General features: G+C 66.7%; 201 protein-coding genes, 6 tRNA genes, 2 pseudogenes and 2 CRISPR repeat arrays (1 of these 211 cut by a window edge). Of the genes and pseudogenes, 102 read left to right on the plus strand and 107 right to left on the minus strand.

What is annotated here, in order from left to right; all coding sequences use genetic code 11:
- Positions 1–139: 139 nt before the first annotated feature.
- Both TFU_RS13990 and TFU_RS13995 read left to right on the plus strand, forming a co-directional pair.
- Complete coding sequence (locus TFU_RS13990; RefSeq protein ID WP_011293236.1) at positions 140–1,435, plus strand: FUSC family protein; 1,296 nt, start codon at positions 140–142, stop codon at positions 1,433–1,435.
- A 9-nt stretch (positions 1,436–1,444) separates the two neighbouring features.
- Positions 1,445–2,494, plus strand: coding sequence for a glucose 1-dehydrogenase (locus tag TFU_RS13995; RefSeq protein WP_011293237.1), 1,050 nt, complete (start codon positions 1,445–1,447; stop codon positions 2,492–2,494).
- A 5-nt stretch (positions 2,495–2,499) separates the two neighbouring features.
- Here the strand turns inward: TFU_RS13995 and TFU_RS14000 are convergent, their stop codons facing one another.
- The 3 genes from TFU_RS14000 to TFU_RS14010 all read right to left on the minus strand — a co-directional run bounded on the left by TFU_RS14000 (position 2,500) and on the right by TFU_RS14010 (position 5,424).
- Entirely contained in the window at positions 2,500–3,381 is an 882-nt protein-coding gene (locus TFU_RS14000; protein WP_011293238.1) for an alpha/beta fold hydrolase, read from the minus strand.
- Between the two features lie 26 nt (positions 3,382–3,407).
- The gene (locus TFU_RS14005) at positions 3,408–4,076 is read right to left on the minus strand and encodes a TetR/AcrR family transcriptional regulator (RefSeq protein WP_011293239.1); all 669 of its coding nucleotides are present in this window, start codon (positions 4,074–4,076) and stop codon (positions 3,408–3,410) included.
- Positions 4,077–4,185: 109 nt separating this feature from the next.
- Entirely contained in the window at positions 4,186–5,424 is a 1,239-nt protein-coding gene (locus tag TFU_RS14010) for a phospholipase D-like domain-containing protein (protein ID WP_011293240.1), read from the minus strand.
- Between the two features lie 253 nt (positions 5,425–5,677).
- On the opposite strand from TFU_RS14010, the gene TFU_RS14015 reads away from it, so the two are divergent.
- From TFU_RS14015 to TFU_RS14030, 4 genes are all read left to right on the plus strand, one after another.
- Positions 5,678–6,784, plus strand: a complete 1,107-nt coding sequence (locus TFU_RS14015; protein WP_016189323.1) for an SPFH domain-containing protein — start codon at positions 5,678–5,680, stop codon at positions 6,782–6,784.
- A gap of 87 nt (positions 6,785–6,871) precedes the next feature.
- Positions 6,872–7,966 carry a hypothetical protein gene (locus TFU_RS14020; protein ID WP_011293242.1) on the plus strand — a complete coding sequence of 365 codons (1,095 nt, stop codon included), beginning with the start codon at positions 6,872–6,874 and terminating at the stop codon, positions 7,964–7,966.
- A 184-nt stretch (positions 7,967–8,150) separates the two neighbouring features.
- A complete protein-coding gene (locus tag TFU_RS14025) occupies positions 8,151–8,771 on the plus strand; it encodes a peptidylprolyl isomerase (RefSeq protein ID WP_011293243.1) in 621 nt (206 codons plus the stop codon).
- 305 nt (positions 8,772–9,076) lie between these two features.
- Positions 9,077–11,668, plus strand: coding sequence for a cation-translocating P-type ATPase (locus tag TFU_RS14030; protein WP_011293244.1), 2,592 nt, complete (start codon positions 9,077–9,079; stop codon positions 11,666–11,668).
- 57 nt (positions 11,669–11,725) lie between these two features.
- Here the strand turns inward: TFU_RS14030 and TFU_RS14035 are convergent, their stop codons facing one another.
- The 3 genes from TFU_RS14035 to TFU_RS14045 form a co-directional block, all read right to left on the minus strand.
- Entirely contained in the window at positions 11,726–12,865 is a 1,140-nt protein-coding gene (locus TFU_RS14035) for a homoserine O-acetyltransferase MetX (RefSeq protein ID WP_011293245.1), read from the minus strand.
- Entirely contained in the window at positions 12,862–14,193 is a 1,332-nt protein-coding gene (locus TFU_RS14040; RefSeq protein ID WP_011293246.1) for a bifunctional o-acetylhomoserine/o-acetylserine sulfhydrylase, read from the minus strand. The genes TFU_RS14035 and TFU_RS14040 overlap by 4 nt, the downstream gene beginning before the upstream one ends.
- Positions 14,194–14,642: 449 nt before the next feature.
- Positions 14,643–15,812 (minus strand): IS701 family transposase, encoded by a 1,170-nt coding sequence (locus TFU_RS14045; protein ID WP_152436269.1) that lies wholly within the window; start codon positions 15,810–15,812, stop codon positions 14,643–14,645.
- 351 nt (positions 15,813–16,163) lie between these two features.
- Between TFU_RS14045 and TFU_RS14050 the strand changes: the two genes are divergently transcribed.
- Positions 16,164–17,057 (plus strand): LysR family transcriptional regulator, encoded by an 894-nt coding sequence (locus tag TFU_RS14050; protein WP_011293248.1) that lies wholly within the window; start codon positions 16,164–16,166, stop codon positions 17,055–17,057.
- A gap of 51 nt (positions 17,058–17,108) precedes the next feature.
- Here TFU_RS14050 and TFU_RS14055 read toward each other — a convergent pair whose 3' ends face one another.
- A complete protein-coding gene (locus TFU_RS14055; RefSeq protein WP_011293249.1) occupies positions 17,109–17,792 on the minus strand; it encodes a type 1 glutamine amidotransferase domain-containing protein in 684 nt (227 codons plus the stop codon).
- A gap of 310 nt (positions 17,793–18,102) precedes the next feature.
- On the opposite strand from TFU_RS14055, the gene TFU_RS14060 reads away from it, so the two are divergent.
- The 3 genes from TFU_RS14060 to TFU_RS14070 all read left to right on the plus strand — a co-directional run bounded on the left by TFU_RS14060 (position 18,103) and on the right by TFU_RS14070 (position 20,232).
- Positions 18,103–18,870, plus strand: coding sequence for a cupin domain-containing protein (locus TFU_RS14060; RefSeq protein WP_011293250.1), 768 nt, complete (start codon positions 18,103–18,105; stop codon positions 18,868–18,870).
- A gap of 28 nt (positions 18,871–18,898) precedes the next feature.
- Positions 18,899–19,438, plus strand: a complete 540-nt coding sequence (locus TFU_RS14065; protein ID WP_011293251.1) for a type 1 glutamine amidotransferase domain-containing protein — start codon at positions 18,899–18,901, stop codon at positions 19,436–19,438.
- 71 nt (positions 19,439–19,509) lie between these two features.
- Positions 19,510–20,232, plus strand: coding sequence for an HAD family hydrolase (locus tag TFU_RS14070; RefSeq protein WP_227480939.1), 723 nt, complete (start codon positions 19,510–19,512; stop codon positions 20,230–20,232).
- A gap of 49 nt (positions 20,233–20,281) precedes the next feature.
- Here the strand turns inward: TFU_RS14070 and TFU_RS14075 are convergent, their stop codons facing one another.
- A complete protein-coding gene (locus TFU_RS14075) occupies positions 20,282–20,845 on the minus strand; it encodes a TetR family transcriptional regulator (protein ID WP_011293253.1) in 564 nt (187 codons plus the stop codon).
- Positions 20,826–22,283 carry an MFS transporter gene (locus TFU_RS14080; protein ID WP_011293254.1) on the minus strand — a complete coding sequence of 486 codons (1,458 nt, stop codon included), beginning with the start codon at positions 22,281–22,283 and terminating at the stop codon, positions 20,826–20,828. Before TFU_RS14080 ends, TFU_RS14075 begins: the two co-directional genes overlap by 20 nt.
- A 431-nt stretch (positions 22,284–22,714) precedes the next feature.
- On the opposite strand from TFU_RS14080, the gene TFU_RS14085 reads away from it, so the two are divergent.
- From TFU_RS14085 to TFU_RS14105, 5 genes are all read left to right on the plus strand, one after another.
- Positions 22,715–23,356, plus strand: a complete 642-nt coding sequence (locus TFU_RS14085) for an OB-fold-containig protein (protein ID WP_011293255.1) — start codon at positions 22,715–22,717, stop codon at positions 23,354–23,356.
- A 54-nt stretch (positions 23,357–23,410) separates the two neighbouring features.
- A complete protein-coding gene (locus tag TFU_RS14090) occupies positions 23,411–25,657 on the plus strand; it encodes a flotillin family protein (RefSeq protein WP_011293256.1) in 2,247 nt (748 codons plus the stop codon).
- Positions 25,658–25,664: 7 nt separating this feature from the next.
- The gene (locus TFU_RS14095) at positions 25,665–30,623 is read left to right on the plus strand and encodes a DNA repair ATPase (protein ID WP_011293257.1); all 4,959 of its coding nucleotides are present in this window, start codon (positions 25,665–25,667) and stop codon (positions 30,621–30,623) included.
- A gap of 147 nt (positions 30,624–30,770) precedes the next feature.
- Complete coding sequence (locus TFU_RS14100; RefSeq protein ID WP_016189333.1) at positions 30,771–31,115, plus strand: DUF4913 domain-containing protein; 345 nt, start codon at positions 30,771–30,773, stop codon at positions 31,113–31,115.
- Positions 31,112–31,840 (plus strand): hypothetical protein, encoded by a 729-nt coding sequence (locus tag TFU_RS14105; RefSeq protein WP_011293259.1) that lies wholly within the window; start codon positions 31,112–31,114, stop codon positions 31,838–31,840. Before TFU_RS14100 ends, TFU_RS14105 begins: the two co-directional genes overlap by 4 nt.
- 163 nt (positions 31,841–32,003) lie before the next feature.
- Here TFU_RS14105 and TFU_RS14110 read toward each other — a convergent pair whose 3' ends face one another.
- A complete protein-coding gene (locus tag TFU_RS14110) occupies positions 32,004–33,236 on the minus strand; it encodes a zeta toxin family protein (protein ID WP_011293260.1) in 1,233 nt (410 codons plus the stop codon).
- 11 nt (positions 33,237–33,247) lie between these two features.
- Positions 33,248–33,532 (minus strand): hypothetical protein, encoded by a 285-nt coding sequence (locus TFU_RS14115; protein ID WP_011293261.1) that lies wholly within the window; start codon positions 33,530–33,532, stop codon positions 33,248–33,250.
- Positions 33,533–34,157: 625 nt separating this feature from the next.
- Here TFU_RS14115 and TFU_RS14120 point away from each other — a divergent pair.
- Together TFU_RS14120 and TFU_RS14125 are read left to right on the plus strand one after the other, a co-directional pair.
- On the plus strand, positions 34,158–34,430 hold the full coding sequence (locus tag TFU_RS14120) for a hypothetical protein (RefSeq protein WP_011293262.1): 273 nt from the start codon (positions 34,158–34,160) through the stop codon (positions 34,428–34,430).
- Between the two features lie 24 nt (positions 34,431–34,454).
- Complete coding sequence (locus TFU_RS14125) at positions 34,455–35,006, plus strand: hypothetical protein (RefSeq protein WP_011293263.1); 552 nt, start codon at positions 34,455–34,457, stop codon at positions 35,004–35,006.
- A gap of 129 nt (positions 35,007–35,135) precedes the next feature.
- Here the strand turns inward: TFU_RS14125 and rox are convergent, their stop codons facing one another.
- Positions 35,136–36,563 (minus strand): rifampin monooxygenase, encoded by a 1,428-nt coding sequence (gene rox / locus TFU_RS14130; protein ID WP_011293264.1) that lies wholly within the window; start codon positions 36,561–36,563, stop codon positions 35,136–35,138.
- A 515-nt stretch (positions 36,564–37,078) separates the two neighbouring features.
- Between rox and TFU_RS14135 the strand changes: the two genes are divergently transcribed.
- Together TFU_RS14135 and TFU_RS14140 are read left to right on the plus strand one after the other, a co-directional pair.
- Positions 37,079–37,462 carry a hypothetical protein gene (locus TFU_RS14135; RefSeq protein WP_011293265.1) on the plus strand — a complete coding sequence of 128 codons (384 nt, stop codon included), beginning with the start codon at positions 37,079–37,081 and terminating at the stop codon, positions 37,460–37,462.
- Positions 37,459–40,182, plus strand: a complete 2,724-nt coding sequence (locus tag TFU_RS14140; protein WP_011293266.1) for a tetratricopeptide repeat protein — start codon at positions 37,459–37,461, stop codon at positions 40,180–40,182. The genes TFU_RS14135 and TFU_RS14140 overlap by 4 nt, the downstream gene beginning before the upstream one ends.
- 204 nt (positions 40,183–40,386) lie before the next feature.
- Here TFU_RS14140 and TFU_RS14145 read toward each other — a convergent pair whose 3' ends face one another.
- Together TFU_RS14145 and TFU_RS14150 are read right to left on the minus strand one after the other, a co-directional pair.
- The gene (locus TFU_RS14145) at positions 40,387–43,236 is read right to left on the minus strand and encodes an FAD-binding and (Fe-S)-binding domain-containing protein (RefSeq protein ID WP_011293267.1); all 2,850 of its coding nucleotides are present in this window, start codon (positions 43,234–43,236) and stop codon (positions 40,387–40,389) included.
- A 739-nt stretch (positions 43,237–43,975) separates the two neighbouring features.
- Positions 43,976–45,664 (minus strand): serine/threonine-protein kinase, encoded by a 1,689-nt coding sequence (locus TFU_RS14150; protein WP_011293268.1) that lies wholly within the window; start codon positions 45,662–45,664, stop codon positions 43,976–43,978.
- Positions 45,665–45,909: 245 nt separating this feature from the next.
- Between TFU_RS14150 and TFU_RS15930 the strand changes: the two genes are divergently transcribed.
- Both TFU_RS15930 and TFU_RS14155 read left to right on the plus strand, forming a co-directional pair.
- On the plus strand, positions 45,910–46,248 hold the full coding sequence (locus TFU_RS15930; RefSeq protein ID WP_081430436.1) for a zf-TFIIB domain-containing protein: 339 nt from the start codon (positions 45,910–45,912) through the stop codon (positions 46,246–46,248).
- 9 nt (positions 46,249–46,257) lie between these two features.
- Positions 46,258–46,890 (plus strand): AAA family ATPase, encoded by a 633-nt coding sequence (locus TFU_RS14155; protein WP_016189340.1) that lies wholly within the window; start codon positions 46,258–46,260, stop codon positions 46,888–46,890.
- 95 nt (positions 46,891–46,985) lie between these two features.
- On the opposite strand, the gene TFU_RS14160 is transcribed toward TFU_RS14155, so the two are convergent.
- Both TFU_RS14160 and TFU_RS16120 read right to left on the minus strand, forming a co-directional pair.
- Positions 46,986–49,244, minus strand: coding sequence for a heavy metal translocating P-type ATPase (locus tag TFU_RS14160; protein WP_011293271.1), 2,259 nt, complete (start codon positions 49,242–49,244; stop codon positions 46,986–46,988).
- Positions 49,244–49,408: a hypothetical protein gene (locus TFU_RS16120; RefSeq protein WP_155983554.1), complete on the minus strand. Its 165-nt coding sequence runs from the start codon at positions 49,406–49,408 to the stop codon at positions 49,244–49,246. Before TFU_RS16120 ends, TFU_RS14160 begins: the two co-directional genes overlap by 1 nt.
- Positions 49,409–49,720: 312 nt before the next feature.
- On the opposite strand from TFU_RS16120, the gene TFU_RS14165 reads away from it, so the two are divergent.
- From TFU_RS14165 to TFU_RS14175, 3 genes are all read left to right on the plus strand, one after another.
- Positions 49,721–49,906 carry a hypothetical protein gene (locus TFU_RS14165; protein ID WP_011293272.1) on the plus strand — a complete coding sequence of 62 codons (186 nt, stop codon included), beginning with the start codon at positions 49,721–49,723 and terminating at the stop codon, positions 49,904–49,906.
- 260 nt (positions 49,907–50,166) lie between these two features.
- The gene (locus tag TFU_RS14170) at positions 50,167–50,376 is read left to right on the plus strand and encodes a hypothetical protein (protein ID WP_011293273.1); all 210 of its coding nucleotides are present in this window, start codon (positions 50,167–50,169) and stop codon (positions 50,374–50,376) included.
- Between the two features lie 354 nt (positions 50,377–50,730).
- Positions 50,731–50,934, plus strand: coding sequence for a hypothetical protein (locus TFU_RS14175; protein ID WP_016189342.1), 204 nt, complete (start codon positions 50,731–50,733; stop codon positions 50,932–50,934).
- Between the two features lie 278 nt (positions 50,935–51,212).
- Here TFU_RS14175 and TFU_RS14180 read toward each other — a convergent pair.
- From TFU_RS14180 to TFU_RS14195, 4 genes are all read right to left on the minus strand, one after another.
- Positions 51,213–51,285, minus strand: a tRNA-Phe gene (locus TFU_RS14180).
- Between the two features lie 28 nt (positions 51,286–51,313).
- A tRNA-Asp gene (locus tag TFU_RS14185) sits at positions 51,314–51,388 on the minus strand.
- A gap of 120 nt (positions 51,389–51,508) precedes the next feature.
- Positions 51,509–51,581: transfer RNA gene (locus tag TFU_RS14190), tRNA-Glu, on the minus strand.
- Positions 51,582–51,681: 100 nt separating this feature from the next.
- Positions 51,682–53,295 carry a metallophosphoesterase family protein gene (locus TFU_RS14195; protein WP_011293275.1) on the minus strand — a complete coding sequence of 538 codons (1,614 nt, stop codon included), beginning with the start codon at positions 53,293–53,295 and terminating at the stop codon, positions 51,682–51,684.
- Positions 53,296–53,364: 69 nt separating this feature from the next.
- On the opposite strand from TFU_RS14195, the gene TFU_RS14200 reads away from it, so the two are divergent.
- Both TFU_RS14200 and TFU_RS14205 read left to right on the plus strand, forming a co-directional pair.
- Positions 53,365–53,709 (plus strand): metallopeptidase family protein, encoded by a 345-nt coding sequence (locus tag TFU_RS14200; RefSeq protein WP_011293276.1) that lies wholly within the window; start codon positions 53,365–53,367, stop codon positions 53,707–53,709.
- A 162-nt stretch (positions 53,710–53,871) separates the two neighbouring features.
- A complete protein-coding gene (locus TFU_RS14205) occupies positions 53,872–55,230 on the plus strand; it encodes an MFS transporter (RefSeq protein WP_011293277.1) in 1,359 nt (452 codons plus the stop codon).
- A 153-nt stretch (positions 55,231–55,383) separates the two neighbouring features.
- On the opposite strand, the gene TFU_RS14210 is transcribed toward TFU_RS14205, so the two are convergent.
- Positions 55,384–55,644: a PspC domain-containing protein gene (locus TFU_RS14210; protein ID WP_011293278.1), complete on the minus strand. Its 261-nt coding sequence runs from the start codon at positions 55,642–55,644 to the stop codon at positions 55,384–55,386.
- 255 nt (positions 55,645–55,899) lie between these two features.
- Positions 55,900–57,870 (minus strand): acetate--CoA ligase, encoded by a 1,971-nt coding sequence (gene acs / locus TFU_RS14215; protein WP_011293279.1) that lies wholly within the window; start codon positions 57,868–57,870, stop codon positions 55,900–55,902.
- Between the two features lie 332 nt (positions 57,871–58,202).
- Between acs and TFU_RS14220 the strand changes: the two genes are divergently transcribed.
- From TFU_RS14220 to TFU_RS14245, 6 genes are all read left to right on the plus strand, one after another.
- A complete protein-coding gene (locus tag TFU_RS14220) occupies positions 58,203–59,177 on the plus strand; it encodes a sensor histidine kinase (protein WP_227480940.1) in 975 nt (324 codons plus the stop codon).
- Positions 59,177–59,971 (plus strand): LytR/AlgR family response regulator transcription factor, encoded by a 795-nt coding sequence (locus TFU_RS14225; RefSeq protein ID WP_011293281.1) that lies wholly within the window; start codon positions 59,177–59,179, stop codon positions 59,969–59,971. The genes TFU_RS14220 and TFU_RS14225 overlap by 1 nt, the downstream gene beginning before the upstream one ends.
- Positions 59,971–60,321 carry a hypothetical protein gene (locus TFU_RS14230; protein ID WP_011293282.1) on the plus strand — a complete coding sequence of 117 codons (351 nt, stop codon included), beginning with the start codon at positions 59,971–59,973 and terminating at the stop codon, positions 60,319–60,321. The genes TFU_RS14225 and TFU_RS14230 overlap by 1 nt, the downstream gene beginning before the upstream one ends.
- Positions 60,321–62,009, plus strand: coding sequence for a cation acetate symporter (locus TFU_RS14235; protein ID WP_011293283.1), 1,689 nt, complete (start codon positions 60,321–60,323; stop codon positions 62,007–62,009). Before TFU_RS14230 ends, TFU_RS14235 begins: the two co-directional genes overlap by 1 nt.
- A gap of 265 nt (positions 62,010–62,274) precedes the next feature.
- A complete protein-coding gene (locus TFU_RS14240; RefSeq protein WP_011293284.1) occupies positions 62,275–62,625 on the plus strand; it encodes a DUF485 domain-containing protein in 351 nt (116 codons plus the stop codon).
- Between the two features lie 5 nt (positions 62,626–62,630).
- Positions 62,631–64,235 carry a solute symporter family protein gene (locus TFU_RS14245; protein ID WP_173668113.1) on the plus strand — a complete coding sequence of 535 codons (1,605 nt, stop codon included), beginning with the start codon at positions 62,631–62,633 and terminating at the stop codon, positions 64,233–64,235.
- 512 nt (positions 64,236–64,747) lie between these two features.
- Here the strand turns inward: TFU_RS14245 and TFU_RS14250 are convergent.
- Complete coding sequence (locus TFU_RS14250; protein ID WP_011293286.1) at positions 64,748–65,212, minus strand: hypothetical protein; 465 nt, start codon at positions 65,210–65,212, stop codon at positions 64,748–64,750.
- 551 nt (positions 65,213–65,763) lie between these two features.
- Here TFU_RS14250 and TFU_RS14255 point away from each other — a divergent pair.
- Positions 65,764–66,333, plus strand: coding sequence for a hypothetical protein (locus tag TFU_RS14255; protein ID WP_011293287.1), 570 nt, complete (start codon positions 65,764–65,766; stop codon positions 66,331–66,333).
- A 97-nt stretch (positions 66,334–66,430) separates the two neighbouring features.
- Positions 66,431–67,270, plus strand: coding sequence for a VanZ family protein (locus TFU_RS14260; RefSeq protein WP_041428156.1), 840 nt, complete (start codon positions 66,431–66,433; stop codon positions 67,268–67,270).
- A 313-nt stretch (positions 67,271–67,583) separates the two neighbouring features.
- On the opposite strand, the gene TFU_RS14265 is transcribed toward TFU_RS14260, so the two are convergent.
- Both TFU_RS14265 and TFU_RS14270 read right to left on the minus strand, forming a co-directional pair.
- Positions 67,584–67,659, minus strand: a tRNA-Lys gene (locus TFU_RS14265).
- 676 nt (positions 67,660–68,335) lie between these two features.
- The gene (locus TFU_RS14270; protein ID WP_011293289.1) at positions 68,336–68,923 is read right to left on the minus strand and encodes a hypothetical protein; all 588 of its coding nucleotides are present in this window, start codon (positions 68,921–68,923) and stop codon (positions 68,336–68,338) included.
- A gap of 930 nt (positions 68,924–69,853) precedes the next feature.
- Here TFU_RS14270 and TFU_RS14275 point away from each other — a divergent pair.
- Positions 69,854–70,675 (plus strand): SAM-dependent methyltransferase, encoded by an 822-nt coding sequence (locus tag TFU_RS14275; RefSeq protein WP_011293290.1) that lies wholly within the window; start codon positions 69,854–69,856, stop codon positions 70,673–70,675.
- A gap of 141 nt (positions 70,676–70,816) precedes the next feature.
- On the opposite strand, the gene TFU_RS14280 is transcribed toward TFU_RS14275, so the two are convergent.
- Positions 70,817–71,149, minus strand: a complete 333-nt coding sequence (locus TFU_RS14280) for a histone-like nucleoid-structuring protein Lsr2 (RefSeq protein ID WP_011293291.1) — start codon at positions 71,147–71,149, stop codon at positions 70,817–70,819.
- A 2,207-nt stretch (positions 71,150–73,356) separates the two neighbouring features.
- Between TFU_RS14280 and TFU_RS14285 the strand changes: the two genes are divergently transcribed.
- Complete coding sequence (locus tag TFU_RS14285) at positions 73,357–73,962, plus strand: hypothetical protein (RefSeq protein ID WP_011293292.1); 606 nt, start codon at positions 73,357–73,359, stop codon at positions 73,960–73,962.
- A gap of 465 nt (positions 73,963–74,427) precedes the next feature.
- Here TFU_RS14285 and TFU_RS14290 read toward each other — a convergent pair whose 3' ends face one another.
- Together TFU_RS14290 and TFU_RS14295 are read right to left on the minus strand one after the other, a co-directional pair.
- Positions 74,428–75,837 carry a PepSY-associated TM helix domain-containing protein gene (locus TFU_RS14290; RefSeq protein ID WP_011293293.1) on the minus strand — a complete coding sequence of 470 codons (1,410 nt, stop codon included), beginning with the start codon at positions 75,835–75,837 and terminating at the stop codon, positions 74,428–74,430.
- Positions 75,838–76,308: 471 nt separating this feature from the next.
- On the minus strand, positions 76,309–77,079 hold the full coding sequence (locus TFU_RS14295) for a hypothetical protein (protein ID WP_011293294.1): 771 nt from the start codon (positions 77,077–77,079) through the stop codon (positions 76,309–76,311).
- Positions 77,080–77,358: 279 nt separating this feature from the next.
- On the opposite strand from TFU_RS14295, the gene TFU_RS14300 reads away from it, so the two are divergent.
- Both TFU_RS14300 and TFU_RS14305 read left to right on the plus strand, forming a co-directional pair.
- Complete coding sequence (locus TFU_RS14300; RefSeq protein ID WP_011293295.1) at positions 77,359–77,898, plus strand: FABP family protein; 540 nt, start codon at positions 77,359–77,361, stop codon at positions 77,896–77,898.
- Positions 77,899–78,199: 301 nt separating this feature from the next.
- Positions 78,200–79,231, plus strand: coding sequence for a YgfZ/GcvT domain-containing protein (locus TFU_RS14305; RefSeq protein ID WP_011293296.1), 1,032 nt, complete (start codon positions 78,200–78,202; stop codon positions 79,229–79,231).
- Positions 79,232–79,246: 15 nt separating this feature from the next.
- Here the strand turns inward: TFU_RS14305 and TFU_RS14310 are convergent, their stop codons facing one another.
- The gene (locus tag TFU_RS14310) at positions 79,247–80,002 is read right to left on the minus strand and encodes a hypothetical protein (RefSeq protein ID WP_011293297.1); all 756 of its coding nucleotides are present in this window, start codon (positions 80,000–80,002) and stop codon (positions 79,247–79,249) included.
- A gap of 67 nt (positions 80,003–80,069) precedes the next feature.
- Between TFU_RS14310 and TFU_RS14315 the strand changes: the two genes are divergently transcribed.
- The gene (locus tag TFU_RS14315) at positions 80,070–80,945 is read left to right on the plus strand and encodes an A/G-specific adenine glycosylase (protein WP_011293298.1); all 876 of its coding nucleotides are present in this window, start codon (positions 80,070–80,072) and stop codon (positions 80,943–80,945) included.
- A 217-nt stretch (positions 80,946–81,162) separates the two neighbouring features.
- Here the strand turns inward: TFU_RS14315 and TFU_RS14320 are convergent, their stop codons facing one another.
- Both TFU_RS14320 and TFU_RS14325 read right to left on the minus strand, forming a co-directional pair.
- Positions 81,163–83,655 (minus strand): ATP-dependent Clp protease ATP-binding subunit, encoded by a 2,493-nt coding sequence (locus TFU_RS14320; RefSeq protein WP_011293299.1) that lies wholly within the window; start codon positions 83,653–83,655, stop codon positions 81,163–81,165.
- Positions 83,656–84,097: 442 nt separating this feature from the next.
- Positions 84,098–84,433, minus strand: a complete 336-nt coding sequence (locus TFU_RS14325) for a histone-like nucleoid-structuring protein Lsr2 (protein WP_011293300.1) — start codon at positions 84,431–84,433, stop codon at positions 84,098–84,100.
- Between the two features lie 983 nt (positions 84,434–85,416).
- Here TFU_RS14325 and TFU_RS14335 point away from each other — a divergent pair.
- A complete protein-coding gene (locus TFU_RS14335) occupies positions 85,417–88,569 on the plus strand; it encodes a UvrD-helicase domain-containing protein (RefSeq protein WP_011293301.1) in 3,153 nt (1,050 codons plus the stop codon).
- On the opposite strand, the gene TFU_RS14340 is transcribed toward TFU_RS14335, so the two are convergent.
- From TFU_RS14340 to TFU_RS14435, 20 genes are all read right to left on the minus strand, one after another.
- Positions 88,566–89,141, minus strand: a complete 576-nt coding sequence (locus TFU_RS14340) for an amino-acid N-acetyltransferase (RefSeq protein ID WP_011293302.1) — start codon at positions 89,139–89,141, stop codon at positions 88,566–88,568. The two genes, TFU_RS14335 and TFU_RS14340, sit on opposite strands and share 4 nt — an antisense overlap.
- Before the next feature lie 155 nt (positions 89,142–89,296).
- On the minus strand, positions 89,297–89,542 hold the full coding sequence (locus TFU_RS16365) for a LuxR C-terminal-related transcriptional regulator (RefSeq protein ID WP_370492685.1): 246 nt from the start codon (positions 89,540–89,542) through the stop codon (positions 89,297–89,299).
- 699 nt (positions 89,543–90,241) lie between these two features.
- Positions 90,242–91,732: a bifunctional lysylphosphatidylglycerol synthetase/lysine--tRNA ligase LysX gene (gene lysX / locus TFU_RS14350; RefSeq protein WP_011293304.1), complete on the minus strand. Its 1,491-nt coding sequence runs from the start codon at positions 91,730–91,732 to the stop codon at positions 90,242–90,244.
- Between the two features lie 207 nt (positions 91,733–91,939).
- The gene (locus TFU_RS14355) at positions 91,940–92,716 is read right to left on the minus strand and encodes a type III pantothenate kinase (RefSeq protein ID WP_011293305.1); all 777 of its coding nucleotides are present in this window, start codon (positions 92,714–92,716) and stop codon (positions 91,940–91,942) included.
- A gap of 30 nt (positions 92,717–92,746) precedes the next feature.
- Positions 92,747–95,350 (minus strand): L-aspartate oxidase, encoded by a 2,604-nt coding sequence (locus TFU_RS14360; protein WP_011293306.1) that lies wholly within the window; start codon positions 95,348–95,350, stop codon positions 92,747–92,749.
- Between the two features lie 33 nt (positions 95,351–95,383).
- Positions 95,384–96,274 carry a pantoate--beta-alanine ligase gene (panC, locus tag TFU_RS14365; protein WP_011293307.1) on the minus strand — a complete coding sequence of 297 codons (891 nt, stop codon included), beginning with the start codon at positions 96,272–96,274 and terminating at the stop codon, positions 95,384–95,386.
- A 33-nt stretch (positions 96,275–96,307) separates the two neighbouring features.
- Positions 96,308–97,198, minus strand: a complete 891-nt coding sequence (locus TFU_RS14370) for a Rossmann-like and DUF2520 domain-containing protein (RefSeq protein WP_011293308.1) — start codon at positions 97,196–97,198, stop codon at positions 96,308–96,310.
- A 293-nt stretch (positions 97,199–97,491) separates the two neighbouring features.
- Positions 97,492–97,731, minus strand: coding sequence for a chaplin family protein (locus TFU_RS14375; protein WP_011293309.1), 240 nt, complete (start codon positions 97,729–97,731; stop codon positions 97,492–97,494).
- Positions 97,732–98,064: 333 nt separating this feature from the next.
- Positions 98,065–100,365, minus strand: a complete 2,301-nt coding sequence (locus TFU_RS14380) for a PH domain-containing protein (protein ID WP_011293310.1) — start codon at positions 100,363–100,365, stop codon at positions 98,065–98,067.
- 3 nt (positions 100,366–100,368) lie between these two features.
- A complete protein-coding gene (locus TFU_RS14385; RefSeq protein ID WP_011293311.1) occupies positions 100,369–100,935 on the minus strand; it encodes a PH domain-containing protein in 567 nt (188 codons plus the stop codon).
- A 91-nt stretch (positions 100,936–101,026) separates the two neighbouring features.
- Positions 101,027–101,467: a DUF3180 domain-containing protein gene (locus TFU_RS14390; protein WP_049754991.1), complete on the minus strand. Its 441-nt coding sequence runs from the start codon at positions 101,465–101,467 to the stop codon at positions 101,027–101,029.
- Between the two features lie 53 nt (positions 101,468–101,520).
- Positions 101,521–102,045: a 2-amino-4-hydroxy-6-hydroxymethyldihydropteridine diphosphokinase gene (gene folK / locus TFU_RS14395; protein ID WP_011293313.1), complete on the minus strand. Its 525-nt coding sequence runs from the start codon at positions 102,043–102,045 to the stop codon at positions 101,521–101,523.
- Positions 102,042–102,422, minus strand: coding sequence for a dihydroneopterin aldolase (folB, locus tag TFU_RS14400; RefSeq protein ID WP_011293314.1), 381 nt, complete (start codon positions 102,420–102,422; stop codon positions 102,042–102,044). The genes folK and folB overlap by 4 nt, the downstream gene beginning before the upstream one ends.
- Positions 102,419–102,856 (minus strand): nuclear transport factor 2 family protein, encoded by a 438-nt coding sequence (locus TFU_RS14405; protein ID WP_011293315.1) that lies wholly within the window; start codon positions 102,854–102,856, stop codon positions 102,419–102,421. Before TFU_RS14405 ends, folB begins: the two co-directional genes overlap by 4 nt.
- Positions 102,853–103,707: a dihydropteroate synthase gene (gene folP / locus TFU_RS14410; protein WP_038044188.1), complete on the minus strand. Its 855-nt coding sequence runs from the start codon at positions 103,705–103,707 to the stop codon at positions 102,853–102,855. Before folP ends, TFU_RS14405 begins: the two co-directional genes overlap by 4 nt.
- Positions 103,708–103,875: 168 nt before the next feature.
- Positions 103,876–104,499, minus strand: coding sequence for a GTP cyclohydrolase I FolE (gene folE / locus TFU_RS14415; protein ID WP_011293317.1), 624 nt, complete (start codon positions 104,497–104,499; stop codon positions 103,876–103,878).
- On the minus strand, positions 104,492–106,540 hold the full coding sequence (gene ftsH, locus TFU_RS14420; RefSeq protein ID WP_011293318.1) for an ATP-dependent zinc metalloprotease FtsH: 2,049 nt from the start codon (positions 106,538–106,540) through the stop codon (positions 104,492–104,494). The genes folE and ftsH overlap by 8 nt, the downstream gene beginning before the upstream one ends.
- Before the next feature lie 342 nt (positions 106,541–106,882).
- Complete coding sequence (gene hpt, locus TFU_RS14425) at positions 106,883–107,437, minus strand: hypoxanthine phosphoribosyltransferase (protein WP_011293319.1); 555 nt, start codon at positions 107,435–107,437, stop codon at positions 106,883–106,885.
- Positions 107,438–107,598: 161 nt separating this feature from the next.
- The gene (gene tilS / locus TFU_RS14430) at positions 107,599–108,573 is read right to left on the minus strand and encodes a tRNA lysidine(34) synthetase TilS (RefSeq protein WP_011293320.1); all 975 of its coding nucleotides are present in this window, start codon (positions 108,571–108,573) and stop codon (positions 107,599–107,601) included.
- A gap of 18 nt (positions 108,574–108,591) precedes the next feature.
- On the minus strand, positions 108,592–109,695 hold the full coding sequence (locus TFU_RS14435) for a zinc-dependent metalloprotease (RefSeq protein ID WP_041428253.1): 1,104 nt from the start codon (positions 109,693–109,695) through the stop codon (positions 108,592–108,594).
- 179 nt (positions 109,696–109,874) lie between these two features.
- Here TFU_RS14435 and TFU_RS14440 point away from each other — a divergent pair, with 179 nt between their 5' ends.
- Positions 109,875–110,276 carry a hypothetical protein gene (locus TFU_RS14440; protein ID WP_016189362.1) on the plus strand — a complete coding sequence of 134 codons (402 nt, stop codon included), beginning with the start codon at positions 109,875–109,877 and terminating at the stop codon, positions 110,274–110,276.
- On the opposite strand, the gene TFU_RS14445 is transcribed toward TFU_RS14440, so the two are convergent.
- Positions 110,266–110,805 carry a hypothetical protein gene (locus TFU_RS14445; RefSeq protein WP_011293323.1) on the minus strand — a complete coding sequence of 180 codons (540 nt, stop codon included), beginning with the start codon at positions 110,803–110,805 and terminating at the stop codon, positions 110,266–110,268. The two genes, TFU_RS14440 and TFU_RS14445, sit on opposite strands and share 11 nt — an antisense overlap.
- Before the next feature lie 536 nt (positions 110,806–111,341).
- Between TFU_RS14445 and TFU_RS14450 the strand changes: the two genes are divergently transcribed.
- Complete coding sequence (locus TFU_RS14450; RefSeq protein WP_011293324.1) at positions 111,342–112,007, plus strand: hypothetical protein; 666 nt, start codon at positions 111,342–111,344, stop codon at positions 112,005–112,007.
- A 596-nt stretch (positions 112,008–112,603) separates the two neighbouring features.
- Here TFU_RS14450 and TFU_RS14455 read toward each other — a convergent pair.
- Positions 112,604–113,119 (minus strand): inorganic diphosphatase, encoded by a 516-nt coding sequence (locus TFU_RS14455; protein WP_011293325.1) that lies wholly within the window; start codon positions 113,117–113,119, stop codon positions 112,604–112,606.
- An 80-nt stretch (positions 113,120–113,199) separates the two neighbouring features.
- On the opposite strand from TFU_RS14455, the gene dacB reads away from it, so the two are divergent.
- The gene (gene dacB / locus TFU_RS14460) at positions 113,200–114,594 is read left to right on the plus strand and encodes a D-alanyl-D-alanine carboxypeptidase/D-alanyl-D-alanine endopeptidase (protein ID WP_011293326.1); all 1,395 of its coding nucleotides are present in this window, start codon (positions 113,200–113,202) and stop codon (positions 114,592–114,594) included.
- Positions 114,595–114,655: 61 nt separating this feature from the next.
- Here the strand turns inward: dacB and TFU_RS14465 are convergent, their stop codons facing one another.
- On the minus strand, positions 114,656–114,997 hold the full coding sequence (locus TFU_RS14465; protein ID WP_011293327.1) for a hypothetical protein: 342 nt from the start codon (positions 114,995–114,997) through the stop codon (positions 114,656–114,658).
- A gap of 511 nt (positions 114,998–115,508) precedes the next feature.
- On the opposite strand from TFU_RS14465, the gene TFU_RS14470 reads away from it, so the two are divergent.
- Entirely contained in the window at positions 115,509–116,801 is a 1,293-nt protein-coding gene (locus TFU_RS14470; protein WP_011293328.1) for an MFS transporter, read from the plus strand.
- Positions 116,802–116,836: 35 nt separating this feature from the next.
- On the opposite strand, the gene ispF is transcribed toward TFU_RS14470, so the two are convergent.
- The 3 genes from ispF to phoU form a co-directional block, all read right to left on the minus strand.
- Entirely contained in the window at positions 116,837–117,301 is a 465-nt protein-coding gene (gene ispF / locus TFU_RS14475) for a 2-C-methyl-D-erythritol 2,4-cyclodiphosphate synthase (RefSeq protein WP_011293329.1), read from the minus strand.
- A 38-nt stretch (positions 117,302–117,339) separates the two neighbouring features.
- Positions 117,340–117,822, minus strand: coding sequence for a CarD family transcriptional regulator (locus TFU_RS14480; RefSeq protein WP_011293330.1), 483 nt, complete (start codon positions 117,820–117,822; stop codon positions 117,340–117,342).
- A 595-nt stretch (positions 117,823–118,417) separates the two neighbouring features.
- Positions 118,418–119,080 carry a phosphate signaling complex protein PhoU gene (phoU, locus tag TFU_RS14485; protein ID WP_016189365.1) on the minus strand — a complete coding sequence of 221 codons (663 nt, stop codon included), beginning with the start codon at positions 119,078–119,080 and terminating at the stop codon, positions 118,418–118,420.
- Between the two features lie 123 nt (positions 119,081–119,203).
- Between phoU and TFU_RS14490 the strand changes: the two genes are divergently transcribed.
- The gene (locus TFU_RS14490; RefSeq protein WP_016189366.1) at positions 119,204–120,382 is read left to right on the plus strand and encodes a sensor histidine kinase; all 1,179 of its coding nucleotides are present in this window, start codon (positions 119,204–119,206) and stop codon (positions 120,380–120,382) included.
- The gene (locus TFU_RS14495) at positions 120,379–121,071 is read left to right on the plus strand and encodes a response regulator transcription factor (RefSeq protein WP_011293333.1); all 693 of its coding nucleotides are present in this window, start codon (positions 120,379–120,381) and stop codon (positions 121,069–121,071) included. Before TFU_RS14490 ends, TFU_RS14495 begins: the two co-directional genes overlap by 4 nt.
- A gap of 82 nt (positions 121,072–121,153) precedes the next feature.
- Here TFU_RS14495 and TFU_RS14500 read toward each other — a convergent pair whose 3' ends face one another.
- From TFU_RS14500 to mshA, 3 genes are all read right to left on the minus strand, one after another.
- The gene (locus TFU_RS14500) at positions 121,154–121,897 is read right to left on the minus strand and encodes a phosphoglyceromutase (protein ID WP_011293334.1); all 744 of its coding nucleotides are present in this window, start codon (positions 121,895–121,897) and stop codon (positions 121,154–121,156) included.
- 76 nt (positions 121,898–121,973) lie between these two features.
- The gene (locus tag TFU_RS14505) at positions 121,974–122,495 is read right to left on the minus strand and encodes a YbjN domain-containing protein (RefSeq protein ID WP_011293335.1); all 522 of its coding nucleotides are present in this window, start codon (positions 122,493–122,495) and stop codon (positions 121,974–121,976) included.
- Between the two features lie 76 nt (positions 122,496–122,571).
- Positions 122,572–123,876, minus strand: a complete 1,305-nt coding sequence (mshA, locus tag TFU_RS14510) for a D-inositol-3-phosphate glycosyltransferase (RefSeq protein WP_011293336.1) — start codon at positions 123,874–123,876, stop codon at positions 122,572–122,574.
- Between the two features lie 710 nt (positions 123,877–124,586).
- Here mshA and TFU_RS14515 point away from each other — a divergent pair.
- From TFU_RS14515 to TFU_RS14535, 5 genes are all read left to right on the plus strand, one after another.
- The gene (locus tag TFU_RS14515) at positions 124,587–126,566 is read left to right on the plus strand and encodes an N-acetylmuramoyl-L-alanine amidase (RefSeq protein WP_011293337.1); all 1,980 of its coding nucleotides are present in this window, start codon (positions 124,587–124,589) and stop codon (positions 126,564–126,566) included.
- Positions 126,567–126,662: 96 nt separating this feature from the next.
- A complete protein-coding gene (locus TFU_RS14520; protein ID WP_011293338.1) occupies positions 126,663–126,905 on the plus strand; it encodes a hypothetical protein in 243 nt (80 codons plus the stop codon).
- Positions 126,906–127,143: 238 nt separating this feature from the next.
- Positions 127,144–127,530 (plus strand): BlaI/MecI/CopY family transcriptional regulator, encoded by a 387-nt coding sequence (locus TFU_RS14525; RefSeq protein ID WP_016189369.1) that lies wholly within the window; start codon positions 127,144–127,146, stop codon positions 127,528–127,530.
- 4 nt (positions 127,531–127,534) lie between these two features.
- Positions 127,535–128,479 carry a M56 family metallopeptidase gene (locus tag TFU_RS14530; protein WP_011293340.1) on the plus strand — a complete coding sequence of 315 codons (945 nt, stop codon included), beginning with the start codon at positions 127,535–127,537 and terminating at the stop codon, positions 128,477–128,479.
- Between the two features lie 86 nt (positions 128,480–128,565).
- Positions 128,566–128,880 carry a DUF2516 family protein gene (locus tag TFU_RS14535; protein ID WP_011293341.1) on the plus strand — a complete coding sequence of 105 codons (315 nt, stop codon included), beginning with the start codon at positions 128,566–128,568 and terminating at the stop codon, positions 128,878–128,880.
- Between the two features lie 5 nt (positions 128,881–128,885).
- Here the strand turns inward: TFU_RS14535 and TFU_RS14540 are convergent, their stop codons facing one another.
- Both TFU_RS14540 and TFU_RS14545 read right to left on the minus strand, forming a co-directional pair.
- Entirely contained in the window at positions 128,886–129,845 is a 960-nt protein-coding gene (locus TFU_RS14540; RefSeq protein WP_011293342.1) for a neutral zinc metallopeptidase, read from the minus strand.
- A gap of 11 nt (positions 129,846–129,856) precedes the next feature.
- On the minus strand, positions 129,857–130,714 hold the full coding sequence (locus TFU_RS14545; RefSeq protein ID WP_016189371.1) for a neutral zinc metallopeptidase: 858 nt from the start codon (positions 130,712–130,714) through the stop codon (positions 129,857–129,859).
- A 271-nt stretch (positions 130,715–130,985) separates the two neighbouring features.
- On the opposite strand from TFU_RS14545, the gene TFU_RS14550 reads away from it, so the two are divergent.
- The 3 genes from TFU_RS14550 to TFU_RS14560 all read left to right on the plus strand — a co-directional run bounded on the left by TFU_RS14550 (position 130,986) and on the right by TFU_RS14560 (position 134,822).
- The gene (locus tag TFU_RS14550; protein WP_011293344.1) at positions 130,986–132,731 is read left to right on the plus strand and encodes a DUF2207 domain-containing protein; all 1,746 of its coding nucleotides are present in this window, start codon (positions 130,986–130,988) and stop codon (positions 132,729–132,731) included.
- A 13-nt stretch (positions 132,732–132,744) separates the two neighbouring features.
- Positions 132,745–133,170 (plus strand): D-aminoacyl-tRNA deacylase, encoded by a 426-nt coding sequence (dtd, locus tag TFU_RS14555; protein ID WP_011293345.1) that lies wholly within the window; start codon positions 132,745–132,747, stop codon positions 133,168–133,170.
- 176 nt (positions 133,171–133,346) lie between these two features.
- Positions 133,347–134,822 (plus strand): endo-1,4-beta-xylanase, encoded by a 1,476-nt coding sequence (locus TFU_RS14560; protein WP_011293346.1) that lies wholly within the window; start codon positions 133,347–133,349, stop codon positions 134,820–134,822.
- Positions 134,823–134,944: 122 nt separating this feature from the next.
- Here TFU_RS14560 and TFU_RS14565 read toward each other — a convergent pair whose 3' ends face one another.
- From TFU_RS14565 to TFU_RS14575, 3 genes are all read right to left on the minus strand, one after another.
- Positions 134,945–135,307, minus strand: a complete 363-nt coding sequence (locus tag TFU_RS14565) for a DsrE family protein (RefSeq protein WP_011293347.1) — start codon at positions 135,305–135,307, stop codon at positions 134,945–134,947.
- 242 nt (positions 135,308–135,549) lie between these two features.
- On the minus strand, positions 135,550–135,912 hold the full coding sequence (locus TFU_RS14570; RefSeq protein ID WP_011293348.1) for a hypothetical protein: 363 nt from the start codon (positions 135,910–135,912) through the stop codon (positions 135,550–135,552).
- Positions 135,913–136,115: 203 nt separating this feature from the next.
- Entirely contained in the window at positions 136,116–136,619 is a 504-nt protein-coding gene (locus TFU_RS14575) for a hypothetical protein (RefSeq protein WP_016189374.1), read from the minus strand.
- A gap of 325 nt (positions 136,620–136,944) precedes the next feature.
- Here TFU_RS14575 and TFU_RS14580 point away from each other — a divergent pair, with 325 nt between their 5' ends.
- Positions 136,945–137,430, plus strand: a complete 486-nt coding sequence (locus TFU_RS14580) for a hypothetical protein (RefSeq protein ID WP_011293350.1) — start codon at positions 136,945–136,947, stop codon at positions 137,428–137,430.
- A gap of 73 nt (positions 137,431–137,503) precedes the next feature.
- Here TFU_RS14580 and TFU_RS14585 read toward each other — a convergent pair whose 3' ends face one another.
- The 3 genes from TFU_RS14585 to TFU_RS14595 form a co-directional block, all read right to left on the minus strand.
- Entirely contained in the window at positions 137,504–138,445 is a 942-nt protein-coding gene (locus TFU_RS14585; RefSeq protein WP_011293351.1) for a glycine betaine ABC transporter substrate-binding protein, read from the minus strand.
- A 98-nt stretch (positions 138,446–138,543) separates the two neighbouring features.
- Positions 138,544–139,791 (minus strand): ABC transporter permease, encoded by a 1,248-nt coding sequence (locus TFU_RS14590; RefSeq protein WP_011293352.1) that lies wholly within the window; start codon positions 139,789–139,791, stop codon positions 138,544–138,546.
- The gene (locus tag TFU_RS14595; RefSeq protein WP_011293353.1) at positions 139,788–140,864 is read right to left on the minus strand and encodes a quaternary amine ABC transporter ATP-binding protein; all 1,077 of its coding nucleotides are present in this window, start codon (positions 140,862–140,864) and stop codon (positions 139,788–139,790) included. The genes TFU_RS14590 and TFU_RS14595 overlap by 4 nt, the downstream gene beginning before the upstream one ends.
- Before the next feature lie 478 nt (positions 140,865–141,342).
- On the opposite strand from TFU_RS14595, the gene TFU_RS14600 reads away from it, so the two are divergent.
- Positions 141,343–141,972, plus strand: coding sequence for a rhomboid family intramembrane serine protease (locus TFU_RS14600; protein ID WP_011293354.1), 630 nt, complete (start codon positions 141,343–141,345; stop codon positions 141,970–141,972).
- Here the strand turns inward: TFU_RS14600 and dcd are convergent.
- Positions 141,966–142,556 carry a dCTP deaminase gene (gene dcd / locus TFU_RS14605; protein WP_011293355.1) on the minus strand — a complete coding sequence of 197 codons (591 nt, stop codon included), beginning with the start codon at positions 142,554–142,556 and terminating at the stop codon, positions 141,966–141,968. The genes TFU_RS14600 and dcd overlap by 7 nt on opposite strands.
- A 134-nt stretch (positions 142,557–142,690) precedes the next feature.
- Here dcd and TFU_RS14610 point away from each other — a divergent pair.
- Positions 142,691–142,764: transfer RNA gene (locus tag TFU_RS14610), tRNA-Gly, on the plus strand.
- A gap of 179 nt (positions 142,765–142,943) precedes the next feature.
- A CRISPR array of direct repeats spans positions 142,944–143,767; the repeat unit is 28 nt; unit sequence GGTCCATCCCCACGTGCGTGGGGCTCAC.
- Positions 143,768–143,859: 92 nt separating this feature from the next.
- Positions 143,860–144,936: a hypothetical protein gene (locus TFU_RS14615; protein WP_011293356.1), complete on the plus strand. Its 1,077-nt coding sequence runs from the start codon at positions 143,860–143,862 to the stop codon at positions 144,934–144,936.
- Between the two features lie 220 nt (positions 144,937–145,156).
- Positions 145,157–147,748: direct repeats of the CRISPR family, unit length 28 nt; unit sequence GGTCCATCCCCACGTGCGTGGGGCTCAC.
- 972 nt (positions 147,749–148,720) lie between these two features.
- Here TFU_RS14615 and TFU_RS14620 read toward each other — a convergent pair.
- Positions 148,721–149,131, minus strand: coding sequence for an NUDIX hydrolase (locus tag TFU_RS14620; RefSeq protein ID WP_016189377.1), 411 nt, complete (start codon positions 149,129–149,131; stop codon positions 148,721–148,723).
- A gap of 75 nt (positions 149,132–149,206) precedes the next feature.
- On the opposite strand from TFU_RS14620, the gene TFU_RS14625 reads away from it, so the two are divergent.
- The 9 genes and pseudogenes from TFU_RS14625 to TFU_RS15945 all read left to right on the plus strand — a co-directional run bounded on the left by TFU_RS14625 (position 149,207) and on the right by TFU_RS15945 (position 153,958).
- On the plus strand, positions 149,207–149,986 hold the full coding sequence (locus tag TFU_RS14625; protein WP_011293358.1) for a GntR family transcriptional regulator: 780 nt from the start codon (positions 149,207–149,209) through the stop codon (positions 149,984–149,986).
- A gap of 527 nt (positions 149,987–150,513) precedes the next feature.
- Positions 150,514–150,798, plus strand: coding sequence for a hypothetical protein (locus tag TFU_RS14630; protein ID WP_238569774.1), 285 nt, complete (start codon positions 150,514–150,516; stop codon positions 150,796–150,798).
- Positions 150,799–150,897: 99 nt separating this feature from the next.
- Positions 150,898–151,638, plus strand: coding sequence for a GntR family transcriptional regulator (locus TFU_RS14635; RefSeq protein WP_011293360.1), 741 nt, complete (start codon positions 150,898–150,900; stop codon positions 151,636–151,638).
- Positions 151,639–151,760: 122 nt separating this feature from the next.
- A pseudogene (locus TFU_RS16370) lies at positions 151,761–151,925 on the plus strand (plasmid replication, integration and excision activator); the annotation flags it as partial.
- A 52-nt stretch (positions 151,926–151,977) separates the two neighbouring features.
- Positions 151,978–152,319, plus strand: a pseudogene (locus tag TFU_RS16375) (replication initiator).
- 3 nt (positions 152,320–152,322) lie between these two features.
- Positions 152,323–152,715, plus strand: a complete 393-nt coding sequence (locus tag TFU_RS16380) for an excisionase family DNA-binding protein (RefSeq protein WP_011293363.1) — start codon at positions 152,323–152,325, stop codon at positions 152,713–152,715.
- A gap of 69 nt (positions 152,716–152,784) precedes the next feature.
- Complete coding sequence (locus tag TFU_RS14650) at positions 152,785–153,318, plus strand: DNA integration/recombination/inversion protein (RefSeq protein ID WP_011293364.1); 534 nt, start codon at positions 152,785–152,787, stop codon at positions 153,316–153,318.
- Positions 153,297–153,653 carry a tyrosine-type recombinase/integrase gene (locus TFU_RS14655; RefSeq protein WP_255266184.1) on the plus strand — a complete coding sequence of 119 codons (357 nt, stop codon included), beginning with the start codon at positions 153,297–153,299 and terminating at the stop codon, positions 153,651–153,653. The genes TFU_RS14650 and TFU_RS14655 overlap by 22 nt, the downstream gene beginning before the upstream one ends.
- Before the next feature lie 83 nt (positions 153,654–153,736).
- Positions 153,737–153,958, plus strand: coding sequence for a hypothetical protein (locus tag TFU_RS15945; RefSeq protein ID WP_264674526.1), 222 nt, complete (start codon positions 153,737–153,739; stop codon positions 153,956–153,958).
- 43 nt (positions 153,959–154,001) lie between these two features.
- Here TFU_RS15945 and TFU_RS14665 read toward each other — a convergent pair.
- Positions 154,002–154,074: transfer RNA gene (locus TFU_RS14665), tRNA-Arg, on the minus strand.
- Positions 154,075–154,243: 169 nt separating this feature from the next.
- Between TFU_RS14665 and TFU_RS14670 the strand changes: the two genes are divergently transcribed.
- From TFU_RS14670 to tenA, 5 genes are all read left to right on the plus strand, one after another.
- Complete coding sequence (locus tag TFU_RS14670; protein ID WP_011293366.1) at positions 154,244–155,713, plus strand: NAD-dependent succinate-semialdehyde dehydrogenase; 1,470 nt, start codon at positions 154,244–154,246, stop codon at positions 155,711–155,713.
- A gap of 652 nt (positions 155,714–156,365) precedes the next feature.
- Positions 156,366–157,031, plus strand: a complete 666-nt coding sequence (locus TFU_RS14675) for a response regulator (RefSeq protein ID WP_011293367.1) — start codon at positions 156,366–156,368, stop codon at positions 157,029–157,031.
- A gap of 38 nt (positions 157,032–157,069) precedes the next feature.
- Positions 157,070–157,507 carry a pyridoxamine 5'-phosphate oxidase family protein gene (locus TFU_RS14680; RefSeq protein ID WP_011293368.1) on the plus strand — a complete coding sequence of 146 codons (438 nt, stop codon included), beginning with the start codon at positions 157,070–157,072 and terminating at the stop codon, positions 157,505–157,507.
- Positions 157,508–157,906: 399 nt separating this feature from the next.
- Complete coding sequence (locus TFU_RS14685; RefSeq protein WP_227480944.1) at positions 157,907–158,416, plus strand: hypothetical protein; 510 nt, start codon at positions 157,907–157,909, stop codon at positions 158,414–158,416.
- Positions 158,417–158,999: 583 nt separating this feature from the next.
- Positions 159,000–159,707, plus strand: a complete 708-nt coding sequence (gene tenA, locus TFU_RS14690) for a thiaminase II (protein ID WP_011293370.1) — start codon at positions 159,000–159,002, stop codon at positions 159,705–159,707.
- A 47-nt stretch (positions 159,708–159,754) separates the two neighbouring features.
- Here the strand turns inward: tenA and TFU_RS14695 are convergent, their stop codons facing one another.
- The 3 genes from TFU_RS14695 to TFU_RS14710 all read right to left on the minus strand — a co-directional run bounded on the left by TFU_RS14695 (position 159,755) and on the right by TFU_RS14710 (position 162,968).
- The gene (locus TFU_RS14695) at positions 159,755–160,315 is read right to left on the minus strand and encodes a hypothetical protein (RefSeq protein ID WP_011293371.1); all 561 of its coding nucleotides are present in this window, start codon (positions 160,313–160,315) and stop codon (positions 159,755–159,757) included.
- A 263-nt stretch (positions 160,316–160,578) separates the two neighbouring features.
- Positions 160,579–161,298, minus strand: coding sequence for a hypothetical protein (locus tag TFU_RS14700; protein WP_011293372.1), 720 nt, complete (start codon positions 161,296–161,298; stop codon positions 160,579–160,581).
- Between the two features lie 422 nt (positions 161,299–161,720).
- Positions 161,721–162,968 (minus strand): LCP family protein, encoded by a 1,248-nt coding sequence (locus tag TFU_RS14710; protein ID WP_016189385.1) that lies wholly within the window; start codon positions 162,966–162,968, stop codon positions 161,721–161,723.
- Between the two features lie 351 nt (positions 162,969–163,319).
- Here TFU_RS14710 and TFU_RS14715 point away from each other — a divergent pair, with 351 nt between their 5' ends.
- Both TFU_RS14715 and TFU_RS14720 read left to right on the plus strand, forming a co-directional pair.
- The gene (locus TFU_RS14715; protein ID WP_016189386.1) at positions 163,320–163,742 is read left to right on the plus strand and encodes a hypothetical protein; all 423 of its coding nucleotides are present in this window, start codon (positions 163,320–163,322) and stop codon (positions 163,740–163,742) included.
- Entirely contained in the window at positions 163,742–164,119 is a 378-nt protein-coding gene (locus TFU_RS14720) for a hypothetical protein (protein WP_011293375.1), read from the plus strand. The genes TFU_RS14715 and TFU_RS14720 overlap by 1 nt, the downstream gene beginning before the upstream one ends.
- Before the next feature lie 177 nt (positions 164,120–164,296).
- Here TFU_RS14720 and TFU_RS14725 read toward each other — a convergent pair whose 3' ends face one another.
- The 5 genes from TFU_RS14725 to TFU_RS14745 all read right to left on the minus strand — a co-directional run bounded on the left by TFU_RS14725 (position 164,297) and on the right by TFU_RS14745 (position 168,766).
- Positions 164,297–164,974, minus strand: a complete 678-nt coding sequence (locus tag TFU_RS14725; RefSeq protein WP_011293376.1) for a response regulator transcription factor — start codon at positions 164,972–164,974, stop codon at positions 164,297–164,299.
- Between the two features lie 89 nt (positions 164,975–165,063).
- The gene (locus TFU_RS14730; RefSeq protein WP_011293377.1) at positions 165,064–166,548 is read right to left on the minus strand and encodes a sensor histidine kinase; all 1,485 of its coding nucleotides are present in this window, start codon (positions 166,546–166,548) and stop codon (positions 165,064–165,066) included.
- Between the two features lie 45 nt (positions 166,549–166,593).
- Positions 166,594–167,298, minus strand: a complete 705-nt coding sequence (locus TFU_RS14735; RefSeq protein ID WP_169803323.1) for a signal peptidase I — start codon at positions 167,296–167,298, stop codon at positions 166,594–166,596.
- A gap of 225 nt (positions 167,299–167,523) precedes the next feature.
- Entirely contained in the window at positions 167,524–168,309 is a 786-nt protein-coding gene (locus TFU_RS14740; protein WP_234351724.1) for a hypothetical protein, read from the minus strand.
- Positions 168,293–168,766 (minus strand): hypothetical protein, encoded by a 474-nt coding sequence (locus TFU_RS14745; RefSeq protein WP_227480945.1) that lies wholly within the window; start codon positions 168,764–168,766, stop codon positions 168,293–168,295. The genes TFU_RS14740 and TFU_RS14745 overlap by 17 nt, the downstream gene beginning before the upstream one ends.
- 445 nt (positions 168,767–169,211) lie before the next feature.
- Between TFU_RS14745 and TFU_RS16240 the strand changes: the two genes are divergently transcribed.
- The 3 genes from TFU_RS16240 (at position 169,212) to TFU_RS14760 (ending at position 171,105) form a co-directional block, all read left to right on the plus strand.
- On the plus strand, positions 169,212–169,826 hold the full coding sequence (locus TFU_RS16240) for a SipW-dependent-type signal peptide-containing protein (protein WP_227480946.1): 615 nt from the start codon (positions 169,212–169,214) through the stop codon (positions 169,824–169,826).
- Between the two features lie 81 nt (positions 169,827–169,907).
- Positions 169,908–170,492 carry a TasA family protein gene (locus TFU_RS14755; RefSeq protein ID WP_011293382.1) on the plus strand — a complete coding sequence of 195 codons (585 nt, stop codon included), beginning with the start codon at positions 169,908–169,910 and terminating at the stop codon, positions 170,490–170,492.
- 10 nt (positions 170,493–170,502) lie between these two features.
- Positions 170,503–171,105 carry a hypothetical protein gene (locus TFU_RS14760; RefSeq protein ID WP_011293383.1) on the plus strand — a complete coding sequence of 201 codons (603 nt, stop codon included), beginning with the start codon at positions 170,503–170,505 and terminating at the stop codon, positions 171,103–171,105.
- A gap of 65 nt (positions 171,106–171,170) precedes the next feature.
- Here the strand turns inward: TFU_RS14760 and TFU_RS14765 are convergent, their stop codons facing one another.
- The 3 genes from TFU_RS14765 to TFU_RS14775 all read right to left on the minus strand — a co-directional run bounded on the left by TFU_RS14765 (position 171,171) and on the right by TFU_RS14775 (position 173,295).
- Positions 171,171–171,671 carry an ATP-binding protein gene (locus TFU_RS14765; protein ID WP_011293384.1) on the minus strand — a complete coding sequence of 167 codons (501 nt, stop codon included), beginning with the start codon at positions 171,669–171,671 and terminating at the stop codon, positions 171,171–171,173.
- Positions 171,672–172,133: 462 nt separating this feature from the next.
- Complete coding sequence (locus TFU_RS14770) at positions 172,134–172,415, minus strand: GlsB/YeaQ/YmgE family stress response membrane protein (protein WP_011293385.1); 282 nt, start codon at positions 172,413–172,415, stop codon at positions 172,134–172,136.
- 274 nt (positions 172,416–172,689) lie between these two features.
- Entirely contained in the window at positions 172,690–173,295 is a 606-nt protein-coding gene (locus tag TFU_RS14775; RefSeq protein WP_011293386.1) for a hypothetical protein, read from the minus strand.
- A 353-nt stretch (positions 173,296–173,648) separates the two neighbouring features.
- Between TFU_RS14775 and TFU_RS14780 the strand changes: the two genes are divergently transcribed.
- The 3 genes from TFU_RS14780 to TFU_RS14790 all read left to right on the plus strand — a co-directional run bounded on the left by TFU_RS14780 (position 173,649) and on the right by TFU_RS14790 (position 177,626).
- Positions 173,649–176,027, plus strand: coding sequence for a phosphoketolase family protein (locus TFU_RS14780; protein ID WP_011293387.1), 2,379 nt, complete (start codon positions 173,649–173,651; stop codon positions 176,025–176,027).
- Positions 176,027–177,112 carry an acetate/propionate family kinase gene (locus TFU_RS14785; RefSeq protein WP_011293388.1) on the plus strand — a complete coding sequence of 362 codons (1,086 nt, stop codon included), beginning with the start codon at positions 176,027–176,029 and terminating at the stop codon, positions 177,110–177,112. Before TFU_RS14780 ends, TFU_RS14785 begins: the two co-directional genes overlap by 1 nt.
- A gap of 91 nt (positions 177,113–177,203) precedes the next feature.
- The gene (locus TFU_RS14790; protein WP_011293389.1) at positions 177,204–177,626 is read left to right on the plus strand and encodes a YciI family protein; all 423 of its coding nucleotides are present in this window, start codon (positions 177,204–177,206) and stop codon (positions 177,624–177,626) included.
- A 78-nt stretch (positions 177,627–177,704) separates the two neighbouring features.
- On the opposite strand, the gene TFU_RS14795 is transcribed toward TFU_RS14790, so the two are convergent.
- Both TFU_RS14795 and TFU_RS14800 read right to left on the minus strand, forming a co-directional pair.
- Positions 177,705–178,181 carry an NUDIX domain-containing protein gene (locus tag TFU_RS14795; RefSeq protein WP_011293390.1) on the minus strand — a complete coding sequence of 159 codons (477 nt, stop codon included), beginning with the start codon at positions 178,179–178,181 and terminating at the stop codon, positions 177,705–177,707.
- A gap of 139 nt (positions 178,182–178,320) precedes the next feature.
- A complete protein-coding gene (locus TFU_RS14800) occupies positions 178,321–178,539 on the minus strand; it encodes a hypothetical protein (protein WP_146088097.1) in 219 nt (72 codons plus the stop codon).
- Between the two features lie 931 nt (positions 178,540–179,470).
- Here TFU_RS14800 and TFU_RS14805 point away from each other — a divergent pair.
- A complete protein-coding gene (locus TFU_RS14805; RefSeq protein WP_011293392.1) occupies positions 179,471–180,829 on the plus strand; it encodes a cytochrome P450 in 1,359 nt (452 codons plus the stop codon).
- Positions 180,793–181,896: a cytochrome P450 family protein gene (locus TFU_RS14810; RefSeq protein WP_011293393.1), complete on the plus strand. Its 1,104-nt coding sequence runs from the start codon at positions 180,793–180,795 to the stop codon at positions 181,894–181,896. The genes TFU_RS14805 and TFU_RS14810 overlap by 37 nt, the downstream gene beginning before the upstream one ends.
- 102 nt (positions 181,897–181,998) lie before the next feature.
- On the opposite strand, the gene TFU_RS14815 is transcribed toward TFU_RS14810, so the two are convergent.
- The 5 genes from TFU_RS14815 to mftD form a co-directional block, all read right to left on the minus strand.
- Positions 181,999–182,334: a histone-like nucleoid-structuring protein Lsr2 gene (locus tag TFU_RS14815; protein ID WP_011293394.1), complete on the minus strand. Its 336-nt coding sequence runs from the start codon at positions 182,332–182,334 to the stop codon at positions 181,999–182,001.
- Positions 182,335–183,424: 1,090 nt separating this feature from the next.
- Positions 183,425–184,507 carry a glycosyltransferase family 4 protein gene (locus TFU_RS14820; protein ID WP_011293395.1) on the minus strand — a complete coding sequence of 361 codons (1,083 nt, stop codon included), beginning with the start codon at positions 184,505–184,507 and terminating at the stop codon, positions 183,425–183,427.
- 55 nt (positions 184,508–184,562) lie between these two features.
- Positions 184,563–186,701, minus strand: a complete 2,139-nt coding sequence (locus TFU_RS14825) for an amylo-alpha-1,6-glucosidase (protein WP_011293396.1) — start codon at positions 186,699–186,701, stop codon at positions 184,563–184,565.
- Positions 186,702–186,730: 29 nt separating this feature from the next.
- Positions 186,731–186,931, minus strand: coding sequence for a hypothetical protein (locus tag TFU_RS16125; RefSeq protein ID WP_146088098.1), 201 nt, complete (start codon positions 186,929–186,931; stop codon positions 186,731–186,733).
- Positions 186,932–186,973: 42 nt separating this feature from the next.
- Complete coding sequence (gene mftD, locus TFU_RS14830) at positions 186,974–188,182, minus strand: pre-mycofactocin synthase MftD (protein ID WP_011293397.1); 1,209 nt, start codon at positions 188,180–188,182, stop codon at positions 186,974–186,976.
- A gap of 185 nt (positions 188,183–188,367) precedes the next feature.
- Here mftD and TFU_RS14835 point away from each other — a divergent pair, with 185 nt between their 5' ends.
- Together TFU_RS14835 and TFU_RS14840 are read left to right on the plus strand one after the other, a co-directional pair.
- A complete protein-coding gene (locus TFU_RS14835; protein WP_011293398.1) occupies positions 188,368–188,817 on the plus strand; it encodes an SRPBCC family protein in 450 nt (149 codons plus the stop codon).
- Positions 188,818–188,979: 162 nt separating this feature from the next.
- Complete coding sequence (locus TFU_RS14840) at positions 188,980–189,519, plus strand: DUF7144 family membrane protein (protein WP_011293399.1); 540 nt, start codon at positions 188,980–188,982, stop codon at positions 189,517–189,519.
- A 215-nt stretch (positions 189,520–189,734) separates the two neighbouring features.
- On the opposite strand, the gene TFU_RS14845 is transcribed toward TFU_RS14840, so the two are convergent.
- The 4 genes from TFU_RS14845 to TFU_RS14865 all read right to left on the minus strand — a co-directional run bounded on the left by TFU_RS14845 (position 189,735) and on the right by TFU_RS14865 (position 193,636).
- The gene (locus TFU_RS14845; protein ID WP_011293400.1) at positions 189,735–190,511 is read right to left on the minus strand and encodes a thioesterase family protein; all 777 of its coding nucleotides are present in this window, start codon (positions 190,509–190,511) and stop codon (positions 189,735–189,737) included.
- 287 nt (positions 190,512–190,798) lie between these two features.
- Complete coding sequence (locus TFU_RS14855) at positions 190,799–191,656, minus strand: hypothetical protein (protein ID WP_011293401.1); 858 nt, start codon at positions 191,654–191,656, stop codon at positions 190,799–190,801.
- A gap of 413 nt (positions 191,657–192,069) precedes the next feature.
- Positions 192,070–193,107, minus strand: coding sequence for a DUF916 domain-containing protein (locus TFU_RS14860; RefSeq protein WP_234351640.1), 1,038 nt, complete (start codon positions 193,105–193,107; stop codon positions 192,070–192,072).
- Entirely contained in the window at positions 193,100–193,636 is a 537-nt protein-coding gene (locus TFU_RS14865) for a hypothetical protein (RefSeq protein ID WP_011293403.1), read from the minus strand. The genes TFU_RS14860 and TFU_RS14865 overlap by 8 nt, the downstream gene beginning before the upstream one ends.
- Positions 193,637–194,310: 674 nt before the next feature.
- Here TFU_RS14865 and TFU_RS14870 point away from each other — a divergent pair.
- From TFU_RS14870 to TFU_RS14885, 4 genes are all read left to right on the plus strand, one after another.
- Positions 194,311–194,970, plus strand: a complete 660-nt coding sequence (locus TFU_RS14870) for a TetR/AcrR family transcriptional regulator (RefSeq protein WP_011293404.1) — start codon at positions 194,311–194,313, stop codon at positions 194,968–194,970.
- Positions 194,967–196,511 (plus strand): MDR family MFS transporter, encoded by a 1,545-nt coding sequence (locus TFU_RS14875; RefSeq protein ID WP_011293405.1) that lies wholly within the window; start codon positions 194,967–194,969, stop codon positions 196,509–196,511. Before TFU_RS14870 ends, TFU_RS14875 begins: the two co-directional genes overlap by 4 nt.
- 163 nt (positions 196,512–196,674) lie before the next feature.
- Positions 196,675–196,902: a hypothetical protein gene (locus TFU_RS14880; protein WP_016189404.1), complete on the plus strand. Its 228-nt coding sequence runs from the start codon at positions 196,675–196,677 to the stop codon at positions 196,900–196,902.
- 148 nt (positions 196,903–197,050) lie between these two features.
- Positions 197,051–198,151: a cellulose binding domain-containing protein gene (locus tag TFU_RS14885; RefSeq protein WP_011293407.1), complete on the plus strand. Its 1,101-nt coding sequence runs from the start codon at positions 197,051–197,053 to the stop codon at positions 198,149–198,151.
- A gap of 103 nt (positions 198,152–198,254) precedes the next feature.
- On the opposite strand, the gene TFU_RS14890 is transcribed toward TFU_RS14885, so the two are convergent.
- The 3 genes from TFU_RS14890 to TFU_RS14900 are packed head-to-tail and all read right to left on the minus strand — an operon-like array spanning position 198,255 to position 199,920.
- Positions 198,255–198,866, minus strand: a complete 612-nt coding sequence (locus tag TFU_RS14890) for a DUF3618 domain-containing protein (protein ID WP_370492218.1) — start codon at positions 198,864–198,866, stop codon at positions 198,255–198,257.
- Positions 198,842–199,282, minus strand: a complete 441-nt coding sequence (locus tag TFU_RS14895) for a phage holin family protein (RefSeq protein WP_011293409.1) — start codon at positions 199,280–199,282, stop codon at positions 198,842–198,844. The genes TFU_RS14890 and TFU_RS14895 overlap by 25 nt, the downstream gene beginning before the upstream one ends.
- Positions 199,283–199,323: 41 nt before the next feature.
- Positions 199,324–199,920 carry a hypothetical protein gene (locus TFU_RS14900; protein WP_011293410.1) on the minus strand — a complete coding sequence of 199 codons (597 nt, stop codon included), beginning with the start codon at positions 199,918–199,920 and terminating at the stop codon, positions 199,324–199,326.
- A 154-nt stretch (positions 199,921–200,074) separates the two neighbouring features.
- On the opposite strand from TFU_RS14900, the gene TFU_RS14905 reads away from it, so the two are divergent.
- A complete protein-coding gene (locus TFU_RS14905) occupies positions 200,075–201,286 on the plus strand; it encodes an MFS transporter (RefSeq protein WP_016189407.1) in 1,212 nt (403 codons plus the stop codon).
- Between the two features lie 7 nt (positions 201,287–201,293).
- Here TFU_RS14905 and TFU_RS14910 read toward each other — a convergent pair whose 3' ends face one another.
- Entirely contained in the window at positions 201,294–202,292 is a 999-nt protein-coding gene (locus TFU_RS14910; protein ID WP_011293412.1) for a glutathione S-transferase family protein, read from the minus strand.
- 138 nt (positions 202,293–202,430) lie between these two features.
- On the opposite strand from TFU_RS14910, the gene TFU_RS14915 reads away from it, so the two are divergent.
- Complete coding sequence (locus TFU_RS14915; RefSeq protein ID WP_011293413.1) at positions 202,431–202,943, plus strand: hypothetical protein; 513 nt, start codon at positions 202,431–202,433, stop codon at positions 202,941–202,943.
- 390 nt (positions 202,944–203,333) lie between these two features.
- Complete coding sequence (locus TFU_RS14920) at positions 203,334–205,667, plus strand: MMPL family transporter (RefSeq protein ID WP_011293414.1); 2,334 nt, start codon at positions 203,334–203,336, stop codon at positions 205,665–205,667.
- 58 nt (positions 205,668–205,725) lie between these two features.
- On the opposite strand, the gene TFU_RS14925 is transcribed toward TFU_RS14920, so the two are convergent.
- The 3 genes from TFU_RS14925 to TFU_RS14935 form a co-directional block, all read right to left on the minus strand.
- Entirely contained in the window at positions 205,726–206,493 is a 768-nt protein-coding gene (locus TFU_RS14925; protein ID WP_011293415.1) for a maleylpyruvate isomerase family mycothiol-dependent enzyme, read from the minus strand.
- Between the two features lie 185 nt (positions 206,494–206,678).
- Positions 206,679–207,251 carry a putative glycolipid-binding domain-containing protein gene (locus TFU_RS14930; protein WP_011293416.1) on the minus strand — a complete coding sequence of 191 codons (573 nt, stop codon included), beginning with the start codon at positions 207,249–207,251 and terminating at the stop codon, positions 206,679–206,681.
- Between the two features lie 349 nt (positions 207,252–207,600).
- The gene (locus tag TFU_RS14935) at positions 207,601–208,476 is read right to left on the minus strand and encodes an SPFH domain-containing protein (protein ID WP_011293417.1); all 876 of its coding nucleotides are present in this window, start codon (positions 208,474–208,476) and stop codon (positions 207,601–207,603) included.
- Between the two features lie 945 nt (positions 208,477–209,421).
- On the opposite strand from TFU_RS14935, the gene TFU_RS14940 reads away from it, so the two are divergent.
- Both TFU_RS14940 and TFU_RS14945 read left to right on the plus strand, forming a co-directional pair.
- Entirely contained in the window at positions 209,422–211,887 is a 2,466-nt protein-coding gene (locus tag TFU_RS14940; RefSeq protein ID WP_011293418.1) for a ribonucleoside-diphosphate reductase subunit alpha, read from the plus strand.
- A gap of 69 nt (positions 211,888–211,956) precedes the next feature.
- The gene (locus TFU_RS14945) at positions 211,957–213,021 is read left to right on the plus strand and encodes a ribonucleotide-diphosphate reductase subunit beta (protein ID WP_011293419.1); all 1,065 of its coding nucleotides are present in this window, start codon (positions 211,957–211,959) and stop codon (positions 213,019–213,021) included.
- Positions 213,022–213,111: 90 nt separating this feature from the next.
- Here the strand turns inward: TFU_RS14945 and TFU_RS14950 are convergent, their stop codons facing one another.
- The 5 genes from TFU_RS14950 to cutA form a co-directional block, all read right to left on the minus strand.
- Complete coding sequence (locus TFU_RS14950) at positions 213,112–214,164, minus strand: methyltransferase domain-containing protein (RefSeq protein ID WP_155983555.1); 1,053 nt, start codon at positions 214,162–214,164, stop codon at positions 213,112–213,114.
- A 624-nt stretch (positions 214,165–214,788) separates the two neighbouring features.
- Positions 214,789–215,343 (minus strand): hypothetical protein, encoded by a 555-nt coding sequence (locus tag TFU_RS14955; RefSeq protein WP_011293421.1) that lies wholly within the window; start codon positions 215,341–215,343, stop codon positions 214,789–214,791.
- Positions 215,344–215,376: 33 nt separating this feature from the next.
- Positions 215,377–216,927, minus strand: a complete 1,551-nt coding sequence (locus TFU_RS14960; RefSeq protein WP_011293422.1) for an NYN domain-containing protein — start codon at positions 216,925–216,927, stop codon at positions 215,377–215,379.
- Positions 216,928–217,066: 139 nt separating this feature from the next.
- Complete coding sequence (locus tag TFU_RS14965) at positions 217,067–217,663, minus strand: hypothetical protein (RefSeq protein WP_049754994.1); 597 nt, start codon at positions 217,661–217,663, stop codon at positions 217,067–217,069.
- Positions 217,660–218,004, minus strand: coding sequence for a divalent-cation tolerance protein CutA (cutA, locus tag TFU_RS14970; protein WP_016189414.1), 345 nt, complete (start codon positions 218,002–218,004; stop codon positions 217,660–217,662). The genes TFU_RS14965 and cutA overlap by 4 nt, the downstream gene beginning before the upstream one ends.
- A 53-nt stretch (positions 218,005–218,057) precedes the next feature.
- Between cutA and pyrE the strand changes: the two genes are divergently transcribed.
- On the plus strand, positions 218,058–218,591 hold the full coding sequence (pyrE, locus tag TFU_RS14975; protein ID WP_011293425.1) for an orotate phosphoribosyltransferase: 534 nt from the start codon (positions 218,058–218,060) through the stop codon (positions 218,589–218,591).
- A 32-nt stretch (positions 218,592–218,623) separates the two neighbouring features.
- Here pyrE and TFU_RS14980 read toward each other — a convergent pair whose 3' ends face one another.
- The gene (locus tag TFU_RS14980; protein WP_011293426.1) at positions 218,624–219,034 is read right to left on the minus strand and encodes a DUF4115 domain-containing protein; all 411 of its coding nucleotides are present in this window, start codon (positions 219,032–219,034) and stop codon (positions 218,624–218,626) included.
- Positions 219,035–219,394: 360 nt separating this feature from the next.
- Between TFU_RS14980 and fbaA the strand changes: the two genes are divergently transcribed.
- The 8 genes from fbaA (at position 219,395) to TFU_RS15020 (ending at position 229,593) form a co-directional block, all read left to right on the plus strand.
- Positions 219,395–220,417, plus strand: a complete 1,023-nt coding sequence (gene fbaA / locus TFU_RS14985) for a class II fructose-bisphosphate aldolase (protein ID WP_011293427.1) — start codon at positions 219,395–219,397, stop codon at positions 220,415–220,417.
- Positions 220,418–220,520: 103 nt separating this feature from the next.
- Positions 220,521–220,937: a DUF3151 domain-containing protein gene (locus tag TFU_RS14990; protein ID WP_011293428.1), complete on the plus strand. Its 417-nt coding sequence runs from the start codon at positions 220,521–220,523 to the stop codon at positions 220,935–220,937.
- Between the two features lie 175 nt (positions 220,938–221,112).
- Positions 221,113–222,396, plus strand: coding sequence for an adenylosuccinate synthase (locus tag TFU_RS14995; RefSeq protein WP_011293429.1), 1,284 nt, complete (start codon positions 221,113–221,115; stop codon positions 222,394–222,396).
- Positions 222,397–222,516: 120 nt separating this feature from the next.
- On the plus strand, positions 222,517–223,791 hold the full coding sequence (purD, locus tag TFU_RS15000) for a phosphoribosylamine--glycine ligase (RefSeq protein WP_011293430.1): 1,275 nt from the start codon (positions 222,517–222,519) through the stop codon (positions 223,789–223,791).
- Positions 223,792–224,080: 289 nt separating this feature from the next.
- Positions 224,081–225,388: an adenylosuccinate lyase gene (gene purB / locus TFU_RS15005; protein WP_011293431.1), complete on the plus strand. Its 1,308-nt coding sequence runs from the start codon at positions 224,081–224,083 to the stop codon at positions 225,386–225,388.
- Between the two features lie 75 nt (positions 225,389–225,463).
- Entirely contained in the window at positions 225,464–226,387 is a 924-nt protein-coding gene (locus TFU_RS15010) for a phosphoribosylaminoimidazolesuccinocarboxamide synthase (RefSeq protein ID WP_011293432.1), read from the plus strand.
- A 389-nt stretch (positions 226,388–226,776) separates the two neighbouring features.
- Positions 226,777–228,072 carry a UDP-N-acetylglucosamine 1-carboxyvinyltransferase gene (gene murA / locus TFU_RS15015; RefSeq protein ID WP_011293433.1) on the plus strand — a complete coding sequence of 432 codons (1,296 nt, stop codon included), beginning with the start codon at positions 226,777–226,779 and terminating at the stop codon, positions 228,070–228,072.
- 264 nt (positions 228,073–228,336) lie between these two features.
- Positions 228,337–229,593 carry a hypothetical protein gene (locus tag TFU_RS15020; RefSeq protein ID WP_049755095.1) on the plus strand — a complete coding sequence of 419 codons (1,257 nt, stop codon included), beginning with the start codon at positions 228,337–228,339 and terminating at the stop codon, positions 229,591–229,593.
- A gap of 49 nt (positions 229,594–229,642) precedes the next feature.
- On the opposite strand, the gene hisC is transcribed toward TFU_RS15020, so the two are convergent.
- A protein-coding gene (gene hisC / locus TFU_RS15025; RefSeq protein WP_016189417.1) for a histidinol-phosphate transaminase crosses the window boundary here: on the minus strand, positions 229,643–230,686 show its 3' portion. The gene runs 42 nt beyond the window's last position; 1,044 of the gene's 1,086 nt are visible here — the last part of the coding sequence; its start codon lies beyond the right edge, outside the window; it ends in the stop codon at positions 229,643–229,645.

A 230,686-nucleotide genomic window follows, 5' to 3' on the forward strand; every position in this document is an offset into this window, starting at 1 on the left:
TCCCGGATTCCGTCCACCCCGTCCGAAAAAACCGCAAATAAGTACATTCCTCGCGAAGTTCCGGGTACCGAAAGGCGCATGACCGTTCCCACACACCTCTACGGCGGCCGCTCCCCAGCCACACCGGGGTGACGGCGGCATGCGGCGGCTCGTCAATGCCCTGATGCACGCCGGACAGCGGTGGCTGACGTCCGAACTCCCCGCTGTCCGGGACCGCCTGACTGAAAACTTCTGGCCGATCGTGCACGCCGTGGTCGCGGGAACTGTGGCGTGGCTGCTCGCCAAAAACCTCACCGCCACCCGCATGCCGTTCTTCGCCCCCATCGCCGCAGTCATCGCGCTCAACGCCTCCGCCAGCGAACGGGGCGCCAACGCCGTCCGCCTCCTGCTCGGCGTCGTCATCGGCATCCTGGTCGGCGAACTGACCATCGCCCTGCTCGGCACCGGCTACCGGGCACTAGCCTTTGCCATCGGCCTAGCCATGGCGCTCGCCATCGTCGTCAACTTCGCCCGCCTGGTCATCGGCCAAGCCGCGGTCAGCGCCATGCTGATCGTGACGTTCGCTGAAGAAGCGAGCCTGCACCGGCTCGCCGACGCGCTGATCGGCGCAGGAGTCGCGCTCATCATCAGCCAACTCCTGTTCCCCGTGCGGGTGGTCGCCATCCTGCGCCGCGCAGAAGCCAACGCGCTCGCGGAAATGGCGCGGATGCTCGACGACACCGGACGCGCGTTAGCCCGCGACGACGACTCCTCCACTGAAGAGACCGTCGATCGACTCGGCGGGCTGAGCCAGCCGATCGCCAACCTCACCCAGACCCGGGAGAGCAGTCGGCGCACCGTGCGCAGCTCCAGCATCCGATTAGGCGACCTGGAACCGATCACCCGCGAAGACGAGCACGTCGACCGGCTCATCTACCTGGGGGAAAGCTGCCTGACCTTGGCGCGCACCACGGCGGCGATGAGCACCGAGGAACGGCAGCGCTTCGCCCCCATGGTGCGGGAGATCGCGGAAGCCCTCGACATGCTCGCCAAGGACCTCAACAATCAAGCCACCCGCCAGCGCGCGGTCGACCGGGCGTTGGAAGCTGCGCGCCCGTTCGGTGGCCGCCCCACCGACGACGACCCGCTGACCGTCTCCACCCACCTGGCCGTGATGCTCGTCGCCACCGACATCATGCTGTTCGCCGGTATCGACCCGCAGGAAGTCCGCGGCGTGCTCGAAGAAGACATCGACCGGCCCCGGGTCACCCGGCACACCGCGGTGCCGTGGCTGCCGTGGGTGTCGTGGCGGCCGCAAGTCCCCGTGCAGGAAAGGGTGCAGAAGTGGCGCGCCCGGCTCGCTGAATTCGTCTCCCGGGAAGAAGACCGGCAGGAAGAGGAAGCGGAACGCAGAGAAGCCGAACGCAGGGACCACCAGCAGCGCAACATCCAGTGAGGAAGACGCATGCGTGCTTTGACTGTGGTGCCCACCCAGCCCGGATCGCTGGAGGTCCGGGACCTCGCCGATCCGGTCGCTGGTGCGGGGGAACTACTCGTCGACGGGATCGCGCTGGGGATCTGCGGCACCGACCACGAGATCGTCCACGGCGTCTACGGCTCAGCCCCCGCTGGCACGGACCGCCTCGTGCTGGGGCACGAGTCGCTGGGACGTGTGCGGGAAGCCCCGCCGGACAGCGGTTTCACCCCCGGAGACCTGGTGGTCGGCGTGGTCCGCCGCCCGGACCCGGTCCCCTGCGGGGCGTGCGCCCACGGCTACTTCGACTCGTGCCGCAACGGCCAGTTCACCGAGCGCGGCATCAAGAAACGGCACGGCTACGGATCGGAACAATGGACGGTGGAAGCCGAGTACGCGGTCCGGCTCGACCCGTCCCTGGAGGAGGTCGGCGTCCTGCTGGAGCCCGCCTCGGTGGTCGCGAAAGCGTGGGAGCAGATCGAGCAGATCGGGGAGCGTTCGTGGTTCGTCCCGCAGCGCCTGCTGGTCACCGGTGCCGGACCTATCGGCCTGCTGGCCGCCCTGCTGGGCATGCAGCGCGGCCTTGACGTGCACGTCTTCGACCAGGCGGCGCACGGGGTGAAGCCGGAGCTGGTGGCCGGGCTGGACGCGGCCTACCACACCGGTGATCTCGCGGCTGTTGCTGCCACGGTCAAACCGGATGTGCTCATCGAAACCACAGGGGTGCCCCGGCTCGTCGTGGACGCGCTCACCACCACCGCAGTTTTCGGCATCGTCTGCCTGGTTGGACTGTCGTCCGAGGGGGCATCGATCCCGGTGGACGCGGGGGCGCTCAACCGCACGATCGTGCTCGGCAACCACGCGTTCTTCGGCTCGGTCAACGCCAACCTGCACCACTACGAGCTGGCTGCGCGCGCCCTGTCGTGGGCGGACCTCTCCTGGCTGGCCCGGATGATCACGCGGCGCCTGCCGTTGGCGCGCGCCACAGAGGCGTTCCACGACAGCACCGGGGACGAGGTGAAGGTCGTCATCGACCTGTGAGCCTGCTAGGTGTGCGCGTGGCCCTTCTGGAGGAAGCCGCGGAGAAGGGCGTGGAACTCGTCGGGACGGTCGCGGGGCAGCAGGTGCCCGGCCTCAGCGACCTGCACGAGTTCCGCCCGAGGAATACGCTGGGCGACTTCTTGCACGGTGGCGAGGGAGACCAGGGTGTCCTTGTCGCCTCGCACCACCAGGGTGGGGGCGGTGATGCCGGACAGCAGCGGGCGCAAGTCGGTGCGCATGCGCCGCCACCCGTAGGAGTGGATCTGCCAGTCGTCCAGGATGAGTTCCCCCGCCGCGTGTGTGGCCCGAGCCTCCGCCTCAGCGAGCGCGGTGATCTCCGCGAAGTCTGGATTGCGGGCGCCGTCGACTAGGGACGCGGCCAGGGTGGCGCGGAGCAGCCTCGGTGCGCGGGCGAACAGTGCCGTGGTGAGCCGCAGCAGGAGCGGGGCGCGCAGCAACAGGTAGGTGGTGCCTTGGGCGACCCGGCGGCCTTCCATCCCGCCGGGGGCGATGAGTACGAGCCGGTCGACCCGCTCCGGGTGGCGGGCGGCGAAACCCGCGGCGATGGCCCCACCCAGGGAGAGGCCGACCACGGTGGCGCGCGGCAGCTCCCAGTGGTCGAGCAGGGTGGCGAGGACTGCTTCCAGTCCTTCCTGGTCGGTGGGCCCATGCCAGGGTCGGCTGCCGCCGTGGCGGGGCAGGTCGGGGGCGAACAGCCGGCAGGTGTCGCGGAGCGCGGCGAGGGTGCGCCCCCAGGTGAGCGGGGCGGTGTCGAGCATGGCCCCGTGGAGCAGCACCACGGCGGGCCCGGAGGTGCCGGCCCGGTAGTAGTGGAGGGGGCCGTGGTCGGTGTGGAGGGTGTGGGCGGTGGCGGCATCGAAGGGCACGGGTGTCCTCCTTTCCCGCTCGGCGGTCACTGCGGGGTGCCCGGACGTGCGGTGGCGGCCAGGTCGGCGAGGAAGGTGTCGAAGGCGCGCTGCCCGGCGGCGCGGTCGGCGTCAGGTCCGGCTTCGAACCCTTCCGCGAGGAGGGTGCTGAGCGCGTCCAGGGTTTTCTCGAGGGGCGGGGAGACAGCGGAGCCGACCGTCGATTCGATGGTGATGAGGCCGAGGGAGATGATGCCGAGCACGTGGGCGACTGCGGCCGCGTCCAGGTCGGCTCGGATGAGTCCGGCGTCTTGCATCCGGGAGACGAAGTCCACGACCAGGCGCTGGCGGGGGCCGTAGCGTTCGGGGCCGCGCCGCCGCACGATGTCGCCGAGGATCTGGCTGTCGGCGGTGTAGAACGCGCGCATCAGCGGGTCCGCGGCGAGGGCGCGGAGCGCGTGCCGGTAGATCACGGAAAGCCGCGCCCCGTCAGGGTCGTCGCGCACGGCGCGGGCGACGGTTGCGGTCAACTGGTGGACTTGGCGTTCCACGAGCGCGGCAACGACCGCTTCTTTGCTGGGGAACTCCTGGTATATGGCGCCTTTCGCGATTCCTGCCCGCTGCGCGATGTCGCTGACGCTGGTTTTGGCGTAGCCGTAGCGGGCGATCAGTTCAGCTGCCGCGTCCAGGATGCGTGTTGCGCGTTCCGTTCCCATCCCCGTGACCTTATGACCGTTTTAGTACTTTTGGTCACACGCTAGCAGATCTCCCTGGTGAGGCGGGTTCTGGAACCATGCCGTGCCTGGCACACGGGCGAGTTGCGGACTAGAGGAGGGGCCGCCACGGCGCCAGGAGCGCCTCGGCGGCCTTGGCGAGCAGCGGGCGCCGCTGCCACTCCTCCAAGGTGAGCAGACGCGCGTTGGTGAGGTCGTTGGCGAACACCTGCTCCAAACCGGCTGCAACCTTGTCGTCGATGATCTCCACGTTGATCTCGTAGTTGCCGGTGAGACTCAACCGGTCGACGTTCGCGGTACCGACCGTGCTCCACCGGCCGTCGATCGTGGCGGTCTTGGCGTGCATCATGGCATCCCGGTACAGCCACAACCGGACCCCGCCTTTCAGCAGCGGGGTATAACAGCCGCGCGACAGCCAGTCCGCGATGACGTGGTTGGAGCGTTCCGGCACCAGGATGTTCACTTCCACCCCGCGGCGGGCCGCGGCAATGAGCGCCCCCAGGATCTCCCGGTCGGGGATGAAATACGCCTGGGTGATGAGAATCCGCTCCTTGGCCCGGTCGATGGCCTCCAAGTACATGGCCCGCACCGGGTAGATGAGCACCTCCGGCACGTTGCGGTGGGCGCGGATCCGCGGATTCCAATGGTCGGTGCCGACGTCCGCCAACTGCGGCTGGCTGTCCTTCCGGTTGGCGTTCCAAAAATCGGAGAAGGCGTTCTCCAACTCCCACACGGCCGGGCCGACCAGGCGCAGGTGGGTGTCCCGCCACTCGGTGGCGTACAGCTCCCCCACGTTGTATCCGCCGATGAAACCCACCCGGCTGTCCACGGTGAGGATCTTGCGGTGGTCGCGCCCCGACTTGCGCACGTCGAGCAGGAGCACCCCGGGACGGAACGCGGGATAGCGGATGACGTTCACCGTCGGCGGGAAATCGAAGAACCGCCGGGGCACCACCAGGTTGGCGAACCCGTCGTAGATGACGAAAACCTCCACGCCCCGTGCGGCCGCGTCGATAAGCGCCTGTTTGAACTCGGCGCCGACCCGGTCCCCTTTGAGGATGTAGGACTCGAACAGGATGCGGTGCTGCGCGGACCGGATCGCCGCCAGCATGTCCCGGTAGAGGTCCTCCCCGTAGGTGTAGATAGTGACCTCGGTCTCGCCCACCGACACGGTGAGGGGTTTGGTGCGGGGGAACACTGCGCGGTACGGGCGGACCCGTTTGCGCCAGGTGTCGATGGCGACAAGCACGGCAGCCACCGCCAGTTGGGCGGTGAGCACACCGAGGAGAATCCGCCGCAGAACGGTCACCACCGTTTTTCGCCGCACCACTCGTTCCTCTCCTGTTGCGTCCGCACTCGATGCGGACGCAACCTGCGCGCCGTCCACCGCGGTCCACCGCGGCGCCTGTGTCTTTCTGCCGATATGTACCTTCCCACCGCTGCGCTACCCCGCGCTGCCAGGGTACGGTCACGGAACGCAATGGCACCGTTATCGCGTTGACAGCGCCTAAGAACGGTGAAAACCCTGGTTGGTACCGTTGCCGGACCAGCCGGATTGAGCCCTCTACGTGGAAGGACGCAGCGTGGGCCTGTTCGACATGATCCGCGGCGAGTTCATCGACATCATCGAGTGGCTCGATGACAGCCGCGACACGATCGCCTGGCGTTTCCCCCGCCACGACAACGAAATCAAGATGGGCGCCAAGCTCATCGTCCGGGAAGGACAGCTCGCTGTCTTCGTCAACGAGGGGCGGATCGCGGACGTGTTCGCCCCTGGCACCTACACCCTCACCACGCAGAACCTGCCCGTGCTCAGCACGCTCCAAGGGTGGAAGTACGGCTTCAACTCGCCGTTCAAAGCCGAGGTGTACTTCTTCAATACGCGGCAGTTCACTGACTTGAAGTGGGGCACCCAGAACCCGATCATCGTCCGCGACCCCGAGTTCGGCATGGTGCGGCTGCGCGCGTTCGGCGGGTTCGCGCTCCGCGTCGTCGACCCCCCGCTGCTCCTCCAGGAACTGGTGGGCACCGACCCGCAGTTCCGTACCGAGGAAGTCGCGGAACACTTGCGGCAGCGGATCGTCAGCCACCTCGCCCCTGCGCTCGCCAACTCCGGGATGTCGGTGCTCGACATGGCGGCGAACCAGCAGGCGCTCGGAGACCGGCTCGCCCAGGCGCTCAGCGCGGAATTCGCGTCGATCGGGGTGGCCATCCCCCGGTTCATCATCGAGAACATTTCCCTGCCGCCCGAGGTGGAGGCCGCGCTCGACAAGCGCGCCCAGATGGGGATCGTGGGCAACCTCGACCAGTACACCAAGTTCCAGGCCGCTACCGCGATGGAGCGCGCCGCGGACAATCCGGACGGCGCCATGGGCAGCGGCATGGGCATCGGTATGGGAATGGCGATGGGCCAGCAGATGGCTGCCGCATTCCAGCCGGGCGCCCAGCAGTCCGCGGCCCCGGCCGGGCCTCCCCCGCTGCCGCAGGAGCAGTGGTATCTCGCCGTCAACGGCCAGCAGCAAGGCCCGTTCCCCACGGCCGCCCTGCACAGCCACGTCGCGAACGGGACCCTCACCCCGGACACACTCGTGTGGAAGAACGGGATGGCGCAGTGGACCCCGGCCCGCCAGGTTCCGGAACTCGCCCCGTTCTTCACCCCGCAGGGTCCTCCCCCGCTGCCGCCCCAGTAGCGCGGCGTGCCTGGACTTCACCCTGGTGAGGCCCTGCCCCGTCCTCACCTTCGCTGTTTCGCTGTTTGACTGCCGTGAGGCTCTCCCATGTCCCAACCACCGCCCCCTATGCCGCCTGCTTCGCCATCCCCGATCTCGCAGCCCTGCTCGGGGTGTGGCGCCCACCTGGAGTTCGCACCCGGCACGCTCACCCTGGTCTGCCCCTACTGCGGTTTCTCACAGCAGATCACCGCCCCGACCCGTCCCGTGCAGGAGTACCCGTTTGAGCAGTTGGTGGCCATGCCCCGCAAACGCGCGGCTGAACTGGCGCCCCACCATCTCGTCTGCTCCCGGTGCGGGGCGCACACCCTGTCCGATGCGCTCTCCTCCCACTGCCAGTTCTGTTCCGCGCCGCTCGTCGTGGACACCAGTGAGGATCCGCAGATCGTCCCCGAAGCAGTGGTGCCTTTCACGGTGGACCGCTCCCAGGCGCGGGAAGCGCTCCGCAAGTGGACGCAGAGCCGCTGGTTCGCCCCCAACGGGCTGAAAAAAGTGGCGGACGCGGAGACGATGAAGAGCACCTACCTGCCGCATTGGACGTTCGACGCGGACACGGTCACCGCCTACCGGGGGCGGCGCGGCGAGTACTACTACGTGACGGTGACCGACAGCGAAGGCCGACGCCGCCGGGAACGGCGCACCGCCTGGTATCCAGCGTCGGGAACCGTGTCCCGCAGATTCGACGACGTGCTGGTCGTGGCCACCGACCGCGTCCCGGTGAAACGCCTCGACGCGTTGGATCCGTGGCCGCTCGCCCAGGCCCGCCCGTATGCCGCAGAGTTCCTGGCCGGCCACCACACGGTCCGCTACAGCGTGGAACCCGAGCAGGGCCTGGAGATCGCGAAAGGCAAGATGCGCAAGGTCATCGAGCAGGACTGCCGGCGGGATATCGGCGGCGACGAGCAGCGCCTCGACTGGGTGAACACCCAGTATTCGAACGTGGCGGGCAAGCTGGTACTGCTCCCCGTGTGGAGCGGCTCCTACCTGTACAACGGCAAAAGCTGGCAGGTGCTGATCAACGGCTGCACGGGGGAAGTCCAAGGCGACCGCCCATACAGCGCGGTCAAGATCGCATTCGCGGTCCTGGTAGCGCTCATCGTGGTCGCCGCGGTTATCGCCGTGATCCGGATGAACGGAGGGTGACCTGCTGCGGCTGCGCGGGCCAGCCCGGGCCTGGACGTGCCCCGCGCACGGCCGCACACCGACCTGGTCCGGGTCGGCCCGTGGTGTCCGATGTGTACCTGTGATGCCCTTGTTCACACACGGTGCATCGGTACCGCTACGCTGTGCCTCCAAGCCACCCTACCCACCCGGAGACACAGCCGCGATGAAGCGTTTCACCCCGACCGTGACCGCACTGGTGTTGAGCAGCGTGCTGCTGGCAACCGCCACGGCCTGCCAGTCCGACTCTGACTCTGGCACGGATTCGGCTTCCGATGTGACGGGGGCGACCCTGCACACCAGCCTCGGCGACATCGAAGTGGTGCTGTTCCCGGACAAAGCCCCAGAGACTGTCGCGAACTTTGTGGGACTGGCGGAGGGCGACAAAGCCACGAACCCGACGACCGGGGACGACCGGTTCTACGACGGCACGATCTTCCACCGGGTCATCAAGGACTTCATGATCCAAGGCGGCGACCCGGAAGGCACCGGCCGCGGCGGCCCCGGCTACACCTTCGACGACGAGATCCACCCTGATCTGATCTTCGACGAGCCCGGCAAGCTCGCCATGGCCAACTCGGGCCCGAACACGAACGGGTCCCAGTTCTTCATCACCACGGTGCCGACCCCGTGGCTGGACGGCATGCACACCATTTTCGGCGAGGTCGCTGACGAGGAGAGCCTCGAAGTGGCCGTGGCGATCTCCCAAGTGCCGACGGATGCCAACGACCGTCCCACCGAGGACGTGGTCTTGGAGTCGGTGACCATCCACCGCGACAACGAGTGATCTTCTCCCAGGCCAGCGGCCCCGGCAGGGCGGTGTCCGCTGGCCTGGGCCTGCCGCGGGAGGGCTGAGCGGTTCCCGCGGCAGCAGGTGCGCACCCCCTTCTCCTTGCCGGTGCACCGGCGCGTCCGACGCTTTTCCTGCCCGGCACGGGCGGAGAAAACCGGATAGCTGCCGTTGATCCGGGTAGTAGGACCCTCCCGCGGCCCACCGCGGGCAGCACCCTGGAGTGTGGTCGGCAGGGAGGTCTGGGATGACACTGCTGGGACACGGTCCCCGACTCGGCGGCCCGGCGGGCAGGCACCGCGATGGTGATGACACGCGAGCCGCAGGCTGACCCCCTGCAAGGGCGGCCGGTTCCCGTCCGCAGCGGCCTCACCGGCCCCGACGCTGCCCGGCGGCTCGGCCACGACGGCCGCAACCTCGTGCCTCCGCCGCAGCGCACCCTGCCTTTCCTGCTGTTGGCGAGCTCGTTCACCCACTCTTTCGCGCTGCTGCTGTGGGCTGCCGCGGCGCTTGCCTTCATCGGCGGCCTGCCGGAAGCGGCCTGGGCTGTGGTCACCGTGATCGTGGTGAGCGGCCTGGTCGGTTTCGTGTTGGACTACTGGTCCGACCGGATCGGGCAGCGGCTTCGCCGCCGCGCGCCCGCCGCCGTGCGCGTCATCCGTGACGGACGGCAGGCCCGAGTCAACGCTGACGAGCTCGTCGTCAACGATGTGGTGCTGCTGCGCGCCGGCGACCGGGTGCCCGCGGACATCCGCCTTACGGAAGTCCACGACTTCGTAGTGGTGGAGGTCGGGGTGACCGGGATGCGGGAAATGCTGCGCTGCGACGAAGGCACCACCGTGTTCGCCGGCACGCACGTGGCCGCGGGGGAAGCCGAAGGGGTAGTGGTCACCACCGGCATGTGGACGCGGCTCGGCCAGGACTCTCCGCTGCTGCGGCACGCCCGCCGCCCGTCCGGGCCGCTGGTGGAGAACCTGCGCGACCTGACGGCGGCCGCCGCGGCAGCCGCCACCGGGACCGCTCTCGTCGTGTTCCTGCTCACCCTGCTGGTGGGAGTTCCGCCCGCGGAAGGGTTTCTGCCCGCGGTCGGCCTGGCAGTGGCGCTGGTACCGCTGGGACTGCGGTCCATCGTCCACTTGTGTCTGGCGTGGGCGGCGCAGCGGATGGCTGACGCGCACGCCCTCGTCCGGCATTCCGCGGCTGTGCAGCAGTTGGGCACGGTCACGTTCCTGTGCATTCCCGCGGCCGGGGTCCTCACCCGGGGCGAGCCTGTGGCCGTGGAAGTGTGGACTCCGGAAGGCACCGTGCAGGTCACCGGTACCGGTTATGCCCCGGAGGGCGCGCTGGTGGGGGACGCGGCCGCGGTGGCTGCCGCCCACGACCTGGCGTTGAGCGCGGCCTTGTGCTCCAGTGACGGCTACTTCTTCACTGACGGCCAGTGGCGGCCCGTGGGGGATCCGGTTGAAGCGGCCTGTCACGTGCTGGCTGCCCGGGCCGGGGTGGATGTTTCGCTCGCCGCGGTGGAGCGCCGCTATCCTTTCGACCCCCACCGCAGGCGGGCTTCCGCGTTCGCGAAAGGATCCGTGCACGTCAAAGGCGCTCCCGACGCGGTGCTGCCGCGCTGCCGGGCTGTGGCGGGCGCCGCGGACGCTTCCGCTGCGATGGCGGACCGCGGGCTGCGCGTGCTGGCGGTCGCGCGCCGCGACCTTGCCGCCCCGCCGGAGCAGGCCGAGGACGCGGAACGCGACCTCACCCTGCTGGGGCTGATCGGGTTGGCGGACCCGCCGCGGTCGGACGCGCGCACCGCGGTGACCCGCTGCCGCAGGTTAGGCATCCGGCTGGCGCTGGTGACCGGGGAGGATCCGCGCACCGCGCTGGCCGTGGCCCGCGCCACCGGGCTGGCTAGGCCGGGCGCCCCGGTCCTCCACGGCGCGGAGCTTCCTGACGACCTGCGGGAGATCGGGGAGCTGTTGGACAGCGACGGGGCTGTCGTCAGCCGGGTCACGCCCGAGGACCGGCGGCGGGTGACAGTCGCTCTCCAGCACCGCGGGTACACGGTGGCGACCACGGCGGGCGGGGCCGCCGACGATGCGGCGCTGCGCCGCGCCGACGTGGGCATAGCCCCGGGGTATGCGGGGGCGGACACGGCGCGGGACTCCGCCGACCTTGTGCTGCTCGACAGCGGCATCGCCACGGTGGCGGCCGCGCTGGGTGCGGGCCGCGCGATCCGCGTCACGCTGCGCCGGGCCCTCACCTACCGGTTGACGGGGGTGGTGGCGATGGCTACCCCTTTCCTGGTCTGGGCGGTGACCGGGGGCGCGGTGCCGCCCGCGTTGACGCTCGGCCAGGTGCTCGCGATCGGGGTGGGCGTGGACCTGCTTCCCGCTCTGGCGTTGGGGGTGGGGCCGCGCGGGTGGCGTGCCCTGCGTGATCCGCCGCCGGACGGGGAGTTCTTGGTGGACCGGCGGCTCGCTGTCCGGGTGGGCGGCGTGCTGGGCCCGGTGGAGGCGGTCACGGCACTGTTCACGTTTGGCGTGGTGCTGTGGGTCAACGGCTGGCAGTGGGGGCAGTCGCCTGCGCCGCTGCTGCTCGCCCAGGCTTCCGGGGCGGCGTTCGCCACCATCGTGCTGGGTCAGGTCGCGGCTGCTTTGGCGTGCCGCAGTGAGACCCGGCCGTTTGATGCGGTGCCGTGGCGCAGCGACCCGCTGCCCCGCGGGCTCGGCGCACAGCTTCTCCTGCTGTGGCTGTTCTTCACCGCACCCCCGCTGGCCGGATGGCTGGGGAGCACGGTGCCGCCCGGCTTCGTCTGGCCGGGGGTGGTGTGCGTGGTGCCTGCGCTGCTGGCCGCGGACACGATCCACAAGGTGGTCCGGCCGTCCCAGGCCCCAGGGTGACCGTGCCGCCTTTCCCCGTCTGCTTGTGGTCCGGGTACGGCGGCACGGCCGAGCCGCTTACTGCGCCAGCAGTTCTTTGATGAGGACCGACACTTGGTTGATCTCGGTGAGGAACCCGTCGTGGCCCGAGGCTGATTCGATGACGCGGACTTCGTCGGCCCCGGGAATACCGTCGGCGAGCTCCTGCTGCTGGGCGAGGGGGTACAGGAAGTCGCTGCTCACCCCGGCCACCATGGTGCGGGCGGTGACCCGGCGCAGCGCCTGCGCCACCCCGCCGCGGCCCCGACCCACGTCGTGGGTGTTCATGGCTTGGGTGAGCACGACGTAGCTGCCCGCGTCGAACCGGCGGGCGAGTTTGACCGCGTGGTGGTCCAGGTACGACTCGACAGCGAACCGGCCCCCGGCCATCGGGTCTTCCCCGTCTTGGGGGTTGCGGCCGAACCGTTCGTCGAACTCGGTGGCACCCCGGTAGGTGATGTGCGCGATACGGCGGGCGATCCCCATGCCGGTGACCGGTCCCGGACCGGGACGGTCGTAGTAGTCGCCACCGTGCCAGTACGGATCAGACCGGATGGCGTGCAACTGGGGGGCGGCCCAGGCGATCTGCTGTGCGGAGCTGGCCGCAGGGCTGGCCAGCAGCAGGAGGCGACGCACCCGCTCCGGGTAGGTGGCCGCCCATTCGAGGGCACGCATCCCGCCCATGGACCCGCCGAGGACCGCGGCCCACGAGTGGATGCCGAATTCGCGCAGCAGGGCGAACTCGGCGCGCACCGTGTCGCGGATGGTGATCCTCGGGAACCGGGACCCCCACGGCCTGCCGTCGGGCGCGGTCGACGACGGCCCGGTGCTGCCTTGGCAGCCGCCCAGCACGTTGGGGGCGACCACGAAGTACCGGTCGGTGTCGAGTGCCAGCCCGGGGCCGATGATGCCTTCCCACCAGCCTGGGCTGGGGTGCCCGGGGCCTTCCGGGCCTACGACGTGGCTGTCGCCGGTGAGGGCGTGCAGCACGAGGACCGCGTTGGAGCGGTCCTCGTTGAGACTGCCCCACGTCTCGTAGGCCAGGCGGACCCCGGGAAGTTCACCCCCGGTCTCCAGCGGCAGAGGTTCGGACAGTTCGACCCAGCGCCGGTCGCCCGGAGGGTCCCCTTCCCGCCACGCGCCGGTCGCGGGAAGGGGAGGGGTGGTGTCGTGACTCACTGGTATGCCTTGGCTGCGCGCAGCCCGGCCTCCAAGTCTGCGCGAAGGTCGTCAACGTGTTCCAAGCCCACGGACAGCCGCACGAGGCCGGGAGTGACCCCGCTGGCGAGCTGCTCTTCGGGGGTGAGCTGGCTGTGCGTGGTGCTGGCCGGGTGGACGATGAGGCTGCGCACGTCACCGATGTTGACGAGCTGGCTGAACAGTTCGGTGCCGTCCACGAAGGCGCGTCCGGCCTCGATACCGCCGTGCAGCTCAAAGGAGACGATCGCACCCGCCCCCTTGGGCAGGTACTTCTTTGCAGCCTCGTAGTAGGGGCTGGAAGGCAGGCCCGGGTAGTAGACCTTCGCCACCTCGTCGCGGGATTCCAGCCACTCGGCGAGCGCCTGGGCGTTGGCGACGTGCCGTTCCATGCGCAGCGACAGCGTTTCGATCCCCTGGAGGATCAGGAAGCTGTTGAACGGCGAGATGGCCGCGCCCGTGTCGCGGAGCAGTTGCACCCGCAGCTTGGCAGCGTAGGCACCCGGTCCCAGCGCCTCCCAGTACTTCAGGCCATGGTAGCTGGGGTCGGGTTCGACGAAGCCGGGGAACCGGTCGCCGTGGGCGCCGAAGTCGAAGGTGCCGGCGTCCACCACGATGCCCGCGATCGTGGTGCCGTGGCCGCCGAGGAACTTGGTGGCCGAGTGCACCACGATGTCCGCGCCGTGGTCGATGGGCCGCTGCAGGTAGGGGGTGGGCACGGTGTTGTCGACCATGAGCGGCACACCGACCTCGTGGGCGACGTCCGCCACCGCGCGCACGTCGAGCACGTTGTTCGCCGGGTTGGGCAGGGTTTCCGCGAAGAACAGCTTGGTGTTGTCGCGGGCCGCGGCACGCCACTCGTCGAGGTCGTCCTGGTCTTTGATGAAGGTGACCTCGATGCCGAGCTTGGGCAGGGTGTAGCGGAACAGGTTGTAGGTGCCGCCGTACAGGGACGGGCTGGACACGATGTGGTCACCCGCACCCGCCAGGTTGAGGACGGCAGCGGTGATGGCAGCTGACCCGGACGCGAACGCGACCGCGGCGACCCCGCCTTCCAGAGCCGCGACCCGCTTTTCCAGCACGTCCTGGGTGGGGTTCATGATCCGCGTGTAGATGTTGCCCGGCTCTGCGAGCGAGAACAGGTCGGCCCCGTGCTGCGTGTCCCGGAAGACGTACGACGTGGTCTGGTAGATGGGGGTGGCCCGTGCGTTGGTGGCCGGATCGGGGGCCGCTCCGGCGTGGATCTGCTTGGTTTCGAACGACCACTTGTCGGCCGCGGTGGATTCAGGCGTGGTGTCTTCAGCGGTCATGATGCTCCTGTCAGGACGCAGTGCCACAACGGGAAACAGGCACTGGAAACGGCTGACCCCAGCCAGGATCGGTCGGTGGGAAGGGTGGAATGGTTGGCAGCACGCCGGTATGGCAGACGCAGTGCGGGAGAAGAGCGTCGGTTGATCAGAACATGCAGCGCATGCCGCGACAGAGCATGCTGCTCACACGGGCGTAGTCGATGTGTCGGCGCGAGACCAGCTCAACCATGCTCACGAGGTTAACCGCTGTCTCAGCATCCCGTCCAGGCGTCTCGCACTTTGGACAGAGTGATCTTGCCCTGGAGGCAAGGTCTCCCCGCTGCACGGGTGGCCGGGTGCAGGGCGGCGGGTCGAAGGGCGGGGGTAACGGGTCCGGGTCCGCGGTCAGGCGTTGACCTGCGCGTCCCCGGTCCCGCTGGTGTCGTCCTGTCCGGCTTGGGCAGCCGCGTTTAGTGCACCAGTTGCCCGAGGCGGGCCTCCGTGCGCCGGGTCCACTGCTGGCGCTGCTGCCCGGTACGGGTGAGCACGGCGATGGTGTGCGCCACAGAGACCAGGGTCATGTGGCGGTGCCATCCGGGGAAGGAACGTCCTTCGAAGTCGCGCATGCCGACCCGGCTGCACGTTTCCCTGTCAGCGCGGACCCAGTGGAGGGCCCTGCCGAGTCCCAGGAGCATGGGGATGGGCGTGTCAACCATGTTGGTCAGCCAGATCATCGTGGCTGCCCGGGGGTCGGCGGTCCACTGCGCCGCCATGAGGAGCGGTCCGGTGCGCACGGGTCCGGCGGCCCCGACACGCAGGCCCAGCCCGCACACCGGGGTCCTGGGGGCACCGGATCCGGCGGGGAGCAGTGGCCGGCTCGCCCCCTTGTGCAGTTCAGCGAGCTGCGCGGCGGCCATCAACCGTCCGGATTCGAGGTCGGCGAGCCGGGTGTCTTCCCTGATGCGCAGCAGGAAGGGGACGGAGCTGGCGGCGAGTTTCCCGATGAGCGGCAGCGGGTCGACTTCCCGGGCGTCCATGACCACGGGACGCTGCCGCAGCCCCCACCGGGAGAGTTCTTCGATCGCTTCCCGCAGGCAGTCGCTGCGCGACGGGCAGGCTTTGCCGGGTGTGCCGACTTTGCGGCGGGATTCGCTGCTGGTCCACTTGTCGGGCAGGACCATATGCCATTCCACGGGCACGCTTGCTTTCTCGGAAGCGATCCAGACCCCGAGGACATATTGGCGTTGCACGGTTTTTCCCAATCCGGGGACGAATGTCCTCCGGACTCCGACGGAATGTTCGCCTGCCTTCTGGATGACGAGCGGGTCGACGACCCATGCGACAGGTGCTACCGCATTATCCGCGTACCGGGCGAGTTCTCTTCTTACCTCTTTCCAGTCCCACGTCGAATTGGTAATGAAATGGTGCAGATTCTGCTCTGCGGAAGACATCCCCGCGCTGCTGGCGATACTGCGTATGGATTTCCTTCCCGCAGTAGTGAGAAGGCCTTTGACATACACTTCCCCCCATTCACGCTGCCGTCTTCTCCGGAACGGGGAGAAGGCCGTTTCGCAGACGTGTTCTACCAGCTTGTCGGATGGATGACGGACTCTTGCTGCTCTCTGGCTGCTGCCGTTCAAACCCCCTCCTTATCACAGCAGGCCAGCGTTTATTTCCGTGGCAGGTTCCGCTTCTCCCCCACTCCTCACCGCACTGCGGTATACGCCATCGCCAGCGGAACACTGTTCATTACACAGCAAAAGTCGACAAATCGCAAATATAGTGTTATATATAGACAATCACCCTGCGTAGTCACCGTCGATAGACCCGGAGCAAGAAGGCCTGAAAGGCGACCGTGATATTTCACAACCAAATTTCTACCTGCACAAATATCCCCCGCTCTCGACTACGTTCATAAAACGACGCACTGGCCTTCCGAACGGTTCCCTGAAATAGAAAAATAAAAGGCCGGATCCGGCCACGGAGGAAACGTGAACCTCGAGCTCCTCAGAACGTTCTTGGCCGTCCACCGAGCGGGGTCACTCACCAGGGCAGCCTCCCACCTGGGGATGTCCCAGCCGACAGTGACCGCGCAGATCCGCACCCTTGAGAAGGAACTCGGCCGGCAGCTCTTCATCCGCAGACCCGACGGGGTCCGGCCTACCGGTCCCGCCGACCAGCTTGCCCGGCGCCTGGCCCCGCACCTGGACGCCCTGGAAGCAGTGATCGAAACCGAAGTGTTCCAGCGGGTCCCCTTCGAACAGCCCCTGCATATCGGCGGCCCTACCGAACTGCTTACCGTGCGCGTCCTCCCTGCTCTCGCCGAGCTGGTGGCGGAAGGGCTTCAGTTGCGGACGGTGACCGGCATGCCGGACGAACTCCTCGACGGGCTGCTCGCGGGCCGCCACGACCTCGTCGTGTCGACTGCCCCGCCTCGACGCCGCGGTATCTCCAGCACCCCCCTGATGGACGAGGAGTTCCTGCTCGTCGCCCACCCCGACTGGAAGGACCGGCTCCCTGCCGACGTCGCGGCGGATGCCGGAAAAGCACTGGACAGCGTGCCCGTCGTCGCCTACGCCGAGGAGCTGCCGATCATCCGCCGCTACTGGCTGACCGTGTTCGGACGCCGCCCGCCCATGCGGGCAGCGGTCGTCGTGCCGGACCTGCGCGGCGTCTTGGCGACTGTTGTTGCCGGGGCGGGAATCACAGTCCTCCCCCGCTACCTTGCCGCCAATGCTCTGGAACAGGGCGAGCTGACCGTCCTGCACCAGCCCGAGCTCTCCCCGATCAACACCATCTACCTGGTGGTCCGGGCAGGGTCGCTCGCCCAGCAGCGCATTGCGCTCGTACATCAAAAGCTCCTGACCGAAGCCAGGAGCTGGTGAGAAGGGTGGTTCCGGGCGGGTGGCGTCCCCTCAGCGCCACCCGCCTGCTCGTCAGTCAGCCAGCAGCTTGACGGTCTCCTCGGCCACACCGGAGGCCGAAGCCGGGTTCTGCCCGGTGACCAGGCGCTCGCTGACCACAACGCACGATTCGAACTTCGGCTTCTTCACGTGGATGCCGCCGCGCTCCTCCAGCTTGCTCTGGAGCAGGAACGGCACCACACCCGACAGGTTGACCGCGTCCTCCTCCTCATTGGTGAAGGAGGCGAACTCCTTGCCCTCGACCAGGTAGCGGCCGTCCGACAGTTTGAGGTTGACGAGACCGGCCGGGCCGTGGCACACCGCCGCGACGACGCCGCCGGCCTCGTAGATGTCCCGAGCCAGAGCAGCCAGGTCGGCCGCGTCGGGGAAGTCCCACATGGTGCCGTGGCCGCCGACGAAGTACACCGCCGCGTAGTCGGCCGGGTTGAGGGAGTCGGCGGTCGGCGTGTCGGCCAGCGCCTTCTTCACCTCGGGGTCCTCGAGGAACTCCCTCTGGACCTCGTCTTCGGCGTTGTATCCGGTCGCCGGGGGCTGCCCGCCCTTGACGGAGACGAAGGAGACTTCGTAGCCCGCCTTGCGGAAGACCTCCCAGGGGTGCGCGGCTTCCGGAACGTAGTAGCCGGTGGGCTTTCCGGTGTCGCCGAGGCTGCCGTGGCTGGTGAGCGCGAGCAGCACACGCTTCGGAAGGTTCGGCATCTCTTTCCCTTTCCTCGTCCTCAACGGACTTCCGCGGTCCTACGCCCACCAGACGATAAGCACCCGCTCCCCCGCCGTGCCAATAGATATCTCAAGGGGGGCGGATAGGCATATTAATAGCCCCTCGTTAATGGCATATGGAAAGCCTTCCCTTCCCCGTGCAATAGGACGAGGATCACACTCCCAGAACAGAAAATGACAAAGTCGGAGAAAAACCTTTGCCTCACCCGGAGGACGCGCCCCAAGATTGCACACGGCTGGCGAAAACGCCCGCCAGAACGCCCGTCTCACACCCGGAGGAAATGGGCCTTTGTCTGCTGTACCAATTCTCGAAGAAAACCGGTCCGCAACGTCGCTGCACATCGACGCGGGCCCGGCCGATATTGCCGAATTGAAAAGGCTGACCCGCGGCGGGGCGCGCGCACTCAATGAGCAGTTCGACGACGATTCGCACTTGAACGAGATCATCCCCAAACCGTGGGGGTACGAGTACCGCGCCTACGTCGACGACTTCTTCGACCTGTGGTCGCTGCACATCGACGTATCCCACAGCACGTCGACCCACGCGCACCCGCGCAAGCTCACCTACCTGCTGTGCTTGTCGGGTGAAGGGGTCACTGCAGGGCTCGAGCGGGAGTTCCCGGTGAAGCCTGGGAGCATTGTGCGCATCGCCCCGGGGGCGTTCCACTCCACCCGGAACACCGGGTCGGAAGCGCTGGAACTCATCGAGGTCGAGGTTCCGAGGAACAAATACGACCTGATGCGGTTGCGCGACGACTACAACCGGGCCGGGAAATCGTATGAATCGACGTCGTTGGTGGAGGAGAAGTTTCCTCTGAAACCGACCCGTCGCCTCCCCAACGCAAAAGTCCGCTCCGGATCTCCCGACGGGAAATTCCATTTCGAAATCAGAACCGGAATGGATGTCTTCTACCGGCGCCGCCCAGAAGACATTTTCTACATTCCCCTCTGCGTCTCAGGCGTCGTCTACTCCGATATCCGGATCCTGGCCAATTCTTCCGAAAACAGCCGTCCGGAACCGGACAAGAACTACCTGTGCGTCAGCAGGGCGAACTGACCGGAAGCCACACGAGAGGAGAACAGGAATGTCCCGCAGCGCAGTGATCATCACCGGCCCCGGATTCCAGGACCACGACGTGGTCTACACCTACTACCGCCTGCTCGAAGAGGGCTGGCACGTCGACGTCGCTACCAAGGAGGCCGCGCCCGTCACCGGCAAGTACGGGGTCCCGCTCCCTATGGACAAGACCGCGGCCCCGCTCATCTCCTTCTCCGACCTGGACGTCAACAACTACGACGCGGTGATCCTCACCGGCGGGCACGAGGCTCCCGACCGGGTCCGCCAGGACCAGCAGGTGCTGGCGTTCGTCGCCGCGATGGCTGACGCGGGCAAGGTCGTCGCGGGCCTGTGCCACGGGCCGTGGATCATGGTCAGCGCGGGTGTGCTCAAGGGCCGTCGGGCCTGCGCCTACATCGGGCTGCGGGACGACGTGATCAACGCGGGCGCCGAGGTGGTGGACAGCGACGTCATCGTCGACGGAAACATCATCACCTGCTCCTACTACGCCTACGTGGGCGCGTTCATGCGCGCGGTCTTCGAAACCGTGGAGAAGCTCGACCAGTGACCGGGCTGGGGGCGGCGGTGCCGCCGCCCCCTCTCCTCATGTCCGAGCACGGGAGCAGGAAGGAGAGCGCCGTGCTGATTCTCGACTTCGACGGCGTCGTCTGCGACGCGCTCGACGAGTGCGCCCTCGTCACCTGGTTGGGCAAGCCAGGCAACGAACCGGAGGCGACGGGGCAGGCGAGCTTGAAACGGCTTCCCCCGGAGTTCCGCTCCGTGTTCCGCCACGTGCGGGACTATGCGCGGCTCCTTGACCACTTCATGGTGGCGCACCTGCCCGGCGCGTCCACGGTCCGCAGCCAGGCGGAGTTCGACGCGCTGTTCGCGTCGATCCCCGCGGACGAGGTGGCCACCTTCGTGCGGCGCGCTTCGGCAGCACGCGACCTGCTGCGGGAGCGGGACGCCCAGTTCTGGCTGGGCATGCACACCCTGTATCCGGGGATCGCCGAACTGCTGGTCCGCCATGCGGGCCGCACGGCGATCGTCACCGCCAAGGACACCCTTTCGGTTCGGGCGATCCTGGACTTCCACGGCCTGGGGCACACGGTCGCCGCGGTGGTGGGCGAGTGCAGCGACAAGGCCGGGGCGGTCCGGGAGCTGTGCGAGCAGGCCGGGATTCCTCCCTCCGCGGCGGTTTTCATCGACGACAACCTCACCAATGTGCGCCGGGTTGCCGCCACGGGGGCGCGGTCGCTGTGGGCCAGGTGGGGGTATGGCACGCCCGAGCATGCAGCCGAGGCAGCCGCATTGCGGATTCCGGAGATCCGGCTTGCTGACCTCGCCTCTGTGACGGTGTGAGTGTCGGACGGGTCCCGCCCTGCGGACCGCCCCCGCGGGGCGGGATCCCTCATGGTCCGGTGATGAGCTGCTGGATCCCCGGGGCGTACAGGGCCACGATCCGCTCGGTGTCGGGGGTGCGGCCGGTGGCCCGGTAGTGGATGTTGAGGGTGGCGCCCAGGCCGAGCAGGTGGGCGATCACCAGTTCGGCGCGCAGCCGGGCATCGGGGCCGGTGAGGCGGTCCGCCATCGCCTCGGTGACCTGGGTGGTGAAGTATTCCCGCACGACGGCCCGCTCGTCTTGGGCGGAGGTGGAGAACACGACGCGCAGCAGCGGGTCGGCGCCGTTGCGTTCCCGCAGGGAGATGAGGGTGCGGACCATGTGTTCGCCGAGCCGGTCGAGGGGGGCGTCCAGGAGGAGTTCCACGGCTTTCGTGAAGTCCGCTGAGGCGCGCAGCAGTTGCTCTTTGGTGCCGAAATGTTTGATGACGAGGGCGGCGCTGACTCCCGCGTCGGCGGCGATGGAGCGGATTGTGACGTCGGCGTAGGGGTGGAGCGCGAAGGCGCGTCGCGCGGCCAGCAGGATCGCTGGCCGGCTGGATTCTGCGGTGCGCTCACCGTGACTGTGGTTCACCCGTGGCTCCTGGTGCGGACGGTTGGGGGTTCTTCTGTATACCGGAACGGCGTTCGCGGACGGGAAGCGTGACCACGAGGGCCGCCACCGCGAAGCAGGCCGCGAGGAAGAAAGTGGTGAGGTAGGCCTCGAAGGTGGGTGCGGTGCCGCCGGTGGTTTCCATGGTCATGCTGCCGAAGACCGCGGCGACGACGGCGCTGCACACCGCTTGTCCCACGGCGCGCATGAGGACGTTGACGCCGTTGGCGGCACCGGTCTGTTCCCGGGGCACGTGCTGCATGAGCAGGGCGGGCAGCGTGGAGTAGGGGAAGGCGGTGCCGATGCCCACGATCGTGGCTCCCACGATGATGGTGACGAGGTGCTCGCTGGTGAACAGCCGCAGCAGGTAGCCGACGGCCATGAGGACGAGGCCGAACATGACCGTGGTTTTGGGGCCGCGGACGGCGGCGATGCGGGCTGCGATCGGCGCGAACAGCAGCATGGTCAGCGAGGCGGGGAGCATGCACAGGCCTCCCACGATCACGGAGTATCCCAGCCCGTAGCCGGTTTCCGGGGGTTCTTGCACGAGCTGGGAGGTGACGAGGGAGTTGACGAAGAAGGAGAACCCGACGAGCAGGGTGGCGAGGTTGCTCAACAGGACGCCGCGGTTGGCCATGCTGCGGAGTTCCACGACGGGTGAGGGGATGCGCGTCTCGTAGTAGGCCCAGCCGACGCCGACGAGGAGGGCCGCGGCGAAAAGGCCGAGCACGAGCGGGGAGGTCCACCCCCATTCGCTGCCGCGGGAGACGGCGACGAGGAAGCAGACGAGGACGACGGTGAGGCCGAGGGTGCCCACGGCGTCGAAGCGTCCGCCGAGCCGGGTGCGGGTGCGGGGCACGAATGCGAGCACGAGGAGGAGGGCGACGAGCCCGAATCCGCCGCTCATCCAGAACACGGCATGCCAGTCGGCGTAGCGGGCGATCAGCGAGGTCAGTGGGACGCCGACGGCTGCGCCCACGCCCATGGTGGTGCTCATCAGCCCGGATGAGGAGGCGACCCGTTCCGGGGGGAGCACGTCGCGGAGGATACCGATCCCTAAGGGGACGACGGCGAGCGCGATGCCTTGGAGGGTCCGCCCCACGATGAGGAGCGGGATGTGGGTGCTGAGCGCGGCGAGCAGGGAGCCTGCGACGAGGCTGAGGAGCGCGCCCAGCATGACTTCGCGTCTGCCGTACATGTCGCCGAGGCGGCCGAGGACCGGGGTGGAGACTGCGCCGGCGATGAGGGAGGCGGTGACGACCCAGCTCACGGCTTCGTGAGTGGTGTTGAACGCGGTGATGAGGGTGGGCAGCAGCGGGACGACGAGGGTTTGCATGACCGCGGTGACCACGCCGGCGAAGGCCATGGCGACGAGGAGGAGGCGGGGGTGGCGTGAGGGATTGGCGGAAGCGTCGGTCACGGGGCTCCCTTCGGCCTCGGTGGAGAGGACAACCGGGGTGAACGGTTGTTCACCCCAAAGATCATCCTAGTCAGATATGCGCGTTTTCTCCCTACCGCCCCCGGGGAAAATCGCTGATCACCGCAGTTCCCACCGCTCTGCGGCCCGGACCGCCGGGACGGGAGCGCCCCCGGCTGCAGAATTTTTTTGCCGAACTTCGGAACCTAACCCTCCTCGCGCGGCGTCCCACCAGACACAAGACCGCCACCGCACAGCACCGTGGTGGCGATCGCGGGCGCGCAATCCGTCCGGTCCGGACTTCCGACTGGACCGGACGGTGAACCGGCTGGGGAACCGCGCCACTGCCCGTACACAGACGGCACCGCAGTGCACCGCGTCGGACCAACCGGGTCCCAGAGAGACAAAAACGTAGAGAGGGGTGCGGCAGAGCAGTGAGCGACTTCGTGACGGCCGCCCTCGCCTTCCCTACCGCACTGTTCAGCTTCGCCTTGGTCGTGGTCGCCTGCTACTGGTGTCTCGTCATCATCGGCGCCCTCGGGGTCGACACGCTCGACCCTGACGTCGACGGCACCACCGAACTCGGCGGCCTCACCGCAGCCATGTCCGCCCTCGGCCTGCACGGAGTCCCGGTCACCGTGTCGCTCTCCACCATGATCGCCGTCGCATGGTTCGTCTCGCTGAGCGGGACCGTCCTCCTCGACCGCTTCGACCTGTCCGATCCCCTCACGATCGCGCTGGGGATCCTCCTCCTCGCCATCGCCCTCGTCTGCGCGTGGGCCGTGACCAGCGCCCTCGCCCTAGCAGTACGCCGCTTCCTCCCCGACCACAAGGAACTCTCCCGCCACGACTTCATCGGCCGGGTCTGCGTCGTCCGCACCGGCCGCGTCGACCGGGACTTCGGCCAAGCCGAAGTCACCGCCGCTGACGGATCCACCGCGCTCATCCAAGTACGGCAGACCGGTGAGGAATCCCTCACCGCAGGCAGCACCGCCCTGATCGTCGACTACGACCCGGAAGGCTCCTTCTTCTGGGTCACCGCCTACCACGCAGAACTCGACCCGCACCGCTCCTAACTCCCCCACACCATCGCCCACCCACCAACCACGAGCTGTGAGGGACCACCACCCATGGACACTATTGCCACGGGGGCCGGTGTACTGATCGCTGTCCTCCTCCTCGTCCTCCTCGGACTGGTCATCATCGTCAGCCGCCTGTTCCGCAAAGTGGAACAGGGCAAGGCCCTGATCATCTCCAAGGTCCGCAAGGTCGACGTCACCTTCACCGGCGCCATCGTGCTCCCCGTGCTGCACAAAGCCGAGGTGATGGACATCTCGGTGAAGACCATCGAGATCTCCCGCATGGGGAAAGACGGCCTGATCTGCCGGGACAACATCCGCGCTGATATCCGCATCACGTTCTTCGTGCGGGTCAACAAGACCGTCGAAGACGTCATCAAGGTCGCCCAAGCGATCGGCGCGGAACGCGCCAGCGACCAGGCCACGCTGCAGGAACTGTTCAACGCCAAGTTCTCCGAGGCCTTGAAGACCGTGGGCAAGCACTTGGACTTCGAGGACCTCTACACCAAGCGCGCCGAGTTCCGTGACCGGATCATCAGCGTGATCGGCACCGACCTCAACGGCTACATCCTCGAGGATGTGGCGATCGACCACCTGGAGCAGACTCCCCTGTCCCAGCTCGATCCCCACAACATCCTCGACGCACAAGGCATCCGCAAGATCACCGAGCTGACCACCGAGCAGAACATCCGCACCAACGAGCACCGCCGCAACGAGGAGAAGGAAATCGAGCGCCAGAACGTCGAGGCGCGCGAAGCCATCCTCAAACTGGGACGCCGCCGCACGGAGGCTGAGACCAGGCAGAAGCGCGAAATCGAGACGATGCGCGCCCAGGCCGAAGCCGAAACCGAGATCGTGCGGGCCGAGGAGTTGCTGCGCGCCGAGATGGCGCGGATCCGCACCGAACAGGAGCTCGGTGTCCAGCGGGAAAACCGGGAGCGGGAGATCGCGGTCGCCGCGAAGAACCGCGAACGGGTCCTCGCTATCGAAACGGAACGCATCGAAAAGGACCGGCTCCTGGAAGTCATTGCCCGGGAACGCGAAACCGAACTGTCCCGCTACGCCAAGGACAAGGAGCTGGAAGTCGAACGGCGCCAGATCGCCGAAGTCGTCCGCGAACGCGTCGCCGTAGAGAGGACCGTCGCCGAACAAGAGGAGAGCATCAAGCGGCTGCGCGCGGTTGAGGAGGCGGAGCGCCACCGGCAGACCGCGGTCATTCTCGCTGAGAGCGAGGCCCAGGAGAAGCTCGTCAAGGACATCAAGGCCGCGGAGGCCGCGGCGCAAGCCGCTGAGCACACGGCGCGCAAGCAGCTCACTCTCGCAGAGGCCCGCCAGCGGACCGCGGAGCTGGAGGCTGACGCCACGATCCGCCTGGCGGAAGGCACCCAGGCTCAGGCCGCGGCCGAAGGGTTGGCCCAGGTGCAGGTGAGCGAGCGCGAAGCCGAAGCGTTGGAGAAGCTGGGCCGGGCCGAGGCTGCGGTGGCCCGCGAAAAGGCGCTGGCCCGGGCCGAAGAGATCGAGCGGATCGCCCAGGCCGAAGCCGCTGCCGACCGGCAGAAAGCCCTCGCTCGCGCCGAAGAAATCGAAAAGGTCGCCCAAGCCGAGGCCACTGCGGACCGCCAGAAAGCCCTGGCCCACGCCGAAAAGATCGAACAGATCGGCCAGGCCGAGGCCACTGCCGACCGCCAGAAAGCCCTCGCCGCGGCCGAAGGGGCCCGGGAGAAGCTCAAGGCCGATGCCGAAGGGGTCCGTGAGAAGCTCAAGGCGGAAGCCGAAGGGATCCACGACAAGGCCGAAGCGATGGCCGCGCTCAACGAAGCAACCCGGGAACACGAGGAGTACCGCCTGCGGCTGGAAGCCGAGAAGGAAGTCCGGCTCGCCGGGATCGACGCGCAGCGGCAGATTGCCGAAGCCCAGGCCACGGTGCTCGGCAAGGGCTTGGAGAACGCCGACATCGACATTGTCGGCGGCGACGGCGCGTTCTTCGACCGGGTCATCAACGCGGTCAGCGCAGGCAAGGCCGTGGACAGCTTCATGGACCATTCAGCGACCGCGCGCACCCTGGCCGGTCCGTGGCTGGACGGCTCCCGGGACCTGCCCGCCGATCTGACCCGCGTGTTGAGCGGGATCGGTTCGGAGGACGTGAAGAACCTGTCCTTGTCGGCACTGCTCCTCACGCTGATCAACGCGGGCGGTCCGCAGGCGAAGCAACTGTCCGCCCTGCTGGAGTCCGCCCGGAAACTGGGGGTGGCTGACCTGCCGCTCGCCGACCTCACCAGCCCTGTACCGGAGAAGTGAGGGTTTCGTGACTGACCTTGTCACACCCGCTTCCGACGACACCCGTGCCGGGCTCGACATGGGCACCTACGAGGTGCTCCGAGCCCGGCTGGGCGAGCAGGCCGAGGAGCTGGCGCGCCGCGCCGAAACTCTCAACGCTGCCCGGCTGAAAGTTTTCGGGGGTGCCGAGCTGGCGCTGCTCGGCACCGAACGCATCCACACCGCCGCCGCCTGCGTGCCGCGGGACATCGTCCCCCTCGGCTCTTTCCTGCTGTTTGGCGCCAACCCGGCCCGCGGACTAGGGTCGGAGACCCGCGTCTCCGACGTGTTCTCCCTGCACCGCTTCTCGTCCGGTGACGGCACGCCTTCCCTCGTCACGGCAGCGCCCGGCGACCTGCCGGGCCTCGTAGACGACACCCGATTCCGCCGCGATTTTGCGGAAATGTACCGGTACTTCCGAAACACGCGGCTCCTGCAGTTGCGGCGCGTGGAAGGCCTGCTGCTCGCCGTGTTCCAAACCGGTCCCACGGTCTCCGACGTCCGGGTGCTGCGCTGGCGGATCGGGGCCGACGGCTCTGTCACCTACGTGGACAACAAGGGGGAACGGGACCATGTTCTCCCGCCGCAGCAGGACGTCACCTGGGTGCAAACCACCCGCGACGACCACGTGCTCGGCCGCCACCCGCATATTTCCGTCGACGGCGAAGTGTTCGTGTCAACAGTCGGCGGCACCCTGACCGTCAAGGTCGACAACGACACGGAGACCCGGGACGGCATCTACAGCGAACCGGTCGCGGAACGGTTGCAGAGCCTCGCCGACGCCGACGTCTCCTACGCCCGCATCGGATCTCTCCTCCTGCTGCGCATCCTCCCGTACAAGGAGACCGAGCACCGGCACCTGGTGTTCAACACGCGCACCAAAACTGTGGTCCGCCTCGACGGGATCGGGCAGGCCTGCCAGCGGCTCCCCGACGACCAGGGGATCATCTTCCCCGGCGGCTACTACCTGGCCACCGGAGCCGTCAAAACGTTCGACACCGACGTGTCCGGCCTGGAGTTCCTCTCCCTGGTCCGCTCCCCCAACGGCGAAGACGTCCTCTACGTCTTCCACTCCCGCGCCGAGGGCCGCAGCCTGCTGCTGCCCTACAACACGATCCGCAAAGAGGTCGCCACCCCGATCTCCTGCCACGGGCACGCGGTCTTCGACGACGGCACCATGGTGGTGTTCCGCGCCTTGGACGACGAACCCACCCGGGTGCACCCCTTGCAGGTGTGGCGGACCCCGTTCCAGTCCGACACGTACGCGGCCCGCCAACCCACGGGAACCGGGCCGTTGGAACGGGTCGGCAACGCCGACCTGGTGCGCGGGATCTCCGACGCTTTGGCGGTGACCCGCATGGTGCGGGAGATGGCCCCGTCCGGGCCGGTGTTCGACGGGCTGATCGCCGCGTGCACGCGCATCCTCGACCAGCACTACTGGCTGTCCGACCCGGAGTTGGAGAACCTGGCGGAGCCGCTCACCCAGGTGCGGGCCACCGCCGAACAGGTGGTGGACGAGTTCGCGAAAGTCCAGGAGCTCACCGCGCAGGCCAGGCGTGCTCTCGACGAGACGGAAGCGGACATCACCGCGCTCGTGCGCCGGATCCGCGCCGAGGTGCCGACTTCCGCGGACGAGTGGGTGCGCAGCCTCGCGGAGATGCGCCGGGCCCGCGGCCGCGCAGAAACCCTGCGTGACCTCCGCTACGTGGACACTGCACGCTTGGACGCGCTCATCGACACACTCGAGTCAGCGACCGCGGATGCGGGACGCCGCGCCGTGGAGTTCCTCAGCGGCGCGGACGCGTTCGCCGACTACCATTCCGCGGTCGCCGCCCTGGCCGCCGAGGCGGAGGCGATCGCCACGGTCGCGGACGCTGAACCAGTACAGCGCAGGCTCGCCGAGCAGACCGACGGGTTGGAAACCGTCACCGAAGTGGTCGGCTCGTTGGAGGCCGCCGACGCGACGGTGCGCACCCGCATCCTGGAACAGGCCGCGGAAGTGCTGGCCACGATCAACCGGGCCCGCGCAATCGTGGACGCGCGCCGCCGCGAACTGCTGTCCGCGGAGCGGAAAGCCGAGTTCGCCGCCGAATTCGCGCTGCTGGAACAGTCGGTGGCCGGTGCGCTCGCCGCCGCCGACACGCCGGAGGCCTGCGACGAGCAGTTGGGACGGCTGCTGCTGCGGGTGGACGGTTTAACGTCGCGGTTCGCGGAGTTCAGCGACTTCCTCGCCCAACTGGAAACGAAACGCGACGACATCTACGAGGCGTTGCACGCCCGCAAACAAGCCTTAGTGGATGAGCGGATGCGCCGCGCCGACCGGCTGGTGGAGTCCGCGGAACGCATCCTGGCGAGTGTGCGACGCCGCGCCGCCACGTTCGGCTCGCTGGACGAGGTCACCACGTTCTTCACTTCCGACCCCATGGTCGCCAAACTCCGCTCCCTGGCCGAGGAGCTGCGGGAACTCGGCGACCAGGTGCGCGCTGAAGAGGTTGACGGCCAGGTCGCAGCGGCCCGGCAGGAGGCGGGACGGGCGCTGCGGGACCGGCAGGACCTGTTCGCCGACGACGGCACCACCATCCAGTTGGGCCGCCACCGGTTCGCTGTCAACACCCAGCCGCTGGAATTGACCATGGTGCCCCACGAGGGGCGCATGGCCTACGTCATCACCGGCACCGACTACCGGTCCTGGGTGACCGACCCGGACTTTGAGAAGACCCGCCCGTTCTGGGACCAGCCTTTAGTGTCGGAATCCCCGGACGTGTACCGGGCCGAATATTTAGCGGCAGAACTGCTCGCCGCAGCCGAGGCCGGACGGAACGGCCTGTCCCTGTCCGCGCTGCGGAAGGCCGCGGAGGATCGGGACGCGCTGCTCGCCGTGGTCCGCCGGGAAGCAGAGTCCCGCTATGACGAAGGGTATGAGCGCGGCGTCCACGACCACGATGCTGCCGCGATCCTGGCCGTGCTGGTGCGCCTCGTGGACCGGGCGGGCCTGCTGCGCTATCCGGGCCGGTGCCGGGCCGCAGCCCAAATGTGGTGGGCGTACGGCACCGCGGCCCCGGACCGGCAGGAGTGGGCGGCGCGAGCCCGGTCCCTGGTGCGGGCCCGGTCCTTGTTCGGCTCGGGTACCGCGGACGCGCTCGCCGAGCTCGCCGCAGAACTTGAAGAACAGGTCACCGTGTTCCTTACCACCACGGGATTGGACGCCTACCGCGACTGGGCTGCGGGCGCGGGCGGCTACCTGGTGGAAGAACTCGCTGCCAGCCCGGAGGGGTTTGTGACCAGCCCGGGGGCGCGGTCGCTGGTGGACCGGTTCCGTGACGCGCTCGGCCCAGACCAGGACTTCACGGCAGAGCTTGCTGCCCTCGGTTCGAAGGTGGCGGCCCGCTTCCGCGTGGTGCACGCGTGGCTGTCCGCGTTCGCCGCAACCCGGGAGGACGTGGACACCGCCGACCTTCCTGAAGCGGTCGCGCTGCTGCTCGCCGACACTCTTCCCCGCTACCCAGCGGAGGGGGCGCTCACCGCAGCAGTGGACGGCTTGCTGGGCGTGCACCCGCGGATCCAGGAACGCCGCCTGGAGGTGCGGTTGGACGAGTTCCTGGACCGGTTGCGCCGCTTCCGCACGGAACGCGTGCCCGCCTACCGCGCCTATCTGCGCCGTCGCAACGAACTGGTTGCCGCGGAACGTGCCCGGCTGCGGTTGAGCGAATACCAGCCTCGCGTGCTCAGCTCGTTTGTCCGCAACCAGCTGGTGGACGAGGTGTACCTGCCGTTGATCGGCGACAACCTCGCGAAGCAGTTGGGGGCGGCGGGCTCCGGCAAACGCACCGACCAGATGGGGCTGCTGTTGCTGATCTCCCCGCCCGGCTACGGCAAGACCACGCTCATGGAGTACGTGGCCGACCGGTTGGGTCTGCTGTTTGTGAAGGTGAACGGCCCGTCCTTGGGGCACGCGGTCACGTCGCTGGACCCGGCTGAGGCGCCGAACGCCACGGCCCGCCAAGAGGTGGAGAAGATCTCGTTCGCGTTGGAGGCGGGCACCAACGTGCTGCTGTATGTGGACGACATCCAGCACACGTCCCCGGAGCTGTTGCAGAAGTTCGTGTCGCTGTGCGACGGCCAGCGGCGCATGGAGGGTGTGTGGCAGGGCCGCACCCGCACTTATGACCTGCGCGGCAAACGCTTCGCCGTGTGCATGGCCGGCAACCCGTACACGGAGGACGGGAAACGGTTCCGGGTCCCGGACATGCTCGCGAACCGCGCTGACGTGTGGAATCTGGGAGACGTGCTCAGCGGCCGGGATGACGTGTTCGCGTTGAGCTACGTGGAGAACGCGTTGACGTCGAACCCGGTGCTGGCCCCGCTGTCGACGCGGGACCGCGGGGATGTGCGCTTGCTGGTGCGGCTGGCTCGCGGCGAGGAAGGTGTCCGCCCCGACCAGTTGTCCCACCCTTATTCGAAGGTGGAGTTGGAGCAGATCCTGTCGGTGCTGCGCACCTTGCTGCGGGTGCAGGAGGTGGTGTTGGCGGTGAACCGGGCTTATATCGCTTCGGCCGCCCAGTCGGATGCGGCACGCACCGAGCCGCCGTTCCTGCTTCAAGGCTCGTACCGGAACATGAACGCGATTGCGGAACGAATCGTTCCGGTAATGAACGACGCCGAGGTGGAGGCGCTCATCGACGACCACTATCGGGGTGAGGCGCAGGCGCTCGCCTCGGGCGCGGAAGCGAACCTGTTGAAGCTGGCTGAGCTGCGCGGCCGCATGACGGAGGAGCAGCGGGCGCGGTGGGCCGAGGTGAAGGCGGCGTTCCAACGCGCCCAAGCCTTGGGCGGTGCCGAGGATTCCCCCATCAACCGGGCGGTGGGCGCGGTGGGACTGCTCGCCGACCGGGTGGGTGCGGTAGAGCAGGCCATCGACCGCGCCGCGCAACGGTTGTCGTCGGAGTGACCGCACAGCGAGGGGAAGCACTGGTGGTCCTGTCCCGGGCGCGGGGCAGGACCACCGCGGGTTCTTAGGACAGGGCCGGATGGTGGGGCGGCTCTCTCTACAGAAGAAGCCGAGGGGGAAGACCACGCCGAACTGTTCTACGGCTCGGTGGACGAGTTCGTGCGCGAGGTCATTCTGCCCATGTACCAGCGCAAAGTTGGTCCCCGCAGCTCTCGCCGCTGGTCTGCTGAATGGTGGCGCTCGGCAGAGGCCGTGTCTCGTTTGGATGCCCTGTGGCGGGCCTGGGAGCACCTCCGGTTGGACGGCGCCTTGGGAATGAGCACCTGGTGGCGCGACCACGCTGACTACCACATGAACATCCTGTTTCCTCCCGACGGACCGTTCGGACGCAGCGAAGACGAGAACAAACCCGGTGCTCCCCTGCCCTACACCCCGCCCCGCCGGGACTGTTCCCTGACGTCCGCGAGGGGCGCTGACCTGGAGGCTAAATGAACGAGTCTGACGGCATTGAGGAAGCGCTCTATGAGAACCTGCGCGAAGCGCTCCACGTAGCGGAACAGCTCGGACGCCAGTGGGCCAGTGTCATCGGGAAGATCCGTGAGATCGCTGAACGGGAGCGGGAGGAAGCTGCACGCCGTGCTGCGGCCCAAGCCCGCTACCAGGCGGTGTGGGACAAGGCCCGGGAGAAGCTCGCCGTAGTGGACAACCCGCAGTGGTGGAGGCAGGCCACTGTCGTGGAGATCGCGGAAGTCCACGAGGTCGTGACCGCCTGGCGGGAACACGAGACGGAAGCCGCGCGTATTGACGTGGTCTACCGCAGAACGTTGGAACGCTACGAGATGAGCGTCATCTCCTCCGAACAGGTTCACGAGGCTCCCGTATACGAGGCCCCGCGCGAGGACCGGTCGGCTCACGCCAGCGCCGAATACGACTTCGATGGAGCAGGGCCGCTGGTGCCGGAGCCCACCGCCGGGGAAAAAGGCGAGGCAGCCCTTCCTCCTTGGGACTCTGCGGAGCGCCGCGTGCTGATGGAACAGCGGATGCGCGAAAGCGGTGTCTCCTCTGAGCTCATCAAAGTCCACATGCGGGTGCACCGGATGAACGCCAGGCCACCGCAGGCCGCTGTCCGGGACCGGCGTCGTGTTCTTTCCTCGAGCACGTCCCGCAGCCGTGTCCTGAGCCGCCAGTTGGACAAACCTCGAGCGATAACACGCTGATCCTGACACGAGGGTGGGCTGCCCCAGGCATAGAGGCGGCGCACCCTCGCGTGTTACTGCAACCGGTTGCGGCTTCTCGTTCTGGCTCCTGATGAGGTGGGAACGCCTTCGTCGATGTTTCCCGCAGCGGCGTGGTGACGGTTAAGGGCCGGACCGGGGGACGCTACCGCTCAAGACCGGGGTCTTTTTCACGTCCTTGACGCTTGTCCGCAGCAGCCTGAGGGGACGGGGAAGTCGACGTGCCCCTCATGGGCGGCGCTACCCCTTGCTGTGCTCGTTTCACTGCTTCCACAGCGTCTTTGGGCAGGTCCTGCGAGGTTTCTTTTAGCGCCCCCGCTACCAGCGCATAGAAACGTGTCTTCTCCTCCTTGCTGGCGTTCATGAACTCTTCTGGATGGCGCGGAAGCTGCGTGTTGGGAACGCCGCGCTCCCCAGCCTGGAAAACGATCTTCTGCACTTTCTGCCACGTTTCGTGCTGCGCCATCCGCTCAGGATCATCCGCATAGGCGACGTGGGCGACGCGGTCCGCATGCTGGTGCAGGGCGAGCATCGTCGGGGCTGTGGTGGGGTTCAGCTCCTCTCGAGCGATGAGATCAGCGGAGTTCTTCCAGTAGGCGTTCAGCCATTTCTGCGCTTGTTCAGCGTTAAAGGGGATTTTTCCTTCGCTGCGCGCTTCGCGTAGGGCTTCCGCGGCACGTGCCGGCTGCTGCCACGCCCCGTCAGGTCCGCGGCTGTTGTCGTAGTGGATCGTTCCTGCCCTGTCGGTGACGATCACCCGGTCTATCTGCGGGGTGTTTTCCAATATCTCGACCGACAAGGGCAGTTGGTCGAATGTGGCGTCATGGCCGCCAATGTCAGCCCACCGGCCCTCTCCCGGGGGATCGGCAAGGTAGCGGCCGACCATGTCCAAGGCGCTCTGCTCGCGGGGAGTGGCGACAACGACGATCTCGTTAAGGAAGCCGTCGTGGACACCCGGGACCGGTTGAGCCGCTTCCTGAGCGTATTGCACCAGGTATTCGGGAGAACGGAAGGTGCCCTCGACGACGATGCCGTACCCGTGCTGGTGGGCGTATTGGCGAACCATGTCGGACCAGACGTACATGGCCTGCGAGGTCAAGGGGACCATCTCGTGGGGGCGGTCCCGCATGATCTCCTCATAGCGGGGATGGAACGTGCGCAGCTGGTCAGGGCTGAGCTGGACTATGCGCCCGCCGTGCCGGACGACAATATCGTTGAGAGCGTGCGATTTTCCCGCTGCTAGCTGGCCGCCCAACTGGACCAGGACCGGGCGCTCACCCCGCGGATAGGGCTTTGCGTTCCTGAACAGCCGGGGCTGTATTAATTCGTCAAATATTCTTTGAAGTTCTTCCGGAGAGACGTCGAATTCGTTAGCCATTCCCCAGGCTCTCAGCCTTCGTTCTTAATCTCGTCCAGCTCTTCGCGCATCCTCAGAATTTTCTCGACCATCTGCTCTCGACTCAGACCAAGATTGTTTTGAATCTGCCACACTTCTATTGAGCGCTCTTTAATTTCCTCCCTGGCCTTGGGGTCTTCGATCTTTTCCGCTTTGCGCGCCAGGGCTGCACTCAGCCTTGCAGAAGTATGGTCAAGGACATCTCGGATCACTTCGTCAGAAGTGTCTTCGTCGTAGAGGACTTCTTTGTCGCTTCTGCCCTTCCATGTGTGGTCCATGTTCTACTCCTTTTCTTCCAGCCTCGGCATGAGGGTGCGCCGTTCAACGAGTGGCGCCAGTCCCGCATGCCTCTCCAGCACACTTTCGAACATGTGCGGAAAAGGATCGTATCGACGCCACCCTACCCACACACTCGCCCAGATATCACTACAAAACAGAAATAACGCCACAAAACTGGACGTCAAAGTTGACCGGTTCCGGCCATACCCCTACCGGCCGACGCTCCAAAAGAACTAGCAACGATAGGCACGTTGGTGCTCCGGCCCACCATCGGCCCCGAACGGGTCCGTAGGGCGACACCACCCCCTGGGCGGTGCACTCCTGTGGTGATCGACAGCGACCGTATGGAGGAATGCCACGCCTGATACAGCACCTAGGACTGCGTTTTCAAGGGGAATCGCACAGCCGAGAGCCCGGCACTATGCCGCCGCGCTCGGGAATGGAACGGTCTTCGAAATCTACTCGACGCCCCTAACCGCCACACCGGTATCATCCGGTCCGGTTTTCACACCAACGGAAGTTCGTCCCATCCGCCCCGCTCCCCTGAACACCATGTCCTTACCGATCCTGACCGGTCATCAAGTCGATATTCACGTCACTTAACCACCGTCTGAGGAGAAAGCCATGGCCGTGCCAACCCCCCACGACATCCACGCTTCCATCACCGCTGTTTTTGGCCCTGCCATCGACCGCCAAGTCCACACCTTCAGCTCCGGCGCCGTCTCCATCACCCTGCGTGCCCAGGGCCGTACCGCAGTCATCGACGGCACCCCTAGCGGCGAGTGGGGTGTGTCCATCGACCCTGACGAGGCCACCGCTATGGCCGGACACGACACCGTCACCGACTCCTTCTCCACAGCGCTCGATATCGCCCGCAACGCCCTCCTCGCCCCTTAATCCACTCCAGGAAAGAGACCGCATATGCCGGAACAAGACACCCCTAGCCCTCTTTCCCTCAAAGAACGCCTCGCCCTGGTCTACCAGCGTCTCGACCAAATGCCGCCGCCCACCACCGCTCAGGAAGCTTTCGACCGCCTCAACACCGTCCTGGAAGAAGTCGAAGACGAATACAGCGGCGTCCCCAAAAACCCCAACCCCGGCCTGAAGTTCGACGGCCGTATGTACCCGCCCAGGGAAGACTTCACGGAATACACCGCCGACGGCAGAATCCTGGCGGTGACCAAGGGAAACACCATTGAAGCCCTTCCCGACGGGACGCTCACTATCAGCAGCCGCAAAACCGGACAGCCCGTCTATCAGCGCAAAGGCGCAGGACAGTCCCTCACCCTCGACAACGAAGCAGGGCTCGAAATACAGAACCCAACGATTGCCAAAGCATTCGAAGCGGTACGGCAGGCTCAGCAAGGGATGGTCCCGCCTGGGACACGCGCACACGGCCGGTCCCAGGCTCCTGCCCCGCGCCGCAACCTTGACACCCCACACCGCAGCAAAGACCGCGGTCCTGAACTCTGACCCCCCTTCCGGCAGCCGCCGACCGGGGGAAGAACGGCAGGTCCCCGGCGCGGCCTTGGCTCTGCCGCGACAACCGGTTGCCGTGGCATTGGAGGACTGCTTTGCTGCGGGGCCGTCCGGCACTCCGGATCAGGCTGCTGGGTCGCCGAACCACCGGGGCAGATGGGCGAGCAAGTCGTCCTGGTCCTCCCCGATCCAGGCCACGTGGCCGTCCGGGCGCAGCAGCAGCGCAGGAACGTCGATCTCCGCTGCACTGTCGGCGACATGGTCGACCCGGTCCGCCCAGCCCGCCACGGAAAGCCGCCCAGTCCGGTCCAGCAGCACTCCGCGGCCGTGCCGCATCCGCTCATACAAGCGCCCTTGCCCCAGGCGCACGTCCCGCAGCCGACGGCCGAGCAGGGCATGGCCGTCCCCGAAGTCGTAGCGGACCCCGACCGCGGTGATCTTCTCCATCACATGCCGGTTCACTTCTTCGAAGTCCATCAGCTCTAACAGCAGTCGGTGTGCTGCCCGGGCTCGCGGATCGGTGGACATGAACGCGGACTGCGCCAAAGTGTTGTCCAAAACCTCGGCGGCGACCGGGTGCCGTTCCGTGTGGTAGCTGTCCAGCAGTCCTTCCGGCGCCCAGCCGTTCACCGCTGCGGCCAGTTTCCAGCCGAGGTTAAACGCGTCCTGGATGCCCAGGTTGAGTCCTTGCCCGCCGAGGGGTGCGTGGATGTGCGCCGCGTCGCCAGCGAGCAGGACCCGCCCCACCCGGTAGCGCTCGGCCTGCCGAGTAGCGTCGTTGAAACGCGACAGCCAGCGCGGCGAATGCACGCCGAAGTCGGTGCCCGTCACCTCCCGCAGCCGTTGCGCGAACTCTTCCAGGGTGGGCGGGGCCGCTCGGTCTTCGGACACGTGCGCTGCGGGAACCACGGCCCGGTACACCCCGTCGTCGAGAGGGCCCATGGCGAACCCGAGCTGGGTTTGGCGCACCTTCGCCATGACGGCAGCGACCGTCTCCGGGCTTGCGGTTGCTTTCACCTCGCCCAGCAGCCACTCAGTGGTGGCGGATTCGCCGGGAAAACCGACGCCGAGCAGGGTGCGCACGGTGCTGCGGCCGCCGTCGCAGCCGACCAGGTAGCGGGCCCGCAACTGGGTGCCGTCGGCCAGTTGTGCGGTCACCCCGTCCTCGTCCTGACTCAATCCCACGAGTTCCCAGCCGCGTCGGATGTCGGCGCCCAGTTCAGAGGCGCGCTCCTCTAGCAGCCGGTCGGTGGTCGGCTGCGGAATGCCGAGGATGTACGGGTGGGCGGTGTCCAGCGACTTCGGCCACGGCTTCATGATCCCGGCGAAGTAGCCGCCCACCGGGTGTTTTGTGCCGTGGGCGAGGAACCGTTCCAGCAGGCCGCGCTGGTCCATGATTTCGATGCTGCGCACGTGCAACCCGAGTCCGCGGACGATTCGGGTCGGTTCGGCCCTCTTCTCCACCACGACCGTGTGCACGCCGTGCAGCCGCAGCTCGCTGGCCAGCATGGTGCCGGTCGGTCCCCCGCCGACGATGATCACATCGATCATGACGCTCGTCCCCCATCAACGCGTGTCCCAGTCCAGGCCAGCGATTCTGCGGCATACCCGGGGTCTTGCCGCAAGCCCGGGGGTGTGTCGTACATTGGCAGTGGCGGGGATTTTTCTGGATCCCCGCCTTTTCTTGTGCCTCACGGCTCCGGTTTTGGTTCCTCGCGCGGTGCACGACAGAGCAGGTCCTTGTCCGCCTGTGGCTGTGCGCAACTGCGACGCTTAGGGAACAGGGGCGCCGCGTGGACGGGATTGGCCTTAGGCGGGTCTGGGTGGCGTGCGGCCGCGCCGGAACCTTCGGTGAGACCAGTACTGCGAATAGTGGCCTATAGCCGCCCCGCTATTCCGGTCGCACCTGAAGCCGGGTCCCTGCCGGCCGTTGATCCACCTTTTCCTTGCGTAGAAGGCAGCGGGGTCAAACTGTGCTCGTCTGCTGATTTCGACCGTGTATCAGTTGCGCACAAAAACTACGGCGACATGTCCATAGTCAGCTGAGGATGGGGAACCATCTCCGTATGAAGCGCAAATGGCTTTGGGTGACAATCCTTGTTGTTGTTGCGGTGATACTGGCCGGACTGTGGGCGCTTGCCCGTTTCGTGCCTGGCCTAGGCGGGCTCAGCGAGCTCAGCCAATTCTCTGCTATCGCCTCGTTCGTGGTGGCAGTAGCAGGCCTGGTGGTGGCTTTGTGGCCTCCTCCTGCTTCCCCTGAGGGGAAAGGCAAGAAAAGCGGGAACGGCGATGTCATCAAGTTCGTAAGCGTGAAAGCCGGGCGCTCCGTGAAAGGCAAAACCGGTCCCAGCACCTTCCCGGGCGGAGACTACATCCACATGCGCGGCATCGAGGCCGGAAAGGACGTCATCGGAAAGCAGACCACTCAGTCCCGGAAGGAGCGCAAGTGAGCGACACCGGGTCCACACCGAACCCTACCCCAGCCCATATCAAAATTATAAAGGCCCAGGCTGGCAACAACGTTATTGGCCAACAGATCACAAAAGAGAACAATTTTCACTTTTATCTCCATCGGTCCCGCCCCACCGCGAAGTTCTCCCTCCCCGCCCCTCCCCCGGCCCTGGTAGGCCGCCAGCACGAAGTGGACACTCTGCTGAGCTGGCTTGACCCCACCGCTTCTCACCAGGAGGAGGACGAAACGTCCTCAAGCGTCGTGGTGTCCGCGCTGGCGGGCATGGGAGGAGTGGGTAAAACCGCTCTGGTCGCCTCCGCAGGACGGATAGCCCACCAGCGTGAATGGTTCTGCGCGGAACTGTTCGTGGACCTACGCGGCTACACCCCCGGCGCCGTACCCCTGTCCGCAGACGCAGCCTTAGACGTGCTGCTGCGCCAAATGGGTATCGCCCCCGAGGAGATCCCCGCGGAGCTTGAGGAGCGCGCCGCGTTCTACCGGTCAGCTCTGACGGAACTGTCCCGCAACGACCCGCGCGGCCGACCGGTGCTGGTGGTGGTAGATAACGCTCAGAGCGCCGAGCAGGTGCGCCCCCTGCTTCCCGGTCCCGGCAATCACCGGCTGGTAGCCACGAGCCGCAGCAGCCTGCACTCTTTGACCGGTGCCCACCACATTGACCTGGACGTTCTCACCGCCGATGCGGCCGTGGAACTGGTGGCCAGCATCCTCAAGGAAGACGATGCGCGCACCCGCGACACTGAGGGCTTGCGGCAACTAGCTGAGGTGTGCGGCTATCTGCCGTTGGCGTTGGAGATCGTTGCCGCACAACTCGCTCGTACTCCCCAACTCACCCCTGCCCGCCTGGTGCAACGGCTCAAAAAAGCGGCCTCGCGAGTGGACAAGATCCACGACCTCAGCCGAGACGCGAGTCAAACACGGATTCTCCGAGCGGTCTTCGACACCTCCCTCGCACAACTGACCGACGACGAAGCACGAGTTTTCCTTCTTACGGCTTCCAGCCCAGGCCCGACTATTTCCACGTCCGCCGCCGCGGTACTCACCGGCCTTGACGAAGACGCCGTGGAAGAAGTGCTTGAAGAACTGGTGGCCGTGCACCTGGTCCAACACGCCAGCGAGGACCGGTGGGGAGCGCATGACCTGCTCATCGACTACGCTGCCAGCCACCCCCAACCGCCTGCCGACCGCGACCAGGCTCTTACCCGACTGTTGGACTACTACGTGACCACGGCTCACGCTGCGGACACCCATTTGAAAGCCCCACCCAGTCAAGAGGTTTCCAACCGGTTCGCCCGCCGGGAGGAGGCGCTGGCCTGGCTGGACAACGAGCAGGCCACTCTGGTAGCTGCCGCGCTCGCTGCCCCCACCCTCGACCACACCGACGCAGCGGTTCTTCTCCCCCTGCTCTTGACCAAGTACCTGGACCTCAGGCGTCGTTTCGGGGAGTTGGAACAGGTTTCCCGCTCTGCTCAAGCTGTTGCGCACGCCACCGACAACCCGAACGCAGAAGCGCAGGCATGGCTCGCTCTCGGCCTTGCCTTGGTAGGCATGCGCCGCCCCGAGGAGGGCGGCGCAGCGTTCACTCGTGCCCGCGACCTGTTCCGCCAAACCGGGAACACCCTTGGCGAAGTGGAAGCGTTGACCGGGCTTGGTGGAGCACGGCAGCAAGCGCGTCAGCTCGACGACGCTCTTGAGGCGTTCACGAACGCCTCCAACCTGCTGGGGCGTATCACAGATCCTCGCAGCGGGGTGCCGGCGCTCACCGGTGTCGGTCTCGCGCTCCAGAGTATGGGCCGCTTTAAGGAAGCCCTCGACGCTTTAGACCGCGCCCATGCTCTGCTCGAGCAGACCGCAGACCCTTACGGGGAAGCGCAAGTATTGTCCTGCCGTGGCCTCACCCTGCTCGGTATGAGCCGGTTTGAGCACGCCATCAAGTCGCTCACCCGCGCCCAAGAGCTGTTTCAGCGCACCGGGGACGCACACGCCGAGGCACAGACATGGGTGCTCCTCGGCACAGCGCTCAACCAAGCGAACCGGCCGAAGGAGGCTATCGACGCTTTCACCCACGCTCGAGAGCTGTTCCAGCGCACCGAGGACACCCAAGGCGAAGCACAGGCATGGGCTGGCCTCGCGGAGGCACTGCGGAAAACAGGACAGACGGAAGAAGCCGTCAAGGCCGCCGACCATGTCCGTGACTTGCTAGGGCAGGAAGAAGGCGCCGCCCTTGGAGCACCGGAGCTGGCTGCCCTTGGCATGTCCCAGCTTGCTTCAGGTGAGTTTACGGAAGCCGTCGACACGCTCACTCGCGCCCGCACGCTGTTCCGCCAAACCACGGACGCCCGTGGTGAAGCGGAAGCGTGTGCTGGCCTCGGCACAGCGCTGATTGGTGCGGGTCGGGGTGAGGCCGCTGCCGAGGCTTTCACCCGCGCCCAAGAACTGTTCCAGCAGGCCGGGGACATCCAGAGTGAAGCGCAGGCCTGGAGTGGTCTTGCCGCAGCGCTCGGCCAAGCGAATCGGCCTGAAGAAGCCCTCAAGGCTGTCACCCGCGCCCAAGAACTGTTCCAGCAGATCGGAGACACCAAGGGTGAAGCGGAAGCATGGGCCGGGATGGGGCTGACTCTGTTGGGATCCGGGCGCATCATCAAGGCGCTGAAAGCGTTCGTGCGGGCGCGCCAACTGCGCCGCCAGAGCCAGAAATAGCAATCCACTGCGGCACACCCTGGTGCGTGACACGCCCTGGTCAGTCCAGTGACGAGTTACTGGCAGGTAGTTAAAGGTTGGGGTGGCCCGCCGGGGCATCCCCGGCGGGCCGCTGCGTTTCCCCGCCCTGGTTCCAGGCTGGGGGAGCATTCCATGGACCTGGCCCGGGCAGCGGTGTTCCGCTGAAGCCGGAACACCGACAGGTCACTGCCCGGCCGTGGCTTGGCTGCCGCGGCCGTTACGGAGCAGGGTCGCCAGGTGGACGGGCCGGGCCTCCGGGTGGGCTTGGGTGACTTGCAGTCGGCAGCTGAACCCTTCGGTGAGAACCGTGTCCCCGGCTCCTGCGGCGCGCACCGCGGGCAGCAGTCCTTGTTCCGCGCATGCCAGCGACACTTCGTAGTGGCCGTCCACGAACCCGAAATCACCGGCCAGGCCGCAACACGAGTTCTGCGGCACCTCCACTGTGGCTCCGGCCCGTTCCAGCAGGGCTCGTTCCGCGTGCCAGCCGGATCCGGCGTGCTGGTGGCAGTGCACTTGAGCGATCACCCAGCTGGTGATGCGGGGCGGCTCCCAGTCGGGGGTGAACTCGGTGAGCGCCTGGGCGAGCGTGCGGACCGCGCCAGCGACTTCAGCGGCCTCGTCGGTACCGAGCAGGCGCGGCAGTTCGCGGCGCAACTGTTCGGTGCAACTGGGTTCCAGGCCCACGATGACCGCGCCCGCGCGCACCGCGGGCAGCAGGGCGCGCACCGTGCGCTCCGCTACTCTCCGCGCCACCCCGAGTTGTCCGGTCGACGTCCACGTCAACCCGCAGCACAGCCGGGCCGGGCTGTCCACGACTTCCCAGCCCGCGTCCCGCAGCACGGCGCGGCCGTCCGCGAGCACCTGCGGGAAGAACGCGAGGGTGAAACTGTCGGTCCACAGCACGGCGCGCGGCTGGTCTGTGGTGAACCCGCGGCGCAGCGGGGTCCGATCCGCGGCGGAGGCGCGACGTTGGCGGCGGGTGGCGAACACGGGCAGATCGCGTCTCCGGTCGATTCCCGCGACGCGTTTGAGGAGCCCGGCGAGCGGGGAGCGGGCCACCGTGTTGACCAGGCCCGGCATCACGCCGGCGGGTTTCAGCCACACGGGCAGCCAGCCCAGCGTGTAGTGGGCGCGCGGCCGGATCCGGTGCCGGTAGTGGTGGTAGAGGAACTCCGACTTGTAGGCGGCTACGTCCACTCCGACCGGGCATTCTCGAGCGCACGCCTTGCAGGACAGGCACAGTTCGAGGGCTTCGCGCACTTCGGGGGACCGCCAGCCGGCGGTGACCACTTCCCCGGCGAGCATCTCGCCGAGGACGCGGGCCCGGCCGCGGGTGGAGTCTTTTTCCTCGCGGGTCACCTGGTAGCTGGGGCACATCGCCCCGGCGTGGGCGCGGCACTTGCCTACGCCCACGCAGCGGCGCACGGCGCGCGCAAAGTCGTCGCGGTCCTCGGCGAGCCGCAGGACGGGGCGGACCGGGGCGGCCATGGCGAGCGGCCGCACGTCGGCGTCGAGCGGGCGGGGCCGCACGACCGCGCCCGGGTTGAGCAGGTTGTGCGGGTCCCACACGTGTTTGGTGTCGGCGAACGCGTTGAGTAGGGCGGGCGAGTAGACGCGGGAGAGCAGTTCGGAGCGGGCTTGCCCGTCACCGTGCTCCCCGGACGGCACGCCGCCGTGCCGGACCACGATGTCGCAGGCGGCTTCAACGAACCGGCGGTAGCGGGCCACGCCTTCCGGGCTGGTCAGGTCGGCGTTGAGCCGCACGTGCAGGCATCCTTCGCCAAAGTGGCCGTAGACGGGGCCGGACAGTCCTTCGTCGCGGCAGAGCGCGTCGAAGTCGCGGAGGTAGGCGGCGAGGTTTTCCGCGGGCACGGAGGCGTCCTCCCAGCCGGGCCAGGCTTCGTCGCCGCTGGGCGGGCGGGTGGCGAGTCCAGCGGCGTCTTCGCGGATCCGCCACAGCCGGACCCGGTCCGCGGGGTCGGTGACGACGAGGGTGGAGCGGACGTGGGCGGCGAAGGCGCGTTCCGCGCGGCGGGCTGCGGCTTCGGCTTCGGCGGGTGTGTCTCCACCGAATTCCACGTACAGCCACGCGCCGCCTTCGGGCAGGTCGGCTACCCGCGGGCCGAGCAGTTCGGTGTCCATGCCTTCCACGGTGAGCGGACGGTAGGCGAGGAATTCGTGGGCGATTTCCGCGGCGGCGTAGCGGTCGGCGCAGCCAACGAGGAGCAGGACGCGTGCTTTGGGGGCGGGCACGAGGGTGAGGGTGGCTGAGGTGGTGATGGCGCAGCCGCCTTCGGTGCCGACGAGGCTTTTGGCGTAGTCGCGGCGTTCCGGAAGCAGGTGCTGCAGGGGGTATCCGGAGACTTGTCTGCGGTAACGGCCGAGTTCGGTGCGGATGGGGGCGAGGGCGTGAGCGGCGACCGCGTCCAAGCCGTCCATGAGGGCGTGGTCGGGCAGCCCGTCGGGGGTGGTGATCTGGGTGGCGGTGACGGTGCGGTGGCGGCCGTCCGCGGTGACCACGTGCAGGGCGGTGATGTTGTCGGCGGTGGTGCCCCAGGCGACTGAATGGGAGCCGCAGGCGTTGTTGCCGATCATGCCGCCGAGGGTGCACCGGTTGTGGGTGGAGGGGTCAGGGCCGAAGGTGAGCCCGTGCTGGGCGACGGCGGTGCGCAGTGTGTCGAGGACGACCCCGGGTTCGACGACGGCGCGGCGGGCTTCCGGGTCCACGCTGAGGATGCGGTTGAAGTAGCGGGAGGTGTCCACGACCACGCCGGTTCCGAGGGCTTGTCCCCCGCAGGAGGTGCCGCCGCCGCGCATGGTGATGCCGACTCCGGCTTCCCGGCAGATTTCGACGGTGGCGGCGATGTCGTCGGTGTGGCGGGGGTAGACGACGCCGAGGGGGATGCGGCGGTAGATGGAGGCGTCAGCGGAGTAGAGCGCCCGGGCGAGGGGGGAGAAGTCGACGTCGCCGCGGATGGCTACGGCGAGGGTCCGGGCGAGCGGGGTGTGTTCGTGGGATGCGACGGTGGTCATGGGTCCACGTCTACCCCGCCGTGGCGTGGTCAGCGGGGCCGGGGGCCGTCATCGCGGGGAGGCGCGGGATGGTTTTTTAGCCGGGTGGCGCCGGGGCGGGTTTCCTGGCGTGGACACCACCACCGACAGTGCGAAGTTTTTCCGGTTTTTAGATCTTCATCAGCGAACGTCCAATTAGCGTTTTTCCTGTTCTTAGCCCCAGAACGAGACGAATGAACTTTCCTGCCCCGAACCCATTGACATCTATGAAGAGTGCCACAAATAATAGGTATCGACCGCTTGGGAGCGCTCCCAAAAGGTCAGGAGAAGATCCCTTGTTGGGCGGTGGCTGCCTTCCTCCACTCCTCCCATCCTCAGGGTGGCCACCGTTCCTCCCCCCGGCAAGAGATCTGTGAGCCCCCAGACCGGCGGCCCTACCCGGGAGGGCCGAACCGGTCACCGGATCCTCACTGGATGATGGCTCACCCCACTCGAGCCACTCCCAGAGAGACCGAGGTGCGTGCGGGCGCCTGGGTCTCTACCACCGAAGGGCTCGTCTCCAAGGCTTGAGCCAGCCCTGGAAGGGTTGGGGTGCGTGCGGGCGCCCTGGCTCTTCGCCACCTGAAGAGAGCTCGCCTGGAGACTTGAGCCACCTGGGGTCGGGGTGCGTGCGGGCGCCCCGACCCCCACTTCTTTTCCTCTTCTTTCCCCGCCTGGGGACATTTCTCACACCCGTCTCACGGGTGTCTCCACTCCCCGACTACGCGGCAGGCTCGAAACTCTCCGACATCCGGTCCAGCAGCGGCGCCCCCGTCTCCTCCCAGCCGTCCGCCGGATACACCAAGAACAGCGCATACCCCTTCTTCTCGGTGTGGAATCCCCGGTTCACCGCGTGCATCCGCTGGCCGTTGATCGTGAAGGTGAACTCCCAATCCGACGCCGTCACATAACGCTCCATCGACGGGTGGTCGGAATATCTGATGTCAATCAGGGAGTAGTTCGAAAAGCGTCCAGCCGCGCCCCGCTCTTGGGCCTCCCAGTCTTTTTTCGCGTCGGGATTCGGCGAATCCGTCTGGTCCACCTGCAGATAGCCGCCCTCGGGGTTGCGGAAGAACACGCTGCTTCCCCGCCGGTCCACCGACCATCCTTCCGGCACGTCCAACGAGAACCCAGTGGGATCCTCGTGCCGGACCAGCGGAGGCCCCGAATAGTCGTCGTCCTCCGCTTCCTCCTCGCTGTCCTCGTCGTCTTCTCCGACGCCCTGCTCGGCGGCCTCCGCGGAGGTTGTGGGCTCCGGCTCTTCCGCCTGCCCCGTCTCCTCGCTGCTCTGCGAGGTTTCCGCGGCCGGCTGCTCCCCGTCCGCCCGACTGTTCCCGCCCGCAGGGACGAACAGCACCACGGCGGTGATCACCGCCACCACCACGCACAGCGCCAACGCCACCAGGCCGACGGTCGCCAGCGTGCTGTTCCGCTTCCCCGGCTCCGCAGGCGAGGACAGCGGCAGCGCACTCGTGTCCGCAGCCGGCTTCGCCACGCTCACCTCGGCAGGGGCCGGGCTGGCCTCCTCCTGCAGCGTGTGCGTCCCCGTGGACGACGCGGAACTGCTCTGCGGCGGGAAGCTCATCACCACCCGCTGCAGCTCCTCCACGACCTCGTGCACCGTGGGACGCTTCTGCGGGTCCTTGTTGAGCAACTGTTCCAGCAGCGGCCGCAACGGCCCCGCCTTCACCGGCGGAGGCACCTCGTCCACCACCACCGCGGTGAGCGTGGCCATCGGCGTGGCGCGCTGGAACGGCGGGGCCCCGTGCAGCGCCGCATACAACGTGGTGCCCAGCGCCCACATGTCCGCTGCCGGGCTCGCAGGCTCGCCCCGCGCCTGCTCCGGCGCGAGATAACTGGGCGACCCCAGCAGGCTCCCCGTCCGAGTCAGCCGGCTGCTGCCCTCCAAATAGGCGATACCGAAGTCGGTGAGCACCGCCCGGTCCCCCCGGGCCACAAGCACGTTCCCCGGTTTGATGTCGCGGTGCACGATCCCGCGCTGGTGCGCCACAGACAGCGCCGCAGCCACCTGAAGCCCGAGATTAGCGGCCCGCTCCGGGCTGATCGCCCCCTCCTGTTTGATGATCTCGCTCAAGGACTTGCCGTGGACGAGCTCCATCACAATCCACGGAAAACCGTCCTTTTCCACCACGTCGAACACGGTGATGATCGACGGGTGGCTGAGCTGAGCGGCGCTACGCGCCTCCCGCAGCATCCGGGCCCGCAGAATCTCGATCTCCTGCGGCGGCAGATGCTCATTGATCGTCAACTCCTTGATGGCTACCGGCCGATCAAGGAGTTCGTCGACACCCTCCCAGACACGTCCCATCCCTCCTGCGCCGATGAGTCTGTGCAGCCGATACCGACCAGCGAGGAGGAAATCGGGGAGTTGGGGGGAATCATTGCTCATCGGCGGCTTCCTCGGTCTGATGCTGGCGCGGCCTACCGGTGCGGCGCCCCAACCGGAATTTTAGAAGGCTCAGCCCTTTGTGAACCCCTTCCACAGGCGGGACTGTCGCCTTGTCTGTCCAAATCCTTCGGAAACCCGGAATGACCTGCGGTCTTTTAGGGAGAAAAACGACACGGCCAATGGCGGCCCGCGCGTGTCTCGTCGGCTAGGGACACTGGCAACCCTTCCCCGAATACGATGGCACTGTGATTTGTCCTAAGTGCCAAGGCCGTATGCGCACCTTCGACCGTATGGGTGTCCACATCGACCAGTGTGAACGGTGCAGAGGCATCTTCCTCGACGCCGGAGAGTTGGAGCAAATCGTGGCGGCTGAGCAGCGTCACTACGCGGCCCCGCCCCCGCCGCCTCCACCGCACGGGGCACCGCCACCACCCATGTACCACGCCCGACCAGACTCCTACGGCTATGCGGACTCGCCGCGCCCCTACTATCCCGACTCTCCCCGACCGTACTACGCCGACTCCCCACGCCCCTATGGCTACAAGCGTCGCCGGAAAAGCTTCCTCGAGGAGTTGTTCGACTAGGCCGCAGCCGTGAACCTCCTCATCTGTGCGCGCTGCGACGCGTACACGGACACTCCCGTCGTGGAAGCAGACCCGCCGGTGCTCCACTGTGTCGAGTGCGGGCACCGGCGGCCGTTCCGACGCCTCCCCCTGTTTGCGGTGACTGGGCCCAGTGGCACAGGAAAATCCACGGTGGGGCGGCTGCTCACCGAACGGCTGTCCGACCGCTACGTGGTGGTGGAACAGGACGTGTTGTGGGTGGACGGGCTCCGCGACCCGTCCCACCACCACCGGCTGTTCCGGTCCACGTGGCTGCGTATGGCCGCCATGATCCACCAGAACGGCCGCCCCGTCGTGCTGTGCGGCACGGTCGTGCCCCCGGAGTTCGAACCGCTGCCGGAGCGTGCCCTGTTCTCCGAAATCCACTACCTGTCCCTCATGTGCGATCCCGAAGTGCTCGCTGCCCGGCTGCGGGCCCGCCCGGCGTGGCGGGAATGGGACGAGCCGCGGATCGCGGAAATGCTGGAATACGCGGCGTGGATCCGGGAGAACGCGGCGACCATGACCCCGCCGATGACCCTGCTCGACACCACCGACGCCTCGGTGGAGGAGACCGCTCACGCCGTGCAAGAGTGGATCACCAGCCATACCGCCACGCCCTGACCCGGGGCGGGACGAGGGCGGGCACACGGCCCCCAACAGCAGTTGGGCGGCGCGGGCAGCAGCCCGCACCGCCCAGACGGCAGCGTGTGGCGCGCTCACGGCGCGGCATGGGGGCGGAAGCCCCGCAGCCGCAGACTGTTGCTGACCACGAAGACGCTGGAGAACGCCATGGCCGCGCCCGCAATCATCGGGTTGAGCAGCCCGGCAGCGGCCAGCGGCAGCGCCGCCACGTTGTAGGCGAACGCCCAGAACAGGTTGCCTTTGATCGTGGCCAGGGTGCGGCGGGACAGCCGGATCGCGTCCGCGGCGACCCGCAGATCCCCGCGGACCAGGGTGAGGTCCGCGGCCTCGATCGCCGCATCCGTGCCAGTGCCCATCGCCAGCCCCAAATCGGCTTGGGCGAGTGCGGCCGCATCGTTCACCCCGTCACCGACCATCGCCACCACGCGGCCTTCGTCCTGCAGCCGTTTGACCACGTCCACCTTGTCGGCGGGCAGCACTTCGGCGATGACCTCGTCAATACCGACCTGTTCGGCGACCGTGCGGGCCACGGCCGCGTTGTCGCCGGTGAGCAGAATCGGGGTGAGCCCCAGCTGCCGCAACTGGGCCACGGCCTCGGCGCTCGTGGGCTTCACCGTGTCGGCGACGACAAGCACCCCGCGAGCCTTCCCGTCCCAGGCGGCCAGGACCGCGGTGTGGCCTGCGGCTTCCGCCTGTGCGGCCTTCCGCGCCACCGCCTCCGGCACGGCCACGCCTTCCTGGGCGAGCAGGGCGGCCTTCCCCACGAGGACCGTGCGGCCGTCCACTACCCCCCGCACCCCCAGCCCTGCGGTGGCAGCGAAATCAGTCACCGGCGGCACATTCCCGACCCGGTCGGCGGCGCTCCGGGCGATCGCCCGCGCAATAGGGTGCTCGGAGGCGTGCTCCACAGCCCCGGCTAGCCGCAGCACCTCGTCGGCGTCCTCCCCGTCGGCAGCGGCCACGTCGACGAGCGCCATCGTGCCCATGGTGACCGTGCCGGTCTTGTCGAGCACCACCGTGTCCACGCGGCGCGTGTTCTCCAACACTTCAGGGCCTTTGATGAGGATGCCGAGCTGGGCTCCACGGCCCGTGCCCACCAGGAGCGCCGTGGGAGTGGCCAAGCCCAGCGCGCACGGGCAGGCGATGATGAGCACCGCGACAGCAGCGGTAAACGCGGCCTCCACCGGGCCGCCCGCCCCCAGCCAGAACCCGAGCGTGGCCACCGCGAGCGCGATCACCACGGGCACGAACACCCCGGAAATCCGGTCGGCGAGCCGCTGCACCTCGGCCTTGCCGCTCTGCGCCTCCTCCACCAGCTTCGCCATCTGCGCGAGCTGGGTGTCCGCGCCCACGCGGGTTGCGCGCACCACGAGCCGGCCGCCGACGTTGACCGTGGCGCCGACCACCGCGTCGCCGACCCCGACTTCGACGGGCACGGACTCACCGGTGAGCATGCTCGCGTCCACGGCGGAGGCGCCCTCCTCCACAACCCCGTCCGTGGCGATCTTCTCCCCGGGACGCACCACGAACCGGTCACCGACGGCGAGCTGCTCCACGGGGATCCGCGTCTCCCGGCCGCCGCGCACCACCGTGACCTCTTTCGCGCCCAATTCCAGGAGGGCGCGCAGCGCGGCCCCGGCCCGCCGCTTAGCCCGAGCTTCGAAGTAGCGTCCGGCGAGGATGAACGTGGTGACCCCGGCCGCGACCTCCAAGTAGATGGCGGCAGAACCGTCGGTGCGGCTGATGGTGAACTCGAACGGGTGCGTCATGCCGGGCATGCCCGCTTCCCCGAAGAACAGCGCATACAGCGACCAGGCGAAAGCCGCCAGCGTGCCCATGGACACCAGCGTGTCCATGGTGGCCTCCCCCAGCCTCAGGTTTTTGACCGCGGCGATGTGGAAGGGCAGCGCACCCCACACCACCACCGGAGCGGCCAGGACGAGGGACGCCCACTGCCAGTAGGTGAACTGCAGGGCCGGGATCATCGCCATGGCGATGACCGGAATCGACAGCACCGCGCTGACCAGCAGCCGTGTGCGCAGCGCTGCCACCGGGTCAGCGGCCTGGTCTTCCGTGTCCTGGGCGGCGCAGGGCGGGGCAGGGAGGGCCGCCGTGTAGCCTGCTTTCTCGACCGTGGTGATCAGGTCGTCGATGGTGACGCCGCTGTCGAACTCCACTGACGCTTTCTCAGTGGCGTAGTTGACGCTGGCCCGCACCCCGGCGAGCTTGTTGAGTTTGCGTTCCACTCGGTTGGCGCACGACGCGCAGGTCATGCCGCCGATGAGGAGTTCAACCCGTTCGGCGTCGCGGCGCCGTGTGGCTTCCTCACCCATCAGTCCCCCTGCTCTTGCACGGCCACGGGCGTGCTTTCCGCCGCGTTCGCGTGGGTGAGCGTGCCCACCCCGTAGGCGATCCCGAATACGGCGACGAGCACCAAACCGTAGATTCCGAGTCTGCGCACCACGCTCATGGCCGGTTTCTCCGATGTTGCCGACACTCCCTTACCCTCAACCAATATACCCCCCAGGGGTATTCCACTATGGGAGGGCTCATCCGAAAAGACCTGGTCGAGGCGGGTGAGGCGGCGCTCCTCGCCTGCCCCGGCTCTGGCGGCGGAGGGCCTCGCCCCGGTGGTGCCGAGGTCCGGCAGCCCGCCTGCGCCACGTCCAGACCGCCACCACCGGGTGACACTCGCCTTCCTGAGAGACGTGACATCCCTCTCCACCGCTTTCCGCGGTTGAGCCTGAACTCTCCGCGATACCCGGGCATCGGAGGGGTAGGGGGAGGGGCTGCGGGAGGGAGAAACACGATGGAGTTGCGACAATCGATTCCACTCGGCCTAGGCATCGGAGCCGGTATGGGGATTGCGCTCGGCAGCGTGGTCGGCCTGGTGTTCGATGCGATCCCGCTGGGTATCGGTATCGGCTTCGTCGTCGGCTCCGCGGCCGGGCTCCTTGTCGGCCTGCTGTACGGCAGACGCCGCACCGACACGTGAGACCCGCTCGTTCACCGGGGAAACCAGGGCTGCGTGTGCCTCCCGCGGTTCGATGCCTCGTGCCCCATGTCACTCCCGGCAGGCGAGCGCGGGGAAGCCTCCACGCCCGCCCTTGGCGCGGTTCCTGCCCTGAGGGTTCTGGTCCGGTCCTTTGCTGATGTTCATGTCGGCAAGAACGAAGGGAAGGAACCGGTTGTGCGCCGCTTCTCACGGCAATAAACCACGGTGCAAGAAACGGTCAGAACCCGTGGAGGCTCGTCATGGCTGAGAAAACCCGCAACAAATGGGCTCTAGGCCTGGGCTTAGGGGCTGCGATCGGCGGCGCTTTCAGTCTTCCTGTCGGGCTGCTGTTCCTCGGCGACTACTTCGGAGCAGGAACCCTCATCACGATTCCTCTCGGATGCCTCATCGGCTTCATTGTGGGGCTCCTCCTCGACCGGAGAGACGCCAAGCGGACCCGTCAAGACTGATTGACGTTCCCCACCACGTCACCCGTGCAGGACCCCCATCCCAGCGTCGCAGCGACCCGCGCGTGTCCTCCCGGTGCGCCCTGGTCGCACCTTCCCCTCGGGCGCACCCCGTCTCCTGTTCCCTGCGGCGGAGGCCCTGCCTTCCCCACGCGACGCCTTTCCCTAGGCGGGTAAGCCGCCCTCTCAGCGAGGAAAGAGCGCGCCGGGGCCTCGTGCCCTGCCCTCGTCGTGGCTTCCGGCCGCCGAGCGCGGCCTTGTCGCCCCGCGGTTTGCGGAGATTCGGGCTGCACAGCAAGAACCAGTGGCCCACCGTCTCCGTCAAAGCAGAGAATCCTTTCTCCGCGGAGGCCAACCATGGTCAACCAGAAACTCAAAAACACACAGACCCTTGCCGTGATCCTGGGGGTCGCTGCCGGCGCGGCCTGCGTGCTGTCGCTCGGACTTCTCTTCAGCGGCGGCTCCGCGATGGGTGTCGTCCTCAGCATCCTCCTCGGATTCGCTGTCGGCGCTCTCGTGGGGGCGCTGCTCGGCTGGAGGGCCACCAAGCGCACCCGCTAGGGCGGCGTCGAGAGAGTCCCCAGTCGGAGAATTTCCTGCCGCCCTGCGGCGCGCTTCGTGCGCCCTGGGGATGGACGGCGGCACGGCTCTGTCAGCCCTTCACGGAATCCTGTCGCACCGTGTCCGCTGAAACCTGCCGTGGCAGAGCAGAACCGGATTTCTACCGTCGTGGTGAAGCCGACGGCGCGTCCGCTAAAAACCGCCAAAAGAAAAATACGGTGGCACAACTACCAAAAAGCCCGGGACAAAAGTTCCGGGCTTTTCTCCGATGCAGTGAGTGGCCAGGGGCGGAATCGAACCGCCGACCTTCCACTTTTCAGGCGGACGCTCTGCCAACTGAGCTACCTGGCCCCAGCCACATACTGTACTGCGAAGTGAGCGGTCCTGACGGGATTTGAACCCGCGGCCTCCACCTTGACAGGGTGGCGAGCACTCCAAACTGCTCCACAGGACCCCGATATTTAATTATTTTTTGTTTTTGCTTTGTCCGCTTCTTGCCTGATTCTATCAGGTTCGTCGCGTCCTCCGCGCGGTCTTTATTCTGCCAGACTCTGGCAGTGTTTCAGACCACCAGTACCCCCAACGGGATTCGAACCCGCGTTACCGCCTTGAAAGGGCGGCGTCCTAGGCCACTAGACGATGGGGGCCTCGACGACGACCGAGTCGTCATTTCCCCCGTCCTTCCGTCGGGGACGGCTTAAGCATAGGGGACATTGGGACCAAGTGCCAAAGTGTTTCCCCAACACGTCACCGTGGTACCGCGGAAGCGGGAGGAGACAACTCTAGGTTAGGCGATTCCGGCGGGAGAAGCGTAGGCGGGGTCGTGTCCAGCGACGGCGCAACCGTCTCCACCGGGGTGATCTCCCGGTCTGGGTCGCTTTCGATGTGCCGTTCGATCTGCACCGACGTCAGTCCCAGCCCGCCCAGCGTGATGTCGTCCCACGCCTGCAACCGCTTGGTCTCCGCGTCGAAATACAGCACCGACGCCTGGTACGGGGTGGGCTCGTCGTGCTCCAGCCCACGCAGCCCGGCGCCGCCCGTGGACCCCTGCGCGAAAATCCGGGTCCCGCTCTCCCGTATCTCGGTCCAGCGTTCATGGCCGTGCCCGCACAGTACGAGCGGCACCACCCCGCTGAACGCCTCCCCTTGCAGCGGGTCGTGCAGCACCGCCACGTCCACCGGAGGATCCGCGTCCGCAATACTGCGCGCCTGACGGGCGCCGATCGCGGCGACCTCTGCGTCCGTGGGATTGTCCAACGCCTTGTCTGCGGTGAACCGGGGGTCTCCCGCCCCGTAGAACCGCAGCCCTGCCACTTCGACAATGTCGTCGTCGAGCACGATCGCGTTGGGCTGGGCGGCGACCGCGCGCTGGGTGCCCATCGAATCGTGGTTGCCGCGCACCCACACGTAGGGCACGTCCAGGTCCGCGATCTGGTCCATGAACACGTCCTCGGCGGCGCTGCCCCGGTCGCTGATGTCCCCGGAGTCCACCACCACGGCCACCTGGAACTGTTCCACCAGCGAGTTGATGACCTCCCACGCGGCCGGGTTGAGGTGCAGGTCCGACACGTGCAGCACCCGGATCGTAGCGGCGTCCTCCTCGTAGACGGGCAGGGTCGAAGTGACCTGGTACAGCTGGGAGACGTTGCCCACCAGGCCAGCCAACTGCGCCTGGTATTCGGAGAAGTGGTTGATCACGTCCTCCACGCTGCCCACCACCTGGGGGGCGCCGGCGAGCAGACCGGTGTAGCGGGGCTCCGCAATCGCCCCCGGATTGAAAGTGAAATACGTCACACTGCCAGCGGTGGCGAGCATCACCAAGGCGGTGAGCGCGCCCACCAGGGCCCGCACCCAACTACGGAACAGCAGCAGGCACACCAGGGCCGCCGTACCCACCGAGGCCAGCACGGCCCGCCACGCCAACATGACCGCGCCCTGCTTCACGTCCGCGACAATGCTCGCGCCGAGCCGGTGGATCGACTCCGGGTTCTGCACCATCTCCTCGGCCGCGGTCAACCGGATCTCCGCGATCGTCGCCTCAAACCGCAGCGGCGCAGCATGCGTGTCGAACGCCAGCTTGCCCAACGGGGCGATATTGATCACAGTCTCCCCGCGCCACGACGGGCCCACCGCCAAGACGACGTCGGCAGGGCCGATCGGAGTCAGCACCTGACCGCCCACTGCCAGCCCGGCCCATCCCCCGGCGATCCCTGCGGCCACCACCGCCCCGACGCGCCACACACGGACCGCGTGGCGGTGCCGCAGCCACCCCGCAGCCCTGCGCCACGTCCGCGGATGGAAGGCCAGCCCTATCCGGGCCAGGACCGCTCGCCACTCCACAGCGTCGCCTCCCCAGGTCACCAGTGCTCCCGGACGTCGCTGCCCCGGGCTCTTTCGCTCCCCTTACCCTCGTGGCGCACAATACGAGACGTGATCGAAACCTCCCGCCGCCGCTTCGAAGAGCTCGTCGCCGACGCCCTCGACTCCATTCCACCCGAACTGACCGCGTACATGGACAACGTGGTCATCACCCTGGCCGAAGACCCCCCGGAACCCGGGCTGCTTGGCCTGTACGAAGGAGTGCCGCTCACCGAACGGGGCGACAGCTACGGCGGAGTGCTGCCAGACCAGATCTTCATCTACTGGCGGGAAATCCTCGCGATCTGCGAAACCGAAGAAGACGTCGTCGAAGAAGTCCGCATCACCGTGATCCACGAAATCGCCCACCACTTCGGAATCGACGACGAGCGCCTCCACGAACTCGGCTGGACCTGACCTGGCACTGGACTGCCCCGCCGCACGCTCCCTACCCCGGCAGCGGACGCCCGCAAACAAGAACCGGCGATTCCCCCAAACCGCTTGCCAATCTCGCCCCCTCTAGAGACGCTATGTCAACAGGCAACGACGCAAAGTGATTGAACGTGGGGGCAATCAAGAGTGCACAATCCGCGGTCAGGCGGCTTCAGCCACGGCATTCCACGACAGAGCGACGGGCGCCACGAACAGTTGCCCACCATTGACACGCCCACCCACGCCGATCCCCCCGCGGCCCCAGAACCTCCCCGCACCGACTGGCGCAGCGGCTACCGCGACGTGCTCCGCAACGGCGAATTCCGCGCCCTGTGGCTCTCCCACGCCCTCTCCATGACCAGCAACTACCTGCTGAACATCGCGGTCGCCGTCCTCGTCTACCAGCGCACCGACTCCGCCCTGGTCACCGGGCTCACCCTGGCGTTGACCTTCCTGCCGCCGCTCGTGGCAGGCCCCCTCCTGTCCGGGCTCGCCGATCTGTTCCCCCGCCGTCGCGTCATGATCGTCAGCGACGTCGTGCGCGCCGTCCTGGTCATCGCCATGAGCATTCCCGGGCTGCCGCTCCCCGTCATCTGGCTGCTGCTGTTCTGCTCGGTGATGCCGACCATCCCCTTCGGCGCGGCCCGCGCTGCGCTCCTCACGCAGATCACCCAAGGGGAGCGTTTCGTCGCCGGATCCACCCTCATCAACATCACATCCCAGGTAGGCTCCCTGGTCGGGCTTGCCGTGGGCGGGCTCGTCATCTCCCTGCTCGACGTGCGCCCCACCGTGTTCTGCAACGGGCTCACCTTCCTGCTGTCCGCGACCATCGTCACGCTCGGCGTGCGGCCGCGGCCCGCACCCGAACCCCAGGACGCGGAACGCCCCACCCTCTGGCAGATCACCCGGCAAGGCCCCCGTCTGGTCTTCACCGACCCGAGGCTGCGCACCCTGGCGCTCCTCGCCTGGCTTGCCGGCTGCTACATCGTCCCCTACGGCGTGGCCACCCCCATGGCCGCAGAAATCGGGGGCGGCCCCGCAACCGCGGGAATGATCATGGCGTCCCCGGCGATCGGCGCGATCATCGGCGGTTTCCCGCTCACCCGGCTCGTCCCCCCGCCGCTGCGCACCCACCTGCTGGGGCTCCTAGCGATCCTCGCCTCGCTCCCGTTGACCGTGTGGATCCTCAAACCACCGCTGTGGGCGATGGTGCTGCTTCTCGTCGTCTCCGGGATGGCGGCTTCCTACCAGTTCGTGGCGAACGCCACATTCGTGCTGTGTGCGCCCTCCACCGGACGCGGGGTGGCGTTCGGGCTCGTCGCCGCCGGCCTCCAAGTAGCCCAAGGCATCGGCATCGCAGTGGCGAGCTTCCTCGTGGAACACGTCGGAACCCACCTCGTCGTCACCCTCGCCGGACTGATCGGCACACTCGGCGCAGTCGCGCTGGCCTTCCCCTGGTCCCGACTGTCTGCCGGCGCCGTGGACATGATGCACGGCGCCGACTAGCTCACCGGCGTTCCTGCGGGCGCTCCGCGCGCGTGTCCCGCACATCCCGTTCCGACTGCCGGTCCGAGGCCGTCTCCGCTGCCTCCCCCTTCCGGGAGAAGAAATCCCGGGGCAGCGGAGCGGCCCGCCCGGACAGTGCGCGTAGCGTCCACTTCACAGCTTGGATTCCTTGCCCTGGAACGTGCGGATGATGTGCTCCAGCACGGAAGCGCCCGCGTCCTCCTCCGGGATCACCAGCCAGGCGATGAGGTACAGCAACACGCCGCTGCCGCCCAGCAGGGTGAAAACAGCGAAAGCCAGCCGGATGAGGTTGGCGTCCACGTTGAGGAACTCACCGATACCGCCGCACACGCCGGTGAGTATCCGGTTGCTCTTACTCCGTCGCAGGGTCTTCTTCGTCGTGTACTCGCTCATATCTTCAGACTGCCCGCCCCAAGCCTGTTATCCCATGGGGAAATTCCCTGGTCTCTCCCTGACCTCTCCCTGAAACCCCGGCAGGCCAAAGCCCGGAGGACAGACAGCCCCCGCCCACGGACAGGACAAGCCGCACCCTGGACCACAGCACCGGTCGCGCCCCGCCTCTGCTGCGCTCCGCGGCAAAAAGCAGAGACAAGTCGTGGGGCGCGCCGGCCCCTGCTCGGCACGCCCCACGAGAACAGTCAGTGCAGATCAGTCGTCTTTGCCGCTGCGCAGCCCCTTCGCGATGAGGTCCATCACCGACGAGTCGGCGAGCGTGGTCACGTCACCGATCTCCCGGTTCTCCGCCACGTCACGCAGCAGGCGGCGCATGATCTTGCCGGAGCGGGTCTTGGGGAGCTCCGGCACCACGATGATCTGCCGCGGCTTAGCGATCGGACCGATCTCCTTCGCCACGTGCTCCCGCAGCGTCTTGATGGCCTCCTCGCCGCTCGCCTCGTCCTGGGCCACCCCGGCGCGCGGGATCACAAACGCCACGATCGCCTGGCCCGTCGTCGGGTCGGACGCACCCACCACAGCGGCCTCCGCCACCGTCGGGTGCGCCACCAGAGCCGACTCCACCTCAGTGGTGGAAATCCGGTGCCCGGAGACGTTCATGACATCGTCGACCCGGCCCAGCAGCCAAATGTCGCCGTCGTCGTCGTACTTGGCGCCGTCCCCGGCGAAGTAGAAGCCCTTGTCCGCGAACCGCGCCCAGTAGGTTTCGCGGTAGCGCTTCTCGTCGCCCCAGATCCCGCGGAGCATCGACGGCCACGGCTTGTCCAGCACCAGGTAGCCGCCCGAACCGTGCGAAACCTCGTTGCCCTTCTCGTCGACCACCTTCGCGCTCACCCCCGGCAGCGCCCGCAGCGCCGACCCCGGCTTGAGGCTCAACGCGCCAGGCAGCGGCGAAATCATGATCGCGCCGGTCTCGGTCTGCCACCAGGTGTCAACGATCGGGGTCTTGTCACCGCCGATGTGCTTGCGGTACCACAGCCACGCCTCGGGGTTGATCGGCTCGCCTACACTGCCCAGCAGCCGCAGCGACGACAGGTCGTAGCGGGCGGGGATCTCCTCCCCCCACTTCATGAACGTGCGGATCAGCGTGGGAGCCGTGTAGTAGATCGTGACCTTGTACTCCTGCACGATCTCCCAGTGGCGCCCCTCGTGCGGGGTGTTCGGGGTGCCTTCGTAGACGACCTGGGTGGCGCGGTTCGCGAGCGGCCCATAAACGATGTAGCTGTGCCCGGTGATCCAGCCGATGTCGGCGGTGCACCAGTAGACGTCCTTGCCCGGCTTGTGGTCGAACACCACGTGGTGGGTGTACGCCGCCTGGGTCAGATAACCGCCAGTGGTGTGCAGGATGCCCTTCGGCTTCCCCGTGGTGCCCGACGTGTAGAGGATGAACAGGGGGTGTTCGGAGTCGAACGCCTCAGGGGTGTGCTCGGCCGACTGGGAGTCGACCAGGTCGTGCCACCACAGGTCGCGGCCCTCGGTCCACGGAACGTCCATGCCGGTGCGGCGGACCACGATGACGTTCTGGACCGCGTCGATCCCCTCGATGCCTTCGTCCACGTTGGCCTTCATCGGCAGGGCCTTGCCGCGCCGGTACTGGCCGTCAGTAGTGATGACCACCTTGGCGTCAGCGTCCTCCACCCGGGAACGCAGCGCGGAAGGCGAAAAACCCCCGAAGACCACGCTGTGCACCAGGCCCAGGCGGGCACAGGCCAGCATGGACACGATCGCCTCGGGGATCATAGGCATCTGGATAGCGACCCGGTCGCCCGGCTTCAGCCCCAAAGAAGACAGCGCGTTGGCGGCCTTGCACACCTCGTCCTTCAACTGGGCGTAGGTGATGTCGCGGGTGTCTCCGGGCTCACCCACCCAGTGGATGGCGACTTGATCGCCGTAACCGTTCTCTACATGCCGGTCCACACAGTTGTAGGCGACGTTGAGCCTGCCACCCACAAACCACTTGGCGAACGGTGCATTGGACCAGTCCAACACCTGGTTCCACCTGGTCTCCCAGTGCAGCCGCTCGGCCTGCTTCTCCCAAAACGCCTCCCGGTCAGCTTCCGCTTCACCGTAGAGGTCCGCGGTGGCGTTAGCCTGTGCCACGAACGCTTCGTCGGGAGGGAAGACCTGGCTCTGCTGCATCAGGTTCGCCAGCACTTCGTCGCCCATGTCAACTCCTGACAGGTGTGATTCCCGCTACTGCCACCCAACCGTAGAACGTGAGCTGTGCCATAGGAAACCGTTAAAGCGGCGAAGTGTCGGCTTCTCGCGACGGAATGCCTCGGAAATGAGACGAACGGTCGCTGAGGGCTCCACGTGCGGCAGGTCACAAACTAGTATTTACCTTCACGTATCCAACCTCACGGGAGTGGTCAGTCCCATCCATGTTGAGGCCGTCCCACCACCCGACCGATACACCGCCTCGCCGCAAACCATCCAGGCTATGGCGGCCCCGCCCACGCCACGATCTCCTCCCCACGCTGCGCGTCGCCCGCGCCATCATGAACGACCTGAAAGACGGGCTTTCCGGCCCCGGGGCGCGACGCGCCGCACGGCGTCTACGGCGGCTCCTCAACACCCCCGGCCTCGGCCTCGCCGACCTGTCCGGAAACCTCGTGTGGTCAGGACACTCCCCCGACTCCGACGCGGTCGCCACCCTCGTCGACCACGTGCTGCGCGGCGAAACCGCGAAAGACCTCCCGCCCCTCACCGCCACCCCCATCTACGCTGGCGACGGCGTCGCCGGCGTCCTCGTCGTCGCAGGCCCCATCCGCCGCTCCGCCCTCCGCGAAGCCGCCTCCTGGGTCGCCGACGCCGTGGAACGCGGCCGCCTCGAAGCCTCCGCGGACCGCGCCGAACAAGCGGAACTCCGCGCCCTCCGCGCCGAAATCTCCCCGCACTTCGTCTACAACGCGCTCACCGTGATCGCCTCCCTCATGCGATCCGACCCGGACCAGGCCAGCGAACTCATGCTCGACTTCGCCGACTACACCCGCTACAGCCTGGCCCGACGCGGCGACTACACCACCGTCTCCGACGAATTCCACGCCATCGAGACCTACCTGGCCCTGCAACGAGCCGTCCTCGGCGACCGGCTGCGCGTCCAAGTCCGCGTCGCCCCCGAAGTCCTCGGCGTGGCCATCCCCTACCTGGTCCTGCAGCCGCTCGTCGAAAACGCCGTACGCCACGGCATCGAACCCCGGGCCGGCGCCGGACTCATCCAAGTCACCGGGGAAGCCGAAGGGAACGACTGCGTCATCAGCATCGAAGACGACGGCGTAGGCATGGACCCTGAACGCGCCCGGGAAATCCTCGCGGGCCGGGGCGGATCCGACAGCGTAGGACTCGCCAACGTAGACCGTCGACTCCGTCACGTCTACGGTCCCTGGTACGGGCTTGTCGTAGAGACCGCAGTGGACGCAGGCACCCGCGTGATTGTCCGCGTCCCCCGATTCCAGCCAGGAGTGATGCCGTGATGCTGCCTTCCCCCCGCGGCCTACGCGTACTTGCGGTCGACGACGTTCCCCTAGCACTGACCGAACTGTGCCGCCTGCTCCGCGCGGCACCCGAGGTCGGTGAGGTGGTCGCCGCCGACGACCCGATCAGCGCACTCCGCAACATCCAAGCGGACCGGTTCGACGCGGTCTTCCTGGACATCTCCATGCCGGGACTCGACGGGGTCGAACTCGCCAACCTCCTGTCCAAACTCAGCGACCCTCCCGTCATCGTGTTCGTCACCGCGCACGAAGAACACGCTGTCACCGCCTACGGCATCGGCGCCGTCGACTACCTGCTCAAACCCGTCCGCGCCGAACGGCTCGCCATGGCGTTGACCAAAGTCGTCCGCATGCTGTCCGCCGGCACCGCCCCCGTCACCCCGCACCGGGTGCGCCGCCCCGACGCGATGGCGGTCCTCCCCGTCGAAACCGCAGGCCGCACCCGGTACGTGCGCCGCAGCGACGTCCGATTCGTCGAAGCCAACGGCGACTACGTGCGCCTCCACACCCCGGAAGGCGTCCACCTGGTGCGCATGCCGATCTCCCGGCTCGAGGAATACTGGGCAGATTCCGGCTTCCTGCGCGTCCACCGCGGCTACCTGGTCGCGTTGAGCGCCATCCGCGAACTACGCAGCGACTCCAGCGGCGGCCTGCTCGCCCACACCGACCTCGGCGACGTCCCCGTCAGCCGCCGCCACGCCCGTGAACTGCGTGAACAACTACTGCACGCAGCCCAAACCGGCATGTTCGACGACCCCACCCGGGGGGCGTGATGCCTCACCGACCCAAACGCGTAGCAGTCACCAGCCCGCAAACCCGGCTCGCCCACCTGCGCGGCAGAGCCCGCGGCCGGTGGCGGGTCCCCCGCCTCGACGCCGACGACGCGGAACGTGCGGCCGCCCTCTACCTCGCCCAACGCCGCCAAGGACTCCTCGCCCTCATCCTGGGCGTCGTCACCCTCGTCGGCCTGCCCCTCGTCCTCGCCGCCTGGCCAGCCCTCGACACCATCCGTCTGTGGACCATCCCCGTGTCCTGGCTGATGCTGGCGGTCCTGCCCTACCCGGCCCTGACCGCACTGTCCTTCTGGCAGTTGCGTCAAGCAGAACGGATCGAGCGGCGCTGATGGCCACACTCGTCGCGGTGGCCACCGTCATGGTGGTCACGCTACTGATCGGACTGCACGGGGTGGCTGCCATGCGCACCACCTCCGACTTCCTCGTAGCGTCCCGCCGCGTCTCCCCGCTGCTCAACTCCGCCGCAGTCTCCGGGGAATACCTGTCCGCGGCCTCCTTCCTCGGCGTCGCCGGGCTCGTCGTCCGCGACGGGGTGGGTGCGCTGTGGTATCCCGTCGGATTCACCGCCGGATACATCGCAATGCTCATCCTCGTCGCCGCACCCATGCGCCGCTCCGGCGCGCTCACCGTGCCCGACTTCGCCGAAGCACGACTCGCCTCCCCCGGCCTGCGCCGCCTCAGCGCAGTCGTCGTGCTCGTCATCGGCGCCCTCTACCTCGTGCCGCAGCTCCGCACCGCCGGACTCGTGCTCAGCGTGGTCAGCGACCTGCCCTACTGGGTGGGGGTCGTCATCGCAGGCGTCGTCGTCAGCGCCACCCTCGCCCTCGGCGGCATGCGCGCCGCCACCTACGTGCAAGCCTTCCAGTTCCTCGTCAAGCTCCTGCTGTTCATCGTCCCCGCGCTGTGGCTGCTCGTCATCGTCGGCCCCCACGTCCGCCACGAAGCCGTCCACCCCGTGGAATTCACCCACTTCCCCAAAGACACCGCGGTCGAATTCCAGGTGGACGCCACCCTCACCTTCCCCGAACCGGTCACCGTGCGCACCCCCGACGGCACCGAAACCGTGCTCGGCCCCGGTGAAGTACGCGTCGACGCCAACCAGACCCTCGTCTTCCCCAAAGACACCCCCGTGCCCACCGTGAACGGCGGCGGCATCCCCGGCGGCGAACAATGGCACCGGCCCCTGCTCAACCTGAGCGACTACGGGCACCCGCTGCTCGCCACCCTCGCCGTGCTCACCGCCACCGCCCTCGGCACCATGGGCCTCCCGCACGTGCTCATGCGATTCCACACCAGCCCTGACGGACGCTCCGCGCGCCGCACCGCCGCGTTCACCGTGGCACTGCTCGGCATCTTCTACCTGTTCCCCGGCATCTACGGGGCGCTCGGCCGCGTACTCGTGCCCGAGCTCTACCTGTCCGGAGTCACCGACACCGTAGTCGTCGCCCTCCCGTCCCGCGTCTCCGACGACTGGGTAGGCACCCTCATGACCACCCTCCTGTCGGTGGGCGCGTTCGCCGCGTTCCTCGCCACCTCGGTGGGCTTGCTGCTCGTCATCTCCGGGGCGATCTCCTACGACCTGCTGCCCGGCGGACTGCGCCGCCTGCGGATCACCGTGCTGCTCGCCGCAGCCGTCATGGTGCTCCTCGCGCTCCCCGCCGCACCTCTCGCCGCGGGCATGCTCGTCACCTGGGGGTTTACCGTGGCCGCGTCCACGTTCTGCCCCCTGCTCGTCCTGGGGATCTGGTGGCCGCGGTTGACGAAAGCGGGAGCCGTCAGCGGCGTCCTCGTCGGCCTGTTCAGTACCCTAGGTGCGATCGCAGTGGCCCTGTTCGGCCCCCCGCTCGCAGGCTGGCAGGCGATCCTCATCACCCAGCCCGCGCCGTGGACCGTGCCGCTCGCCTTCGCCACCATGGTGGTGGTCTCCCTGCGCGGCCAAGCTCCCCCGTGGTCGCGCACCGCGATGCTCCGCCTCCACCTGGACGAACCGCCCCGCGACACCCCGCTAGGCCGCTAGCCGGCAAGCGTTCCTCCGCCTAGCACCGGAGGCCGCACCCCTCCAGAGGACTTTCGGCCTGCCCCACGCCTGCCCTCGGCCGCCCTCCACCCCGGTCGACGGTCCTCGAACGCTCATATGCCGTTCATCGACCGCTGGTCGCAACACTCGTCGCAACACTCGTCATTCGATCTTGCGGGTCTTATCGCTCCCACCCCAGCCCACTTACTGTGGCGCAAGCCACATGTGTTCTCCCGCACATCCCGATTGCTGGGGAGGTCCCACCGTGACCCAAACCGAGTCCGGAAAGCTCACCCACCAGGGCACAGAACCCGCCTGGGAGTCGGTACAGGCAAGCCCTGAATTCGGGGAACTGCGGCGCCGCCTGCGCGTCTTCGTGTTCCCCATGACCGCCTTCTTCATCTCCTGGTACCTGCTCTACGTACTGGTCGCCGCCTACGCCTCCGACTTCATGGCGATCAAGCTCGTCGGCAACATCAACGTCGGCCTCGTCTTCGGCCTGCTCCAGTTCGTGTCGACCTTCATCATCACCGGCCTGTACGTGCGCTACGCCGGCAACCGCCTCGACCCCATCGCGGACAAGATCCGCCACGACATCGAAGGTGAGGACAAGTGACCGACATGCACCTTGCGCACGTCCTCGACTCCGTCAACCCCGCACTCAACTTCAGCGTCTTCGTCGCGTTCGTCCTGGTCACCCTGGTGATCGTGTTCCGGGCGAGCCGCAACTCCAAAACCGCGGCCGACTACTACGCGGCCGGCCGGTCCTTCAGCGGCGCTCAAAACGGCCTCGCGATCGCCGGCGACTACCTGTCCGCCGCGTCCTTCCTCGGCATCTGCGGTGCCATCGCCGTCAACGGCTACGACGGATTCCTGTACTCGATCGGATTCCTCGTCGCCTGGCTCGTAGCGCTGCTGCTCGTCGCCGAACTGATGCGGAACACCGCCAAATTCACCATGGGCGACGTGCTGGCCTTCCGCATGCGGCAGCGGCCCATCCGCGCCGCCGCAGCCCTCTCCACCCTGGCGGTGTCCTTCTTCTACCTGCTGGCCCAAATGGCCGGAGCGGGCGGCCTCGTCAACCTGCTGCTCGGTATCGAAGGTGAAGCCGCGCAGAACGCCATCATCGCCACCGTCGGCGTTGTAATGATCCTCTACGTGCTCATCGGCGGCATGCGCGGCACCACCTGGGTCCAGATCATCAAAGCCGCCCTGCTCATCGCCGGTGCCGGCGGCATGACCCTGTGGGTCCTCGGCATGTACGGCTTCAACTTCTCGGCCGTGCTCGCCGACGCCGTGTCCATGGAAGGCGGCAAGGGTGAAGCGCTGCTCGCCCCCGGCGCCCAGTACGGTATCAACGCGCTCACCAAGCTCGACTTCCTGTCGCTGGGACTCGCGCTCGTGCTCGGCACCGCCGGCCTGCCCCACGTGCTGATGCGGTTCTACACGGTCCCCACCGCCAAGGAAGCTCGCCGCTCGGTGGTGTGGGCCATCGGCCTGATCGGCCTGTTCTACCTGTTCACCCTGGTGCTCGGCTACGCGGCCGGCGCCATGGTGGGTGCTGAGGACATTTCCTCGGCCCCCGGCGGCGTGAACTCGGCGGCCCCGCTGCTCGCCCTGGCCCTGGGCGGCCCGGTCCTGCTCGGCTTCATCGCCGCAGTCGCCTTCGCCACCATCCTCGCTGTGGTCGCGGGCCTCACCATCACCGCGTCGGCCTCGTTCGCCCACGACATCTACTCCAACGTGATCAAGAAGGGCAAGACCGCCCCCGGCAGCGAGGTCCGCGTGGCCCGAATCACCTCCCTGGTGATCGGTGCGGTGGCCATCGTCGGCGGTATCTTCGCCAAGGAGCAGAACGTGGCGTTCCTCGTCGCGCTGGCCTTCGCTGTGGCCGCCTCGGCGAACCTGCCGACGATCCTCTACACGCTGTTCTGGAAGCGGTTCAACACCCAGGGCGCGCTGTGGAGCATCTACGGCGGTCTGATCACCACGATCACGCTGATCGTGTTCTCCCCGGCCGTGTCCGGTTCGGAGAAAGCGATGTTCCCGGACTTGGACTTCGCGTTCTTCCCGCTGTCCAACCCCGGCATCATCTCCATTCCGCTGTCCTTCTTCCTCGGCTGGCTCGGCACCATGCTCTCCAGCGAGCACGACGCCAAGAAGCACGCCGAGATGGAGGTCCGGTCCCTCACCGGTGCCGGAGCGGAAAAAGCGGTCTCCCACTGACCAGCCACACGGTGAGGTCGCCCTGGGGTTTCCTCCCCTCCAGGGCGGCCTCCCCTCCCACGCTCCCGCTGCTCGAGGTGCCCCTCACGTCCCTGCCCCATCTCAGCGGCGGGAGCTCCCAGCCACCACCAGTGGTGCGAAGTGCCCTCGCCACACAATGGCGGGGGCACACCCCTGTCCAAGGGCTCCCCGCCCGGCGACGTGTGGAGTTCCCGGGCACGCTTGAAGCCGTTCCGGCACGGTCGGGCAAGACGGGCGGGCACCCGCCGTGGCCACTCGGGCAAGGCCTGGCTGTGCAGCAGTCCTCCGCGGGCGCTTTCCTTACGACCCGGCTCACGCTCGCGTTGGTTGACGCAACAGTGCTGCTCGGCTGCGCTGCTCACCGGCGTGACGGCTCCCCTCCCCGCCACTGAGTGCAGGACGTAGTGCTGTTCCCACCGTGCAGCACGAACCCCTGTCCGGCACAGGGCTGCCCGATGTCCCCAAAGGCTGGAACAGCCACACTGGGCAGGTCACCTGCTCAGCGCGGCCAGCGCCCGCTCATGGGACGCAGCGTTAGCGGGATTCAACTCCGCAAGCCGCGCCAAAGTTTTCGGCCCCTCCCGCTTGAGCAGCGCAAATAGCGCCGTTTCCTGGACCGAGGAAGCGGTTACTAGCTCGCCCTGCCAGTTCCGCACCTCAAACCTGAGCCACTCTCTTTCCCGCCGGGTCAGCGTGGCGGTGAGCGGCTGGTCGGGAAAGTCCATGCTCGCCTCTCCCGTTTTGCGGAACTCGACCACCATGTCGACCAGGCCCCACCAAAGGAACTCGACATCGTCCCAGAGGCTCTGGTTGAGCACCGCCTTCCCGGAGAGCACCAGCTCAATCGCCCCCTCCAGGTAGGCCTTGGTCGGCTGCCGCTCGGCTTCCATGGAGAAGACGTCAATGAAGCGCCCCCGAGGAGTGCGGAGGTAAGTGGAGATGTGAAGCCGGTCCATCGTCTCCTCAGATGGTCCAGCGGGGTGCAGTCAACGCTGGAAGGAAACAGCGCACCTTATCGGGTCCTCCTGGTGCGCTTCTTCATGCTTCCAGTCGTGATTTATGAGAGTCCTGCCCCGTGTTCTCACATAAGAAATCCGTCTGCTGCTCCTCAAAGCTCCCGGTGGAAAGCGAACGGGCACCCTTATACCACGAATACCGCTGTGGCGTGTTGCTCACCAGAGGCGGATTCTCACGCGGTAACTCTCGTGCAGCTGTTGCGGGAACCTCCGCGCTCGGTTTCTGAGCTGGACAAAGACCAGCCCCAACTGCCAACCCTGCCGGGCCCTCACAACAAACAAAAGACCTAATGTGGTCAAAATAAGGATTTTCGTTTCTTGTCTTGCCATACTCTCCTCTGGCCAGGAAGTACCATCCTGGTTTCCAACGGCACTTCCTTCCTCTTTTAGGAGAGCTGATCCGACACATCGGCTGTTTCCTTAGAGACATCGAATCAGCGATCACCTCTTAGTTGTTTTGCATATATAAAAAGAAACGGATAGGAACACTGGTGGCAAGAAGAATCTCTGAGAAATCCTTCGTTGCCAAAGCCGCAGGAACAGTGGTAGCAGCGGTCTCCCTGATTGCTCTGACTGCTAGTCCTGCGTCTGCTCAAGAGTCCAATCACACCGTCTTCGAGCAGGAAATTATTATCACGGATGACTACGAGATCCTCGAAGTCGGCGAGGGCAAGGACGTCGAAAGCGTAGAGGAATACGTCCGACAGGCCATGCGGGAAGACGGCATCAACACTGACGGTCTTGGAACGTTCACCCCGATGGCGATCGGCTATGGGTACCTGAGCAACGGAACTCTGCGTGTCGACGCCATCGACTGCAGGGTTGCCTCCGTGGACTACTTCAAGAACTACGGCAACACAATTACTGCGAGGTTTGGTGTCCGCCAGTCTGGAGAATCCGATCAGTGGAGCTCCTACATGAACGTTCCTCCTGGAGGAAGGGCCGGAGCAACATTCCGTATCCGCTCCTACTTCACCTATGGCGGACCTCCTATTTCCGGTCTCATGCAAGTCACAGGGTCAAGCACGACTTACACGACTGAAAGGGTCTCGTGCATGTGACCTGAGAAGGTTTAACTGAAACTGATTTACTTTCCTGATTGCGTGCGTCCAGGTACCTCCGGACGCACGCAACCAGGTTTCACGAAAGAAACCCGTCATGTGGCAGGTATTGTTCTATGTGACCCCGATCACGGTCGGTATCGCCCTGGTCATTCTGGGAGTATCCGCCGTGGTGGTGGCTCGATGGAACCGCCGCTCACCGCGGTTGTTCCCAAGGGAAGCCCGATGGCTTCTGGGCACGGCCGCAGCGGTGTACCTGCTCATTCTGGGCGGTCCCTTGCTGGGGTGGGACAAGGTCGGCACCACCGGTTGGGGCATAACGTGGAATCCGCTGTCGGCCTATGAGGAACTGCGCCAGAGAACCCTTGCTTCAGAGGGCGCCTACCTGGCACTGGGACCTAGCGCGGAAGAAACCGTTTACTACGGGGCACGAGAACTATCCCCTGAAGAATTGGAACAGGCGCGTCGGGAAGTCGATCCAGGCGACGCAGCCTACTACCGTTATCCCACTACCGACGGCCGCATCGTATGGATCGACGCCTACGGCCACGACGTGGACCTCGACAAACGCGCGGAACTTGAGGCTGTCCCGCCACCTCCTGTCCGCACCGAGCCGTCAGCAGGCCTCATTGTGGAGGAGAAGATCGTCAACGCCCTGCTCTTCGTGCCCATCGGCATTTTGGCTTTCGCTGCTTTCTCCTCCTGGTGGGCGCGCCTAACCACAGGACCAGGGCTGTCACTGGCCATAGAGACAGTCCAGTGGGCAATGGCTGCTGGCCGTACCGCAGACACCGGTGACCTACTCGTCAACACTGTGGGCTCCGCGATAGGGGTGGCCATGACCGCGTTCGCCTCGCTGTGCCTCGGCTTCTTCCATCGCGAGGGCGCACGGCACCACAGCCCTGTCATCGCGGGAGAGGACAGCCTTCCCGTTTGAACAGCGCAAATAGCACCCGTTTCCTGGACTGAGGTCTTCATTCCCTCGCTGTTGAGGGACCTGATGATACGGCAGTTCTTCCCCAGGACACGGGAACGAGGCGTTCAGTGAGCCGGTAACCAGCTTTACTGGCACGGTCTCCGTTCAACCGTGGCCGCGGGGGAGCGGAGGCGTCCACTGGTGGAGCAGAGCCTTCGTCCCAGAGACCTGGGCGATGCGGGGGCGAGGGCTCCAGCCGACTGCCGGAACTAGGCGCACACGACGAAGCCCCGGGTCGGATCCTGTCTAGACAGGATCCGACCCGGGGCTTTTGTGGTGGGCCACCTGGGGATCGAACCCAGAACCCGCGGATTAAAAGTCCGCTGCTCTGCCAGTTGAGCTAATGGCCCGTGACATCTCACCCACTAGGGTGCCACATGCCTTCCTTAAGAGTAACGGGTTTTCGGACTGGATGTGGCCAGAGGGGGGTGGTGCTGGGTGTTATGAACACAACTGTAGGAGATGAGCCTGATTGCTACCAGCAAGAACCAAGCAGGCGGAGTGAAAATTCCTGGACGGAGCAGCCCGTGACTGTCCCAGGTACTTGGTGTCGCAGTGCCCCGGTCACGTGCCGTCGGTAGCCCTGCGCCTGGCCGCCTCGTCGGTTGTCCATCCCAGAGTTGGGATCCACTTTCAGCGATGCCCCTCGGCTGGCCTCGGCGGACCGGTACAGGCCCTCATCCAGGCCGTGCGCTGCTCGCTGACAGCGGCCCGTAGAGAACTGGGTGGCCCGTCACGATGTCTGGCATCCAGCCGAAGAGGGCCCTGAGACGAGCCAGAGTGCCTTCACGTGATGGGGGCCATGTGATGGGGGCACAACCCACTAACAGACAGGACACCTTGCAAGAAATTAACGATGAATACCTTAAATGTGCCAAAAATTTACTTGTGAAACTTCGTAAGAACCACTATCGTCAGCTAGCGAAAGAGTTTTGCTGGCCCCTACGGGAGGTCAGAAGTCGTGGAGCCAGGTGGCCTGGGGCAGACCGGGAGCCTGGCTCGGCGCGTTTCTGGGGCCGAGTATGCCTAGCGGACGAAGACTGTGACATCGTAAAGATTGTCGTGGAGGATGTCGCAGTACCTCGACTCTCCGTCCTGTTTAGCGCGAACTGCTCCGGCAACGATGTCAGCCGCCCATAGCAGTGGCTCATTGCCGCCAGGTTCGTGCCGGAGCGTGAAGCGGTCATCGTTGTGCTGCGCTTGGAATGGCCTGACCACCCGTTCGTCTTTTTTGTCGAGAGTCCGGCCACGCGACTCCAGCACCAGGGTTCTCACCTCGTAGCCGTAGAGTTCGTCCACCAGCCTCGTGAGACAAGCAGCGCGAGCCCGCTCCTGACGTTTTAAGGGCACAGGGGCGCCGACTGCGACAACGTGGAAGCCTTCAAGAGAGGCAACTGTAAAGGCTGCAGCCTCCCTTTGCTTTCGGTCCATCTCGTTCCAGTGCAGCTTGTCAGTGCGACGATTGCCGCGGAGCTCGCGCATCGCTTGGCGAGCTTCTTCGGCCACAGAGGGATCGAACGTCACACTGGCTAACACGTAGTAGCCGCCGGATACAGCTTCGAGATAAGACTCGTCGCCATAGGCCACGCGACCACCAGCAGGAGAAGAGTCCATCGGGGGGATCCATTCCAGCGCATTGTTTACGCCTATTCTCCTTGAGCCCGGCCATACAGGCGAATCTTGCTACAGAGCCCAAGCAAAGTGGCGATCTCGGAGCTTCGGTCCTTTCGTTCCGACAATTTTTGACAGTCGATCCCTAACCCCGAAAGCTGGACAGCAGGTGTTAACGGTAAGTCCTTACTCCCCTGCAGGGAGGGCTGTTCTAGGCACGGTGGATCAACTCAGGGATCCGATCACCTTTCCTCGTCTTCCTTCGAAGACAGCACAGATCTGACACACAAAGCACCACAAACATCAATTTGATCAACAAACACCCCAAACATCTCAGTCTGGGAAGTGTTTGTCGGCGGGCGTCCTGCCGTGGCCGCCATTGCTCCCCGTCGACTTCCCCAACCGAACGTAGCGGTTAGCCTTTTCCCACCCCGGAAGGATCCCCAACCCGAAGCCCAGGAACGTGTCTGGCAAGGTGCAGTGGGCATACGGTTTTCAGGGAAGCCTCTGTTGAGAAGCTAGCTCGGTGCGCCCCTGGTCCTTCGTTCAGTCCTACGGCTCTGTGCCTTGAGGCCGACCTTGCGCCTCTTGTCCGTGGACGGGTTGACACGCTGATGCCTTAAAGCGTTCGTCGCGGGCAGTACGGCTGTGATCCTCAGCGGGTGCGCACCAACCGCCTGTCCTGACACTTGCGCTCCATGAATGGCAGCCAGAGAAGCCCGAAAACCTGATAAACCAGGACAAAACGAACAAAACCACGAAGCTTCCCGGAATGCTTCTTAGTGGTGAGAAGCCTCCCCAGGCTCTTCACCACGGAATCGCGTCCCCACATCCACTGTCGGATCAATAGCGCTCACGGGGACATCAGAGCACAAAAGCGAACTACGATGTCGGTGTTTTCCCTTTTGAATCCCCCGAACGAGGAGCGCACTGATGAGCGACGAGCAGCACGACTCCGTGTGGCCGCCCCCAGGGCTCGACTTCTCCAAGCCCACGATAGCCCGCGCCTACGATGCGCTACTCGGTGGCAAGGACAACTTCGAAGCCGACCGGGCCTTGGCGGACTACGCCTGTAAGCACATTCCCGGGCTCAAAGAATCGGCTATCGAAAACCGGAAGGTCCTGGTCCGCGGAGTGAGGTTCCTCGCCGGTGAGGCAGGGATCAGCCAATTCCTGGACTTGGGCAGCGGGTTGCCCACTGTGCAGAACACGCACGAAGTTGCCCAGTCGGTCAACCCTGATGCGCGCGTGGTCTACGTGGACATCGACCCGATGGTGCTCACCCACGGTCGGGCGTTGCTGGCAAAAGACCCCAACACCGCGGTGTTCACCGCAGATGTCCGCGACCCGGAGTACATTCTCAACCATCCCGATGTGCGCCGCATGATCGACTTCAGCCGTCCAGCAGCAATCATGCTGGTGGGCATGCTGCACTATCTCTCCCCTGATGTTGTGGACAGGGTGGTGGGCGCTTATCGGGACGCACTGGCACCGGGCAGCTACCTTTTCATGACTTCCCTGGTGGACACGGGGCTTCCCGCACAGCAGAAACTGGCTCGGATCACTCGGGAGAACCTCGGCGAAGGGTGGGCGCGCACCCCCGAGGAGATTGAACGCCAGTTCGGCGACTTTGAACTTGTGGAGCCCGGCGTCGTCTACACCGCGCTGTGGCGTCCTGACGAGCCGGTTGACCCGGACAACCTCTCCCCGGGGGAGCAGTTGGGAATGGCTGGAATCGGCCGTAAGAAGGCCTGAGTGCGGCGATTCCCGGTCTCGTGACTTTCTCCCCGGTGACCGGGGCGGGGTGATCTTCCGTCCCGGGGCACTGCAACGAGTTTTCAAAAAACTGTGAAGGGGACGGCCATGTCCCCTTCACAGTTGTCAGGATCCTTCTTGCTACCCGTGGATGGCTTCGTATTCGTCCACGATGGCCTTCGGGATGCGCCCGCGTTCGCTGATCTGCTTGCCCTGCTGCTGCGCCCAGGCACGGATCTGTGCACTCCTCTCCCGGCTGAGCGCCGTGCGCTTTTTGGTCCTGGAGACACCCCGACGCGCCGGAACCTTGCGGGCGGCTTCGACGAACGGGGCGAGTTCCTCACGCAGTCGCTTGGCGTTAGCGCTGCTGAGGTCGATCTCGTAGGAAGTGCCGTCGAGTGCGAACGAGACCGTCTCCTCGGCTTGACTGCCGTCAAGGTCATCAATGAGAAGGACCTGGACTTTTCGTGCCATGAATCTCTCCTGAGAAATCCGAAAAGCAATTGGCCTCTTCGGCCAGTACCCCCCTTTCATCCCCCCAGTGCAGGACTCAAACCTGTGGGAGAGAACTATTCGTTCAGGGCTCCGGAAACAACCAATTGTCGCGTGTGTTCTCCCGCAGGCTCGTATACCTGGCTCTGAACCCAGGAGACTGGTTGTCAGCTTTACGGAGTCCTAGGGAGGACGTGGATCACCGGCCCATGAACTGTCCTTTACCGCGATAAGAGCGTGTCTTCTCCACTTCCGCTGAAACACAGCGCTGACTGGAGCATTAAAAGCGGTTTACACACGGGGGGTTAAGCACAGACAGTAACAGAGCCATGACGTTAGTGGACACGGTGAGTGTTGGTGGTAGTTGGGGCGGCTGTTGAGGAAAACAACCGCGGTCTCCTTATCCCTTATACCAGTTCGCTTCCCAGTCTAAGGCTTACCCACCAGCAAGAGTCATCCTGTCCGTTTCTGGGTTCTGTTCGTGGCGGCGTGCAGAGGGGATGTGCCGACGGGCGGCGGGGAATGCCCGCTGGGTCTGCGATCCTCACCCCCAAGAGTGTGTCTTCGCAGGTCCGTGCCGGTGCTGTCGGCGGTGGTTGTGCTCCTGGACACTTCTTTGGTCGGTTTTCTAGGCCGCATCTTGGGGCTTTGCGCGGGAGATTGACGGTTCGGTCATTGGGGGTCCCCGGCCGTCCCTACGGATTATCGGATGGTGAAAGGTTGCGGAGTTGTTCTGTCGCCGTTGCCTTCTCCCACGTCGCTGCGGGGCGGGGTGCAGCACTGCTGGTGGGGATCGGTGCTCTCCCTCCCTGCGATGGGGCGCATCGGTGGGGGTGACGTGGGTCTCTGTAAGGCAGTTCCTGAGTCGTGAGCACAGGGCGGGATCGCAGGTAGTCATGCTCTTCCCTGCACAGTGGAGAAATCCCTTTCAGGTGCTCGCACATTGGTGGTTTGCTTCGGGATTCCTTTCGGCGATTCAGGCAAGTGCGGGGGGAATGGTGGCCGGGAGCGGGTTGAGTTTCCGGTTATCGAGTATCACGACACCGTGTTCTGAAATTTTTATCTGGCTCAGCAAAATTTCAGGAATGCACAACGGAAAGGGAATGGCTCGGTAAAGATTGCGAGTGGAGAGCGGAGAATCAGCGTCTGTGAAATGACGCGGATTCGGTGTCTTTTTTCTGCGGGCCGTGATCTGTGAGACGGGCTGCGCGAGGCGGTTTCCCCTCCGGGGGAGGGCAACGTTGCCCAGGGGTCGTGGGTGCTGCGCTTCTCGTGGGGTGCCGTGCGGCGCTGGGCGCCTGGGCTGTGTGGGGTACGGGGTACGGGGTCCGGCGGCTGGCTCCAGCTCCGCGCTGGGGATGGGTTTCTGCTTGTGTGTCTGCTTGGCCTGTCGTGGTTCCCGGAGCTGCGGTGGCCGGGGGTTCTCGGTTGTCGGTGCGGGGCGCGCTCCAGGGTGGTCCGCTGCTGTCGCGGGATGCTGTCAGATGTCCCCCTTTTTGTGCGGTTGTGGGGGAGCGTGGGCGTAGCAGAGCCGGGTGCGGGGTGGCGCGCTGGGGCGGCGGCCGGTGGTGCGGTGCGGCTGTGGTGTTCGGGAAGGTGCTGGGCAGGGCTGGAATGGTCCGATCAGCGTGCGGGAATTCCGGTGTCCGGTGCGGGGATGGTCAGATCGGGTCCGATTCGGGACGGTCGGCCCGAACCGGCGGACTTCCTACTTCCAGCCGGCCTAAAAACCTGAAAAAAGTTCGCCGTAACTAGCACTCTCCGTCTTCGTTTTTGTTCCGTGCCATCTTCACCGATCCCCCTCGCGTGCGCAGCTCACCGACGATACGGAATCCCCCTGGACACTTCTGTACAAAATTGAACATTTTCGAATGCTGCTGCACGTTGCCGCTACCGTCCCCGCGCTCACCGGGCAGGACCCTGCCGCACCCAGCAAAGACACAGACCGGACATAGCGGACTCATCCCCCGTCTGGGGGATTGCGTCACACCACTGTTCCGGTAACTTCTTTCCCACAGTCCAATATTTTGTGGAGAGTTTGACCGCGCTCTTCCCTATACGGCGACAGACCGCCATTTCCGGGTCGCGTCCGGGCAGGCGCCCCATTCGCTTTCACGTCCAAGGAGTAGTGGCTCCGTGATCGTTCGTCTCAGCACCAGCGTGTCCGCCGGAGTCCGGGAGGTGCGAGTATGACCTCTGACCTGCTCAGCCCTAGCGGACCACATCCTTCCCTGCGTCGCACTACCCCGTCGACCGTCTACCGGGTCGCGCCCGACGCTCTTCCCAAGCGAGTGCGGCGGGGAGCCGACGGAAAGCTCTACGGTGAGGTGCCGCTGATCCCCGTCCCCCACGACGAGGGAGACCAGGGTGTCCGAAACACGCGGGGTGGGGAACTGGACCGGCAGCCTCCTCGTTCCACGGCAGTCCCCGACCTAGACGGACACGACACCCGTCCGGACCCCTTGGCCGCCACTACGCCAGCGGAGTTTGTGGAGGCCATGCGGCTCTTCCGCCGCTGGGCGGGCACCCCTTCCTACCGGAAGATGCAGCAGAACTGCGGCAACCGGTGCTCTGCCACCTCGTTCCACACTGCACTGAGCCAGGACAAACTCCCGAAGCTTTCCCTCGTCGAAGCGTTCATCGCCGCGTGCGGCGGCAGCGACGAGGAGTACCGTCGCTGGGCCACTGCCTGGCGCAGGCTGGAACTGCGTATCGCGGACCGTTCGAACCGCCGTTCCCCCGCTTCTCCTTCACTCCAGCGTGACACCGAGGAGGCATCGGACCGCGAGGAATAGCGTGTCCTGGTCTGACCGGTCTGCTCCTCTGCCGTGGTAAGGAGGTCCCGCTCGCCTGGGTGAGCATTTCCCCGTGGACGACGCGTGGGCACGAGCCGACACCCCGCCCAGTAGCGGCTACGCCGCCGTATCCCAGCTTCCCTGCCCGGTCCACCGAAGTCGTCCGCCCGCCAGTGGCTGCGCACTGGCGGGAAACCCGTTGCGGCGGTGACGGCAGCAGTTGCGGGACGCGGGCAGGACATGTGGTTCGTGGACTGCCTGTTCGACGATGGCGCCGGGGCCTGGGGAGGGTGGCTGCGGTGTTCCCCGGTGTTTGCGGGGTCTCCGCTGCGCTACGGTCCCGGGCCTGTCGACGGGTGCTCATGTCCGGGCTGTCCCTAGGTCCGCGCATTCCTGGGCTGAGGTGAGGGGTGCCGCCGGGGCCCATAACCACGGACGCCCACCCCGGCGGCACCGGCAGGGAGGTTACGTGCTCGTTCGGGCGATGACCGCGTCCATGACAAGGAATCCCACGAGGGAAACCGTCCAGACCGGCATCAGCCAGCCCAGTCCGACGAGCACCGCGACGAGTGCGACCTTCGCCCACAGGGGCAGCCGTCGCCAGCTCCCACGTGGGAACGGGCGACCTAGGGCGAATCCTTCCCGGGTGGTGGGGCGGCGCTGCCACCACATGCGGTATCCCCAGATGATGAGAGCCAGGATGCCCACGGCCAGCGCGGTCAACACAAGCTGGTTGGGGAGCCCGAACAGCAGGCCCATGTGCGCGGCAATGCCCCACACGGTGAGCTTGGCCATCAGCGGGTAGTCCTCGAACCGCAGGATGTCGATGACTTCCCCGGTCATGGGGTCGACGAGCGCCGAGTCCTGTTGGACCGGCCATTCCCTGCCGGTTTCGACGACTTTGAACGCCTGGGTTTCGGAAGCCGGGTAGATCACTTCGATGGGGCCGTCGATCCCGGCTTCGCGTACCGCGCCGACGACTTGGTCGACGCTGACCGCGACGTGGTGCTCGTGGCCGTGTTCTGCGGTTGTGCCGCCCGTGTCGTGGTGTCCTGCTTCGAAAACCTCCGAGTTCAGGGAAGGGGTCTGCCAGTTCAAGGCTTGGCGGATGGTTCCGATGTTCTGCCCGGCATAGGCTGACCAGGTCATGCCGGTTGCGGAGAGCGCGAGCACTCCGAGGAGCATCCACACGCCCACGGTGCCGTGCCAGGACATGGTGTTGCGCCGCCCGGTGGCGCCCTGGTCAGGCAGGAAGACGCGGCGGATCCACGAGCCGGTGCGGCCGCGGCTCACCCACAGGACAACGCCCCCGAGGGCGACCACCCACAGCCAGCTTGCCGCGAGTTCGCTGTAGAGGCGGCCGACCTCGCCCAAGTGGAGATGGCGGTGGAGCATGCTGATCCAGGTGCGTACCGGGAGGGCGCCGCTGTTGCCGTAGACCTCGAGGGTGCCGAGGACTTCCCCGGTGTAGGGGTCGACGAAGACGCTGGAACGGACGCTTTCTTCCAGCCCGTCGACCTGGAAGAGGACTCGGGTGCTGTCTTCGGGGCCGCCGATACGGATCGCGTGGAGGGTGCCTTCCGGGTGGGCTTCTTGGGCTGCTTCGACTTGCAGGCTGAGCGGAATCCGATGCCCTTGTTGTTCAACGCGCAACTGGTCAGCGTAGAGCCATTGTTCGAGTTGCGGGGTGTAGGCGTAGAGAAGCCCGGTGATCGCTGCGACCGCGATGAATGGTGCGACGAGGACTCCCGCATAGAAGTGCAGGCGCAAGGCGAGGGCGCGCAGCGGCGGCCAGAGTGACGGGGCGCTTCGGTGCTGTGTGGGAGCAGTGACTGGTTCCCCGGAGGAGGGCGGGGCGTGCTCCTGTGTGGACATATTTCTCCTTTGGTGTGTGCCCCCACAGTGGACATGGTTTAGGGCTCCGCATGTTCCCCACCCACTGGTGATTTACTGTCAATTATCCTCTCATTACGGAAAGTAAGACAAGATTCGCAGAAGTGTTCCCTGGTCATATCGAGGCCATGCCAGGTGAGCTGCTGCGAAATGCGAGGGTCCGGCACTGGCGGATCAGTGTGGGTGTTCCGCACGAGAATGGCGGCAGGACAGGCGCGCGCCAGTGCACGTGGGACCAGGCGGGGTTGCGGCCCGGTGTGGTGGGCAATGAAGCCTGTAAAGCCTGGGTCAAGGGCGTCTTCTCCGGTCACCATAGCGGGAGAAAGACGCAGGTCAAAGCTTCACTGCTGGTCTCGTGTGCCGCGCAGGGCCGGGTGCTTCCTGATGTGAGGCCCTCGCCGGTCCCGGTGGGTTGGGCGTCCCGGGGCGGCATGCTGGTGGCCCGGGTCGGGGTTAACTGCTCACCAAGAGCAGGAGGCCCGCGATGCCGAGGAGCAGGGCGCTGCCGCTCAACAGCAGGGCGTGGACCGGCGGTCCGGGGACGGGCGGGGGCGCGGTCGTGCTGTGTTCAATGCTGAGCCGACCGTCTTCGGGGGCGACGAGGACGGGGTGGCCTTCCCGCAGTTCTACCCGGCCCCGCACGATCAGAGGGTCCCCTGCGCGGATGGCGCGCTCCCGGTATTCGAATTCGAGGGTCTCTCCCCGGAAGATTCCGGACACGCGGCCTTTGATCCGGCCGAGCAGGTCGTCGGCGGGAGCAGGTACTCCGCGTTGCGGGCGGCTGACGACACGTTGGAGGCACAGGTTCACCCGGGTGGTGTCGGCCTCCTCCGGGTCCACCAGGATCGGCTGGTCGCTGGGAGGACTGCCGTCGGGGCCGATGAGGGCGAACAGTTCCGGGGAGCTGTAGTCGGCGATCCGGTCGTCGCCGAGCACTTGTTGGCGTTCCCCAGTCTCTTCAACGGTGCGCCAGGTGGTGTAGTGACGGATGACTTCGTGGCCGTGCCACACGCATTCCACCCCGGCTAGGCGGGATTCGACTGTTCCGGCCGGTCCGGTGGCTGCCCGGCCGTGCAGGGTGACGTTGTGGCCGGCGAGAGCGACGAAAGCGCGGGGGCACAGAGTGGCCAAGGCGTGGCGGTGCTGCCAGCGCCGGTAGGCGAGGAAGCCCATGGGTGCCAGAATCGCCGCGCTGGCAAGGAGGGCAATTCCGATCACCAGCATGAAGCCCCTCTTCTCTATTGTCGTGGTCCGCGGGCCACGGCATCCGTGCCCCTTGTCCGTTCCTTACTTCTTTACCAGGGTCTGTGCCGGGCTAGGGCCATAACAGGGAGACGTGAGAACGTCTCCACTGATATCCGTCGTGGACAACGCCTGCCCGAATGGCGGGTAGCCGGTGCCGAAGAGAACGGAGAAAACCGTGGTAGGCGCAAGAAGTGCTGGTGCCGGCCGCGTCGGCTGCGGGTACGGGCGAATGCTGTGCCGCCGCTAGTCTCGGACACTATGCAGTCTGAGATGCATCCAGAACTGGCGAAGCTGTCGTTTTTGCTGGGCCGCTGGGAAGGACTGGGGGTCGCAGGCTACCCGGATACCGAAGAATTCCAGTTCACCCAGGTCATCGAGTTCACCCACGACGGCCATCCGCATCTGAACTATCGGAGCCAGGTGTGGCGGGTCAACGAGGACGGTTCCCGGGGTGAACCGGTGACGTCCGAGTCGGGGTATTGGCGGGTTCGGACGGGCAAGGCAGCGCAGCAGGAGGATCCTGACCAGCCGCCCATCCACGTGGAGGTGCTGATCTCCCACCCCGAGGGGTACAGCGAGGTCTACCTCGGCACGGTTTTCGCTCACCGGGTGGAGCTGCACACGGATGTGGTGGTCCGCACGGAGACGGGGCTTCCTGCGGCGGCCAGCCACCGGTTGTACGGGTTGTTCGGGGACAACCGGGAGACGCTGGGCTACGCCTGGGATCTGGCGGCCAACAGCAAAGAACTGCAGCCGTACATGTCCGCCCAGTTGCAGCGGGTCGACCGCAAGTCGTGAGAAGTGGCCTGGGGCGGACCCTCGGGTTTCTCCAGCGCAGGCTGGGGCCAGTCGGACAAGGCTGGCCACCCGAGGGTCCGGGTGTCCACCGTGGATTCGCTAGCGCGATCCGTGGGGTCGCCCTAGCGGGCGAACACCTCGCGTGTCCGCAAAGAGCTCACTTTGTGGACCACCTCCTTTCTCGCGTGCCCTCGACGGTACGTGCAGGGACGGGTGCGGGGCAAACCTTTTTTCGCGGGTATTCCGGGAACGGGGAGGTGTCCGCCCCACCGAGCTGTGGCGGGGACATAGGCTCACAGGTATGACTTCGCCGTTGCTCACGCGTCCCGGCGCGGTGGCCGCCGAGGCGCCTGATACTGAGATCGCCGCCCACTACGGGGAAATGTTCCAGGAACAGCGGGCCTTGGACCGTGGCGCGGGCTGGGTGGACCGGAGCAACCGGGGCGTGGTCCGCGTGTCCGGCCCGGACCGGTTGGGATGGTTGCACGACCTCACCAGCCAGCATTTGCGGGAGCTGGCCCCGGGGACCGCCACTGAAACCTTGGTGATGGACGCCAACGGGCGGATCAAGCACCACTTGTCGGTGGTGGACGACGGCACCGCGCTGTGGGCTCACGTGGAACCGGGGACCGCGGAGGAGCTTGTTGCGTTCCTCCAGTCCATGCGGTTCATGCTGCGGGTCGAGGTGGACGATCTGAGCGCGGAGCGCGCCGTGGTGACCGTGGCGGGCCCGGATCGGGCTGCGGTGCTGGACGCGGTGCGTGACTCGTTGCCGCCGGAGACCGTGCTCCGTCCCGCTGCCGACGAGACCGACCTTTTCCTGCCGGCAGCGGCGCTGGTGGAGGTCACTGAGGCGTTGACTGCGGCGGGGGCGCGGCCTGCCGGGCTGTGGGCTTATGAAGCGCGCCGGATTGCCGCGCACCGGCCCCGGTTCGGGATTGACACGGACCACCGGGCGATCGCCCACGAGATGGGGTGGATTGGTTCCGCGGTGCACCTCGACAAGGGGTGCTATCCGGGGCAGGAGACGGTGGCGCGAGTCCACAACTTGGGGCGTCCGCCGCGCCGTCTGGTGATGCTGCACTTGGACGGCACGGCTGAGCGGCTGCCCGCGCGGGGGGCCGACATCGAGTTGGACGGCCGTTCCGTGGGGTTCGTGGGGTCGTCGGCCCGCCACTTCGAGCTGGGACCGATCGCTTTGGGTTTGGTCAAGCGGACGGTTCCCGTGGACGCCGAGTTTGTGGTGGACGGGATCGCTGCCGCGCAGGAAGTGGTGGTCAGCCCGGACACGGGGGCGAACGCGCAGATCGCCTTGCGGCGCCGCCCGCACTGACCCCGGTTTCAGGGGCTAGTGCAGGCGGAACACTTGGGATCCGGCGACTTCGTAGTCGCTGTAGGCCTTGGCCACGTAGGTGCCGGGGCGGGCGTGGACGACGTCGTCCCGGCAGTCCGGCCAGGAGCGGGTGCGGTCCCAGGTGAGGTCCACGTCGTGGGGGACGCCGCGCCGGAGTTCCACGGCTTCTGCGCGGAACGCGTCCCCGCAGTCGGCGCTGGACCAGATGCGGTCGTTGCCTGAGGTGATGCGCAGTTCCAGGGTGTCGGGTCCCACGTCTGCCCGGCAGGTGGTGGAACCGGTGTTGACCAGGGTGAGGGTGAGGACGGGGTAGACCCCTGCGGCATAGTCGTCCCGGTCGGAGTGCACAGTCACGACCACGTTCTCGGGGTGGCAGGGGGCGGCGGTGGACTGGGCACCGCTGCTTCCTCCCCCGGACGAGCCGCCCGCGGCGAAGTCAGGGTCGGTGCTGCCGCCTGCCGCGGTGGTGTCGGGGTCCCCCTCCCCCGCATCGTCGGTTTCAGGGGAATCGTCGGCATTGTCGGGGTCGTCGGGGGGTGAGGCTGGGATACTGGGTTCTGCCGACCCGGCGCTGTGCGGAGCGTCCTCCGAGCCAGGGCTGGAGTCGGTGCTTGCCGGGATGATCGAGTCCTCCTCGTCGGCGGAGGGACGGCAGGCGTATGCGATCAGCGCGAGTACCGCGAGCAGCCCTGCCAATACCACGAACCGTCGCCGCCAGTAGATTGCCTTGCTTACCGGTCCCGAAGCCATAACCGTAAGTATCCCGGCTTCCAGAGTTTTACGCCTACTCGACCCGCCGTTGGAATTCTGATCGTCTATGACCGCAAACCCCTACCGTACAGCCGTTCTCGCCTGGTATGACGCCAACGCACGGGATCTCCCGTGGCGCTCCGCGGAGGTGACCCCGTGGGGTGTGCTGGTGAGCGAGGTGATGCTCCAGCAGACCCCGGTGGCGCGGGTGCTGCCCGCCTGGCAGGCGTGGATGGAACGCTGGCCTACCCCGAAGGACCTGGCGGCCGATTCTGCGGGGGAAGCCGTGCGGATGTGGGGGCGGCTCGGCTATCCGCGTCGTGCGCTGCGGTTGCACGCGTGTGCGACGGTGATCGTGGAGCGGCACGGCGGCACAGTGCCGGACTCGTACGACGAACTGTTGGCGCTGCCCGGGGTGGGGGCATACACGGCGGCCGCGGTGGCGAGTTTCGCGTTCCAGCAGCGGCATGCGGTGTTGGACACGAACGTGCGGCGTGTCTTGGAGCGGCTGGTGAACGGGCGGCAGTATCCGCCGCGAACCCCCACGAAAGCCGAGTACCGGCTGGCGGAGTCGTTGCTTCCGGAGGAGCCCGCGGTAGCGGCTCGGTGGGGGGTCGCGGTGATGGAGCTGGGTGCGCTGGTGTGTACGGCGCGGTCGCCCCGCTGCGGGGTGTGCCCGGTGGTGGACCAGTGCGCGTGGGTGCTCGCGGGGTGTCCCCCGCATGACGGGCCGCCGCGGCGCGGCCAGCGGTATGCGGGGACGGACCGCCAGGTCCGCGGCCGGCTGTTGGCGGTGCTGCGGGAAGCGTCCGGTCCGGTGCCGAAGTCGATGTTGGACGCGGTGTGGGATGACGCGGTCCAGCGGGAACGGGCGTTGGACAGTCTGGTGGCTGACGGTCTGGTGGACCCGTTGGAGACGGGCGAGTACGCGCTGCCTAACTGACCGGGAAGCCGTGCCCGTGTCGTGTCTCGAGGCGGCAGGGGAGGCGGTGCGGGTGCGGCCGGCCGGGAAAGCCGGTGCGTGGTGCGTGCCGCGGTTGTCGGGGTGTGCACAGGTCGGCGCATACGAGAAGGAGGGGTGGCCGGTGGACCACCCCTCCTTCTCGTGTATTGGGTGCGTTACGGGTCGGTGCGGGACCGCTCGATGGAAGAGCTCGGTGCTACTGAGCGCCCACCTCTGCGGTCTCCGGCAGTGCCTGCGGCTTCGGCACACCGCGGAAGGTGAACTTGGCGTCGGCGCCTTCGCCTTCCGCGTCGACGATGACGATCTGGCCGGACTTGAGTTCGCCGTAGAGGATCTTCTCCGACAGGGCGTCTTCGATCTCCCGCTGGATCGTCCGGCGCAGCGGCCGGGCGCCCAGCACCGGGTCGTAGCCCCGCTCGGCGAGGATCTTCTTGGCGTGCGGCCGGACCTCGATACCCATGTCGCGGTCCTTGAGCCGCTCGTCCAGCCGGGCGACCATCAGGTCGACGATGGCGGTGATCTCCTTCTGCGTCAGCTGGTGGAACACGATCGTGTCGTCCACCCGGTTGAGGAACTCAGGCCGGAAGTGCTGCTTGAGCTCCTCGTTCACCTTGGCCTTCATGCGGTCGTACGTGGTCTGGGTGTCGTCCGGCCGCGCGAAGCCCATGGGCTGGCCCTTGGAGATGTCCCGGGTGCCCAGGTTGGTGGTCATGACGATGATCGTGTTCTTGAAGTCGACGTTGCGGCCCTGGGCGTCGGTGAGACGGCCCTCCTCCAGCACCTGGAGCAGCGAGTTGAAGATGTCGCCGTGGGCCTTCTCGATCTCGTCGAACAGCACCACCGAGAACGGCTTGCGCCGCACCTTCTCGGTGAGCTGGCCGCCCTCCTCGTAGCCGACGTAGCCGGGAGGCGAGCCGAACAGGCGCGACACGGTGTGCTTCTCCATGAACTCGCTCATGTCGAGCTGGATCAGCGCGTCCTCGTCGCCGAAGAGGAACTCGGCCAGCGCCTTGCACAGCTCGGTCTTACCGACACCGGACGGGCCGGCGAAGATGAACGAGCCACCGGGACGCTTGGGGTCCTTCAGGCCGGCGCGGGTGCGGCGGATCGCCTGGGAGAGCGCCTTGATGGCGTCGTCCTGGCCGATGACCCGCTTGTGCAGCTCCTCTTCCATGCGGAGCAGGCGCGAGGACTCTTCCTCGGTGAGCCGGAAGACCGGGATGCCGGTAGCGGTGGCGAGGACTTCGGCGATGAGCTCCTCGTTCACCTCGGCGACCGTGTCCATGTCGCCGGCCTTCCACTCCTTCTCCTTCTGCGCGCGCTGCGCCTGGAGCCGCTTCTCTTCGTCGCGGAGTGCGGCAGCCCGCTCGAAGTCCTGGGCGTCGATCGCCGCCTCCTTGTCACGCCGCACCTTGGCGATCTTCTCGTCAAATTCGCGCAGGTCCGGCGGGGCGGTCATGCGGCGGATCCGCATGCGCGAGCCGGCTTCGTCGATTAGGTCGATGGCCTTGTCCGGCAGATAGCGGTCGCTGATGTAGCGGTCGGCTAGCTGCGCGGCGGCGACCAGAGCACCGTCGGTGATGGACACGCGGTGGTGCGCCTCGTAGCGGTCGCGCAGGCCCTTGAGGATCTCGATGGTGTGCGAGATCGTGGGCTCCTCGACCTGGATGGGCTGGAAGCGGCGCTCCAGCGCGGCGTCCTTCTCCAGGTACTTGCGGTATTCGTCCAGGGTGGTCGCGCCGATGGTCTGCAGTTCACCGCGGGCCAGCATCGGCTTGAGGATGGAGGCCGCGTCGATCGCGCCTTCCGCGGCGCCGGCGCCGACCAGGGTGTGCAGCTCGTCGATGAAGAGGATGATGTCGCCGCGGGAGCGGATCTCCTTGAGGACCTTACGCAGCCGCTCTTCGAAGTCACCCCGGTAGCGGCTGCCCGCGACCAGGGCGCCGAGGTCGAGCGTGTAGAGCTGCTTGTCCTTGAGGGTTTCGGGGATCTCGCCCTTGACGATCTTCTGCGCCAGGCCTTCGACCACGGCGGTCTTTCCGACACCGGGGTCGCCCACCAGGACAGGGTTGTTCTTGGTGCGCCGCGACAGGACCTGCATGACCCGTTCGATCTCCTTGTCGCGACCGATGACCGGGTCGAGCTTGCCTTCGCGGGCGGCCTGGGTCAGGTTGCGGCCGAACTGGTCCAGCACCAGGGACGTGGACGGTGCCGACTCGGCGGCCGTGCCGGCGGCCTGCGGCTCCTTGCCCTGGTAGCCGTGGAGCAGCTGGATCACCTGCTGGCGCACCCGGTTGAGGTCGGCGCCCAGCTTCACCAGCACCTGGGCGGCCACACCCTCGCCCTCTCGGATGAGGCCGAGCAGGATGTGCTCCGTGCCAATGTAGTTGTGTCCCAGTTGCAGGGCCTCGCGCAGTGACAGTTCCAGGACCTTCTTGGCACGGGGTGTGAAGGGAATGTGGCCGGACGGGGCCTGCTGCCCCTGCCCGATGATCTCCTCAACCTGCTGACGGACGGCTTCCAGGCTGATGCCGAGGCTCTCCAGAGCCTTGGCAGCGACGCCCTCGCCCTCGTGGATGAGGCCGAGCAGGATGTGCTCCGTGCCAATGTAGTTGTGGTTGAGCATCCTGGCTTCTTCTTGAGCCAGGACAACCACGCGCCGTGCGCGGTCGGTAAACCTCTCGAACATGTCTCGTCGCTCCTCACAGAGCGGTCAGGCAGGGACGGAAGTTCCGACCCTCACTTTTCCGCCTATCGGCCCCGAGGTGGATCAGGGAACCTCCAGGGCACTGTCGCACCCGTCTACACCGCGCCGACCGGCTCCCCGGACGGCCACACGAATACACCCACCACCGATCTCTTCACACGGTGCTATGCCAAGAGACTTTCCCCGACGATAGGGCGTTCATCCTCATCCAACTACTGTTCGCCCCTCATATGTTCCGCGTACGCCGCAAGCGAACGGCCCGCGACCCTCAACTACGTGAGAGAACGCGGGCCGTGATGCGTGTTCGCACGATATTTGCTCTAAGCGAACAGCGTTGCTGGTCAGTGTTCCGGAGGGGGCAATCCTCGCTGGAGAGGATTCACGCCCTCAGCGGCACGGCGTGAATCCGGGGCGAGGGCGACAGTCAGCGTCCCTGGGCGGCGTGGTATTCGTCCATGATCGCCTGAGGGATGCGGCCTCGTTCGCCGACCTGCTTGCCAGCCGCCCGGGCCCAGGCGCGGATCTCGGCGCTGCGCTCCCGACTCAGCGTGCTGCGCTGCTTGCTGCGGGTAGCACCACGCTTCGTCGGTGCCTTGCGGGCGGCCTTAATAAAAGGTTCGAGCGCAGCGCGGAGCTTAGCCGCGTTTTCACCACTGAGGTCGATCTCATAGGTGGCACCGTCGATTCCGAAGGAGACCGTCTCCTCAGCCTCACCTCCATCGAGGTCATCGACGAGTAGCACCTGTACCTTTTGGGCCATGCTGGGTCCTTTCTTGGCTGAGAAGAGTGTTAACAGGCCATTGAATATAAAGCTATCCTGCGGCCTTTGGAAAGACAATTCACTCTACTCAGAATGAAGTTATCTTCGATCACATCAAGATGATGGGAAGAAATTTATGACAGAGTTGATGCTGAGCTGTCAGATGCAGTCAAGAAGTTCATAACATGCCCGCCGACACAGCATTCACTGATGTGGGCTTAGCGCCCCTTGTGCTCTTCCTCTGTGTCACGGACTTCCGCATCGGAAGCGCGCGGTGTGTCTTGGCTCTCAGCAGCGACTTTGTTGTCCGCTTCCTTCGTCTCTGGTGATTCGCCCTCGTCAATGGGCCTGCCGTCGGACGTTCTGGGCGCCATCTCCTTACGGAGCAGCGTGTAGATAGCCACGCAGAACACTGTCGCGACAACAGCGGGCGGGATCAGTGCTGACAATACGTCCCACATCAGACGAACCCTTCTCCTGGCCGTTCCTTTATACAGCGATTACCCAGAGCGGGATGCCTGCTGGTTCCCTGGTACGACGGCCGTATCAACTGTCGACGGGCCCAGGTCATCATAGGTGAGCAGCCACGCTGTTCCACCAGGAACCCGCATCCCGTTTAGCCAGAGTTGGAAGTGGCTAAAGGTCTATCGGGGATCGCACTCAGCCTAAAACACCCATACACACAGGACCAAAAGACAACTGCGCGTAGCCGGCAGAGAACTCAAACACCCAGCCGCAAGCAGATCGTATTAAACAGAAGAAGATCACAAAGCGCCGCGCAACGTCCTATGCGAACAAAAACCGATCCGCTTTTTGTTCGCATTGCACAGATTACCCCTTCTCTCCACAGAGTGCTCTCAGCAAGCTCTAAGGTCTGTCCCAGTGGGAAGTTGTGGGATCGTTGCAGGGTGACCGGAGAGAGTGGCAGACCCCGCTGTCTGCGCACACCAGGACTCCCCCTTGGGCATTGAGAGGACCTCGCCGTGGAGTTCCACGCCGATCTACATATCCACTCCAAGTACTCGCGGGCGTGCAGCAAAGATTCCGATCTGGAACACCTCGCGTGGTGGGCTGCCCGCAAGGGGATCGCCTTGGTCGGAACCGGTGATTTCACTCACCCTGCCTGGCGGGCCGAGTTGGAGCGCGACCTGGTCCCCGCAGAACCCGGTCTTTTCCGGTTGCGCCCCGAAATCGAGTCGCGCATCCTGCGGACTCTGCCACCGAACTGCCGCACCCTGCCCCGCTTCATGCTCTCCGTGGAGATCTCCACGATCTACAAACGCGACGGCCGCACCCGCAAAGTGCACCACCTGCTTTATGCGCCGTCGTTTGAGGCGGCCGGGCGGATTACCGCCGACCTCGCCAAGATAGGCAACCTCGCCTCGGACGGCCGCCCCATTCTGGGCCTGGACTCCCGCGACCTGCTGGACATTACGCTCTCCAGCGATCCCGGCTCCTATCTCGTGCCCGCCCATATCTGGACCCCGTGGTTTTCGGCCCTGGGCTCCAAATCCGGTTTCGACAGCATCGCCGACTGCTACGCCGACCTGGCTGACCACATCTTCGCGGTGGAGACCGGGCTGTCCAGCGACCCGGCCATGAACTGGATGGTCTCTTCCCTCGACTCCTACACCCTGGTGAGCAATTCCGACGCGCATTCCCCGCCGATGCTGGCGCGGGAAGCGACCCGGTTCGACACCGATCTCGACTATTACGCGGTGCGGCGGGCTTTGGAGACCGGGGAAGGCTTCCGCGGCACGGTCGAATTCTTCCCCGAGGAAGGGAAATACCACCTGGACGGGCACCGCAAATGCGGGATCCGCTTCGACCCGCAGGCCACCCGGGACCACCATGGTCGCTGCCCGGTGTGCGGGAAACCGCTCACGGTCGGCGTCTTCCACCGGGTCAGCGAACTCGCTGACCGGTCTGAAGGCTACCGGGTGCCAGGGGCGGCGGACTTCACCAGCCTGGTTCCGCTGCCGGAGATCGTCAGCGAGATCGTGGGTGTGGGCCCGAAGAGCAAACGCGTCATGGGCGAAGTGACCCGCCTGGTCGGTGAACTCGGCCCCGAGTTGGACATTCTGCAGTCGGTCCCCTTGGACGAGGTGACTCGGGTCGGCGGGGAACTGCTGGGGGAGGCGATCACCCGACTGCGCCGCGGCGAGGTCATCCGGGAAGCCGGCTACGACGGCGAATACGGCGTGATCCGCATGTTCCAGCCTGAGGAGCTGCGCTCCAAGAACACTACGCCGACCCTCTTCGGCGACCTCGACCTTCCGGAGCAAGCCCCGGCTGCTCCGCGGACGGCGCGCCGCTCCGCCCCGTCGGCGCCAACCCCCGCACCGGAGCCGGTAACACCAGCGGACACCGACGCCGAGCCCGCGCTTTTCTCGGCCGAGGAAACCTCGTCCCAGCCGTCGCCCGCCAGCCTGCTGGACGGCCTGGACCCGGACCAGCGGGCCGCCGCAGAACACACCGGGGGGCCACTGCTCATCGTCGCCGGCCCCGGCACGGGGAAGACCCGCACCCTGACGCATCGGATCGCCTACGTGGTGGCGGAACGCGGTGTTCCCGCCAGCCAGTGTTTGGCGATCACGTTCACCCGGCGGGCAGCCGACGAGCTGCGGGAACGGCTGCACGCGCTCCTCGGCGAACGCGCCGCGGACATGACCATCACCACGCTGCACGGCCTGGGCGCGCTGATCCTGCGGGAGCAGTACGCGCGGGCCGGGCTGAGCCCCGACTTCACCATCGCCGACGACAGCCTGCGTCAGGAGATCGCCGCCGAGATCGCCGGTTCTGCCGGGGAAGGGCGGCGGCTCCTCGCCCGCCGGGAGACGGCGCTGCACGAGGACGACGCAGAGATCGCCCGGTTTGATGCCCGGCTGCGGGAAGCGAACCTGGTGGACTTCACCGACCTGATCCGGTTGCCGGTGCGGCTGCTCTCCGCGGACGAGGAGCTCGTCGCCCACTATCGGAGCCGCTGGCCGTACATCAGCGTGGACGAATACCAGGACGTGGACGAAAGCCAGTACGCGCTGCTGCGGCTCTTGGCCGGCCCGGAGGCGAACCTCACGGTGATCGGCGACCCCGACCAGGCCATCTACGGGTTCCGCGGCGCTGATGTGGGCTTCTTCCTGCGGTTCACCGAGGACTATCCGAGCGCGCGCACCGTCCAGTTGACCCGCAACTACCGGTCCAACTCCACGATCGTCAACGCTGCGCTGCAGGCGATCGCCCCCGCCTCGCTGGTGCCGGGGCGGACGCTGCGCGCCGTGGGCCAGTTCGGTGAGGCGCCGCGGATCGGCGTGCACGTTGCAGCCGACGAGTACGCCGAGGCGTCGTTCGTGGCCCGCGCGATCGACCGGCTGCTTGGTGGGACGTCGCTGCACTCGCTGGACAGCGGCCGGGTCACCGAGGACGGGGACGATTCGCTGTCGTTCAGCGACATCTGCGTGCTGTACCGCACCGATGCGCAGAGCGAGGCGATCATCAGCGCGTTCAACACGGCGGGCATCCCGTTCCAGAAGCGTTCGCACGACCGGCTGCTGTCCCGCCCGGAGATGCGGATCCTCGTCGCGGAGCTGCCACACCAGCCGGACGGTCCGGTGGTCGACCGGGTGCGGTCCGCGGTGGAGACGCTGTGTCGCCGCTATGCCGACAACGAGCGGCGGGTCACCGACGTACGGGCCGCCGGGGAACTGGTGGCCCCGCTGGCGGAGCGGTGCGGCACCGACCTTTCCGAGTTCCTCTCCGCGTTGGCGCTCGGCGCTGAAGTGGACGCCTTGGATCCGCGGGCCGACCGGGTGTCGCTGCTGACCTTGCACGCCGCTAAAGGGCTCGAATACCCGGTGGTGTTCCTGGTGGGCTGCGAGGACGGGCTGCTGCCGTTCTTCTTCCCGGGTGAGGAGCACGAGGACACGGCTGAGGAGCGCCGCCTGTTCTTCGTGGGGATCACGCGGGCGCAGCGTCGGCTGTACCTGTCCCGGGCGCGGCGGCGCACGCGGCGGGGCCGCACCTTCGACGCGGCACCGTCTCCTTTCCTCGCGGCCATTGACGCGAAGCTCACCATGGCGGTGGATGCGGAGTCGGCGCTCCGGAAGCGCCCGAAGGACCGGCAGTTGCGGCTGCTCTAGGCCCCGGGGCGGGCCGAGGAGCCGTTCGCGGAGTCCTGGGCCGGGTCGGAGTCCAGGTGCAGCAGCATGCGGACGTTGCCGAGGGTGTTGGGTTTGACCCGGTCCAGGTCGAGGAATTCCGCGACCCCCTCGTCGTAGGAGCGCAAGAGTTCCTGATAGACCTCGTCGGAGACCGGGGTGCCTTTGATCTCCACGAAACCGTGTTTGGCGAAGAACGCGGTTTCGAAGGTCAGGCAGAAGACCCGGCGCACACCGAGTTCTCGCGCGGTGTCCAGCAGCGCGGAGACGATGCGGTGCCCCACCCCGCGGCCCTGGACCTCCGGGTCGACGGCGACTGTGCGGACCTCGGCGAGGTCTTCCCACAGCACGTGAAGCGCCCCGCACCCCACGACCCGCTTGCTTGTTCCGTCGTCGAGTTCGCCCACCCAGAACTCTTGGATGTCCTCGTACAGAGTGACCGTGCTCTTAGTGAGGATGCGGCCTTCCCCACTGAAGAGGTCGATGAGTCTGCGGATGTGGACGACGTCGCGGGTGCGTGCCCGGCGGACGGTGATCGCTTCTTCTATTGTCATCGCCGAGTCAGCTTATCCGTATCTCGGCGACGGCGCCGTCCGCGCTCCCGCCGAAACGGCGCTGTGGTGTGCTCCGTGGGCGGGTGCGGGCGGCGCCGTGGAGGTCCAAGGCCTGGTAGTGGCATACAGAGCGGTGTCCGCGCAGCGCAGCCGGGCTAGATCAGGTGCCGGCGGGCGGCCCAGACGACCGCTTCGATGGGGGTGTTGACGCCAAGACGGTCGCAGATCGAGCGGAGGCGGCGGCGCAGGGTGCGCGCGCTGAGGTCCAGGCGACGCGCCACCACGTCGGTGGTGACGCCGGTGGCGATTTCGGCCAGCATGCGCAGCTCGTCTTCGTTGAGGCCCACGGCCCGGGCGTACTCCTCGTTCGAGTCGCGTTCACGCCCTTGGGCGGGCACCAGGCAGCAGTCGCGCAGGACCGGTCCGTTCAGTTCTTCTTTAGCGGTTGTCTGACGTACGAGTGTGGCCTGTTCCACTCCGTCCTCCTCATCCGTCCGGTGAGTGCGGAACAACGACTCCATCACCGCGAAGACACACATTCAGATGAGATACGGGATCTTTTGGTTCGCACTTTTGGTGCTTTTCTCGAAACTCTGCGCCACATTGCCCCCATAGGCCCCGTGGGATTGGGGAATGGCTGGGCTTCGGTGGTCGGACTTTCACGCACTCACACGCGGTGGCCTGGGACGGACAGACCTCGCGCGGGTATGTGCTCACCAGACAGTGCTCGAAACGGTGATAACCGCCTCGCCCCCTCGCTATCTGCTGTGGTCCTCTGCGGCAAACGCGCGCGGATTCTCCGCTCCTCGCAAAACGCTAAGCGTATAGCGACATACCGTCAAGAGTTATTCGAACACTAACGGTAATATTTCAAAAACCCACGGTGACAAAAGCTAGAGAAAGAACCCCATGACAGACTTTGACCTGCATAAACAGTGTTTGCCCTGGTCATGGGGGAGCTCGACACTAAAGGCTAGTCCGCATTCCGTAGCAGGAATTCTGGACAGCCCTTCGAGGAGTTTTCGACGTCTCCTGACCGAAAAGGAAGGGCACACTCACGCGTAAGAGACGCGTATGAGTGTGCCCTCGACAGGACTTACTTATCTCTGTTCCTGTCGGACCAATGGGAACAGGATCGTCTCGCGAATGTTCTTTCCGGTAAAGGCCATCAACAGCCGGTCGACGCCCACACCGACACCGCCGGTAGGCGGCATGGCGTACTCCAAGGCGCGCAGAAAATCCTCGTCCAACTGCATTGCCTCGGGATCGCCCCCGGCAGCCAGCAGAGACTGCTCAGTCAAGCGGCGGCGCTGCTCCACCGGATCAATCAACTCGGAATATCCGGTGCCCAACTCCATACCGAATCCGATGAGATCCCACTTCTCGGTGAGCAGCGGGTCTTCACGGTGCTGGCGGGTCAGCGGGCTGGTTTCAAGCGGGTAGTCCCGGACAAAAGTCGGCTGCACCAGGCTGTCTTGGACCAACTCCTCGAAAAGGTGCTCGACGAGCTTGCCCGGACCCCACTCCGGGTTCCATTCGACACCGCGCGCATCCGCCAGCTTCCGCAGCGTCTCCACCGGGGTCCGCGGAGTGACTTCTTCGCCCAGCGCTTCAGAGACCGCGCCGTACAAGGTGATCTGCGGCCACTCGCCGCCCAAGTCGACCTCTGTGTCGCCCCGCTGGACCACCGTGCTGCCGAACACTGCGACGGCGGCTTCCTGGATGAGTTCGCGGGTGATGTCGGCCATCACGTTGTAGTCCGCGTAGGCCTGGTAGAACTCCAGCATCGTGAACTCGGGGTTGTGCGTGGAGTCCGCGCCCTCGTTCCGGAAGTTCCGGTTGATTTCGAAGACCTTCTCAACCCCGCCGACCACCATCCGCTTCAAGTACAGTTCGGGGGCGATGCGCAGGTAGAGGTCGAGGTCGTAGGCGTTGATGTGGGTGACGAAGGGGCGTGCCGTCGCCCCGCCGTGCACCTGCTGCAGCATCGGCGTCTCAACCTCGATGTAGCCGCGGTTGTGCAGCCCGTCGCGCAGCGCACGCACCGTGCGGGCGCGGCGCATCACCATCTCCCGCGACTCGGGGTTGACGATAAGGTCCACGTAGCGCTGGCGCACCCGTGCCTCAGGGTCGGTCAGCCCCTTGTGCTTGTCCGGCAGCGGGCGCAGGCACTTGGAGGTCAGCGTCCAGGTGTCCGCGAGGATCGACAACTCGCCTCGCCGAGAAGTGATCACTTCCCCTTCGACACCGATGTGGTCGCCCAGGTCGACGTCGCTCTTCCACGCCGCCAAACGCTCGGCGCCCACCCTGTCCAGGGAGAGCATGACCTGGATGTCCCCGGACGCGTCCCGGATCGTGGCGAAGCAGAGTTTGCCGCCGGTCCGATACAGCATGACCCGCCCGGTCAGGGCCACGCGTTCCCCGGTGTAGACGTCCGGAGCGAGATCGCCGTGTTTCGCCCGGACCTCTGCGATCGTCGTCGTGCGCGGGAAGGTCACCGGGTAGGGGTCGACACCCTCCCGACGCAGTCGGTCCAGCTTCTCGCGGCGAACCCGCATCTGTTCCGGCAGATCATCCAGTACTTCACTCACGCAGTCGATCCTATCGGTCAGGGGAGCACAGCAATCTACGCGTCAACAGCGTGCACCCTCGGTTGAACGGGAAAGACACAGCGCCGCACGCGGTGCATGCCACCGCCGTGCTGGCGGCGCTGGGCGGGGGGACAGCCGTCCTGCAGCGCCGCTCGTGCGTCTGCTACCAGGGGTTTGCTCCTGGCGCAGGGTCTCCTGATCTTCTGCTCACGTGTTCCGTTCGAAGATCATGCGCAAGCCGATGAGCGTCAGCCACGGCTCGTGCACGTCCACCGTCTCACATTCGTCCACCACCAGAGGCGCCAGGCCACCGGTGGCGACAACGGTGACGTCGTCCACGTCGTCGGTGAGCTCCTGGGCCATGCGGTCCACGATGCCGTCGACTTGGCCCGCGAACCCGTAGACGATGCCGGAGCGCAGCGCTTCAGTGGTGTTCTTCGCGATCACCGAGCGCGGTTTGATGATCTCCACCATGTGCAACTGCGCACCCCGTTTGGACAGCGCCTCCACCGAGATGTCGATCCCCGGGGCGATGGCTCCGCCAACGTATTCCCCTCGGGCGCTCACCGCGTCGAAGGTGGTGGCGGTGCCGAAGTCCACGACCACGGCGGGACCGCCGTACAGCCGCGCCGCGGCCAGCGCGTTGACGATACGGTCGCTGCCGACCTCCTTGGGGTTGTCCATGCGGATCGGTACGCCCGTTTTGACCCCGGGTTCGACGATGACGGCGGGCACGTCCCCGTAGTGGCGGCGGAACATCTGGCGCATCTCGTTCTGCACCATCGGCACGGTGCAGCACATGGCGATCCCGTCGATGTCGCCGTGGATCAGCGAGTCGAAGTGCAGCAGGTTCTGGACGACCACGGCCCATTCGTCGGCGGTCCGCCGCCCCTTAGACGAGACTCTCCAGTGTTCCAGCAGATCCTCGCCCTCGAATAGACCGAAGACAGTGTCGGAGTTGCCGACGTCGATCGTGAGCAGCATGGGGGCCTACCAAAAGGGGGTCGCTGTCGGTCAGAAGTTCTCACGGAGATCGAGCGCGATGTCCAGTGCGGGACTGGAGTGGGTGAGCGCGCCAACCGCAAGATAGTCCACTCCGGTGGCCGCCACATCCGCTGCCCGATCGAGGGTGAGCCCGCCGCTGGCCTCCAAGCGGGCGCGGCCCGCGACCAGAGCGACTGCTTCCCGCAGTTCGGGCACGGTGAAGTTGTCGAGCAGGATCTCTTCCGCGCCCGCGGCCAGCGCCGGTTCGATCTGGTCGATCCGGTCGACTTCCACCTCCAGCGGGATGTCGGGGAAACGCTCCCGGACTGCTCGCACTGCTTCGGCTACTCCCCCGGCCGCGGCGATGTGGTTGTCCTTGATCAAAGCGGCATCCGCGAGCCCGAAGCGGTGGTTGACCCCGCCGCCGCAGCGAACCGCGTATTTTTCCAGGACGCGCAGGCCCGGGTGGGTTTTGCGGCTGTCCCGAATCGCGGCTTTAGTGCCGGCTACCGCGTCCACCCAGGCGCGGGTGGCGGTAGCGATCCCCGACAGGTGGGTGAGGAAGTTCAGGGCGGTCCGTTCCGCGGTGAGCAGGTCGCGGGTGCGCGCAGTGACCGTCATGAGAATGTCGCCGCGTTTGACGGAGTCGCCGTCGCGAGCGTGCCGGATCACTTCGACAACGCCTTCGCATACGAGGCGGAAGACGAGTTCCGCGAGGGGCAGCCCGGCGACCACCCCGTCCCGGCGGGCGACTACGTCGGCGGTGCGGATCTGTGCGGGAGGAATCGTGGCGACCGTGGTGACGTCGACCTGGTGTCCGGAGCAGTCCTCGGCGAGCGCGGTGCGGATGAGCTCTTCGTGCCATGCCACGGCGGGCCGGGTTTTCTCCGGTGCGGCTCCGCGCAGCGCAGCTTCGGGCACGGTGATCCGGTTGAGCTCCTCGACGAGTTCCTCCGGCAGCGTGTAGGGGCGCATCGACGTGTCCTCCCTGATTCCCGACGGGTCGAGGATGAAGGTCCGGGAGCGTGCCTGAGCCGACGGCTGCTCGTAGTCGGCCCGCCAGTGGGAGCCGCGGGTTTCCTGGCGGCGTTCCGCTGCCCGCACCAGGGCCCAGGCGACGGTGAGCAGGTTGGTGGCCTGCCAGGCGGGCACGCCCGGCGCGGGGTTGGTGGCGGTAGCGCGGGCGGTGAGCTCTTCCAGTACCGCGGTGGCTTTGGCAAGCCCTGCCGCGTCGCGGCGCACTCCGACGTAGCGGGACATGGCTTCCCGCAGTTCGGGGAGGATCTCCGGGTCCGCGAGCCCGCTGGGGCCGCCTCCGGCGGGCAGGACCGGACCGGTCAACGCGGGAGGCTGCTCGTCGGCGAGGGCGGCGGCGATCCGGTCGGCGAAGACCACTCCTTCGAGCAGGGAGTTGGAGGCGAGCCGGTTGGCTCCGTGCACGCCGGTTCGGGCGGTCTCGCCGACCGCGTACAGTCCGGCGAGGTCGGTGCGCCCGTCGTGGTCGACGCGGATGCCGCCGGACGCGTAGTGCGCGGCCGGGGCGACGGGGATGAGGTCGGTGACCGGGTCGATGCCGTGGGTGCGGCACGAGGCGAGGATGGTGGGGAAGCGGCGTTCCCACTTGTCGGCGCCGAAGTGGCGGGCGTCCAGGTAGACATGGTCGGCGCCGGTTTCGGCCATGGCCCGGGCGATTTCGCGGGCGACGACGTCGCGGGGGGCGAGGTCCGCGAGCTCGTGGACGCCGCGCATGAAGCGGCGGCCGTGCACGTCGACGAGGAACGCGCCTTCGCCGCGGACCGCTTCGGAGACGAGGGGCTGGCGGCCGCGGGCGTGGGCGCCCAGCCACAGCACGGTGGGGTGGAATTGCACGAATTCGAGGTCTTGGACGCGTGCTCCGGCGCGCAGCGCCAACGCGAGACCGTCTCCGGTGGACACTTCCGGGTTGGTGGTGGCGGCGAACACCTGTCCCATGCCTCCGGTGGCGAGCACAACGGCTGTGGCGTGGATTGCGCCCACGCCGTCGCGTTCGCCCTCGCCCATGACGTGCACGGTGACCCCGGCGACCCGGCGCTGCCCCTGGGTGTCGACGCCGACGAGCAGGTCGGGGACGAAAGCGTGTTCGATGAGTTCAATGCGGTCGCAGGCGCGGACCGCTTCGACGAGGGCGCGTTCGATCTCCGCGCCGGTAGCGTCCCCACCGGCGTGTGCGATGCGGTGCGCGCGGTGGCCGCCTTCCCTGGTGAGGGCGAGGTCCCCGGTGTCGGTGCGGTCGAAGACGGTTCCCTGGTCGATCAGCCAGTGCAGGGCTGCGGGGCCTTCGTCAACGAGGATGCGGACCGCGTCTGGGTCGCACAGCCCTGCCCCGGCTTCGATGGTGTCCACCAGGTGGGCCCACGGGTTGTCGCCGGGGTCGACGGCGGCAGCGATCCCGCCTTGTGCCCACCGGGTGGAGCCGTTGGCGATGAGGTCCTTGGTGACGAGCACGACCCTGCCTGTGGGGGTCCGCTCGATGTAGCGCAGTGCGGTGCTGAGCCCTGCGATCCCTGATCCGACGATGACCACATCGGTGTGTGCGGTCCAGCCGGGCTCTGGTGCGGTCAGCCGCAGCGGTATCGGGGCAGGGCTCGCGTTCACAACGAAGCTCCCTTGCGCGGTTGTTGAGGGTGGTTACAGGGTCAGCGGAACGTTATCAATCAGCCTGGTCTCCCCCACCCACGCGGCTACCGCTAGCACTGCGTCGCCCCGGTAGTCGTCGCCCACTTCGGTGAAGGTGGTGGGGTCGACGAGGGCCAGATAGTCGACGCTGACCGGGGGTGTGGCGCGGGCTGCTTCGCTGAGGATGGCGCGGGCGGCGGCAAGCACTGCGGCGGGGCCGGAGGAGGCGGCGTCTGCCCCGGCGAACAGGGCTTTGGACAGGGCGAGCGCGCTGGCGCGCTCTTCAGCGCTCAGGTAGACGTTGCGGCTGGAGGTGGCCAGACCGTCGGGGTCGCGCACGGTCGGTGCAGCCACGATGGTGACGGGCAGGCACAGGTCGCGGACCATGCGGCGCACCACGGCCAGCTGTTGGGCGTCTTTTTGGCCGAAGACCGCCACATCCGGGCGGATGAGGTTGAACAGTTTGTTGACGACGGTGAGCACGCCGTGGAAGAAGCCGGGGCGGAATTCTCCTTCCAGGACTCGGCCCATGCTTCCGGGGTCGACGGTGACGATCTGTCCCAGGCTGTCGCCGTCCGCGTCCGGGTACATGACGTCCACGGTGGGCGCGAAGACCACGTCCACTCCTTCTTCAGCGCAGACGCGCAGGTCGTGGTCGAAGGTGCGGGGGTAGCGGTCGTAGTCTTCGTTGGGTCCGAACTGCAGCGGGTTGACGAAGATGCTGACGGCTACGGATTCGGCGTGTTCGCGGGCTTGGGCGATGAGGCTGCGGTGCCCCGTGTGGAGGGCTCCCATGGTGGGGACCAGAGCAAGACGCCCCAGCTGCGGGCGCAGGGCCTGGATTTCTTCGGCGGTACGGGTCACGACCGGGGTTTTGTGTGCGGAGGCGGTCGATTGAGTCACGGCTGGTCTCCGTTGCTCGGGAAGTTGGGCGTGTCAGGTGAGGACGTCGAGGAGCCGTTCGGCGTCCTGCGGTCTGAGCAGACCCGCCGCGAGCGCGCGGTCCGCGGTGAGGCGGGCCAGCGCGAGGTAGCTCGCGACGCTCTCCGGTGCGTGTTCGCGTAGTTGGGCGAGATGCGTGGCGACGGTGTCGGCGTCTCCACGCATCACCGGCCCACTGAGGCCGTCGATGCCGAGGCGTAGCGCGTTGTCCAGGGCTGCGCCGAGGAGTGGGGCGAGCATGCGGCCGGGGTGGTCGACCCCGGCTTGGGCGAGGAGGGACGCGCTTTCGGTGACGAGGGTGACAAGGTGGTTCGCACCGTGGGCGAGGGCCGCGTGGTAGAGCGCCCGGTATTCTTCGGCGATCCACACGGGTTCGGCCCCCATTTCCATGACGAGGGCCTCGGCGATGGGGCGGAGCGATTCGGGTGTGGTGACTCCGAAAGAGCAGTTGGCCAACCGGGTGAGGTCTTCGTCCCGGCCGGTGAAGGTCATGACCGGGTGGAGGGCGAGCGGGAGTGCCCCGGCCTGGGTGAGGGGGGCGAGCACGCTGTAGCCGTGTGCGCCACTAGCGTGCGCGACGAGTTTTCCCGTGACGGTGACACCGGTGGCAGCGAGTCCGTTGGTGAGCGGAGCGAGGGCGTCATCGGGGACGGTCAGCAGGACCAGGTCGCTTTCCGCGATGACGTCGGCGGGTTCGAGGATCCGGGCGTGGGGCAGGCGGGCGGCGACCCGCTGCCGTGACGCCTCGGAGATCGCTGCGGCCGCGACGACGCGGTGTCCGGCGCGTTCGAGTGCCGCACCGAGTGCTGACCCGACCCGGCCCGGGCCGATGACCCCGACGGCGAGCCGTGCGGGGCGCTGCCGTGTGTCATGCGCCGTGTTCATGGCATTCGTTCCAGTCCACTCGGGTACCGGACTTGTCGACGGCTGGGTGTGTTCGCGAGGTGGTCTCCGAAACGGTGGCTGTGGCCTCGACTCCGGAACGGTCCGTCAGACACGCTCTAGGTTACTTGCCGGTTGCGTCCCGGTGACACGTGGGGGCGGGCCTCCGGAACCACGACAACGGCCGACACCGACCGGAAGGTCGGCGTCGGCCGTTCAGCGGATACCACCAGGATTGTCCTGACGCCGATGGGGCTGTGCGGGCCCCATGTCACCGCAAGCTAGGGGTGCGGGTGTTAGTTGAGGACGGCGGCGCCGGAGTACCAGCAGCCCGCGTTGGCGAAGCCGAGGATGGCGATCGCGTTGCCGCAGACGTTGACCGGCACGTTGGCGTCGACGACGAGCTGGTTGCCGCCGAGGATCGATCCCTTTCCGGAGGTGATGATGTCGTCTCCGGAGTGGGCGAGGGCGGTGCCCGTCAGGCTCAGGGTCGTGGCGGCGGTGACAGCGGCGACGGCGAGGATCTTCTTCAGCACGTTTCTTCCCTCCAGAGGGTCGGGGGAATAGGGGGGCCCGACCCATTGACGATGGGTGTTGTGGCGAACACTTGGTGTGTTCGGGCTCCATCTAGCCACATCTTCCGCCGCTTTGTGGCCCATTTCGCGAATGTGAATAACTAAGCGAATCCATTCAGTGACTGTTTGTGGCTGACATGTCGTGATTTGGTACCGAAAAACTCCACACCACCACCCCGTTTGTGTGCCATAGATCACTTTCCGCTGGTGGGGCGGTTACTGGGCTCCTGATGCGAAATCCCCGTCCCTGTCGGGCTTTCCGGGGCGTGCCCCGCCGCACGCGGGCAGCAAACTTCAGACCGGTTCCCCTCGAATGGCCCACCGCTCGGGCCCTCCGGTCTGGGCACGGGCCTGCCGCGCCAGTGCCGTAATCCGGTCCAGTGTTTCCCGCGCCTCCGCCAGCTCAAGCTCCGGGGCACGACCACTCACCGGACCGGCCGGGACCTCCACTTCGACGACAGCGGTACCGCGCCGCTGCTCCAACGGCCCCATCCGCAGCCGCACCGCCTGGATCCGCGCATACGGCACGACCTCCACGATCCGGCAGAACCTGCCGCGTCGGACCACGAACAGCGCGTCGTCCATGCCCAGCTCCTCGGAGCTGCCTTCCCGCGCCCCTGGGCGGAACCGGACCGTGTCCAACCCATTCCCGGGCAGGAAACCGCGCAGCAGCTCGTAGGCGAGCGCTCGAGGCACCACCGGCAGCAGCGTCGTCGAGTCGACCTGCCGCTGCCCTGCGTACCCGGCGATGTTCGCCTCGACCCGCACCACCTGCAGCCACCGCCACAGCAGCGGCTCGACGATACGCACTGCCTGCACCCGCCCCGGCGGCACCGTCTGCATCCGCGCCTGGAACACCCCGTAGCGCACGCGCAGCCCGTCCGGGGAGAGCGAAGCGTAGAAGTCGATGTAGCGCAGCAGCGGCCCCACGAAACCGTGGACCAGCCCGAGCAGGAGCGGCACCGCCCCACCCAGCACGCCCGGCTCGTCGAACGCCCACCCCACCGCAATCAGCGCCCCGAACAGGGCGAAAGCCACCAAAACCGGGATGCGGAACGTGAGCGCGCCGATGAGCAGTGAGAACCGGAGCTGGTACAGCGGCATCTCCGGGGCTTCCGGGAGGTGCTCTGACAGCCCGGCCGCGGCCGCCAAGAGGGCCGCGCGCAACCGTTCCGCCTTCCGCCGGCCGAGATAGCGCAGCCGGACTTCGCCGTGGTCTCCCCCCGCAACCTCGACCCGCAGCTCAGAAAGCCCGACGACCTGCATGAACAGGGGGCGGACCACGTCTACGGCCTGGAGGCGGCTCAACGGGACTTCCCGGACGCGCTGCCGGAACGGGCCGGTGCGCAGGATGAGACGCTCCTCGTGCACTTCGAAACGGGTGTAGTACCAGGACACCACGGACACCATGAGCGACCCCAACGCCACCACCAGCAGCGCCAGCAGGAGCCAGCCGATCCCCAGCGGAAGCAGCAGCGGTCCGGGAAGCGCCAGGAACACGAGCGTGACGATCGCGGCGTTGAGGACGACCGTGGCCCCGTGCAGCCGGTGGGAGCCGGCCGTGATGTCCTCCGTTGCCCCGGTGGGCATGCTGAGCTTAGGCTGCGGCCATGTCCACCCCGGACCGAAAGACGGCGGGGCGAACACCGGCGCCCCCTGCGGCGGCGGTACAGGGCTGTGGGGGCCGCTCCACGGCGCGGAGGCAGGCGGCCTCCCCCACGGGCCGGGGTGCTGCGCCGGACCAGGGTGGGGAGGGTACGCCCCCGCAGGCGGGGGCGGTGTCCGGTGCCCCGGCGCCCAGAACGGTCCGGGAGGCGACACCGGGGGAACGTACGGACGTCCCTGGGTGATCGACGTCGCTGGGAACGCGGGCGCGTGGGCGGGCGCGAAACGCGGCGCCCCCGGGTGGCGGGGCGGTTCGGCCCGCTGCTCGGCTCCCGGCTGCGGGGAGGCGGCCGGAGGATGGTGGCTGCCGGGACTGGCAGCGGTTGCGGACGGCGCCTGTGCCTGGCGGACCGCGGGCGTCCCCCACAGCGGGGTGCGTCCCCGCTGCGGCGGGGCTGGAGGCGGGCTGGGCGGCGGGGGCGGGTCAGGCGTCGCCTGCTCCCGGTCGGACGCCGCCGCATCCTCGCCGGCGTCGGGCTGTTGCGGCCGCTGAGCCGGGCTGGCAGGCCCCTCTTCCGGGGAACGCCAGGAAATCCGTCCCGCGGCATCGCGAAGCTCGGAGAACGTCCACGCCGCGATCGGCCCGGCGGTCTGGTCCTCGTCTTCGTCGTACTCGTTGGGCGCGGTCACCTCGCGCAGCGGAGGCGCGTCCACGGGGGACAACCGGTCTTCGGAAACGCTGCTCCCCGCATCGGTGGACTCGCCGCTCGCCTCCTGGGGCGGATCCAGTGGTTCCGGTTCCGGCAGCGGCTCTTCGGTGTCGACGCTGTCCTCACCAGCCGGGTCGACCTCCGGAAGCGGCTCGGGAACCGGCAGGTCGCCCTCGTCCCCCAGGTGGGTGTCCTGGTCCCAGGCACGGTATTTGTGGTCCTGGTCTGCTGTGCTCTCCTGTGGCCGCTGTGCCTTCGGGTCGTGTCGTGGATCAGTCACGACTCACAGCCCCGTAGGGAAGGTCTCACCGCGTTCAGCCAGCCGGTCCCGCAGCGCGGCGGCATCCACCAACCGCAACCCGGGGATGCGCATGTCAGCGGTGCTCGCGGCCGTCCGCACCTGGACCGTCGCGATCCCCAGAGCCTGCTCCAGCAGGTTGGCGGTGATGTCCACTACCTGGATCCGGCCGTACGGGATGACCAGCAACTGCCGGATCACCGTGCCGAACGTCAGATAGAAGTCGCTGTCCCCCTCGGCGTACCCCCACGATAACCTGGTCCGTTCCGCGGTGGCCCAGGAAACCACCATGGCGAGCAGGACTAGGGCGGCCACGGCCGCCCCCACCGCCCAGTGCAGCCACATGCCTACGGCAGTACCACCCAGGGCAGCGACCGGGACGGCGAGCAGCGCCGCGAGAATCCTGCGGTACCGGGTGAACGCCGGATCCAACCGGTGCCACTCGGATCCCACGGGTGCGGCGAACGCCCGCTCCAGGGGAGACCCCGGCTCCTTCGGCAGCACGGGGGCCGCCAATCGCGGCATCTTGGATGATTCGGCGAAGTCCACCATTCCAGTCAACCACCCCCGAACGGGCCAACCCCTGCACTGAGCGATAAATTACTCACCGTCTGTCGGTCAAACCGGTCGTGGAAGAGCTCTGCTACCCACTGACCTGGTTGTTTTCATTGCTGTCCGGTGGCACGCGGCAGGCGTACTCCAAAAACACCGCGGCAAGCACCAGCAGCAGTCCCGACAAGGCGGTACCGCCCGCAATAAGGGCGTCCGCTCGGGCGTGCGGACTGTGCAGCCACTCCAGCAGCGCCACAGCAAACCCGGTGAACCCCCCGCAGGCGAGCGCACCGAGCAGCACACTGGCTTTCGCGAACGCCAGCAGCCGCGCCGCGCTGAGCGGCTCGATAGGCTCCGTCCCTGGTTCCCCGCGGATCCGGCGGCGCACCTGAACCGCTGTGATCAACTCCCCGAGCGCCAGCAGCGCCAGCGTAGGAATCGCCGTCCACGGCAGCAGCACCAGGCTGGAGTAGGTTTCCCGCACCACCAGAAACACGATGGTCCCGGTGACCGCGGCAACCGCCAGCGGCATCCGCCAGCCGGTAGGACGTATCCGGCCGTTGCGGCCGTTGTCGCTCGGGGAACTCACCGTGGCACCCGCAATACCAGGTCGTCGCGTCGCCGCACTTCCTGGTCGGCTACCCCCGCGAGCAGGTCGCGGACGGCTCCCCGCCCAGGAAGGACAGCGGCAGGGTCGATGTCGGCCCACGGGCGCAGCACGAAAGCGCGCTCATGAGCGCGGGGGTGCGGCAAGGTCAACTCCGGGTCGGTGCGGACCAGCGCCGCATAGTCGATGATGTCCACGTCCAAGGTGCGCGGCCCCCAGCGCACGTCGCGGACCCGGTGGAACTCTTTTTCCACCTGCTGGGCGCGGGCCAGCAGCGCCTCCGGGGCGAGCACGGTTTCCGCCACCGCTACCGCGTTGAGGTAGTCGTCCTGTTCCGGGCCGCCCACTGGAGCCGTCTCGTAGACCGGGGACACGGCCAGCAGTCGCAGCGCATCGGGGTCAGCGAGCGCATCGAGCGCGCCCTGCAGCGCGGCCAGGCGGTCCCCCAGGTTGCTGCCCAACGCCAGCACCACGCGGCTGGCCTTGCTCCAGTCGGTACTCACCCGCGCCTCCGGGAAATGGTGACGGACACGTCGTCGAACCGGTGTTGGATCGGCGCTTCAGGCTTGTGCACCGTGACGTCGACCGCCACCACCCGGGGGTCGGTCAGGCACACGTCGGCGAGCCGCTGGGCAAGCGTCTCGATCAGGTTCACGGGCTCGCCCTCAATCACGTCGACCAGGCGGCTGCTCAGTTCGCCGTAGTCGACCGTGTCCGTGAGGCTGTCAGTCCGCGCGGCCGGACGCGTGTCCACACCCAAGACCACGTCCACGACGAACTCCTGCCCCTCGTGCCGTTCGAAGTCGAACACCCCGTGCCGGCCCCGGGCCCGGAGCCCGCGTATCGCGATCCGATCCAACGGTTCGAACGTCTCAGTCATGCGCCCTCGAGGTCCTCTTGGAGGATCACTGGCGAAGCGTGGTGCGACCACATCCGCCAGCCCTGCTCGGTCTCCACGAACAGGTTGGTAGCCACCACCCGGCCGCCCGCAACGAACCCGGGCTCGTCGTCCTCAGCGGTCAGCACGTTCTCCTCGCAGGTGACCATGGCGATCGTGCCGCTGACTCCCACGTGGGTTCCGGTGAGCACGTACTGGATGTACGGGATGTTTGCCATGACCAGCGACCAGGCCCGCATGATCTCGGCGCGTCCCCGCAGCATCGGCCAGCCCGGGTTGACGCAGACAAGGTCGGGAGCCTGCCCTTCTTCAGCCCACACGCGGTCCATGAGATCGATGTCGCCGGTTTCGATGGCCTGGTAGAAGTCAGCGTTGACCGCGGCCACCCGCTCCTCGATCTCTTGCCGGGACCTCACTGGCCGCCCCGCACCCGGGGGATCTCGGCGCGCCCGTCGATGAGGGCGGTCCCGCCGCTCCGCCACGCTTGGGCGACGCGCACCGCGTCCGCGTTGGGGCGCACCTCGTGGACGCGGACCGCCCAGGCGCCGTGGAACGCAGCCAACGCGGTCACGGCGACCGTGGCGTCGTCGCACTCCGTGAAACTGCGCGGGTTGCCGTCCGCGTCGCTGAGCAGCCGCCCTAAGAAGCGTTTGCGGGATCCGCCGATGAGGATCGGGCGGCCCAGCTGGGCGAAGCGGTCCAGGTGCGCCAACAGCGCCCAGTTGTGCCCCTTCTCCGGGCTTTTCGCGAACCCCAGCCCAGGGTCGATGATGATCTGGCCCGGGTCGACCCCCTCATCAACCACGGCCGTCATGCGCTGCTCCAGCTCGTCGTAGACCTCTTGCACGACGTCGGTGTACACGGCGCGTTTCTGCATGTCATGACTATGCCCACGCCAGTGCATCAATACATAGGAGACACCGGTGGACGCTACGAGGCGGGCCATCGCCGGGTCCGCCATCCCCCCGCTGACGTCGTTGACGAGCACCGCGCCCGCGTCCACGGCCGCCGCGGCGACCTCCGCGCGCATGGTGTCAACGCTGACGACGACTCCCTGCCGGGCCAGTTCGGTGACCACCGGCAGCACCCGGCGCAGCTCCTCGTCCGCGGGGACCCGCTGCGCACCGGGCTGTGTGGACTCGCCGCCCACATCGACGATGTCCGCGCCCTCCCCGACCATCCGCAGACCGTGCTCGATCGCCCGACCAGCGTCGAACCATCGGCCACCGTCGGAGAACGAGTCAGGGGTGACGTTGACGACCCCCATCACCAGGCAGCGTTCTTCGACCGGAAGACCGGGAAGTTCCTTTGTCGTCGCCATAGTCGTCAGCCTACAGATTTCCCGCCAGCGTCCAGGTTTTCTGGCCTTCTCCCCGGTATCTCCCCGGTCGTGCCCGGGGCGCGGGTCAAGTTTCCCTCAAGGAAACAGCGGAGCTCACCGGCGTCCCAGGATGAGGTCCATCGCCTCGGCGCGGGTCTTGTAGCTCTCCCGGAACGCGCCGCGCACCGCGGACGTCACGGTTTTCGCCCCCGGTTTCCGCACACCGCGCATGGTCATGCACAGGTGCTCGGCTTCGACGACCACGATGACGCCGCGCGGCTCCAACCGCTCCATCAACGCGTCTGCGACCTGCGACGTCAACCGCTCCTGCACTTGGGGGCGGCGGGCGTAGATGTCGACGAGACGGGCCAGTTTGGACAGTCCGGTGATCCGGCCGTCCGTGTTGGGGATGTACCCCACGTGCGCAGCCCCGTAGAAGGGGACAAGGTGGTGCTCGCACGTGGAGTACAACTCGATGTCCTTGACCAGCACCATCTCTTCGTGGTTGGCCTCGAACACCGTGGTCAGCACGTCCTCGGGGCGCTGGCTGAGCCCAGCGAACTGCTCCGCGAAGGCCCGTGCGACCCGGGCCGGGGTCTCCACGAGACCGTCCCGATCCGGGTCCTCGCCGATAGCCAGCAGGATTTCCCGCACCGCTTTCTCGATCCGCGGCTGGTCGATCCCCGCGGGGGCGAGACCCGCGTCGGTATCACCAACCCGGTATTCGTACTCAGTCACGGTCTGCTCCAGGATTGGCGTCTCCCGGACCGGCCTTGCGGTCGTGCTTCTGTTCCCAGCTCAGTTCGCCGGCGGTGTTCGCCTGTCCGTTGCTGCCCCCGACGAGGTCTTCCACGTCCTTGGGGCCCATCAGGGCGAGCTCCTTGGGGGTGAGGACCGGCGGCTTGTCTGAGGGGATCCGCTTGCCGTACCCCTTGTAGGAGCCGCGGGACGGGCGTTTACGCACCGGGGCGAAGATCTCCAGGACCTCCTCCTTGGACAGGGTCTCCTTGTCCAGCAGCTGGAGCACCAGCTCGTCGAGGACGTCCCGGTATTCGACGAGGATCTCCCACGCTTCGTCGTGGGCGGCTTCGATAAGGCGGCGCACTTCCTCGTCGATGAGGGCCGCGATCTCCTCGGAGTATTCGCGGCTGTGCGCCATCTCCCGGCCCAGGAACGGTTCGGTGTTGCTGTTGCCGAACTTGCGGGCACCGAGCCGTTCACTCATGCCGTACTCGGTGACCATGCTGCGGGCCAGGTTGGTGGCCTTCTCGATGTCGTTGGCCGCGCCGGTGGTGGGCTCGTGGAAGACCAGCTCCTCGGCGGCACGTCCACCCAGCATCATGGCCAACTGGTCCATCATCTCGGAACGCGAGGTGAGGAATTTGTCCTCGGTCGGCAGCGACATGGTGTAGCCGAGGGCACGGCCGCGCGGCAGGATGGTGACCTTGTGCACCGGGTCGGCGTTCGGCAGAGCGTGGCCCACCAGGGCGTGCCCGCCCTCGTGGTAGGCGATGATCTTCTTCTCCGCCTCGGACATGACGCGGCTCTTGCGCTCCGGCCCCGCGATGACGCGGTCGATGGCCTCCTCCAAGGTGGCCATGTCGATCTGCTGCTTGCCGCGGCGGGCCGTCAGCAGGGCCCCCTCGTTGATCACGTTGGCCAGGTCGGCACCGGTGAACCCGGGGGTGCGCCGGGCGATGACGTCGAGGTCGACGTCGGGGCCGAGCGGCTTGCCTTGGGCGTGCACCCGGAGAATGCCTTTGCGGCCCTCCAGGTCGGGACGGTCCACGACAATCTGCCGGTCGAAACGGCCGGGGCGCAGCAGCGCCGGGTCGAGGATGTCCGGACGGTTCGTCGCGGCGATCAGGATGACCCCGCCCCGGGAGTCGAAGCCGTCCATTTCCACGAGCAACTGGTTGAGGGTCTGCTCGCGTTCGTCGTGGCCGCCGCCCATGCCGGCGCCGCGGTGGCGGCCAACCGCGTCGATCTCGTCGATGAAGATGATCGCGGGGGCGTTGGCCTTGGCCTGCTCGAACAGGTCGCGGACCCGGGAGGCGCCCACACCGACGAACATTTCGACGAAGTCCGAACCGGAGATGGAGTAGAACGGCACTCCCGCTTCGCCTGCGACAGCCCGGGCCAGCAGGGTCTTACCGGTACCGGGCGGACCATACAGGAGCACACCTTTGGGGATCTTGGCGCCCAGGCTCTGGAACTTCCCCGGGTTCTGCAGGAAGTCCTTGATCTCCTTGAGCTCTTCGATCGCCTCGTCTGCTCCCGCCACGTCAGCGAAGGTGGTCTTGGGAGTGTCTTTGGAGATCAGCTTTGCCCGAGACTTGCCGAAGTTCATGACCCGGGAGCCGCCGCCTTGCATCTGGTTCATGATGAAGAAGAAGACGGCGATGACCAGCAGGAGCGGCAGGAAGCTGAAGAGCAGGGATAGCCAGATGTTGTCGCCGGGAACCTCGACGTCGTACGCCTCCAGGTTGCCGCCCTGGTTGGCGCGGAGAGCTTCGGCCAGCTCAGCGCCCTGGCCGTCCACCCAGTAAGCCTCATACAGCTTGCCGTCAACGGTGGTCAGCTCGATGCGCTGGTCCTTGTCAATGATCTTGGCATCCCTGACCTGGTCCTGCTCGATCAGGGTGAAGACCTTCGACGTGTCGGTCTTGACGTGTTCGGGTCCACTGCCCCATCCCATGAACTGGGAGGTCACCAGGAGCATGAGCAGGATGGCAATGAACCACAGCCACGGTCCACGGTACAAACGCTTCAGATTCATCGATACGGAACCCCGCCGGGCCCGTCCCTTCTAACAGCGGTCCCTCCGAATACCGCCAGAGGTGTCGGTTGCGTCGGCGGTCCGGGGCGACGATCCGCTGTCGTACCGGACCGTGCCGCGCGACACGGCACCTCATGCCGACCGCCGGAAGCGGGACCTGTCGGACATGTGCTCCCTACAATGATGCCGGGATAATCGACGGTACACCCAGCCCCTGCCGGATCACTCAGGTGATGCGGCAGCGCGCCGGAGTTGTCCCGTCATGGACGCAACGCTCAACGGCGCCTCCGTTGTTCCCGCCCCGGGTCGCTTCCGGAACGAGACCTGCCTCTCAGCCGCGAATCAGTCGTCGTACACGTGCGGGGCGAGAGTCGCGATGAACGGCAGGTTGCGGTACTTCTCGGCGTAGTCCAGGCCGTATCCGACGATGAACTCGTTGGGCAGGTCGAAGCCGACGTATTTGACGTCCAGGTCGACGTTGAACGCCATCGGCTTGCGCACCATGGTGCAGATCTCCACCGACGCCGGGTGTCGCGATTTGAGGTTGCCGACCAGCCAGGACAGGGTGAGCCCGGAGTCGATGACGTCTTCGACGATCAGCACATTGCGCCCCTGGATGTCGGTGTCCAGGTCTTTGAGGATGCGGACGACACCGGAGGAGGTGGTCCCCGCCCCGTAGGAGGAGACCGCCATCCAGTCCATCTCACAGGGGTGGTGAAGTTCGCGGGCCAGGTCGGCCATCACCATGACCGCGCCCTTGAGGACACCGACGAGCAGCAAGTCCTTTCCTGCGTAGTCGGCGTCGATTTCGGCTGCCAACTCCCGGGTGCGGGTCCTGATCTGTTCCTCGGTGACCAGGATTTTGTCCAGGGCGGAGCCCATGTCCTTCGCGTCCACGCTTCAGGTCCTCGCTGCTCAGACGGGGAGTTCTTGCTGGATTCAAGGATAAACGGACCAAACGTCGGCATTTTCGTCCCCCTCCGGACAGGAGGAGCGTACCGATTCGGACAGTACTCCGTCGCACCGTACCGTGCACAACTCTCCCTGCCGGCGGCCGCTCAGTCAGCGGAGACGATGATCTGCCCGTCGTGTCTTCGGCCCCGCCGGGCTCCGGGAAGGTCGACGTGGCTCTGCCCCCGCCACTCGGTGACGAGCCGGTCCAACGCGAAGACGTGCTCCGCGGTGAGGGCGCCCGCGGGGCATCCCGCGGCTAGGGCGATGCGGCGCAGCAGGCGGGTGCGGATCGCGCGCGGCAGGCCCGCCAGTCCGGCGGCGTCCAAGGCGGTCGGCCCCCGTCCCACCTGCTGCTGGGCCTGGTCGGCCCACGCATCAAGGGCATCGGCGTCGTCGCGCAGCAGGGTGGCGGTCCGCGCGAGGGCTTCGGTGATCCCCGGCCCCAGGACGCGTTCCAATACGGGCAGGGCCTCGTGGCGGACCCGGGAGCGGGTGTAGGCGGGGTCGGTGTTATGCGGGTCGGACCAGGGTTCGAAACCCATGAGCGACGCCGCTTCGTGGACGGTGCGCCGGTCCACGTCCAGGAACGGGCGCAGATAGCGGCCGGTGCGGGTGGCCATGGCCGCCAGTGAACGCGCCCCGGATCCGCGGGCGAGCCGCAAGAGCACGGTCTCGGCCTGGTCGTCGCGGGTGTGCCCCAGCAGCACCGCGGCTGCCTGGTGGACGTCGGCGGTTTTCTCCAGGGCCGCGTACCGGGCGCTGCGGGCCGCGGCTTCCGGTCCCCCCGCCGTGCCGACGGTCACCGAGACCCGTTCCACGGGGTCGAAGCCGAGGTTACGGAGGAGCGCTGCCACAGTGTCGGCGCGTTCCGCTGAGCCTTCCTGGAGTCCGTGGTCGACGGTGACCCCGCCAGCGCGCAGGCCGAGGCGGGGGGCGACGAAGGCGGTGGCTCCCGCGAGCGCCAGCGAGTCAGGGCCGCCGCTGCAGGCCACGAGCACCAGACTGCCGGCGGGCAGGTCCCGCAGCGCGCGGCGTACCGCGGTGCGCACCAGCGCGACAGGAGGCGGCGGTCCGCTCACACGTGCTCCTGTTCGTGGTTACTCGGTTTCGGGCTCCTCGCCTGGGGTGAGCGGGAGCGGCGGGTGGAGGACGCGGGTGATCCATGCCTGCGGGTCGCGGATCTCCGCCAGGGTGGGCAGGGTGTCGGGCGACTCCCAGACCCGGTTGAAGTTCGCCATGCCGACGCGGGCCACCACGGTGCGCACGAAGGCCGCGCCTTCCTCGTACTGCTTCAGTTTCAGGTCGAGGCCGAGCAGTTGCCGGATGGCTTTGTCGATGCGGTTTCCGCCGTGGCGGCGACGCTGGAAGCGGCGCCGGATCTCGGCGACGCTCGGCACCACTTGCGGACCGACCGCGTCCATCACGTAGTCGCCGTGGCCTTCAGCCAGGGTCATGACCGCGGTGATGCGGTCGAGGATCTCACTCTGTTCTTCGGTTTGGAAGATGTCGATGAGGTTGGCTTCGTTGCCGCGGATCACCTCGGCGACGGCTTCCCCTACCGCGCGCAGCCGTTCCACGAAGTCGCCGGCGCTCAGGTGGGAGGCGCGCAGGTAGTCGGTGATGAGTTGCTGCACGTAGCCGCGCAGCCACGGGTTGGCGGTGAACTGGGTGCGGTGGGTTTCTTCGTGCAGGCACACCCACAGGCGGAAGTCGTGCGGGTCGACGTCGAGTTCCTGCTCTGCCTGCACGATGTTGGGCGCTACGAGGGTGAGGCGGCCGGTGGGGGCTTTTCCTTCAGGGTCGGGCGGCAGGAACAGTTCGTACTGGCCGAGGACTCGGCCGGCGAGGTAGGCGAGGACCGCGCCCAGTTGCGCCCCGGTGACCCGGGAGCCAACCGCCGTGGTGATGGTGCCCACCGGGGAGCTGCTGAGCGTGGAGGGGCCGAGGGCCTCGAGGACCGGGTCGAGGACGACCCGGAAACCGTCGACGTTCGCCCTGATCCACCCCGGGCGGTCGACGATGGTGGCGGGGCCCGCCGGTTCGAGACTGGTCAACCCCGTGAAATCACGCACATGGGTCTGTGCGATCACGGAGAGTTCTCGCAGTTGGGCCACTGCTTGCCGGGCCTCAGCGAGACTGATGTTCGGACCGGGCCGCACGAGGCGCACACCGGTGTTGACAGCTACGTCCCAGTCGATCAAAGTCACCTTTTCACCGTACCCACTGGGTCCCCGCTCATTAGGGATCAGCGAGTATTTCGGGGTTTTCTCCACGGACGCCTGTGGTGTTGCGGAGCGTGACCGCTGCGAGGCCGGGTCTTGTACGCCGGGGAAGCCTTTTGTCACGCTTGCGCTATCGAACTGGTGTTCGAATAACGGTTATGCTTGGCGGCATGGCCGAACGACGGTTGCCTGAGGAGTGGCCCGCGGGGGTGCACCCTTATTGGGCTGAGGATTTTCCGCAGAGCGCGGCGGAGTGGCTGCTGGGCCTGCTTCCCGCCGACTACCGAATCCACGGGGTGCTGCGCAGGTATCCGGCGGCGCTGTCCGCGCTGGCGGTGCGCTATGTGCGGGCGGAACTGGCCGCGGCCCGGGAAGGGTACCGGGCCGCCCCGGACGACCTGGTCGGTCTCCTGCCCCGGGCCGCGGTGGAGCAGGTCAGGGAGGTCTACCGCGCGGAGGGCAGCCGCCTTGCGCGCACGCTCCGCGCAGTCGAAGCCGTTGATCGCGCCTTGCGCTCCATCAGTCCTGGACCGTCCGGTGAATCCCAGGTCAGGCAGTGACCCGCACCACGACGGCGGGTTCGGAGCCGGTGTTGACGAGCTGGCGGCCGTCTACTCCGCCGAGCACTCGGGTGCGGCCCGCTACCAGTTCTTGCACCGCCAGCAGCCGACCGTCGCTTCCGATGATCACCGCGTGCATCCGGCCGTGGACCACCAGCAGCACATCACCGTGCACGGGGGCGGTCGGGCGGGCGGCAGGCAGGGTGACGAATCCGTTGGGGGCCAGCGCTACCACGCTCATCCGCATTCGTCCAGGCACCCGCTGCCGCACCGGGCGCGGGGGACGCTGCCACTGGCCGTACTGCCGCGGCCACAGCTCGGGCTGGGCGAGGAGTGCGGCGGCGCGCCGGGCCGCGGTGGTCAACTGGCCCACGGTCGGCACCGCGCGGGCCGCGAGATGCGCGTAGCCGCTAGCTTCGCCGGCCATCACGATGTCCCCGATCCCTTCCGGGGAAACGGTGATCGTTTCGTTGCGTTCCGTGACGGACGTAGTGGACGAAGCGGAAACAGTGGGCATACCGGAGAACATGGGCGGTGGTCCTTCGTGAAGTTCAGTCAGCCCCCGCAATGCCGAGCGGGGTGCGATCAGGCAGAGAAATGGCTCACGGGAGCCCGGTTCGCGCGAGGATGCATGAGAAGACGCACGCGGGAGAGCCGCCGCACGAGGGCTCTGCAACCGCGGTGCGGATCAGTCGATCAACAACAACACGAAGGAACCCGACACAGCGCACTGGCCACCCGCTGGAAGACCACTGGGGCCTGACGAGCGAGAGCTGTGTGGAACATGACCGTGCGCGTACGCATGTGGTTAAGCAGATCAACCTTGGGGTGCGATGTCAAGTCACAGGCGGCGAGCTGGAAAAGTGTCTCCTTGAGGCCTGGAATCGCCGCACCCGGCCTGTTTACGGAGAAGTTGTGTTTTTGGAGGGGCTAATGGTGACATTGGGCTTTGCCGAAAAGACTGATGTTGGGGTTGCGTAGGCACCGCAGCCGGACAGCGAGAGCGCTCCACCCGCCGGGACCGCCCCTCGGCTTTCGGGATCCACACCGGAGGTGAGACACCACGTGGGATATGGCGGAAACTCGCACACCGAGAACCTCAGGACCGTGGCGGTCGTCCCCGATTCCCTAGGCGCCCAGGTCACACGCTTCGCGATCCGGTCCCTCGTCGCCGTGGCCTCGGGGGTGATGGCCGCCGGATTCCTCGGCTGGCGGGCAGGCGCCCTGGTCGCGGTACTGGTCGCGCTCAGCTACCTGCTGTCCGCCACTCTCGCCCCTCACCTGCGCGCCCCGTGGGGAAGGGGCCGCCTGCTGCGTGCCTTGCACCGCAACGGTTACCACGTGGTCCCCTGTGACCAGTCCCGCCATGTGGCGATCGGCGCGGGAGGTGTCTACCTGCTGGAGACCCGGACGTGGCGGCACGTGGTCTCCCGGGACGGCGACACGATCATGCTGGGCACGCTGCCTGCACGGCGTGCCGCGGAGCGGATCAGCGCTCACGCGGCCCGTTTGGAACGCTCCCTGCACTTGGCGGAGAACTGGCCGGGAGTCAAAGTGACCCCGGTGATCACGGCTGCCGGACGCATGCCGGAACCGGTACTCCACGTGGGCCGCACGATCATCACCCGGCCCCGACAGGTGGTGGAGTACCTCTTGGCGCAGCCGACCATCCTCGACCCCCAGGATGTGACCGGTATCGCCCAGCGTTTCACTGCGTGCCCCGTCCCCTAGCGGGTCTGTCTGCCCGCCGGGCGCGGCCGTGCGGAACCGCGGTGCGGCCCGGACCGGCTTTCTCGGCAGGGGCACCGCACGCCACGGCGGTTTCCCCTGCCGGAGGAGTGCCGCGTGTCCCGGCCAGGAGACCCGTGGCTGGACAAGCCGTGCGCACCGCTCGGCTCTCCCTCCAGTGCGGTGCGCCCCGCGAACGGGGCCTACCCAGCAGCCCTGCACCGGGTAGCGGGACAGCCCGTGTTCCCCTCCCGTCGGGCTCCCCGCATGGTCCGTGTCAGGAAGCTGAGTGGAACGGTCGCCCCGGAAGCAGACGGCGCGCGCCAACCGCGCGGCCCGGGGCAACCAGTGCAGTCCACGGGGATTCCGCTGCCGATCACGGTCCGGCGCCCGGGTTTCCCTGGTCCGGGCTGATCGCTGAAGTCCGTACGAAGGTGGCGCTGGCCGCTGCGGCGGTGCATGGCATCGCCCGCCTGGACGTGTGCGGAGGGTCTGGTGTCCGTGGCCTGCCGGTCCGGTGGTCCAACCGTGGGGTGAGGCGTCTGTCAGGACCGGTGGCCTTGTGTCGCGACGACCGCGCCACCGCCGTCGGCTCCGGATCAGTCCAGTTTGAAGTACGCGCCGTGCTGCTGCCCGCTCTCGGCGGCGCGCTTGATGGAGTTCTTGATCTCCTGTTCCGCTTCGTGCCGGCCGACCCAGATGGCGCCTTCCACTGACTTGCCCGGCTCCAGGTCCTTGTAGACGGTGAAGAAGTGCTGGATCTCCAGCCGCTCAAACTCATTTACGTGATGAATATCACGCAAATGTTCCATGCGGGGGTCCGTCGCGGGGACACAGAGAACTTTGTCGTCTCCCCCGGCTTCGTCACGCATGCGGAACATGCCGATGGCGCGGCATCGGATCATGCAACCGGGGAAGGTGGGCTGCTTGAGCAGCACGAGGGCGTCCAACGGGTCACCGTCGTCACCCAGGGTGCCTTCGATGAAACCGTAGTCGGCAGGGTAACTGGTCGAGGTGAACAGCATGCGATCCAGCCGGATACGGCCGGTCTCATGGTCCATCTCGTACTTGTTTCGCTCTCCCTTAGGGATTTCGATCGTGACGTCGAATTCCATACTGTTCTCGGCTCCCCTGACGACTAATGTCGCCATAGTTCACAAGTTTTCGCGACGCCGACGGAAGGCAGGTACCGGGAGTGCGGAACGATCGACTCTGGGCTCTCCTCACCTTGGCCTTGCTCACCCTATTTGTGCTGACCACCGGCCTGGTCGCCCGCGACGTCATCGCCGCGCGCCCACCCGAGACCGTGCCTGTTCCCGTCGCGGTCGCAGAGGCGGTGCCTCTTCCGGACGCCGCGAATGCCGAGACCGTGGATCCGGCCCGACTCGCGGATAAGCTTGATGATCCCATGTCGCAGTCGGGCATCGGTGAGGGGCTCTCCGCATATGTCATCGACGCCGAGACCCACCAGGAACTCTACGCCCGCGATGCCGACGAAGGACTGGTGCCCGCCTCCACCACGAAAGTCGTCACCTCGGTGGCGGCGCTGCACGTGCTCGGCCCGGACGCGCAGATCCACACGGACGTCGTCCAGGGGGCTTCGCCGGAAGAGATCGTTCTGGTCGGCGGCGGCGACCCCACTTTGACCGAGAACGCCGACCCGCACCGCTACCCCCGGCTGGCCAGTCTCGAAGAGCTCGCCGAGCAGACCGCGGCGGCCCTGTCGGAGGCGGGGGTGACCGCGGTGCGGCTGGGCTATGACACGTCGGCTTATGCGGGTGAGCCGCTCGGCCCGGGCTGGAAGCAGGGCTACATCGACGAGGGCAGCACCGCATCGGTGCACGCCCTGATGGTGGACTGCGGGTTGGCCCGGGTCATCGACGAGTGCGGGCGGATCGACATCCCCGTGGAGAGCAAGTACGGTCCGCGGGTGGCTGATCCGCCGTTGGCGGCGGCGGAAGCGTTCGCCCGCAAACTGGATGAGGCCGGAATCAGTGTGCTGGAAACCCCGCAGCCGACCCAGGCGCCTGCGGGCGCGGAACTGCTGGCCCGGGTGTCGTCTCCACCGATTTCCGCGCTGGTGGAGAAGACCCTGATGGACAGTGACAACAATGTCGCGGAGGCGCTGGCCCGCCAGGTGGCGATCGCGCAGGGGGAGGAGCCCAGTTTTGCGGGCGCGGCCCGAGCAGTGATGGCGGTGATGGACGAGCTGGGTGTGGCGGGTGTGCAGGTCAGTGACGGCAGCGGCCTGTCGGTGGACACCCGGATCACTAGCAAGGCGTTGGCGACGCTTCTGGTGTTGGCCGCTGATCCGGAGCGGCCCGAGCTCTACCCGGTCCTTTCCGGGTTGCCGACCGCGCACAGCACGGGAAGTCTGAGCGCCCGGTACGCGCCGGAGAGCGATGCGGCCTCAGGTGCGGGGCTGGTCCGCGCCAAGACTGGAACTCTCAACGGGGTCAGTTCGCTGGCGGGAACCATTTACACCGCTCAAGGCCGTCTCCTGGTGTTCGCGTTTGTCGCAAACCATCCGAGCGCGACGGGGGCAGCCCTTGACCGTCTTGCCGCGGCCGTCGCGGAATGCGGGTGTTGAGCGTCGAAGTGTGCGGGACCGCAGGCCAGGGAGGGCTTGGTCTTCGGGGGGAGGAGCGGTTCTAGGCCGCGGTGGAGAGTCGGGGGGCGAACATCGCGTTGAGGAGGGCGGCTGCGCCGGAAGGATCGTTGGCGGGGTGGGTGACCGTTGCTCCGTTTTTGTCGCTCCAGATGAACTTGCCGTCACAACACCACACGTTGAGTCCGCAACGGGTGGAGATGAAGGCCACGTCCGAGGAGCCTGCCTGGTACCAGGGTTCGGCCCAGGTTTCGCGGAGTTCGACGAAGAGCGCTTCTACCGAACGGTCGGCGCGAAACCCGTGCCGAGGGAGACGCCGGATTCGAGCAGATTCCGCAAGTTTCGCCCGATAAGTCCGCGGATTGTTCAGACGTGGATGACTCAAGGTTTCTCCTGCTGGCTGGCGTAGTCGCCGCTGCGCTGCGGCACTCCTTCCCCTCTTCAGCGGCCACTGGCTGTGCCCGCCCGGTCGTCTCGCCTCCAGATGGCGGACAACCCGAGGACCACCCTTCTTTACGAGGAACAGATCTCTCCGTTACCTCTTAGTGATCCTCGAAACCGGGATGCTAGCAGCATCTCCCCCGCCACTGGAGCTACTTTGAGCTGTAGGCCATGTCACATTGTGATCTTCTTGCAACCATGACATGGTGTGTTTTTTGCCCAATCATTGCCTGATTTGCACCTTTCAGGCGCTGCCGCACACCCGTTGCTCCCGCCAGCAGCCAGGATCACCCACCTGGACCCGCAAGGCTCCCCTGCCTTCTGTCCCGCGCTGAGTCCCGCACCCGTGTATCCCGCTCTTCCGCATACCGGCCGCGTTTTCGGGGAGCTCCACCGAGGCTGAGGGTGACCGGAGGAGTACGATCAGCGCTGTTTTGGGCGCGAACAGGAGAATGATGACTCTGGAACCACCCCTGCGAAAAAACAGAGAAAGATCCGATCATGGGATCGATTCGGGAGGAGGCGAGCCTTCCGGCGGTCTCCGCGCCTGGCTGGTCTGGGGCACCGCCGCCACCGTCTACCTCCTCGCCATGTTCCATCGCAACGGGATGAGCGCGGCCGCCCTCCACGCCCAGGAACGCTTCGACATCGGTCCGGCCCTGCTCTCCACGCTACCGATGGTCCAGTTGGTGATCTACGTCCTGCTCCAGATCCCCTCCGGACTGCTCGCCGACCGGCTAGGACCGCGACGCTCGCTGCTCATCAGCCTGGGCGTCATGGCCGCAGGCACGGTCCTGTTCGCCGTCGCCCCTGACGCGCCCACTGCCATCGCGGGACGCATCCTCATCGGCGCAGGCGACTCCCTGGTCTTCCTCAACACCATCCGGCTCGCCGCCCTGTGGTTCCCCCGACGGCACTACAGCCTGGTCAGTGCGCTCACCGGCCTCGCTGGCGGCCTCGGCCAGCTCGTCAGCGCCGCCCCGCTGTCCGCCCTGCTGACCGCCTTCGGCTGGGAAGTCTCCTTCCTCAGCGCAGGAGCGGTGAACCTCGTCGTCGGCGCGCTCGTGCTGCTGGTGATCCGCGATCGCCCCGACGGCCGCCGCGCCCAGACGCACGCCCTCCTGTCGATGCGGGAAAGCCTGGCCGAAGCCCTGTCGCACCGGGGCCCCCGCGTCGGCATGGCCGCCCACGCCGTCATCATGGTGCCGTTCACCGTGCTCGGCGTGCTGTGGGGCTATCCCCTGCTCGAAGAGGGCTACGGGCTTTCCTCGCACACCACCGGCGTGCTGTTGACCGGGGCGATGCTCCTGCCCATGTCCCTCGTCCCGTTCCTGGGACGCATCCCCGGGCACTACCCGCGCGCCCGCAAGCCGATGGGACTGGGTTTGGCGTGGACCGTCACCCTGGTCTGGCTCGGTGTCGTGCTGTGGCCGGGCGGGCTGCCGCCGCTGCCAGTCATCGCGGGGGTGATCCTGGTGAGCGCTTTCGCCTCGGTGCTGGCCCCGTCGATCTCGTTCGACTACGCCCGGGACGGGCTGCCAGAGCAGCGCACCGGTGCCGCCTCCGGCCTCGTCAACATGAGCGGCTTCACCTCGGTGATGCTGGGCGTGGTGGGCGCGGGCATCGTGCTCGACCTCGGCCTGTCGTTCCAGGCCGCGTTCGTGCCCATGACACTGCTCTGCCTGGTGGCATCGACCGCAATGACGCTGCTTCTCCGGAACAGGCGGAGTCGTGCCGCTAAGAAATAGCGCCCCAGCGCTGCGGACCGCCGTGGAAAAGAGAGTCAGCGCACGCGCACGCACAATGCAGTAGCGACCGCCGCAATCCCTTCGCCGCGACCGGTGAAACCCAGGCCGTCGGTTGTGGTCGCAGCACAGGACACGGGCGCGCCTACCGCGGCGCTGAGCACTTTCTCTGCCTCGTGCCTGCGCGGCGCGAACTTCGGCCGGTTGCCGATGATCTGGATGGCGATATTGCCGATCTCATAACCGGCCGCACGAACACGTTGGGCGGCCTCGGTCAGCAGCGCCACTCCGGACGCCCCGCGCCAGCGGGGGTCGGAGGTGCCGAACTGCGAACCGAGGTCGCCCAGAGCACACGCCGAGAAGAGGGCATCGCAGGCGGCATGAGCCGCGACGTCACCGTCGGAATGCCCGCTCAGCCCCACCTCGTCAGGCCATTCGAGACCGGCGAGGAAAAGCGGACGTCCCGTTTGGAAAGGGTGAACGTCTGTTCCGACGCCCACCATCGGCAATTCACGAATCACATCTGTGTTTCTTGTGTTCGTTAACCGGCGAGAACCTCGTCGAGAAGAGCCTCGGCTTTATCCTCATTCGTCTTCTCGGCGAGCGCCAGTTCACTCACCAGAATCTGTCGGGCTTTCGCGAGCATGCGCTTTTCTCCGGCGGAAAGACCGCGCTCCTTATCACGCCGCCAGAGGTCCCGAACGACTTCTGCAACCTTGTTGACGTCGCCGGAGGCCAGCTTTTCGAGGTTTGCCTTGTAGCGCCGAGACCAGTTCGTGGGCTCCTCGGTGTGCGGCGCGCGCAACACCTCGAAAACCCGATCTAGACCTTCTTGACCAACCACGTCGCGGACGCCGACTTCCTCGGCATTGTCCGCGGGAACACGTACCGTAAGATCACCTTTGTCGACCTTCAGAACGAGGTAAGTCTTTTCCTCGCCCTTAATGGTCCGTGTTTCGATAGCCTCGATTCGAGCAGCCCCATGATGGGGGTAGACAACAGTGTCGCCGACCTTGAAAGTCATGTGACAAGTACCCCTTCCGCTACTACCAGGATACCACGAACTCGTCCCTTAACGCACCTATCGGATTTATGAATACGCAGGTCAAAGCCGCAATCACCGGCTTGACAAAGCAAGCTTGAGTAGCTGTCGAAGCATCGGAAAAACTCACGGGACACTCACCAGAGTCCGCTTCTCCTGATAGCGGTGGGAAACCCCCATTCTACCCGCGACCCCCCAAGTCGGCCATGGGTACGCCCAAGACAGGGCCATAGTCCTCCTACGATCCCGTCATCCCCTGTCCAGAAGTCCTTGCGAGGCACGGACCTCCCGAACAATTCGGGAGCAGAACCCCGGCCGCCCCACACGACATGGGCGAGCCCGGCCCTCTCGCGGCCGAACTCGCCCACTCCCCGTAGCAAAAAACCAGTAAAAATCCCGGCAACTCGCGGCGGGACGAGGTGGCACAGCCCATCTCCCGAGCCAGCCCTGCTCGGTCCCCCTGCTCCTGGCTCCGAAACATCCCGTCGCGGAGGAGCCGCGGTACTTCCCACCCCGGTCCGCTCCTGTTGCCGCCAGCCGACACCCATCACCCCGCTTCAGGGTCGGCGCAGCACGATCAGCCTTCCCCGTAGGAGTCCTTGGGCCGTTCCCCCGTCACCAGGTAGACGAGGTTGTCGGCAACGTGGACGGCGTGGTCCCCGAAACGCTCGTAGAACCGGCCTGCCAGGGTGACGTCCATCGTGGCTTCCACCCCGTACTCCCACTTCGACGACAGGATGCGCTCCAGCAGCTTGCGGCGGAGCCGGTCCATGCGGTCGTCGTCCTTGTCCAGTTCCCGGGCGGTCTCCACGTCCCGGTTCGCGACGACCTCCCCCGCTTTGATCACCAGCATCTCCGCCTGGTGGCCCATCTCCAGGACGATCGAGCGCAGCTCGGCCGGGATCGCCGAATCGGGGTACCTGCGCCGGGCGATCTTGGCGATGTGCACCGCGTGGTCCCCCATCCGCTCCAAGTCACCAGACATGTGGAGGGCGGTGATAATAGTGCGGAGGTCCTGCGCCACGGGCTGCTGCCGTGCCATGAGCGCCATGGCGCTGCTTTCGATCTCGTCGTTGAGGGTGTTGAGTTTTTCATCCCCCGAGATGACCTCTTGGGCCGCGTCGAGGTCGGCGTCCAGCAGTGCGGTGGTGGCGCGCGCAATCGCGTGCCGGGCCAGCCGGGTCATCTCGATCAGCCGGTCAGAGAGAGCGTCCAGCTCCTCGTGATAGGTGTCGCGCATGTCCTCAATCGTTCCAAGGGGTCTGTGAATCACCGAGGAATCCCCGGTGAACTCTTGAAAAAACTCCGCTCTACCAGCCCACCTTCCGGGTAGCGGCCCGTTCTGTCCGCTTACGATCGAATTGTGGAAGGGGAGCTGCTGGCCGCGATCGCGGGACTTGTAGGGCTCGTGACAGGAGTCGCGGCCGGTCTAGCGTTCCGCATCAGCGAGTCAAGCCATAGCCATACCCCCGATCCGGCCCCGCAATCGAGCCTCCCTCCCGGGATCGCCGAAGTACTTGCCGCACTGCCCTCGTCGGCAGTCGTCCTGGACTCCACCGACCGGGTGCTGCGCGCCAGTTCTGCGGCCCGGGCCTACCGGCTCGTCAGCGGTGACGAACTCGTCATCGGGGAACTGCTCGCTCTGGCCCGACAGGTCCGCAGAGACGGGGTGATCCGCGAAACCGAGATCGAAGTGTCTGTGCGCAGGTTCGGCCCTGACTCCACCACTTTTGCGGTCCGGGTCGCCCCGCTCGGCGCAACCGGGTTGATCCTGGTCCTGGCCGAAGACCAGACCGAGCGCCGCCGCGTGGAAGCGGTGCGCCGCGACTTCGTCGCCAACATCAGCCACGAACTCAAAACCCCGGTCGGCGCACTCTCCCTCCTCGCGGAGACGATCAACGACGCCAGCGACGACCCGGACGCTGTGCGTCGCTTCGCTTCCCGGATGAAACACGAGGCGGACCGGTTGACCAGCCTCATCCAGGACTTGATCACCCTCTCCCGCATCCAGGGAGCCGAACCCCTCTCCGAACCCGTCGAAGTCGCGGTGGATACCGTGGTGGAAGAGTCACTGGATGCGGTGCGTACCGCCGCCGACACAAAAAACATCGAACTGGTCTCCGGTGGCGCCGAAGGCGTCACCGTCATGGGTGACGAGGGCCTGCTGATCACCGCGCTGCGCAACCTGGTCGCCAACGCCGTCGCCTACAGCCCGGCGAACACCCGCGTCGCGGTGACGGTGCGGACCACCGACACCACGGTGGAGATCAGTGTCGCTGACCAAGGAATCGGCATTCCCCCACAAGACCTGGAACGCATTTTCGAGCGCTTCTACCGAGTGGATGCGGCTCGAAGTCGGGCCACCGGAGGTACCGGCCTTGGCCTGGCCATTGTGAAACACATCATGACCCTGCATCGCGGGGAAGTGACAGTGTGGAGCAAAGAGGGCGAGGGGTCGACGTTCACCTTGCGTCTCCCCCGGTCCGAGACCCCGGAGCCGCCAGGCTCCACTGCCACAAGTGATCAGGAGGCAGCACAGTGACGCGTGTACTCGTCGTTGAAGACGAGGAATCCTACAGCGATGCCCTGTCGTACCTGCTTCGCAAGGAAGGCTTCGAGGTCGCCGTTGCCCCGACTGGAACGAGTGCTCTAGAGATCTTCGACCGTACCGGTGCTGATCTCGTCCTTCTCGACCTGATGCTGCCGGGCCTGTCCGGTACCGAGGTGTGCCGCACCCTGCGACAGAAGTCTAACGTCCCGGTGATCATGCTCACCGCCAAAGACAGCGAGATCGACAAAGTCGTCGGTCTCGAACTGGGTGCAGACGACTATGTGACCAAGCCCTTCTCGTCGCGGGAGCTGGTGGCCCGGATCCGCGCGGTGCTGCGCCGCCGCACCGCGGACGACACGGTGCTGCCCAGCGTCCTGGAAGCCGGGCCGGTCCGCATGGACGTGGAGCGCCACGTGGTGACGGTGCGCGGGGAAAACGTGCAGCTTCCTCTCAAAGAGTTCGAGCTGCTGGAAGTCCTGCTCCGCAACGCCGGCCGGGTGCTGACCCGTCCGCAACTGATCGACCGGGTCTGGGGGGCCGACTACGTGGGGGACACCAAAACCCTCGACGTCCACATCAAGCGGCTGCGCGCCAAGATCGAAACCGATCCCAGCAAACCGCAGCACATCATCACGGTCCGGGGCTTGGGCTACAAGTTCGAGCCCGAACCGGCTACGTGACTGCCGCTGCGAGCAGTTCCAGCACGCGCAAGGCGGCCGGGTCCACGGGGGCTCCGGCCGCCTTCGCGTCCACTGCTCCGGACTACTTGCCCTGGTTCTTGACCGCTTCGATGGCCTCTTTGGCCGCCTCGGGGTCCAGGTACTCGCCGCCCGTCTTCCGCGGAGTGAAGTCGTCGTTGAGCTCGTACACCAGCGGGATACCGGTGGGGATGTTGAGCCCGGCGATGCTCTTGTCGTCGATGTTGTCCAGGTGCTTGACCAGGGCGCGCAGCGAGTTGCCGTGCGCCGCGACCAGCACGGTGCGTCCCGCAGCCAGGTCGGGGATGATCGCGTCGTACCAGTAGGGCAGCATCCGCCGCACGACGTCTGCCAGGCATTCGGTGCGCGGCATCAGCTCGGGGGGCAGGGTGGCGTAACGCGGGTCGTTGTGCTGCGAGAACTCGCTGTCTTCGGCGAGCGGCGGCGGAGGCGTGTCGTAGGAACGCCGCCAGATCATGAACTGCTCGTCACCGAATTCGGCGCGGGTCTGCGCCTTGTTCTTTCCTTGGAGGGCGCCGTAGTGGCGTTCGTTGAGCCGCCAGGAGCGCTTGACCGGAATCCAGTGCAGTCCGGCCTCCTCAAGCGCGATGTTGGCGGTGCGGATGGCCCGCTTCAGCAGGGAGGTGTGGACCACATCGGGGCGGATTCCCGCCTCGGCCAGCAGCCTGCCCCCGCGGCGGGCTTCCTCTTCGCCTTTCGGGGACAGGTCCACGTCCACCCAGCCGGTGAACAGCCCTTCAGCGTTCCACACGCTTTCGCCGTGGCGCAGCAGAACCAGAGTCGACATGTGTCTCAGCCTAGCGACTCGCCCTGGCCGCCCACGGCGGAGGGCAGCGAATGGTCTACGCCAATTTTCCTAGGTTTCACCGGGCGCACCCGTCGTCAGAGCCCTGCTCCACCAGGTGGCGGAAGGCTTTCAGGTTGCGGCGGCTCACGCCGCGTTTGGTGCGCCATTCCCACTCCTTGCGGATCGCCGTGGCGAACCCGCGTTCCAGCGCCGGGTTGAAGTTCTCATCAGAGTAAGAGAGGAGGCACCCCAGCAGCCGGTCCACTTCCTGCGGGGTGATCCCGGCCAGCGGCAGCCGCCCGGTGATGTACACGTCGCCCACGTCGTCGGCGGTGAAGGCCATGCCGTACATGTCGGAGTTGCGCCGCATCAGGTAGCGGTAGAACTCGCCTTCGTTCTCGTCTGGCCGCCGGCAGAAGAAGCTCTTGATCAGCAGACTGTGTCTGCCAATGTTCAGCCACACCAGAGTCTTGAGCTTGCGCTCGCCCGGCAGGGTGACCAGGAAGGCGTCGGGCCGGGGCCGTTCGTACTCCAGTTCCGCTTCTTTGAGCGCTTGTTCGATCGCCTCGGCCGCGTCGACCTGTTCCTGTGTGGGCATACGGTCCTCTCTCGGTCGTGTCGTCCTGGGTGGGCTGTTCTCGTCGCCGTCCTCGCCTTCAGCGCACCGGCGGGGGTCACCGGCACGGCACGGTGAGTCGGCACTGGTGGAGGGCGTCGCGGTAGGCCGCCAGCAGCCCGTCCACGGTCGACTCCCAGCTCAGCCCGGAGGCGTGGTGGATGCCCGCGGCTCCCATGCGTTCCCGCCAACGGGGTTCGGTGATCATCCGGTGCAGCACGTTGGCGTAGTCGTGGGGGTCGTGCCCGTCGATGAGCACTCCGGAGACGCCGTCGCGCACCGCGGTGGGCAGGCCGCCGACGCGGGCCGCGACCACGGGAGTGCCGCAGGCTTGAGACTCCACTGCTACCAGACCGAAGGACTCCGAGTGGGAGGGCACCACGGTCACGGTGGCTGCCCGGTAGTAGTGGACGAGCTCCGCCCGTGGGCAGGGCGGTTCCAGGCGGACCAGGTCAGCGATGCCCAGGGAGTCCGCCAAGTCGGACAGCAGCCAGGGCTCCCGGTAGCCGGTTCCGGACTGGCCGCCGACTACTGCGACAACGAGGCGGTCACGCAGGCTGGGGTTGAGCTCCAGGAGGCGGGCAGCGGCGCGTAGCAGCACGTCGGGGGCTTTGAGCCGCTGCACTCTGCCGACGAACAGCAGCAGGATGGTGTCCTCGGGCAGGCCGAGACGGCGCAGCGATTCGGCGCGCGACCCGGGGGTGAAGGTCGTAAGGTCGACCCCTGGGAACACGGTGGAGACGCGCGAGGGGGAGGCGCCGTAGTAGTTGATGAGCTGGGCTGCCTCGTCGTCAGTGTTGGCGATGAGCCGGTCGGCGAGGGCGACCAGGGCGTCTTCTCCGCGTACTCGTTCCTCAGGCTCGGGGGTGTCGCCTTCGGCGAGGGACATGTTCTTCACCCGGGCCATGGTGTGCATGGAGTGCACGAGCGGCACGCCCCATTCCCGGGCGACGGGCCATCCGGCCTGGCCGGAGAGCCAGTAGTGGGTGTGGACTAGGTCGTAGCTGCCGCCGAGGTGCTCTGCTTCGGCGCGCAGCATGCCGTGCACGAACGGGCACAGGTAGTTGATCAGGGCAGTTTTGTCGAGTGTGCCGTAGGGGCCCGCCGCGATGTTGCGGACGGTGACCCCGGGCGCCAGTTCGACCTCGGGAGGCTGTTCGAAGGAGGTCGCCCGGGTGAAGATGTCGACGGCGATCCCGCGCTCCGCCAGCCGCTTGGCTACCTCGACGATGTAGACGTTCATCCCACCGGCGTCGCCGGTTCCGGGCTGGTCGAGGGGTGAGGTGTGCAGGCTGATGGCGGCGATCCTGCCGGGCTGCACCGTCTGGCTCTGAGCCTCCGTACCCGGAGTCTGTGACGCCACTCGGTTCCCCGTCCCTTCCGGTCCTCTGCGGTTGTACTGCTGCTGACCTCAAGGTCAACATTCGCCCAAGGGCGCAGTGTTCCCATCTTGACCACGAGGTCAGTGGGCACCGGCACTCGGGGTGGGGATTGCCTGGGCCTGGTTCTGCGAAAGGTCAGGCCTTCTTGACCTTCCCCTTACCTGTCTGGGCAAAGGCCCGACACACCCGCCCACCGAATACGACAAAACTCACATACGTCACACCCGGCACAGCATTTCGGACAGTAGCGGAGACTCTACTTACGGTCTCCTTACTGTCGCATGGCATCCCTGGTGCCGGCGCCTGCGCCTGCACAGCACCGTCCGCCCAGCGGAGGCCTCCCTGCTCAGAGCAGGGCCAGGGCTGGAGGCGCAGAGCCTGCAGCCGCACTTCTTTGCGCCGCATGCCCGGCAGCACCGGGAATCCCGGGGATCCACCGCCCGTAGGAAGCAAAGACGCTTTCCTGTCGCGCAGCCGACAAAAACCGCTTAATACGACATCGCCACGCTTTCCCGACAGCTTCCCGAATTCGACTATTGCCGTTTTCTTTCCCGATGGACCGAGGAAATTGCGGCCACCCCTTTTTACGGAACGTAGTGACCGCTTTTCTTCAACTGGTTATCAAGTCCCCCTTGTCGCGGAACAACCAGTAACAGCCCTGGTCAAAGCCTGTTTTCCGCTTGGAGGACACATGCCCAAACCCGAGCGATTTGTGTCCAGGTCCGACCTCGGGTGGGGACCTTCCAACGCCTCATACGCCAACCCGAAACTGGGCTTAGTCATCCACTACGACGGCTCCAACCAAAACCTCGCCGCCAAAGACCACAGCGCCTGTATCAACTACTGGAAAAACACTCGATCATTCCACACCGGCCCAGCGCGCGGCTGGGCAGACATCGGCTACTGCGTAGACGAAGAGACCGAAATTCTCACCACAGACGGCTGGAAGACATTCCGGGAAACCGCCCCAGGGGACCTCGCGCTCACCCTGAACCACAGCACCGGGCTCGCGGAATGGCAGCCGATCCTCGACGTCTACGTGTTTCCCGCGCAACCGCGGACCATGATCCGCATGGAGGGGCGCACCCATTCCTCACTCACCACCCCGCAGCACCGCTGGCCCGTGGAACGCGCCACCCGCACCACGGCGGCGTCTGAGGAAACCCGCCGGGAACGCACGTGGGCCACGACCGAAACCCTGACCGACGGGGACCGCATCCCCCAGGCAGCCCCGTGCCGGGACCTCCCTACCGAACCCAAATGGTCAGATGCTCTCGTCGAGCTCGTAGCGTGGCTTTGGCTCGGCGACCACGCCACCCGCAGCCGCCACTCCGCCACCCTCGCCCTCTCCCAGAGGGACGGGCTCGGAGCAGCCCGGATCCGAGCAGCACTGCACTCCCTGTTCGGTCCCCCTGCACCGCAGCCTTCCCGAGGCGGCCGGAGGCCTTGGTGGCGAGAGCGCCTCACCCGGTCCTGCGTGGAATTCCACTTGTCCCCGGGGGCGAGCCGGATGCTGCTCGAACACATCCCCGACGGGGCAGTGAGCTTCGGTTTCCTGCGCTCCCTGACTCGGGCTCAGCTCAACCTCTTCATCGACACTTCTGTGCGCGCGTGCCGCGCCCACGGCACGACCACGGCCTCCCGCACCGCTCTCGTCCACCGGGACCGGCGGCGGGCCGAAGCCTTCCAATTCGCCGCCATCCTGGCGGGATACCCGGCATCGCTGCGCCACCGCACCCTGCCCGGCCCCGCCCCCGCCGACGTGTGGCTCGTGCACCTCGACACGGCCCAGGACTTCGCCCCCAAAGCTGCGACACCGGGCCTCACCATCGCCGAAGAACCGTATACGGGGCGTGTGTGGTGCGTCCGCACCCCGAACGCCACCTGGCTGGCCCGGCGCGCCGGAACTGTCTACTTCACGGGCAACAGCTTCGGAGCATGCCCGCACGGCTACGTGTTCGAAGGCCGCGGACTGTACAAATCCCAGGCCGCCCAGCCGGGCGGCAACGCGACCTACTACTCGGTGACGCTCATGTGCGGGCCCTCCGACACGATCACCGACGCCCAGATCAACGCGGTCCGGCAGCTCCGCGAATGGCTCATGGAACCGGCGATGTCCATCGCCGGGACGGTCAAAGGCCACCGCGACTTCATCAGCACGTCCTGTCCCGGTGACACGCTCTACCGGATGGTCCGGGACGGGGTCTTCAGTAAGCCAGCACGCTGGGGAACCACCGACACCGAGGAGGACGAGGTGCCGCACTACCTCAACATCGCGCAGACCAAGGAGGTCGTCGTCCCACCCAAGCAATACGTCTCACTGCGCTGGGACACCGTGTGGACGGACACTGCCAAGACCGCGCACAAGGACGGCCTCGCCGTCATCTCCAAGCCCTGCGATCTCAACGGTGCGCTCTGGCTGGATATTGAAGGATTGGCGGAAGGCGAAGACGTCCAAGTGCACATGGCCGACTGGGAACGGGCGACCAAGAAGTACTCGCTGCACCCGATCGCAGAAGGCATCGGCACTGAAGGCCGGTCGTTCCCCGTGTTCCCGGTCGTCAACCGTCTCGGCTCCGGACGCACCATGGACTTGCGCGTCTACAACGTCGGGGAACAGCCCTTCACTATTCGGCGCGCCACGTTCAAAGGACACGTCTGGCTGCGCTGAGCCGCCCTGCTTCGCTCCTGCACCGCCTAAGTCTGCTCCCCGACCCCTCCCCTTGCCCGCACCTTCGTTGTCAGCCCGTCGGCCGGGAGGTCGTCCATGCTCACATCCATCGTCCGCACCACCGTGCCGTTGATCGTCGGGGCCCTCACCACCTTCGCTGCCACCCATCTCGGGATCAAGCTGCCGGAGGAAGTACTCACCGAGCTCGTCACCGTGGTCGTCGCCGGGATCTACTACACGGTGGCCCGCTTCCTGGAAGAGCGGGTCTCGCCCGCTTTCGGCCGCATCCTGCTCGGCTTGGGCCTGCGCGGCACCCCTAAGTACGAGGCGAAGCCGTAGCTCTTGCGGACCTTCTTGGAGGAAGCGCCCCGTCACCGCCCCGGGGCGCTTCCGTTTCATGCGCTCTGGACCAGTCCGCTAGCGTCCCGGCGCAGGGCGCTCTGCGCCACCAGGTTCGACCCCACGGCCCCGCGTCTCGTCACCGATTGCGCTCCAGGCCATGGCGTGCAGTGCCTGCCGGAGAGCGGAACCCTTCCCTCCTACACGGTGTAGTACTACCAACAGTAAACTGACTTCTATGAAGACCAGGCTCGGCGACCTTGAACGCGCGGTGATGGATGTACTGTGGGAACAAACCGAGCCCATGACGGTTCGGGAAGTAGGTCGTGCTCTTGCAGACCGCGACCTCGCCCACACCACGGTCATGACCGTGCTTGACCGGCTCGCCAAAAAAGGAGTCGTACGTCGGCACCGCGACGGACGTGCGTGGCGGTATCGCCCGGCAGCCAGCCGAGAGACCTACATCTCGGAGCTGATGCTTGACGCGCTCGGCCAGACTGGTGACCGCGATGCCGCTTTGGCGGCCTTCGTCCGCTCGATGAGCGGGCAGGAAGCCGAAGTGCTCCGCCGCCTCCTCTTGGAGAACCACGGGGAGCACGGGGAGAGCGACAGATCAAGGATGTAGCTGAATGGTCGTTGCCGCACTGCTCACGTTGATCGCAGGCGGCTGCCTTCTCGCCGCCCACCACCTGCTGCGTGCCCAGTGGCCTTCCCGAGGCCCGCATGTCGCTGTGGTCGCCTGGCAGGCGCTGGGGCTGGCGTGGGGGATATCCACCATTGGCGCCCTGCTAGCGTTCGGCCTCGCCCCCTACGGGCAGGGAATTCTTCTCGGTCTGGCCGCCCTCGCCGAGGATGCTGCCGCGAACGGCCTCCAACTGGGGGTTCTGGCTGAGGGGCACTTCGCTGCAACCCGCGTGGCAGCAATCGTCGCCGCGGTCGGCCTGACCACCGTGCTCCTCTGGGGGCTGGCGGTCTCCTTCATCCAGGTCGTGCGGACCCGCCGCCGCCATCGGGCACTTCTCGCCCTGGTCGCCCGCGACCACCCGGAGATTCCCGGGGCGCGGGTGCTCGACCATCCCGCAGCGGCGGCCTACTGCCTGCCCGGCGTGCTGAACCCGCAGATCGTCATCAGCGCGGGAGCCCTGGAAGTACTGGACCGCCGAGAGCTTGCCGCAGTCCTCGCCCACGAGCACGCCCACCTGCGGCAACGCCACGACCTTGTCCTCCTCCCGTTTTCTTCGCTGAAACGCGCCTTCCCGAAGATCCGGCTGATGGAACGCTGCTACAACGCGGTGGCGCTCCTCATCGAAATGTGCGCGGACGACCATGCCCGCCGCTACCACTCGCCCCGCGAGCTGGCGACGGCATTGGTGCGGTTCGGCGCGGCAGGCAAGGCGGCAATCCCCCTCGGCGCCATGGCGGTGGTGCCCAACGAGAACCAGCCCGAGGTGTTGGCGCGGGTTTCCCGGCTGTTGAACCCGGTGAAACTGTCCCGCAGGGCCACGGCGGCGGTGTTGAGCGGGTCGGCTTCCCTCATGGCGGTGACCCTAACACTGTGGCATCTGCCTCTGTAACAGGCCGTGCTGTCCGGGCACGTTTCGCGGCCGTCGTACGTTTACTCTGAAGGCAAGGTTCTTCGAAGCAGAGGTCGGGTGCTCGCGTGTACGCCATTGGCTTTTTCGATCTGCTGTTCCAGGTCTTCCATCTGGCGATCTTCGTGGTGTCGCTGTACGCGCTGATCGAGGCGGCCCGCACCCCCGCACCTGCGTTCCCCGCGATGGACAAGCAGACCAAAGGGCTGTGGGTGGGTCTGCTCAGTGCGAGCACACTGGTCTCGCTGGCCGCGGTAGCGGGCATGTTCGTGTTCCTGACGATCCTGGCGCTGGCCGTTTCCCTCATCTTCCTGATCGACGTGCGGCCCGCGGTCCGGCAGATCGGCCGCTCCGGCAGCGACGGCCCCTACGGTCCCTGGTAATCCGCCTATTCGAGCAGGCTCTCGTCGGCTGTCCACGTGTTGCAGGAGCCGGGGGTCTGGTGGCTGAGCCCTCGCTCCAGCCAGAGCGCGCTGTTGTGTGCAGACCCGTGGGTGCGTTCCGCGGCGCTGCTGCCCTCCCGGTCCGCAGTGTTCGCGGCGTCTTCGAGAAGCGTCTCGTATTCGCTGTCCCCGATGGGATAGGTGACCTGCACTGATCCGAGGAAGACCCCGGCCAGACAGTTGGCTTGCAGTTCGCTGCGGCGGGTCCAGAAGCTCTGCTGGGCGGGGTCGCTTTCTTGACGGCGCTGCTCGTGGTAGTACTCCAGGATCCCCGCTTCTCCCTGCACGTGGTGCCCGTACTCGTGGGCGAGGAGCGAGGCGTAGACGACGCTCTCCGGGCTGTACTTCCATTTAGCCGCGATGTCCCGCACCCCCAGGTAGATGCTCTTGTTCGCTCTGCAGTAAAAGCCGCCCGCGGCTGACGGGTAGTCGCGGCACGGGCTGCTGCCGGGTTTCCGCCAGAAGACCCGTTCCGGGGGTTCGAAGTCCAGTCCGGCTTTCGCGAACTGGACCGTCCACGCCTGGTCGAGGCAGTCGGTGAGCGTGTGCAGGAAGTGCTCCATGGAGTCGGCGTCGTGGACGTCAAGCTCCGGGGCGGGGCAGGGCGGGGAGGCCAGCCGCCCAGTGGCGTAGAGCGGGTTCTGGAAGAGCACGCTCTCTTCAGGGAACTCTGTGAGCAGGCTGCTGTCGGGCCTTGGACGGGTGTCATCGGGGGCGTCCTGCGGTTCCGGTTCGGCGGCGTCGTGATCTGGCCGCAGCACGTCGAACGCCCCGGTGCTGTGGCCCAGCAGGAGCGCCAAGGCGAGGACCGCCGCCCCCACCGCGGCGAAGGGGCCCCAGGCGCGGTTGTGGCTCTCCGCGGTCTGCCTGTCTTCCCACTCCCCGTCCCAGCGTGACTCGTCCACCGGCTTCCTGGTCAGTCGACCAGTTCCTCCCTCGCCTCCCACGTGTTGCATGCGGCGGGGTCTTTGCGGTCCATGCCGTGCTTGGTCCACAGTTGACCGTTGTCAGGACTGCCGTGGGTGTGGATATCCCCCCGGTCAGCGCGAAGCGCGACGTCCCGCAGCACCTCTTCGCGTTCCGTTGTGCCCACGGGAAAACTGTTCTCTACCGCGCCGAGGAACACCCCGCTCAGACAGTTGGCTTGGAGCTCGCTGCGCCGGCTCCACGCGTCGCGGTTCTCTTTGCCGTCGCTGCCGCTCCGCATCGCCTGGTACTGGGTGAGGATGCCGGTCTCCCCCTGCACGTGGTGGCCGTACTCGTGGCCGAGCAGGAACGTGTACGCCACGGCCTGGTCGCTGTGTCCGGAATCGGCCACGATGTCTTCCACCCCGAGGTACAGTCCTTTATTTGCGTGGCAGTAGAACGCGGACGTCCCCTCCGCGGGATAGGTCCCGCACGGGCTCTGCCCCGAGGTGTACCAATAGATCCGGTTGGGGGGTTCGAACTCTAGTCCTGCGGCGCTCAGGTGGGTGCCCCACGCTTCATCAAGGCAGTCGGTGACCTCGTGGAGGAAGTTCTCCACGGATTCCGGGTCGGCAGGGTCGAGCTCCGGGGCAGGGCAGGTCACCGGCCGCAGCTCCCCGCTCAAGTAGAGCGGGTTGGTGGTCAGGATGTCCCGGGCCAGAGCTCCCTCAGGGGGCGCGGGACCGGAGTCGGCGGGCGGGGGCGCGGTGCCCGCCAGCGGCCTGGTGCCCGACTCCAGGAAGGAGGCCACGAGCACGAAACCTGCCAAGGCGACGGACGCCAAGCCCATGAACAGGGAGATCGACACCCCGATCCCCAGGGGGCGTGGCCCGGCGCGTGCTGTGTAGGCAGGCAGCAGGTACTCGCTGCCGAAATTCCGTTTCCTGGCTGGTGCCGCTGTGCTGTTCCGTCCTCGCACCCGCTTGTTCCCCACTGTCGGCCCGTCTTAGGTCACTTTTTGATTATGCAAGGACGAATAGGGCGATACTTCTGCCCGGCCATCTTTCTCGCAGATCCGCTGGACGCGCTCGATAGGCTCACCGTGTGTGGTGTGCGGGGAAGAACAGGTGAGGTAGACGATGAGGGGAACGGCTCTGCTCAGCCTCGCTGCCGTGGTGTCGACGGGGGCGCTGCTCGGGGGCCCGGTCCCAGCATCGGCTCCTCACGACCCGCAGACCCACACCATCCAGCAAGGGGAGCCTGCTGCCGGGCAGATCGTCAACACGATCTCGCTGCGGTTGGACGAGCAGGGGATTCTGCACGCGCAGGAACGCATCACGTTCGGCGGGGAGAGTCCCGCCGAGTTCACTCGGACTTTCCTGCTGCAGGAGCCCTACGACACCGACCACGACCGGCGGTACGAGATCAGCGGGTTGAGTGCGCACACCGGGGCAGGCGACCCGGTCGAGGTCACCGTCACTGAAGACGACACCACCATGGATGCGGTGCTCGCCACCGGGGGCGCCTCCGTCGTCATCCTCGACTATCAGGTGCTCGGCACGGTCAGCGAGGTCGGCGACCGGTTGGAGCTGGAGTGGACCGCGATCGGCGGCTACAGCGAGTTCGTGGAAGAAACGACGGTGGTGGTGGACGCGCCCAGCCCGCCGCAGGCGCTGTCGTGCGCGGCCGGGGAGCCGCTCAGTTCCATCTACTGCACGTCGTCGGATATGGGCGGCCCTCAAGCGCTCGTCGCCCGTTTCCTCCAAACCGACCTGGAGCCGGGCCAGACGTTCGACATCGTGGTGAGCTATCCGCAGGGCACCGCGGAGAGCACGTTGATCCTGTCCCGCTCCTGGTCGCTCACCTCAGCGTTCGCGATCACCCCGGTGACCGCGGGGGTGTTCGGGCTGCTGCTCGTGGTGCTGGTCGGCGGCCTGGTGCTGCTGATCTGGGTCCGTGGCCGAGACGAGCGGGCGCTGCGGTCGGAGGCGCGGAAAGCCGACCACGCCCCCGTAGAGCCGGGGGTGGGCGGCAGCCTGCAGTTCCATCCCCCGGACAACGTCCACCCCGGGCAGATCGGCACGCTGATCGACGAGCAGGCAGACGTCGTGGACATCACTGCGACCGTGGTGGATTTAGCGGTGCGCGGCTATCTGCGGATCGAGGAGCTGCCGCATGAACGCTACGCCTCGGTGGACTGGCTGCTCACCCGGACCGGTCAGCGCGGTGAGGAGACGCTGCTGCCGTATGAGCGCCTTCTATTGGACGCGCTGTTCCCGAAGGGCCCGCAGACCCGGCTCTCCGAGCTGGGCGAGGAGTTCGCCCAGCAGTTAGCTGACGTGCGCGAGGAACTGTACCGGGACATGGTGCGGTTGAAGTGGTTTGCGCGCCGCCCCAATCGGGAGCGCAACCAGTGGACGACAGTGGGCATCTTCCTGGCACTGCTGGGCGTAGTGGTCACCGTGATGCTGGCGATCTTCACGAACGCGGCGTTCACCGGGCTTGCGCTGGTCATCGCGGGGGCCGCGGTGACGGTCGGCGCCCAGTACGTGCCCGCGAAGACCAAACTGGGCAGCGCTGTGTTCGCGCACGTCGTGGGGTTCCGCGCGTACCTGCTGCGGGCCCAGGTGGACGATATTCCGCCGGATCGGCGCGTCCACGTGTTCTCCCGCTACCTGCCGTACGCGATCATCTTCGACAACGTGGAACAGTGGGCGCGGATTTTGGCGGCTGCCGGAGCAGAAGAGGCATCCGGTCAGGGACTGTCCTGGTATCGCGGGCCGGCAGACTGGGGTCTGGAGGATTTTGCCGACTCCATCAAGGTGTTCACGCTGACCCTGTCCGGGGTCATCTCCAACACTCGGCAGTTCCGGACCCTGATCTGAGAGGAGCAGTGTCATGCGCGCGGTCGTGCAGCGGGTCAGCCATGCCTCGGTGACGGTCGACGGGAAGGTTGTGGGGGCGATTGACGAGCCAGGTCTGCTGGCGCTGGTAGGGGTGACCCACACGGACGGGCCTGCCGAGGCTGCCAAGCTGGCGCGGAAGCTGTGGACGCTGCGGATTTTGGAGGACGAGAAGTCGTGTTCTGACGTGGGCGCGCCGCTGTTGGTGGTCAGCCAGTTCACGTTGTACGGCGACGCCCGCAAAGGGCGCCGTCCCACGTGGCACGCTGCGGCACCGGGACCGGTGGCGGAGCCTCTGGTGGACCAGGTCGTCGAAGAGTTGCGTGCTTTGGGCGCCCGAGTGGAGACGGGTGTGTTCGGTGCGCGGATGTCGGTGGCGTTGACCAACGAGGGCCCGTTCACTGTCCTGCTCGAGGTTTGAGTAACGGCTGTCCGTATGGGTTTTATAAAGACGATCTTCCACTCCGATACGTAACGTGTTAGATTTGTCACCGGTCGCACGTGGGAGCGCTCCCGAACGTGCGGTCTGACCGACAGGCTGAGGGGGCACGTCGGTCGCGCCACAAAAGAACATCCGTCGCGCGAAAGGAAAAGTCGATGACGGAAACCCGTCACCGTCCTTCGCGGCGAGCCAGACGCTCGCTCAGCCTCCTCCTCACCTCGGCGCTGACTGCCGCCGGCCTGCTGGTCACGGCCGCCCCGGCACAGGCCGAGTCGACCCTGCGGGAACTGGCTGCCCAGAACGGCGGCCGCCACTTCGGTACGGCTATCGCCTACAGCCCGCTCAACAGTGACGCCCAGTACCGCAACATCGCGGCTACCCAGTTCAGCGCCATCACCCACGAAAACGAGATGAAGTGGGAGTCGCTGGAGCCGCAGCGGGGCCAGTACAACTGGAGCCAGGCCGACAACATCATCAACTTCGCCAAGGCCAACAACCAGATTGTGCGCGGCCACACCCTGGTCTGGCACAGCCAGCTGCCGTCCTGGCTGAACAACGGCGGCTTCTCCGGCAGCCAGCTCCGGTCCATCATGGAGAACCACATCGAGGTGGTGGCCGGACGCTACCGGGGTGACGTCTACGCCTGGGACGTGGTCAACGAAGCGTTCAACGAGGACGGTACGCTCCGCGACTCGATCTGGTACCGCGGCATGGGTCGCGACTACATCGCCCACGCGTTCCGCAAGGCGCACGAGGTCGACCCCGACGCCAAGCTGTACATCAACGACTACAACATCGAAGGCATCAACGCTAAGAGCAACGGCCTCTACAACCTGGTGGTCGACCTGCTCCGCGACGGTGTGCCGATCCACGGTATCGGTATCCAGTCCCACCTGATCGTCGGCCAGGTGCCGTCCACGTTCCAGCAGAACATCCAGCGGTTCGCTGACCTCGGCCTGGACGTGGCCATCACCGAGCTGGACATCCGCATGCAGATGCCGGCCGACCAGTACAAGCTCCAGCAGCAGGCCCGCGACTACGAGGCCGTGGTCAACGCCTGCCTCGCGGTGACCCGCTGCATCGGTATCACCGTCTGGGGTATCGACGACGAGCGCTCCTGGGTGCCCTACACCTTCCCGGGTGAAGGTGCTCCGCTGCTCTACGACGGCCAGTACAACCGCAAGCCCGCCTGGTACGCGGTCTACGAGGCTCTCGGCGGCGACTCCTCCGGCGGCGGTCCGGGTGAGCCGGGCGGTCCTGGCGGTCCGGGTGAGCCGGGCGGTCCTGGCGGTCCGGGTGAACCGGGCGGCCCCGGTGACGGCACCTGCGCGGTGAACTACACCGTGGTCAATGACTGGGGTCACGGTATGCAGGGGGCGATCACCGTCTCCAACACCGGATCCTCGCCCATCAACAACTGGACCCTGCAGTTCAGCTTCTCGGGTGTGAACATCTCCAACGGCTGGAACGGCGAGTGGAGCCAGAGCGGCTCGCAGATCACCGTCCGCGCTCCTGCCTGGAACTCCACGCTCCAGCCGGGCCAGAGCGTGGAACTGGGCTTCGTTGCTGACAAGACCGGCAACGTCTCCCCGCCCTCCCAGTTCACCCTCAACGGAGCCACCTGCTCCTGACCCGGACCCACGTTGAGGTGAACCACACCGGGGCCGCCCCAAGGGCGGCCCCGGCCTCTCTCCACAGCTCCTGTCTCGAGTGGCACCCGGTACCACGCCGCTCGGGAGAGGAGCACACCTTTTTAATAGACCAGGGCTTGGGCTCCCTCTGCCATGACTTCTTCCACAAAAGTGGGAGCGCCCGCGATCCGCACGCCCTCGATCAGGTCCTCTTCGGTCAGCGAACGCCGCGCCGCACACTGGCTGCACACGGTGACCTGGCCGCTTGAAAGCACGACGTCGAGCAGCTCGTTGAGCGGCGTCGCGTGCGGCAAAGAGAACTGTTCAGCTCGCCCGGGAACCGCTAGCCAACTCGCCTCCCCCGTCAGCCACAGCGACACCCGCACCCCGCTCGCCACCGCCGCTGCCGCGACCGTGAACGCCTGGTTGCAGCGTTCCGGAGCGTCCTCGCCGGCGGTCGCCTTGATCACCAACACGCGTTCCATGCCGTCAGCGTAACGTCCGTCCCCGACCGGGTTCCGCGCTTCGTCGAGAACGCCACGATTCCTCCCGGATGCCTGGCGCAGCCCGGCATCCGCGAACCTGCAGCGTGCGGGGAAAGAGGGGTCCTTGGGGAGGGGAGCCGGGGCGCGGGCCACACCCGCTGGGGCGCCCGCAGGGGCGCTCTCCGGCTCCCGATGCCAGGCCGGTGATGCCTCTTTGAACCGACGGGGTACGCCGCCCAGGCTCAGGAACGTGCCGTGGAGTTCTTGTGCGGCCACGGCAGGATACGTCCCGCTTCCTCCAGGCGGTAAATGAAGTCCCAGTCCATCTTCTCGTTCGGGTCCCCCCGGAACTGGACGCCGCCGGGAGCGTGCGGGTCACCCATGCCCAGGGCCGTGAAGACGAGATCCCGCAGTTTCGGCTGCATCTGCCGCAGCCCTGCGTCGATCAGCTCGGCGTACGTGGATGATTCGCGAATGGTGAGGAGTGTCCCGTACCGGTGCCGGGTCAACAAGAAAGGTACGTGCGGTGGGAGTGGGCTGTAGGTGAGCGACAGTCGCGGCGTTCGAGGTCCGGCCCGGGAGCGGCTGTGGGATGGCTGCGGCATTGTGATCCCTCGTGAACACGGTGCGGACACGGCGGCCGCCCAAGGAGTTCAGGGTTTCCGCGTGCTCCTCCCGATCCCCAGCGGCCACCACACGACGTTGTGTCACTATTCTTGCACTACCCCGCAACGATATGCGAGGAAAGTTTCCTTACCTTACCGGACCTGCTCTTCCGCTCACCTCCGCGGTGATCTGTCCGCAGCATTCACCGGGCTGCGCGGTTGCGGCTCATCCGTTTTCGCTTCTCCCGGTGGACGACGAGGAGCGCCTGGGTCCGCGCACTCTCCAAAGCCTGCTCCACAAGCGCACGCGCCTCCTCCTCCGGCATGTCCGCGGTCGTCGCCTGCAAGTCGACGTAGATGCGCTGCAACAGCTCCTCGTTGCCGATCAGATAGCGCCGCGTCTCCGTGCCCTGGTCCTCGTCCCGCACCACCGAGATGAGGTCGTTGACCTCCTCAGGCAGCCCGCCCGCAGCCATCCGCTCAATCGACCCACGCGTCCACCCCAGCTTGAACTCCAGCTTGGCGCACACGTCCCTGCTGTACTTGGTCCTCCGGCCGCGCTCCACGTCCTGCAGCAGCCGCAAGGGAATCTTCGGGGTCTGCTGGGCGAACTCGAGCTGACCACACCCCAGCTCTTCGCGCCGGGCGCGCACCGCCGCCGCGATAGCAGTTGCGTGGTCACCGAAGTCAATGCTGAGGCGGGCCATGGCCTGTCCGTCTCCTCCACGTCGGGCACTCGTCATGCCGGTCATTCCCGCCGACCTCTGCTCCCAATACCTGTCCTTGGCCTTCCCATGGAACTCCTTCAGCTTCGGAGCGGAAAGCGGCCATGAGCACGCCGCTGAGGTGAGGATTCGGCACCTAACGGACGCCAGGGAACGATATGGTTCCTTCAGCGATAGTCATCGCTTCTCTCCCGCGACAGATGCCCCACTCACCATGGGTGGCTTCGGTTGACAGCTCCACGCCGGTCACTGGGACGGCGGGTTCTCCCGTGGCTCGTCGCGAGATCCAGACAACTGTGAAAGAGGCATGTCCGTGACCCAGAAGGTTCGCCTCACCTGCCCCTTGGTGCACAAATACGTCGAACTGTGGGGCGGAGCGGCCGTGGTAGCGCTCGGCGGGGTCATCATCGCGCTTGATCCGTCCCACTGGGCCAGTGTGGTGCTAGGCGTGCTCACCATCGGCGCCGGTCTGGCCCTGGTCTGGCACGGCCTGCGCGCCCAAACCCCGGTCTTGGAGATCGACGGCCAGGAGTTCTGCTACATACGCGGCCGCTACGTGGTGCGCATCCCGTTCTCGGAGATCGGTTCCTACTATCTGCTTCCTGGCCGTATCCGGTCGCTGGGCCTGTGCGACCCCACGGGACGGCCCAAGATCTTCCCGTCGGTGGAAGGCCGTCGGGCCGGCCGCCCGTACCTGCCGCTCACCGCCGCGACCTCACCGGCCAAAGTGGAAGCGTTCATGAACACCGCGGGCATCCCGCCCCGGGACCGGTCGATCACCGCGGGCGCCTAAACGCCTGCCCAGCCGCCCCGGTGGGGTCATCCCTGTACTGGGACAACCCCACCGCCGGTGTCGGCGCGCCGGATCAGAAGGAGAGGTCCTTCGCCGCGTCACCCAGGGTGCGCTCGAGGAACTCGGGGTTGGCGGTCAGCCACTCGCGGGCCCCCGCCTCCGGGTCGTCCTCGTGGTCAGCGAGCACGGCCTGTTCCAAGGAGCTCAACTCTTCGTCGCTGAGCTCGAAGTTGCGGAGCCACTCGGCGAGCTCGGGGAAGTCCTCGCTGAAGCCCTTGCGGCCCACAGCGTGGATCTCCTCCGCGCCGCCCATCGCGCCTTCAGGGTCCTCCAGGTCCTTCAGGTCGTACTGGGCGTAGGCGATGTGCGGCCGCCACAAGGTGACCACGATCGGCTCCTCGTCGGAGATCGCCGAGTCCAGCTCGGCGAGCATCGCCGCGGTCGAGGACTCGATCAGCTCGTAGTCGTCCAGGCCGTAGGTGGGGATCGCCTCTTCCTTAGTGGTACGCACCAGGCCCGACCCGGATTCGATACCGACGATCCGGCCGCCGAACAGGTCGGCGTGGTCGGCCAGGTCGGCGATGGAGTCCACCTCGTCCACATACGAGGGGACGGTGAGGGTCAGCACCGCGTTGTCGTACCAGGCGCCGAGGTCCTCCACCTGCTCGCCGTACTCCTCCCAGTAGTCGCCGTGGGTGAGAGGAAGCCACGTGTCCAGGAACATGTCGATGTCGCCGTTGGCCACCCCCTGGTACATGGGCGCCACGTCGACCTCGGTGATCGTCACCTCGTAGTCGAGTTCTTCGAGGATCACCTTCCACATGTGGGTGGTAGCGATGGCTTCTTCCCACGGGATGAGGGCGATCTCAATCTGTTTGCCGTCGTGCCCCGAAGCTTCGTCTCCGCCCGCCAGGCCGCTACCCCCGTCTCCTCCGCAGGCAGTGGCCAGCAGGACCAATGAAGTAAGTCCAGCAGCAACCGTGGCGAAGCGCCGGGTGCGCTTGGTGGGTTTCACGTCGTGGTTCCCTTCTACTCGTGCTGCACGCTTCCGTGCGGGAAGGAAGCGTGGGCCGCCGCGCGTTCGGGAGCGACGGCGCGGTCTGTGTGGTCCGGTCAGGCCGCGGCGCGCTCGGCGCGAGCCTGCGGCGAGCGGCGGGTGATCGCCGCGGTGAGCCGGTCCAGGAAGATTGCGAGGATGACGACGGCGATACCGCCTTCGAAACCGAGCGCGCCGTCGTTGCGGGAAATGCCTTGGTAGACCTGGTTGCCGAGTCCTCCAGCGCCGACCATGCCGGCGATGACGACCATGGACAGGCCGAGCATGATCACCTGGTTGACGCCCGCCATGATCGTGGACAGTGCCAGCGGCAACTGGATCCCGGTGAGGATCTTGAAGGGGGAGGCGCCGAATGCTTCACCCGCTTCCACGACCTCTTTATCGATCTGCCGGATGCCCAGCTCGGTGAGGCGCACCCCAGGAGGCATGGCAAACACCACGGTGGCCACAACCCCGGGGACAGCGCCGAGCGAGAAGAAGAAGATCGCCGGGATCAGGTAGACGAAGGCCGGCATCGTCTGCATGAGGTCCAACACCGGTTTGACGATGCGGCTGACCACGGTGCTGTAGGCGGCCACGATCCCGATGGGGATGGCGATGACTACCGCGATGAGGCTGGCCACCAGCACCAGGGCCAGGGTCGACATGGCGTTGCTCCACTGCTCGATGCTGATCACGAGCGTGAGCGCCACCAGGGAGAACACGCCGAGCTTCCAGCCCGCCACCACCCACGCCAGGGTGCTGAGCAGCAGCATCATGAGGATGGCTGTGGGCTGGCCGATCACCTCGGGGATCGCGCCGAACAGCAGCCAGCCGCACAGGATCACCGCCAGCCAGCCGCCAGCAACGGCAGCAACCAACGGCAGCCGGATCCGGTAGACGGCGGCGACCACGACGAGGGCGATGAGAGCAACGATCCCGATGACCAGGTTGGATTCCACTTTCTCCTGGCCGAACAGGTGCATCGCCCACAGGAAGAGCTGCGGCGGTGAATGGTTGACGAGCGTGTTGCCCAGCTCGAACGTCGCCTGCCCCACGTACAGGGCAATGGTGCTGCCGACGATGACGAGCACCGGGATGGGACGCGCCCGCACGAGGAGCACCGCCAGGATGGCGGCGGCGATCGCCGTCAACTGGGCGGCCTGGGGTTCGGTGAGGAAGTCCCGGAGCGTGGTGACCGCCCAGTTGATGACGGTGCCGATGACGTCGAACAGCCCACCGAAGTGGTCTTTGAGCCACGTGTTGAATGCTTCGAAGCCCTCACCGAGCGGAATCCGGGGTGGGAAGGGCGAAAGCCAGCTCACTTGGCAGCCCCTTCACGTCGAGTACCGTTCGCCAGGCTGGGCACAGCGCTGCTCGCCTCCTTCGGCATCGCGAGCGCGGACAGGATCGTGGTGGGCGACACCGCGCCGATGACTCGGTCTTCCTTGTCGACCACGGCGAGCGGGCTGTCGCAGGCAGCCACCCGCTGGAACAGTTCGACGACGGGGGCGTCCGGTGCCACGCGCTCCCAGTCGGCAGCCTCGGCCTTGGGAGCGGGCTCCATGACGGAGGCCGCGGTGAGCACGCGGCTGCGGTCCACGTCCTCGGTGAACCGGGCCACGTAGTCGTCGGCCGGGTGGTTGAGGATCTCCTCGGGGGTGCCGATCTGGACGACACGCCCGTCGCGGAGCACGCAGATGCGGTTGCCGAGGCGCATCGCCTCGTTCAGGTCGTGGGTGATGAAGACGATGGTCTTCCCCAGTTCCGCCTGGAGTTGCAGGAGCTGGGTCTGCATGTCGCGGCGGATCAGCGGGTCGAGGGCGCTGAACGCCTCGTCCATGAGGATGATGTCGGTGTCGGCGGTCAACGCCCGTGCCAAGCCGACGCGCTGTTGCATCCCACCGGAAAGCTGGTTGGGCAGGTGGTCCTTCCAGTCGCCCAGTCCGACCAGGTCGAGGGCGTGCGCGGCGCGTTCGTGGCGCTCGGCACGCGACACCCCGCGGACTTCCAGCCCGTAGGCGGCGTTCTCCAGCACAGTGCGGTGCGGGAGGAGCGCAAAGTGCTGGAAGACCATGCTGATCTTTTCGCCGCGCAGGGCGCGCAGGGCACGCCGGGACAGGGTGGTGATGTCGGTTCCGTCGATCTCCACTGTCCCCGCAGTCGGCGGCAGCAGCCCGTTGAGCATGCGGATCAACGTGGACTTCCCGGACCCGGAAAGCCCCATGACCACGAAGATCTCACCTGGCTGGACTTCGAAGGAGACGTCGATGACCGCGGCTGTGACGTTCAGGTCCTTGATCGTGTCGCGGTGGCGCCCGTCCGACAACAGTGCGACGGCTTGGGATGCTCGTTTGCCGAACACCTTGTACAGGTGGTTCGCGCGTACAGCTGGCACGGTTTCCCTTCGGTCGACTTCGTCTGGCACGGCGTCTTCTGTGTGGTGCCCTCCTCGGCTCTTGTGACGTGCCACTGAGGAACGCGCGGGGCTGAGTTGCTGGGCCTGGTGTGACCGCTAAGCCCTACACTTCACACACCACACGTCCGTTTTGCACGGTTATGACACCTTAGAGTCGTTGACCTGGGATTTCCCTTAGAAAGATCACAGAGAAGCAACAGGTTTAAGAAGCGGGTTCGGAAAAGTCCCTCATGCAAGGGGGGATAGGGAGCCCAAAAAGCAAGATTTTGTGATTTACATCACTGGTCATTTTTGAGTGATTTGGATCACTATTTCTTGGCCTGACAGTTCGTCTGCGCAACCAGACAGAAACTCTCAGTGACCAACTGTCTGGATGCGGGACATCACAGAACGTGACAGCTACGGGCGCGAAAGCCTGCCCTTCCCCGCAGCAAACCCGGTTCAATAGAGTCGAAGAATGACCAAGTCCCGGATCAGCGCAGTCCTGACCGTCGCGGTATTCGCCGCGGCGATGTGGATCCTGGAGATCGTCGACTTCTTCCTCCTCGGCGGCCTACTCGACCGCCAGTTCGGCATCCACGCCTGGGTCGCCGACAACCTGTGGACGGTGTTCACCGCACCGTTCATGCACGCCAACCTCGCCCACCTCACCGCCAACACCGTGCCCTTCCTCGTCCTCGGCTCCCTGGTGGCGTTCAGCGGGCTGGGACGCTTCCTGTGGGCGTCGCTCATCATCGCCGTCGTCAGCGGGATCGGCGTGTGGCTGCTCTCCGTGCCCTACTCCTTGACCGTCGGCGCGAGCGGCCTCATCTTCGGCTACTTCGGCTACCTGGTGCTCCGCGGCTTCGTGGAACGCAAGACGATCGACATCGTCATCATGATCTGCACCGTACTCTTCTACGGCGGGCTGATCTTCGGCGTGCTACCGCAAGGCCAAGGCATCTCGTGGCAGGCGCACCTCTTCGGCTTCCTCGGCGGCCTGCTCGCCGCCTACATCCTGCCCACGCGGCCCAAACGCCAGCAGCTTCCCCCACCGGGCTACGGCCCCTATGGCCCCTACGGTCCCCCGGGGTATCCGGGCTACTGATCCCCCTCCCGGATCTTCGTGCGCGTGAAGTTGAGGTAGGACCTCGAAGGGGTGGGACCACGCTGCCCCTGGTAGCGCGACCCGCACACCTCAGAGCCGTAGGGGTTCTCCGCGGGCGAGGACAGTTGGAACATGCACAACTGCCCGATGCGCATTCCGGGGTAGAGCTTGATCGGCAGCGTCGACACGTTGGACAGCTCAAGGGTGACGTGCCCGGAGAACCCCGGGTCGATGAACCCGGCCGTGGAGTGGGTGAGCAGCCCCAGCCGTCCCAAAGAGCTCTTGCCTTCCAAACGGCTGGCGATGTCGTTGGGAAGCGTCACCATCTCGTAAGTGGACGCCAGCACAAACTCGCCCGGGTGCAGGATGAACGGCTCATCCCCTTCCGGTTCAACCAGCCGGGTCAGCCCCGGCTGCTCCACCGCCGGGTCGATGTGGGGGTACTTGTGGTTCTCGAACACCCGGAAGTAGCGGTCCAGCCGCACGTCGATGCTCGACGGCTGGACAAGCTCAGGGTCGTAGGGGTCTAGCTTGACCCGCCCCGATTCGATGGCGGCTCTAAGGTCACGGTCGGAGAGAAGCACAGTAAAGAATCTACCTTGTGTTTTCCCTACCTCGGCAGGGCAGCTCTCCCCTTGCAAGCTTCGCCGAGATGGTTATTCTTATCGGTGAACTCGCCGAGCGTGATAGCCTAGCCGTAGGCGAGATCGCCACCAGTGCGGATGTAGTTCAATGGTAGAACCTCAGCTTCCCAAGCTGAAGACGCGGGTTCGATTCCCGTCATCCGCTCCACAAGCGAAGGCCCAGGTCAGGGAGATCATCCCGAGCCTGGGCCTTCAGCGTTGAAAGAGCGCCTGAGGGCGTACGCCCGTTCCACACTGTCTGCTGACTCGTCCTCTCCCCCACCCAGCTCTGCACAGCGGGAAAGGACAGCCCACCCGCACTGTTGTTCTCCCGCCCTCGTCCCAGCTCGGCCTATCCCCACGTGCGTGGGGCTCACCGCGCCCTGCTGGACTACACCGATGGCGAGCCCGGTCCATCCCCACGTGCGTGGGGCTCACTGGGCGCTCCGGTGGCGGCGGGCCAATGTCGTAGGTCCATCCCCACGTGCGTGGGGCTCACAGAAATCGCCGATGAACTGCGGAAACGCATCACGGGTCCATCCCCACGTGCGTGGGGCTCACCCCCGTCTGCGTGGACTCAGGTGTCTAGCACTCGGTCCATCCCCACGTGCGTGGGGCTCACTGAGGGTTCTCCGCGCTGCTACTGCGAGAACGCGGTCCATCCCCACGTGCGTGGGGCTCACTTGGGCCGCGAAGCGAGTTGGATGTTATCCAGCGGTCCATCCCCACGTGCGTGGGGCTCACCCCCTCGCTTCTCCGGGATCCCCACGACGGGACGGTCCATCCCCACGTGCGTGGGGCTCACAGAGGGGGTGTCAGACATCCCCTGACCTGTAACGGTCCATCCCCACGTGCGTGGGGCTCACGTACAGGCTGACTCGCCTGCTATCCGCACGCGCGGTCCATCCCCACGTGCGTGGGGCTCACCGGTCGCGGTTGGCGCGCTGGTTTTCCATAAGCGGTCCATCCCCACGTGCGTGGGGCTCACTCCTCGCGGAACCGTGCGAGGTCGCGGTAGAGCGGTCCATCCCCACGTGCGTGGGGCTCACCCGTGTACACGTTCCGCCTACGGCTGCGGTTGGCGGTCCATCCCCACGTGCGTGGGGCTCACGGACGAGGGGGACACCGTTCTCGGCAGCGACGCGGTCCATCCCCACGTGCGTGGGGCTCACGCTTATGTCACCGACTGTCTACGAACTGGCGTAACTTTTAAACCAAGGGTCACTAATTATCCGCTGCGACCAATGTGTAACAGGAGGTTATCTTGGCGTCGAGTTTCCTGAACAAGCGTGAAATCGAGAAATTTCGCCGGGAGTTGACCAAGGAGCTGAACAAGGACGGGGGTATACGCGTGGATGTCAACGCGGAGGCAGGCAGCAACAGTGGCTTCAGCGCCGAGCTCGATCCGAACGGGAGCCTGTATCTGGCGGTACACCGCATGCTGCTCTTCTGTGACGAGTCCAGCAGACGTCCCACACACGTTGAGAACCCTGATCAGGCCCTGGGCTTGGAAGGTCTGGATCAGGAGACGGCGGAATCACTGTTCGAACGGGCCTTGGACCTGCTGTCCGACAAGGGCCTGGTGAAGCTGTTCCCCACGATGAACAGCCGGTACTCAATGTTTGACATCACCGACTCCGGCCGAGTCCAAGCCACCGAACTCCGTGAACGCCGGACCAAGCCCAGCTATCGGACTCGGATTCTCCGCAGCTCGCTGCTGCGGTGGCTGCACGAGAACGAGAGGGCCTCGACTCTGCAGGAAGTCCCTCTCACCTACCGCCATGTCGAGGGTTCGGAGGCCAGCGCTGAAGAACTGGGCAGAGTGGCAGACGATCTGCGTGAGCGCGGGCTCATCACTCCTGCCAATGAAGAAGGAACCCTGGAACTGACGGAACAGGGCCGCCGGTGCGTGGAGAATTTCGGAGGGAACGTGTCCAAGTACGAGGAGTCCAAGCCGCAGGCAGGAACGACCTACAACATCAACTTCAACGGCGCCACCAGCGGTGTCCAGGTCAGCCAGGGCAACAACAACACGCTCAACCAGGACAACCGTTCCGAGATGACCGACCAGGTACGGGGCTTCCTTGACAGTCTCAAGCAGGTGCGTGACAGCATCGACCTGGACCAGGGCAGTGCAGCCGAACTGGACCAGGCAGTTGTCTCGCTCAATGAGGTGCTGCAGGCAGAGGAACCGGAGCCTACCCGCATCGGTGTGATGCTGCGCTGGATCGGTGACGTGCTGAACAAGGCTGCTGCACAGACTGCCTCTGGCACAGCCATCCCGCTCGTGTTGGCTGGGCTGAACGCTCTGTTCACGAACTTCCCCCAGTTGGGGGCCTGAGCGTCAAATCGGTGTGTTTCGTGCCGGGTCTGCAGGTCGCGGAACCGGACTGCAGACACAGAACCTGCCCGTCGAATCCACCCCACCGGCTCGGACGGGCTCCGCCGCGGCTTCGGAAAGCCCGCGCCGAAGAGAGGGCCGGGCCGTGGCTCGTGGTTGGTGCGGCGGGATGCGGGCGCGGTGGCGGCCTGGCTGGCCACAGCGATACACCGGTGGGCGTCGGTCCATCCCCACGTGCGTGGGGCTCACGCCGGCCGAGTGCGGCGTTTCCGCAGATAGCGCGGTCCATCCCCACGTGCGTGGGGCTCACCGGCCTCCGTGACCGAGACGGTGACCGCACGACGGTCCATCCCCACGTGCGTGGGGCTCACTCCTCGACGGACACACGAGGCCGCCCGTGGGTCGGTCCATCCCCACGTGCGTGGGGCTCACGGTCATGGCCATGGAATGGGGGGAAGCTGGTGCGGTCCATCCCCACGTGCGTGGGGCTCACAACTGGCGAGTTCTCCGTCCGCCACCCCGAATCGGTCCATCCCCACGTGCGTGGGGCTCACGAGATGCCCGAATGCGAGGCCGTGCGCGACGCCGGTCCATCCCCACGTGCGTGGGGCTCACAGCGTGTTGTGCAGCGCAGCGTGGAACGGCCGCGGTCCATCCCCACGTGCGTGGGGCTCACGGAGCCGCAGCAGTCGCCAGCGCCCTGGTCGCCGGTCCATCCCCACGTGCGTGGGGCTCACACCACCATCCGTCGTCGTCGTCCGCGCGTTGAAGGTCCATCCCCACGTGCGTGGGGCTCACATGACTAAGCGACCCATCCCCAGTGAAGAAATCGGTCCATCCCCACGTGCGTGGGGCTCACCAGGTGGCGTACGGTATGCAACACTGGTTGTGCGGTCCATCCCCACGTGCGTGGGGCTCACGCGATCCCCACCGTCGCCCAGCGCGCCGCCCCCGGTCCATCCCCACGTGCGTGGGGCTCACAGCCGCTGCACCTCGGTACGGGTCGCAGACTCCGGTCCATCCCCACGTGCGTGGGGCTCACTTGGCGCGCTGTTCGTTTTTGCGCATCTGCGCCGGTCCATCCCCACGTGCGTGGGGCTCACGAGTTCGGTTGGGGCGGGTCTCGGGCGTCTCGTGGTCCATCCCCACGTGCGTGGGGCTCACAGGGGCAACCCCAGTGTTGCATACCGCATGTACGGTCCATCCCCACGTGCGTGGGGCTCACGACGCCCCCTGTAGTACGCCAGCTCGCCGGGGACGGTCCATCCCCACGTGCGTGGGGCTCACTCTCGAGGCCGGGGCGCTCAGGGTGCTGCCTGCGGTCCATCCCCACGTGCGTGGGGCTCACCCGCTCCCTGCATCCTCTGCGGCGACCCTTCGCGGTCCATCCCCACGTGCGTGGGGCTCACTTTGCGGATGAGCCTGCCTGCAATCTCGGCCGCGGTCCATCCCCACGTGCGTGGGGCTCACACCAGATTCGCAGACCCCGGGTAGAGGCGGATCGGTCCATCCCCACGTGCGTGGGGCTCACCACGCAATCGCCGAGTCACTGGCCCGCACGAGCGGTCCATCCCCACGTGCGTGGGGCTCACGCGCCGAACGCCGCGCGGGTGACCTCGTCCAGCGGTCCATCCCCACGTGCGTGGGGCTCACGTGCCCGCTGTCTGGTGCGGCGGGCGCTGTGCCGGTCCATCCCCACGTGCGTGGGGCTCACCTGTCGCCTGTGGCCAGCGTGGGGGGGAAACGGTCCATCCCCACGTGCGTGGGGCTCACCCGCGTATCCGCATCCAGCACGACCGTGAGCTCGGTCCATCCCCACGTGCGTGGGGCTCACGTCACGGTCGGCGATGATGCGAACATCCCGGGCGGTCCATCCCCACGTGCGTGGGGCTCACGTCCTCGGCGGGCATGATCACCGCACCGGCTGGGGTCCATCCCCACGTGCGTGGGGCTCACGGGGCGTAGAGCGAACAGGACCAAACAGTGCCCGGTCCATCCCCACGTGCGTGGGGCTCACCCCACCTGAGAGGACATCCGATGCAGCAGACCAGGTCCATCCCCACGTGCGTGGGGCTCACGTGCTCGTCGAGGTGGCTCGACGTCGACGCGGCGGTCCATCCCCACGTGCGTGGGGCTCACCGGGCCACTGCCTTGGCGCGCCGCTTCGACCCCGGTCCATCCCCACGTGCGTGGGGCTCACGGGAGCACCCACTTTGTGTGTCTCGGGTAACTCGGTCCATCCCCACGTGCGTGGGGCTCACGCGACCCCACCGTCTGGCGGTTCCGCGGATGGCGGTCCATCCCCACGTGCGTGGGGCTCACCCTGGCCAGAGCGTCGCCATACGCGCGGGCCGCGGTCCATCCCCACGTGCGTGGGGCTCACTGCGGGGGGACCGGGGAGCTCCCGGTCGATGACGGTCCATCCCCACGTGCGTGGGGCTCACTCAGGCCACCTCGGCCGAAGTCGAGCGCGCCGCCGGTCCATCCCCACGTGCGTGGGGCTCACAACTCTCGGCGTTGAGCCAAGTGCGGGTAGACCGGTCCATCCCCACGTGCGTGGGGCTCACCGGTCCGCTGGTGTGCCGCGCTCAGCGCCCCGCTGGTCCATCCCCACGTGCGTGGGGCTCACTTGTGCTCGTGACCCGTTTGCTGCCTCACCTGCGGTCCATCCCCACGTGCGTGGGGCTCACGGACAAGGAGCTGGCCGCGGTGTTCGGCTGGCAGGTCCATCCCCACGTGCGTGGGGCTCACCGGGGGAGGTGCTGCTCGCAGCCCGGGCACCACGGTCCATCCCCACGTGCGTGGGGCTCACAGAAGCTGACCTGCAGATTTACGAGACGTTATCTCCTCGTTATCAAAGGCGTGGGCAGCTTCATCACACAAGACACTCTAGACCGTTTTCCAGAAATCTGATCAGGGCTCGAACCCAACTGATCACCGCAGCCTGGCGACAGCTGGTGGCCCCAGGGGGTTGAAGAGGCGATGCCGTGAGCACCGTTATCACTCCGGAGGCGTCACGACTGGTTGGTGCGTCCCCATGCTGTCTCCAGGCCGCAGCGATACCAGCCGCGCAGGCTCGAATCCCTATCGATACGGGGTGCATGGGAAGCACACACCCATGTTTGATGTGAAGACGCGGGGAACAGCGACCCAGAGAAACGCCTAAGAGTGATGGGATGGAAACCGGCTTCAGCAGACCGGAGCAATTGCTGAAGCGATCCTTGAAGCAGACGACTGAGGGCAGGCATCTCTCAGGTGCTCGCCCTCAGTCACAGGTGGCGCACTCGGAGGGACTTGAACCCCCAACCTTCTGATCCGTAGTCGTGTGCGGAATGTCTGTGGAGGTCCGGAAACGGCTTCTGAGCTGGGTGGAAGCCTGTCCGAGAGTGCCGTGATTCCAGAGCTGTCCATCCCTATTCGGAGCCGTTGTTAGCAGCCGTGTCAGCACGGGGGCAGCGACGCTACGGGATCGGGGCAGCCCTGCGTCACCCGGGATTTCGGCAACCACAGCGGCGGGTAACCACGGTCCTTGATCCAAGGTGCTCGACCGCGCCGGAGTCCTCAGCCACAGACAGGCAGAGCCGCGCGATCGAGTGCCACGGGAACCGAGGACGCCAGAAACCACAGCTCGGTGACTACGGCCATTGGACGGTTGCCTACCACGGCAGGTCCAATCAAGAGCCCTTTGGGGGTAGCTCCGGACCGGGCGGCGGCGCGCAGCGCCAACGCCTTGATCCCCACATAGCCCAATTCGGCAGTCAATGCCGGAAGGCGAAGTCTCTGACTAGCGTGCTGGGTGGAGGCGTTTGCCGTCGTGTGTGCGGACGTGGGGTGCGTCGCTGTCCAGGGCGTCGAGGAGGCGGACCGAGTAAACTTCGGTCATCCGCTCTTTCACTTCTTCGGGAGTGAGCCAGGCGACGGCGGTCGACTCCGAAGAGGGGTGTTCCCGGCCTCCGGCAGGGTGGCAGCGGAAGACCAGGGCGACGATTCCGCGGGCCATGTTCTTGTAGACGCCGGTGAGGCGGTCCACTTTCACCAGGATGCCGGTCTCTTCCCGCACTTCGCGGACGACGCCGTCCTCGGGGGTCTCATCCAGTTCCAGGACGCCGCCGGGAAGTTCCCACGTTCCGTTGTCCCGGCGGCGGATGGCCAGAAACCGCCCGTCGTCTCGGATGACGGCTCCCGCAACTGACACTGAATGCAGCGGCGTTGACGGGGCTTCTCTGGTCCTGTTACCCATGTACAGGAGCATAGGAGGTACCCAAGGACTATGGCGAGCACAGTAGGGGCAAGGTCGGCGAAGCCGATGTACCTCCAGATCGCTGACGACATCGAGGAACAGATCAAGTCCGGCCGTCTGGCTCCGGGCGAGGAGATTCCCAGCGAGGCGGCGCTGATGGAGCGTTACGGCGTCTCCTCGGGAACGGTTCGCAAGGCCGTCGCAGAACTGCGCACGGCTGGCCTGGTGGTGACCTACCAGGGCAAAGGCTCGTTTGTAAAGTCGCGTCCTCCGGTGACGCGCAAGTCCTCGGATCGCTTTCGGCGTTCGCACCGGCGGGCCGGCAAGGCCGCCTACATCGCGGAGACTGAACAGGCGGGAGTGAAGCCTACAGTTCAGGTGCTCTCGATCGGTCCGGTTCCTGCTCCACGGGAGATCGCCGACCGCTTGGGGGTGGAGGAAGGGGCCAAGGTGCTGGCCCGGCGCCGCCTGTACTTCAGTGACGGGACCCCGGCTGAGGAAGCGACGTCGTATCTGCCATGGGATGTGGCTCGAGACATCCCCGAACTGTTCGAGGAGAATCCGGGTGGAGGCGGTATCTACGCCCGACTAGAGGACCACGGGCACGAGTTCGCCGAGTACACCGAGACCATTCGAGTGCGTATCGCGACCAAACAGGAGGCGAGCGCGCTGAGACTGAGTCCCGGCTCTCCGGTCATCCACCTCACCCGCAACGCGGTGACCACGACAGGGCGCGTGGTAGAGGTCTGCGACACGATCATGGCTGCTGATCAGTTCGTGCTCGACTACCGGATTCCTGCGACGGACTAACCGGTGGTTCCCTTTTCCTCCCCCAGGAGGATTGACTTATGTACATAGGTACGGCACTCTTGCCCATGCAACTCATGTACATGAGTACATGAGTTCATCTCATGTTAATGAGCTGCTTTCTGGGTTTGCTGGTGTGGTGATGCCCGTAGGTCCCTCGAGGAAGGACGTCACCACAGTCCTCCGAGGAGCAATTCCGTGACTGCCTCCGCTCCGCAACACTGCCGGGCCTGGCGGGGCCGCGGCTGGAAAATCGTCCGACCTCGACGACTGGTCGTCGTGCGTTCGTCCACCACCCGCAAGCCGTTGATGCGCGTCGTCGCTTGCTCCGTGTGTCGAGGGAAGGGCGTGCTGCGGTGACGGGGATCGCCCAACTTCCTCAGTCGTGACCAGGTACGGGCCTCAGAGCTAAAACCGGAGTTGTCAGGGGGGGATGAATGCGTCCAGGGGAAGCACGGGTTCGTGTCGTCGCTGAAGACTGGCGGTCCATCACCTATGAGGCTGAGTTCACCCAGTCGAACGGTGAACGTGTGGTCAGGCGTTATCAGTGCGCCTTGCCCAAAGCCATAGCCTTACGACGGCTCAGGGCGACCTACATCGTGGGCTTGTGGCACGAAGTCGACGGAGCGTCGTGCTACCACGTCCGCCAGGTTGTCTCTCCGGTCCTGTCGTCTGGTGACAAAGCAGCACGTGATGATGCGGTGCTGGTCGCTCGCGCCTTGGTCGATATGGAACGGCGTGCGACCTGCGGGGCCACTGCGGACAGTCTGAAAGTCTACATGGTGGAACGCGCGGTGGACTGGCAAGCCCTCTGAACATTTGTCGAGGCGCAGAGTCATAAGCGCGAGTGGGTCAGATCAACTTGGATCAAGTTTCGCAGGTAAACTTGACCAAACGAGCAGTGGACCAACCGGATGGTCAACATGTCAGGTCTGGAGTTCACGCCTCCTAAATACGTACAGATTGTCCGAACGCTCCAAGAGCGGATCGAAGACGGCACCTACCCGGTAGGCGAGAAGCTGCCCTCCGAGACGCGTTTGGTGCGTGAATTCGGCGCGGGGCGGTCTACGGTTGTTCGTGCTCTCCAGATCCTCAGCATGCAGGGGTGGATCGAACGCGAGCACGGACGCGGTTCGTTCGTCAAGGGTGTTCCTCACCAGGCTGTCGAACGTTCGCGCGCCGGGGCGAGTGCCTTTGAGGCTCCTGAGAACTCCAAGAGCGACCGGATCGTCCGTGCGGGACGAATGTCCATTCCCGCGACCATCGCCGAGGTGATCGGCCTGCCCGAGAACGCTCCGGCGATCATGCGGCGACGCCTGGTGCTCGACGACGGCAAACCGAGCGAGTTGGTGACGCTGTGGTTTCCTCTGGACGTGGCAGAAGGAACGGATCTCGGGGACCTCGCCCCGATCAGCATCGGTGCCCGTGAACACATCCAGCGTGTCAAGCAACTCCGTCCTTCACTGGTCTTCGAGCGGCTCAGCGCACGACTAGCCACCGATGAGGAGAATGAACTCCTTGGGCTCGAAAAGGGAACCCCCGTGCTTGGGATCCTCGCGCGGATAGTGGACACTTCGGGGGAGGTGCTTGCCGTCGCCGAAGTAGTTCTCCCCGGTGACCTGCATGAACTGGAAGACTCCTACTCGGCTGTGTAGGGGCCAGGGAATCTCGATCGCTTAGCCACTTGTTTGGTCGAGTTGGGCGGGCTATCTTGACCTTAACTTAGTCAAACAAGTGACTAAGTGATCGAGTGGATGTCCTGGAGAGGTGCGGCTAGATGGCGATTCAGGGTGCGTTGCCGGTGGAGTTCGGGACAGTGTTCCCGCACGGGGCGTTCGCGTTGGGGGTGGAGGCGGTGACGAACTTCGAGACCAAGCGGCCGGAGGTGGGCCGGGAGACCGGGTTGCCGTTGTGGGCGGTGGAGGTGATCGACGCCGCCCCCACGCCCAGCCCTTGCACGTGTCCGCTTCGGCCCCCAAGTCGACGCCAAAGGCGTGCTTGCCGGATCACCCGACGCCGACCGGTGCATCAGGTACCTGGCCAAGTACCTGACCAAGGACATCGCCGAATGCCACACCGTCGAAACGGTGGCGCAGGAACAGCACGTCGAACGCCTCCTGGAGGCGCTGCGCTATGAGCCGTGCTCGCCGCGGTGCGCGAACTAGCTGCGCTACGGCATCCAACCCCAAGCAGCCAAACCAGGACTGCGCCCGGGGTTTTGCACCTCCAAGGCGCACCGGCGCAAGCACCTGGGCTATGCGGGCCGACGCGTCCTGGTCTCACGCAAATGGTCCGGCAAAACCCTGGCCAACCACAAAGCCGACCGCCTGGCCTAGGTCTTGCGCACCCTCGACCTCGACCCCACCAACCCCATCAACGACCAAGAGAACACCCACCCCGCAGCCTTCCCGCCGCACTTCCTCGGCGACGGCGATCGCATCGCCTGGAAACTGGCCCAACCCACCGACCCGGACTGCCACCCCGAGAACACCGCCTCCTGCGGGCCGTCGGCGAAGCACTCAAACGCCGCGCAGCACTCCACGCGGCACAAGCCGCCCCAACGACAGGCCCCCTTTCGGCAACTGAACAGAGGGCAGCATCACCAACCCCCACGCATCCTTCTGACCGTTCCCGAAGCCGCGCGCGTGCTGGCGATCTCCCGAAGCAAGCTCTACGAACTTCTTGTCTCCGGAGAAGTGCGCTCGCTGCGCATCGGCGGCTCTCGGCGCTGAACGACTACGTCTCCGGCCTCCTCACCCAACAGGAGGCGGCCTGATGGGCAAGCTCCGCGACGGCGTGAGATGAAACGCGGCAAGACCTGGTCCTACGGCATCCGCGTTCCCAACCCGGAAACCGGGGTGAGCAAACCTAAGTGGGTCGGCGGCTTCGCCACCGAAGACGAAGCCAAAGCCGCCCGCGACGAAGCGCGGATCAAAGCCCGACGCGGCGAATACATCGAACGCTCTGACCTGACCGTGACCGGCTATCTGACCGAGTGGTTGAAAACGCACTCTGTGCAGATCAAGCCGAAGACGTTGCAGATGTACTGGTTCCTTGTTGAGCGGTACGTCGTTCCTCGTATCGGATCGGTGAAGGTCCAGGCGCTGCGGCCGTCCACGTTCACCAAGGTCTACCGAGATCTTTCGGCAAGTGGCGGGCGCGACGGTAAAGGACTGTCGCCGTGTACGGTCGAGTACGTCCATGCCGTGCTGCGCAAGGCGTTCCGCGACGCCGTGGAGATCGAACAGTTCCTTTCCAGCAACCCCGTGGAACGGGCCAAGCGCCCTCGTAAGAAGCGTCCTGAGCCGGGGAAGTGTGGACACCTGCCCAACTGAAGGTGTTCCTGGAAGAGGCGGCACGCAGCCACCGGCTGTGGGCGTTCTTCCACGTGGCTGCCTACACGGGTGCTCGGCGAGGGGAACTGCTGTGGCTGCGCTGGTCGGACGTCGACCTCGACGCCGCGGAAATCCGTATCGCCCGTTCGGTCTCCGTCATCGACGGCAGACGAGTGGAAAGCTCCACCAAGAGCGAGAGAACGCGGGTGGTGGGCTTCGGCGCTGAAACAGTGGCCGTGCTCCGTCGCCACCGCGTCGAACAGGACAGGGAATGTGAGGTCCTGGGAGAGGCGTGGAAGGGCGACCCCGACGGCTATGTGTTCACCACGGCGTAGGGTGAGCCGATTCACCCCGACACGGGGTCCTCATTGATGAGGCAGTTGATCCACAGGTACAACGAACCGGCGCAGGGGCCGGGCTGACTGAGCGGCTTCCGCCAGCACGGCTGCGTGGCCTGCGGCACGTCCACGCGACCACGCTGTTGGCCGGGGTGCCCGTGCACCTGGTCGCCGCTCGCCTCGGGCACGCCGACCCGTCGGTGGCCCTGCGGGTGTACGCACACGTGGTCCGGGAGCGGATAGCCGCGGTGGCTCACGCCTTCGCCGAGGCGGTGCGGGAGAGCTGTGAGCAAGAGCGTTAGCACAAGGGCCACTCCTCGATGAGGAGTGGCCCTTTGACGTGCGCGCACTCGGAGGGACTCGAACCCCCAACCTTCTGATCCGTAGTCAGATGCTCTATCCGTTGAGCTACGAGTGCTTGGTTGTCCTCGGCACTCCCTGTGCCGTCATCAAAAACTGTAGCACAGCGCCGGAGCTGCCTTCGACGGATTATCCGCTCCCGTCCGGGTGGTCGTTAGCTGCGGCATGTGCCGGGCAGCGTACCCGCCAGACGGCGGTAACGACCACGCCCGAGAGGAGATCCGTCTATGACCACCATAGAACGTGAAGCCCGGATCGTCGAACAGGTCCCCAAGCAGGTGTGCATCGGCGGGCACTGGCGGGACGCCCAGTCCGGGGCGACGTTCAAAGTGGAAGACCCCGCTACCGGGTCGGTGCTGTGTGAGGTTGCTGACGCTGGCGTGGCTGACGGGATGGCCGCCCTCGAGATGGCGGCCGCTACCCAGCCCACGTGGGCCGAGTATCCGCCTCGGGAGCGCGGGGAGATCCTGCGGCGCGCCTACGAGCTCCTCATGCACCGCCAAGAGGACCTGGCAGTGCTCATGACCTTGGAAATGGGCAAGCCGGTAGCCGAGTCCAAAGGGGAGATCGCCTACGCCGCCGAGTTCTTCCGGTGGTTCTCCGAGGAGGCGGTGCGGATCGACGGCAGTTATTCGGTTGCTCCGAACGGGCAGAGCCGTCTTTTGGTCATGCGGCAGCCGGTGGGCCCGTCGCTTCTCATCACGCCATGGAACTTCCCGATGGCGATGGGCACCCGCAAGATCGGTCCGGCGATCGCCGCCGGGTGCACCATGATCCTCAAACCCGCTCAGCAGACCCCGCTGTCGGCGCTGGCGCTCGCCGACATCCTGCACGAGGCTGGGCTGCCTGAGGGGGTGCTCAGCGTGCTGCCCACGACTGACGCGGCCGGGTTGACGGGGCCGCTGCTGCGTGACGGCCGTCTGCGCAAACTGTCTTTCACCGGTTCTACGCCGGTGGGCCGCGCGCTGATCAAGCAGAGCGCCGACCAGGTGTTGCGCACCTCTATGGAGTTGGGTGGCAACGCGCCGTTCCTCGTGTTCGACGACGCCGACTTGGACGCGGCCGTGGCGGGGGCGTTGCAGGCGAAGATGCGGAACATCGGTGAGGCGTGCACCGCGGCCAACCGCTTCTACGTCCAGTCCGGGGTGGCGGAAGAGTTCTCCCGGCGGCTCGCGGAGCGCATGGCCGGGTTGCGGATGGGGCGCGGTACTGAGCCGGACGTGGACGTGGGGCCGCTCATCGACGACAAGGCCCGCACCAAAGTGCAGAGTCTCGTCGACGACGCGGCGAACCGGGGTGCCCGTGTGCTGCTCGGCGGGAAGCGCGGGGACGGCGCCGGCTACTTCTACCATCCGACGGTGCTCACCGACGTGCCGAAGGACAGTGAGGTGTGCCGCACGGAGATCTTCGGTCCGGTGGCGCCGGTGATCCCGTTCGACACGGAGGAGGAGGCGCTCGCGGAAGCCAACCGCACCGAGTTCGGTCTGGTCAGCTATGTGTACACGGAGAACCTGCGGCGTGCGCTGCGCATGGCGGAGAAGCTGGAGAGCGGCATGGTCGGCCTCAACCAGGGCATCGTGTCCAACCCGGCGGCGCCGTTCGGGGGTGTGAAGCATTCCGGGTTGGGCCGTGAAGGCGGCAGGGTCGGTATCGACGAGTACTTGGAGACCAAGTACGTCGGTATCGCCGGGGTGTGAAGCCTAGACAGCGCGAAGGCCCCGCCTGGAGTTCCTGGCGGGGCCTGCACGTTCGCGGAGCGGTGCGGCGGTCGCCTCGCGGCGCAGGGCGCAACGCGGCTCCGAAGACCGTCCGGGATCACCGCCGAGGCGGTGTCCGAACGCGGTATTCCGCGAAGGCATAGGTTGGAGCCCGGGGGACACTTTCTACCGCACCGACCCACGCCCTTTATAACAGGGCGGCGGGCGGAAGTCATTCCCGACTGGAGACTTTTTCGGCCGTGACCTTCGCAGACTCCGGTGGGGTGTGACGACTGTTACAGGCCGGTGCGGCGGTCGCCTCGCGGCGCAGGGCGCAACGCGGCTCCGAAGACCGTCCGGGGCCACCGCCGAGGCGGTGTCCGAACGCGGTATTCCGCGAAGGCATAGGTTGGAGCCCGGGGGACACTTTCTACCGCACCGACCCACGCCTTATAACGGGCTGGTCCTCGCAGAGATTCCCTGCTCGGGGATTTTTCTCTGCTGGTGTGCGGCTTGCCCGTCCCCTCGCCTGCGGGGCCTAGTGGCGGTCCGATTCGGGACCTTTGGCAGAGCTAATCAAGCCGTTCGGCGCGGCTGTCCCTGGTTCAGGCCGTTACCGTCAAAGAGAGACGAGGAAATCAGGGAGGCAGCCATGCCGCAGGCGGACACGCCTAAGCCGATCAGGGTGTTTCTGGTCGACGATCACGAGGTGGTGCGCCGGGGAGTTGCCTCGCTTCTCGAAGACGAGGACGACCTGGAGGTTGTCGGCGAGGCGAGCACCGCGGAGCAAGCGCTCAGCCGCATCCCGGTGGTGAAACCGGATGTAGCGATTCTTGACGTGCGACTGCCTGACGGTTCCGGGGTTGAAGTGTGCCGGGAGATCCGGTCATCCCACCCTGACATCGCCTGCCTGATGCTCACTTCTTTCGCCGATGACGACGCGCTCTTCAAGGCGGTGATGGCGGGCGCGGCCGGCTACGTGCTCAAGCAGATCCACGGCTCTGATCTGGTGGGGGCGGTGCGTACCGTGGCGTCGGGTGGTTCGCTGCTTGACCCGCGCAGCACGGGGCGGATGTTGGAGCGGCTGCGGCAGAACGGCGGTAAACCCGATCCGCTGGCGGCACTCACCCCGCAGGAGCGGCAGATCCTCGATCTGATCGGGGAAGGGCTCACCAACCGGCAAATCGGGGAGCGGCTCTTCTTGGCAGAGAAGACCGTGAAGAACTACGTTTCTAGCCTGTTGGGGAAGCTTGACCTGAAGCGCCGCACCCAGGCTGCGGTGCTGGTCGCGCAGTTGCGCGCGAAGAACCAGATCTGACGTTCCTCGGGAGGATTGAACGCTCAGGAGGAAGGCGCATGAACGTGAATGGGCGTGGTACGGCCGTTACCGACAGGGCCGGCCTGGAAGTGCTTGCCCGGGAGGAGTGTCTCCAGTTGCTGGCGGAGGCTCCGATCGGCCGTATCGTCTTCACTGATCATGCGCTTCCAGCGGTTCAGCCCGTCAACTTCGCCATGTTGGGGACGGACATCATCATCCGCACGTCCCCGGAGTCGAAGCTCGCGCAGGCCATCCGGGACACGGTGGTCGCGTTCGAGGTGGACGACTACGACGTGGAGACTCGCACTGGCTGGTCGGTGGCGGTGGTCGGGATCGGCCGTGCGGTTGACGACCCCGAGGAGTTGGCGCTTCTTGAGTCGCTGCCGTTGCAGCCGTGGGCGCCGGGCCCTAAGCCGCATTTCATCCGCATCATGACGGACATTGTGAGCGGGCGCCGCATTCCGAAGAAGTCGTGACTTCCGCCGCGCTGGTTTCGCGTGTGGCCTTCCCCCGTGGGTTCCAGAAGCCAGCGCGGCGGTGTGACTTTCATCTCTTCCCTTTCGTGCTGTGAGCGGCGGGTGCCATGGTGGGCCGGCGGCCGGGGTGCCGTTGGCGAATTCGACGCCGGGGGCGAAGAGGTGTGTTTTCCGGCGAGTTGCGGAACGGGAAACGGGGGACGGGCCTTCCGTGATCCTGGGGTACAACTATCGTGCCCGTTCATTACTTTCGCGCGACCTCTGCGCCCTTTTGACAGCCCGCTGACCACTGGCGTTCCAGGGGTGAATTCCAGGTGCAGTCAGGCATCGCCGCGGCTTTGCCGCCGGAGCCTTCACACAGCGGAAGGGAAGTCTATGGACCTGGTGTGCCGGATTGGCATGTCTCATACCTATGCCCGTGATTTGCGGTCGACCGTGCGCCACAAGTCTCCGCTGGCCCGGAAGATCGCGGGAGCGGTCATGGAGTCCTGCAAGATCTGCCGCTGGGACGGGGCTAGGCTCGCGGCTCGCGATATCGCCCCGGGCGGGTTGGCTGCCGAGCTGTATTCCGCGTGGGCGGAGCATGAGGCGTTGGCTGCCTTGGCCGAGGGGAAGCCGTTGGACAGGGTGGTGACGTTGGCGACGTTGATGGGGCGCCGCAAGGGCATGCTCTTTCCTCCCACGCCGGACACGTTCGAGCTGTGCACGATCACGGTGGACGGGGTTGACGTGTCCGTGGATGTGTCCCGGGTGTTGGAGCATTTGCGGGGGTTGACCTACCAGGAGCGGGTGTGGGTGATGGACGACGTGTTGAGCGGCATCGTGGGTGCCGAGTTCTATCCTCCGGCCCCTATCGAGAAGCTGTTGACGGGGGCGCGGTCGTGGGGGAAGGCCCGAGCAGTGCTTTGAGCGGGGAGGCGCGACAGGGCTGGTGCCCGGGGCCCGGCCATGGTTCTTGGACGGGGCGCCGGGCAGGCGGACAGCGTATTCCGTTTTCATTCCCCTGCTGTTCCGCGAACAGCGGTGAGACCACTCCTTTCCTTGTGGATTATCATGGTTTTTCCGTCTCGTTCAACAGAGACGGAATTTTTCTTTTCTGGGATTGAGTTAAGAAAATGCCGCATACCGGGACAATTCCGTCACTGCCCTCTTTTCTCGATTCATGATCGGGAATTTTCCCCCATCACACCGGAGAGGAATGTTTGAAAACTGCCTTGACCAGGCATGACACGGCTTCTCTGTGCCGTTGTCGCACGAGCAGAACCTGTGCGACCAGCGGGATTGCCGGGCTTCTCCCTGGCGGCAGCATTCCGTGGCCGGGGTGGACGCGCCGCGGAAGATAGGGCAAAGTAGACACACGGGAAACTTCTTCCCGAGACGGGAATCCGGGTTTCCCACCCCCGCTATTTCCTAGGGATTCCTAGGAATTCCGCTGAAATACTCCACTCCCCCACCCTGTACTCAACGATCCGGATATGCGAGCGGAGGAATCGTGGGCGTACTTCCTGTCACCGACGGCGAGACAGGTTTCACTGCCGAGCTGGGACGGCGGCACGCTGACCTTTTCGAAGCCTTCTACCAGCATCCGTTCCTCAAAGGCTTGCGGGAAGGCAGTCTCAGCCGGGAGCAGGTGCTGCACTATGTCGCGCAGGACTACCAGTACTTGACCGCGTACACCCGCTGCTACGGGCTGGGGATGGCGCTCTCCCCCGACCGGCGGTGGATGCGGTTCTTCCACGACAACGCTGCCGTGATCCTCTGCGCGGAAACCCACGCGCACGAGTCGCTGTGCGCGTACGTGGGGGTGTCCTACGAGGAGGCGCAGGCGGACCATCTGGCGCCCACTGCTCAGGCGTACATCAACCACATGATGGAGGCGGGCCGGGACACTCTCGGCGTGCTGCTGTCCGCTCTGCTGCCGTGCCCGTGGACCTACCTGTGGGCGGCGGCCCGGTTCACCAGCGAAACCCCGCTGGACCCCAGCCACCCCTTCTACGGCTGGTGGGACTTTTACGCGGGCCTGTACGAGTCCCAGAAGCTCACCCAAACCCGGGCCATGCTGGACGAGTTGGCTGCCGCGGCGGGTCCCGCTGAGCGGGAGCGCATGGAGCGGGCATTCGTCGCGAGCTGCCACTACGAGATCCGGTTCTGGGAGATGGCCTGGTCTTTGGAGGACTGGACTCCGCCGAACGGCTCCTGACCTTGGGGAGGGCGACCGTCCGCCACCGGTCGCCCTCCGCTGCCCGGTTACAGGGTCAAGCCCTCGCCCAGCAGGCCTTTGCCGAGGAGTCCTTCCGTGGATAGGCCCAGCGACTCGGCAGGGTCAGTGACGTCAGCGTTCTGTCCGGCGCGGGCCCTCTTGCTGCCGGAGGGGCGGGCGGACGTGGCGTAGTCAGCGGCAGGGCTCTGCCCGGCGCGGGCCTGGCCGCTGGCGCTGTGCTGTGCGCCCTCAGCGGCTCCGGCGCCGGGGCCGGAGAGGGCCGCGTTCTCCTGCTGGGGGACGAGGTGGTGGCTGCCTGCCTGGTGGAGCAGCGCGATGACCGTGTTCTCGTCGGGCAGGGCAGCCGTCCCCAGCGGGCGGGAGAGGGTCTCCTCATGGATCGTTGGCGCGGACAGGTCCGGGGTGTGCGCCCCGGCAAGGTCGATTTCCAACGCGTCCGTCGACACTGCGGGCAGGGCGACGCCGAGTCCGTCGAGTCCCGTGCTGCTGGGAAGGCCGGAGATGAGGCTGCTGCCGAGGGCGATGAGACCGGTTGCCCCTACGGAAAGCGCAGCGGTGCGGACGACGGCGCGGATGTTCGCGAGCATGCTTCTCCTTGCTGATTGTTGGGTCGGGAATGGGTTGTGTAGCGGGCCGGTCGGCGGGCAGGTGGTCGCGCCGCCACCGGCCGGTCAGCCGAGGGGTTGTGCGGGCCGCCCGGCTGGCCTGAACTCCACAGCAGGCGGGGTGCGCAGCTCAGGTCAGCTCCCAGAGCACGCTGGGATCACGAAACCGGTGGGAGAGAGAGCAGCGCCGGAAGCGGAGACGTCTTCAGGCGCGGGTCCGGTCGCAGGCCCGGTGAGGACTGCTCCTAGTCGGGTGAGAAGAAGGGGTCGGCAACGTAGTGCCGGGGCGGGAGCGCGACGGACAGATCGGTGAGCGCGGTGACGCTGTCGCGGCGGGCCACGGCAGGCGGGTCGGTGAGGTCGCCGACGATTCCCCCGGTCAGGGACGGCCCCTGCTGGGGGGCGTGCGAGTGTGCTGCGGGAGCGGGCGCGGCGGGTTCTGCGGGTTGTGGTCCGCTCTCGTCCTCGACGGTGTCGTCCGCGGCAGCTGGAACGTGGTTCGGGGCGGTGGCGTGGCCGCTGGCCTCGGCAGGCGCGGTGGGCTGGGGTTGCGGCGCCTCGGGGGCGGTGCCGGCTGCGGTTGCCGGACTGTCACCGGTTCCGGTGGGGGCGGGACGGGACTCCACCGGTGGGGGAAGGGGCGTGTCGGTGCGCTCTAGCTGGTCGACGTCCACGGCCAGGGCAGTGTCGACCGGAAGCTCGGTTTGCGGGAGGGGCAGCGGCGCGAGGCGGTCGGTGGTGAGCGCGGTGTCGACGAGTTCGGTGAGCTCTGCAGTGGTCTGCGCTACCGCGGTTTCCGGGTGCCGGATGGCGCCGGTGAGCGTGTCGAGGGTGTCGGCGAACGCCGGGGCGGCCGCACCGAGCACCCAGGCGACGAAGGTGAATCCGCTGAGGAGGAGAACACGGCGGATCCCGGGGAGCCGAGCGGCGTGGCTGGGCTCGGGGCAACGCGGTGCGTGTGCCATTCGCCTCCTCCACGCCTTGGGTCCTCTGCGAGTACCACCAAGCTGTGACGACGAGTTCCGCCTATGACACGTAAAGTGATCGCCTGGTGTCGCCAGTGACCGTAGCATGCCTCGGGCCTTGACGTCGGGAGTTACGCAAAACCCGTCGGAGCCGCAGACGTCTTAGGACTAAAGCCCCAGGTATGTGCGGTCTTTGTGCCGATGCTCTCTCCCCGCGCTGTGGGATTGACTAATGGTGGCGGTCGGGAGTGCGGTCCTCGACCGCCACCACAGGAAGCCCCGACGGGGCGGGCGCGAAGAACTCCTCTCACGGCTGTGCCGGGCAGACTCGCAGCCGTTGAGCGCCCTCGCGGGAGCGGCCGGGAGCGCGGACTCGGCCGCTCCCGCCGTCTTTTTCTGCCCTCCCCTGGTCCGGGTTTTCCTTAGCGCGGGGTGACCATGTCCTCCGTGCCCAGGCCCAGACCGTTGACGCAGGGGTCCGCGGTCGCGTCGCGGCCTTCGATCGCGTCCGGAGGCGCCGCGGACGGGGTCGGTTCCGGGTTCGTGGGCTTCGGGGACGGCTCCGCAGGATAGGACGGGGTGAGGCTGGTCGACGGGCTGGGCTCGGCCGTTGGCCGCCCGGTTTCCACGATCACGTCCTCGACCGGGGTGTCCTCTTTGATCGCGCGGAACAGCCGTTCTGCTTTCTCCTCGTTCCAGATCACCCGGTTCGGGTCCCAGGGGGCGGGCCAGGACGGCACCGTGTAGAAGGTGATGTTCCGCGGTTCGACGTCGGCCAGGGTGAACGCGATCGACAGCATCGTGTCCAAGGTGAGGTCCGCGTCGGTCGCCGTGTACTGGGTCACCGACTCCAGCAGGGCGTGCATGGTCGTGGGGTTGGCGAGCACCTTGCTGTCGAGCATCTGCGAAGCGAGCGCGCCCAGGAACATCTGCTGGCGGTCGATACGGCCCAGGTCGCCCCCGTCGCCGATCTCGTAGCGGGCGCGGACGAAAGCCAGCGCCTGCTCCCCGTCGAGCACCTGGGTGCCCGCTTCTATGTCGAGTTTGGACCGCTCGTCGTGGAGGGGGACGGGGATGCACATTTCGACGCCGCCGAGGGCGTCCACCATCTCCCGGAACCCTACGAAGCTCAGGTGCACGAAGTGGTCGATGCGGATCTGGGTGAGCGATTCGATCGTCTTCACCACGCAGGGCGGTCCACCGTGGAACAGGGCGGCGTTGATCATGCCGTAGTAGCCGTAGGTGCCTTCGGTCTCCCCGTACGGGTCGCAGGCCGGCAGGTCCACGAGCGAGTCGCGGGGAAAGCTCACCACGATGACCCTGTTCTCCGGGGAGATGTGCGCCAGCAGCAGGGAGTCGGAGCGTTCCCCGACGAAGTCCCGTCCGCCGTAGGCGGCGTTGCCTCCCTCGCGCCCGTCGGAGCCGATGAAGAGGATGTTGACGGCGTCGCCGATTTTAGGGGGCCGCTCTTCTTCGGGGAGCAGGGCGACGAGATCGTGCTGGACCATGTTGGCGCGCAGGGACCGGTAGTAGGCGTATGCCGTGCCGAGGCAGGCGATCAGGGCCGCGCTCAGAAGGATCGACGTCCACACCAGGACCCGGCGGAGGCTACGGCGGCGTGGTGGCGGGTCCTCGGGAGAGGGGGTGGACGGACGGGCGTCGTCGGACATGGAGACTTCCACTGGTGTGTGGGACTCGGCGGAGTCACGTGCCCGGGGGCGAGGCACAAAAGACACAAGGGGTGATAAGGGATGACCGAAAGCTGATCCTATGAGATTCCCCACCCGGAGTGCACGGGGCGGGTAGGCAGAGGTTGCTGATACCTCAGGTTACAGATCGGTACCGCACGAAAAACCCTGTTCCTCATGTGGTTTAGGGTGGTGGAGAATATTGGTGATCAGCTTTGTTTACCACTGGTCGCCCCGTGGACCCAGTGGGCCGACAACAACGGCGACTCAGCATGTGAAACCGGATTCTGGATGCCTGTCTCCCTCTTCTCTGCCCATGGTGAGCCCTTCAGGTTGCCGGCCGTCTCCCCAGACGAGCGGCAGCCCGACCTGGTCGAACGGATCGTTGACGGACTGCGGCACCATCCGCGCGTCATCTTGGATGCAGCCACCGAGCGGGACCAGCAGCGCACCATTGCCGCAGGCAAAGTCGCGGGCAAGTATCTGAAGCGCGCAACGAAGGCCGCGGTGACCAGCAGAGGCGTACTGATCGAGTTCGACGACGTCGACTTCGACGACTCTTACGCTCCGCTCTCCGATGAGCAGGAGCAGTGGGTGCCAGAACCCTCGGTGGAGTCCTCGGTGGAACGGAACGTCCAGGCCACGGCCCCTCTGGAACTGCCCGTGCACGACGACCTTCCGGACGGGCAGTTGCCTCGCCGGATTCCCGGGGCGGGTCCGCGGCCGGGCCCGCGCATTCCCCGGGGCATTGAGTGATGGAGGAACGGTCGCCTACGGCGCAGGACGTGCTGCCTGGACCGGTCCGCTGGGCCAGGATCCTGGTGTTTCTCCTGGCTGGGCTCAGCTTCGCCCACGGCCTGGTGCAGTTGCTGGGCATCGGCTCCGCTGCGGAAGCCACCGGCCCGCTGCTCGCTGCCGGCACCTCCGGCGGGGCACAGCTGATGCTGGGCCTGATGATGCGGCACCGTGGCCTGCCGGTCCTGGTGACGGTCCTGGCCGTCCAGGCGTTCACCATCGTTACCGTGCTGCTCACGGCCCACCAGGGGGCCATGCTCACCCACTTCGTGCTGCCGCTCGCAGTGGTAGTTCTGGCGCTGTCCCGCACCTCGCGCGAGTACTACCGGGGGTCCTGACTGCTGCCCGCGGGCAGGGAAACAACGGAGACGGGCGGCAGCTCCTCCCCCGGGAAAGCCACCGCCCGCTTGCCATCCCCCCAGCGTCCTCTCTGACCGGGGAGGGACGGCCCAAACCTGGGGTGGCGGATCTTCCGCGGTGCCGGCAGGTAAGGAAGGTGTGCCGCGGCCGTCCCGCTAGCGGTTCAACGATTTCACGAGGGCGACCGCTTCAAGCTGGGACCGCACGTTGAGTTTGGCCAGGATCGACCGAATCTGGGAGCGGACCGTGGCGATCGAGACGTACGACTCTTCAGCGATCACCTTGGCGCGCTTCCCTGCCACGAGCGCGTCGAGGACCTGCCGTTCCCGTTTGGTCAACTGGGCGAGCTTCTGGTTGGTGGCGCGCTGCTGCGCTTGCAGGGCGCGGTATTCGGCGATCAGCTCCTGTCGTTCCTTGGCGTCCATCATCGGACGGCCCGCGAAACCGTCGAGAATGGTGTAGATCAGCTCGTCGAACGGCACCGATTTCGACAGCCAGGCGGCAGCGCCCGCGGCGAGTGCTTCAGCGATCCGCTCTCGTTCCGTGCTTCCCGTGACCAGCAGCACCTGCCAGCCGGACCGGGTCAAGTCCCGGGCGAGCGGAACCCCGTCTCTGGGGCGGCCCTCCGCGTCGCGTCCCAGGTCCAGGTCGAGGAGGATCAGCGACGGCTGGAGCTGGGTGGCCTGGTCGAGGACCGCTGAGGGTTCCAGGGAGTGAGCGCGCACCGCATGGATTCCTCGATTGCAGAGCGTCATCTCGACCGACGCGCTGAAAAGCTCGTGGTCGTCAACGATGAGTACCGACGGGGAAACCGCGCGGTCAGGATTCGACATTGCCGCTCCCGATACTTCGTGGCCCTGGTGGACGTAGTGGACGGGTCAGCGGTGCGACCCGTGCTTTCTGACGAGGGGACTGTGGGGTCTCACACTCCTGGGGTGGACGACTGCTGTGCCCGTGATCTGAGGGGCAGGTCGATGAGGACGGTGAATCCGGGCCGTTCCGGATCGGCGGGGGCGATCTGCAGGCGGCCTCCGTGGCGGGTCACGAGTTCCTGGCAGACGGCCAGGCCGATCCCTTCTCCCACCGAGCCGCTGCCTTTGACTCCGCGCCGTATCACCTCCTGCTCCTGGCCGGGCGGGATTCCGGGCCCGTCGTCGTGGATCCGCACCCGCACCATGGTGTCGCTGATCCGGTACGTTTCCACCCACACGTGCGCTCCGGGGGCGTGCCGTTCGCAGTTCGCGAGGATGTTGGTGATGACTTGGGCGACAGCGTCCTGGGGCATGGCGACGACGGGGTCGCCGTCCACGGTGAGGTCGATCGCGGTGCCGTTGCTGCGCCGGATCAGCACCAGCTGCTTCAACAGGGACCGCAGCCGGGTGGTGTCGTTGCGGGTGTGCTCTGACTGCGGGGACAGCATGGCCCGCATCCGGTTCAGCTCTGCGGACAGTGCGGCGCGCAGAGCGGCACGGTCCACTTTTCCTTCCGGGTCGTCCATGGCGAGCACTTGGGCCGCGCCGTCCAGTCCGGCCAGGGCGTTGCGGAGTTCGTGCGCTTGGGTGGAGAGCCGTTGGCGTGCCTCCACTGCTTCGGCTTCTGCTTTGGCGAGCCGCTCCTGGTCGAGGTGGAACCGCTGGTAGGTACGGTAGGCGACTTGGAGGACCGCGAGCAGGACCAGGGTGGTGCCTAGGACGCGCATGCCGGGGGCGAGCAGCGGCGAGTACAAGGGGGGTGCGTAGAACAGGGAGTCGCCGCTCCAGAATCGGGGGGCGTGCGCCAGGACGATGGCGAGCTGCCCGAAGCTGAGCCACACCAGCATGCGGTTGCGCCGCAGCACGCCGATGACCAGGCAGGTCAATGCGACGTTCAGCCACAGCAGGGCGGTGCAGGAGAACAGGATGGGCGAGCGGACCACCAGGTAGGCGGCTTCCGGGAAGGCCGCGGCGAGTCCTCCTGAGGCCAGGGAGCACACGGCTGCCACGAGCAGGCCGCGCAGGCCGGTTGCCGGGTTCCGGAACGGGCGGATCGGCCACGGGTGGGGCCGGTCGAAGGGGACTACGGCGAGCAGCAGCAGGGTGATGGTGAGCAGGGTGGCGGTGTGGCGGATCGCTATGACCACGATGGTGTCGAGGGTGGTTGCGGCGAGCCCTGAAGCGGTGGTGGGGACCACCACCATGCCGTAGAGCATCATCGCGGCCGCGATCCGGCGCAGAGAGGACTGTTCAGAGAGCCGGGCGACCATTTCCGCGGCGAACCCGGCAGCAACCGAGGTGGCTGCGGCGAGCATCGCCATGGTCGCGACTGCCCCGGACGCCAGCGAGAGCTGGGATTCGAGGGCGGAGAGGGTGAACGCGCTGGCGATGACGAGCGCCAGCAGCACGGCTGATTCCACAACGAGTCTGCGCACAGTGGACCGTCCTTCACCCCGCGGCAGTGGTCGTGACCCGGCTCATCAGTTCCCGTCCCCTCCTTCTCCGACGGGTTGGGGTGACTGCTGGGTGTTCTCCGCGGGAGGCTCGTCGTCGCTGAGCGCCACGCTGAGCAGCCAGATACCGAAGACGAAGAGCAGGCCCGCCAGCACGTAGAGGGCGGTGGGGCCTTGCACCATGGCCTGCTGGGCGTAGCCGAAGTAGGGGATGTGGTACCACACTTTTCCGCGGACGTCGGCGGCGGGAACCGGGGGTTCGTCGGGGACCGTGTTGGCGTCCCCCTGGGTGTGGAAGACGATGCCTTCCTCGGTGGTTTCGATGTCGATCACGCGGTGGGTGACCAGGGGAAGGGTGGTGGTGTTGGCGACTTCCGTCTGGGCCGGGTCAGCGTGGGTGAACGTGATGATGTCGCCTACGTCGATCTCGTGGGGCTCGACGGGTCCGGCGATCACCACCGAGCCCACGGGGAGGGCGGGCTCCATGCTGCCGCTGAGCACGATCAGGGCTTGGGCGCCGGTGATGCGGGGCAGGACTGAGACCGAGAAGACGATGACCAGCGAGCCGAGGACGAGGACCACCACGGTGATCCGAAAAAGTGCTGAGAGGATGCGCAGGAGCACGGAGCGTTTTCTATGTCGCGGTTCCGGTTGTTCTTCTTCTTGGATGTTTTGTGAGGATTCACCGAGTGGCGGGGTGTCGTCGTTGAGCGGGCCGAGACGGTTGTCCATCACCATTTCCCCTTCACGTTCGCGTGCCCCGCGGGCCTGGTCATCGCCGGAGACCGGATTTTCTTTGCGAGGTCGGAAAGCCCTTCCCGCGTGACGCGTCGAACGCATGGAAGGAGCGACACCGGTTCGTGCCGCACTCCAGCGATTTTACGAAAATTAGATATAGAGCGGGATTAGGTGTCATAAATTCCGAATTTCCCGGGGCGCTGATGTTGTGCCGGGGATTCACTGCTCGACGGGACGGTCTGCCGACCGCCGTCCCGCCTCGCTTCCCACCGTGACCACAAGCAGAGCGCCTCCCGCGAGCAGGACCACCGCGGCCCCGGCCAGCAGCATGACGTGGGCTCCGGTGAGCGCCAGCGCAGCAGGACCGGGGGTGCCTGCCGCAGCCGTCTGGAGCGGCACCCCGTCCTCGGATTCCCACTGCGACGTGCTCGGGATCGCTTCGGCCCGCCAGACGAGGACGAAGCTCACCGAATCGGTTTGCACTTCGTTGCCGGTAGTGGCCGGAAGTTTGAGGCCGATCACGACCTCGGCTGTGCCCCGGGCGGGAACGGTGACGATCTGGCCGCTTCCGGAGACCGCCTCGTTCAGCGGGGCACTGAACATGCGGAGGTTGCCCGGTGTCCCCAGCCGCAACTGCACGTGCTCCCCTAGTTCTCCCGGGCTGTCGCAGGTGTCGTCCACCCGGGTCTCAGGGACGCTGCACCCGTTGTCGGCGTTGTGGAGCTCGTCCACCCGCACCCCGAGGGTCACCGGCTCGTTGCGCTGGTTGATCACGGTGACCAGCCAGGCCTCCTCATAGCCGGGAGCGATGTCGGCGACGTCGAGCACCCGCAGTTCGCTCACGTCTAACTGCTGGTCGATGTGGATCACTCCCCCGGGCTGGGGGGTGGCTGCTGCGAAGGCGGGAGCGCGGCAGACCAGCAGGGTGGAACACAGCACCAGCGCGGCCGTCCCCACGGTGATCGACCGGAGGATGGAGCGCTCACTCCTACTCAAGGCCGACACCTCTCGGTTCGTGTGCATGCCTTTCCACCTGGGATGAGGACGGGTCGCTGTACGGGCTGTACGGGGCGTGGGGGGAACGGCCCCCTTCGTGGGAATGGTCCGAGGATCCGGGAGGCCCGGGGTGCAGGAAGTCCGGATCGGTGCCTTCCTCTCGCTGCGAGACGGGCGGGGATGAAGGAGTAGCGGAAGGCGTGGGCTCCGCGGCGGGCGTGGCCGGGCTTGGCGACGCTGACGGGGTCGGGGAAGCTGTGGGCGTGGGCGCGATCACTTCGATGGGGGGAGTGGTGGCGCGCACCGTGAACGAGGCGCTCGCCTTTCCCAACTGCAGGAGCGACAGCGCGACCGCAGCCACCGCGGCAGCACCGATCACGGCCCAGGCCGCACGCTGGCCTGGAAGCGGCAGGCTGAGACGCCACGTCACCGCGTTGGTGCCGCGATCGGCGTGGTTCATGTTCATGCTGTCGTTCCTCGAACCGGGGCATCGTGGATGTTCACAACTTTCGTCCACGAGCACGGATAGTGCCACCCAGACTGCCCCGGAAGTGGTGCGGGCTCATCGCCAAAAAGTGGGAAACATACTTCGTTCACTTTGGGGATGACCAGAAACCGGAGAATCGGCAGAGTACTGGATGACAGAACCGGAAGAGTCGGTGGCGGAATGCGACCTCGCCGATGACGGCACTGTCGACCACCGGCGGGGAAGCAGCGGGAAGCTACGCCACATCCCCCTGACGGCCCCGCTGCGCTACCGCGGGAGGCCGCGGAGGCGGCAACGGGACTGTTCGGCGCGCACGCTTCCCTTTCCCGATGCACCCTCGGGACCACCATCTTCCGGTTCTGTCTGCGGTCTCCCCAACTCCCGCCGGCACGGCGTGAAAGGAAGGGCCTTTGTGGCCACCAGAATGAACAAAAGAAAAAGGCTTGTCGCAGGTTTAGGTGCCGCTGCGGTGATCGGCGCCGCAGTGGCGATCACCGGAGGCACCTACGCCTATTTCACGGACAGCGCGCAGACCACCGAGCAGGCAATCCAGGCAGGCGACCTGGAGGTCCGTATCGACCAGTCCGGCCAGGGAGTGTCGAACAAGCCGGTAAAGATCGCCAACGCCGCCCCCGGGCACGTCTACGTCGAAGACCTGGCTTTCCCGCACGCAGGGCACCGCTGGTACAGGATGCGGGTCACCAACACGGGAAGCATCGACGGGGAGATCAACTCCCTGGAAATCGTGGACCTGACCGGAAGCACCCCCAACCTGGCCGACCGGCTGCAGATCCGCGCCGTAGTCAAGCAGTTCGGTTTTGAGCCGGGCTCGTTCGGCAACCCCGGGTTCGAACCGCTGGACAACGGCAAGCTGGACAATCTTCCCGGAATCAAGCTTGTTCCGGCGGGCCAGTCCGTCTACATCTACTTCCAGATCGAGTGGCCCAACGGCAGCCCAGAAGAAGACAACCCGTACATGAACGCGACGACCTCCTTCAAGTTCCGGGTGAACCTGGACCAGGTCAACCAGGGGAACTAGGCGTGCCATCCCCGCACCGGCGCTGTGTCGGTGCGGGATTGGTCCATGGCCGTGGGCAGCCGGGGAGATTGAGACGCGAGCATGAGGAAAAAGACAGCACTGGTCCTGGGAGTGGCCACGGCCTGTGCCGCATTGCTGTTGACTCTCGGCGGTACGTACGCCTACTTCTCTGCGAGCGCAGTCTCCAAGCCCGGGCAGATCACCGCTGGAAACCTCTCGGTGGAAGTAGACGAACGTGATCCGAGCGGGGCCAGCGGTTTTGTCGGTCTTCGCGGCGCCGCTCCGGGAGGGCAGTGGCCGGCTTCCGACTCCGAGTCCTACACCCTGGTCATCACCAACACCGGTTCGCTTTCCGCGCTCATCGACTCCATCGACGTCGTCATCACTTCTGGCCGTCAGCCGGATCTCAGCGAAGCCCTGGAGATCCGGTACAGCTTTGCTGGGGGGCGTCACGGTCCGGACTGGTCCCAGGGCAGCGGCTGGGTGGATTTAGTTCCCGGACCTATCCTCGACCTCCTGCCCCGGCGTCCCGCCCCGATCCAGCCCGGCGAGTCCTGTGCGCTCCATTTCCAACTCCGCTGGCCTAACCGTGCTTCCGAGTACGACAATCTCTTCCAGGGTGCTGAGACCGAGTTCATGTTCGATGTCAGTCTCGGTCAGGCGTAGCGAGGGCTGGATGAAGAAGATGAGGCTGCGCAAGCCGGTGCTGGTGGCCGCTGCTGCCGCGGCCACGACGGCGGCGGTGTGGGGAGTCCTGATGACCACCCATGCCGCGTTCACTGCGCGGACTGCTACGGGACCCCTCGCAGTCGCCGCGGGCCGGCTCGACGTGGAGTTGACGACGTCGCGGACCGGTCAGAATCCGATCCGGGTGGACTTGTCGGAGGTGGGCCCGGACCGGATGTGGCCGCCGGACGGCGCGTTGACGGTGTCGCTGCGAAACACGGGGACCTTGGACGGGGTGATCAGCGCCCTGGAGACGGTGGAGGTTGTCGACGACAGCCCTGCCGGTTCCGCGGAGTTGAGCCGGGCATTGGAGATAGCGGTCAGCACCAACCCTGCGCAGAACTGGCATGATCCGGCGTTGACCTGGGAGCGTGTGGCAGGGGATGCCGCTCCTTCTGGTCGGGTTGTCGCTTCGGAGCTGGGGAGCCTTCCGGTCGGCGAGATGCGTGCCTTCCACGTCAAGCTGCGGTTCGTGGGTGAGGACGACGCAGCTTCCTATGCGGGAGCGACCACTTCGTTCCGTCTGGCGGCCACGGTGTCCCAGGCTTTGTGACTGGGGGACCCTGGGCGGGCAGGTCCCCCAGTGCTGGAGCGGCGGGCGGAGCGGCAGAGCACCGGTCACGGGCTGGCAGCCATTTGCAGTTCCGGGCGGAGCGCGAATTCCGCCCAGGTGATCATGGACCCGTGTCGGTGGTGGAAGGTGGGGGCGGCCGGGTGGACTTCCCCGTTGCTGGCTGGAAGACGCCCCCACGCGTAGGAGAGCGCTGAAGCGATGAACAAGCCCCGTCCGCTCTGTGCGTCCTCCGGCGGCAGCATGGCGCGTGCTACCTGTGCGGGCATGGGTTCGCGTCGGCCTTCGTCGGTGATTTCCAACCGCAGCAGGACGGGTGGGTCGCCTTCGGTCCGTACCGTGACCCGGACCGCTCCGCCTGGCTCCCCGGACGCCGTGTGTCTGATCGCGTTGGTGAAGAGCTCGCTGACCACCAGTTCCACCGAGTCGCGGATGCTCGGATATGCAAGGAGCAGAGAGCGGACCCAAGAACGCGCCCGGCCGCAGTTCTCGGCCGTTCCCGGAAAGGTCCGCGTCGCCTGGATTAGGCCTCGGGCGTCATCGCTCATGGGCATCACCATTCCTGGGCGTCGCACCGGATCATGGGGTGCGGCTACCCCGTAATCAGTTCACGACGCTCAGAAACGGCATTCCCGTCCTACTTTTTGTCTTTTGTCTACTGTGGGCTCACCCATGCCCCAAAAGAGCAACACAGGCCTGCCGGGTGGCAGCGGATCCGCGGGGCTGGTGCTTGCGTGGGACAGGGGTGCCCGCGCTGCGGTTCCTGATGGGGCGTCGCGGGGCAGCACGGCTGCCTCCTTGCGGCAATGGGCGCCTGCCCGGCCTGGGGATGCCCCCGCATGCGCCGCGGCTGCGGCGGACGCTGCCAGGACTGGGCGCTGTGGGAGGCCACGGCCCCGCTAGCTCCAGGTGTGGTGTCCGGTGCGAGCAGCAGCGGGGTCTTCCCACAGCAGCGGAGCCCGCAACCGGATGTGCGGGCTCGTGGAACGGTCGGGGGCAGGGTCCGGTTGTCAGGCGGGACTGTGCCCGCGGCGTCCGCCGCGTATCGCGGAGATGAGGTAGACGCCGATCGCTGCCAGCACCACCTGCACGATCAGGGTGAGCCAGAAGGACGTGGTGAAGCTTGCCATGATTGCGGTGCCGAGCAGTGCGGCGATGATGCCGATCACGATCGTCAACCAGATCGGCATGTCCTGTTTGCCGGGGACGATGAGGCGTCCCAGTGCCCCGATGATTAAACCGACCACTAAGGCACTGATGATCGTGCCGAAGAAACCGCCGCCGATTTCCATACTGACCTCCTGGATTTTCCGGATACCCCCTGACTGCCCGGCACGGGCAGAAAGATGCACGAGGAGGTCGACGAAGGAGGCGGGATGGGGCCATGCCGCGCCGGATAGCGCTGTGACGTGCCCTTATCCTGGCCGCCGTAGCCGAGGGAACGGGAAAAATCGTGCGGTTCGGGGGTGCTGCTCTGCCGCCCGCCACGTCGAGGCGGAGCCTTGTCGGCGGCCGAGGCCGTGCCCCTTCACCGCGGCGTTCTGTACGGCTTGCGGCGGAGCCGGGTCAGTCCAGGGGGTCGGCCTCGGCTGCCCGCCGGGTCGTGCGCGGTTTGGTGCGCACCTTACGCGAAGTGATCTTGGGGGCGGTTTCTGCCGGGGGTTCGTCGGCTCCGGACTCCGCACTCTCGGCGGAAGCCTCGGAGACACCGCCGGCGCGGATCTTCAACGCTTCCTCCTCGACACGGCGGATGTTGCGCACGGTCTCGGGCGGTTGCGGCAGCCGGTCGCCGCGGAGGTGTGCGCCTAGCACAGCCAGCCCGTAGTCGCACAGCAGCTGCCGGGCCTGCTGGGCGGGGACTCCGCTGAGCTGTTCCAGCTCCGGCATGGTGCATTCGCGGAGCAGCCGGATCACTTCCTGGACGGCTTCGCGGGGGCGGCGGGCCGTGATGGTCGCGGCGAGCAGTTCCGCCTCGGCCAGGGCGGCGGTGGACGGAGCCTCTTCCGCGGCGTCGCGTTGCGCGATGAGCAGTCTGGTCAACTGCCGGGTGGCGGTGTGCGAGGCCGCGCGGGTTTCAGCTTTGCGCGCGTAGCGCCCTTGCAGCCAGGTGACGGTGGCGCTCGTCACCAGGCTGACGGCGCCACCCGCGAGGACAAGCAGGAATTCGTTCACGACTACGCTCCGTGGAGGGGAGGAAACAGATGTTTGGTGAGCATTCGCTACTGGATGGTCACTTGTCAAGAATCATGCATAGCTGCTTTGCGGGGGAAGGGCCACTGTCCTGCCCGGTCAGCGTCGTCTGCGCGGTGGGACACCCCGGGTGAACCCCTCACCGGGGATACGGACCGAGCCTGAGGCAGACGGTTCGGCGGTGCCTTGGCCGTGCCTGCCGGTGGCGTCCGCTGCCCGGCCTACTCCACGAAGAGAAACGTGCAGTCCTCCGCAAAGGACGTTGCATCCCGCATAGAACGCCGGTGGGGGCGGTAGGGGACGTGGATGATGTCCACCGACCCGAGGGAAGCGGCATGACATCGACCGAATCAGTTCCCCGCCAGGCTCTCACCGTCACCGAACTCCAGGAGATCGACCGCTACTGGCGGGCCGCCAACTATCTGTCTGTCGGCCAGATCTATCTCCAGGACAATCCGCTGCTCCGCGAACCGCTCGTCCCCGAGCACATCAAACCGCGGCTGCTCGGCCACTGGGGCACCACGCCCGGCCTCAACTTCATCTACGCCCACCTCAACCACCAGATCCGCAGCCGCGGCACGGAGATGATGTGGATCGTCGGCCCGGGGCACGGCGGGCCTTCCCCCGTCGCCACAGCATGGTTGGACGGCGTCTATTCGCAGATCTATCCGGACGTCGGCCGAAACGCGGAAGGCATGCGCCGGCTGTTCCGCCAGTTCTCCTTCCCCGGCGGAGTGCCCAGCCACGCTGCCCCGGAGACCCCCGGCTCCATCCACGAAGGCGGCGAGCTCGGCTACGCGCTCGCCCACGCTTTCGGTGCAGCCTTCGACAACCCCGACCTGGTTGTCGCCGCGGTCGTCGGGGACGGTGAAGCCGAAACCGGCGCCCTGTCCGGAAGCTGGCAGTCGATCCGTTTCCTCAACCCGGCGCGCGACGGCGCAGTCCTGCCGATCCTGCACCTCAACGGCTACAAGATCGCCGGGCCGACCGTGCTGGCCCGCATCCCCGAGGAAGACCTGCTGGCCCAGATGCGCGGGCACGGCTACGAACCGCATGTGGTTGCGGGCGACGACCCGGACACGGTCCACCAGTTGATGGCCGGGACTCTCGCGAGCTGCCTGGAACGCATCGACACGATCCGGTTCCGTGCCCGGCAGGAGGACGGGGACATCGCGAACGTGCGCTGGCCCATGATCATCCTGCGCACCCCTAAAGGCTGGACTGGTCCCCGCGCCGTGGACGGAAAACCCGTGGAAGACACGTGGCGTTCCCACCAGGTGCCGCTTGCTGCCACGCGGGAGAACCCGGAGCACTTGCGCCTGTTGGAGGAGTGGCTGCGCAGCTACCGTCCGGAGGAGCTGTTCGACGAGCACGGCGCGCCCCGCCCGGAGACCACGACGGTGGTGCCCCCGCCGGACTGCCGGATCAGCAGCAGCCCGCACGCCAACGGGGGCCTGCTGCTGCGTGACCTCCTCCTGCCGGACTTCCGGGACTACGCCGTCGAGGTAGAACGCCCCGGTGTGGACATGGTGGAAGCCACCCGGGTACTGGGCGGGTTCCTCCGCGATGTGGTCGCCGCGAACCCGCACAACTTCCGGATCATGGGCCCTGATGAGACCCAGTCCAACCGGCTCGGCGCGGTCTTCGAGTCCACTGACCGGGCGTGGACCACGGAACGCCTCCCTGTCGACCAGCAGCTCTCCCCCGATGGGCGGGTGATGGAGGTCCTCAACGAGCAGCTCTGCCAAGGCTGGCTGGAGGGCTACCTGCTGACCGGGCGGCACGGCCTGTTCAACTCCTATGAGGCGTTCATCCACATCGTGGACTCGATGGTCAACCAGCACGCCAAATGGTTGAAGGTGAGCCGCGAGCTGCCGTGGCGGCGTCCCATCTCTTCGCTGAATTACCTGCTCAGCTCGCACGTGTGGCGCCAGGACCACAACGGGTTCAGCCACCAGGACCCCGGCTTCATCGACCACGTCGTCAACAAGAAACCCGAGATCATCCGGGTCTATCTCCCGCCGGACTGCAACACGCTCCTGTGCACCATGGACCACTGTCTGCGGTCGCGGAACTTCATCAATGTGGTCATCGCCGGCAAGCAGCCGCAGCTCACCTACCTGCCGATGGAAGCGGCGATCGCGCACTGTACGCGGGGCGCGGGGATCTGGGAGTGGGCGAGCTCGGACGAGGGTGCAGAGCCTGACGTGGTGCTGGCCTGTGCGGGGGACGTGCCCACCCTGGAGACGCTGGCCGCAGCGGACCTGCTCCGCCGCCACCTGCCTGAGCTGCGGGTGCGTGTGGTCAACGTGGTGGACCTGATGCGGCTCAGCAACGAAGGCGAGCATCCGCACGCTATGACCGACCGCGAATACGACACCTTGTTCACCCGGGACAAGCCGGTGATCTTCGCGTTCCACGGCTACCCGTGGCTGATCCACCGGCTGACCTACCGCCGCGCCGGGCATCCCAACCTGCATGTGCGCGGCTACAAGGAGGAAGGCACGACGACCACCCCGTTCGACATGGTGATGCTCAATGACTTGGACCGCTTCCACCTGGTGATGGACGTGATCGACCGGGTGCCCGGGCTGGGGGTGCGCGCAGCCGGGCTCCGCCAGCACATGCAGGACGAGCGGCTGCGCTGCCGCGCCTACACCCGCCAGTACGGGGAGGACGCCCCGGACATCCGCAACTGGGTGTGGGAGCCCTGATGCGGGTCCTCATCGTCAACACCGGGTCCACGAGCGTCAAACTCCGGCTCCTAGGCTCGGACGACGCGCTGCTGGGCCGGTGCGACTTCCCTGTCGTCGACGGCACGATCCCGGTGGACGCGATGACCGGGGCGTTGGAGCAGCTCGGTGCTTTCGACGCGGTGGGGCACCGGGTGGTGCACGGCGGGACGGTCTACCGGTCGGCGGTGCGGGTCGACGACACTGTGCTGCAGCAGCTCCAGGCGCTGGTGGAACTGGCTCCGCTGCACCAGCCGCAGGCGCTGGCCGCGATCGACCTGCTCCGCACGCTGCTCCCTGGCGTGCCGCAGGTGGCGTGCTTCGACACTACGTTCCACACCACCGTGCCGGAGGTGGCGGCCACTTATGCGCTGCCTGCCTCGTGGCGGGACCGGTTCCAGTTGCGCCGCTACGGGTTCCACGGCTTGTCGCACGCGTATGCGTCCCGGCGGGCCGCCGAACTGGTGGGGGGCGACCCGGGCCGGGTGGTGACCGCCCATCTGGGCGCTGGTGCGTCCTTGGCCGCGGTGCGCCACGGGCAGTGCGTGGACACCACTATGGGGTTCACCCCGTTGGAGGGCCTGGTGATGGCCACCCGTCCCGGGGACGTCGACCCGGGCCTGGTGCTGTGGCTGCTGCGGGACGGGCGGCTCAGTTTTGCTGAGGTGGACCGCGGGCTCACCTATTACAGCGGGCTGGCCGGGCTGGGGGGAGCCGCCGACATCCGGACGGTGGTGGCGCAGGCTGAGGCGGGTGACGCCGCGGCGCGCTTGGCGCTCGACGTCTACGTGTACCGGCTGCGCAGCAAGATCGCGGCGATGGCCGCGGCGTTGGGGGGCCTCGACACGCTGGTGTTCACCGGGGGTGTGGGCGAGAACCAGCCGCTGGTGCGCTCCGGGGCGGCGGCTGGGCTCGGTTTTCTCGGCGTGCGCGTGGATGAGGACGCCGATCGGGGCGCGGAACCGGACGCCGAGGTAACCGGGGACGGTTCCCGCGTCCGGGTCTTCGTGGTTGCGGCGCGAGAGGATCTTCAGATCGCCGCGGAGACCCGGAACGTTGTGGCGTGACGGGAAAATTTCGCCGCTGTCATCCGTGATTCGCCCGCTGTCGGGTAGCGGTGTTAACAACAGTGATCCCGAATCCGACAGGGGGAGAACCGTGAAGCACATGCTCATCATGCGCGCCACTGACCAGGCGATGGCGGAAGCCGCGAACCGGGACTTCGAAGAGATCCTCAACGAGATGGGCGCGTACAACGAGTCGATGATCGACGCCGGTGTGCTGGTCGCTGGTGAAGGGCTTGCCGAACCGGAGGAAGGCGCTGTGGTGGACTTCAGCACCGACAGCCCTCAGGTCACTGACGGCCCGTACGGCGACACCGAGAAGCTGTTCAACGGTTTCTGGATCATCCAGACGTCGAGCCGGGAGGAGGCCATTGAATGGGCGCGTCGTGCCCCGCTCGGCCCCGGCACCGAGCTGGAGGTGCGGCGCGTGCAGGAAGTGGAGGACTTCGCTGACTACGCCGACAACGAGTACCTCCAGAAGGAGGCGGAGTGGCGTCAGCGGCTCGGCACGGGGTGACCGCTGGCTGACGCCCTGGGACAGGGCTTGGCGGGCCGGTTCAGGGCCGCAGGATCAGCGGTGGGCTGGCCCGCCTCCTCACCCGAGGTAGGGGGTGGTGCGGTCTTCGAGGGCGTGGGTGATCCGCAGCCGCATGGATGGGTGGATCCGGTAGTGGTCGATCTGGTCCGGTGCCACCCAGCGCACGTGGGTGGATTCGCTGCTGGGGGTGGGGGCGCCCGCAACAGCCCGGGCGGCCAGCACGATAGAGAACTCTTGGCGGACCTCATTGTTGCTGGTGTAGTGGATGACGTGGCCCGGGTCGGTGTAGATCCCGACCAGCCCGGTGATTGCGCAGCGGATCCCGGTTTCTTCCAGGGTTTCGCGGACCCCGGCTTCGGTGAGGCGTTCCCCTACGTCTACGGCTCCGCCGGGAAGCGCCCAGTTGCCGTTGTCGCTGCGGCAGATCAGCAGCAGCCGTCCCGTGTCGTCCCGGACAGCGATGTTGACGGACGGCACGATGCTGTTGGCTTTCGGCGCATTCGGATCGTTGAGGTAGTCGATGCGGCGGGCCATAGGGTCTCCCTGTTCAGGGTGGCGGCAGGGTCCGGGCGCTGACGATTCCCCGGGGCTGGTCCCCGTACGGCGGGGTGATCGTTGCGCCCTGGTATCGCCTGTCGATATCTGCCGGGGATGGTCTCCCGGGCAGAACGGTTCAGGTTCGGTCGGCGAGGCTAGCCGGGTGTTCGAAGAATTCCGCTCCGCAGGCGGTGCACTGCCATTCTGTCGCTCTCTTGAAGCAGCCGCCCAGGATGATCTCGCCGGCGTCGACGGCCTGCTTGATCTCGTCGGTGGCGGGCACTCTCCCGTACACCACCCGTGCGATCTGTCCCTGCCCGCATTCGGGGCACACTGCGTGCTTCTGGTGTTTCATCAGGCCTTTCTCCTGGGGGTGCTGTGCCGCCGGGAGGTGTGTGGCGGTGGAGCTCTGCGCGACTGTTCGGCCGAGCAGCATCCTGGCGGTGGTATCGCGGTGTTTCAAGGGAGTTTCTGCCCGGGGAACCGGTTCACAGACCTTTCTGTCGTGGTGCAGGGCTCTGCGTTGTTCGCGGCCCGCCACGGGTCGGAAAAAGGGCCGTGTTCTCGAAGGGGTTTCCGCGGTCCGCATCACGTCGGGGAATAGGGAGTACGGACGGACTGGTCGACTGCCTCGGGGATCGCGGTTCGGCAGCGGACGCTTTCCCGCTGGTCGGCATTGACGCAGAAAACGGAGAGGCGGGAGGCACCGGAAAGCTGACGGAGCGGGCGGCAAGAGCTCCGCCGCGACATTCCCGTGGGATAAGCGGCGGGAATAGCCCTGTACACCGCTCTACGGTCCTTTTCTTTCGTCCACTCTCGCCGGACGGCGATCTGCTGCCCGACCTCGGGGATCGCTACTCATTCGGCGTTGACCTGCACAAACATGAGGGAACCGCGTCCGCGGCACCCCTTCCACGGCACCGGACACTCCGTTATCTATTTTTCGGACGCATCAATTCGCACTTAGGGGCAAAGCAGACAAACAGCACTCTTCAACCACATTTTCTCCCCGTATCGTGCAACAAAGACAATCACGAAAACGACCCCTATCGAGCATCACGAGAAAACTCCAGCGAAAAACTTCTGATTTCCCCACTTTTCACCATTCCATGGCTTATGATCCATTATTCGAATGACCGGAGCGCAGTAAGGAGTTCTTCACAAAGAGACCATCTCGCACCAATCGGCTTCCGTATCCCTGCCTACCGCGCAACAACGTCCCGCGGTATCCACGAGCACACCGACTTTCCCCATCACCCCTTCTATCCGCGCCGAGAAATAGTGCTATGACCCGCTCTCCCTCCCCACCCATCCGCCTCTACCAGGCTGCCGACCCCACCGCCCTGTGGCCCGCATTGCTCGCCGAATACGGGGAGATCGCGCCGGTCGAGCTCGAGCCGGGCATCAACGGCTGGCTCCTGCTGTCGTGGCGACTCAATCGGGAAGTGATGCGCGACGCCGAAACCTACGCGCGCGACCCCGACCGCTGGGCGGACATGGCCAACGGCCGGATCGGCCCACGCTCCCCGCTCCGCGTCCTCTACGGCAAATACCAGTCCGCCCTGTACTCCGACGGAGCCGACCACAAGCGCTACCGCGCCGCGCTCACCGCTGCTCTGGACTCGCTGAGCCTGCGCCAGGTCACCGGGCACATCACCGCGGCAGCAGACCAGCTCATCGACGCCTTCTGCCTCCACGGCAAAGCTGACCTGGTCACCCAGTACACCCGGCAGCTCACCGTCACCGTGCTCGCCCGTCTCTTCGGCCTGGGACCGGCCGAAACCATGCGCATCTGCCTCGAGATGCAGGCCATGTGGGACGAGGGCCCCAACGCTTTTCCCGCCCTCATGCGCATCGCGGAGATGCTCACCGAGCTGGCCCGGAAGCGGCGCCGCACCCCCGGCAAAGACCTGGCTTCAGTCCTCGTCGCCCAAGGACTCAGCGACGTCGAGGTCCGCGACAATCTGCTGCTGATCATCGCCGCAGCCGACGACCCGGTCACCCACCTCACCGGCAACACCATCCGGATGCTGCTCACCACCCCGGAGAGCCGCGCCGCACTCACCACCTCGCCAGGGCTGATCTCCGAGGCCGTCAACACGGCGCTGTGGACCACCCCGCCGCTGCAAACCCTCGTCGGCCGCTACCCCGTCCGGGACGTGGAACTGGCCGGGGTTCCCATCCGGGCGGGAGAGTGCCTCGTGCTGGGCTTCGCCGCGGCCAGCCTCGACCTGGCGCAGCACAGCGACGCGGACACGATGTCCACGAACCGCGCCCACCTGACCTGGGGGGTGGGCCCGCACAGTTGTCCCCTCCGCGGTCAAGACATGGCTCTGGCGATTGCCGAAACCGCCGTGGAACGGCTGCTCCGCCGGCTCCCTGACGTGGCCTTGGCTGTTCCGCCCGAGCAGTTGCGCTGGCGCCCTTCACTAGCCGTCCGTGGCCTGGAGTCGCTGCCTGTCCGCTTCACCCCTACCCCCGTCAGCAACCCAGGAGGAACTGAATGGGACAGTCCCGCCGACCCCACACCGTCTACCTCGATCCGGCCAAAGGAGTCGACATCCCCGCGCAGCGACGCGAACTCCTCGACAAAGGCCCGGTGGTACGCGTGGCTTTTCCCGGGAACCTGGAAGTCTGGGCTCTGACCCACGACGCCCCGCTCCGCAACGCCCTCGCTGACGAATCGGTCTTCGTCCGCGGCTGGCGGAACTGGCGCGCCCTGATGGCGGGCGAGGTCGACCCCACCCATCCGGTCGCCAACATGCTGCGCGTGGAATCCATGCTGGCCCGCTCCGGAGCGGACCACAAACGCATGCGCGGCCTGGTCCAAGCCGCTTTCACCCGCCGTCGCGTCGAAGCCCTCCGTCCGCGCATCGAGGAGATCACGAACGAGCTCCTCGACCGGATGGCCGAGAGCGACGGGGTGGTCGACCTCAAAGCCGCCTATTCTTTCCCGCTGCCGATCCGTGTCATCAGCGAACTGCTCGGCCTCAACGAGGAAGACCACCTCACGTTGCAGACGCTGGTGACGCGCACCCTCTCCGGCACGGACCCTGAGGCCAACGCCGACGCGTTCACCTTCGTCGCCTCGCTGATCGAGGCTAAACGGAAGAACTTGGACGACGGCCTGATCAGCGCGATGATCGAGGCGCGTGCGGAGGACGGCGACCGGCTGAGTGAAACCGAGCTGATCCACAACACGCTGCTGCTCATCATCGGCGGGTTCGAAACCACCATGGGCATGATCAGCAACTCGGTGCAGCTCCTGCTCACCCACCCCGACCAGCTGCACCTGCTCCGCACCGGTCAGGCGTCGTGGGAGAACGCCATCGAGGAGTGCCTGCGCTTCGAATCAGCGGTGGTCATGCTGCCGTTCCTGTACACCACGCGGGACGTGGAGATCGACGGCATCACGATCCCGGCTGGGGACGCCGTGCTCATCGGCTTCGGCCCGGCCAACCGGGACCCGCAGGCCTATGACGACCCCGACCGTTTCGACATCACCCGCCCCAGGCCCCGCCATTTGGCGTTCGGCCACGGCGCCCACCTCTGTCTCGGGGCGGCGCTTGCCCGCTTGGAGCTCTTGATCGCGCTCCCCGCGTTGTTTGAGCGCTTCCCCGACATCACCCTGGTCGGTGAGGCCCCGCCGACGCCGACCGTGTTCATGAACCATCCGCTGAGCCGACCGGTGCTCTTGCGCCCGAAACCCTGATCTGCACTGCGCACAGCACGAGGGCCGGGAAGCTTTCTGCAGCGGTTCGTCCGCCGCTGCCTCCCGGCCCTCACCGTGTCCTATCCGCGGGTGCGGTGCGGATCAGCCCTGCTGTGTCGCGAAGTATTCGTCTACGATCGCCTGAGGAATGCGGCCTCGGTCGCTGATCTGCTTTCCCGCAGCCTTGGCCCACGCCCGGATTTCGGCGCTGCGGTCCTTGGCCGAGGTGGTGCGCTGCTTTCCCCGGGCGGCGGGGCGCTTCGCGGGTGCCCGGCGGGCCACTTCGACGTACGGGGCGAGGGCCGCGCGGAGCTTTGCCGCGTTGTCGCTGCTGAGATCGATCTCGTAGGTGGAGCCGTCGAGTCCGAACGAGACCGTCTCCTCGGCCTCGCCACCATCGAGGTCGTCAATGAGAAGCACCTGAACCTTCTGTGCCATAGGGACGGTCTCCATCCATGGGTAAGAGAGACTTCGGGTAACCAGACAAGCTATCTGGATAACTCCAACAGAATGTCAGGTCTTTCCTGAAGAAGCGGCACCTCGTATTACGATCTTTATCTTTTCTATAAGATTTCGATAGAATCAGGAGCCGCTTTGGTCTCCGTTTAGAAAACCAGCTTCATTTTACCTAATGAAGCGAGGCAAGAAAACACACTGAGGCATCCGTTCACCGCAGAGCTGCCACCGCTAATCGCGGCGGAACGGCCAGTTTTCCGAGTTGTCCACAAATGCGAATAACGGGGCTTGTCGGCTAGCACTCGTTCCTGCTGGGGACGTCGCCGACCACTGTGCGGTCTCACCCTGACACTCAGAAGACAACGGCTGTCAATAATACATCCTTTCAGCCGGACTCCTTACGGAAAAACAGCTCCTTCCTGCCACTTCTTTCTGCCCGGGTCCCCTCTTCCCTGCCGCCGTCGCCCGCTTCCCAGGGCGGCCCTCCCGGGACAGCACTGCGTGCCGAGAAGGAATGCGCAGTCCTTCATATCTCCAACGGCCTGATCACCGCTATGCCGGACACCGCTTTTAGCTCTTCTGCGGCAGGCTGCGCCCAGAGCCACGCGGAAGCGACCGGCCGCGACGCCCCGCTGCGGGGTGGCTGGCTCTGCCGGCCTCGACCGAAACGCGCCCGTGGTGCCGCGCGAAGAGAACAGGAAACCCATCGCCAACCGTTCCCGCCCGCGCCGCTCAGATAGGAGGAGAAAAGCAGGCCACCACGCTCCGAAGAAGTGTTCCTCCCGCCCTCTCTCCCTTTGACCTGTGCTGATGTCACGCAAGCCTTCGGGTGCCCGCCGGGTTTCTGCGCAGGTATCTCGAAACCCTCCGGGGACATCCGCGGGTTTCCTCCGATGCCGATAGTGCTGCTGTTCTTCTGGCCCGCCGTGGCAAAGAGACAGCGTTTTCCCTGGTAGACCTTGCACTAGCTGCAAGAAAAACGCCCTCTCGATACCGGAGGGCGCGCGGCCGCGCCATTGCCGGGGATCCCGATCAAGAAACACCTTTCCCAACGGCCCCGGGGAATGTGCGGTCAGCGGGCCCCGGAGAACTGCGGCACCGCTCTTAGGTGAAGCACGGAATAGTAGGCCCGTTCATAGTTCCGCGCCATCGTCTCCCCACTGAAGTTGCGCTGCACGTGCTCCCGGCAGGCGTGGGGGTCCAACTGGGCGGCGTGATCCACTGCCGCGGCGAGTTCGGCCTCCCGGGAAACCAGCACGCCGGTGACCCCGCCGCGCACGGTTTCCTGAATCCCTCCGCGGCTGAATCCAACCACCGGGGTGCCGCACGCCATTGCTTCTACGGCCACCATGCCGAACGGTTCTTCCCAGCGGACCGGGAAGAGCAGGCAGCGGGCCCTAGCGAGCAGGGTCAGCTTCTCCTCTTGGGAGACCTCCCCCACGTATTCGGTGGTGGGCCCGAGCAGAGGGCGGATCACTTCGTCGAAGTAGGCCCGCTCGTCGGGCTGGCTGCGTTTGAGCGCGATCACCAGTCGGCGCCCCGCCTCCCGGGCCGCGCGGATCGCGATATCGATCCCTTTCTCCGGGGTGCTGCGGCCCAGCACCAGCGCATAGTCCTCTTTGTCTGCGCGGAACGGAAACCGGTAGGGGTTGATCCCGTTGTGCACGGTCGCGGCCCACGGCAGATCCGGCGCCAACCGCCGTTGGGTATCGGAGACCGCGACAAGCTGCACGCTCTCCCGCACCGCCCGGTAGTACCGGGCGAGGTCCGGGGTGACGATCGAGTGGACGGTCGCCACAGTGGGCGCCGGGCGGACCGCTGCCGTGAGCGCTCCGATCATCGTGTGGTCGTGCACGAGGTCCGGTTGCAGTTCCGCTATGACCTGCTGTGCTTCCGCGGCGTGCGCGATCTCAACGGTGCGGTCGCCGATCCGCTCGCCCTGCGGCTCGTCGTAGGTCGTCCGGAGCTTCGCCCGGGTCCTTTTCCTCCCTACTCCGACAATGGTCACGTCGTGGCCACGGGCGACCAGTTGCTCTGCGAGCTCCCCCATGACCTCTTCGACGCCTCCGTAGGCGACGGGCGGGATCTCGTACCAGGGCGGTGCCAGCAGGGCGAGCCGCAGCCGGGGGCGTTCGAGAGTGGTTGCTTGGTCCATGACCCGATCAACTCCCACACGGATATCGAGCCGGTCGTGGCGGCATCCCTCCCGGTCACTCCACCAAGGACAGGGAGTCCAGCTCACGCGGTTCTGAGACGAGCCGCAGCCCTTCCGGCAGGCCCTCCACTGAGACCTCGTCGCCGGTGACGTCAACGGTCAATTGGCTTCCCGCAATGGGGAGGCGTTCGATCCGCAGCCGGGTGTATCCCGGCGGCAGGCTGGGGGCGAGGCGCAGTTCCCCGCGCGGCACCCACGGGTCGAAGCGGAGCAGGGTCCGCAGCAGGTGGATCGGTGTTGCGGCCGCCCAAGCCTGCGGAGAGCAGGAAGTGGGATAGGGCACGGGTTTGGGATAGTCGGTGCGGTCGAAGCCGCAGAACAGTTCAGGGAGCCGGTATCCGAAGTGTTCGGCTGCTTCGAACAGGGCGGTGGCGACGCGCTGGGCGTGCTCGGTGAAGCCGTAACGCATGAGCCCGGACGCGATGATCGCGTTGTCGTGCGGCCATACCGACCCGTTGTGGTAGCTCACCGGGTCGTAGGCGCCCATATCGGTGGCGAGGGTGCGGATCCCCCACCCGGAGAACATGGTCGGGCTGAGCAGCCGGTCGGCCACGTAAGGCGCTTTGTCCTCGTCGACGATGCCGCTCCACAGGCAGTGGCCCATGTTCGACGTGCACGCGTCGACCGGTTTCTTCTCGTGGTCCAACGCCACGGCGTAGTAGCCGAGCTCCGGCTGCCAGAACCGTTCGTTGAACGCTTTTTTGAGGTCGGCGGCCCGTTCCGTCCAGTACCGGGCACGTTGGTCGTCTCCTGTCTGGTGGGCCAGGTAGGCGCGGGCGAGGTAGGCAGCATAAACGTAGCCCTGCACCTCGCAGAGGGCGATCGGTGCTTCGGCGATCCGCCCGTCAGCGAAGTTGATACCGTCCCACGAGTCTTTCCACCCCTGGTTGACCAGCCCCTGGTCGGTGCGCCGCCGGTATTCCACGAACCCGTCCCCGTCGCGGTCGCCGTAGCGTTCGATCCATTCCAGGGCGCGGTCGGCGTGGGGGAGCAGTTTTTCGATCTCGGCTGGGTCTGCGCCCCACCGGGACAGTTCACCGAGGAGGATGACGAACAGCGGGGTCGCATCGGCGGTGCCGTAGTAGACGGTGCCGTCGCCCAGCCAGAGGCCGCTCTCCTTGCCCAACCGTGATTCGTGCAGGATACGGCCGGGTTCTTCCTCGGTCAGGATGTTCTCTTCAACTCCTTGCCGGTCGGCAAGAGTCTGCAGGGTGCCGAGCGCGAGTGACGGGTCGAGAGGCAGCGCCATGTAGGCGGTGAGCAGCGAGTCCCGTCCGAACAGGGCCATGAACCAGGGGGCTCCCGCGGCGACGATGGACCGCTGCGGGTGCCGGGAGTCGAAGATGCGGAGGGCGCCCACATCCTGCTGGCTGCGACGCAGGACCGCGAGCAGCGCGTCGTTGTCGGTGGAGACGACCGGGGTGTTGCTCTGCCATTCCCGGAGCCGGCGGGCCGGCTCGGACTCGTCCACCGGCTGCTCTTTCGGGAAGCGGGGTCTCAGGTCCTCCCCGTCGACGACGGGACGCACCAGGACGGTGGTCGACCATTGGCCGCGTTCGGGGACGACGGCGCGGAAGGTGATCCGGTCGTGGGCGACCGAGGTGGCGTCGTCTGCCTGGATGATGACGCCGCGCTGCATGCCGCGCCACCAGCGTTCCACGATGATGCGGGTGCCTTCGCTGCGGAAGACGTAGTGGCCGTCGTTCTGGGGTTCGCCTTTCTTCACCTCGAACAGGTCGGCGAAGTCCGCGTCGACGACGAGGGTTACCGTGCAGGCCGCGGGTTCCCGGCCCATGTTGCGCAGGGTGATGTCTTCGCGCATGCCGGTGCCTACCCGCCGTTCCCGTTCGACGAAGATGGTGTTGCTGGTTCTGCCGCCGCGTCGGGCGCGGGCGAGGAACACGGCCTGGTAGGGCTGGTCGTGGACGATGACGGTGAGCGGCTCAAGCGCCTGGTTGTCGACGGAGAACTCCCATTTCGACACGATACGGATGTCGTCGTAGAAGACTCCGTGCGGGTGGTCGGGGAGCATGCTGCCGTCGCCTGCCGAAATGGCGAAGGAGGTCCCCTCGACAATGGTGACCGCGCCGCTTCCTTCCCCGCTCGTACCAGTGCTGATATTCCAGACCTTCATGCGTGCGCCTCTTCCCCTTTTGTGCGGTTTCAGCCGTAGTAGTCGGGGCTATTGCCGAAGGTTTCCACCGAGCGCCCCGCAGCGCGGCCGCGGTTGTCGGCGCGCGGCAGCATGCTCGGCCTAGGGGTGTCACGCGGGATCGCGCGGCGCGGCCGCGGCGGGCATACCGCGGATTCCGCCCGCAGTCGCCCGCCGGTTTCCCGCAGGGGAGCAGACCGGCGGGCAGTCACGGACTGTGCGGTCGCGACGGTGGGGCTGCTGCCGGAGCGGTACTACTTCTTTTTCCGGGCTGCCGGCACTTTCCCATCCGTCATGGGGATGGTGAACCCTTCCGGGATGACCAGGTCGTTCGGGCTCAGTTCGCGGATCGACTTGTGGCCCAGCCCGATGAGGGCCTCGTCGATGCCGGAACGCAGGATCTCCAGCACCTGGCGGACCCCTTCCTCTCCGCCGGCGGCAAGCCCCCACAGCCATACGCGGCCCACAAGCACGGCTTTCGCGCCCATGGCCAGGGCTTTGACGACGTCGCTGCCGCGGCGGATCCCGCCGTCCATCAGCACTTCGACCTGGTCGCCCACGGCTTCGACTACGGCAGGCAGCGCACGCAGGGAGGCGGGGATACCGTCGAGGTTGTTGCCTCCGTGGTTGGAAACGGAGATCGCTGTGGCCCCGCAGTCGACGGCCCGCCGCGCGTCGTCGGGGTAGAAGACGCCTTTGACCATGAACTCGCCGCCCCACAGCTCCCGCAGCCATCGCACGTCGTCCCAGGTGGGCAGCGGGGTCTGCGTCCATTCCACGTACGCCTGTTTGAAGGTTGGGGTGCCTTTGGCCCGGGTCCGCAGGTTGGGGGCTTTGAGGTCGGGGATTCCGCCGAGCAGGAACCGCAGCGCCCATCCCGGCCGGGAAAGCCCCATGGGAAGGAACTCCACCAGGGTGGAGAGGGTCACCCGCTCCGGAATGGTCGGGCTTCCCCAGTCGCGGCGGCTGGCGAACGACCAGTCCAGGGTGAGGATGAGTCCTTTCGCCCCGGCCTGGCGGGCGTGTTCCACGCGTTCCGCGATGTCGTCTCGGGTTCCCACCCAGTACAGCTGGAAGAACGCTTTAGGGTTGGCCGCAGCCACGTCTTCGAACGGCATGCTCGCGAACGAGCTGAGCCCGATCGCGGTGCCCGCTGCTGCGGCGGCCCGTGCCACGGCCACTTCCCCGCCGGGGTCGACGGCCTGGGCTCCCGCTGGGGAGACGATGACGGGGAAGGAGATCTCCTGCCCCATGACGGTGGTGCTCATCTCCCGTTGAGGGGGCAGGTCCGCGGCGATACGCGGGATCAACCCGATCTCGTCGAACGCTTGGATGTTGTCGTGGAGTGTGAGGCCTTTCTCTGTCCCGGCGATGAGTGACGCGTAGACCGCCGTGGGCAGCCGTTTTTTGGCGCGCCGCTGTGCTTCGGCGACAGACTCCAGTGGAGCACTCGTAAACAGCACTGGGACACCCTCCTCGTTGGCTCGGCACGGCAGCCCACCGCCCTCCACATCCAGTCACCGATGGGCTGCCCACGATGTGTGCGTCCTTCTAACCGTGAGTGACTAGGGCAAACGCCGGATAAGCGGTGTCCTGTCGCTGGGCGCGCCTCCGGGATGCCGCCGTTCGGGTGTCGAATACTCGAGGCATGGCGACCCTACGACGCAGTGTTGAGGTGGCTGCTCCGGCCGCGGACGTCTGGACTCTTGTCGGTGACTTTTCCGCGATCCACCGCTGGCATCCGCAGGTCAGCGCGCCGACCCTGCGCGGCGCATCCCCGCACACCCCGGGGGCGGAGCGCGTCTTCGGTGCGGGTACCGAGGAGGAGCTGGTGGAGCGGCTGGTGGAGCGGGACGAGTCGGCGCGTCGTCTCGTGTACACGATGCCGGATCCGCCGTTTCCGATCACCAACCATCGAGCGGTGCTGGAGGTGGTGCCGCGCGACGACCGGCACTGCACGGTGGTGTGGACGGCGATGTTCGACTGTTCTCCGGAGACCGCGCGGGAGCTGGAGTCGGTGATAGGCGACGGCGTGTTCGCGGTAGGGCTCAACGCGCTCGCCGAGCGTTACGGCCGTGGAGCATCCGCATCAGGCTGAGGGAACGCAACACTCCGTCCTTTGCAAAGTCATTGCCTTGCTGCATGAACCTTTGTCCGCTTTCGGGGGAGTTGGCGAAGAGGGGCGGAACGACAGGGGAGGGACAGTCCCCCTCTGTTCGCCTCCGGCCTAGGACAAGCCCGTGACGGGAAAGGGAAGGCAATGAACCGGACACGTTCCCGCGGCTGGATGCTCTTCGCCGCGACCCTGTTGTTCCTGACAGGGGCGATCAACCTCATCCAGGGGGTCGCTGCCCTGTTCATGACCGACAACCTGTTCAGCTTCGGTGGGGAGGCCTTTTTCTTCAACTTGACGCCGTGGGGCATCCTGCTGGGCCTGTGGGGCCTGCTCCTCTTGGGGACGGGGTTCGCCCTCGTCACGCGTAAGGGGTGGGCACGTGCCCTCGGCGTGGTCCTGCTCGCGATCAACATCGTGGCGCAGTTGGCGTTCTTCGCCGCCAACCCGCTGTGGTCGCTGGTCGTCACCGGTGTCAACCTGCTCGCGATCTACGCGTTGACGGCGGGCTGGTCGTCTGCTGCCGCGGTGGAAGAGGAGCAGGAGGCGATCCAGGAGGCCGAGGAGTCCTACCAGTCGGGTTATGAAGCCGGACTCCGGGAGGCCCGGGAGACCCAGGAGGCCTGGAAGGTTTCCTCCTCAGGCGCGCACATCCCGCAGCCGACGCGCGGCGAGCACGCGCGCTGACTGTTCTCCAGCAGAACACCAACCGGAAATCGAGAACCCCACGGCGGTGGTCTCGTCCTCTGGCTCGCCCTTCGTGACAGGCGGGCCGAGGGCAGGGACACCGTCTTCTGCTGTGGTGGCGCCGTCCGGGTGCGGCGGCGGTTGCTGCAGGGCTGTGTCGGGGAAGGGAACGGCCCCGGCGGCAGCGCGGTCGGGGCCGTTCCCCGGTGCGGTGCTCAGCGGGGCCGCACGAGCAGCGGTTGGCTGACTTCCCCGAGGTAGCCGTCGGTGTCGCTCAGGGTGGCGTGGGAGACGCCGAGCCCGTCGGGGGACAGGTGGGAACGGCAGGCCATGTGCACCCATTCGGTGTCGGGGAAGCGGGCCAGGGTGACGGTGATGGACGGCGGGATGAACAGCCAGTGCTCCATCGGCAGGGCCGCGGAGACGCCGTTGGCGGAGTCCGCGACTACGAGGGTGCGGGCCAGTCCGGTGAGTTTTTCTCCCGCGATCAGGGGGATCCGGACCCGGGTCCAGACGTCTGCGGCACTGTCGGCGGTGCCGTAGCCGCCCCGGGTGTACCGCCATTCGATGGCTTCCCCGTAGCCCCACCCGGTGAGGTCGAGGGCCGGATCGGCGTCGGCGAGGGCGGGCGGGTGGAGCTGTTCCCCAGTGGCAGGCGGGGTCGGTCCGGTTTCGATGGCCCAAGCCCGGGCGACGACTGCTGGACGGTCGTCGAAGACCATCCGTGCTTCCAGGAGGGCGATCCGTCGGCCTGGCCGTATCTCGACGGTGTCGACGCGGAAGGGGCGGCGCGGGATGGCACCGAGAAAGTCTGCGGTGATGCGGGCCAAGCGTTTGTCGGGGCCGGCGGCGGTGTCGAGGAGGTGTCCGAGGAGCGCGGTGGGCGGGCCACCGTGCTGGGCTTGGGAGTCCCACGGGCTTTCGGTTGCGCGGGTCGGTTCGTATCGGTTGTCCCCGAGGGGGAGGTAGAAGGCTTCCGCGGGTTCACTCATGGTTTCGTCCTCGATGAGACGGCGCAGTTGAGAGCGGAGGTCACGACAACCGACACTACCGAATCGGATTCGGTTTTGCGGGAGGTGGATCCCGCCTTTAGAACGCCCGCCCCGCCCGCGGAGCGCCAGGGATGCGGTCCGTCTCCCGACGACTACTGCCAGAACCACCGAAAGCCCCGCCACACCATGTGCAGCCTGGGCTTTCAGGGCGAGTAGCGGGCGATCCCGACGGCCAGGGGCCGGGCGTAATCCGCTCCGCTGCCGGCGAAGTCCACAGCCAGTGGGGGTCAGGGAACCCTTGAGCCGAGGTTCTTCTGCGCCACATCCCACTCAGGGTGGGTGCACAAGCCGCAGTGGGGTCCGACGAACTGCTGGCGGGCATTCTGGTCGCCTTTGAGCTGCCACTTCAGCCATTGGACACCGACCCGGCCGTACTCGCCGCCGTTGGGCTGGCCGAAAGTGCCGTAGTGGCCGACGTCCAGGTGGCCCATGAAGGCCGGGAGTCCGGCGGGCAGGCGCCCCCAGTCGTCGACGGCGTTGGCGTAGGCAATGTCGCTGGGGCCGCCGGTGAAGTAGGCGATGGGGGCGTGCAGGTGGGTCAGCAGGTGGTTGTCACGGTCGCTGAGCAGGCCGCTGTTCCACAGGACGGTCGTGGTGATCCGCGGGTCGTCGGCGATCTCGTAGACTTCGAGGCCGCCGCAGGACTGCCCCATGGCCGCGATCTTGGTGGTGTCGAGTTTGCCGCGGTACGGGCTGAGCAGGCGGCTGTTCTCTTCGATCGCCCAGTCGATCGCCTCGGTCAGCATGGCGGCATCGGTCCGGCCGAAGCCGTTCGGGCGGCCGTTCGCGATGACGAGGAAGCCGTGGGAGGCGAACTCGAGGAGGATGTTCTCGAACATCGTGCCGTTGGCTAGGCAGGCGCCGTTCCCCCACACGACGATGGGCAGCTTCTCGTTGCTGGGCAAAGTGGCCGGCCGGAAGATGGTGTGGTTCCGCAGCCGCAGGGTGGTCACGTATTCCGCCGGGTAGGGGCCGGTGCCGGAGGCGGCAACGGCTGTGCTCGAAGTGACGGGTATCAGGAGGGCTGCCGCCAGCAGACCGGCGAGGAGGGTTGCTGCACGGCGCTCCAGGGCGCGCGCTCTCATCTCTCCACTCCAATAACCATTGCGGACTTTTCTGGATTTTCCGATCTGCGGTCAAATATTCGATTGGATTATTGGAGTGTCAACACCGGGCTAAGGAGACTGGTGATTCCACTGATCCCCAATCTGATCAATGGTTCCCAAAGTCAGACATATCAATAGATGGCGTATTTTTCACAGAATTCACCAGCCGGAAGGCCGTGTAGATGCCCGGACCTTCTGGGCAAACATCGAGACAATTCCCTTCTCTATTCCGAAATATGACGGGCCCTCCTGCCCCGTTGGACGGAACTACGGAGCAAGAGGGCCCTACCGTCATCGAAAGAGTGTGTGTCTGGGCGAACACCTCCTTTGTCTGGCTTTGCCGAGGGCACGCCGCACCGGGGAGTGAGCGGTGCGGACACCTGTATCGCCGATCAGTCCCGGGCCGGGACGCTGAGCCGCTTCCGTCGCACTACCAGGGCCAACGCCACGGTAAACACCGCGAACATCAGGGCTGCAGCGACGACGTACCACGTCAGATCGCTCCAGGCACGCAGGAGGGTGAGGCTGACGACGCTTCCCGGTTCTGGGAAGACCACCTCGGCGGCAGCCGTGCGCTCCACCTTGCCGCTTCGGAGGAGGAGTTCCGCGCGCCACGGTCCATCCGGCAGCTCTTCGGTGAGCGGCACGGCGACCTTCCCGGTCTCGCCGGGTTGCAGGGTGACGGCAGTCCCAGTCGGATACGGTCCCGCGCTCAACCCCCCGGGGCCTTCGGTGAGGCGAAGTTCGCCACGCAGGTCCAAAGCCCGACCACCCGTGTTGCGGACCTGAGCGATGATGCTGGGGCGGCCTTCATCGTCGCGTTGTGCGGTGAGATCGGTGATCTCGAAATCTGAGGGAGGCTCCCCGCCTGGCCCGACGCTCAGGTAGATCCGCACTCCCACTCGGTGGGTGTGCCCGACATTGTGCTTCTCGTCGGGCGGGACGCTGCTCTGCGCCCACACCACGGCGTAGCGTTCCCCTTCCGCCGCATCCTCGGGAACCGCGATGGTGACGGTCGCTTCGATGCTCTCGTGGGGGTCGAGGACCGGTTTCTCAGGAGCGACACTGGTCCATTCCGCCAGTTCGTTGGCGGTGCGGCCCGGGGCGAAAGTGAACGCGCCGTTCTTGATCTCCGCGGAGGCGGGGTAGAGCTCGAACTGGCGGCGCTCCCCAGTGTCGTTGCTGACCTTCACCCGCCGTTCGATGGTGGTTCCCGGTTTGACATGGTCGACGATGTAGAGGTGCGCCCTCGGGTCGTCCCTGCGGTTGACCGGGGCTTCCAGCAGCTGAATGCCGATGTTTCCCTGACCGTCCGCGGGGCGGGCCGGCGTGGCCGCCGCGCTGGCGTGGACAGGAACGAGCAGCGCAGCGGCCAGGCCGAGCAGTGCGGCGAGGACGGTCATCACACCGGCTCGCACGGGGCTACGCAACCGAGTGCACCACCGTGCCGGTGTAGGTGCCCGCAACAGCCCCGCTGGGGACTGCGATGGTCAGTGTCGGATTCCAGGACACCGAGTTGGCTCCCGAGCCGGTGGTGTGGCTCATCGCGGTGACAGGGGAGTCCAGGGTCCCCGGGCTTCCAGGAGTGAACTCCCCGGGCGGAGTGGGGTCGATCGCGGCCCCGGGATCGTAGGTGACGTTCGCCGCGGGGATCGTCTCCGGCGTTGTTCCCGTTCCGGTGGTGAACGGCGCGTCCAGGGTGGCAGTAGCGACCCAGCTCGCGTCGAGCGCGGCGCGGCCGTCAGTCACGCTGACCGTGCCCAGGGCACCGGAGGTGGAGCCTCCAGGGGTCGCGTCGGGCAGGGTCGCGGTCGTGGGAGCGGTGATGGCCAGCTCCGCAGCGGTCACCGCAAAGGTCGTCGTCGTGCTCGCCGTGGTGTCTGCGGCTGCCGGAACTGCCGCGGCGGCAACGAGGGCGGTGGTCGCTGCTGCGATGCCAGCCATTCTGGAAATGCGCATCGGTGCTCCTTGCAAGAGATCGGTGGTACCCCAGCGACCTCTTTATATCACTATCCGTAACTGATATTTCACTTACGGAAACCGTGTCGGTGACACTTCTTCTCGCAGCCGCAGAGGAAAACTGACCGACGGAAACACCGCGGGCCAGCAGCATGCGCCCAGCAGCCATTCGCGCCCACCTGTTCCGCGCTTCAGACTTTGAGGCAGTACTCGGCACTTTCCGCGCCCGCCTGGGCGCTGGTCTGCACCGCCCTGAAAAAGCCCTCATCCCGGACTTGTTGCGCAGTTGCCTCCCGGTGATTGAGCGCAAGAGCCACGGACAACGGTCAACGAGACCTGCACCTCAGCGGACCTGCCCGTAGGGGTTTCCCATAGCGGAACAACTGTGACCGGATGTGCTGCGGTGCACTCCACGCGCCGGCATGATCGACTGCTCCCCCACGCCAGCACCCTGGCGTCCCAGGGACGCCTACCGCACTGGAGAGCCGACACCGCCTGGAAGACCCCACGCACCAGCGGATTCCCCTGTGTCCCCCGAGGCTGCGCTGCTGTGCCTGCAGACCAAAGCCGTATCGGGAACATCACACCACTGAGGGTGATTTTTGCAGACATGCATCATTGCTCAGGTGTAAGATTGCATTCATGCAATTTTTTGTGAGTGACAAACTACCCCCATGAGTGAGGCAAAGACGGCACGGTCCAGCGGCGAAACCCTTCGAGCGCGCAAACAGCGGCAGACCAGGGAAGCGATCCACCGGGCAGCCCTCCGCCGCGCCCTGGAATACGGGATCGACAACGTCACCGTCGCGGAGGTCAGCGCCGAAGCCAACGTCTCCCCACGGACGTTCTTCAACTACTTCCCCACCAAGGAAGACGCGATCTTGGGCCTCCGGGACGTCCAGGACAGCGTCGCCGAGGACGCGGCAATGGAGTCCCTCATGGACCGCGAACCCACGGGCGACCTCCTCGCGGACGTGACCAACCTGGTCCGCTCGGTGTTCTCGGCGACGCTCAGCGGAAACACCCGCGACCAGATCCGGGAAGCCGTGATCCGCTACCCGCAGCTCCGGCGCCGCCAGCTTGAACGCTTCTCCCTCGTCGAACAGCGGCTAGGCCGCATCGTGGCCCGGCATTTGGAGTCGGACCCCCGGTTCAGCGACGGCTCCCTCGACATCGAAGACGCGGCCCGCATGATCGTCGCGATCTGCGCTGGCGCCATCCGCTTCGCCATCCACAAGTCCGCGGACCACCACGCCGCATCCCTCGAGGAAACCGAACACCACTTCGACCAGACGGTGGAATTACTGAGAAAGGTGATACAGAAGCTCCAATGACCGTGCCTGCCCGCTCGGACTCCTCCGAGACAAGCCCGGCCCCTATCACCCGGCGCAGCGTCGTCCTGATCTTCCTCGCCTTGATGCTGGCGATGCTGCTGGCCTCGCTCAACCAGACCGTGTTGAGTACCGCCCTGCCCACCATGGTCGGCGAGCTCAACGGTGTCGACCAGATGCTGTGGGTGATGACGGCCTTCATCTTGGCGTCGACCATCATGATGCCGATCTACGGCAAACTCGGCGACCTCATCGGCCGCAAAGGCCTTTTCCTCGCCGCCATCTCCCTCTTCATCGCGGGCTCGGTGATCGGCGGTCTGGCCCCCACCATGGACTGGCTGATCGCGGGCCGGGTCGTGCAAGGGCTCGGCGGCGGCGGTCTGATGATCATGTCCCAGGCCATCATCGCCGACATCGTCCCGGCCCGGCAGCGCGGCAGGTATGCGGGGTTCATCGGAGCGGTATTCGCGGTCTCCTCGGTTGCCGGTCCGCTCCTCGGCGGCTGGTTCACCGAAGGGATCGGCTGGCGTTGGGCGTTCTGGATCAACATTCCCCTCGGCCTGCTCGCCTTGGCCGCCGCAGCTTTTCTCCTGCGCCTGCCCCGGCCGCGTCCGGAACGGCTGCACGTGGATGCGTGGGGCATGGCGTTCCTGGCCGCTGCCACCACCTGCCTGATCCTGACCAGCACGTGGGGCGGCAGTCAGTACACCTGGAACTCCCCGGTGATCATCGGCCTCATCCTCGGCACCGTGGTCTCCTCCGCCCTGTTCATCCTGGCCGAGCACCGCGCCGCTGAACCCATCATCCCGCTCCACCTGTTCCGCGACCGCACCTTTGTCCTCACCACGGTTGCCGGGCTGCTCACCGGCCTCATGATGTTCGGCATCCTCGGCTACGTCCCGACCTATGTGCAGATGGCCACCGGGACCGAGGCCACCGTGGCGGGCCTGCTCATGACCCCCATGATGGGCGGCCTGCTGGTCACCTCGATCGGCACAGGACAGTTCGTCAGCCGCACCGGGCGCTACAAGTGGATCCCCGTGGGCGGGTCCTTGATCGTCACCGCAGGGCTCCTGCTCCTGTCGACCGTCACCCCCACCACGCCGATCTGGGCCATCTGCGGCTACCTTGTCGTCGTCGGCATCGGACTGGGGTCGAGCATGCAACTGCTCGTCCTGATGGTGCAGAACGCGTTCCCGCTCTCCCAGGTGGGGACGGCGACCGCCGCCAACAACTTCTTCCGCCAGATCGGGGCGTCCCTGGGCTCGGCGATCGTGGGCAGCCTCTTCACCGTGCGCCTCATGGACTTCCTGACGGAACGCCTTCCCGGGGGAGCCGCACTCCCCTCCGGGGGCACCACGTCGTCCCTCACCCCCGAGCTGGTGCACAGACTGCCCGATTCTCTCCGCCAGGTCGTCATCGACTCGTACAATGACGCTCTCATCCCCTTGTTCCTGGTGCTCTCCCCGCTGGGTCTCGTCGCGGCCGCCCTGTTGACCCTGGTCAAAGAGAAACCACTGGCCACGACCATCGAACGCGACTAGTCCCCCGCTGTCCGGCGCAGGCTCCCTCTGGTCCCACGGGCAGCGGGCACGTTTGCGTTCGACGCGGGCGGGGCAGCAGACACACAGCCGTTGCGGTGCGCCCGGCACGGCTGGTTGAACAACGGTGCAGTCCCAAACGGACTTTGAGAAGACAGGAGTCCGGATGGCGTCGTCGCAGCGGGCCCTGCGCCACCGGGCGCGTGGGGCCCTGGTCATAGTGGTGCTCGTCCTTTTCGCCGCAGGGCTGGTGGGGAGCGGCAAACCCCACATCGCGGCGAGTCTGCTCCTCGCGTCACTCTGGCTTTTCCTTGCCTTCCGGCACCGGCCCTATCGGCCGCTGCCGTCGCTTTCCCGCAAACCCGTGCTGCACGACGAAGCCGAAGAGCCCTAATTGCCGGGGTGCTCCCTCACGTTCGCTTTGCCCGTTCTTTACACCGCGAGCTACCGGCCATTAGCATTCACAGCGGGTATCGACACCTGCACTCACGGTGCTTTCCAATCCTGGAGGAGGGAGGGGAAGCGACCTTGAGGAGTCTTTCATGTCCCGTACCTGGGCACGTGCGGTCACCGGCGCGTGCAGCGCACTGGTGGTAGCAGCGGCCACGCTCGTCATCGGCGGCGCCCCGGCAGCCTCGGCAGCCGACGGCTGCTCTGCGGAATACACGGTTGCCAGCGACTGGGGAAGCGGTTTCGTCGGCAACGTCACCGTCACCAACACCAGCGGAACGCCCGCCACCGGGTGGACGGTCCAGTGGACCCTGCCGTCCGGTCACACCATCACCAACACGTGGAACGCCGAACTGTCCGTGAACGGCTCCACAGTGACCGCCACCAACGCCTCGTGGAACGGGTCGCTCCCCGTGGGCGGCAGCGCGTCCTTCGGTTTCCAGGGCACGGGGTCGGGCGCCTCCTCCCTCCCCACCGACATCGCGTGCTTCCTCGACGCCCCGGGCGGCGGCACCCCGGGCGGCCCTAACGAGCCCGGTGGCCCCGATGAGCCCGGCGGTCCTGGAACCCCGGGCGAACCGGTGCGGATCATGCCGCTGGGCGACTCGATCACCGGCTCCCCCGGCTGCTGGCGGGCCCTCCTGTGGCGTGACCTGACCGACGCCGGATACACCAACATCGACTTCGTCGGCTCCCGCGCCGGCGACGGCTGCGGCTTCCCCTACGACCACGAAAACGAAGGCCACGGGGGCATGCTGGTCACCAACCTGGCTCGCAGCGGACAACTGTCCACCTGGCTGTCCGCCACCAACCCCGACATCGTGCTCATGCACTTCGGCACCAACGACGTCTGGAGCTCTCTGCCCACCCAGACGATCCTCGACGCCTACAGCACGCTGGTCAGTCAGATGCGGGCCAACAACCCGAACATGACGATCCTCGTGGCCCAGATCATCCCTATGGACTCGGCGCGAAGCTGCGCCACCTGCGCCCAGGGCGTGCAAGCCCTCAACGCTGCGATCCCCGCGTGGGCGGCCAGCGAAAGCACCGCCCAGTCCCCCGTCATCGTCGTGGACCAGTGGACCGGATTCGACACTGACGCCGACACCTACGACGGGGTGCACCCCAACGCTTCCGGGGACGCCAAGATCGCGCAGAACTGGCTGGAGGCGCTGATCCCGCTGCTTGACTAACCGTCTCCGCCAGCCGGGGGTGCGGCCCAGTGCCGCGCCCCTTCTTTTTCCACTCGGGAAACGCCGCCCGCGGGAGTTGCGGCACGTCCGCTCCGCAACCGGTCTACTGGACGTGCTCCCGGGCCCGCTGGGCTTCCCGCTGAGCGGTGTCCCGGGCCGCCTGCCCGCCGTGCGCCGCGGACTCCTTCACCTGCTGGGCGGCCTGCCGCGTGGACTCCTGGGCTTCTTCCCCGACCCGCTGCGCGGACTCCGTCAGCGACTGCTTGACCGGTTCCACTGCGCCGCCTATCCGTTCCTTGATCCGGCGGGCCGCTTCGCGTTCCGTCTGGCTGTCGGAGATCACCGACGCCGCGAGCAGTCCGGCGCCGAACGCGATGAGTCCAGCGGTCAGCGGATACCCCTGGGTGCGTTCCACAGTCCGGCCCGGCATCGACTTCACCGCTTCCGACGCCTGGCCCGCCCCGCTGCGGACGCTCTCTTTAGCTGAGGCAGCGTACTCCTGGGCCCGCTGCCCGGCCTCCTGTGCTTCTGCCTGGTCCGGGGAGGTTCCCATCACCCGCTCCTTGAGAGTGCGGAATGCGCCGCGGAGCTGGTCGATGCGCCGCCGCACCATCCCCCGAGGGCTGGCACGCTGGGCGATCCGGTCCACGTCGTCGCGGAGCTCCGCGCGGGTCACTTCGATGTCGTTCCTTATCTCCTCGGGTGTTTGGCCCACTGCGCGTCCTCCTTCAGCGTCTCAATAGTCCGTTCCGGCTTCGGGGAGACGTCGCGCATCTTGGCGCGGCCCACGAAGGCCAGCGCTCCGGCGGCGATCCCCCACAGCACGGCCACGATCAGCGCCGCCCACCCGGCGTCCATCACATTCGCCAGCGCATACACCAGGGCAAGGCTGGCGAAGCCGAGGAAGAGCAGTGCTGCCACGCCTGCTCCGGCGAGCATCCCCGCGGCCTTTCCTGCTTTGACCCCTTCTTCCCGGAATTCGGCTTTGGCCAGGTTCAGTTCCTGGCGGAACAGGGTCTGCAGGTCGTTCATCACCTCACTGATCAACTCGCCCAGCGAGGCTTCGTCCCGCTGCTGCGGTGCGCTGACACGCGAGCCAGTGCTCTGTTGCGGAATCTGCGGTGAAGCCATGTCACGTCCTCTCTGCGTGCTCGCCTGTGTGCGGGGGAGCCCTACGGCTCCTCGGCAGAGGGTGCGGACTCCTCCTGGCGGGGCGGAGGGGTCCGCACCGGTCCAGGGCCGGAACTCTCGACGGCCGAAGGCTCCGCTGTTTCCTCCTGCGACTCCTTGGTGACCGCCTTGGCCAGCCGCCCCACCGCGAATCCGGCGAGGGCAGCCCCGGCGAGGAAGAGTCCCGGCCGTCGCCGTGCAAACCCCCGGATCTCATCGGCGACTCCGTAGAGGCCGCGCTGGTCCAGGAAGTCAGCGGTGCGGTGTCCCCGCTCGGCGACCTGCCGCACCACATCCCGTACCGGCGAGTCGACCTCGGTCTGGTCTGCCATCGCCGCCAGGTCGTCCGACCATTCACGCACCATCTCCGCGACCCGCTGGGCCTGGGTCCACGTCTCTTCGTCGAGCTGGTCGCGTATCCTCGTGGCTACGTGCCGGGCTTGGGTGCGCGACTCGCCAGCGACTTCACGGGCCTGCTCTTTGACCGTCGCGGCGACTTCTCCCGTGGACTGGCGGGCCTGGTCGGCAACCTCCCCTGCTTTCTCTTTCGCTCCGCTGGACCGTCCACCTGCCTCGGAAGGCGCGGTCTCATAGGCCATTGCCGCCCACCTCTTCGTCTCGGGTCTGTGCGGTTGCTGGTAGTCGCAGCTACCCACAGCTCCCCCGGCCATGCCCGCACCGCCGACGAATCACGGCAGCACCACCGCTCACCCCGGTGCGTCTCCGGTTGCGTCCACCCAGTACCAAGGAGCCATGGCTTTTTTCCTCCTGCGGAAGCGCGAAGGCAGCGATGTCCGGTCCCGTGGTCCGCTCGCTGACCGGGACTTCCTTCTCCTGCTGGCGGCGACCGTCGGTGTGTTCACCAACTACGCGCCCCTGCTGTCCGTGGTCCCGCTGTGGGCCGCGGTGGGCGGCTCGGACCACAGCGGGGTGGGCACCACGACCGCGGTGACCATGGCGACAACCGTCGGCATCCAGGTGTGTATGAGCCGCCTGCTGCGCTGGTGGGGGCCGTACCGGCTCTTCGTCGCCGGGGCGCTGCTGCTCGGCGTGCCGACGTTCGGTTACCCGCTCTCCGCGGACCTGGGGTGGATCTTGGCGGTGTGTGCGGTGCGGGGCCTCGGCTTCGGCATCGTCACCGTGGTGGGAAGCGCGCTCGTCGCCGAGCTCACCACTCCTGACCAGCGCGGCAGGGCTGTGGGGTGGCACGGGGTCGCCGTCGGCATCCCCCAGATCGGGTTTCTTCCGCTAGGAGTGTGGGCGGCGGACACGTTCGGTTTTCCCGCCGTCTTCCTGGTCACAGGGCTGTCTAGTTCCTTGGCTGCTCTCCTCGTCGGCGGGATGACCCGGCGGAGCACGGCCTACGGCAGCCGACCGGAAGCCGACCAGCCGAGTTCCCGCCGCGTTCCGCTCCGCCCGCTCACCGCGCCCTGCCTGGTCATGCTCGTCTCCGCGTGCGCCCTGGGCGGCGCCACCGCGTTCCTGCCGCTGGCAGTGGACACCGTGATCGTCTCGGCCTCCCTGTTCGCGCTCTCTGCCGCGATGACCACGGGACGGTGGTGCGCGGGGGCGTGGAGCGACCGCTACGGCGCGGGACGCCTCCTCGTTCCCGGCGCGATCCTGTGCGCCGCGGGAATGGCGGGCCTCGCGGTCGCGGTCGCCGCGTTCCCGGTCCTGGCTGTCGCCGCCGCGGCGCTCTACGGGTTCGGTTTCGGCACCGTGCAGAACGACGCCATGGTCGTGATGTTCCACCGCGCTGGCCCGCAGAACCACGGCACGGCCAGCGCGGCCTGGAACGTCTCCTTCGACGCGGGCACCGGGGCGGGGTCGGTCTCGGCCGGGCTCATCGCGCAGGCCGTGTCCATTCCCGGCGCCTACGGTGCTGCCGCGTTCCTCATCACCGCCGCGGTCCCCTTCGCGTGGCGTGATGCCGGACGCAGGCGCGGCAGCGCACCCGCCCGTTGACGGACGGTCACCACTGGGCGGGGATGCGTTCCGCTTCTGGGGGAGGTCCCGGCGGGGTGCCGTCCCCGAACGGGCGGCCGCCCAGTTCTTCCCGGCCGTGCGGGGTGAGCCAGCCGGACAGGTCCGGTCCCAACGGCACGATCCCCGACGGGTTGATGTCGCGGTGGACCACGTAGTAGTGCCGTTTGATGTGGTCGAAGTCCACGGTGTCGCCGATGCCCGGTGTCTGGAACAGGTCGCGGGCGTAGGCCCACAGCACCGGCATTTCCGTGAGTTTGTTCCGATTGCACTTGAAGTGGCCGTGGTAGACCGCGTCAAAGCGGACGAGGGTCACGAAAAGCGCGATGTCGGCGACGGTGATGCTGTCGCCGACCAAGTACCGCTGCCGCGACAGGCGCTCTGAGAGAGCGTCGAGCCGGGTGAACAGGGCGGTGAACGCCCGCTCGTAGGTCTGCTGTGTGCGGGCGAAACCGCACACGTAGACGCCGTTGTTCACGTCCCGGAAGATCACTTCGCTGATCTCGTCGATCTCGTCCCGCAGCGGCTCGGGGTACAGGTCGGGTGCGCCTTCACGGTGGAGGCTCCGCCACTCGGTGGCGAAATTCGCGGGGATATGCAGGTAGTCGTTGGTGACGAGTTTTCCGCTCGGAATGTCGACGATCGCGGGAACGCTGATCCCGCCGGTGTACTCGGGGTCGCGGGCGTAGTAGGCCTCGGCGAGGAAGCGGATGCCGAGCACCGGGTCGCGGCCGTCCGGGTCGAGGGTGAACCGCCAGCTGCGTTCGTCCTGGATAGGGTCGGCCACGGCGAGGGAGATCGCGGATTCCAACCCTAGGAGGCGGCGGGCGATCATCGCCCGGTTGGCCCACGGGCAGGCCCGGCTGACGATCAGCCGGTACCGTCCCGCCTCTACCGGCCACCCTTCGGAGCCGTCCGCGGTAATACGGTCGACGAAGTGGCTCGGCGACCGTTTGAACTCGGGTTTGTTTGACGTGTCGGCTCCCATATCCACCCTTTCCGTCTGCGCTGTCGGGAGCGCATCCGCCTCTGGTTGATGCCCAGAGAACCATTCCCCGCTCCTTCCGGGATTTTCCGCTATCCCGCTTTTCGGCTGGGTAGAGGGGGCCTGTCAGGAGGGAGAGGGATGAGGCTTGACACGAGTCGGGCGGTTGACCGCCGGCTTGACGCCGTCTACCGCTGGGGTGCTGTGGCGGTCGCCGTGCCGTTGATCATCACCGGTCTCCTCGGGGCAGCGGGCCACGGTGTCGGGTTCGCCGTCGACCACGAGGTGGTCCCGGGGGTCTCGGCTGCGGAAGCACTGGGGTTCCTCATGGTGGCTGTCGGGTCGTTTCTCGTCGGCGGAGCGATCGTCGGCGGCACGGTCGCTTCCACGGTCAACATCGCGGTGGGCGCGGTGCTCGTGCTGGGCGGGCTGGGCGCGCTGCTGGTACTGGACACCCCGCACAACCTGCTCGCTTTGCGCATCTCGGACGTGATCTGCGGCTTTGTGGCCGGAATGGTGCTGTTGACGTCCGGCATGTACGGGAGGTTCAGCGGCCGCCTGCCCTACGACAACCCGTACTGGAGGTCCCGGAACCCGCGGTGGGTGCCGGAACCGCCGCGGCGGGCGCGCCCGTTCTTTGTCGGCCGGGGATGAGCGGAACCGCGGGATGCTTCCCGGCCGCGGCCTGCCCGTGCCGCAGTGGAAAAGCGGGCCCGGACAGCGGTGTCCACCCGCGGTTCCCCCGAGTGGCAGGTGTTCCACGGTGGGTAGATTGGTCCGGCTGTGCCGGTAGTGCGGCCGCGCTGTCGGAGGAGGGGGACACGCGGCGGGCTGGCGAGACGGTGATCGTGACGGGGGGACAGCAAGGGCGTGTGCGGTCCTGACGCCGCAGCACACCCCGCCGACCAATGTGGCCCGTATCACGCGGGAGGGGATGTGGTGTGATGTCCCCCGCGTCCGGTCGCAGCCAGCGGCGGCATGCACCGGATCCCGCACTGGCATAGCCCTTGTTTTCCCGTTGGTGCTACATGTGAGGAGCCACCCTTGCCGCAACACACGAGCCGGTCGGCGGCTGGTGACACCCCGCCCGGGCCTGCTGCTTCCGGGCAGCGTTCACTGTTACGCCGCCGCGCCTGGTATGGCGCGGCAATTCTGCTCATCCTGGTCTGGTTGTTCGGCGCGGGCCCGCTAGGCGCCTTCATGGGTCGGCTCACCGAAGTGCAGACCAACGACGAATCCTCTTTCCTCCCGGTCAGCGCCGAGTCCACCGAGGTCAGCCGGATCCAAGAGGAGTTCGCCCAAGAGCAGCGGGTTCCAGCGATCATCGCCTACTCTGCTGACCGCACGCTGACCGACGAGCAGTTGGCTGCCATCGGCGAGCACGTCGCGGTGATCCAAGACCACCCGGAGATCTCCGACGGCGCGGCGATCGGCCCGATGGTGGGCACCGAAGACGACTCTGTCGCCCAGGTCGTCGTCCCGTTGCGCGAGGACGCGGACGTCGGGGACGCGGTCGAAGAGCTGCGGGAGCTCCTCGCCGAGCAGCCCATCGACGGGGTGGACGTCTACGTGGCCGGCCCCGCCGGGCTTGTCGCCGATCTGTCTGCTGCGTTCGGGGGGATCGACAGCACCCTGCTGTTCGTGGCGCTCGGCGCGGTGCTCATCATCCTCATCACCGTCTACCGGTCCCCGATCCTGCCGATCGTGGTCATCCTCACCGCGATGCTTGCCCTGGTGCTGGCCGCGGCGCTCGTCTACGTCGCTGCGGCAGAGGAGTGGGTGCAGCTCAACGGGCAGAGCCAAGGCATCCTGTTCATCCTGGTCGTAGGGGCGTGCACGGACTATGCGCTGCTGCTGGTCTCCCGCTACCGGGAAACCCTGCAGGAGAACGCCCGCCCGTTGGAGGCGATCCGCACGGCTGTGCGCGGGACGGTGGAACCGATCCTCGCCTCCGGCGGCACGGTCATCCTCGGGGTGCTGTGCCTGCTCGCCAGCGACTTGGCATCCAACCGTGGACTGGGACCGGTGGCTGCGATCGGGATCGCCGCCGCGCTGATCGCGGCGCTCACCTTCCTGCCGGCGGTGCTTCTCCTGCTGGGTCGGGTCGCGTTCTGGCCGTTCCGTCCCGTGTTCGAAGGGGAGGCGAGCGAAGACACGGAGCCTACGGAGACGGTGCTGCGTCGCCACCGGCTGTGGGGTGCGATCGCGACTTCGGTGTCGCGCCACCCTCGCCGCTACTGGGTGGCGACGGCGGTTGCTCTGCTGGCCGCGGCCGCGTTCGTGCCGCAGTTCCGTGCCGAAGGCACATCGGACTTCGACATCTTCCGCACCGAAGTGGATTCGGTGGTCGGGCAGGAAGTGCTGGAAGACGGGTTCGGGCACGCGGTGACCGCCCAGCCCGCGGTGATCATCGCAGACGCCGACCACATGGACGAGGTCATCAAAGCCGCGGAGGGCGTGGACGGGGTGACCGAGGTGACGCCGCTCACCGAAGCACCAGAGATGCCGGGCGGACCGCCCGCCGGGGAAGACGGTGCTCCGGGCGGGCCGCCTGCCGGTGAGGACGGGGCCCAGGGTGGGCCGCCCCCAGGAGTTGCAGGCGGTTCGGAGGGCGGCGCGGACGGTCCCCCGCCCGGGGTCGCAGGCGGGCAGGACACAGCAGCCGAGCCGAAGGTTGTGGACGGCCGGGTGCTGCTCGAAGCGTCGCTGAGCGAGCCTGCTGAATCCACTGAAGCCGTGGAGATCACCCGGGAGCTGCGGGACGCCGTGCACGCGGTGGACGGCGCCAACGCTCTCGTGGGCGGCCCGTCCGCGGAGTCCCTCGACACCTTGGACACGGCGACCCGGGACCTCTACGTCGTGGTGCCGCTGGTGCTGGCCGTCGTGCTGCTGGTGCTGATCGTGCTGCTGCGGTCGCTGGTCGCCCCGGTGCTCCTCATCATCACCACGGTGGTGTCGTTCGGCTCGGCCCTGGGGGTGGGCGCGCTCGTCTTCAACCACCTGCTGGACCTGCCGGGCGCCGACCCCGGGGTGCCGCTGTTCGCCTTCGTGTTCCTGGTGGCTTTGGGCATCGACTACAACATCTTCCTCGTCACCCGGGTGCGGGAAGAGGCGGTCAACTTCGGCCACCGGGAAGGGGTGTTGCGCGGTCTCACCGTCACCGGCGGGGTCATCACCTCGGCCGGTGTGGTGCTGGCCGCTACCTTCGCCGCGTTGACCGTGGTGCCGCTGCTCTTCCTGCTGCAGTTGGCGTTCCTGGTGGCGTTCGGCGTGCTCTTGGACGCGCTGATCGTACGGTCCCTCCTGGTGCCCGCGCTCAGCATCGACGTGGGCCGGGCGATGTGGTGGCCGAGCCGCCTGGCCCGCGGCGCGCACTAGCCGCCGCAGCGAGCGGAGTACCGGGCCCGTGGTCCGCACCACTGGTGGGGGCCACGGGTCACTCCCACGGCCAGACCACGTGTGCCTGGCTGCGCCACAGGCCCAGCACTGAGACGTCCCCCGCCACGGTGAGCCCGTGGGGGTCGCGCCGGTTCCACAGCAGGGCGTACAGGTCGCTGGCGTTACCGGTGACCGTGCAGTCGGCTGTGCCGTAGCCGCGCACGGTCGACACTCCTTCTGGTCCGATGGTGGCCAGCCATGCGTCCCCGGTGTCTACGGCGCGGACGGCGAGAGTCCGCGGCGGTTCCGCGGTGACGACCGGGTTGCGGGACGTGAAGAAGTTGCGGAGGATCTCGTCGATCCCGTCGGCAGCGAGCCCTGCGGAGACGGGGGTGGGGGCGCGGTTCGCTGTCTCAGCGTCGATGCGGTGGATGGTGGTTTCGTGGGCTTGGCGGCGCGCCCAGAACTCCACTGGGGAGGGTGCGGGGTGAAAAGTCCAGCACTGGGTGGCCGGGTCCGCGTTCTTCAGCACGTCGATGAGCCGCGCGTGCCCTTCCCGGAACCAGTCGAGGAGTTCGTCGTCGCTGTCCGGCCAGTTCCAGATCTGCGCCGCGTATTGTTCTCCCCGCGGGCGCTGGGGTAGTTGCTCGCTGACCACGAGCGCAGCGAAACGGTGGACTTTGCCCGTGTGCTGGAGGAGGTCGCGCACCCGCCAGTCAGGGCAGGTGGGGACCTTCGCGTCCATGCCCGCCGCCGCGGCAGCCTCCGCCATCCGTGCGCCTTCCACGCGAAGCCAGCGGATATGGTCATCCCGTCGTGTCCTCACCGTTGCTCACCTCCAGAGGGGAATCTTTTCCAGGCAACCACACGGCGGTCACGCGCACATCAGGGGATTGACCTATCGTGGACGGCCCCGTATCCGGGTGGCACGGCTGGGGCGGCTGCTGTCCCAGGGGTAGGAGCGGATGCCGGGTGGTGGCTGCGGCCGAGGGCGGTCCGGGCGGACAGCGGTCAGGCGATCCTGCGGACCAGGTGCTCGTAGTCGACGACGATCCCGTTGCGGTCCACGGTCAGGTCGAAGGTCCCGTAGCCGGAGTCGCGGTACTGGTAGCGGTCCAGGCCTTCCGCGGAGGGGAGGCGCGTGTAGCGCTGCCGCATGCGGATCACTTTCAACGTGGGCACGTCCACCCAGGCGACGTGGATGTCGCGGTGTTCTCCGGGGGCCAGGCCCAGGCGGCGGATGGGAAGCGTGTTGGTGAGCGGTGCGGCAGCCACGTCGACGTCGACGCAGCCGTCCAGTTCGGGGGCTGCCTCACCGTTGACCGTCCACTGTCCGGAGCGGTTCACCAGTTCGAGGACGCGTGCTCCTTGCGCGTCGATGACGTCTACCCGGGCGGTGCGCGTGTGCCATGCCAGGTCGGTGGAGACACTGAACCGGCACGAGTAGCGTTCCCGGGCGCCCGCGACGACTTCGCCGGCTTCCAGCCGGAATCCGCACCGTTCGGTGATCAGGGTGCCAACACAGAGCCCCTCGGCGACGTCAAGCCGGGACCAGACGACAGGGAGCGTGTTCGTGGGGCTCATATCGACCGTTCTACCGGTATTTCCCGCTTGACCGCCATACCCGGCGCCCCGTTCGCGGTGTTGCGAGAGGAATGCGGAGAGTGGTGCGGGCCAGGACGTGCGGAGGCTTGCCCCGTCCGTCCTGGCCCGCTTTCAACCGACCGCCACATCGGCATTCGCCGTGGAGTGGACGACCGCGGCATCGGGGAGGACCCGCGTAGTCCGACACCGCGACTGCCATCACCGCAGGCAGACACCACTCACCGAGAGAAAAGTAATCTACGTCACATAGTGGTCGACTGCGGGCCCCCGATCAACCCCTGTCTCGCCCGCGTTTTCCTCGCTGACCGGGGAACCCGCACGGAAACGGTCACTCTCCGCGACGCGGAGTGATGTTGACCGCGCCTCCCTGCGGCACGGGCACCACTTCGATCTTCCCGTCCTTCAACGCCTCGTAGAGGATGTAGCCCTCGGGGCCGAGCACGTCGACGAGCTGCTTGATCGCTTCCAGCTCCATTTCGACCCGCTTGTTCTCCTCCTCTTGGGCAGCGGTCTCCTCAATCGCCGTCTGCGCCCGGGTAAGGGCTTGACGCACGTCTTCCGGCGGAATCGGCTGCTGGATCGTCAACTGCGGGGTGCCGCATTCCTGGTCTTCCGCCCCCGTGTAGTTGGGGGCGCAGAAGAAGTCACCGCCGCCGCTCTGCTCCGCGATGTAGACCGAGAGCAGCTCCCCGACCTTCTGCTCCCACTCGGCTTTCGCTTCCGCCGAGGTGTAGAGGTCGCGCCAGGAGTACTCTTTCGTGGCGTCGTCGAGGGCACGGTTGAGCGGCTGGCCGATGTAGGTGACCAGCATCTCCACCCACCCTTCCGGGGTGTCGGCCTCGTACTTCAGGCCGATGCGCTCATGCCATTCGCGCAGGACCTCGCAGGTCGGGTTGAGGGTGAAGGTGACCACTCCCTCGACCGTCAGCTCCAGGTCGTCGTTGGACACCACCACAGCCTGGGACATCTCCGCGTGCTCCGCAGAGCTGAAGGTGAGCGTGCGCTGGCCTCCCGGGTAGATGTAGACCAGGTCACCCGGCCCGTAGTACTCGCGCTGCCCCGGGCCGATGCAGTTGTCGAACGTGGTGGAGGAGAACGGACCGGCGTCGTACTCCAATCCGATCTGGTCCGGTCCGGTCGACACCGAGCAAGCGGTGAGTCCGAGGACGAGCAGGGCTGCGGCAGCAATGCGGGGGGTTTTCACGAACTGTCCATCTCCCTGGTGATCTCTTCCGACGGTGGTGCCCCACCGGGAAACATTGAGCACCGAGAGCAGCAATCTCACAGATAATCACAGATTGACTACAAACCGTGCGGGACAACCACCAACCAGTTGTACGGTTCCGTTCTTTGTGAGTCCTGGACCGCCGCTGTGGTTCCCTCATCACAAATTTTTTCTCTTTGTCCCCGTCCGCCACGCGGATAACCGACCGGAGTCTCCGGCAGCGGACGCAGCCGGAAAGCCCGACGCGGCCTGCAGTCCGCCAGGGGCTCGGACCGCCTCCTGACACGCCGCACGGTTCTGTCCCGCCATCCGGATCCTCCTGCCCCTCCTGTCCTCCTGCCGCCCGGGCCCAGCGGGCTCGACGGCCGGGCCTGGGCGGCGCGGTGTGAAGAACACGACGCCGCACTGCCAAGCGGGACCGCCCAGCCCTGCCAGGCGAGCGCACACACCGGCTCTGGTCAGCACGATCACCGGGAAACACCCCGGCCTGCCGAGGGCATTCTACGGCCGCCAACCCCACAACACACCATCATGTTGTGGCTAGAATGGACAACCACCACTAGATGATGTGGTGTAAAGTCATGCCCCGCCGACGGTTCGCCGCGGAAATCCATGGCCGCGGCAGCGGGGGAACGGTGTGTTTTGGGCTGCCAAAGTTGTGGGCAGAAAGCCCCTGCCAGGACCACGTCAGCACCACACCCCCACGCCCCGGGGAGCACTACGTCCCGGTCCGCCGTCGGTATGCGCCCACGCCCATCCAGGGGCGCGGAAACCGTCGCGCAGCAGCATCCCGACAGTCGCATGCCCTGCGTTCTGTTGGCGTGCGCGGTTTTCCCACCCCGACCGGTTGTCACCTAGCAGGTTGGAGCCGCCTTGACCATCGACACGGACGTCGATTCCGCCGCAATCCCGGCCAGCATCCCCATGGAGCGGATCAGAAAGGTGGTAGCCGAGGCGTGCCAAGGGCTGCCCGGCGCGTCAGCAGAGACGGTGATCGCGGAAGCCACGCGCGGGTTCTACCCGGGTATCACCCCCGCTGAGCTTGAACTCGCCCTGATCATGGCGGCGCGCACGTTCGTTGAAACCGACCCCGACTACTCCTATGTCAGCGCCCGGCTCCTGTTGGACAAGCTGCGCCGGGAAGCCCTGACGTTCCTCAGCGGACACCCGGATGAGGCCACCCACGCCGACATGGCTCGGCGCTACCCCGAATACCTGCGCGCCTTCATCACGCGCGGTATCGAACTGGAGCACCTCACGCCCGAGCTCGCCGACTTCGACCTGGACCGGCTCGGTGCCGCGCTCCGCCCCGAACGCGACCTGAACTTCACCTACCTGGGCCTGCAGACCCTCTACGACCGCTACTTCCTGCACCACGAAGGCACCCGCTACGAACTGCCGCAGGCGTTCCTCATGCGGGTCGCTATGGGCGTGGCGCTCCACGAAGACGACCGGAACGCGCGGGCCATCGAGTTCTATGAACTGCTGTCGTCGTTCGACTTCATGTGCTCCACGCCCACCCTGTTCAACGCAGGCACCCGGCGTCCGCAGCTCTCCTCCTGCTTCCTCACCACTGTCGGCGACGACCTCGCGGAGATCTTCCGCGCCATCAGCAACAACGCCCTGCTGTCCAAGTACTCGGGCGGTCTCGGCAACGACTGGACCCCGGTGCGCGGCCTAGGCGCCCACATCAAAGGCACCAACGGCAAAAGCCAGGGCGTCGTCCCGTTCCTCAAGATCGCCAACGACACAGCGGTGGCGGTGAACCAGGGCGGCAAACGCAAAGGAGCGGTCTGCGCCTACCTGGAGACCTGGCACATCGACATCGAGGAATTCCTCGACCTGCGGAAGAACACCGGTGACGAGCGCCGCCGCACCCACGACATGAACACCGCCAACTGGGTGCCCGACCTGTTCCTCGAACGGGTGGAGAGCGACGCCCAGTGGACCCTGTTCTCCCCCGACGAAGTGCCGGACCTGCACGACCGCTACGGCGAGGACTTCGCCCGCGCCTACGTCGCCTATGAGCGTGCCGCGGACCGAGGGGAGATCCGCGTGTTTCGCCGGGTGCGCGCCGTGGACTTGTGGCGGCGCATGCTCACCATGCTGTTCGAGACCGGGCACCCGTGGATCACCTTCAAAGACCCGTGCAACCTGCGGTCCCCGCAGCAGCACGCCGGGGTCGTCCACTCGTCCAACCTGTGCACCGAGATCACCCTCAACACCAGCCTCGACGAGGTCGCTGTCTGCAACTTGGGCTCGGTGAACCTGGCCAACCACGTCGGCCCCGACGGGTTGGACGCGGAACGGCTGCGCCGCACCGTGCGCACCGCGGTGCGCATGCTCGACAACGTCATCGACGTGAACCTGTACACCATCCCCGAGGCGGAACGCGCCAACATGCGGCACCGCCCGATCGGCCTGGGGCTGATGGGCTACCAGGACGCGCTGTTCACGCTGCGGCTGCCCGTCGCCTCCCCCGAGGCCGTGGAGTTCGCGGATGAGAGCATGGAGCTGCTCAGCTACTACGCCATCGAAGCGTCCGCGGACCTGGCGGCGGAACGCGGCAGCTACTCCTCGTTTGAAGGGTCGTTGTGGAGCAGAGGCATCCTGCCGATCGACTCGCTGGAGCTGCTCGCTGAGGCGCGCCGCGGCGACCTGGATGTGGACCGCACCCAGCGGCTGGACTGGGACACGCTGCGGGAGAAGGTGCGCACCACGGGGATGCGCAACTCCAACGTGATGGCGATCGCGCCCACCGCCACCATCGCCAACATCGTCGGAGTCAACCCGTCGATCGAGCCGCTCTACCGCAACCTCTACGTCAAAGCGAACATGTCCGGCGACTTCACCGTCGTCAACCCTTCCCTGGTGCGCGACCTGAAAGAGCGCGGCCTGTGGGACGAGGAGATGGTGACGGCGTTGAAGCTCCACGACGGCAGCCTCGGCCCGATCGACCGGGTGCCCGAGGACTTGAAGAACCTGTACGCCACCGCTTTCGAAATCGACCCGATCTGGCTGGTCGACGCCGCATCCCGGCGGCAGAAGTGGATCGACCAGGCGCAGTCGTTGAACCTCTACATGGCTGAGCCGAGCGGCCGCAAGCTCGACGAGCTGTACCGGCGGGCCTGGCGCAAAGGCTTGAAGACCACCTACTACCTGCGGTCGCAGGGGGCGACGCACGTGGAGAAGAGCACGCTGCGGGGCACGGACGGCAGGCTCAACGCGGTCACCCCGGTGGCGGTCTCCGCTCCCAGCCCTTCGCCGACCCCTGCCCCACGCCCGGCGGCTGCACCGCCGCGGTCCGCCGCCGGACCGGCTCCGGACCTCACCGCCGAGGCTGCCGCGTTCTGCGCGGTGGACGACCCCGAGTGCGAAGCCTGCCAGTAGCCGCCCTCTTTTCCGGTCGCGTCCGCGAGAGCGGGCGCGACCTCGCCCACCACACAGGGAAAGGAATTCATGACCACCGTCAACACCACCGGTCTTGGCGAAATCCAGAGCGGAGCTGCCCGCGTCGACGTCGAAGACAAGCGGATGATCAACTCTCGCGCCGACGTCAACCAGCTGCTGCCACTCAAATACCGCTGGGCGTGGGAAAAGTACTTGGCTGCCTGCAACAACCACTGGATGCCGACCGAGGTCAGCATGCAGGCCGACATCGCCCTGTGGAAGTCCAAGGACGGGCTCACCGAGGACGAGCGGCTGATGGTCAAACGCAACCTCGGTTTCTTCGCCACCGCGGAGTCTCTGGTAGCGAACAACATCGTGCTCGCGGTCTACCGGCACCTGACCAACCCGGAATGCCGGCAGTACCTGCTGCGGCAGGCGTTCGAGGAGGCCGTGCACACGCACACCTTCCAGTACATCTGCGAAAGCCTCGGCTTGGACGAGGGCGAGCTGTTCAACATGTACCGGGAGGTGCCGTCGATCACCGCGAAGGACGCGTGGGCGCTGCGCTACACCCGCAACCTGGAGAACCCGAACTTCACGACCGGCACCCCAGAAGCCGACCAGGCGTTCCTGCGGGACCTTGTCGCGTTCTACGTCGTGCTCGAAGGGATGTGGTTCTACACCGGGTTCGCGCAGATCCTGTCGCTGGGGCGGCGCAACAAGATGGTGGGGATCGCCGAGCAGTACCAGTACATCCTGCGCGACGAAAGCATCCACCTGAACTTCGGCATCGACGTCATCAACCAGATCAAGATCGAAAACCCGCACCTGTGGACCGAGGAGTTCCAAGACGAGGTGCGGACCATGCTCATCGAGGCGTGCGAGCTTGAAGCCGCTTACGGGCGCGAGACCATGCCGCGCGGCATCCTCGGCCTCAACGCCAAGCTCTGCGAACAGTACATGCGGTTCATCACCGACCGCCGCGCCGAGCAGCTCGGGCTGGCACCGATTTTCGGAGAGACGGAAAACCCCTTCCCCTGGATGTCGGAAATGATGGACCTGAAGAAGGAGAAGAACTTCTTCGAGACGCGGGTCATCGAATACCAGACGGGGAGCGGTCTTTCCTGGGACTGACGTAGCGCTTGGCAGGGATTCTCCCCTCGCGAGGGGAGAATCCCTGCGCTGCCGGGGCAGGCCGCGGCAGTCCCGCTGTCTTCGCGGAGGTCAGACTACGTGCTGCCATGAGGGGCCGTCGGGGGATTCGAGCCACACCACATGGCCCTGCGGTCCCACCGTCAGCCCGAACTCTGACACTTCCGGGCGGCCACGCTGGACCCACCAGGCGTGGGCCTGCTCGAGTTCCTCCCACAGCCTGCGAGGGCCGCCCTGCTCGACGCGGTCTGGGTAGACGCGCGCCCAGGAGGGCGAATCCGTGGCTGACAGCCACATCACCAGGCCGTCCGCGCTGCTCCGCAAGCCGTAGTTCCAGTGCGGGACCATCAGCGTCAACGGCAGCATGACCGTGGTGTCGGCGAGCAGCTCCTGCCCACCGTCGACCATCCGGGTCTCCTCGGGGTCCGCTTCTAGATCGTGCGGCGGGCCCCCTGACCAGCGCTGGGAGCGCAGCCACATGAACGCCGCCTCTTGGAGGAACCGTCCTTCTGCGGCACCGTCCCGCACCTGGAGGCGGGCCAGGGCCCCGTGCGGCCCGAACCGCTGCGGCGACCACGGGGTGACGATAATCCCGCCGTCCCGCACCTGGGTGAGCCACGCGTGCGGCACTTCCCATACCGCGCAGGTGGCGATGATCCGGTCGTAGGGGGCGAGCGCGGGGAATCCTTCAGCACCGTCGCCAACAACCACCCGGACCTCGTACCCCGCGGCGCCCAGGGCTTTGCGGGCCTGCGCGGCGACCACCGGGTCAACTTCGATGGTGGTGACCCGGTCTGCGTCCCCCACCAGTTCACACAAAAGTGCGGCGTTCCACCCGGTTCCGGTGCCGATCTCCAACACCTGCTGGCCGGGCTGCACGTCGAGCGCGTCCAGCATGGCGGCCACCACACTGGGGGCGCTCGATGAGGAGGTGGGCACGCCCATCCCCCCGACGCGTCCCTCGTCGATCTGGGTGACGACCGCGGTGTCCGCGTCGACCAGCTGCCACCACCGGTCCGGGGTCTGGGTGCGGTCCACCGGTTCGGTACCGTCCCAGATCCGGTCGGGGATGAACCGGTGGCGGGGAACCTGTTCGACCACGGTGGAGACGAGAGTTTCGGTCACCGCTGTTCTCCTGTTCCGTTGCATGCCTGACACGCCACCCAGCGCACGAGGTTCTTGCCTGGCGACGCACCGTCCTGGGTCACCCACGTACCTCCCTTGCCGTGGCAGGCCCCGCAGGGCTGTTGTCCCTTTCCGCTGCCGGGGCTGCTGTCTTTCTTTCCCCAGGTCATCCGCCCTCCTTCGGTGCCTTAGGGATGCTGTTCACCCAGTTCCCTCAGACTCCGTGCGGTCACCGCTAGGCGGGATTCGTTCTTTTCGGGGCGGCGGAAGGAGGAGTGGGGCGGCTGCACTGTGGCCGATGGGCAGTGGGATCGGGACTGGTTCTTCCGGGTATGCCGCGCCTGCTGGGCTTCTCCGCTGTGCTGTAGCTGTCTGCGAGCGGTCAGCCGCGGCGCGTGTCACCGCTGGGCACGGTAGAAAATCGCGGCGCCCACGGGCAGGAAAACCACAGAGCGGGCTACGGTCGCCGCGTTCTGGACAGCACACAAGGCCACTTCCGTCGCGGCAGGCGTACGCGTCCCGTCCGCCCGCTCGGCGCCGACACGCACCGGCCAGCCGTGCAACGGCTGACCGGGGAAGTCGCTGGTCTTCTCGGGGTCTGCGGGAGGTTCCCGACGCTGGGGGTTATGCGTCGAGCAGCTTGTCCAAGTGGTCTTCGTCCAGTCCCAGGTCGACGCGGATGCGGTAGCGGATACGCAGCAGTTCGAGCAGCAGGTCGTGCATGTAGGGGGAGACGTCTTGGTGCTGGAAGCACTCCACGCCCCGGGTCGCCCAGGCGAGCGCGTTCTCCAGGTCGGAGTGGGCCATCAGGGTTTCCGTGACGTGGATATAGGTGGGGAGGTTGCGGACCCCCACCGCTTTGAGACGTTCCAGGTAGGCGTAGGCCTCGTCGACCCGGTTGAGTTCTAACAGCGCTCCAGCGAGCAGCGCGCGGGCGTCGATGATGGTCTCACCGCCGTCGTCGATCGCCCGCTGGTAGGCGCGTGCTGCCCGTTCCGCGTCCTGGGCCATCTCCCACTGTTCGCCCGCACGCACGAACAGCTCCGCCCGACAGACCTCACTGTCGGCTTCCACTCGGTTGGCCAGGTCAAGCAACTGCTCGGCGACCGCACTGTGGTCCCCTGACTGCACTGCTTGGAATTCCAACCGGTCGAGGTCGGCTGTCGTCACACGGGTCATCGCGGTCCTTCCTGCTGCTCGCGGCCCCGGTGGTTATGTGCGGGAACGTTCCAAAGCATCCCAGAAGCCTTGGCGTAACGCGTGCCTGACTTCGTCTCGGAGCAGGTAGTCGACTGGCAGCGTGGAACCCTGGAGCAGACGGGCTTCCAGGTCGGAGGGCATGCGGGGTTTACGTGCCAGCACCGCTTCAAGCCACAGTGCGGGAGCATCTCGGGCGATCGATTCGGCGAAGTCGTTGCCCTCCTTGTGGGCAATGCTGACGGCTTCTTCAATGGTACGACCGCCGGGCTGCTGGTGGCCGAGGCGTGGTGCGGGACCGGCGTGGTGCGGTACCTCGTTGTGCTGGAGGCGGGGGCCAGTAGCGGATCCGAACCCGTGGCGGGCTCGTTGAGCGCTCTGGTGTCGAGAGTCAGCTCCCGTACTGGCCCCAAAAGTAGGGTTTGCGCTGGTATTACCCCCATATCCCGGATTCTCGCCGGTGTTGCTTCCGAACCGTGGCTCAGGGGGAGCTTCCCGTGGTGGTGGTGAGGCTTCCCGTTCATAGGCGCTGCCCATGGCCGTCTGTTCTCGAGGCTGGGCTGGAGGCTGTTGCGGGGGTTGGCCCTGGCCCGGGGTGGGATAGCCCTGGTGGTGCATGGCCGGGTGCGCACCGGTAGGAGCGTTGCCGACCAGGCCCGCCATCCCGGGGTGGGCCCCCGTGGCGTGCTGGGCCGGATAGCCCCCGGTCTGGGCCTGTCGCAGGGAGGGCTGCCCGTCGGTGCGGGGTTCCATGGCGGCGGTGTCCTGGGCTACCAGGTGGTCGCCGCGCTGCTGAGCGAGGCTCTGCCGCATCGCGCGCAACTGTTCCATCGCGCTTCCCGGGACCGCCTGCTGTGCTCCTGTCGCCGCGAACACCGGGTCTAGGGCCCCCTCGGGTTCCACCCGTGACGAGCCCGGGTGGGCGGCCGCGGGCTGGCGGACCGTGGACCCGGTGGAGGGGCGCGCTTGACCGTTCGCGAGCGGACCGGACTGCCCGGAAGGAATAGTGTCGTCAGCCGACCCGGCGCCGGCCTCCAGCAGGTTGACGTGCGGCCGCAGGTGGCCCGCACCGATCTCGATCAGGTCGTCGCACTCGTGGCGGAGGGCACGCGAGACCGTCCAATTCCCTTCGATCGAAATATGGACCACGGTGACCCGGACCCCGTATTCCTGGGCCTCCGCGATCACCGGAGCCATGTCCTCGTCGCCGCAGACGAGCACGGCGTCGCAGATAGCGCGGTTGCGGGCTAGGGGGATCAGGTCTTTTTGGACGTAGTTCTCGACGCCTTCCCTCCGGCCTGGGCGGATGCGGGCGGCACGGAACTTCACACCGGGGATTTCCGCGATACCTTCCTGCTCTTGGGAGCGGCGGCTGTCAGTCACCGCCTCATACCAGTAGCAGCGAAGCGGTGGGAGTCCCGTGCGGTCGCGGGCGACCTCGTTGAGGAGCTGCACGAGTGCCGCATAGTCCCATGACACCGAGTCGCGGTCGCGTGTTCCGTGCACCGCCATCGCGCCCTCGGCCAGGAGGTAGCCGGCGTCGACGAACAGCGCGCAGCGATCCACGTGACACCGTCCCTTCCTTGGTTTTTGTGGCTTCGGACGCGTAAGCGCGACCGAACTGGTCCAAACATCGGTTTATGCCGGATAGGGACCAGGGCAAAGCCTAGCCAAGTCTGGGTGCGTTGTGTGGCGACTCTGGATCCTAGGCTTGGCTGCTCTCCGGCCACACCTGGGTGACCAGCACTGTCAACGCATCGACGAGCGGCATATCGGTGATGTGGCAGACCGGCCACGACCGCAGCTCTGCCAGGCGGGCGGGGTGGGCGTAGGCGTCCCCGGTCCGCAGGTAGCCGCACGGCGCGTCCGGCCAGTCCGCGGTCATGGGCAGCGGTTCGGTGAAGAAGTCGGGCGGCCGCACCGGCGGATCCTCGTGCTGCTGCGCGGCGGCGAGCTCGGCCCGGGTCGGGGTGCCGGACTGCGGGAGCAGCGCGTCGACCAAGAGGTATCCGGCGACCTGGCGGTGCGCGGCGCGCTGGGCGGCAGCGACTGCGGGCACCAGAGGTCCGGCCGCACCGGCTGCGACGAGCAGCAGGGGCCGCTGCGGGGCGGCGGCTGCGACCTCCAGTGCAGCGCGGGCGACGTAGCGGGCGGCGTACGGGGGCCGGTCGTCGTCGGTGACCGTGACGGCCACGGTCTCGACTCCGCGGTCGGCCAGGTCGTCGGGCAGGCTCCCCCAGTCTGCGACCGTGCCCAGCGGGCTGTGCAGGAGCACCACGCAGAACTGTGCTAGCGCGGTCACTGCGCGGGCCGTGTGGACTCGGTGACCCAATCGAGGTACTCGGGGTTGCCGCCCTCGATGGGGACCGCGATGATCTCGGGGACTTCGTAAGAGTGCCGGTCGATGAGGAGTTCGGTCAGCTCCGCCAGCCGGTCGTCCGCGGTTTTGAACACGACCCGCCACTCTTCATCGGCCTGGATGCTGCCCTGCCAGTGGTAGACGCTGGTGATGGGGCCGCTGATCTGAGCGCACGCCGCCAGACGGGCCTCGACCGCGGCGTCGGCCAGCCTCCGGGCTTCCTCACTGCTTCCTGCGGTGATCTCCACCCGCACATGACCAACAGCACTGTCGACGTGCGTCATACGCGCTCCCTTGGCTGCCTGGCGGTGTCCGGGACGCTCTAGGCTCTTCACCCATGAGCGACCGCGACGATCTTCTCCGACAGATCAACGATAAGGCCGTTGTCCGCGGCAGGGTGATCCTCTCCTCCGGAGCCGAGGCGGACTACTACGTGGACCTGCGGAAAATCACCCTGGACGGGCAGAGCGCACCGCTGGTGGGACGCGTGATGCTGGACTTGACCGCCGACCTGGACTACGAGGCGGTGGGCGGATTGACCCTGGGTGCGGACCCGGTGGCCACAGCCATGATGCACGCGGCAGCGGCGCAAGGGCGGCGCCTGGACGCGTTCGTGGTGCGCAAGGAGAGCAAGACGCACGGCTTGCAGCGCCGGATCGAAGGCCCCGACGTCCGCGGCCGTCGCGTCCTCGCGGTGGAAGACACGTCAACCACCGGGGGGTCGGTGCTGACCGCAGTCTCCGCGCTGCGCGAAGCCGGTGCTGACGTCGTGGGCGTGGCCGTGATTGTGGACCGGGGCGCCCGGGACCGGATCGTCAGTGAAGGGCTGACCTATCGGGCCGCCTACACACTCGACGATCTGGAAATCTGAAGGCCCGCCGTGCCCTGCCGGGCCGGCGGGGCCTACTCAGATTCAGACTCGGATTCAACAGTGAAGGTGTATCCAGGTTCCTCGTTGCTGACGTCCTTCGGTTCTCCGTTGACGTACACCTCGACTGCGGAGGGGTCTCCCAAGGTCACGTCCATTCGGGGTTTGTCATAGGAGACGTACTCGCCCTGGGTCATGGTCGTGTCGATGAGTACTTCCCCGCCAGGGACCCGGACGAGAACGTCGCTGGACTCCCCAACGACCCGGATGTACAGCGCCTTCTGCTTCTCTGTCGCGGAAGCATCGAGCTGCTGCGGGGCGGAGAGGGAGCCGCCGGATTCGTTGGGCACCAAGACTTCGCTGTTGCCCGGAAGAGAGCGGTAGAAGAAATATCCGCCCAACACGACGAGGATGACCAGTAGCGCGATCGCTCCGGCGATCGCCAATGCCTGGCCTATACCTCTCGGATCACTGCGGTGTCGTCCCACGGTGCTGAATGTAGCGCGAATCACCCATAACAATCGACAGGGAGGTGCTTCTTCCTTCCTGCCTGGTGGGATGTTGGGTGTGGGGGTAGTGCTACCGCTGAGCGTACCAACACTCTCCGCATCGGTTCGGCTCGCTGTTGCGCAAGAAGGACGTTACCGGCATTGTGGTCTAGACCTTTAGACCCTCGCGGCGGACACACCCGCCGGAGCACCATGTCGGTGACCGTCGGAAAACCGTCATGGAAAAATCAAGGTGGCGGAACTTCTTGACCGAGAGTGTTCCGGCACCACTCCAGGCCAATCAGGGGAGTCAACACTATGCCTATCGCAACGCCTGAGGTCTACGCAGAGATGCTGGGCCGCGCGAAGTCTGAGGGCTTCGCCTACCCGGCTATCAACGTCACGTCCAGCCAGACCCTGCACGCGGCCCTGCGCGGTTTCGCCGAGGCTGAAAGCGACGGCATCGTGCAGATCTCCACCGGCGGCGCCGAGTTCCTGTCCGGTACCACCATCAAGGACATGGTCACCGGTGCGGTGGCTTTCGCCGAGTACGCCCGGGTCGTCGCCGAGAAGTACCCGGTGAACATCGCGCTGCACACCGACCACTGCCCCAAGGAGAAGCTCGACACCTTCGTGCGTCCGCTGCTGGCGATCTCCAAGGAGCGTGTCGCCAAGGGGCAGGAGCCGCTATTCCAGTCCCACATGTGGGACGGCTCCGCCGTGGAGCTCGAGGAGAACCTGCAGATCGCCGAGGAGCTGCTGAAGGAGTCCAAGGAGGCCCGCACCATCCTCGAGATCGAGGTCGGCGTGGTCGGCGGTGAAGAGGACGGCATCGTCGGCGAGATCAACGAGAAGCTGTACACCACCCCGGAAGACGGCCTGCGCACCGCTGAAGTGCTCGGCCTCGGCGAGAAGGGCTACTACATCGCCGCCCTGACCTTCGGTAACGTGCACGGCGTGTACAAGCCGGGCCACGTGAAGCTGCGCCCCTCCGTGCTCAAGGAGATCCAGGACGTGGTGGGCGCCAAGTACGGCAAGGAGAAGCCGTTCGACCTGGTCTTCCACGGCGGCTCGGGCTCCAGCCTCGAGGAGATCCACGAGGCGATCTCCTACGGTGTCGTGAAGATGAACATCGACACCGACACCCAGTACGCCTTCACCCGGCCCATCGTCGACCACATCATGAAGAACTACGACGGTGTGCTGAAGGTCGACGGCGACGTCGGCAACAAGAAGGCCTACGACCCGCGCTCCTACGGAAAGGCCGCCGAAGCCGGCATGGCCGCCCGGGTCGTCGAGGCTGCCCAGCAGCTCAAGTCCGCTGGCAAGAAGCTCAAGTAAGCGACAGCCAAGCGGCGTTCTACGCTCCTTGGGCCCCCGGTTTTCCCGGGGGCCCAAGTGTTCATACCGGTCATCCCCGCACCACCCTGGCAGGATGGGAGGTATGGAGCTGCATCAGAACCTGTTGGGCGACCCGCCGCCCACCAAGCTGCCCGACCTGCCTGAAGCGCGCGAAGCCCTGGCTTCGGGCACCGACCCGGCCGAGGTCGCGGCGCGTTTCCCCGCGTATTCGGCTGCCTGGGCCGCACTCGCCGAACGCGCCTACAACGCGGGGGACGACATCGCCGCCTACGCCTACGCGCGCACCGGCTACCACCGGGGCCTGGACCAGTTGCGCCGCAACGGGTGGAAGGGGCACGGCCCGATTCCGTGGGAGCACGAGCCCAACCGCGGTTTCCTGCGTTCGCTGTACTACCTTGGCAAAGCGGCCGAAGCGATCGAGGAGGCCGACGAAGCGCAGCGGTGCGCCGCATTCCTGCGGGAGAGCAGCGAGACCGCGGCCCGGGAACTCGAGGGCTGACCGCTGGGTGGGCACCCCTCCCACTGGGCACGACGGCCGCTTCGGCCCTCAACCGGCAGGAGTCGGTCATGTAACCTCGTTGTGCAAGAGCCCCTGCCGCTTCTTGCGCCAGGGGCTTCGGCACGTTCGGGACAGATTGTGGTCCAGATTTCGAGGAATGAAGAGGTAGACGGCGATGCCGGCGATCGCGCTCGTTGGGGCTCAGTGGGGTGATGAGGGGAAGGGGAAGGCAACCGACCTTGTCGGTGACCGCGTCGATTACGTGGTCCGTTACCAGGGCGGCAACAACGCGGGGCACACGGTCGTCATCGGCGACCAGGAGTACGCCCTGCACCTTCTGCCGTCGGGCATCCTCACCCCCGGTGTCATTCCGGTGATCGCCAATGGCGTGGTCATCGACCCGGCGGTGCTGTTCGAAGAGCTCGACGCGCTCACCGCGCGCGGCGTCGACGTGTCACGCCTGCTGATCTCCGCCAACGCGCACCTGATCATGCCCTACCACCGGGCTCTGGACAAGGTCAGCGAACGCTTCTTGGGCAAGGGCCGGATCGGGACCACCGGTCGCGGCATCGGCCCGACCTACGCTGACAAGACCGCCCGTGCCGGGGTGCGGGTCCAGGACATGTTCGACCCCAAGATCCTGCGTAAGAAGCTGGAGCTGGCGCTCAACGACAAGAACCAGATCCTCACCAAGGTGTACAACCGGCGCGCCCTGGAAGTGGATCGGATCCTCGACGAATACTTGGGCTACGCCGAGAAGATCCGGCCTTACGTGGTGGACACTTCCCTGGTGTTGAACCGGGCGCTCGACGAAGGCAAGACCGTGTTCTTGGAGGGGTCGCAGGGCACCCTGCTGGACATCGACCACGGCACTTACCCTTTCGTCACCTCCTCGTCTCCTACCGCGGGCGGCGCCTGCTCGGGGTCCGGGATCGGCCCCACCCGTATCACCAAGGTCATCGGCATCCTCAAGGCCTACACCACCCGGGTCGGTTCGGGACCGTTCCCCACCGAGCTGGAAGACGAGTGGGGGGAGTGGCTGCGCTCCCGGGGCCACGAGTACGGCACTACCACGGGCCGCAACCGCCGCTGCGGCTGGTTCGACGCGCCGATCGCCCGCTACGCCACCCGGATCAACGGCATCACCGACTTCTTCCTCACCAAGCTGGACGTGCTGTCCGGGCTGGAGCGCATCCCGGTCTGTGTCGCCTACGACATCGACGGGGTGCGGCACGACGAGATCCCCATGACCCAGACGGAGTTCCACCACGCCACACCGATCTACGAGTACTTGGACGGCTGGAACGAGGACATCAGCCAGGCGCGCTCCTTCGACGACCTGCCGAAGAACGCGCAGGCGTATGTGCGGGCGATCGAGGAGATGTCCGGGGCGCCGATTTCAGCGATCGGTGTCGGCCCGGGCCGGGAGCAGACCCTGGAGCTGCGTCCTCTCGTGTAGCCGTCTGCCGTGGGACGGGTGCGGCGCCCGTTCCACGGAGCGGTGCAGGGCCGTAAAACCCTGTGCACAACTGTGCCGTTGCCCCTGTCCTCCCATCGAAACCTATTAGGGTCCATTGCTGTGAAAGCCCTCGTGATCGGCGGCGGAGGCCGCGAACATGCGCTGGTACGCGCGCTGTCCCTCGACCCCGGCGTGACCAGCCTGCACTGTGCCCCCGGCAACGCTGGAACCGCTGAACTGGCGGAGAACCACGTCATCAACATCACTGACGGCCTGGCGGTCACTGAGCTCGCCGCGCGGATCGGCGCGGAACTGGTGGTCATCGGCCCGGAAGCCCCGCTGGTTGCCGGTGTCGCCGACGAACTGCGGCGACGCGGTATCCCCGTGTTCGGCCCGGACCAGGCGGCGGCGCGGATCGAAGGATCCAAAGCGTTCGCTAAAGAGGTCATGGCCGCGGCGGGCGTCCCCACGGCGGAGGCACGGGTCTGCCGCTCCGCCTCCCAGGTCTCCCAGGCCTTGGACTTGTTCGGCCCGCCCTACGTGGTGAAGGACGACGGACTGGCCGCGGGCAAGGGCGTGGTGGTCACCGAGGACCGGGCGGTGGCGGAACGGCACGCCCAGGCGTGCGGGCGGGTCGTCATTGAGGAGTACTTGGACGGCCCCGAGGTGTCGCTTTTCGCGCTGAGCGACGGCCGCAACGCCGTGCCGCTGCTTCCCGCGCAGGACTTCAAACGCGCCTACGACGGCGACCAGGGCCCCAACACCGGCGGTATGGGAGCGTACGCGCCGCTGCCGTGGGCGCCGTCCGACCTGGTGGACGAGGTCATGGAGACCGTGGTGCGGCCCACGATCGCGGAGCTCGCCCGGCGCGGCACCCCCTACCAGGGGCTCTTGTACGCGGGGCTGGCGCTCACCTCGCGCGGAGTCCGGGTGGTGGAGTTCAACGCTCGCTTCGGCGACCCGGAGACCCAAGTGGTGCTGGACCGCCTGGCTACGCCGCTGGGGGCGCTGCTGCAGGCCACCGACACCGGGAACCTGGGCGGGGTGACCTCGCTGGAGTGGCGTCCGGGGGCTGCTGTCACCGTGGTGATCGCCGCGGAAGGCTACCCGGAGGACCCGGTGAAGGGCGACCTGATCAGCGGCCTGGCGGAGGCCAACGCCGTGGAAGGCGCCTACGTGCTCCACGCGGGCACCGCGGGGACCGGCATCAACGATGTGAAGGCCAACGGCGGCCGGGTGCTGAGCGTGGTGGGCTCGGGCGCCGACTTGGCGGAGGCGCGGCAGCGCGCCTACGAAGCGGCGAGCCGGATTAAGCTGCGCGGCTCGTTCTACCGCACGGACATCGCGGAGAAAGCGGTGCTCGGCCAGGTCTCCTGGGAGCGGCCCGCCCAGTAGGCCCGGAGGCGCGCTCGGCTCGGATGCGGGGCGGCTGCCTGCCGGTCTCGGGGGTGCCACGGTGCACTCCGGGATGCTGTCGGGCGGGTCGCCCCGGGCAGTCTGGGCCTTCCTCGGGTTGGTGCGCGGGAACGGTCGGGTGCCCGGGGCAGCGGACTGGTCTGACAAGGCGGGCAGAGCGCTCGGATCACTGTACGGAATACGCGGTGTCCCGGGCGGGGCGTGGTCCCGAGCGTGCCGAGTGCGTCGCTGTCTGAACGGTTTTCCTGCGCCCTGAGACAATGGGAGGGTGATCGAGCGCTACACCCTTCCGGAAATGGGCCGCATCTTCAGCGACGCCCACAAGTACGAACTCTGGTGCCAGGTGGAAACCCTGGTGATGGAAGCCCATGCGGCGGCCGGGACGATTCCCGCCGACGCGGTGGAGCCGGTCCGCCAGGCTCCTCCGCCGACACCGGAGCAGGTGGCCGAGATCGAAGCGGTGACCCAGCACGACGTCATCGCGTTCCTCACCGCGTGGGCCGACAACACGACGCCTCGCGAGGCGGCCAAGTGGGTGCACTTCGGCATGACCTCGTCCGACCTGCTGGACACGGCGCTGGCAAAGCAGCTGGTGGAGGCCACCGACGTTCTGCTGGCCAAGGCGGACGAACTGGTGGCGGTGCTGCGCGACCACGCTCTGGAGCACCGGGGGACGCTGCGGGTGGGCCGGACGCACGGCATCCACGCCGAACCTGACGTGTGGGGCCACCGGGTGGCGGACTTCGCGTTCGCTATGGCGCGGTCCCGGGACCGGCTGCGCCGCGCCCGCGAGGCTGTGGGTGTGATGGCGATCTCCGGTCCGGTGGGCACCTATTCGAACATCGACCCGGCGGTGGAGGACTACGTCGCCGAGAAGCTGGGGCTGCGCCCTGCAGACGTGTCCACCCAGGTGGTGCTGCGCGACGGGATCGCCGAGTGGGTCAGCACGCTGGCGGTCATCGCCACGGTGTGCGAAGCGATCGCGCTGGAGATCCGGCACGGCCAGCGCACCGAGGTGCGGGAGCTGTGGGAGCCGTTCGGCAAGGGGCAGAAGGGCTCCAGCGCTATGCCGCACAAGAAGAACCCGATCCTCTCGGAGCGCATCTGCGGTCTGGCGCGGATCGTGCGCGCCCAGATCGTGCCGGTCATGGAGGGGATCCCGCTGTGGCATGAGCGGGACATCTCGCACTCTTCCACCGAGCGGATCGCGCTGCCGGACGCGGCTATCGCCACGGACTACCTGCTCCATTTGACGACTCGGCTGATGCGGGGACTGGTGGTGGACGCCGAGCGGATGCGGCAGAACCTGGAGTCCACCAACGGCTTGATCTACTCCTCCACGGTGGTCTCCGAGCTGATCGAGACGGGCATGTCCCGGGAGGACGTCTACGCGCTGGTGCAGGCGGCGGCGATGCGCACGTGGGAGACGGGTGTGGCGTTCCGACAGACCCTGCGGGAGCAGGCCGCTGAGCACGGTGTGGAGCTGGACGAAGCCCGGTTGGACGAGGTGTGCCGCCCGGAGCGGTTTGTCAGCCGCCTGGACCGGGTGTTTGACCGGTTGAAGAACCTGAGCTGAGTCGTTTCCCGTCCGGTTCGTGCTGTCGGCGGTGGGCCGCCGGCAGCACGTTCCCACGCAGATCGGAAAGCCACCATGAGCGGTTTTGTCGACAAGCCGGTGCCTGTCGAGGTGCCGGGCCTCACCCACCTGCACACCGGCAAGGTGCGGGACCTGTATGCCACCGAGTCGGGAGAGCTGGTCATGGTGGCCAGTGATCGCGTCTCGGCTTTCGACTGGGTCCTTCCCACAGAGATTCCGGACAAGGGGCGGCTGCTTACTCAGTTGTCGCTGTGGTGGTTCGACCAGTTGTCCGACATCATCGACAACCATGTGATATCGGACACACCTCCTCCGGGTGCTCCGGACGACTGGGCGGGCCGCACTCTCGTCTGCCGCCGGCTCGACATGGTGCCGGTGGAGTGCGTGGCCCGCGGCTATCTGACGGGGTCCGGGCTGGCCGAGTACACCGCCACGGGCGCGGTGTGCGGGGTTCGTCTGCCGGAAGGGCTGGTGGACGGGTCCCGGCTCGATCCGCCGATCTTCACCCCGGCGACCAAGGCCGAGGTGGGGGAGCATGACGAGAACGTCTCGCTGGAGACCGTGGCGGAGCGGCACGGTCCAGCGTTGGCGGAGCGCCTGCGGGAGGTGACGCTGGCGCTGTACGAGCGGGGCCGGGAGATTGCGGAGGAGCGCGGCATCCTGCTCGCCGACACCAAATTCGAGTTCGGGTGGGACTCCGACGGTTCGCTGGTCCTTGCGGACGAAGTGCTCACTCCGGATTCTTCGCGGTTCTGGCCGAAGGAGGAATGGCGCCCGGGCCGGCCGCAGCCGTCATTCGACAAGCAGATCATCCGGGACTGGCTGTCATCTGCGGAATCGGGGTGGGATCGTACCTCAGAGACGCCTCCTCCTCCACTGCCGGACACTGTGGTGGAACACACCCGCGCCCGATACATCGAAGTATTTGAGCGGCTGACGGGACAGACCGCCGATTTTGTCGGGATTTCACGGAGTTGACGCAGGTGGGGCGCGCTTGTGTGGTTAATCGCGCAACGCCGCCCCACTGAGGTTGTGCCCGTTTCGCACCGGTGCGACGTAAAGTGGTGCACGGCGCCCAAGCACCCTGAACAGGTGCAAAGTTTCTGACGCGGCGTCAGGAAACCTGCAGAGTAACTCACAACCAGAAATCGGCCACAGGTGGTGTGACCATGCCGTTAAGCCTGTGATCACCGTAGTGTTCGCGGCCAGGAGAGTGCGCTGCTCTCTGTCATACCGCGGAAAACGGCTGAGATCTGCCCGCTTTCTTGCCGGAACTTGCCGCGTACTTTCCTCATCAGATATCTCGGACTAGGTCACACCGAGAAGACCACCCTTGAATTTTCTGCCTCACGAAGGAGCCAAGGAGCATGGGCCAGGAGGTTCGCTACCGCGTCCGCGGCGGTCATGCCTTGCACGGAACCGCGTTCATCCAAGGTGCGAAAAACGCTGTCTTGCCGATGATCGGAGCGGCCCTGCTCGCATCCAAGGGCAGGACCGTTCTGCGGAACGTCCCCGTGATCGAAGATGTCCGTCGCGCTTTGGAGCTCGCCGAGTACGTGGGGGCCAAAGTCGAGTTCCACGAAGCGGAGCGGACCATCGTCATTGATGCCACCGGGCTGAACGATCCCAACCGGGCGGTGCTGCCCGCCTCCATCGCCTCCCGCTTCCGCGGCTCCGTGCTGTTCATCCCCGCGCTCATGCACCGTATGGGCCGCGCCCGGATCGAGGGGGTGGGCGGATGCAACCTCGGCAGCCGCAACCTTGACTTCCACTACCGGGGTTTTGCGCGGCTGGGCGCCGAGGTCACCGAGGACCCGGAGCGCAAGCACATCAACGTGAAGGCGGACAATCTCAAGGGCGGACGCCTCTACCTGGACACCCCGTCGCACACGGGAACCGAGAACCTGATCATGGCCGCGGCCCTCACCCCGGGCACCACGGTGATCGAGCACGCGGCCCTCGAGCCCGAAGTGCTGGACGTCATCGAGTTCTTGGGCAGCATGGGCGCCAAGATCAGCGGCGGCGGCACCGGGTTCATCAAGGTCGAAGGCGTCTCCGAGCTCACCGCGGTGGAGCACACGGTGATGCCGGACCGTATCGACACGGGCGTGTTCGCGATGATGACGGCCGCGACCGGCGGTGACGTGAGCCTCGTCGGCGCGAACCTGGACCACCTGGGCGTGGCCCGCTGGAAACTGGAGCAGATGGGCGTCCAGTTCACCCAGCAGGGCGCTGTACTGCGGGTACGCCGCGACCCGAACGTCCCGCTGCGGCCTATCAACGCCGTCACTTCGCCCTTCCCCGGTTTCGCCACGGACCTGCAGCCTCCGCTGATGGCGTTGGCCACCCTGGCCGAGGGGGAGAGCTACATCCGCGAGGCCATCTTCGACGGCCGGTTCGCCCTCGCCGACGAGCTGAACAAGATGGGCGCCAAGATCGAGGTCGAGGGTAACCGGGCGATCGTGCACGGTCCCAGCGAACTGCACGGCACCAAGGTCACCGCCCACGACCTGCGCTGCGGTGCAGGGGCGATCATGGCGGGCCTGGTCGCCAAAGGCGAGACGATCGTGAGCCCCGCCTACCAAGTGGACCGCGGCCATTCCCACTTCGCGACCCGCTTGTCGGCTCTGGGCGCCGATGTTGTCAGGGAAGAAGTCTCCTAGTCCGAAAAGTCGGATTCGCTGCGGGCGGGAAGAACGTCTTCCCGCCCGCGTATTTTGACGTTCTGGAGAAAACGATCTTCACTGGCTTTCAACAATGGGTACGATCGCGGCAATGCTGCGATGGAAAGAACATGGGTCGGGACCGGTGGGCGCACAAAGTACAAGGCGTGAGACGGTAGCGGGGAGCAACCCGAGGTGAGTGCGCAGCGTACTGGCGATTTGACGATCGGTGTCATCGGGCCGCACGAGGTTGTCGAGCGAGTCATGTTGATGGGCCCGGGATCGACCGGCCCTTTGAACGCCAGACTCATTGCGGCTGCCTATCGGGACGAGCAGGAGGCCGCCGAGAAGGTACTCCGCCTAGGGTCGGCTATCGACGCATACCTGTTTGCGAGCCCTGTGCCTTACGAGTTCGCCCGGAAAGCCGGTGTGCTCACGATGCCGGCAACCTACGTCCCGCTCAACGGCGCGAGCCTGCACGAAGCGCTGCTCCGCGCCACCCTCGACGAGCGGTTCGACCCCACTCGGGCGAGTTTAGACGTCCTCAGCCGCGCGGACGTGGTTGAGGCGTACTCCGAAGTGGACCTTCCGGTTGACGGGCTCCACGTGCACGAGGAGCTGGCAGGGACGGCGGCGCTCACGGCCTTCCACGAAGGCCTGTGGCGGCGCAAGATCACCAAGATGGCCATCACCTGTGTGCGGGGTGTCGCGGAACGGCTGGACGCCATCGGCGTGCCGAATCTGCGGCTGCGTCCGACCACGGCGGGGGTGCGGAGCGCGCTGCAGACCGCGGGTCTGCTGGGCGCCCACCACCGCTTGGAGGAGGCCCAGCTCGGCGTGGTGATCGTGGATGTGCCCACACTGCGGGATTCCAGCCGCCGGTCCACTCCGCGCTACTGGCGGGAGGAGCTGCGGCTGTCGCTGTACCGGCTCCTCACGCAGGAGGCGCATCGGATGAACGCTACCGCGCATCAGATCGACGACCACACCTTCATGATCACCGCGACGCGGGGATCGCTGGTGGCCGCCACCGAAGGCTTCCGCAAGCCGCCGTTCGTGGAGCGGGCCAAGGCGGAACTGGGAATCACCATCGAAGTCGGTATCGGCATGGGTCGCACCACCCAGGACGCGGAGACGCACGCGCGGGCGGCGCTGACCCGCTCCCAGGCCACGACCCGGCAGAGCTTCGCGGTGGACCGGGAGGGCCGCTCTCTGGTGCCCGCGCAGCGAGCCCCGCAGCGCCAGCAGAGCGAGCCGCTGCGGACCAAGGGCCGGGAGACCCTGGCTCGGCTGGCGGAGAAGATCGCCGAAGAGAACGCTCCGCTGGTGGTGGACGCGGAGACCGCGGGCCGCATGCTGGGGGTGACCCCGCGTACTGCCAGGCGGCTGCTGCGCACCCTGGTGGAGGAGGGCTTGGCCTGGCCGCTTCCCCCCAATCGCACCCTGCAGCCGGGACGGCCCCGCCAGTTGTACCGGCTCATTGTGGAGAAGCTGGACCGGGACAGGGCAGACAACAGGTAGCCGCCGGACGGCCGTCAGCTCCGGCGGCTGGCCTGCCACAGCCCGGAGGCTAGTTCCGTTTCGGATAGGTCCGGGCCACCGTCAGGAAAGCATCGTTGTCGTCGGGAAGGCCGATGCTGACGCGGACGCCTTCCCCGGCGAACGGGCGGACCGCGATCCCGGCTTGTTCACACGCGGCCGCGAAGTCGAGCGTGTCCTCGCCGAGCCGCAGCCAGACGAAGTTGGCTTCGGTTTCCGGCACGGTCCATCCGTCGGCGAGCAGCGCGGCGCGGACCCTCTCGCGTTCCTTGACGGTGACAGCCACCCGCTCCAAGAGTTCCTGTTCGGCCGCGAGCGACGCGACAGCCGCGGCTTGGGCGAGGTGGTTGACCGCAAAAGGCACGAGGGTTTTGCGGACTGCGTCCACAACCTGTGGATGGCCGATGAGGAAACCCACCCGCAGTGCAGCAAGCCCGTAGGCCTTGGAGAAGGTGCGGAGCACGGCGACGTTAGGCCGGTCCCGGTAGAGCTGCACCCCGTCGGGCACCCGGGGGTCTTGGACGTATTCGCGGTAGGCCTCGTCGAGAACCACCAGCACGTGCTCGGGGACCGTGTCGAGGAACTCGGCGAGTTCGGTCTCCCGCACCGCGGTGCCGGTGGGGTTGTTCGGGTTGCAGACGAACACCATGCGGGTGCGGTCGGTGACTGCCGCGGCGAGCGCCTCCAGGTCGTGGGTCTCCTCGCGCAGCGGGACGTGGATCGGGGTCGCCCCGGCAAGACCGGTCAGCAGCGGGTACGCCTCGAAGGACCGCCAGGCGTAGACGACTTCCGCCCCCGGCTCGGCGGTGGCTTCCAGCAGCTGCTGGAGGAGGCCCACGGATCCTGCGCCGAGCGCCACGTGCTCTTCGGGGACGTGGAAGCGGCGGGCGAGGGCAGCGGTCAGCTCGGCTGCCGCGGGATCGGGGTAGCGGTTGAGGTCTGCCGCGGCGTCCGCGATGGCCTGGCGCACCGAGGGCAGCGGACCGAACGGGCTCTCGTTGGAGGAGAGTTTCGCTGACCGACCGTCCGGCCCGACGACCTTGCGTCCCGGCCGGTAGGGCGGGATCGAGTCGAG

The organism is Thermobifida fusca YX (assembly GCF_000012405.1).
In the GTDB taxonomy this organism is placed as follows: Bacteria; Actinomycetota; Actinomycetes; order Streptosporangiales; family Streptosporangiaceae; genus Thermobifida; species Thermobifida fusca.

Coding starts and splice junctions, on each gene's coding strand:
- TFU_RS14030 (WP_011293244.1), top strand. CDS start 9,077: ATGGTGATGACACGCGAGCCGCAGGCTGACCCCCTGCAAGGGCGGCCG.
- TFU_RS14865 (WP_011293403.1), bottom strand. CDS start 193,636: ATGCGCATTTCCAGAATGGCTGGCATCGCAGCAGCGACCACCGCCCTC.
- TFU_RS14250 (WP_011293286.1), bottom strand. CDS start 65,212: ATGGACCGGCTTCACATCTCCACTTACCTCCGCACTCCTCGGGGGCGC.
- TFU_RS14785 (WP_011293388.1), top strand. CDS start 176,027: ATGCGGGTCCTCATCGTCAACACCGGGTCCACGAGCGTCAAACTCCGG.
- TFU_RS14440 (WP_016189362.1), top strand. CDS start 109,875: ATGCTTGGCGGCATGGCCGAACGACGGTTGCCTGAGGAGTGGCCCGCG.
- TFU_RS14170 (WP_011293273.1), top strand. CDS start 50,167: ATGGCTGAGAAAACCCGCAACAAATGGGCTCTAGGCCTGGGCTTAGGG.
- TFU_RS14020 (WP_011293242.1), top strand. CDS start 6,872: ATGTCCCAACCACCGCCCCCTATGCCGCCTGCTTCGCCATCCCCGATC.
- TFU_RS14165 (WP_011293272.1), top strand. CDS start 49,721: ATGGAGTTGCGACAATCGATTCCACTCGGCCTAGGCATCGGAGCCGGT.
- TFU_RS14230 (WP_011293282.1), top strand. CDS start 59,971: ATGCCTCACCGACCCAAACGCGTAGCAGTCACCAGCCCGCAAACCCGG.
- TFU_RS14745 (WP_227480945.1), bottom strand. CDS start 168,766: ATGAACATGAACCACGCCGATCGCGGCACCAACGCGGTGACGTGGCGT.
- TFU_RS14515 (WP_011293337.1), top strand. CDS start 124,587: ATGCCCAAACCCGAGCGATTTGTGTCCAGGTCCGACCTCGGGTGGGGA.
- TFU_RS14670 (WP_011293366.1), top strand. CDS start 154,244: ATGACCACCATAGAACGTGAAGCCCGGATCGTCGAACAGGTCCCCAAG.
- TFU_RS14710 (WP_016189385.1), bottom strand. CDS start 162,968: ATGTCCGACGACGCCCGTCCGTCCACCCCCTCTCCCGAGGACCCGCCA.
- TFU_RS14520 (WP_011293338.1), top strand. CDS start 126,663: ATGCTCACATCCATCGTCCGCACCACCGTGCCGTTGATCGTCGGGGCC.
- TFU_RS14870 (WP_011293404.1), top strand. CDS start 194,311: ATGAGTGAGGCAAAGACGGCACGGTCCAGCGGCGAAACCCTTCGAGCG.
- TFU_RS14835 (WP_011293398.1), top strand. CDS start 188,368: ATGGCGACCCTACGACGCAGTGTTGAGGTGGCTGCTCCGGCCGCGGAC.
- TFU_RS14685 (WP_227480944.1), top strand. CDS start 157,907: ATGTCTCATACCTATGCCCGTGATTTGCGGTCGACCGTGCGCCACAAG.
- TFU_RS14575 (WP_016189374.1), bottom strand. CDS start 136,619: ATGGCCCGCCTCAGCATTGACTTCGGTGACCACGCAACTGCTATCGCG.
- TFU_RS14840 (WP_011293399.1), top strand. CDS start 188,980: ATGAACCGGACACGTTCCCGCGGCTGGATGCTCTTCGCCGCGACCCTG.
- cutA (WP_016189414.1), bottom strand. CDS start 218,004: ATGACGCACGTCGACAGTGCTGTTGGTCATGTGCGGGTGGAGATCACC.
- TFU_RS14805 (WP_011293392.1), top strand. CDS start 179,471: ATGACCCGCTCTCCCTCCCCACCCATCCGCCTCTACCAGGCTGCCGAC.
- TFU_RS14530 (WP_011293340.1), top strand. CDS start 127,535: ATGGTCGTTGCCGCACTGCTCACGTTGATCGCAGGCGGCTGCCTTCTC.
- TFU_RS14800 (WP_146088097.1), bottom strand. CDS start 178,539: ATGAAACACCAGAAGCACGCAGTGTGCCCCGAATGCGGGCAGGGACAG.
- TFU_RS14700 (WP_011293372.1), bottom strand. CDS start 161,298: ATGGCACACGCACCGCGTTGCCCCGAGCCCAGCCACGCCGCTCGGCTC.
- TFU_RS14470 (WP_011293328.1), top strand. CDS start 115,509: ATGACTCTGGAACCACCCCTGCGAAAAAACAGAGAAAGATCCGATCAT.
- TFU_RS14040 (WP_011293246.1), bottom strand. CDS start 14,193: ATGACCGCTGAAGACACCACGCCTGAATCCACCGCGGCCGACAAGTGG.
- TFU_RS14770 (WP_011293385.1), bottom strand. CDS start 172,415: ATGGAAATCGGCGGCGGTTTCTTCGGCACGATCATCAGTGCCTTAGTG.
- TFU_RS14900 (WP_011293410.1), bottom strand. CDS start 199,920: ATGGCCTATGAGACCGCGCCTTCCGAGGCAGGTGGACGGTCCAGCGGA.
- TFU_RS14065 (WP_011293251.1), top strand. CDS start 18,899: ATGTCCCGCAGCGCAGTGATCATCACCGGCCCCGGATTCCAGGACCAC.
- TFU_RS14560 (WP_011293346.1), top strand. CDS start 133,347: ATGACGGAAACCCGTCACCGTCCTTCGCGGCGAGCCAGACGCTCGCTC.
- TFU_RS13995 (WP_011293237.1), top strand. CDS start 1,445: ATGCGTGCTTTGACTGTGGTGCCCACCCAGCCCGGATCGCTGGAGGTC.
- folP (WP_038044188.1), bottom strand. CDS start 103,707: ATGGGGGTCGTCAACGTCACCCCTGACTCGTTCTCCGACGGTGGCCGA.
- TFU_RS14910 (WP_011293412.1), bottom strand. CDS start 202,292: ATGGGAGCCGACACGTCAAACAAACCCGAGTTCAAACGGTCGCCGAGC.
- TFU_RS14280 (WP_011293291.1), bottom strand. CDS start 71,149: ATGGCACGAAAAGTCCAGGTCCTTCTCATTGATGACCTTGACGGCAGT.
- TFU_RS14315 (WP_011293298.1), top strand. CDS start 80,070: ATGACCGCAAACCCCTACCGTACAGCCGTTCTCGCCTGGTATGACGCC.
- TFU_RS14295 (WP_011293294.1), bottom strand. CDS start 77,079: ATGCTGGTGATCGGAATTGCCCTCCTTGCCAGCGCGGCGATTCTGGCA.
- TFU_RS14845 (WP_011293400.1), bottom strand. CDS start 190,511: ATGAGTGAACCCGCGGAAGCCTTCTACCTCCCCCTCGGGGACAACCGA.
- TFU_RS14940 (WP_011293418.1), top strand. CDS start 209,422: ATGGAGCGGATCAGAAAGGTGGTAGCCGAGGCGTGCCAAGGGCTGCCC.
- TFU_RS14825 (WP_011293396.1), bottom strand. CDS start 186,701: ATGAAGGTCTGGAATATCAGCACTGGTACGAGCGGGGAAGGAAGCGGC.
- TFU_RS14505 (WP_011293335.1), bottom strand. CDS start 122,495: ATGCCCACACAGGAACAGGTCGACGCGGCCGAGGCGATCGAACAAGCG.
- TFU_RS14895 (WP_011293409.1), bottom strand. CDS start 199,282: ATGGCTTCACCGCAGATTCCGCAACAGAGCACTGGCTCGCGTGTCAGC.
- TFU_RS14175 (WP_016189342.1), top strand. CDS start 50,731: ATGGTCAACCAGAAACTCAAAAACACACAGACCCTTGCCGTGATCCTG.
- TFU_RS14500 (WP_011293334.1), bottom strand. CDS start 121,897: ATGTCGACTCTGGTTCTGCTGCGCCACGGCGAAAGCGTGTGGAACGCT.
- TFU_RS14370 (WP_011293308.1), bottom strand. CDS start 97,198: ATGAACACGGCGCATGACACACGGCAGCGCCCCGCACGGCTCGCCGTC.
- TFU_RS14550 (WP_011293344.1), top strand. CDS start 130,986: ATGAGGGGAACGGCTCTGCTCAGCCTCGCTGCCGTGGTGTCGACGGGG.
- TFU_RS14290 (WP_011293293.1), bottom strand. CDS start 75,837: ATGTCCACACAGGAGCACGCCCCGCCCTCCTCCGGGGAACCAGTCACT.
- TFU_RS14765 (WP_011293384.1), bottom strand. CDS start 171,671: ATGAGCGATGACGCCCGAGGCCTAATCCAGGCGACGCGGACCTTTCCG.
- TFU_RS14650 (WP_011293364.1), top strand. CDS start 152,785: ATGAAACGCGGCAAGACCTGGTCCTACGGCATCCGCGTTCCCAACCCG.
- TFU_RS14725 (WP_011293376.1), bottom strand. CDS start 164,974: ATGTCGAATCCTGACCGCGCGGTTTCCCCGTCGGTACTCATCGTTGAC.
- TFU_RS14355 (WP_011293305.1), bottom strand. CDS start 92,716: ATGCTGCTCACGATCGACGTCGGCAACTCCGACACTGTCTTCGGTCTA.
- TFU_RS14995 (WP_011293429.1), top strand. CDS start 221,113: ATGCCGGCGATCGCGCTCGTTGGGGCTCAGTGGGGTGATGAGGGGAAG.
- TFU_RS14735 (WP_169803323.1), bottom strand. CDS start 167,298: ATGGACAACCGTCTCGGCCCGCTCAACGACGACACCCCGCCACTCGGT.
- TFU_RS14675 (WP_011293367.1), top strand. CDS start 156,366: ATGCCGCAGGCGGACACGCCTAAGCCGATCAGGGTGTTTCTGGTCGAC.
- TFU_RS14025 (WP_011293243.1), top strand. CDS start 8,151: ATGAAGCGTTTCACCCCGACCGTGACCGCACTGGTGTTGAGCAGCGTG.
- acs (WP_011293279.1), bottom strand. CDS start 57,870: ATGGGCGACGAAGTGCTGGCGAACCTGATGCAGCAGAGCCAGGTCTTC.
- TFU_RS14090 (WP_011293256.1), top strand. CDS start 23,411: ATGGACACTATTGCCACGGGGGCCGGTGTACTGATCGCTGTCCTCCTC.
- rox (WP_011293264.1), bottom strand. CDS start 36,563: ATGATCGATGTGATCATCGTCGGCGGGGGACCGACCGGCACCATGCTG.
- TFU_RS14905 (WP_016189407.1), top strand. CDS start 200,075: ATGGCTTTTTTCCTCCTGCGGAAGCGCGAAGGCAGCGATGTCCGGTCC.
- TFU_RS14795 (WP_011293390.1), bottom strand. CDS start 178,181: ATGGCCCGCCGCATCGACTACCTCAACGATCCGAATGCGCCGAAAGCC.
- TFU_RS14875 (WP_011293405.1), top strand. CDS start 194,967: ATGACCGTGCCTGCCCGCTCGGACTCCTCCGAGACAAGCCCGGCCCCT.
- TFU_RS14305 (WP_011293296.1), top strand. CDS start 78,200: ATGACTTCGCCGTTGCTCACGCGTCCCGGCGCGGTGGCCGCCGAGGCG.
- folB (WP_011293314.1), bottom strand. CDS start 102,422: ATGACTGAGACGTTCGAACCGTTGGATCGGATCGCGATACGCGGGCTC.
- TFU_RS14135 (WP_011293265.1), top strand. CDS start 37,079: ATGAAGCGCAAATGGCTTTGGGTGACAATCCTTGTTGTTGTTGCGGTG.
- TFU_RS14235 (WP_011293283.1), top strand. CDS start 60,321: ATGGCCACACTCGTCGCGGTGGCCACCGTCATGGTGGTCACGCTACTG.
- TFU_RS14110 (WP_011293260.1), bottom strand. CDS start 33,236: ATGGCTAACGAATTCGACGTCTCTCCGGAAGAACTTCAAAGAATATTT.
- TFU_RS14150 (WP_011293268.1), bottom strand. CDS start 45,664: ATGAGCAATGATTCCCCCCAACTCCCCGATTTCCTCCTCGCTGGTCGG.
- TFU_RS14820 (WP_011293395.1), bottom strand. CDS start 184,507: ATGGACCAAGCAACCACTCTCGAACGCCCCCGGCTGCGGCTCGCCCTG.
- ispF (WP_011293329.1), bottom strand. CDS start 117,301: ATGGTGGGCGTCGGAACAGACGTTCACCCTTTCCAAACGGGACGTCCG.
- TFU_RS14005 (WP_011293239.1), bottom strand. CDS start 4,076: ATGGGAACGGAACGCGCAACACGCATCCTGGACGCGGCAGCTGAACTG.
- fbaA (WP_011293427.1), top strand. CDS start 219,395: ATGCCTATCGCAACGCCTGAGGTCTACGCAGAGATGCTGGGCCGCGCG.
- TFU_RS14325 (WP_011293300.1), bottom strand. CDS start 84,433: ATGGCCCAAAAGGTACAGGTGCTACTCGTCGATGACCTCGATGGAGGT.
- TFU_RS14340 (WP_011293302.1), bottom strand. CDS start 89,141: ATGACAATAGAAGAAGCGATCACCGTCCGCCGGGCACGCACCCGCGAC.
- TFU_RS14855 (WP_011293401.1), bottom strand. CDS start 191,656: ATGAGAGCGCGCGCCCTGGAGCGCCGTGCAGCAACCCTCCTCGCCGGT.
- TFU_RS14680 (WP_011293368.1), top strand. CDS start 157,070: ATGAACGTGAATGGGCGTGGTACGGCCGTTACCGACAGGGCCGGCCTG.
- TFU_RS14390 (WP_049754991.1), bottom strand. CDS start 101,467: ATGCCGCTGGCGGTTGCCGCGGTCACCGGGACCATCGTGTTTCTGGTG.
- TFU_RS14635 (WP_011293360.1), top strand. CDS start 150,898: ATGGTCAACATGTCAGGTCTGGAGTTCACGCCTCCTAAATACGTACAG.
- TFU_RS14385 (WP_011293311.1), bottom strand. CDS start 100,935: ATGGTGGACTTCGCCGAATCATCCAAGATGCCGCGATTGGCGGCCCCC.
- TFU_RS14760 (WP_011293383.1), top strand. CDS start 170,503: ATGAAGAAGATGAGGCTGCGCAAGCCGGTGCTGGTGGCCGCTGCTGCC.
- TFU_RS14260 (WP_041428156.1), top strand. CDS start 66,431: ATGTGGCAGGTATTGTTCTATGTGACCCCGATCACGGTCGGTATCGCC.
- dtd (WP_011293345.1), top strand. CDS start 132,745: ATGCGCGCGGTCGTGCAGCGGGTCAGCCATGCCTCGGTGACGGTCGAC.
- TFU_RS14720 (WP_011293375.1), top strand. CDS start 163,742: ATGGAGGAACGGTCGCCTACGGCGCAGGACGTGCTGCCTGGACCGGTC.
- TFU_RS14695 (WP_011293371.1), bottom strand. CDS start 160,315: ATGCTCGCGAACATCCGCGCCGTCGTCCGCACCGCTGCGCTTTCCGTA.
- TFU_RS14125 (WP_011293263.1), top strand. CDS start 34,455: ATGCCGGAACAAGACACCCCTAGCCCTCTTTCCCTCAAAGAACGCCTC.
- TFU_RS14570 (WP_011293348.1), bottom strand. CDS start 135,912: ATGCCGCAGCCATCCCACAGCCGCTCCCGGGCCGGACCTCGAACGCCG.
- TFU_RS14105 (WP_011293259.1), top strand. CDS start 31,112: ATGAACGAGTCTGACGGCATTGAGGAAGCGCTCTATGAGAACCTGCGC.
- TFU_RS15020 (WP_049755095.1), top strand. CDS start 228,337: ATGTTGATGGGCCCGGGATCGACCGGCCCTTTGAACGCCAGACTCATT.
- TFU_RS14565 (WP_011293347.1), bottom strand. CDS start 135,307: ATGGAACGCGTGTTGGTGATCAAGGCGACCGCCGGCGAGGACGCTCCG.
- TFU_RS14990 (WP_011293428.1), top strand. CDS start 220,521: ATGGAGCTGCATCAGAACCTGTTGGGCGACCCGCCGCCCACCAAGCTG.
- TFU_RS14285 (WP_011293292.1), top strand. CDS start 73,357: ATGACCTCTGACCTGCTCAGCCCTAGCGGACCACATCCTTCCCTGCGT.
- TFU_RS14445 (WP_011293323.1), bottom strand. CDS start 110,805: ATGTTCTCCGGTATGCCCACTGTTTCCGCTTCGTCCACTACGTCCGTC.
- pyrE (WP_011293425.1), top strand. CDS start 218,058: ATGAGCGACCGCGACGATCTTCTCCGACAGATCAACGATAAGGCCGTT.
- TFU_RS14310 (WP_011293297.1), bottom strand. CDS start 80,002: ATGGCTTCGGGACCGGTAAGCAAGGCAATCTACTGGCGGCGACGGTTC.
- TFU_RS14600 (WP_011293354.1), top strand. CDS start 141,343: ATGACCAAGTCCCGGATCAGCGCAGTCCTGACCGTCGCGGTATTCGCC.
- TFU_RS14480 (WP_011293330.1), bottom strand. CDS start 117,822: ATGACTTTCAAGGTCGGCGACACTGTTGTCTACCCCCATCATGGGGCT.
- TFU_RS14755 (WP_011293382.1), top strand. CDS start 169,908: ATGAGGAAAAAGACAGCACTGGTCCTGGGAGTGGCCACGGCCTGTGCC.
- TFU_RS14320 (WP_011293299.1), bottom strand. CDS start 83,655: ATGTTCGAGAGGTTTACCGACCGCGCACGGCGCGTGGTTGTCCTGGCT.
- TFU_RS14625 (WP_011293358.1), top strand. CDS start 149,207: ATGGCGAGCACAGTAGGGGCAAGGTCGGCGAAGCCGATGTACCTCCAG.
- phoU (WP_016189365.1), bottom strand. CDS start 119,080: ATGCGCGACACCTATCACGAGGAGCTGGACGCTCTCTCTGACCGGCTG.
- TFU_RS14955 (WP_011293421.1), bottom strand. CDS start 215,343: ATGACCCGTGTGACGACAGCCGACCTCGACCGGTTGGAATTCCAAGCA.
- TFU_RS14115 (WP_011293261.1), bottom strand. CDS start 33,532: ATGGACCACACATGGAAGGGCAGAAGCGACAAAGAAGTCCTCTACGAC.
- TFU_RS14245 (WP_173668113.1), top strand. CDS start 62,631: ATGCACCTTGCGCACGTCCTCGACTCCGTCAACCCCGCACTCAACTTC.
- TFU_RS14780 (WP_011293387.1), top strand. CDS start 173,649: ATGACATCGACCGAATCAGTTCCCCGCCAGGCTCTCACCGTCACCGAA.
- TFU_RS14055 (WP_011293249.1), bottom strand. CDS start 17,792: ATGCCGAACCTTCCGAAGCGTGTGCTGCTCGCGCTCACCAGCCACGGC.
- TFU_RS14930 (WP_011293416.1), bottom strand. CDS start 207,251: ATGAGCCCCACGAACACGCTCCCTGTCGTCTGGTCCCGGCTTGACGTC.
- TFU_RS14455 (WP_011293325.1), bottom strand. CDS start 113,119: ATGGAATTCGACGTCACGATCGAAATCCCTAAGGGAGAGCGAAACAAG.
- TFU_RS14145 (WP_011293267.1), bottom strand. CDS start 43,236: ATGACCACCGTCGCATCCCACGAACACACCCCGCTCGCCCGGACCCTC.
- TFU_RS16240 (WP_227480946.1), top strand. CDS start 169,212: ATGAACAAAAGAAAAAGGCTTGTCGCAGGTTTAGGTGCCGCTGCGGTG.
- murA (WP_011293433.1), top strand. CDS start 226,777: ATGGGCCAGGAGGTTCGCTACCGCGTCCGCGGCGGTCATGCCTTGCAC.
- TFU_RS14580 (WP_011293350.1), top strand. CDS start 136,945: ATGTCCGTGACCCAGAAGGTTCGCCTCACCTGCCCCTTGGTGCACAAA.
- TFU_RS14275 (WP_011293290.1), top strand. CDS start 69,854: ATGAGCGACGAGCAGCACGACTCCGTGTGGCCGCCCCCAGGGCTCGAC.
- TFU_RS14210 (WP_011293278.1), bottom strand. CDS start 55,644: ATGAGCGAGTACACGACGAAGAAGACCCTGCGACGGAGTAAGAGCAAC.
- TFU_RS14915 (WP_011293413.1), top strand. CDS start 202,431: ATGAGGCTTGACACGAGTCGGGCGGTTGACCGCCGGCTTGACGCCGTC.
- TFU_RS14880 (WP_016189404.1), top strand. CDS start 196,675: ATGGCGTCGTCGCAGCGGGCCCTGCGCCACCGGGCGCGTGGGGCCCTG.
- TFU_RS14885 (WP_011293407.1), top strand. CDS start 197,051: ATGTCCCGTACCTGGGCACGTGCGGTCACCGGCGCGTGCAGCGCACTG.
- TFU_RS14525 (WP_016189369.1), top strand. CDS start 127,144: ATGAAGACCAGGCTCGGCGACCTTGAACGCGCGGTGATGGATGTACTG.
- TFU_RS14945 (WP_011293419.1), top strand. CDS start 211,957: ATGACCACCGTCAACACCACCGGTCTTGGCGAAATCCAGAGCGGAGCT.
- TFU_RS14225 (WP_011293281.1), top strand. CDS start 59,177: ATGCTGCCTTCCCCCCGCGGCCTACGCGTACTTGCGGTCGACGACGTT.
- TFU_RS15010 (WP_011293432.1), top strand. CDS start 225,464: ATGAGCGGTTTTGTCGACAAGCCGGTGCCTGTCGAGGTGCCGGGCCTC.
- TFU_RS14160 (WP_011293271.1), bottom strand. CDS start 49,244: ATGGGTGAGGAAGCCACACGGCGCCGCGACGCCGAACGGGTTGAACTC.
- TFU_RS14270 (WP_011293289.1), bottom strand. CDS start 68,923: ATGGACTCTTCTCCTGCTGGTGGTCGCGTGGCCTATGGCGACGAGTCT.
- TFU_RS14815 (WP_011293394.1), bottom strand. CDS start 182,334: ATGGCACAGAAGGTTCAGGTGCTTCTCATTGACGACCTCGATGGTGGC.
- TFU_RS14120 (WP_011293262.1), top strand. CDS start 34,158: ATGGCCGTGCCAACCCCCCACGACATCCACGCTTCCATCACCGCTGTT.
- TFU_RS14220 (WP_227480940.1), top strand. CDS start 58,203: ATGAACGACCTGAAAGACGGGCTTTCCGGCCCCGGGGCGCGACGCGCC.
- TFU_RS14300 (WP_011293295.1), top strand. CDS start 77,359: ATGCAGTCTGAGATGCATCCAGAACTGGCGAAGCTGTCGTTTTTGCTG.
- ftsH (WP_011293318.1), bottom strand. CDS start 106,540: ATGAATCTGAAGCGTTTGTACCGTGGACCGTGGCTGTGGTTCATTGCC.
- TFU_RS13990 (WP_011293236.1), top strand. CDS start 140: ATGCGGCGGCTCGTCAATGCCCTGATGCACGCCGGACAGCGGTGGCTG.